Annotated in this window: 168 protein-coding genes, 1 tRNA gene and 2 pseudogenes; 128 read left to right on the forward strand and 43 right to left on the reverse strand. The window is 60.8% G+C overall.

Translation table 11 applies throughout. The features are described 5' to 3' along the window. Window positions 1-525: LPXTG cell wall anchor domain-containing protein (locus tag HMPREF2822_RS12015; protein ID WP_118790730.1), on the forward strand; the 525-nt coding region annotated here is incomplete at its 5' end. 491 nt (window positions 526-1,016) lie between these two features. Here the strand turns inward: HMPREF2822_RS12015 and HMPREF2822_RS12020 are convergent. Both HMPREF2822_RS12020 and HMPREF2822_RS12025 read right to left on the reverse strand, forming a co-directional pair. After that, window positions 1,017-4,739, reverse strand: a complete 3,723-nt coding sequence (locus HMPREF2822_RS12020; protein ID WP_070524955.1) for a multifunctional oxoglutarate decarboxylase/oxoglutarate dehydrogenase thiamine pyrophosphate-binding subunit/dihydrolipoyllysine-residue succinyltransferase subunit — start codon at window positions 4,737-4,739, stop codon at window positions 1,017-1,019. Between the two features lie 153 nt (window positions 4,740-4,892). After that, window positions 4,893-5,654 carry a hypothetical protein gene (locus HMPREF2822_RS12025; protein ID WP_070524957.1) on the reverse strand — a complete coding sequence of 254 codons (762 nt, stop codon included), beginning with the start codon at window positions 5,652-5,654 and terminating at the stop codon, window positions 4,893-4,895. 114 nt (window positions 5,655-5,768) lie between these two features. Between HMPREF2822_RS12025 and HMPREF2822_RS12030 the strand changes: the two genes are divergently transcribed. The 3 genes from HMPREF2822_RS12030 to HMPREF2822_RS12040 all read left to right on the forward strand — a co-directional run bounded on the left by HMPREF2822_RS12030 (window position 5,769) and on the right by HMPREF2822_RS12040 (window position 9,330). Further along, window positions 5,769-7,490, forward strand: a complete 1,722-nt coding sequence (locus tag HMPREF2822_RS12030; protein WP_070524959.1) for a carboxylesterase/lipase family protein — start codon at window positions 5,769-5,771, stop codon at window positions 7,488-7,490. 76 nt (window positions 7,491-7,566) lie between these two features. Further along, window positions 7,567-8,415 (forward strand): DNA primase, encoded by an 849-nt coding sequence (locus HMPREF2822_RS12035; RefSeq protein WP_070524961.1) that lies wholly within the window; start codon window positions 7,567-7,569, stop codon window positions 8,413-8,415. Window positions 8,416-8,478: 63 nt separating this feature from the next. Further along, window positions 8,479-9,330, forward strand: coding sequence for a hypothetical protein (locus tag HMPREF2822_RS12040; protein WP_070524963.1), 852 nt, complete (start codon window positions 8,479-8,481; stop codon window positions 9,328-9,330). 36 nt (window positions 9,331-9,366) lie between these two features. Here HMPREF2822_RS12040 and HMPREF2822_RS12045 read toward each other — a convergent pair whose 3' ends face one another. After that, window positions 9,367-9,888 (reverse strand): hypothetical protein, encoded by a 522-nt coding sequence (locus HMPREF2822_RS12045; RefSeq protein WP_230307869.1) that lies wholly within the window; start codon window positions 9,886-9,888, stop codon window positions 9,367-9,369. 106 nt (window positions 9,889-9,994) lie between these two features. Here HMPREF2822_RS12045 and HMPREF2822_RS12050 point away from each other — a divergent pair, with 106 nt between their 5' ends. Next, entirely contained in the window at window positions 9,995-11,230 is a 1,236-nt protein-coding gene (locus HMPREF2822_RS12050) for an MFS transporter (RefSeq protein ID WP_070525264.1), read from the forward strand. Between the two features lie 353 nt (window positions 11,231-11,583). Here the strand turns inward: HMPREF2822_RS12050 and HMPREF2822_RS13895 are convergent. The 4 genes and pseudogenes from HMPREF2822_RS13895 to HMPREF2822_RS12070 form a co-directional block, all read right to left on the reverse strand. Further along, a pseudogene (locus HMPREF2822_RS13895) lies at window positions 11,584-14,689 on the reverse strand (DUF3427 domain-containing protein). Beyond that, window positions 14,686-15,078: a (deoxy)nucleoside triphosphate pyrophosphohydrolase gene (locus tag HMPREF2822_RS12060; RefSeq protein WP_070524965.1), complete on the reverse strand. Its 393-nt coding sequence runs from the start codon at window positions 15,076-15,078 to the stop codon at window positions 14,686-14,688. The pseudogene HMPREF2822_RS13895 and the gene HMPREF2822_RS12060 overlap by 4 nt, the downstream one beginning before the upstream one ends. A 33-nt stretch (window positions 15,079-15,111) precedes the next feature. Next, window positions 15,112-16,080 carry a formimidoylglutamase gene (gene hutG / locus HMPREF2822_RS12065; protein WP_070524967.1) on the reverse strand — a complete coding sequence of 323 codons (969 nt, stop codon included), beginning with the start codon at window positions 16,078-16,080 and terminating at the stop codon, window positions 15,112-15,114. Window positions 16,081-16,082: 2 nt separating this feature from the next. Then, window positions 16,083-17,483, reverse strand: coding sequence for an amino acid permease (locus tag HMPREF2822_RS12070; protein WP_070524969.1), 1,401 nt, complete (start codon window positions 17,481-17,483; stop codon window positions 16,083-16,085). Window positions 17,484-17,849: 366 nt separating this feature from the next. On the opposite strand from HMPREF2822_RS12070, the gene HMPREF2822_RS12075 reads away from it, so the two are divergent. From HMPREF2822_RS12075 to HMPREF2822_RS12100, 6 genes are all read left to right on the forward strand, one after another. After that, complete coding sequence (locus HMPREF2822_RS12075; protein WP_070524971.1) at window positions 17,850-19,196, forward strand: YjiH family protein; 1,347 nt, start codon at window positions 17,850-17,852, stop codon at window positions 19,194-19,196. A gap of 37 nt (window positions 19,197-19,233) precedes the next feature. Next, on the forward strand, window positions 19,234-19,962 hold the full coding sequence (locus HMPREF2822_RS12080; RefSeq protein WP_070524973.1) for an IclR family transcriptional regulator: 729 nt from the start codon (window positions 19,234-19,236) through the stop codon (window positions 19,960-19,962). A gap of 189 nt (window positions 19,963-20,151) precedes the next feature. Continuing rightward, on the forward strand, window positions 20,152-21,705 hold the full coding sequence (gene hutH / locus HMPREF2822_RS12085; protein WP_070524975.1) for a histidine ammonia-lyase: 1,554 nt from the start codon (window positions 20,152-20,154) through the stop codon (window positions 21,703-21,705). Window positions 21,706-21,987: 282 nt separating this feature from the next. Next, window positions 21,988-23,664 carry a urocanate hydratase gene (locus tag HMPREF2822_RS12090; RefSeq protein ID WP_070524977.1) on the forward strand — a complete coding sequence of 559 codons (1,677 nt, stop codon included), beginning with the start codon at window positions 21,988-21,990 and terminating at the stop codon, window positions 23,662-23,664. Window positions 23,665-23,685: 21 nt separating this feature from the next. Then, window positions 23,686-24,864 (forward strand): imidazolonepropionase, encoded by a 1,179-nt coding sequence (gene hutI / locus HMPREF2822_RS12095; protein WP_070524979.1) that lies wholly within the window; start codon window positions 23,686-23,688, stop codon window positions 24,862-24,864. Window positions 24,865-25,151: 287 nt separating this feature from the next. After that, a complete protein-coding gene (locus HMPREF2822_RS12100; protein ID WP_070524981.1) occupies window positions 25,152-27,125 on the forward strand; it encodes a DEAD/DEAH box helicase in 1,974 nt (657 codons plus the stop codon). Window positions 27,126-27,219: 94 nt separating this feature from the next. On the opposite strand, the gene HMPREF2822_RS12105 is transcribed toward HMPREF2822_RS12100, so the two are convergent. From HMPREF2822_RS12105 to putP, 3 genes are all read right to left on the reverse strand, one after another. After that, window positions 27,220-27,663, reverse strand: coding sequence for a DUF2269 domain-containing protein (locus HMPREF2822_RS12105; RefSeq protein ID WP_070524983.1), 444 nt, complete (start codon window positions 27,661-27,663; stop codon window positions 27,220-27,222). Between the two features lie 47 nt (window positions 27,664-27,710). Then, window positions 27,711-28,253, reverse strand: a complete 543-nt coding sequence (locus HMPREF2822_RS12110) for an HNH endonuclease family protein (protein WP_070524985.1) — start codon at window positions 28,251-28,253, stop codon at window positions 27,711-27,713. A 309-nt stretch (window positions 28,254-28,562) separates the two neighbouring features. After that, complete coding sequence (gene putP / locus HMPREF2822_RS12115) at window positions 28,563-30,125, reverse strand: sodium/proline symporter PutP (RefSeq protein ID WP_070524987.1); 1,563 nt, start codon at window positions 30,123-30,125, stop codon at window positions 28,563-28,565. Window positions 30,126-30,367: 242 nt separating this feature from the next. Between putP and HMPREF2822_RS12120 the strand changes: the two genes are divergently transcribed. From HMPREF2822_RS12120 to HMPREF2822_RS12155, 8 genes are all read left to right on the forward strand, one after another. Beyond that, the gene (locus HMPREF2822_RS12120) at window positions 30,368-33,454 is read left to right on the forward strand and encodes a DEAD/DEAH box helicase (protein WP_070524989.1); all 3,087 of its coding nucleotides are present in this window, start codon (window positions 30,368-30,370) and stop codon (window positions 33,452-33,454) included. Continuing rightward, window positions 33,455-34,288: an SWIM zinc finger family protein gene (locus HMPREF2822_RS12125; protein ID WP_070524991.1), complete on the forward strand. Its 834-nt coding sequence runs from the start codon at window positions 33,455-33,457 to the stop codon at window positions 34,286-34,288. It abuts the gene before it with no gap. A gap of 62 nt (window positions 34,289-34,350) precedes the next feature. Continuing rightward, window positions 34,351-35,475, forward strand: a complete 1,125-nt coding sequence (locus HMPREF2822_RS12130; protein WP_070524993.1) for a metallophosphoesterase family protein — start codon at window positions 34,351-34,353, stop codon at window positions 35,473-35,475. A 3-nt stretch (window positions 35,476-35,478) separates the two neighbouring features. Beyond that, window positions 35,479-38,052 carry an AAA family ATPase gene (locus HMPREF2822_RS12135; RefSeq protein ID WP_070524995.1) on the forward strand — a complete coding sequence of 858 codons (2,574 nt, stop codon included), beginning with the start codon at window positions 35,479-35,481 and terminating at the stop codon, window positions 38,050-38,052. A 24-nt stretch (window positions 38,053-38,076) separates the two neighbouring features. Beyond that, on the forward strand, window positions 38,077-38,586 hold the full coding sequence (locus tag HMPREF2822_RS12140; RefSeq protein ID WP_070524998.1) for a MarR family winged helix-turn-helix transcriptional regulator: 510 nt from the start codon (window positions 38,077-38,079) through the stop codon (window positions 38,584-38,586). 66 nt (window positions 38,587-38,652) lie between these two features. Next, window positions 38,653-38,946 (forward strand): molecular chaperone GrpE, encoded by a 294-nt coding sequence (locus HMPREF2822_RS12145; RefSeq protein ID WP_070525000.1) that lies wholly within the window; start codon window positions 38,653-38,655, stop codon window positions 38,944-38,946. Between the two features lie 182 nt (window positions 38,947-39,128). Beyond that, window positions 39,129-39,335, forward strand: coding sequence for a hypothetical protein (locus HMPREF2822_RS12150; protein WP_154737117.1), 207 nt, complete (start codon window positions 39,129-39,131; stop codon window positions 39,333-39,335). Window positions 39,336-39,642: 307 nt separating this feature from the next. Then, window positions 39,643-40,083, forward strand: a complete 441-nt coding sequence (locus tag HMPREF2822_RS12155; RefSeq protein WP_070525002.1) for a hypothetical protein — start codon at window positions 39,643-39,645, stop codon at window positions 40,081-40,083. A gap of 263 nt (window positions 40,084-40,346) precedes the next feature. Here HMPREF2822_RS12155 and HMPREF2822_RS12160 read toward each other — a convergent pair whose 3' ends face one another. The 4 genes from HMPREF2822_RS12160 to HMPREF2822_RS12175 all read right to left on the reverse strand — a co-directional run bounded on the left by HMPREF2822_RS12160 (window position 40,347) and on the right by HMPREF2822_RS12175 (window position 43,476). Next, on the reverse strand, window positions 40,347-41,447 hold the full coding sequence (locus HMPREF2822_RS12160) for a site-specific integrase (protein WP_070525005.1): 1,101 nt from the start codon (window positions 41,445-41,447) through the stop codon (window positions 40,347-40,349). 220 nt (window positions 41,448-41,667) lie between these two features. Next, window positions 41,668-42,585 carry a TM2 domain-containing protein gene (locus HMPREF2822_RS13590; RefSeq protein ID WP_198530991.1) on the reverse strand — a complete coding sequence of 306 codons (918 nt, stop codon included), beginning with the start codon at window positions 42,583-42,585 and terminating at the stop codon, window positions 41,668-41,670. Beyond that, window positions 42,582-42,959, reverse strand: coding sequence for an ImmA/IrrE family metallo-endopeptidase (locus HMPREF2822_RS12170; RefSeq protein WP_232755714.1), 378 nt, complete (start codon window positions 42,957-42,959; stop codon window positions 42,582-42,584). The genes HMPREF2822_RS13590 and HMPREF2822_RS12170 overlap by 4 nt, the downstream gene beginning before the upstream one ends. Further along, entirely contained in the window at window positions 42,952-43,476 is a 525-nt protein-coding gene (locus tag HMPREF2822_RS12175; protein ID WP_070525008.1) for a cyclic nucleotide-binding domain-containing protein, read from the reverse strand. The genes HMPREF2822_RS12170 and HMPREF2822_RS12175 overlap by 8 nt, the downstream gene beginning before the upstream one ends. A 546-nt stretch (window positions 43,477-44,022) precedes the next feature. On the opposite strand from HMPREF2822_RS12175, the gene HMPREF2822_RS12185 reads away from it, so the two are divergent. From HMPREF2822_RS12185 to HMPREF2822_RS12450, 62 genes are all read left to right on the forward strand, one after another. Then, window positions 44,023-44,319 (forward strand): hypothetical protein, encoded by a 297-nt coding sequence (locus HMPREF2822_RS12185; RefSeq protein ID WP_070525010.1) that lies wholly within the window; start codon window positions 44,023-44,025, stop codon window positions 44,317-44,319. Window positions 44,320-44,633: 314 nt separating this feature from the next. Continuing rightward, complete coding sequence (locus HMPREF2822_RS12190; protein ID WP_070525012.1) at window positions 44,634-45,602, forward strand: ParB N-terminal domain-containing protein; 969 nt, start codon at window positions 44,634-44,636, stop codon at window positions 45,600-45,602. After that, window positions 45,581-46,111: a hypothetical protein gene (locus HMPREF2822_RS12195; RefSeq protein WP_070525014.1), complete on the forward strand. Its 531-nt coding sequence runs from the start codon at window positions 45,581-45,583 to the stop codon at window positions 46,109-46,111. Before HMPREF2822_RS12190 ends, HMPREF2822_RS12195 begins: the two co-directional genes overlap by 22 nt. 299 nt (window positions 46,112-46,410) lie before the next feature. Next, on the forward strand, window positions 46,411-46,584 hold the full coding sequence (locus tag HMPREF2822_RS13140) for a helix-turn-helix domain-containing protein (RefSeq protein WP_083306856.1): 174 nt from the start codon (window positions 46,411-46,413) through the stop codon (window positions 46,582-46,584). Window positions 46,585-46,663: 79 nt separating this feature from the next. Beyond that, the gene (locus HMPREF2822_RS12200) at window positions 46,664-46,852 is read left to right on the forward strand and encodes a hypothetical protein (protein WP_070525016.1); all 189 of its coding nucleotides are present in this window, start codon (window positions 46,664-46,666) and stop codon (window positions 46,850-46,852) included. Next, window positions 46,842-47,009, forward strand: a complete 168-nt coding sequence (locus HMPREF2822_RS13395) for a hypothetical protein (RefSeq protein ID WP_158014596.1) — start codon at window positions 46,842-46,844, stop codon at window positions 47,007-47,009. Before HMPREF2822_RS12200 ends, HMPREF2822_RS13395 begins: the two co-directional genes overlap by 11 nt. Next, a complete protein-coding gene (locus HMPREF2822_RS12205; RefSeq protein WP_158014597.1) occupies window positions 47,009-47,347 on the forward strand; it encodes a hypothetical protein in 339 nt (112 codons plus the stop codon). Before HMPREF2822_RS13395 ends, HMPREF2822_RS12205 begins: the two co-directional genes overlap by 1 nt. 53 nt (window positions 47,348-47,400) lie before the next feature. Further along, window positions 47,401-47,547 carry a hypothetical protein gene (locus tag HMPREF2822_RS13400; protein WP_158014598.1) on the forward strand — a complete coding sequence of 49 codons (147 nt, stop codon included), beginning with the start codon at window positions 47,401-47,403 and terminating at the stop codon, window positions 47,545-47,547. After that, window positions 47,544-47,732: a hypothetical protein gene (locus HMPREF2822_RS12210; protein WP_070525020.1), complete on the forward strand. Its 189-nt coding sequence runs from the start codon at window positions 47,544-47,546 to the stop codon at window positions 47,730-47,732. Before HMPREF2822_RS13400 ends, HMPREF2822_RS12210 begins: the two co-directional genes overlap by 4 nt. After that, window positions 47,729-48,622: a YqaJ viral recombinase family protein gene (locus tag HMPREF2822_RS12215; RefSeq protein ID WP_070525022.1), complete on the forward strand. Its 894-nt coding sequence runs from the start codon at window positions 47,729-47,731 to the stop codon at window positions 48,620-48,622. Before HMPREF2822_RS12210 ends, HMPREF2822_RS12215 begins: the two co-directional genes overlap by 4 nt. After that, a complete protein-coding gene (locus HMPREF2822_RS13405) occupies window positions 48,622-48,789 on the forward strand; it encodes a hypothetical protein (RefSeq protein ID WP_158014599.1) in 168 nt (55 codons plus the stop codon). The genes HMPREF2822_RS12215 and HMPREF2822_RS13405 overlap by 1 nt, the downstream gene beginning before the upstream one ends. 2 nt (window positions 48,790-48,791) lie before the next feature. Further along, entirely contained in the window at window positions 48,792-49,583 is a 792-nt protein-coding gene (locus tag HMPREF2822_RS12220) for a hypothetical protein (protein ID WP_070525024.1), read from the forward strand. Continuing rightward, entirely contained in the window at window positions 49,584-50,063 is a 480-nt protein-coding gene (ssb, locus tag HMPREF2822_RS12225) for a single-stranded DNA-binding protein (protein ID WP_070525026.1), read from the forward strand. After that, entirely contained in the window at window positions 50,064-50,267 is a 204-nt protein-coding gene (locus HMPREF2822_RS12230; protein ID WP_070525028.1) for a hypothetical protein, read from the forward strand. Next, a complete protein-coding gene (locus HMPREF2822_RS12235; RefSeq protein ID WP_070525030.1) occupies window positions 50,267-50,473 on the forward strand; it encodes a hypothetical protein in 207 nt (68 codons plus the stop codon). Before HMPREF2822_RS12230 ends, HMPREF2822_RS12235 begins: the two co-directional genes overlap by 1 nt. A gap of 5 nt (window positions 50,474-50,478) precedes the next feature. Continuing rightward, complete coding sequence (dut, locus tag HMPREF2822_RS12240; protein WP_070525032.1) at window positions 50,479-50,904, forward strand: dUTP diphosphatase; 426 nt, start codon at window positions 50,479-50,481, stop codon at window positions 50,902-50,904. Window positions 50,905-51,218: 314 nt separating this feature from the next. Next, window positions 51,219-51,560, forward strand: a complete 342-nt coding sequence (locus HMPREF2822_RS13780; protein ID WP_232755715.1) for a DNA methyltransferase — start codon at window positions 51,219-51,221, stop codon at window positions 51,558-51,560. Then, a complete protein-coding gene (locus HMPREF2822_RS13410) occupies window positions 51,557-51,700 on the forward strand; it encodes a hypothetical protein (RefSeq protein WP_158014601.1) in 144 nt (47 codons plus the stop codon). The genes HMPREF2822_RS13780 and HMPREF2822_RS13410 overlap by 4 nt, the downstream gene beginning before the upstream one ends. After that, window positions 51,687-52,526, forward strand: coding sequence for a hypothetical protein (locus tag HMPREF2822_RS13415; RefSeq protein WP_158014602.1), 840 nt, complete (start codon window positions 51,687-51,689; stop codon window positions 52,524-52,526). Before HMPREF2822_RS13410 ends, HMPREF2822_RS13415 begins: the two co-directional genes overlap by 14 nt. Continuing rightward, window positions 52,523-52,927, forward strand: coding sequence for a RusA family crossover junction endodeoxyribonuclease (locus tag HMPREF2822_RS13145; protein ID WP_158014603.1), 405 nt, complete (start codon window positions 52,523-52,525; stop codon window positions 52,925-52,927). Before HMPREF2822_RS13415 ends, HMPREF2822_RS13145 begins: the two co-directional genes overlap by 4 nt. Beyond that, a complete protein-coding gene (locus tag HMPREF2822_RS12255; RefSeq protein WP_070525039.1) occupies window positions 52,924-53,316 on the forward strand; it encodes a DUF7574 domain-containing protein in 393 nt (130 codons plus the stop codon). The genes HMPREF2822_RS13145 and HMPREF2822_RS12255 overlap by 4 nt, the downstream gene beginning before the upstream one ends. After that, the gene (locus HMPREF2822_RS13420) at window positions 53,316-53,465 is read left to right on the forward strand and encodes a hypothetical protein (RefSeq protein WP_158014604.1); all 150 of its coding nucleotides are present in this window, start codon (window positions 53,316-53,318) and stop codon (window positions 53,463-53,465) included. Before HMPREF2822_RS12255 ends, HMPREF2822_RS13420 begins: the two co-directional genes overlap by 1 nt. Beyond that, a complete protein-coding gene (locus HMPREF2822_RS12260; RefSeq protein ID WP_070525041.1) occupies window positions 53,462-53,848 on the forward strand; it encodes a hypothetical protein in 387 nt (128 codons plus the stop codon). The genes HMPREF2822_RS13420 and HMPREF2822_RS12260 overlap by 4 nt, the downstream gene beginning before the upstream one ends. Beyond that, window positions 53,845-54,219 carry a hypothetical protein gene (locus HMPREF2822_RS12265; protein WP_070525043.1) on the forward strand — a complete coding sequence of 125 codons (375 nt, stop codon included), beginning with the start codon at window positions 53,845-53,847 and terminating at the stop codon, window positions 54,217-54,219. Before HMPREF2822_RS12260 ends, HMPREF2822_RS12265 begins: the two co-directional genes overlap by 4 nt. Before the next feature lie 92 nt (window positions 54,220-54,311). Then, window positions 54,312-54,440: a hypothetical protein gene (locus HMPREF2822_RS13810; protein WP_255362919.1), complete on the forward strand. Its 129-nt coding sequence runs from the start codon at window positions 54,312-54,314 to the stop codon at window positions 54,438-54,440. A gap of 186 nt (window positions 54,441-54,626) precedes the next feature. Continuing rightward, the gene (locus HMPREF2822_RS12275) at window positions 54,627-54,977 is read left to right on the forward strand and encodes a hypothetical protein (protein ID WP_070525047.1); all 351 of its coding nucleotides are present in this window, start codon (window positions 54,627-54,629) and stop codon (window positions 54,975-54,977) included. Continuing rightward, window positions 54,970-55,317: a hypothetical protein gene (locus HMPREF2822_RS12280; RefSeq protein ID WP_070525050.1), complete on the forward strand. Its 348-nt coding sequence runs from the start codon at window positions 54,970-54,972 to the stop codon at window positions 55,315-55,317. The genes HMPREF2822_RS12275 and HMPREF2822_RS12280 overlap by 8 nt, the downstream gene beginning before the upstream one ends. Continuing rightward, entirely contained in the window at window positions 55,307-55,708 is a 402-nt protein-coding gene (locus HMPREF2822_RS12285) for a hypothetical protein (RefSeq protein WP_232755716.1), read from the forward strand. Before HMPREF2822_RS12280 ends, HMPREF2822_RS12285 begins: the two co-directional genes overlap by 11 nt. Beyond that, window positions 55,701-56,048 carry a hypothetical protein gene (locus tag HMPREF2822_RS12290; RefSeq protein ID WP_070525055.1) on the forward strand — a complete coding sequence of 116 codons (348 nt, stop codon included), beginning with the start codon at window positions 55,701-55,703 and terminating at the stop codon, window positions 56,046-56,048. Before HMPREF2822_RS12285 ends, HMPREF2822_RS12290 begins: the two co-directional genes overlap by 8 nt. After that, a complete protein-coding gene (locus tag HMPREF2822_RS13425; RefSeq protein WP_158014605.1) occupies window positions 56,045-56,206 on the forward strand; it encodes a hypothetical protein in 162 nt (53 codons plus the stop codon). Before HMPREF2822_RS12290 ends, HMPREF2822_RS13425 begins: the two co-directional genes overlap by 4 nt. After that, window positions 56,203-56,418, forward strand: a complete 216-nt coding sequence (locus tag HMPREF2822_RS12295; RefSeq protein WP_070525057.1) for a hypothetical protein — start codon at window positions 56,203-56,205, stop codon at window positions 56,416-56,418. Before HMPREF2822_RS13425 ends, HMPREF2822_RS12295 begins: the two co-directional genes overlap by 4 nt. Next, the gene (locus tag HMPREF2822_RS12300; protein WP_070525059.1) at window positions 56,415-56,609 is read left to right on the forward strand and encodes a hypothetical protein; all 195 of its coding nucleotides are present in this window, start codon (window positions 56,415-56,417) and stop codon (window positions 56,607-56,609) included. The genes HMPREF2822_RS12295 and HMPREF2822_RS12300 overlap by 4 nt, the downstream gene beginning before the upstream one ends. Beyond that, on the forward strand, window positions 56,606-57,010 hold the full coding sequence (locus HMPREF2822_RS12305) for a hypothetical protein (RefSeq protein WP_070525061.1): 405 nt from the start codon (window positions 56,606-56,608) through the stop codon (window positions 57,008-57,010). Before HMPREF2822_RS12300 ends, HMPREF2822_RS12305 begins: the two co-directional genes overlap by 4 nt. Further along, a complete protein-coding gene (locus HMPREF2822_RS12310) occupies window positions 57,007-57,399 on the forward strand; it encodes a hypothetical protein (protein WP_158014606.1) in 393 nt (130 codons plus the stop codon). The genes HMPREF2822_RS12305 and HMPREF2822_RS12310 overlap by 4 nt, the downstream gene beginning before the upstream one ends. After that, entirely contained in the window at window positions 57,396-57,794 is a 399-nt protein-coding gene (locus HMPREF2822_RS12315) for a hypothetical protein (RefSeq protein WP_070525065.1), read from the forward strand. Before HMPREF2822_RS12310 ends, HMPREF2822_RS12315 begins: the two co-directional genes overlap by 4 nt. Next, entirely contained in the window at window positions 57,791-58,408 is a 618-nt protein-coding gene (locus HMPREF2822_RS12320) for a hypothetical protein (protein WP_070525067.1), read from the forward strand. Before HMPREF2822_RS12315 ends, HMPREF2822_RS12320 begins: the two co-directional genes overlap by 4 nt. Window positions 58,409-58,670: 262 nt before the next feature. Beyond that, on the forward strand, window positions 58,671-59,387 hold the full coding sequence (locus HMPREF2822_RS12325; RefSeq protein ID WP_070525069.1) for an AAA family ATPase: 717 nt from the start codon (window positions 58,671-58,673) through the stop codon (window positions 59,385-59,387). A 157-nt stretch (window positions 59,388-59,544) separates the two neighbouring features. Then, on the forward strand, window positions 59,545-59,868 hold the full coding sequence (locus tag HMPREF2822_RS12330) for a P27 family phage terminase small subunit (protein ID WP_070525071.1): 324 nt from the start codon (window positions 59,545-59,547) through the stop codon (window positions 59,866-59,868). 172 nt (window positions 59,869-60,040) lie between these two features. Continuing rightward, a complete protein-coding gene (locus HMPREF2822_RS12335; protein ID WP_158014607.1) occupies window positions 60,041-61,438 on the forward strand; it encodes a hypothetical protein in 1,398 nt (465 codons plus the stop codon). Window positions 61,439-61,451: 13 nt separating this feature from the next. After that, window positions 61,452-62,783 carry a phage portal protein family protein gene (locus tag HMPREF2822_RS12340; RefSeq protein WP_070525075.1) on the forward strand — a complete coding sequence of 444 codons (1,332 nt, stop codon included), beginning with the start codon at window positions 61,452-61,454 and terminating at the stop codon, window positions 62,781-62,783. After that, on the forward strand, window positions 62,780-64,198 hold the full coding sequence (locus HMPREF2822_RS12345) for a head maturation protease, ClpP-related (RefSeq protein WP_070525077.1): 1,419 nt from the start codon (window positions 62,780-62,782) through the stop codon (window positions 64,196-64,198). Before HMPREF2822_RS12340 ends, HMPREF2822_RS12345 begins: the two co-directional genes overlap by 4 nt. A 9-nt stretch (window positions 64,199-64,207) precedes the next feature. Further along, the gene (locus tag HMPREF2822_RS12350; RefSeq protein WP_070525079.1) at window positions 64,208-64,624 is read left to right on the forward strand and encodes a hypothetical protein; all 417 of its coding nucleotides are present in this window, start codon (window positions 64,208-64,210) and stop codon (window positions 64,622-64,624) included. A gap of 31 nt (window positions 64,625-64,655) precedes the next feature. Beyond that, on the forward strand, window positions 64,656-65,603 hold the full coding sequence (locus HMPREF2822_RS12355) for a phage major capsid protein (protein ID WP_070525081.1): 948 nt from the start codon (window positions 64,656-64,658) through the stop codon (window positions 65,601-65,603). Beyond that, window positions 65,603-65,935, forward strand: a complete 333-nt coding sequence (locus HMPREF2822_RS13595) for a DUF7302 family protein (protein WP_070525083.1) — start codon at window positions 65,603-65,605, stop codon at window positions 65,933-65,935. The genes HMPREF2822_RS12355 and HMPREF2822_RS13595 overlap by 1 nt, the downstream gene beginning before the upstream one ends. A 15-nt stretch (window positions 65,936-65,950) precedes the next feature. Further along, window positions 65,951-66,388, forward strand: coding sequence for a Gp19/Gp15/Gp42 family protein (locus HMPREF2822_RS12365; RefSeq protein WP_070525085.1), 438 nt, complete (start codon window positions 65,951-65,953; stop codon window positions 66,386-66,388). After that, entirely contained in the window at window positions 66,373-66,705 is a 333-nt protein-coding gene (locus tag HMPREF2822_RS12370) for a hypothetical protein (protein WP_232755717.1), read from the forward strand. Before HMPREF2822_RS12365 ends, HMPREF2822_RS12370 begins: the two co-directional genes overlap by 16 nt. Next, window positions 66,705-66,989 (forward strand): hypothetical protein, encoded by a 285-nt coding sequence (locus HMPREF2822_RS12375; protein WP_070525089.1) that lies wholly within the window; start codon window positions 66,705-66,707, stop codon window positions 66,987-66,989. The genes HMPREF2822_RS12370 and HMPREF2822_RS12375 overlap by 1 nt, the downstream gene beginning before the upstream one ends. A 5-nt stretch (window positions 66,990-66,994) precedes the next feature. Further along, window positions 66,995-67,384, forward strand: a complete 390-nt coding sequence (locus HMPREF2822_RS12380) for a hypothetical protein (protein ID WP_070525091.1) — start codon at window positions 66,995-66,997, stop codon at window positions 67,382-67,384. Beyond that, on the forward strand, window positions 67,381-68,079 hold the full coding sequence (locus HMPREF2822_RS12385; protein ID WP_070525093.1) for a hypothetical protein: 699 nt from the start codon (window positions 67,381-67,383) through the stop codon (window positions 68,077-68,079). Before HMPREF2822_RS12380 ends, HMPREF2822_RS12385 begins: the two co-directional genes overlap by 4 nt. 103 nt (window positions 68,080-68,182) lie before the next feature. Continuing rightward, window positions 68,183-68,539 carry a hypothetical protein gene (locus tag HMPREF2822_RS12390; protein WP_070525096.1) on the forward strand — a complete coding sequence of 119 codons (357 nt, stop codon included), beginning with the start codon at window positions 68,183-68,185 and terminating at the stop codon, window positions 68,537-68,539. Between the two features lie 32 nt (window positions 68,540-68,571). Further along, window positions 68,572-68,895 carry a hypothetical protein gene (locus tag HMPREF2822_RS12395; RefSeq protein WP_070525098.1) on the forward strand — a complete coding sequence of 108 codons (324 nt, stop codon included), beginning with the start codon at window positions 68,572-68,574 and terminating at the stop codon, window positions 68,893-68,895. 36 nt (window positions 68,896-68,931) lie between these two features. Continuing rightward, window positions 68,932-74,094, forward strand: coding sequence for a phage tail tape measure protein (locus HMPREF2822_RS12400; RefSeq protein ID WP_070525100.1), 5,163 nt, complete (start codon window positions 68,932-68,934; stop codon window positions 74,092-74,094). Beyond that, window positions 74,095-74,943, forward strand: a complete 849-nt coding sequence (locus HMPREF2822_RS12405) for a hypothetical protein (RefSeq protein WP_070525102.1) — start codon at window positions 74,095-74,097, stop codon at window positions 74,941-74,943. 3 nt (window positions 74,944-74,946) lie between these two features. Then, window positions 74,947-76,581: a Gp37-like protein gene (locus HMPREF2822_RS12410; RefSeq protein WP_070525104.1), complete on the forward strand. Its 1,635-nt coding sequence runs from the start codon at window positions 74,947-74,949 to the stop codon at window positions 76,579-76,581. A 2-nt stretch (window positions 76,582-76,583) separates the two neighbouring features. Further along, window positions 76,584-77,177, forward strand: coding sequence for a hypothetical protein (locus tag HMPREF2822_RS12415; protein WP_070525109.1), 594 nt, complete (start codon window positions 76,584-76,586; stop codon window positions 77,175-77,177). After that, window positions 77,167-77,706: a hypothetical protein gene (locus tag HMPREF2822_RS12420; protein ID WP_070525111.1), complete on the forward strand. Its 540-nt coding sequence runs from the start codon at window positions 77,167-77,169 to the stop codon at window positions 77,704-77,706. The genes HMPREF2822_RS12415 and HMPREF2822_RS12420 overlap by 11 nt, the downstream gene beginning before the upstream one ends. A gap of 28 nt (window positions 77,707-77,734) precedes the next feature. Continuing rightward, on the forward strand, window positions 77,735-79,789 hold the full coding sequence (locus HMPREF2822_RS12425) for a hypothetical protein (protein ID WP_158014608.1): 2,055 nt from the start codon (window positions 77,735-77,737) through the stop codon (window positions 79,787-79,789). A 6-nt stretch (window positions 79,790-79,795) separates the two neighbouring features. Next, window positions 79,796-80,218, forward strand: coding sequence for a hypothetical protein (locus tag HMPREF2822_RS12430; protein ID WP_070525115.1), 423 nt, complete (start codon window positions 79,796-79,798; stop codon window positions 80,216-80,218). A 63-nt stretch (window positions 80,219-80,281) separates the two neighbouring features. Continuing rightward, on the forward strand, window positions 80,282-81,787 hold the full coding sequence (locus tag HMPREF2822_RS12435) for a peptidoglycan DD-metalloendopeptidase family protein (RefSeq protein ID WP_198530992.1): 1,506 nt from the start codon (window positions 80,282-80,284) through the stop codon (window positions 81,785-81,787). Further along, complete coding sequence (locus tag HMPREF2822_RS12440) at window positions 81,784-82,143, forward strand: hypothetical protein (protein ID WP_070525117.1); 360 nt, start codon at window positions 81,784-81,786, stop codon at window positions 82,141-82,143. Before HMPREF2822_RS12435 ends, HMPREF2822_RS12440 begins: the two co-directional genes overlap by 4 nt. A 4-nt stretch (window positions 82,144-82,147) precedes the next feature. Next, the gene (locus HMPREF2822_RS12445) at window positions 82,148-82,558 is read left to right on the forward strand and encodes a hypothetical protein (RefSeq protein WP_070525119.1); all 411 of its coding nucleotides are present in this window, start codon (window positions 82,148-82,150) and stop codon (window positions 82,556-82,558) included. After that, on the forward strand, window positions 82,548-82,970 hold the full coding sequence (locus HMPREF2822_RS12450) for a hypothetical protein (protein ID WP_070525121.1): 423 nt from the start codon (window positions 82,548-82,550) through the stop codon (window positions 82,968-82,970). Before HMPREF2822_RS12445 ends, HMPREF2822_RS12450 begins: the two co-directional genes overlap by 11 nt. 64 nt (window positions 82,971-83,034) lie before the next feature. Here the strand turns inward: HMPREF2822_RS12450 and HMPREF2822_RS13900 are convergent, their stop codons facing one another. The 9 genes from HMPREF2822_RS13900 to HMPREF2822_RS12495 form a co-directional block, all read right to left on the reverse strand. Then, a complete protein-coding gene (locus tag HMPREF2822_RS13900) occupies window positions 83,035-83,631 on the reverse strand; it encodes a MucR family transcriptional regulator (RefSeq protein ID WP_070525123.1) in 597 nt (198 codons plus the stop codon). Then, window positions 83,631-84,023 (reverse strand): hypothetical protein, encoded by a 393-nt coding sequence (locus HMPREF2822_RS12460; protein ID WP_070525125.1) that lies wholly within the window; start codon window positions 84,021-84,023, stop codon window positions 83,631-83,633. The genes HMPREF2822_RS13900 and HMPREF2822_RS12460 overlap by 1 nt, the downstream gene beginning before the upstream one ends. 84 nt (window positions 84,024-84,107) lie before the next feature. Next, the gene (locus HMPREF2822_RS12465) at window positions 84,108-84,290 is read right to left on the reverse strand and encodes a hypothetical protein (RefSeq protein WP_070525128.1); all 183 of its coding nucleotides are present in this window, start codon (window positions 84,288-84,290) and stop codon (window positions 84,108-84,110) included. A gap of 266 nt (window positions 84,291-84,556) precedes the next feature. After that, window positions 84,557-84,630 (reverse strand) — tRNA-Arg (locus HMPREF2822_RS12470). A gap of 137 nt (window positions 84,631-84,767) precedes the next feature. Continuing rightward, window positions 84,768-86,369 (reverse strand): alpha/beta fold hydrolase, encoded by a 1,602-nt coding sequence (locus HMPREF2822_RS12475; protein WP_070525130.1) that lies wholly within the window; start codon window positions 86,367-86,369, stop codon window positions 84,768-84,770. Between the two features lie 104 nt (window positions 86,370-86,473). After that, on the reverse strand, window positions 86,474-87,103 hold the full coding sequence (locus HMPREF2822_RS12480) for a LutC/YkgG family protein (RefSeq protein WP_070525132.1): 630 nt from the start codon (window positions 87,101-87,103) through the stop codon (window positions 86,474-86,476). Beyond that, complete coding sequence (locus tag HMPREF2822_RS12485; protein WP_070525134.1) at window positions 87,100-88,605, reverse strand: LutB/LldF family L-lactate oxidation iron-sulfur protein; 1,506 nt, start codon at window positions 88,603-88,605, stop codon at window positions 87,100-87,102. The genes HMPREF2822_RS12480 and HMPREF2822_RS12485 overlap by 4 nt, the downstream gene beginning before the upstream one ends. Further along, entirely contained in the window at window positions 88,605-89,390 is a 786-nt protein-coding gene (locus HMPREF2822_RS12490) for a (Fe-S)-binding protein (protein ID WP_070525136.1), read from the reverse strand. Before HMPREF2822_RS12490 ends, HMPREF2822_RS12485 begins: the two co-directional genes overlap by 1 nt. A 324-nt stretch (window positions 89,391-89,714) precedes the next feature. Continuing rightward, complete coding sequence (locus HMPREF2822_RS12495; RefSeq protein ID WP_070525138.1) at window positions 89,715-91,367, reverse strand: L-lactate permease; 1,653 nt, start codon at window positions 91,365-91,367, stop codon at window positions 89,715-89,717. 237 nt (window positions 91,368-91,604) lie between these two features. On the opposite strand from HMPREF2822_RS12495, the gene argS reads away from it, so the two are divergent. The 4 genes from argS (at window position 91,605) to thrB (ending at window position 97,030) form a co-directional block, all read left to right on the forward strand. After that, the gene (gene argS / locus HMPREF2822_RS12500) at window positions 91,605-93,266 is read left to right on the forward strand and encodes an arginine--tRNA ligase (RefSeq protein ID WP_070525141.1); all 1,662 of its coding nucleotides are present in this window, start codon (window positions 91,605-91,607) and stop codon (window positions 93,264-93,266) included. A gap of 12 nt (window positions 93,267-93,278) precedes the next feature. Then, on the forward strand, window positions 93,279-94,616 hold the full coding sequence (gene lysA, locus HMPREF2822_RS12505) for a diaminopimelate decarboxylase (RefSeq protein WP_070525143.1): 1,338 nt from the start codon (window positions 93,279-93,281) through the stop codon (window positions 94,614-94,616). Between the two features lie 151 nt (window positions 94,617-94,767). Further along, window positions 94,768-96,090, forward strand: a complete 1,323-nt coding sequence (locus tag HMPREF2822_RS12510; RefSeq protein ID WP_070525145.1) for a homoserine dehydrogenase — start codon at window positions 94,768-94,770, stop codon at window positions 96,088-96,090. Window positions 96,091-96,106: 16 nt separating this feature from the next. Continuing rightward, entirely contained in the window at window positions 96,107-97,030 is a 924-nt protein-coding gene (gene thrB / locus HMPREF2822_RS12515; RefSeq protein ID WP_070525147.1) for a homoserine kinase, read from the forward strand. A gap of 5 nt (window positions 97,031-97,035) precedes the next feature. On the opposite strand, the gene HMPREF2822_RS12520 is transcribed toward thrB, so the two are convergent. From HMPREF2822_RS12520 to HMPREF2822_RS12535, 4 genes are read right to left on the reverse strand one after another with little or no spacing between them, the layout of a single operon-like run. Then, complete coding sequence (locus tag HMPREF2822_RS12520; RefSeq protein WP_046648916.1) at window positions 97,036-97,734, reverse strand: helix-turn-helix transcriptional regulator; 699 nt, start codon at window positions 97,732-97,734, stop codon at window positions 97,036-97,038. A gap of 58 nt (window positions 97,735-97,792) precedes the next feature. Then, window positions 97,793-99,523: an ATP-binding cassette domain-containing protein gene (locus tag HMPREF2822_RS12525; protein ID WP_232755718.1), complete on the reverse strand. Its 1,731-nt coding sequence runs from the start codon at window positions 99,521-99,523 to the stop codon at window positions 97,793-97,795. Between the two features lie 9 nt (window positions 99,524-99,532). Further along, entirely contained in the window at window positions 99,533-100,255 is a 723-nt protein-coding gene (gene modA, locus HMPREF2822_RS12530) for a molybdate ABC transporter substrate-binding protein (protein ID WP_070525151.1), read from the reverse strand. A 22-nt stretch (window positions 100,256-100,277) separates the two neighbouring features. Beyond that, on the reverse strand, window positions 100,278-100,538 hold the full coding sequence (locus tag HMPREF2822_RS12535; protein ID WP_046648919.1) for a DUF2249 domain-containing protein: 261 nt from the start codon (window positions 100,536-100,538) through the stop codon (window positions 100,278-100,280). Window positions 100,539-100,631: 93 nt separating this feature from the next. On the opposite strand from HMPREF2822_RS12535, the gene HMPREF2822_RS12540 reads away from it, so the two are divergent. Next, entirely contained in the window at window positions 100,632-101,831 is a 1,200-nt protein-coding gene (locus HMPREF2822_RS12540; RefSeq protein WP_070525153.1) for a beta-carotene 15,15'-monooxygenase, read from the forward strand. After that, window positions 101,812-103,185: a multicopper oxidase domain-containing protein gene (locus tag HMPREF2822_RS12545; protein WP_070525155.1), complete on the forward strand. Its 1,374-nt coding sequence runs from the start codon at window positions 101,812-101,814 to the stop codon at window positions 103,183-103,185. Before HMPREF2822_RS12540 ends, HMPREF2822_RS12545 begins: the two co-directional genes overlap by 20 nt. Here the strand turns inward: HMPREF2822_RS12545 and HMPREF2822_RS12550 are convergent. From HMPREF2822_RS12550 to HMPREF2822_RS12570, 5 genes are all read right to left on the reverse strand, one after another. Next, window positions 103,172-103,738: a molybdenum cofactor guanylyltransferase gene (locus HMPREF2822_RS12550; protein ID WP_070525158.1), complete on the reverse strand. Its 567-nt coding sequence runs from the start codon at window positions 103,736-103,738 to the stop codon at window positions 103,172-103,174. The two genes, HMPREF2822_RS12545 and HMPREF2822_RS12550, sit on opposite strands and share 14 nt — an antisense overlap. A gap of 6 nt (window positions 103,739-103,744) precedes the next feature. After that, window positions 103,745-104,230: a cyclic pyranopterin monophosphate synthase MoaC gene (gene moaC / locus HMPREF2822_RS12555; RefSeq protein WP_070525160.1), complete on the reverse strand. Its 486-nt coding sequence runs from the start codon at window positions 104,228-104,230 to the stop codon at window positions 103,745-103,747. Window positions 104,231-104,358: 128 nt separating this feature from the next. Next, window positions 104,359-105,576, reverse strand: a complete 1,218-nt coding sequence (locus HMPREF2822_RS12560; protein WP_070525162.1) for a molybdopterin molybdotransferase MoeA — start codon at window positions 105,574-105,576, stop codon at window positions 104,359-104,361. A 10-nt stretch (window positions 105,577-105,586) separates the two neighbouring features. Beyond that, window positions 105,587-106,720 carry a GTP 3',8-cyclase MoaA gene (moaA, locus tag HMPREF2822_RS12565; RefSeq protein ID WP_070525164.1) on the reverse strand — a complete coding sequence of 378 codons (1,134 nt, stop codon included), beginning with the start codon at window positions 106,718-106,720 and terminating at the stop codon, window positions 105,587-105,589. Between the two features lie 50 nt (window positions 106,721-106,770). Further along, window positions 106,771-108,522 (reverse strand): long-chain fatty-acid--CoA ligase, encoded by a 1,752-nt coding sequence (locus HMPREF2822_RS12570; RefSeq protein ID WP_070525166.1) that lies wholly within the window; start codon window positions 108,520-108,522, stop codon window positions 106,771-106,773. Window positions 108,523-108,989: 467 nt separating this feature from the next. On the opposite strand from HMPREF2822_RS12570, the gene rho reads away from it, so the two are divergent. The 21 genes from rho (at window position 108,990) to HMPREF2822_RS12670 (ending at window position 128,058) form a co-directional block, all read left to right on the forward strand. Beyond that, window positions 108,990-110,894, forward strand: coding sequence for a transcription termination factor Rho (rho, locus tag HMPREF2822_RS12575; protein ID WP_070525168.1), 1,905 nt, complete (start codon window positions 108,990-108,992; stop codon window positions 110,892-110,894). Next, window positions 110,894-111,970, forward strand: coding sequence for a peptide chain release factor 1 (gene prfA / locus HMPREF2822_RS12580; RefSeq protein ID WP_046648926.1), 1,077 nt, complete (start codon window positions 110,894-110,896; stop codon window positions 111,968-111,970). The genes rho and prfA overlap by 1 nt, the downstream gene beginning before the upstream one ends. Before the next feature lie 24 nt (window positions 111,971-111,994). Next, complete coding sequence (prmC, locus tag HMPREF2822_RS12585) at window positions 111,995-112,918, forward strand: peptide chain release factor N(5)-glutamine methyltransferase (protein WP_070525170.1); 924 nt, start codon at window positions 111,995-111,997, stop codon at window positions 112,916-112,918. Window positions 112,919-112,972: 54 nt separating this feature from the next. Next, window positions 112,973-113,650, forward strand: coding sequence for an L-threonylcarbamoyladenylate synthase (locus tag HMPREF2822_RS12590; RefSeq protein ID WP_070525172.1), 678 nt, complete (start codon window positions 112,973-112,975; stop codon window positions 113,648-113,650). 10 nt (window positions 113,651-113,660) lie between these two features. Then, a complete protein-coding gene (locus HMPREF2822_RS12595; protein WP_070525174.1) occupies window positions 113,661-114,836 on the forward strand; it encodes an MraY family glycosyltransferase in 1,176 nt (391 codons plus the stop codon). Window positions 114,837-114,852: 16 nt separating this feature from the next. Continuing rightward, on the forward strand, window positions 114,853-115,287 hold the full coding sequence (locus HMPREF2822_RS12600; protein ID WP_070525176.1) for a Cg1360 family ATP-synthase-associated protein: 435 nt from the start codon (window positions 114,853-114,855) through the stop codon (window positions 115,285-115,287). A gap of 447 nt (window positions 115,288-115,734) precedes the next feature. Continuing rightward, window positions 115,735-116,547: a F0F1 ATP synthase subunit A gene (gene atpB / locus HMPREF2822_RS12605; RefSeq protein WP_070525178.1), complete on the forward strand. Its 813-nt coding sequence runs from the start codon at window positions 115,735-115,737 to the stop codon at window positions 116,545-116,547. A gap of 98 nt (window positions 116,548-116,645) precedes the next feature. Beyond that, a complete protein-coding gene (locus tag HMPREF2822_RS12610) occupies window positions 116,646-116,888 on the forward strand; it encodes an ATP synthase F0 subunit C (RefSeq protein ID WP_010187073.1) in 243 nt (80 codons plus the stop codon). A 45-nt stretch (window positions 116,889-116,933) separates the two neighbouring features. Beyond that, on the forward strand, window positions 116,934-117,506 hold the full coding sequence (locus HMPREF2822_RS12615; RefSeq protein ID WP_046648931.1) for a F0F1 ATP synthase subunit B: 573 nt from the start codon (window positions 116,934-116,936) through the stop codon (window positions 117,504-117,506). Window positions 117,507-117,512: 6 nt separating this feature from the next. Continuing rightward, the gene (locus HMPREF2822_RS12620; protein WP_070525181.1) at window positions 117,513-118,328 is read left to right on the forward strand and encodes a F0F1 ATP synthase subunit delta; all 816 of its coding nucleotides are present in this window, start codon (window positions 117,513-117,515) and stop codon (window positions 118,326-118,328) included. Window positions 118,329-118,388: 60 nt separating this feature from the next. Further along, the gene (gene atpA / locus HMPREF2822_RS12625) at window positions 118,389-120,029 is read left to right on the forward strand and encodes a F0F1 ATP synthase subunit alpha (protein ID WP_070525183.1); all 1,641 of its coding nucleotides are present in this window, start codon (window positions 118,389-118,391) and stop codon (window positions 120,027-120,029) included. Window positions 120,030-120,085: 56 nt separating this feature from the next. Next, window positions 120,086-121,069: a F0F1 ATP synthase subunit gamma gene (locus tag HMPREF2822_RS12630; protein WP_070525185.1), complete on the forward strand. Its 984-nt coding sequence runs from the start codon at window positions 120,086-120,088 to the stop codon at window positions 121,067-121,069. A 3-nt stretch (window positions 121,070-121,072) separates the two neighbouring features. Next, entirely contained in the window at window positions 121,073-122,521 is a 1,449-nt protein-coding gene (gene atpD / locus HMPREF2822_RS12635) for a F0F1 ATP synthase subunit beta (protein WP_010187062.1), read from the forward strand. Window positions 122,522-122,531: 10 nt separating this feature from the next. Further along, entirely contained in the window at window positions 122,532-122,900 is a 369-nt protein-coding gene (locus HMPREF2822_RS12640; RefSeq protein ID WP_070525187.1) for a F0F1 ATP synthase subunit epsilon, read from the forward strand. A gap of 197 nt (window positions 122,901-123,097) precedes the next feature. Next, window positions 123,098-123,583 (forward strand): DUF2550 domain-containing protein, encoded by a 486-nt coding sequence (locus HMPREF2822_RS12645; protein WP_070525192.1) that lies wholly within the window; start codon window positions 123,098-123,100, stop codon window positions 123,581-123,583. A 23-nt stretch (window positions 123,584-123,606) separates the two neighbouring features. After that, on the forward strand, window positions 123,607-124,299 hold the full coding sequence (nucS, locus tag HMPREF2822_RS12650) for an endonuclease NucS (RefSeq protein ID WP_070525197.1): 693 nt from the start codon (window positions 123,607-123,609) through the stop codon (window positions 124,297-124,299). Then, window positions 124,299-124,583: a hypothetical protein gene (locus HMPREF2822_RS13785; RefSeq protein WP_083299155.1), complete on the forward strand. Its 285-nt coding sequence runs from the start codon at window positions 124,299-124,301 to the stop codon at window positions 124,581-124,583. The genes nucS and HMPREF2822_RS13785 overlap by 1 nt, the downstream gene beginning before the upstream one ends. Before the next feature lie 10 nt (window positions 124,584-124,593). Then, window positions 124,594-124,902 (forward strand): thiamine-binding protein, encoded by a 309-nt coding sequence (locus HMPREF2822_RS12655; RefSeq protein ID WP_070525199.1) that lies wholly within the window; start codon window positions 124,594-124,596, stop codon window positions 124,900-124,902. After that, on the forward strand, window positions 124,899-125,828 hold the full coding sequence (locus HMPREF2822_RS12660; RefSeq protein WP_070525201.1) for a tetratricopeptide repeat protein: 930 nt from the start codon (window positions 124,899-124,901) through the stop codon (window positions 125,826-125,828). Before HMPREF2822_RS12655 ends, HMPREF2822_RS12660 begins: the two co-directional genes overlap by 4 nt. A gap of 206 nt (window positions 125,829-126,034) precedes the next feature. Further along, the gene (locus HMPREF2822_RS12665; protein ID WP_070525203.1) at window positions 126,035-127,612 is read left to right on the forward strand and encodes a peptide ABC transporter substrate-binding protein; all 1,578 of its coding nucleotides are present in this window, start codon (window positions 126,035-126,037) and stop codon (window positions 127,610-127,612) included. A 47-nt stretch (window positions 127,613-127,659) separates the two neighbouring features. After that, the gene (locus HMPREF2822_RS12670) at window positions 127,660-128,058 is read left to right on the forward strand and encodes an arsenate reductase/protein-tyrosine-phosphatase family protein (RefSeq protein ID WP_070525205.1); all 399 of its coding nucleotides are present in this window, start codon (window positions 127,660-127,662) and stop codon (window positions 128,056-128,058) included. 91 nt (window positions 128,059-128,149) lie between these two features. Here HMPREF2822_RS12670 and glgB read toward each other — a convergent pair whose 3' ends face one another. After that, window positions 128,150-130,270, reverse strand: a complete 2,121-nt coding sequence (glgB, locus tag HMPREF2822_RS12675) for a 1,4-alpha-glucan branching protein GlgB (protein WP_070525273.1) — start codon at window positions 130,268-130,270, stop codon at window positions 128,150-128,152. 106 nt (window positions 130,271-130,376) lie between these two features. Next, the gene (locus HMPREF2822_RS12680; protein WP_070525277.1) at window positions 130,377-132,383 is read right to left on the reverse strand and encodes a maltotransferase domain-containing protein; all 2,007 of its coding nucleotides are present in this window, start codon (window positions 132,381-132,383) and stop codon (window positions 130,377-130,379) included. A 132-nt stretch (window positions 132,384-132,515) separates the two neighbouring features. On the opposite strand from HMPREF2822_RS12680, the gene HMPREF2822_RS12685 reads away from it, so the two are divergent. From HMPREF2822_RS12685 to HMPREF2822_RS12735, 12 genes and pseudogenes are all read left to right on the forward strand, one after another. Next, window positions 132,516-133,313 (forward strand): ABC transporter ATP-binding protein, encoded by a 798-nt coding sequence (locus HMPREF2822_RS12685; protein WP_369815762.1) that lies wholly within the window; start codon window positions 132,516-132,518, stop codon window positions 133,311-133,313. A gap of 50 nt (window positions 133,314-133,363) precedes the next feature. Next, window positions 133,364-134,191, forward strand: coding sequence for an NUDIX hydrolase (locus HMPREF2822_RS12690; RefSeq protein WP_070525210.1), 828 nt, complete (start codon window positions 133,364-133,366; stop codon window positions 134,189-134,191). Window positions 134,192-134,202: 11 nt separating this feature from the next. Then, complete coding sequence (locus HMPREF2822_RS12695) at window positions 134,203-135,354, forward strand: THUMP-like domain-containing protein (RefSeq protein WP_070525212.1); 1,152 nt, start codon at window positions 134,203-134,205, stop codon at window positions 135,352-135,354. Window positions 135,355-135,388: 34 nt separating this feature from the next. Beyond that, on the forward strand, window positions 135,389-136,189 hold the full coding sequence (locus tag HMPREF2822_RS12700; RefSeq protein WP_070525214.1) for an electron transfer flavoprotein subunit beta/FixA family protein: 801 nt from the start codon (window positions 135,389-135,391) through the stop codon (window positions 136,187-136,189). An 11-nt stretch (window positions 136,190-136,200) separates the two neighbouring features. Continuing rightward, window positions 136,201-137,160 carry an electron transfer flavoprotein subunit alpha/FixB family protein gene (locus HMPREF2822_RS12705; RefSeq protein WP_070525217.1) on the forward strand — a complete coding sequence of 320 codons (960 nt, stop codon included), beginning with the start codon at window positions 136,201-136,203 and terminating at the stop codon, window positions 137,158-137,160. After that, window positions 137,160-138,284, forward strand: a complete 1,125-nt coding sequence (locus HMPREF2822_RS12710) for a cysteine desulfurase family protein (RefSeq protein ID WP_070525219.1) — start codon at window positions 137,160-137,162, stop codon at window positions 138,282-138,284. The genes HMPREF2822_RS12705 and HMPREF2822_RS12710 overlap by 1 nt, the downstream gene beginning before the upstream one ends. 90 nt (window positions 138,285-138,374) lie before the next feature. Beyond that, window positions 138,375-139,628, forward strand: a complete 1,254-nt coding sequence (locus HMPREF2822_RS12715; protein WP_070525221.1) for an alpha/beta hydrolase — start codon at window positions 138,375-138,377, stop codon at window positions 139,626-139,628. Then, window positions 139,609-142,053 carry a bifunctional lysylphosphatidylglycerol flippase/synthetase MprF gene (locus HMPREF2822_RS12720; protein WP_070525223.1) on the forward strand — a complete coding sequence of 815 codons (2,445 nt, stop codon included), beginning with the start codon at window positions 139,609-139,611 and terminating at the stop codon, window positions 142,051-142,053. The genes HMPREF2822_RS12715 and HMPREF2822_RS12720 overlap by 20 nt, the downstream gene beginning before the upstream one ends. Before the next feature lie 50 nt (window positions 142,054-142,103). Beyond that, window positions 142,104-147,090 (forward strand): annotated as a pseudogene (locus HMPREF2822_RS12725) (DEAD/DEAH box helicase). 205 nt (window positions 147,091-147,295) lie between these two features. Beyond that, complete coding sequence (locus HMPREF2822_RS12730; protein WP_070525225.1) at window positions 147,296-147,748, forward strand: Panacea domain-containing protein; 453 nt, start codon at window positions 147,296-147,298, stop codon at window positions 147,746-147,748. A 2-nt stretch (window positions 147,749-147,750) separates the two neighbouring features. Continuing rightward, entirely contained in the window at window positions 147,751-148,263 is a 513-nt protein-coding gene (locus tag HMPREF2822_RS13430) for a hypothetical protein (protein WP_070563051.1), read from the forward strand. Window positions 148,264-148,483: 220 nt separating this feature from the next. Continuing rightward, on the forward strand, window positions 148,484-149,638 hold the full coding sequence (locus HMPREF2822_RS12735; protein ID WP_070525227.1) for a glycoside hydrolase family 25 protein: 1,155 nt from the start codon (window positions 148,484-148,486) through the stop codon (window positions 149,636-149,638). On the opposite strand, the gene HMPREF2822_RS12740 is transcribed toward HMPREF2822_RS12735, so the two are convergent. Beyond that, a complete protein-coding gene (locus HMPREF2822_RS12740; RefSeq protein WP_070525229.1) occupies window positions 149,635-150,477 on the reverse strand; it encodes a spermidine synthase in 843 nt (280 codons plus the stop codon). The genes HMPREF2822_RS12735 and HMPREF2822_RS12740 overlap by 4 nt on opposite strands. A 102-nt stretch (window positions 150,478-150,579) precedes the next feature. Between HMPREF2822_RS12740 and mnmA the strand changes: the two genes are divergently transcribed. Then, window positions 150,580-151,665: a tRNA 2-thiouridine(34) synthase MnmA gene (gene mnmA / locus HMPREF2822_RS12745; protein WP_070525232.1), complete on the forward strand. Its 1,086-nt coding sequence runs from the start codon at window positions 150,580-150,582 to the stop codon at window positions 151,663-151,665. A gap of 1 nt (window position 151,666) precedes the next feature. Here mnmA and HMPREF2822_RS12750 read toward each other — a convergent pair whose 3' ends face one another. Continuing rightward, entirely contained in the window at window positions 151,667-152,035 is a 369-nt protein-coding gene (locus HMPREF2822_RS12750; RefSeq protein WP_070525234.1) for a PH domain-containing protein, read from the reverse strand. A 105-nt stretch (window positions 152,036-152,140) separates the two neighbouring features. Here HMPREF2822_RS12750 and HMPREF2822_RS12755 point away from each other — a divergent pair, with 105 nt between their 5' ends. After that, window positions 152,141-153,049, forward strand: a complete 909-nt coding sequence (locus HMPREF2822_RS12755) for a uroporphyrinogen decarboxylase/cobalamine-independent methonine synthase family protein (protein ID WP_070525236.1) — start codon at window positions 152,141-152,143, stop codon at window positions 153,047-153,049. On the opposite strand, the gene HMPREF2822_RS12760 is transcribed toward HMPREF2822_RS12755, so the two are convergent. The 6 genes from HMPREF2822_RS12760 to HMPREF2822_RS12785 form a co-directional block, all read right to left on the reverse strand. Further along, on the reverse strand, window positions 153,046-154,176 hold the full coding sequence (locus tag HMPREF2822_RS12760) for an ATP-binding protein (protein WP_070525238.1): 1,131 nt from the start codon (window positions 154,174-154,176) through the stop codon (window positions 153,046-153,048). The two genes, HMPREF2822_RS12755 and HMPREF2822_RS12760, sit on opposite strands and share 4 nt — an antisense overlap. 108 nt (window positions 154,177-154,284) lie before the next feature. Then, a complete protein-coding gene (locus HMPREF2822_RS12765) occupies window positions 154,285-154,548 on the reverse strand; it encodes a FitA-like ribbon-helix-helix domain-containing protein (RefSeq protein WP_070525241.1) in 264 nt (87 codons plus the stop codon). 4 nt (window positions 154,549-154,552) lie between these two features. Then, window positions 154,553-154,837 (reverse strand): hypothetical protein, encoded by a 285-nt coding sequence (locus tag HMPREF2822_RS12770; protein WP_070525243.1) that lies wholly within the window; start codon window positions 154,835-154,837, stop codon window positions 154,553-154,555. 9 nt (window positions 154,838-154,846) lie between these two features. Further along, complete coding sequence (locus HMPREF2822_RS12775; protein WP_070525245.1) at window positions 154,847-155,845, reverse strand: serine hydrolase domain-containing protein; 999 nt, start codon at window positions 155,843-155,845, stop codon at window positions 154,847-154,849. Next, the gene (locus HMPREF2822_RS12780) at window positions 155,845-156,360 is read right to left on the reverse strand and encodes an ArsR/SmtB family transcription factor (protein ID WP_070525247.1); all 516 of its coding nucleotides are present in this window, start codon (window positions 156,358-156,360) and stop codon (window positions 155,845-155,847) included. The genes HMPREF2822_RS12775 and HMPREF2822_RS12780 overlap by 1 nt, the downstream gene beginning before the upstream one ends. A gap of 63 nt (window positions 156,361-156,423) precedes the next feature. Continuing rightward, complete coding sequence (locus HMPREF2822_RS12785) at window positions 156,424-157,095, reverse strand: 3'-5' exonuclease (protein ID WP_070525249.1); 672 nt, start codon at window positions 157,093-157,095, stop codon at window positions 156,424-156,426. A gap of 145 nt (window positions 157,096-157,240) precedes the next feature. Between HMPREF2822_RS12785 and HMPREF2822_RS12790 the strand changes: the two genes are divergently transcribed. Genes HMPREF2822_RS12790 through HMPREF2822_RS12805 form a run of 4 tightly spaced genes read left to right on the forward strand, consistent with a single transcriptional unit; the run spans window position 157,241 to window position 162,100 of the window. Beyond that, window positions 157,241-158,500 carry an ATP-binding protein gene (locus tag HMPREF2822_RS12790; protein ID WP_070525251.1) on the forward strand — a complete coding sequence of 420 codons (1,260 nt, stop codon included), beginning with the start codon at window positions 157,241-157,243 and terminating at the stop codon, window positions 158,498-158,500. 53 nt (window positions 158,501-158,553) lie between these two features. Next, window positions 158,554-160,578 carry an NAD-dependent DNA ligase LigA gene (gene ligA / locus HMPREF2822_RS12795; protein ID WP_070525252.1) on the forward strand — a complete coding sequence of 675 codons (2,025 nt, stop codon included), beginning with the start codon at window positions 158,554-158,556 and terminating at the stop codon, window positions 160,576-160,578. Then, window positions 160,575-161,345 carry an HAD family hydrolase gene (locus tag HMPREF2822_RS12800; RefSeq protein ID WP_070525253.1) on the forward strand — a complete coding sequence of 257 codons (771 nt, stop codon included), beginning with the start codon at window positions 160,575-160,577 and terminating at the stop codon, window positions 161,343-161,345. The genes ligA and HMPREF2822_RS12800 overlap by 4 nt, the downstream gene beginning before the upstream one ends. Next, window positions 161,342-162,100 carry an HAD hydrolase family protein gene (locus tag HMPREF2822_RS12805; protein WP_070525254.1) on the forward strand — a complete coding sequence of 253 codons (759 nt, stop codon included), beginning with the start codon at window positions 161,342-161,344 and terminating at the stop codon, window positions 162,098-162,100. Before HMPREF2822_RS12800 ends, HMPREF2822_RS12805 begins: the two co-directional genes overlap by 4 nt. On the opposite strand, the gene HMPREF2822_RS12810 is transcribed toward HMPREF2822_RS12805, so the two are convergent. Next, entirely contained in the window at window positions 162,097-162,756 is a 660-nt protein-coding gene (locus tag HMPREF2822_RS12810) for an ACT domain-containing protein (RefSeq protein ID WP_070525255.1), read from the reverse strand. The two genes, HMPREF2822_RS12805 and HMPREF2822_RS12810, sit on opposite strands and share 4 nt — an antisense overlap. 201 nt (window positions 162,757-162,957) lie before the next feature. Between HMPREF2822_RS12810 and gatC the strand changes: the two genes are divergently transcribed. Beyond that, window positions 162,958-163,260 (forward strand): Asp-tRNA(Asn)/Glu-tRNA(Gln) amidotransferase subunit GatC, encoded by a 303-nt coding sequence (gatC, locus tag HMPREF2822_RS12815; protein WP_070525257.1) that lies wholly within the window; start codon window positions 162,958-162,960, stop codon window positions 163,258-163,260. Between the two features lie 2 nt (window positions 163,261-163,262). Further along, complete coding sequence (gene gatA / locus HMPREF2822_RS12820; RefSeq protein ID WP_070525258.1) at window positions 163,263-164,747, forward strand: Asp-tRNA(Asn)/Glu-tRNA(Gln) amidotransferase subunit GatA; 1,485 nt, start codon at window positions 163,263-163,265, stop codon at window positions 164,745-164,747. The last annotated feature ends 169 nt before the right edge of the window (window positions 164,748-164,916 follow it).

Below are 164,916 nucleotides of genomic sequence, written 5' to 3' on the forward strand. Positions count from 1 at the left end.
ACCGAGGACCCGACGGACGATCCGACGGTAGAGCCGACTGAGGACCCGACGGAAGATCCAACAGAGGTTCCGACGGAAACCCCGACTGAAGAACCTGAAAAGCCTGGTTCCTCTACTTCGAGCATTCCGGACCTCAGCAGCCTGTGGCCGCTCATCCCGCTGGTGATTATCCCGCCGGTACTGGCCCACTTCTTCAAGCCTCCGCACATTCCGGAGCTGCCGACGAAGCCGGTCAAGCCGGTTGAGCCGCTGAAGCCACAGCAGCCGAAGGCACCGGAAGCTTCGGAAGCGCCGAAGGCGCCTAACACGGAAGCACAGCCGACGCCAACGCAGAACCAGAATGCTCAGCCGACCCAGGCCAGCCAGCCTGGTACGACCTCGAGCACTGCGGCCTCTGCTAAGAGCACCTCGTCTGGCAAGCTCGCCAACACCGGTGCCAACGTCCTAGGCCTCATTGGTGTGGCTTTGGCGCTCATCGCTGGTGCAGCGTTGATTCTGCGTCCTAGCCGCCGCAAGGATTCCTAAGACCTAGGTTTCCTTAGGGGGCTTGGCCAGCCCCCAAGGCAGTGGTTGAGTGAACCACGAGCAAACGCCCGAGCAAAAGCTCGGGCGTTTCTTTTTACGCAATCGCACTGCGAGGTCCAGATACGCCTTCGAAGTTCGATGCTGGCATTGAGCAAGGTTTGTCAGCTTTCGTGGTGTTGCGCCCCTCGACCGGAACTGAGCAAGATTGAGGGCCCGCTGTCCTGTCGGCCGAAACGCTGAGAACCGCCGGGGCCTTAGGACTCTTGTGTGCGTCACCCTTCGCGCTCACCGGGAGCACTAGTGGTCGCTGATTGATGTCCCCCTGTGAGCGCGAAGGGTGGGCGGGGGAGACGTAGGCGTGTGCGGCGCAGCTGTTGGGTTCCCTGCGGGCAAGAAGAAGCCCCGGCCACCGCACTCGTTGTGAGTTCGTGGTGGCCGGGGCCTTGCTAGCGTCGCTGTGCTTGGGGACAGCCGCTGGGGCTTAAGCGCCTTTAGACGTCGAAGGCTTCCTCTAGCAGGTTCTTCTGCTCAATCTGGTGAACCTTCGCGTTACCAGTAGCAGTCGAGGACTGCGAGCGGCGGGAGACGCGGACCATCTCCGGCATATCCGGGATGAGCTCACGCAGGTGCTCGTTGTAGAACGGCCACGGACCTTGGTTCGCCGGCTCGTCCTGCACGAAGCGAATCTGCGTTGCGTTCGGGTAAGCCTCGAAAGCCTCACGCAGACGGTTGAACGGAATCGGGTGGAGCATCTCCACGCGGATGATAGCGATATCGTCGCGGCCGTCGGCCTCCTTCTTCTTTGCCAGCTCCCAGTAGAGCTTGCCGGAGACCAGCATGATGGTCTTGACCTTGTCCGTATCGCCGACCTTCTTGCCGTTGATGTCAACGAAGTTCGGGTCGTTGATGACGGACTGGAACTTCTTGACCTCAGTGAAGTCCTCCACGGAGGAGGTTGCAGCCTTGTTGCGCAGCATAGACTTCGGGGTGAAGACCACGAGCGGGCGCTTCATCTCACCAAGTGCCTGGCGGCGCAGCAGGTGGAAGTGGTTAGCCGGGGTGGACGGCTGTGCCACAGTCATGGAGCCCTCAGCGCACAGCTGGAGGTAGCGCTCGATGCGGGCCGAGGAGTGGTCCGGGCCCTGGCCCTCGTAGCCGTGGGGCAGCAGCAGGATCAGGCTGGACAGCTGGCCCCACTTGGCCTCACCGGAGGAGATGTACTCATCGATGATGGTCTGAGCACCGTTGGCGAAGTCACCGAACTGTGCCTCCCAGGCCACTACAGCATCCGGGTTACCCACGGTGTAGCCGTACTCGAAGCCCATGCCGGCGTACTCGGTTAGCGCGGAGTTGTAGACCATGAACTTACCGCCATTGCCCTTGGCCTCAGCCAGGTGTGCAACCGGGTTGTATTCCATACCCGTGTGCGGGTCGAAGGCCACTGCATGGCGCTGGGTGAAGGTACCGCGGCGGGAATCCTCACCGGCCAGGCGCACGACCTTGCCGGAGTTGGCCAGGGAGCCAAAGGCGATGAGCTCGCCCCAACCCCAGTCGATGCCGCCTTCGCGGGAGGTCTTCTGGCGGTCCTTGGCAACCTTGCGAACACGCTTGTGGTACTCGAAGTCCTCTGGCGGGGTGCCGTAGGCATCGCCGATCTCGGCGAGTTCCTCGGCAGTGATGGAGGTATCCAGACCGCGAGTCAGCTCCTGGGAGGAGGTAATACCGGTCTGCTCCTTCGGACCAGCCTCTTGCGCCTTCTTGTGCTCGGTGAAGACGGATTCCATCTGGTCGTGGAAGTCGCGTGCAGCTGCCTCTGCCTCTTCATCGGAGAGGTCGCCGCGGCCGATGAGCTCCTCGGTGTAGCGCTCGCGGACGGACTTGTGGTCATCGATGATGTCGTAGAGCAGCGGCTGGGTCATCGACGGGTCATCGGCCTCGTTGTGGCCGCGCAGGCGGTAGCAGACGAGGTCAATGAAGACGTCCTTGCCGAAGCGGCGGCGGTACTCGGTGGCTAGCTTGCCCACCCAGACAACTGCCTCGGGGTTGTCGCCGTTGACGTGGAAGACCGGGCAGTCGAAGCCCTTGGCCAGGTCGGTGGCGTAGTGCGTGGAACGGCCGGAGTCCGGGGTGGTGGTGAAGCCAACCTGGTTGTTGACAACTACGTGGACGGTACCGCCGGTGGTGTAGCCGCGCAGCTTGGACAGGTTGATGGTTTCCTGGACCACGCCCAGGCCGGTGAAGGAAGCATCGCCGTGGAGCATGATCGGCACGACGGTGTGGCCCTCCGCGCCCTTGTCCAGGATGTCCTGCTTGGCACGTGCGATACCTTCCATGACCGGGTCAACGGCCTCGAGGTGAGACGGGTTAGCGGCCAGGGTGACCTTGATTTCGCCGTCACCAAACATCTGCAGGTGCTCGCCCTCAGCACCCAAGTGGTACTTCACGTCACCCGATCCGCCGAGCTGGCCGCCCTTGTAGTTGCCGTCGAACTCACCGAAGATATCTGCCAGCGGCTTGCCCACGATGTTGAAGAGCACGTTGAGGCGGCCGCGGTGCGGCATACCGATGACGACCTCGTCGAGGTCCTGGCCAGCGGCGGTGTCCACGATGGAGTCCAGCAGGGCGATGAGGGACTCAGCGCCCTCCAAGGAGAAGCGCTTCTGGCCCACGTACTTGGTCTGCAGGAAGTTCTCGAAGGCTTCAGCCGCGTTGACCTTCTGCAGGATGTACTTCTGCTCAGAGTTGGTCGGCTTCGGCATGCCGGCCTCAATCTGCTCCTGCAGCCAGCCGCGCTCATCGCGGTCGAGGATGTGGGCGTACTCAGAGCCGACCTTGAGGGTGTAAGCGGAGCGCAGGCGGGTAACCACCTCACGCAGAGTCATGGTCTCCTTGCCACCGAAACCGCCGACGTTGAAGGTGCGGTCCAGATCCCAGATGGTCAGGCCGTGGGTAGCCAGGTCGAGGTCGCGGTGATCCGGCCAAGGCAGGCCCGGCTGCTTCCAGCCCAGCGGGTTGATGTCAGCCAGCAGGTGGCCGCGGGAGCGGTAGGCCTCGATGTACTGCATGACGCGCGTGTTCTTGTCGACGCCCGTGTTGGGGACGTCGGCAGCCCAGCGGAAGGGCTGGTAGGGAACGCCCATGGACTCGAAGAGCTCGTCCCAGAAGGCGTCGTCCAGAATGAGCTGGCCGATGGTGCGCAGGAACTCACCAGACTCAGCGCCCTGGATAACGCGGTGATCGTAGGTGGAGGTGAGGGTAACCAGGCGTCCGACGCCCAGGTCTGCCAGACGGTCTGCGGAGGTGCCGGCGAATTCAGCCGGGTAGTCCATGGAGCCGACACCGATGATGGCGCCGGAACCCTTGGTCAGGCGGGCGATGGAGTGACGGGTGCCAATGCCGCCCGGGTTGGTCAGGTTGATGGTGACGCCGGAGAAGTCATCCATCGTCAGCTTGTTCTTGCGGGAGCGGTCAACGATGTCCTGGTAGGCATCGATGAACTCGGAGAAGGTCTTGTTCTCTGCCTCCTTGATGGCAGCCACGACGAGGGCGCGGGAACCATCCTTCTGCGGGAGGTCGATGGCCAGGCCCAGGTTGACGTGCTCCGGCTGGACCACGGTGGGTTTGCCGTCCTTGATTTCGTAGCGCACGTTCATGTCCGGGTGGATCTGAACCGCCTTGACCATGGCGTAGCCCAGGATGTGGGTGAAGGAGATCTTGCCGCCGCGGGTGCGCTTGAGGTGATCGTTGATCATCGCACGGTTTTCCCACATGAGCTTGACCGGGATGTCGCGCACGGTGGTGGCGGTGGGGATCTCCAGGGACTCGTCCATGTTCTTGGCGATTGCCTTGAACATGCCCTTGAGCACGCGGGAGCCCGGCTCCGGTGCATCCTTGATGCGATCCAGCGGGGACTCGGACTTCTTCTCCGCCTTCTTTGCGGACTTAGCGGCCGCGGCAGAAGCCTTAGAGTCGCTCGGTGCCTTGGCACCCGGTGCGGCAGGGGACTTCTCTGCAGCCTGTGCCGCGCCCTTCTTCTGTGCGGGGGTGGTGGCCGGAGCGTCCGCAGCCTTGGACTGTGCGGCCGACTTCGGTGCCCCGTTGGCCTCAAAGTACTCGCGCCACTCCTTGTCTACGGAGTTCGGGTCCTTTGAGTACTGCTGAAACTGTTCGTCAATCAGCCACGCATTCGGGCCATAGATGCTCGAGTTGCTCACGGCAGATGCTCGCCTCTTTCTGTGCTTCTAAATTTGTCTTTATTCGACTCTAGTAGGCCAATCCACGGGTGCGAAAGGCACCCCGAAAAGTGTCTTCCTTTATGATACGGGCCCTGTAAGTTTGGCCACTATCCTGGGCGCGTTTCGCGGCCTTTACTCCCCCTGCAGGGGGGAGAGTTGGGTGTTGGCATGGTCAATAACTTGGCGGCCCAATTTGCGGTTGGCGGTTGTTCCCAACACCGCGCCTACACCCATCGGCAGCAGCTTAGACACCCACGCCCACTTCAGCTTCTTGGTGGCTTGCTTCATAAACAGCTTGGTCAGGCGGCCGTTGAGGCCGCTGAGGGTAGGGCCGGAGAAGCGCGAGAGAGTAGCCGCGGAGGTTACACCGGACAGTGAGGTCACATCGCCCACAAAGGTATCGACCAAGGCGCTGCCCTGGGAGCCGGTAAGCACCACCAACACGAGTGCACGGCGGCGCTCCTTATCCCGGATGTCGTCACCGCGCAAGTGCGCCGAGGCGAGGATGTACCACGCGGCTGCTTCGAGGAAGACCAGGGATTCAGCGCCAACGGTGGCCGCGCCGGTGACGAGGCCGATACCGGGGATAGCAGCGGAGGCACCGGCGGCGGCACCCGTGCCGGTGATGATGTTCATGAAGTGCTTGTCAATGAGCGCTTGGAGCTGAGCCGGGCTGGCGTCGGAGTTGCGCTTCTTTACGCCTTCGACGTAGCTGATGATGACGGAAGACTGTACTGAGAGGATCTTGTCGATGGCTCCTAAGAAACCTTGGGTAATGCGGTTGGACTCATCAACCTCCAAGGTGCCTACCGTCTCGGAAGTGCTGGCCCCCTCTTTAGATGAATCCCGGCGGCTAACAGTTTTGTTCTTTTTGTCAAAGACCTTGTCGAGCATTGTCTCACCTTATTTCTTTGCTAATGCTGATTGTGAACCTGAACTGTATGTTTACCACCGTATCGAAAAGCTTTATTGAGCGCGTCGGCAAGCTAGCACACTAGGGTATGAGACATGAGCGAGTTTGAGCCTTCCCCTCCGCGTGAGGTCAGCGTGGCCGCGGCGCGCTTGCTTGCAGATTCCCTCCACGCCCGTGCCCGCGCCGCCCACGAGGCAGCACGCACCGCGCTTGCCGACGATCTCACGGTCCTCACCAGCGGCGGTTGGGTACGTGGCTGCATCGAAGAGGAATTGCGCACGGACCGTCCGCTGAGCGCGCCCGTGCGATCGTGGCGCGGGATTCCCTTCGGCGCGGATACGTCGGGCGCGAACCGTTTCATGGAGCCGCGCCCGGCCCCGGCCTGGGAAGGGATCCGGGATTGCCGCGAGTTTGGCCACGTTGCCCCGCAGCCGGTCTATTCCTGGACCGACCGCATTGAAGGTGCGGAGGACTGCCTGACTCTCGATGTCGTCCGCCCACACCATGCGGGTGGGCCCGATGCGCCGTCGGGTTCTCAGGCAGGGGAGAAGCTGCCCGTCGTGGTGTATTTGCATGGTGGTAGCTTCATCGTGGGCTCCTCCCACATGTTGATGCTGCGCGGTTTCGAATTCGCGGCGCAGATGGGCGTGGTCTATGTTTCGGTGAACTTCCGCTTAGGCGCCTTGGGTTACCTCGACGTCCGCAGTCTTGGCGGTGAGGCGTGCGCTAACCCGGCGGTGGCGGACCAGGTCTTGGCTTTGGAGTGGGTGCGGGACAATATCGCGGCCTTCGGCGGGGACCCAGACAATGTCACGCTCATGGGGGAATCCGCCGGCGGTGCTGCGGTCCTGACGTTGATGGCTGTTCCGCGCGCCGAGGGCCTGTTCCACCGTGCGATTGCTCAATCACCACCGATCGGCATGATTCATTCGCGAGCGCAGTCAGTCTTTTGGGCCCGCGAGCTGGTCCACAAGATGGCCTTGCCGCGTGATACCACCGCGGATGATTTACGCCGCGAAGATTTCGCGGACGTGGTGCGCTCCGGTCAGTCTATGATGTGGCGCGCGGGGGAGTTACTGTATCTAAATTCCTGCTATGCGCCGACTGTCGACGGCGACCTCATCCCACAGCACCCCATCGAGGCCTTCGAGGCCGGCAACCAGCACCCCGTGCCCTTGCTTGTAGGAACCAACTCCGGTGAAGCTAGTTTTGGCAAGTTCCTTTACCAGCGTCAGAGTGCGCGTGAGCGCGCAGCGCTGCGCCTGCTAGCTTCCTTCGATCCGGAAAGCGCACCGGATGTCGTCGCGGCATACGGTGGTGCGGTGTCGCGCCGCGATTTCGGGGACTTGCTTACCGACGCCCTCTTCTGGGCCCCCACCGTCCGCGTGGCTTCGGAGCATGCGCGGCGCTATCCGACGTGGATGTACCGCTTCGACTTCGCCCCGGCAGCACTGCGTTGGTTGGGCTTGGGGGCGATGCACTCGATGGAGCTCTCCAATATCTTTGGTGATCCGGGAGCATCACGCGTTTCCTTTCTTAACAGCATTGCCAAATCCTCCGAGATGGAGGAGGTGACCGAGACCATGCAGGCGCAGTGGGGCGAGTTCATTCGGGGCGGCGCACCTCTAGAGAACTGGCCGCAATATCGCGCCCCGCAGCGCTCGACCATGGTCTTCGATGTGGAGCCGCGCGTCGAGGAGGCGCCGATGGAGGGGCGTCGCCAAGCGTGGGAGGCCTACGACATGTTGGAGTGGGGCACCGGGCGACCGGAGATTCTGAAGGAACTGGGATTCCTGCTTGAGGACGGCAGCTATTGACGGCGAACGCAGGTAAGATGTGTGGGGCCTTGGCAGCAGCCTGGGTGAGACTCCCACATGGATGGATGTTTATCACATGAGCTTTTTTGAAGATATCGCCTCTGCGCTGGACGGGGAGGGCATTGAGTCCCGCGTCAATGACGATGTGATGTTCGTGCCCATCACCTCCGATTTGGAAATCCAGTTTGTGGAAATTGACCCACTTCTGCCAGCCGCCAACGTATACATCGCCGCCGCCGACGTGGACGAGGATGACGAAGACTTCGAGGCCGTTTTGGTCTCCGTGGCGTTCTCTGTGGAGGATGCGGTTGAGGCCGTATCCCGTCACATCGCCACGGACCAGGTGGTGACGGTGCTGCGTGACCTGCTAGAAGGTACCGATGAGCGCATCGCTGAGCTGGAGTTTGTCCAGGACGAATTCAACCCGAACCTCGTCGTGGCGGAGGTAGCCAACGATTCGGAACTGCGCGTGCTGGTGGAGACCATCGACGGTGTTCCGAGCGCGGTCGTGCGTTTCCTCTCCTTCGACTTTGATGAGGAAGAGCTCGATGAGCTGGAGGATGAGGCAATCAGCAAGCTCTGGGACATCGAGACTCCAGAGGACTTGAGCGAAGAAGAGCGCGTTGCCATCTTCGGCGACGCGGAAGACGTGGACGGCGGGCTAGCCCCCATCATCGAGGTTCCTGCCGAGGCCCTCGAACTGGGCACCTACACCGATTTTGACCGTCTCTTTGACGTGCTGAGCCTTGTCTCCGATCAGGCCTTGGACTGGGAAGCCCAGCTGGTTAGTATCGATGACTCCGATTTTGACGAGCCTGAGGTCTATGACATTTTCGGTGCTGACGATGAGGACGAGGATGACGTTCTTTTCGACGACGATGATGACGATGACTCCGACATCGAGGAAGGCGACGCCGACGACTAAAAGCGTCCGGGGTAGGGTAGGAGCGTACTTTTCCCTGGCGTTGAAGAGGAGCAACCAAGACAAATGCCGATTGGCAAGGCATCACTGAGCCAGCGTCTGTGTGTTGGCTCCGCGCTAGTGTGCGTGGCCTTGTCTTGGGTCCTGTCGTTGCGCTCGGACTATGGCCATCGTGATTTTGTCTTTTCCTCCGTGCTTTCGACCGGCGTGTGGTGCCTGAGTCTGCTCGGCGCAATTCTCTTCATTGCCGCACAGTGGCGGTCCTTGGGTAACCACGCACTGTTCAACCCTTTGCTTGCAGTGGCGGCAAACCTCCTCTTGTCGTCGTTGATCTTCAACATCAACATCCCCTTGTACCTCGACATGATGGGCACGGCTTTCATAGCAATCGTTTACGGCCCTGTCTTGGGAATGGGCACCGCAGTTTTGAGCGCTTGCCTGGCTAGTATCAATAACCCGTCGCTCTTGGCGTATTTGCCAACAGCCGTGGTGGTGGCCTATTTGTTTGGCTGGCTTGCGCGCCGTGGTGCGTTTAAACGAATGCTGGCCATGATGCTTGCTGGTACCGGGCTGGGCATTGTCGCAGGATTGTTGTCCGCCGTTTCTACGTGGTTACTTCCCAGCGATTACGGCCAGCGCGGCCCCGCTGAACTTATAGCGCTGTGGGAGCTCATACTGCATGATGAACGCCTCGCCATACTGCTTCAGAACCTGTGCTCTGACGTCATTGATAAGACGTTTACGGCACTTGTGGTGTGCATTGCAATCCGCTTGGCTCCGAAGCCGATCCTCCGCCTTTATGACTACCCGGAGACGCGCCCAGCTTTGGATCGCGTGCTGACGGAGGACAGGTTCTCGCTTTCTCTTGATGAGGAGCCGCCCAAAGGTTTTCTGGACCGGATCCAGCGCTATTTCTAGCGGCTGAGCATCTCGACCTGATGAGGCCCACCGGTATTAGGCGGCCTGACTAAACCCTTCGAAAAGGGAAAGCGGGGAATGCACCGGTGTGTAGGCGCTATCCACCAGCCACACAAACGTAGCCGCGCTGCTGCTGGAAATCTCATGCACCGCGGAGACGAGTTCTTCAGGAACTAGGGCCCGCACCCACGCTTCCGCTAGTGAAGGGGCGACGGGGCGGCCAGTGGGATCAGTAATGCGCACCGTAACGAGGTAAGAGGGCACGCGCTTTTCGCCATAACCCAGAACACGGGCCTTAGCCCGCTCACCCACGCGGTGGCGCGAAATGGTAAGCGTCAGTGGGAGCGCTTCACCGCCATATATCTCTACCGGTGGCAGCACTTTTGATGGCGGGCGCCACTGTGGCGTCGGCCGCGCAAGCGAGCGCGGATGACGGATGATGCTCTCTATGGAGCGAAGCGTTTCGTGGTGGTGGTAGAGGATATCCGCGGTGAGTTCACCGGTGCTGAGAGTGGACGGGGACTGAACGGACGTGTGAATGCTGCTGTAGTTCTTCATGGCCCACACACTAGAAATCCACGCGGACATCACCGAATCTTTAAGGGAACGTATGTTCGATGAAACGTTCGATGATTTGACGGGGTGGGATACAGTGAATGGCGATATGAAAAATACTGCAGCTCCGCAGGTTAAGATCCCGCGGGAAATTTGGGTCATGGTCACCGCCGGGTTCATCATCGCCTTGGGGTACGGGCTCATTGCGCCGCTGCTTCCACAGTTCATCGTCAGCTTCAACGTCTCGATGGCCGCAGCTGGCCTCGTTGTCTCCGTCTTTTCCGCCAGCCGCCTTGTCTTCGCCCCGGCCGCCGGCTTCCTCATTGACCGCGTGGGCACGCGCCGCGTTTACGTGACAGGTTTGTTCACCGTGGCGCTGACCACCGGCTTGGTGGGAATGGCGCAGGAATACTGGCAGATCGTCGCCTTGCGGGCTATCGCGGGCATTGGTTCGACGATGTTTACTGTCGCGGCGATGGGGCTCATCGTGCGCCTGGCACCGCCCAGCATCCGCGGGCGCTGTTCGGCTACCTACGCCACATCCTTCCTTCTCGGAAACGTGATTGGCCCGCTCGTGGGGGCGAGCCTTTCCTTCCTGGGGTTCCGGTGGCCCTTCTTTATTTACGGCACCGGTGTGGCTATCGCCGCGTTGGTTGTGTGGATCCTCATGCCGTCGGTCAATCGCGCCGATGAGCGCCGGCGTCAACTCCGTCCGATGCACTTGGCGGAAGCCTGGGAGGATACCGCCTACCGGGCGGTACTGACGTCGAATTTTGCCCAAGGCTGGATCAACATGGGCGTGCGCGTGGCTGTCCTCCCTCTGTTCGCAGCCGCCATTTTTGCCAACGGCGCCTCGACGTCGGGCGTCGCTCTGGCGGCCTTCGCCGCCGGCAACGCCATTGTCCTGCAGTTCTCCGGATCATGGTCCGACCGGGTCGGGCGCCGCCCGCTCATCATTGCAGGACTGGTGGGCTCCGCATTGTTCGTTGGCACGCTGGGCTTGGCGACGAACATCGTATCCCTCCTCATCCTTTCCGCCCTGTCCGGCGCGGCATCGGGCCTCATCGCTCCGTCGCAGCAAGCAGCCGTGGCGGACATCGTGGGCTCGCAGCGCTCGGGCGGACAGGTGCTGTCGACGTTCCAGATGGCAGGTGACTTCGGGCAGATTTTAGGCCCGATTTTCATCGGGCTGCTGGCGGATAGGTACGGATTTGAGACAGCTTTCGGGTTCTGCGCGGTGGTGGCTGCGGCGGGCATTGTGGCGTGGATTTTCGGCCGCGACACCTTGGGGGAGCGGAAGATTATTCTGCGTGGGTTGCGCCGCCGCTACCACCCGCGGCGATAGAAAGCAGAATCATCCGACTACGAATTGCTAGCGGAGTTGTGCTGACGGAGTTTCGGGGCGGGTTAATGCTACTTAGCGCGTGTGGCGCGCTTTCTTGCTGCACGCAGCCCATCGTGGGGTGGTGCCAGTCTTGAAGCTGCGCTCCCGAAAACGCGTAAACCCATACACGGAAGTTTCGGAACCGGTATCTGGGCGGTTCCAGCGCTTTTGGCTACGCTCGCTCGCGGCTCCCATAACCGACCTCCATTTTTCTGCACCAAGGCAACAGAGATTAATTACTTCTTAATCTGCTAAGAAAAGATTAATTTATGGTGGTTATGGCGTCAACTTCCTGGTTTAACTCAATGTGAGGTTTAAGCCACAGTGCGCCCGGCTGCATAAAGCTGCCTGGGCATGTCACGGCGGAGGCTCCATTCGAACTGGATCGGCTTCTCACCGCTGTGCGTGACGTAGTCGACGTTTCCTAGGAAGGTATACGCTGATGCCGTGTCCACCTTGTTCCGCTTGTTAAAACGGGTTGCTATGATGATGTTCCCGTTGAGCTCATGGTGGTGGATATAGCGGTGAGCCATCGCGGACTTAAGTGATGTGGTGGATTGGGATTCCCAGTGCAAACGATCCGGTGCTAGCGGGTAATCGCGGTAGTTTGTCGAAGCACTAACGTTCTCATCCTTTTGGAAAGTAACCAGGAAAAGATCAGTGTTAAAGGCATCGAAGCAGCGTACCCCTTCGCGTGGGAGGTTGGCGAGCTTGCGCAGAGAGCCGTCGTCCAAAGCGCCGACGAGTTCGGCGAGGCTGTAATCCGCGTGTGTTTCCAAGACACTATTCGTCGATTTCTCTGGGATGACTCGGGAGCGGTCGAGTGTGAGCCGCATAACCTGAGTTACTTCGGCGACGAAGGCAGGGCAGGCGCGGATGATGCCCAGGGCCTGGTCAATGGTCTCTGGGATTGCCGTATTTGAGTTCGCCCACAGAGCCAGCACAAGCATGGTGGCGTACCGGACTTGCTCGGGAGTCATATCGTTCTCATATGGCCCATCCGGAGAAACCAGGAGACTGTAGGCCGCTACGCGGTTGGGATCGTTGATGTGTAGCAGCACCCGGATTCGGCTGAGTAGAAACTCTTCGTGCTCGCTCGCAGGGCCGGAGGGCAGCAGGTTCTCGTCGCGAAGCAGCGTGGTCCACGTAATGCCCTTGCGACGGTAGATGTCTTCCACGGGGACGCCAGAGCTATTTATGAAGCTTGCGAGGTCGGTCGAGCCGTAGTCAGTAATGAGTGCTCGTATCTTCTTAACGGTGTTCCGGGCCAAGCGTTTGATGTTCTTTAGAACGCGCTCGGTCGTCACGCGGTCCAAGGTGATGCTAGAGCCAGGCGGGGCAGTAGGGAAACCTTGCTCTACCTCCTTGGCGAGGTTCTTTCCGCGAGCGGCGGTAAGCACCTTGAAGCGCTCTTCGAAATCGAATTCCTCGTGCTGGAGACCTAAGAAATCAAAGACGGTGCAGGCGTTTTTCCTTCGTTGAGGCGCCAAGCTGTTGGACAAAGAGCACTGGGCTTTGCGTCGGGCGCAGAAGCAACAGCGCGTTGACCGCTGGGATGTCGACGCCTTCGTTGAAAATATCGACCGCGAAGATGATCTTGATAGTTCCCTCGCGAAGCTGCTCGATGGCGCGACGACGCTCACCAACGTTGAGCTTGCTGCTGACCGCTAAGGCAGGGATGCCGAAAAGGTTGAATTGCTCCGCCATGTATTCGGCGTGGGCGATGGTCACGCAGAAGCCAAGGGCTTTCATTTCGGAGAGATCGAAGATGCGACGGTTGAGCTCATTGATGATGAACCTGGTGCGCTTCTCTCCGGCCTTGATATAAAACTCGCTCAGCTCCGAAGCTTGGTAGTCCTTCTTTCCACGGTTCCAGGTGAGGCTCGTCAGGTCGGTATCATCGTCGACTCCGTAGTAGTGCAACGGCGCGAGGAGCTGGAGGCGCAACGCATCCCAGAGGCGAAGCTCATGGGCTACGCGATAGTCGAAATACTTCTGGACATTCTCGCCGTCACCGCGCTCCGGTGTGGCCGTTAGCCCCAGGAGCTCACGCGGCTGCAAGTAGTCAAGGACTGCGCGGTAGGTCGAAGCTTCGGCGTGGTGGAACTCATCAATGACGACGACCTCAAAATGGTCCGGTGCAATCTGGGTCAGGCGCTTGCCATGCAGAGACTGGATGCTCGCGAAGACATGGTCCCACTGGGCAGGCTGTTCACCGCTGAGGAGGAGCTCGCCAAAGCTGGCAGTGCGAAGAACCTCGCGGTACGTTCGCTGGGCCTGGGTGAGAATCTCACGCCGGTGGGCAATGAAAAGCAGCCGTGGCCTTCGCCCCAGCTTCTCGCAAAGGCGGCGGTAGTCCAATGCGGCCACGACCGTCTTGCCTGTACCGGTGGCGGCAATGAGGAGGTTGCGGTGACGATCGTGAACTTCGCGCTCGGACTCTAAAGCTTCGAGCATCTCTTCTTGGTAGGGGTAGGGCTCGACGCGAAGGCCAGATAGCTCGAGCTTTTCGCCGGGCTTTGATTCGAGGAATTTGGCGCTGCCGAGAGCCTCCTTGAGGCGCGCGTAGTCCTTCTCCGGAACAAAGGTTTTGAAGTGATTGTCGTACCAATAGCTATCGAAGGTCTTGATGAACTTCTCAATGATCTCCGGCGTGGAAGAACGCGAGCCGCGGACGTTCCATTCCCAACCATCAACCAGCGCTGAGCACGAAAGGTTTGAGCTGCCGATGAAGGCGGTGTCGAAACCAGACTGGCGGCGGAAGAGCCAGGCCTTGGCATGCAAACGTGTGCTCTTGTGTTCGTAGCAAATGCGGACTTCAGCACCGTAATCTTCCACGAGTCGGCGCACTGCGGCTGCTTCGGTCGCCCCGCAGTAAGTGGACGTAATGACTCGCAACGGAATCTGGTGATCCCTGAGGTATTCCAGTTCATCGCTGATGATCGCAATGCCCGAGCTCTTGATGAAAGCGCACAGCAGATCGACGGAGTCCGCCGTTCTAATCTCACGGGCGATCTCAACCGACATATTGGTGTCGTCCACGCTGTTGGTGAACAAGGCACTGGTGTTGAGCGAGACTTCCGGAAGCTCCGGGGCCTCCTCGAGCTCTGATCGATAGATGGCGTAGAGCAGCTGTTCTGCGGCGATAGACTCATCCGCACCAAGATGTTGTGCTAGCGCATTGATGAGGGCAACGCGGTCTTCCGCCTTCGTCATCTCGGTGAGTTTTTGTTCAAGTGCTTTGGCGAAATGCTGAGACACTGCCGCGGCGAAGCGCGGATTGACGTCCTTCGTGGACTCGTGAGCGATGCCAGTAGCAGCCGTGGGGCGAGCCCGTTTGGTCTCCTCGATCCGCTCCTGAATACGAGCGGTGACCGGGGTTTCGTAGATGCCGAAGGGCAGGATGGATTCGGAGCTCATAGGCGCGAAGAAATGAGTTTGACGGTGGGAATGTCTGCGGGAGCCCAGTCGAGTTCCCGTGCCTCAGGTGAGGTCACCCAACGCGTCTCGTCGTGATCACTAAGGGTTAGTTCACCGGACTCGATGCGGCACAGGAATGTAGTTAGCTCAATGGTGGCGAAGTCATACTCGTACAAGGTCGAGGTGACCTTGTCGCCAACGGTTGCGGTTACGGAAAGCTCTTCCTTGATCTCACGCGCCAGCGCCTGCTCCGGGGTTTCGCCCGACTCAACCTTGCCGCCCGGAAACTCCCACATGCCGGCGAGGGACTTTCCAGGAGCCTTTCGACAGGCCAGGAAACGATTGCCGTCTGTGAAGACGGCGCCGACAACACGAATCGGTGAACTCATGGGGACCAGTATGCCGGCTAGCCCCGGTCTTATCTAGGAATTCGCGCCCGTGGCAGCAGAAATATGCGCAGTCACAATGTCATCAATCAACCGCGCGGCCAGCTTGGCGGTGTGGGCGTCGATGTCGAAGGTGGGGTTGAGCTCGACGACGTCGACAAGCGCGAGGCGTCCCGTGGCGGCGATGGTGAGTGCGAGTTCCCGGATGATGTTTACCGGGACGCCGAGGCCTGCGGGGGCGGAGACGCCCGGTGCTTGGTCGGCGGGCAAAACGTCCAAGTCGATGGAGAGGTGGATGGGTGTGGTGCCGGCGCAGATGCGCGCGGCGGTGTCACGCACCTGGGCGCGGTCCATGCTGAGCAATTCCTCGTCGAGGACGACGGTGACGCCGAGGGCGGAGGCTTCGTCGAAAAGCACCGGCGTGTTGTTAGGGCGGGAGATTCCCAGGACGGAATAGTCGAAGTCCTCGCGGCCGACCAGCTCAGAAATCTGCTTGAACGGGGTGCCGGAGGTGGGCACGTCTGCGGTGCGGAGATCGAAATGCGCGTCCAGGTTGATGACCTGCAGTGGGCCCTGGGCGCGGAAGGCGCCGCGGTGGGAGCCGAAGGCCGTCTCGTGGCCGCCGCCGAGGATGATGGGCAGGTGCCCGGCGCGCGAGAGTGTCTCCACTGCTTCGGAGAGGCGCTCGTGGGAGCCCTCCAGGTCGGTGCCTTGGGTGGTGATCGTGCCGGCGTCGTAAAGCGGGTGCGTATGGTGCAGCGCCAGGGAACCCAGGGCGCTGCGCAGGGCGGCCGGGCCCGCAGCCGCGCCGGGGCGGCCATGGTTGCGCTCAACGCCCTCGTCGGAGGCAAAACCCAGGAGTGCGACGCCGGGATCTGCCTGGGGCTTGGCGACGTCCAGCGGGCGAACCACGCTGTGCCACCGCGCATGCTCGGGGCCCGGGCCATCGGAGCGGCCGGACCACTCGGGGGCGGGGGAGTAGGCGGGGGCATCAACGGTGTTCATGGTTATCCTTTCGCGTCTGTTCCTTGCGGGGCAGTCTCTTGTGGGGCACTCGTGGCGGCGGTGCGGCGGCCGGTGAGGTAGAAGATGGCCGTCATCAGGAGGATGAAGATAAAGCCCGTGGCGAGTGCCGGGCGGTACTGCTCCTGCCACACCATGATGCCAAAAGTGAAGATGATGAAGGCGATGGAGAAGTATTGGCCCCAGGGCCAAAAGGGGACGGTGTATTCCAGACTGGCGCGTTCTTCGGTGGGCATCTGGCGGCGGGAGGCCACGTGGGCCAGGAGGATCATCAACCACACGTAGATGGTGGCGAAGGTAGCCAGGGAGGCGATGATTTCGAAGACATTCTCCGGGATGAGCGCGTTGAGCGCGGTGCCGATGATCATGACGATGAGCAGGATAATCATGGTCATGACGGGCACACCCCGAGTCTTCTTCGCCATGATCTGCGGCGCGAGGTTCTGGCGTGCCAGGCCGGTAAGGACGTTGCCGGCGCCGAAGAGATCAGCATTAATAGCGGAGACCGCCGCGGTGATGACGACGACGTTGAGGGCGGCCGCGGCCCAGGTAACACCAAGGGTGGAGAAGATTTGGACGAAGGGGCTTTCCTCACCGGTGATGCTGCGCCAGGGGTTGATCATCAGGATGACCAGGATGGCCAGGACATAGAAGAGCAGGATGCGCACCGGGATGGTGTTGACGGCCTTCGGTACGGACTTGGCGGGATCTTCTGCCTCCGCACTGGCGACGCCGACGATCTCCGTGCCGCCGAAGGCGAAGAGAACGAGGATGAAGGAGGCGACCATACCGGAGACGCCGTTGGGGAAGAAGCCGCCATCGTTGACCAGGTTGGTCGGGCCGGTGGTCTCCGCGGTGGAGAGGCCGAAGACGAGCACGGCCACGCCACCTAAGATCATGGCGATGACGGCGCCGACCTTGACGATGGTGAAGGCGAATTCCAGCTCGCCGAAGGCCTTGACGGTGGCGAGGTTGGCGCCGCCGACGAGGAGCAGCGTGGCCGCAACCCAAACCCATTTGGGCGAGCCGGGGAACCAGAATTGCATATAGACGCCGATGGCGGTGAGATCCGCCAGGGCCACGATGACCATCTCGAAGGCGAACATCCAGCCGGTGATGTAGCCGGCCCAGGGGCCTAGGAAGGCGCGGGCGTATTCGGCGAAGGAGCCGGTGACGGGGTGGTGCACGGACATCTCACCCAGCGCGCGCAGGAGGAAGTAAACCACGGCGCCGCCGAGGAGATAGACCAAGAGGACCGAGGGGCCGGCGGCTTGGATGGCGCCGGCGGAGCCATAGAACAGGCCGGTGCCGATGGCCGAGCCTAAGGCGATGAAGTGCAGGTGCCGGTGTTTCAAGCCGGGGCGCTTGGCGGTGGTTTCTGCCACGGGGATGCGTCCTCCTCAGTTCCCCAATGCGGTGCTCGTTGGTTCCGGCGCCGCGGATTAAGGGGAGTGGTTGGTGCGGGTGGGTCTGGGAGTTACTTTCCTCTAGTTCAGACGTGGGGTCAATTTTGTGGTGGGGTGGCACGGTTGGGCTCTATGGCGGGGAACTCATTCCGCTTGTGGGGGTGACGTGTGTGACAAGTATGTGTGGTGCCGCTAGTATGTGGAAGACCTGCGTGTGGCTGTCGCGTGGGCACGGCTTCAAGCAACCGCCTTTTCTTGGCGTGTGCTTGATCGGCGCGATCATTTAAGAGAACGCGTTTGTGGCCATGCTAATGACGTGTAGTTTCCACCACCGTGAGGTAGAACATGAACTCTGAAGACGCAATCGTTGACGCCTTCTACGAGAGCGACGACGATGTCCCCTCCAAGAAGGGCATCTGGCGCCTCTTTGTCTACAGCGCTATTGGCGCTTTCGTATTCTTCTTTCCCATTAGCTATGACGGAAAGAAGTCCATCCCGCTTGACCACATGGTCACCATCATCCGCACTTATGCCGATGCCTTCGTGCCCTGGTTCATCCTGGCGCTGGCGCTTTATGGCATGGTGCGCAGCATCGTGAACAAGAATTGGCGGGAGGGGCCACTGCAGGCGGTATTTACCGCGCTCAACGTGGTGGGCCTAGTGGTCTCCTTCCTCATGGTCATTGGAACGCTGCCGGGAGTGCTGGCCAACGAGGACATCGTGCCCTTCCTGTGGAATTCCATTGCCACTCCGGTAGGCCTTATCGTGCCGATTGGCGGCGCCTTCCTCGGCCTTCTGATTGGCTATGGCCTCCTGGAATTCGTCGGCGTATTCATGCAGCCCATCATGCGCCCGCTCTGGCGCACGCCGGGGCGCTCCGCCATCGATGCGGTGGCCTCCTTCGTGGGCTCTTACTCGCTGGGAATCCTGATTACTGACCGCGTGTATCAGCGCGGCGGCTACACTGCGCGTGAGGCATCCATCATCGCGACGGGCTTCTCGACGGTCTCGGCGGCCTTCATGGTGATCGTCGCCAAGCAGCTCGATCTGATGGGCATGTGGGGCACCTACTTCGCGGTATCCCTCGTGGTGACCTTTGCGGTTACTGCAATCACTGTGTGGATTCCGCCGCTGAGCAGGATCCCTGATGAGTACGTGGACGGCGTGCAACCGGACCCCGAAAAGCCGGTCAAGGGTAACTTCATCAAGGCCGCGTGGCGCGAGGCGCTGCTGGCGCTGGACCGCGCGCCGTCCTTGGGTGCTGCCATTTGGGAGAACCTGCGCGATGGCGTGCGCATGGCGGCGGCGATCGTGCCCTCCATTATGTCCGTGGGCCTGATTGGCCTTCTGCTGGCTAACTTCACTCCACTTTTCGATTGGTTGGGCTACCTGTTCTATCCCTTCGCGTGGATTGTCCAGCTGCCGGAACCGGCACTCGCGGGCAAGGCAGCCGCCATGGGAATCGCGGAAATGTTCCTGCCTGCCACCGTGGCGGCTGGGTCCTCGAGCATGGTGCTCAAGTTCGTGATCGGCGTGGTCGCGATTTCCGCCATCATCTTCTTCTCCGCGCTGGTGCCCTGCATCCTGGCCACCAAGATCCCGATCAAGCTGTGGCAGATTGTGGTCATCTGGTTCGAGCGCGTGGTGCTCACCATCATTATTGCGACGCCGATTGCTTTCCTGGTGACTTAGCTGGGACTTATATGAGGTCTCATTAGAATGTGGGCCCATGAGTACCTCCCGAGTCCCGGCGGCGCGCAACGCGCTGGAGATCCTGCGGTTGCTGTCCACCATCGACGTGCCGATTTCCGCCGCGCGCATCCGCAGTGAGCTGGACCTGCCGCGCTCGTCCACCTACCACCTGCTCAAGGAGATGGTGGACGCGGGATTCGTGGTGCACCTGCCGGAAAACCAAACCTATGGTTTGGGGCTCGCCGCCTACTCTATGGCCGCGGCCTATGCCACGCAGCAGCCCCTCGTGAAGGCAACGCAGGGGCACCTGGAACGCATCGCTAGCACTGTGAGCGGCTCGGGGCACCTGTCGCGCTTGGCGGGTTCGGAGATTCTCTACCTCAACGAGGTGCGCGCGCCGGGGGCGCTGTCACTGGTCACAGAGAAGGGGGTGCGGCTGCAGGCCCAGCGCACGGCCTCCGGGCGCGCCATGCTGGCGTTGCTACCAGAAGCGGAATGGCGGGCGGCATATTTCCCTGGTTCTCTAGGCTTCGGCGAATACAAGGACATCTTGCGCCAGGTGCGTGAGCGCGGGTGGGCCGAAGAAGTTGAGGTGGTGGCGCGGGGGCAGGCGTCGGTTGGCGTGGCGGTGGTAGACCACGTGGGCAGGCCCGCGGCGGCGCTGGCTGTGACCTTTCCCGTGGGCACCGTTGATGCCGCCGGCGCGGCGGAGAAATTACACGCGGCTGCGCAGCAGGTTGCGGCGAGGATGTACGGGCGCCGTTAGTGCGCGTGGGTGTGCGAGGTGCTTGCGCGCCGGGGAACCTGTTGTACTATGAGCGCAGCGCGTAAGGCTGTCGCGCGTATCACTATTTTTCTAAACTTGTGAAAGCAAGTACGTATTTTCGCGTGCCTTTTTACCCCCTATTGAAAGGGGTGAGGTGCGGGTAATGCAGTGACGTCGAAGGAGCCTTACATGTCCAATTCTTATCCCTCCACCGTGACCGTGGGTATCGGTGCGCTGAGCATCGAAGAGGTTGTAGCCGTAGCGCGCTATGGCGCACAGGTAGAAATTTCTGAGGATGCCTTGGCGGAAATCGCCTCCACTCGCGAGCGCGTCGAGGAGCTGGCCCAGGACCCGACTCCGGTATACGGCATTTCTACTGGTTTCGGCGCGCTGGCCCGCCGTCATATTCCGGAGGAGATGCGCGCGCAGCTGCAGCTCTCGCTCGTGCGCTCCCATGCTGCGGGCACGGGCCCGGAGGTAGAGCAAGAGGTCATCCGCGCGCTCATGTTGCTGCGCCTGTCCACCCTGTGTACTGGCCGCACCGGCGTGCGTCCGGTGGTGGCGCAGACCTATGCTGCGGTGCTCAACGCCAACATCCACCCGGTGGTCCGCGAATACGGCTCCTTGGGCTGCTCCGGTGATTTGGCGCCGCTTGCGCACTGCGCGCTGGCGCTGCTGGGTGAGGGTGAGGTGCGCGTCGATGGCGGCGACATCACCCCAGCCGCTGAGGCCCTGTCTGCTGCGGGCATTGAGCCGCTCAAGCTGCGGGAGAAGGAAGGCTTGGCGCTAATTAACGGCACCGACGGCATGCTGGGCCAGCTGTGCCTGGCTATTACAGATCTGCGAGAACTGGCCAAAACCGCGGACATTGCCACCGCAATGACCGTGGAAGGCCTGCTGGGCACCCTGGTGGTCTTCGCCGATGACCTGCAGCAGCTGCGCCCGCACCCGGGCCAGGCCGATGCCGCGGCCAATATTCTGACGGTGGCGGAAGGCTCGGAGATTCTCGAGGCGGCCCTCGAGGACTTCAAGAAGAAGCAGGTCCAGGACGCCTATTCGGTGCGCTGCGCGCCGCAGGTGGCCGGTGGTTTCCGCGATACCCTGGCGCACACCGCCTTGGTTGCGGAGCGGGAGCTTGCCGCGGCCGTCGACAACCCGGTTGTGGCCAAGGATGGGCGCGTGGTTTCCAACGGTAACTTCCACGGCGCGCCGGTGGCCTATGCGCTGGACTTTTTGGCCATTGTTGTGGCTGACCTGGCTTCCATTTCTGAGCGCCGGACCGACCGTTTCCTCGACGTCGCTCGCAACCGCGGCCTCAACGCCTTCCTGGCCGATGATCCGGGCGTGGACTCCGGCCACATGATTGCGCAGTATGCGCAGGCGGGCATCGTCTCTGAACTCAAGCGCCTGGCCAACCCGTCTTCGGCGGATTCCATCCCGTCTTCGGCGATGCAGGAAGACCACGTCTCCATGGGCTGGTCGGGTGCGCGCAAGCTGCGCAAGGCGGTCGACGGTCTGCAGCGCGTGCTCGCCATCGAAATTCTCACCGCCGCCCGCGCTATTGATATGCGTGAGGGCCAGCCGGCCAAAGGTACCGGCGCGGTCATCGACGCTCTGCGCAAGACTGTCCAGGGGCCGGGCACTGACCGTTACCTCTCCCCGGAGATTGAGGAGACCGTGCGCCTGGTTAAGGAAGGTGCGCTGGTGGCTGCGGTAGAAGGGGCCGTCGGCACGCTGCGCTAACTCCACCCCGGCCCCATGGCATGTGCCATGGGGCTTTCTCGTGCGCCCTTGATTTCAAAAGTGCAGACCTAGAAGTGCAGACCTGCGGGCAGCGCGCAGCTGCAGTACTGGTCGTGCGACAGTCTTGTATCTGAGACAGCTAGGCCAAAAGTGTCCTGGCTCATGGTGCTGCGTCACAGTAACTTGTCCTGTGTGACGCTGACCAAGCCTTAAAGGGACAGCCCCGGGAAACCGGCCTTGGGGGGTTGGGAGGGCGTCGAAAAGCACGAGCGAAAGGAAGTCATGTCTGAACCCCGCGAAGTACGCGCCCCGCGCGGAACCGAACTGAACGCCAAGTCTTGGCAGACCGAAGCCCCGCTGCGCATGCTCATGAATAACCTCGACCCCGAGGTTGCTGAGCGCCCCGAGGACCTCGTGGTCTACGGTGGCACCGGCCGAGCTGCCCGCAGCTGGGAGGCCTTCGATGCCATCGTGGAGTCGCTCAAGGACCTTGAGTCTGATGAGACCCTGCTGGTGCAGTCCGGCAAGCCGGTGGGTATCTGGAAGACCAACGAGTGGGCACCGCGCGTGCTCATTGCCAATTCCAACCTGGTCGGTGACTGGGCCAATTGGGAGCACTTCCGCAAGCTCGAGGATGAGGGCCTCATGATGTACGGCCAAATGACGGCCGGTTCCTGGATTTACATCGCTACCCAGGGCATCCTGCAAGGCACTTTTGAGACCTTCGCGGCCGTGGCCAAGAAGCGCTTCAACGGAACGCTTGCCGGCACCTTTACCCTGACCGGTGGCTGCGGCGGCATGGGCGGCGCACAGCCGCTGTCCGTCACTCTCAATGGCGGCGCTTGCCTCATCGTCGATGTTGATGAGACCCGCCTGAAGCGCCGCCAGTCCAAGCGCTACCTCGATGAGGTCGTCACCGACCTGGACGAGGCCCTCAAGCTGGTGCTCGACGCCAAGGAGAACAAGAAGCCTCTGTCCGTGGGTCTGGTGGGCAATGCCGCCGAGGTCTTCCCGGAGGTGCTGCGCCGCCAGCGTGCGGGCGAGTTCACCGTGGACATCGTTACGGACCAGACCTCCGCGCACGACCCGCTGAGCTACCTGCCCACCGAAATCACCGTCGAGGATTGGCACAACGAGGCCAAGGCAGATCCGGCCACCTTCACGAAGAAGGCCCGCGAGGCCATGGCCGCCCAGGTCCAGGCCATGGTGGAATTCCAGGACGAGGGCGCCGAGGTCTTCGACTACGGCAACTCCATCCGCGACGAGGCCCGCAAGGCCGGCTACCAGCGCGCCTTCGAGTTCCCGGGCTTCGTCCCGGCCTACATCCGCCCGCTCTTCTGCGAGGGCCTTGGCCCGTTCCGCTGGGCGGCGCTTTCCGGCGACCCGGAGGACATCAAGGTCACCGACCAGGCGCTCAAGGAGCTCTTCCCGGACAACGAGCACCTGCACAACTGGCTCGATGCCGCCGAGGAGTACGTGGAGTTCGAGGGCCTGCCGGCGCGTATTTGCTGGCTGGGCTACAACGAGCGCCACAAGGCTGGCTTGCTCTTCAATGACCTAGTCAAGGAAGGCAAGATCAAGGCCCCGATCGTCATCGGTCGCGATCACCTGGACTCCGGCTCCGTGGCCTCCCCGTACCGCGAGACCGAGGCCATGCTCGATGGCACCGATGCCGTGGCTGACTGGCCGCTGCTCAACGCCATGACCGCTGTGTCTTCCGGTGCCACCTGGGTGTCCATCCACCACGGCGGTGGCGTGGGCATGGGCCGCTCCATCCACGCGGGCCAGGTCACCGTCGCCGATGGCACCGAGCTGGCCGCCGCCAAGCTGCGTGCGGTGCTCACCAACGACCCGGGCATGGGCGTTATCCGCCACGTGGATTCCGGTTACACTCGCGCCAAGGAAGTCGCCGACGAGCGCGGCGTGCGCATCCCGATGGAATTCAAGGCCCGCGACTAGACACGAGAGGAAAAGAAGATCATGTCCACCCTGTTTACTGGAATCTCAGAGTTGCGCACGGTGTCGGAGGCAGGCACGCTTGCCGACGCCTCCATCATCGCCAACACCGACGGCACCATCGCCTGGATCGGACCGGCCGCCGAGGCGCCAGCCGCGGACGAGAAGGTCGACCTTGGCGGCCGCGCAGTTCTGCCGGGCTGGGTGGATTCCCATACCCACATGATCTTCGACGGCGACCGCTCCGCCGAGTTCGAAGCCCGCATGGCGGGAGAGTCCTATCAGGCCGGCGGCATCGCCGTGACCATGGACGCGACCCGCTCGGCGGGGGAGGAGCGCCTGGAAAAGCTTTTGGTGGAGCGCATCGCCGCCGCCCGCCGCGGGGGAACGACGACCCTGGAGACCAAGACAGGCTATGGCCTCAACACCGCCTCCGAGGTGGAGGCTGCGAAGGTGGCTGCCCGCCACGTCGATGACGTGACCTTCCTCGGCGCGCACCTCGTGCCGCCGGGAGCAGAGGCCGAGACCTACCTCGACGAGGTGGTCGGCCCCATGCTCGATGGGGTGGCCGAGCACGTGCAGTGGATTGACGTCTTCTGCGAGCGCGGTGCATTCGACGAGGATCAGTCGCGCCGCGTGCTCGAGGCCGGTAAGGCCCGCGGATTGGGCGTGCGCGTGCACGGCAACCAGCTGGGCGAGGGGCCAGGCGTAGCACTCGCGGTGGAGCTGGGTGCTGCCTCCGTGGACCACGTCAACTACCTCAGTGATGCCGATGTTGAGGCACTGGCGTCTTCGGATACGGTGGCCACCTTGCTGCCTGCCTGCGACCTGTCCACGCGTGAGCCGCTGGCGCCGGGACGCAAGCTTATCGACGCCGGCGCGACCGTCGCCATCGCCTCCAACCTCAACCCGGGCACCTCGTACACGTCCTCGATGAACTTTTGCGTGACCACGGCCGTGCTTCAGCAGCACCTTACGCTCGATGAGGCGATTGCCGCCGGCACGCTGGGCGGTGCCACCGCGCTGCGCCGCCAGAATGTTGGCGAGGGCAAGGATGCGCAGGGCCGTCCGGCCAAGGGCTCGCTGGTGGTCGGTGCTGCCGCGGACCTGCACGTGCTCGATGCCCCGAGCGCTATCCACCTGGCCTACCGCCCGGGCATGCCGATGACCTGGAAGACCTTCGTGGGTGGCCGCGAAGTCTAGGCCGGGGCAAAGGCACCATTTGAGGGGCACCTTATAAAGAAACCGACATGTATTGACGTGGGGTTTTAGATTTCGGAAGCCGCAAATGGTGCCTTTGGGTTTGGTATCTTCGGTCTTTTCGGGCCTTCGCGGACGGGGACTAAGTGTGATTCAAAGGGCTGGGTCAAATGGGGCTGAGTTAAAGGGCCTTGGCTGAAGTTCGAGGTGCCGGGGTGCCGCGTCGGGAAGAGACAGGTCGTGGGGAGAAATAGCTAATCTCACCTCAGTGCCGTACTCTGGTTTGAGCAATGAGCATTACCGATAACGCCACCGGCGGCGTCAACGAGCCGGAAGAATTCAATAAGTCGGAATCTCAGGAAAACTCGCAAGGTGGCGAAGCATTGGACGCTTCGCAGGTGTCGAACCATGACACCGGGGCTGCGAATAACCCTGAGGACACCGGCGCTGAAGAAGCTTCAGCCAACGACAACTCCCAGGGTTTTGCACACCTCGGCCTTCCCGATGACGTTCAGGAAGCCGTGTCCAAGGTGGGCTTTACCAAGCCATCCCCGATTCAGGAAGAAACCATCCCGATCCTCATGGAGGGCCGCGACGTCGTCGGCCTCGCCCAAACGGGTACGGGTAAGACCGCAGCCTTTGCACTGCCGGTTCTCTCCCAGATCGATACTGAGGCTCGCTATCCGCAGGCCCTTGTCCTTGCGCCCACGCGCGAGCTGGCTCTCCAGGTTGCGGACTCCTTCCAGTCCTTCGCCGACCACTTGGGTCGCATCGAAGTCCTGCCTATCTACGGTGGCCAGGCTTATGGCATCCAGCTCTCTGGTCTGCGCCGTGGTGCCCAGATCATTGTGGGTACCCCGGGCCGTGTCATCGACCACCTGGAGAAGGGCTCCCTGGATATCTCCCAGTTGCGCTTCCTCGTCCTCGATGAGGCGGACGAGATGCTCAACATGGGCTTCCAGGAAGACGTTGAGCGCATTCTTGAGGACACACCAGAGGACAAGCAGGTCGCACTCTTCTCGGCCACGATGCCGAACTCCATTCGCCGCCTGTCCAAGCAGTACCTCAACAACCCTGCCGAAATCACGGTGAAGTCGGAGCGCCGCACCAATGACAACATCACGCAGCGCTTCCTCCTGACGCCGCACCGCCACAAGATGGATGCCTTCACTCGCATCCTCGAGGTCATTGACTACGACGCCATCATCGTCTTCTGCCGCACGAAGCATGCCACGGAGGATGTCGCTGACAGCCTCAAGGAGGCCGGCTACAACGCCGCTGCCATTAACGGCGATATCGCGCAGCAGCAGCGTGAGCGTACCGTCGATCAGCTCAAGGATGGCCGCCTGGACATCCTGGTGGCTACCGACGTTGCTGCCCGCGGCCTCGACGTCGACCGCATCACCCACGTGGTCAACTACGACATCCCGAATGACACCGAGTCCTACGTGCACCGCATTGGCCGTACCGGCCGTGCTGGCCGCACTGGCGAGGCCATCCTGTTCGTCACCCCGCGTGAGCGCCGCATGCTGCGCTCCATCGAGCGCGTGACCAACGCCCGCCTGGAGGAGATGGATCTCCCGACCGCGGATGAGGTCAATGCCAAGCGCAAGGAGAAGTTCTTCGCGGCCATCGGTGCCTCCCAGCAGGACAAGCAGTTCGACTTCTTCCGCGACATGGTGCGCGAATACTCCGCGGCAGAGAACGTGGCGATGGATGACATCGCGGCCTCCCTGGCTGTGCAGCTGCAGGGCGGAACGGACTTCCTGCTCAAGGAGCGCCCGGTGTCCAAGAAGGACCGCCGCGAGCGCGATCGCTTTGAGCGCGATGGCCGCGGGCGTGACCGCGATCGTGATGGCCGCGGGCGCGACCGTGGTGGCCGCGACCGTGACCGCGGCCCGCGCCGCCCGGACGGGGACTTTGAGACGTACCGGTTGGACGTCGGCAAGCGCCAAGGCGTGCGCCCCGGCGCCATCGTGGGTGCGTTGGCCAACGAAGGTGGCCTGACCTCCAAGGACTTCGGCCGCATCACCATCGCCGTGGGCCACACCCTGGTGGACCTGCCGAAGAACCTGGACCCGGCGGTGCTGGACCGTCTCAAGGACACACGCATTTCCGGCCAGCTCATCAAGATCCAGAAGGATACCGGACGCCCGCCGCGCCGGAACTTCGACGATGACCGCGGCCGCGGCGGTTACGGCGGGCGCGGACGTGGTGGACGCGGCCGTGATCGTGGTGGACGCCGCGGCGGCTGGCGCGACTAGCCTTCGCTCGGCGCCGCGGCGGCGTTAGATCCAGAAACCTCCCAAGCTCATAAGAGCCTGGGAGGTTTCGCTTTTGGGGCCTAAACCCGAAGGATTAGACGTACATCAGGATGGCGCACACAACCCACAGCAGGTTGAAGATGCCGGAGAACATAGCCAGCTGCTTCTTTAGCTTGGCCACATCGGCGCTGCCCGGGGCAGCAATCGCGGACATGGCCTGGTTCTGCTTCGGGATGACCACGACGAGCAGGATAACCCAGGCGATGACGGCCAGAAGAAGAGCGATGTGGAACTGGACCTGGGACTTGTAGTAATTGAGGTCAGTAAGGAAGACAGCCAGACCGATAACCGGAACGATGGCGGAAATGTAACCATACGTCGAGGTGATCTTATTGAGGACGCCGGCGGCACCAGCCGCAGAAGCATCACCGGAGCCAGCCTTTGCCAGCTGACCGGGGAAGGCGGAGGTGGAGATGCACACGGTACCGACCAACAAGATAGCGGCGAAGGCGTGGAGGAAGATGAGCAAGCTAGTCATGGGAGGGTGCTTATACCTTTCTGTACGGGGCTTTTCCCTGCGAGAGTCTAACGGCGCGGTGAGATGAAATCGAATCGACACTGGTGGCGCATGACCACGTAGTCGCGGGAGGGCAGCGGTAGTTGGTATTTGCGGGCCACTGCGGCAAGCCGCTGCGAGTAGTCGCAACGGTCGGCGGGCGGGAGCCAATCGGCCGGCAGAGAATCGGACTTGGCCTGGTTGAGGTTGCGGGCGGTGGCGACGAGGTTGAGCGGATCGTTAGCAAAGGCCATCTTTTTATCCGGCGGCCAAACTGATGCCCCAAGGTCCCAGGCCGCCGCGAGCGGGAAGACGTGGTCAACTTCCACGCGGTCCGGCGCGGGCGCGCGGGCATAGGGATCGTAGAGGGCCCCGTCGATAGTCTGCGCGGCCTTGACGTTGTCCCGTGTTCCAGGTGCCCATCCGCCGAAGTCTTCCCGTTCATAGCCGGGGACCTCCACGCGCGCGGGCACGGTTGCCACGCCCAGATCAGGTCCGGGGAGGAGGTGATAGCCGCCGTAGACAACGGTTGCCACGGAGAGGAAGCCTATATAGACCGTGCGCAGGTTCATGCACTTTTAGACTGCGCGGGGGTGTTCGCGGTTCCCGTATGAGCAGGAAGCCTGTGAGTGCGCAGAGGGGCTACATGGATGCAGTCAAAAGGCACTTCCCAGAAGGCATTAGTAAGAAGGTTTCTTTGGGGGCAAAGACACCTTTTAGAGGCTCGGACACGGCGTTCTCGAAGCAAAGGCACCTTTTGGGAAATGCCTTTTGAGTAGCGACCATGTAGAGCCTCCGATCCAATCACAAGCGAAACCCCGCCACAGCAGTAACTGGACTGCTGGAGCGGGGTTCGCGCGTGAGGGGAGAGGGGGAGAGGCCTACTTCTGAACCTGCTCCGCTGCCTCCTCGAAGTCCAAGTCATCGTTCTTCTCAACGAGCTTGGCCAGGCGGGATGCCTCCTCGAACTCCTGGGTGACCTTCTCATCCGGAGCCTTGGTGGCCAGGGAAACGCCGACAGTCACGAGCAGAGCGGAGATGAAGCCCGGTACCAGCTCGTAGAGGGTATCGCCCAGCGGGCTCATGCCCCAGCCAATCGCAACGACAGCACCGGTGATCATGCCGGCGATGGCGCCGGTGGAGTTGAGTCGCTTCCAATACAGCGACAGCAGCACCAGCGGGCCGAAGGCGGAGCCGAAGCCGGCCCAGGCGAAGCCGACCAGACCCAGAATCGAATCCGACGGGTTGATGGCCAACACGGCAGCGATGACGGCGATGGCCACGACAGCGGTACGGGACAGGTTGATCAGGACGTTCTGGCTCGGCTTTTTCTTGGCGAAGATGAGGTAGAGATCCTCAATGAGGGAGGTGGAGACCACGAGCATCTGGGAGGACATCGTGGACATGATGGCTGCCAGAACGGCGGTCAGGACCAGACCTGCGAAGAGCGGGTGGAACATAACCTGTGCCATGTCCAGGAAGATGGTCTCGTAGTTCTCCTGGTCAGTGATGGAGTGGCTGGTCTCAGTGAAGAAAACCGTGCCGGAGAGCGCGACGAAAATAGCACCGATGAGGGAGATACCCATCCAGCTCACACCGTAGAAGCGGCCCGCGCGGGCGTCGGAAGGCTTACGCAGCGCCATGAAGCGCACGATGATGTGCGGCTGGCCAAAGTAGCCCAAGCCCCAGGCCAGGTTGCCGATGATGACGGCGGCAGACACACCAGAGAACAAGGAGAAGTAGTCAGGGTTCTCAATTACACCACCGGTGGCGTACGGGTTCTCAGCGGCGAAGCTGAAAATCTCGCCCGGGTTGTCCAAGGAGAAGAGCACCATGATCGGCACGATGATGAGAGAGGCGAACATGAGCAGGCCCTGGACGGTATCGGTGTAGGACACCGCGAGGAAGCCGCCGACGAAGGTATAGAAGACCGTCACGGCAGCCACGACGAGCATGCCGACCATGTAGTCACCGCCGAAGCTGGACTCGAAGTAGCGGCCGCCGGCCACCATGCCGGAGGAGACATAGAAGGTGAAGAAGAAGATGATGATCGCCGCCGCGATAATGCGCAGCAAGCGCGACTTATCGTGCAGGCGGTTCTCAAAGAAGGAGGGAACGGTAATCGAGTTGCCGGCGATCTCGGAGTAGGAACGCAGACGCGGCGCGACCCACTTCCAGTTGGCCCAAGCGCCGATGAGAAGGCCGATGGCCATCCATAGCTCGGACATGCCGGTCAGGAACAATGCGCCGGGCAGGCCCATAAGCAGCCAGCCGGACATATCGGAGGCGCCGGCGGATAGGGCGGCTACGAACGGGTGAAGGCCGCGGCCGGCGAGAACGTAGTCGTCGTACTCATCCGTCTGCTTGTAGCTCCAGAAGCCGATGGCGGCCATGGCAAGCAGGTAGATGATCATCGCAACGACATACCAAGTGGAGTCTTGCACTGATCTCTCCTTGAGATTGAGATTAAGAATAGGACTCATCCACGCTAACGAGGCAAAAGGCCCTACCCAACTGAAATTCGGCACCTTGACCAGTATTTGGTTACCTTGGTCACAGCTTAATGCACGGTCTTACTGGTGTTACGCCGTTATGTAACGAGACTGTAACAATTGCGTATTTGGGCAGGAATCGGGAACTTTCTGCAACCCTTTCCCCACAAAGGTGTGCTGCTAAACTGGCCCCTATGGCTTCTTACCTGCTGCATGGCCTCTGGCTGCCCGTCTCCGGCCTGAGTCTATGGATCGAACAGGTCGAAGGGCACAAGATCGTCATGCCCTCAGCAGTCCCGGAGGGAACCTTTCCGGATGTGGTCGATACCATCTTGAGCAAGAAGACCTTCCGGAACCGAGCGCGCGTCTCCCTCCGCACACCGAAGGGCAAGGACGTCTCCCTCATGGTCCCCATGGCCATGTTCGCCCCGGATGAGGCAGTGGAAACACTGGCCAAACTGGAATACCTCGATACCGATAGCCAGGCGGTTTCGGCGGAACAGCGTGCAGCTATTGCGCCGGACCTCCTGTGGCTCATCCGCGCCTATCGCGGCCTGTACCGTTTCGTCCGTGCCGGCCGCGTGACCATCCGCCTGTCGTATCAGGCGGGTGAGTGGTACCCGATGTGGCAACTGGCTTCTGGCTTGGGCGAGCGCAGCTGGCTGGCAGAGATGCTAGCCTCCGCGCCCGGCATCCTCTCCATTAATAACCGGGCGCTCTCGGATGATTTGGCCGACGAGCTCACGCACTGGATTGCCTATACCCAATTGCGCCCGCAGATCGATGCCCCACGCGCCGCGCCCTGGCATGAATTCGCGCAGGCCTTGCTGAAAACCGCGCCGGTCAAGAAGGGGCGCGCCCAGCTGCTTCGTGGGCTCAATGAGTGGAAAGACTCTATTACTTCTGTCGACCTCCAGCTCGTCTTCCTCGTGGAGGAACCGCCAAATAGTACTGACTCCGTCGAGGACGCAGCGTGGCCTATCCGCTTGCTGGTGCGCTCCGGTACGGATTCGCCGCTGCCGGTGCGGCAGGACCAGTTGGATCGGGGGAGCGTCGAGAAGCTGCGTGAGGCCCGTCGCCATGCCTTCGACGTGGCTCCGCGGCTGAAGTACAACTCCGCCCCGGCGAGCCGGAATGCGGGGGATTGGGACGTCTACCTGACCACCGAGCAGCTCGTGGATTTTGTTACCCACGACGCCGCCGCCCTGCGCAAGGCCGGTTTCACCGTGCTGCTGCCCAAGTCCTGGTCCCACATGGAGACCAAGGCCAAGCTGGAAACCACGGAGGTCCGTGATCCGGCCGATGCCGCCACCAAGGCGCACATTGGTATGGAGAAGCTGTTCAGCTATGACTGGAAGCTCTCGGTGGGTGACACGCAGCTTACCGACGCCGAAATGCAAGAGCTCATCACTTCTAAGTCCGGGCTGATTCGTTTGCGCGGCGAGTGGGTCATGGCGGATACCCAGGCCTTGAACAAGATCTCGCAGTACATGCGCGAGTTGGCCGATACCGCACGTAAGCGCGCCCTGAAGGAGTTGGAGCAACTCGCAGCCACCGCAGAGATGGCCCGCCAGCTGGAACAGCCTGGCTGGGAAGAGCTGGTGGCCGAAGTAGAGCGCCGCCGCAAGGAATTCAACGAGGGCGAGCAAGAAGAAGCGGTAACGCTTGCAGACTTGCGCGAGATGGCCTTGAAGTCCATGGCGGAGGACCCCGTGGCCTTCACCGGATCCGAGTGGCATACCTCGCTGCTCGGTGGGCTGGATAGTACGGCACCCGACCGCGTGGACATCCCCGATACGGTCCATGCCGAGCTGCGCGAGTATCAGCGCCGCGGTGTGGACTGGCTGTACTGGATGTCCCGCAACAACATTGGCGCGGTGCTCGCAGATGACATGGGTTTGGGCAAGACCCTGCAGCTGCTGTCTTTGCTGGCGGTGGAAAAGGCCGCCCACGCGGACGCACCGGACAAGGAAGATGGGGAGGCTGGAGCCTGGAAGCCAACCCTCGTCGTCGCGCCGACCTCCGTGGTGGGCAACTGGGCTAGAGAAGCCACGCGCTTCGTGCCGGACTTTAAGGTCATAGTGCAACACGGCACTGGGCGCCTGAAGGGCGAGGAATTGGTCAGCGCAGCTCAGGAGGCCGATATCGTCATTACCTCCTATGGCACGGTGAGCCGTGACTTCCTCACATTGAGCAAGGTGGAGTGGGACCGCGTGGTCCTCGATGAGGCTCAAGCGATCAAGAACGCCTCCACGCGCTCCTCCAAGGCGGTGCGCGCCATCCCCTCGCGCCACCGCGTGGCGCTGACCGGCACGCCGATTGAGAACCGCCTGTCGGAGATGCGCTCCATCCTGGACTATTGCAACCCGGGAATCCTGGGCTCCGCCTCCTTTTTCCGCAACCACTTTGCCAAGGCCATCGAGCGCGAGGGCAGCGATGTCATGGCGGAGCGCCTGCGCCTGCTCACCGGCCCGTTTATCCTGCGCCGCCTCAAGACGGACCCGAATATCATCGATGACCTGCCGGAGAAGTCCGAGCAGATCATCACCGTGCGTATGACCGATGAGCAGGCAGCACTCTACAAGGCCCTGGTCAATGACGTGGAACAGGCCCTGGCGAAGAAGAAGGAGGGCATCTCGCGCCGCGGCCTCATCTTGGCATCGCTGACGCGCATCAAGCAGATCTGCAACCACCCGGCGCACTTCTTGGCCGATGGTAGCCCTGTCACCATCAAGGGCAAGCACCGCTCGGGCAAGGTGGAGGAGCTCATGCGGATCATCGACCAGGCCATCGAATCTCAGGAGCGCGTACTGATCTTCACCCAGTACAAGGCCTTCGGCGACGTTCTCCAGCCTTACCTCTCTGAACAACTGGGCTGCGAGATTCCCTTCCTCCATGGCGGGGTCAGCAAGAACCGGCGCGACCAGATGGTGGAGGAATTCCAGGCCGATAACGGCGCGCCCGTCATGCTGCTCTCGCTCAAGGCGGGCGGTACCGGGCTGAACCTCACGGCGGCGTCGATTGTCGTGCACATGGACCGCTGGTGGAATCCGGCGGTGGAAAACCAGGCCACGGATCGCGCCTTCCGCATTGGCCAGCAGCGCAATGTGCAGGTGTACAAGATGATTACGGCCGGCACCTTGGAGGAATCCATCCAGGACATCCTCGACGGCAAGACACAGCTGGCCGGTGCCGTCGTGGGCGAAGGCGAGGGCTGGCTCACCGAACTGAGCCCCGAGCAGCTGGCGGATCTCATGAGCTATAGGGAACGGGAGAAGTAAATGGCACCGAAGAGTCCTGAGGACAACAACGTCATCTACGCCAACTTCGGCACCCGCAAGCGCGTGAGCACGCCGGAGGAGGTCAACCGCGTCGACCGCGTGCGTACCATGCAGCCGGCGGCCACGCGCCTGCTCAATTTCGTCAACCAGCAAACGGATTCCGGCCGCATTCGCCGCGGGCGCCAATACGCCACCGAGGGCCATGTCGTGGGCCTCGATGTGCGCAATGGCGCTGTGCACGGCAAGGTTGCGGGCTCCCAGAACGAACCTTTCGCGGTGCTCATCCAGGTGCCTTACCGCAACAACGAGGACATCGGGCGGCTGTCGGAGATGTTCGCACGCACCCCCAACTCCGTGGCGAAGGCCAGGGAGGGCATGCTTGCCGACGCCTCCCTCGACATCCTCATCGCCGAATACCCCGACGACCTCCGTTTCTCTTGCACCTGTCCCGACCCGGAGTACGTGTGCAAGCACGTCGTGGCGGTGGCGGACCGACTGGCAGCCCGCATGGACGCTGACCCATCCGTTATCTTCGCCCTGCGCGGACTTGATTTTGCGCGCCTAGAGCAAGCGGTCATGGAGCAGGCCAAGTCGGCCTCGGAGGACTCTTATTCCGCTTCCGCGGCCTCTGAAATCTCGGCCGAGGAGCGCAATGCCTTGTTCTGGGAGGGGCGAGAATTGCCGCCCTTGCCGGAGCCGAAAACCGCTCCCGCCGTCGATGATTCCGACCCGGAGTTGCTGCGCAAGGCCATGAGGTCTGTCAGCCATACGAACATAGATTTGCTTCGGGCCGTCTCCGATGTCGAGGACCTTTACTATCATCTGACGCACTAGACATTGCCACCCCAGGGGAGAGGCTCAAGCGCCAGCCCTGGACCACGTTGTAGGGAGTTTGCATGGCCGCGGTTACGTTCATCCACACCTCAGATTTCCAGCTGGGAATGACACGCTGGTTTTTAAGTCCCGCCGCGCAGTCGCGCTTTGATGATGACCGCGAAGCAGCGGTCCTGCGGCTAGGGGAGTTGGCCACCGAGACAGGGGCGGAGTTCATCGTCGTGGCCGGTGATGTGTTTGAGCACAACTCCTTGAGCAAATCTACGCTGCTGCGCGCCAAGGACATGTTCAAGCGCCTGCCGGTGCCGGTTTACCTGCTGCCCGGCAACCACGATCCGCTCGTGGCGGATTCCATCTTTTTCAACTCTTTTGCGGATAACGTGCACGTCATCGCGGATTCAAAGCCCATCGAGGTGCGCCCAGGCGTGGAAATCGTCGGCGCTCCGTACCTGTCCAAGCGGGCTAACTATGACCTGGTGCGCCGCGCGCTGGAGCCGCTGCAGCCTGCCGATGAGGGCACGGTTCGCATCGCGGTGGGGCATGGCCAGGTGGAGTCCCGCGCGGGCGAGGGCGAGGACTCGGACGCTGATACTATCGACCTCTCCTTCGTGGAGGAGTGCCTGGATAAAGGCGTTATTGATTATCTGGCCTTGGGGGATACGCACTCCACGGAATCGCTGGGCCGTACCGGCAAGGTGTGGTTCTCCGGCAGCCCGGAGACTACGGCCTTCGACGATAGGGAGCGCGATTCGGGCAATGCCTTGGTGGTGACCGTTGAGGGGGAGCGGGTGGACGTCGCCAAGCACCGCGTCGGTCGCTGGGACTTCCGGGCGATTGATGCGGACGTTGACTCACTCGAAGAGGTCGAAAGCTTCCTTGCGGAGCTAGACGCCGTGCCGGAGAAGATCCGCACCGCGGTGAAATACAGCCTGCGTGGCACCGTGGGCCTGAGCGCGCAGGCACGCTTGGAGCAGGGTCTGGCGGAGATGGAGGAGGTCTTTGCTTCCCTTAAACCCCGCGAGAGGACGATGGACCTGCATCTGGCGCCCTCGGAGGAGGAGCTCAGCGAGCTGAGCTTGAGCGGTTATGCCGCTGATGCGCTGGCAGAGCTGATCGAGGACCTAGATACTCCCACCGCCCGCGACGCCGCTAACCTGCTGTTCCGCCTCAGCGCGAAGGGAGCCTAAACCATGATGCAGCTGCATTCTGTTGAACTGAACAACGTCCGGGGCGTGGAGCACCTGGAGGTCAAGGACCTCCCGGAGACCGGCGTGGTGGTCATCGGCGGGCCGAACGAGGCTGGCAAATCCACATTGGTGGAGTCTATTGATTTTGTGCTGACGCAAAAACACACCGCCAACTCTAAGGCGGTGAGGGCGCTGCAGCCCGCCGGCCGCGATGTGGGGCCCGAGGTCACGCTGGAGGCCACCGTGGGGCCCTATCATTTCCGCATCCACAAGCGGTGGGTGAAAAAGCGCACCTCGGAGCTGCATGTGTTTTCCCCGCGCCCGGGCCAGTGGACTGGTGCGGAAGCGGATGGGGAGCTGGAGCGCATTCTCAGTGAGCATATGGACCGCGCGCTTGTCGACGCCCTCTTCGTCCGCCAAAACGATAGCCACGAGGGCATCGCCGCCGTGGGCATTCCTTCCCTTACTGCGGCACTAGAGGAGCAGACCGGGGCGAATGCCGTGGCGGAAGACTCCGAGCTGCTCACGCGCATCGAGGCGGAGTACAAGGAGTATTTCACCGCGAAGACGGACAAGCCGGCGGGGGACTATAAGGCCGCGATCGCCACGCTGTCAGAGGCGGAGGAGGAGCACGCGAACGCTGAGTCTGCGCTCCGTGAGCTCGACGGCGTGGTGGAGCGCTATGAAGCCGCCGAGCTGAAGAAGTCCGAGGCCGAAGCGGCTTTGCCAGCGGCCGTAGAAGAGTGCGAGCGCCGTGACGGCGAACTAGTCGCCGCCCGGGCCGCACAGGAGAAGGTCACGGCGCAGGAGGCAGCGGTGACCCGGGCAGCGGAAGCTGTGACGCGCGCGGAGGAGGAATCGGCGCGGCGCAAGGCTGTGATTGCTGAGCACTCCGCAGCGGTTGAAGCGGCCGAGCGTGCCGCAACTGCGGTTAGCGAAGCCCGCGAGCGCGCCGAGGAAGAGTCCGCGGCGCGCACGAAGCTGGAAGAAGAACGCGCCGAGGTGCACAAGCGTTATGAGGCCGTGCGCCAGGAGCGCCAGCGCGCCCGCCGCGCGCAGCGGCGCGCAGAACGTGAGGCCTTGGGCACCCGCCTCGAAGCGTTGACCAAGCTGGAAGAGACCTTGGCGTCGCGCCGCCGTGAGCTGGCTGCCGCTCCAGACGTACCAAACTTGAAAGCACTGGAAGACGCGGCTCGTGAGGTCACTGTCCAGGAGCGCCTGCGAGCGGCGGCTGCTGCCAAGCTGTACTTTTCCGGGAAAGGCTCCGTCGCCGTCGATGGCGAGGAACGCTCTCTGGAAAGCGGTGAAGAACTTGCAGTCGAGTTGCGTGAGGGCACGACCCTTCAGGTAGGCGAGGTCACCGCCCGCTATGCCGCAGGTGCCGGCGAAAGCGGCGAGGAAGGCGTGGAGAAGGCTCGCGCTGAGCTTGCGCGCCTGCTTGAGGACGCCGGGTGCGAAGACCTCGAGTCCGCCCGTGCCGCTCACGAGAAACACACCGAACTCGCATCCGCCGCGGATTCCGCGGCGCGCGAACTGGCTGCCGCGTTGGGAGGGGAGGACCTCGGTGAACTGCGTGCGCGTTTTGAGGCCAGCGCAGAAGAGGCTGAGGACGTCGAGGGCGCTGAGGAGGCCGCGGAACCGCGAGAGCTGGACGTGGTGGAGCAGGAGGAAGAGGAGCTACGCAGGAAGCTCGATGAACTCGACCGCGCTGTGGCACCCTACCGTGAGAACAAGGCTGGCGCGGCATTAGAGGTAGCCACCGTGCGCGCGGAGGAGGCAACCGCGCAGCGCGATGCCAAGGCCGCAGCCGTGGAGGCCGCCCGTGCTCAACTCAGTGATGCCGACGTGACCACGGCTATCGAGGCAGCACAGGCCAAGCTGCAGGAGGAAAGAGCAGTGCTGGCGGAGATGTCCGCGGTGGACGTGGACACCGCCGAGCATCTTGCCAAGGGAGCGCGTACACACGTGGACTCCCTGAAGGCAGCGGTGAATGCCGCAGTCGGTGACATGCGCGAGTTCCGAGGACTCATCGATATGCATTCCGGTGCGGCTGAGGATGCGGAGAAAGCCGCCGCCGAGCTCGAGGTTGCTCGTGAGCGCCACGCCGCTATCGAGCGCCGTGCGAACGCTGCGCGTTACCTGCGCACTCTCATGCTGCGCCACCGTGACGCCGCACGCCAGCGCTATGCCGCGCCGTTTGTCACAGCGCTCAATAGCTTGGCGCGAACAGTCTTCGGTGGGGATGTGGACTTCGAGCTGTCGGAAGAGCTCAAGGTCGAAGCTCGCAGCCGCGATGGGGAGACCGTGTCTTTCGACGCGCTCTCGGGTGGTGCCAAAGAGCAGTTGAGCATCCTGACGCGCTTCGCCATAGCCCAGCTGGTCTCCGATGAACCGGTGCCTGTTTTGATCGATGATGCGTTGGGTTCCACGGACTCCCAGCGCCTTCAGCTCATTGCGGCGCTGTTCAGTAAGGCTGGGAAAAGCACTCAGGTCATCGTGCTGACCTGTATGCCGCAGCGCTACTCCTGGGTGCCTGGGCGAATGGAGCTAGATATGGAGAAACTTACAAGGGCCTAAGTCCCGGAGTGTAGGGTATGAGCCATGACAGCGGACACTCGATGGCTCACCGAAAGCGAACAGAACCTGTGGCGCCACATTCTAGCTAGCATTCGCAAGATCAATCGCGGTATGGAGGAAACCCTGTTGGCCTGCGGCGATATCTCGGCCGCGGAGTTTTCGGTGCTTGTTTCTCTTTCGGAAGCACCCGAGCACACGCGGCGCCTGCGCGAATTATGCACGGAGTTGGAGTGGGACCGCTCCCGCGCCTCCCACCAAATCACCCGTATGGAAAAACGGGGTTTGGTGCGCAAGGAAAAGTGTGCGGGCGATGCGCGTGGCGTGGAGGTCGTCATGACGAAGTCCGGCCGGGAGCGTCTAGAGGCGGCGGTACCTGAGCACGTCGAGTCCGTGCGCCGCATGGTTTTTGATCACCTCGATCCTGCCGACGCTCCGGCGGTCCTGCGTTTCTGCGAGGGCGTCCTTTCAGAAAGCAACCTTCCAGGATATGACGGCTTCGTGCCGGATGAGCGCTTGGGTATTCACACCGACTAGTTGTGCTTCGTACGGGTAGTGTTAGTTTTCGAACGTTTACTCACCAGGAGGTGATCTGTCCGCACTATGATGGGACAAGAACTGTTTGAGCATCCCGAGCGCCAGTACGCTACGTACGGCATTACTCCGCTGAAAGAGCTCAGCGCCCAAGTCGGCCCGGTCGATGATCTGGATGAACTCACCGAGGAACAAGCCACCGCGCTTGAGGCGGCACTCGAGCAGCACGCGGAGGGTGCGCTGACCTTCGATGACGCCTCGCAGCTGTGGATTATTGGTGCGGATGAGGATATTGAGCGTATGTTCCAAGACCGCGAGGGATTCATCGAAGCGCTCAATAACAACGAAGACCCTGGGGTCTAGCCCACAGTCGGTGTCATACTAAAGGTGGATGGCGGCTAGATTTACTGGGTTTAACTACGGGCGGCTCTGTTTAAACTGCTAAGATACTCTGTGTTAAAGGGCGAGCATCCCCGCGCTTTTCAGAGGCAGCTTGAGCGAGAGCGCCATCTGGCTAGGGGAGCTAAGTGAAAGGACAAAACATAATGGTCGAGCGCGATTTGGCTCAGGAACAGCGCGAAGCAGCTGCACGTGACAAGGCTGACGGCTGGGTATCCGTCTTCGTTCAGTGGATTCCCTCTATGCTTCTCTCTGTGGTGATGCTGGGCGCCATGATGTTCGGCATGTACTACATCGAGCACGGCACCTTGGACATCACCCAGCCGATCGTCAACCAGTACATCACGCAGTAACCTGTTTCGCTCCCTTGCTGCCGTTCGGCAGAAGCGAGTAGCTTGACTTTAAGCCCCAGCAGAATTGTCTGCTGGGGCCTCATCTTTATCACCAGGCTCATCTCTCTAACTCGTGACGTGGATCCATCAGGTGGCTTGAGCCACTGCTAAGCCTGAGAATTAATCTCCGAGTGCGATGTCTCGAGGCATGATGACTCCTACACCCTTCGCGCTCACCGTCGTTCCATGATCAGCCGCCGCCCGTCCTTTCGGTGAGCGCGAAGGGCGTATTCGTCCGAGAGAGCGTTAATCCGATAGCCTGATCTCCATGGACTCTCGCATCTACATTCGCTATCTCAACGGTCCGCTCCTGTGGATGGGAATAGTCGTTGGCCTTGCCGTCGTGGCAGCGGTGGTGCCCACGATGATTGATTCCACGTGGGCAGCAATCCTATTTGGTGCCCTAGTCATCATTGCAACCGTGGCCTGCCTTCTGATGCGGGTGAAGATCGCCGTCAACGATGGCGAGGTTGCGGTGTCCGTCTTTGGCGTCTTCACAAAGAGAATTCTCCTGCGCGAGATCACCGGGGTGAGTATCGGTCCGGAGACGGGGCTTAAAGAAGGTGCGGGCCCGCGCATCGTCGATGGCGCACCAGCCTATATCGTCTCTGGGCCGACGGTGCGCATTGAATGGGGCCGGAGTTCTCTCATTGCTTCGGCGAAGAACCCGGAAGAAGTGGTTGCGGATATTAAGGTGCGCTTGCACTAGTTCCATATCCCCAGACCTCGATCCCGAAACTTCCAAGTGAGTGGCTTGGTGCCGGAGGGCGCTTGACGACGCCCACCTGCAGGTTGCGGGTTTCAGGTCTGGGGAGATGCAAAATGCGACAAGCCGCTCACCTGCAAACGTGGCGTCGCAAAAAGTGGGCCGGGGCGTACTGGCCGATTCGGGGTAGGCGGGCATGAAAAAGTGCCCCTGACAGGGATCGAACCTGCCAAGAGCACCCCATTTATCCAGCGTAAACACCCTTTTTAGGCCGGTCTGCACGACAAATCCACGACCGCCGAAATTTTCTCCCCCACCGCACGACTCACCGCCTCCAAGTCTTCATCCCACAACTCTGCGTAGGTATCGAGTGTCATCGCCGCGCTCGCGTGGCCAAGCTGCCGCTGCACCGCTTTCACGTTCGCCCCGGCGGACACCATCAGCCCCGCCGCCACATGCCGCAAGCCGTGCGGAGTCACACGCGGGAAACCGTCGTCCCCCTCCATGCACTTCTTCACCGCAAGGTCAAACCAATCCCCATGAGTCGGCACCCGTAGAGGCGTACCATCAGCTCGCGCCCACACAAACTCCTCCGGGCCACGCCCCTCAATGAGGGGTTCCACCAAACGCATAACCTCCCTGGGGACAGCCACGCTTCGCCGCTCGTGTGTCTTTGGTGTGCCAATCGCTATATCGCTGCCTACTGTGACAGCGGAGCGCTCAATGTTGAAACGCCCGCGAAGCACGTTCACGTCCTGGACTTGTAGCCCGGCAAGTTCGCCCCACCTGAGCCCAACTGTGCCGAGCACCCAAACAATTTCCTTGTTCCTGGTGCACGCTGCAGCAAGCGCCCCTAGTTGTTCTGCGGTCAGGTAGACCTTGACTGCTTTTCCCTTGCGGGGCAGTTTCACGCCACGCGCTGGATTCTCACGTATGGCCCTATCCATCACCGCCAGGTCAAGGACTTTCGCTAGTACCGCGTGGGCTTGCCTGACCGTAGAGCCAGACTTACCCATTGTGGACACCCATTCTTGCACCATGCTGGGCTTAATTGACGCCACGGAAGCATCTCCCCATGTGGGCTGGACGTATCGGCGCCACAGGCCTATGGTCTCATGCAACGTTTTAGGCTTGAGGTGTGTTTGCATGGAAAGCCAGCGCTCGCCAACTTCGTTGACTTTGATGCGCCCGGCGTTGGGGTCGATCCAGTCTTGTTGGTGCATGTGGGTAGCGTTGATGTCTGCCCATGCTTGTGCTTCGTTTTTGGTGCGGAATCCTTGTTTGGTGCGGTTTTTACCGTCGGGGCTGCGGTATTGTACTCGCCACGCCCTGCCTTTTGCGGTCTTGTAGGGTTTGATGCTTGCCATTATGATTTCTCCTTGTTAGCCAGGGCTGAAAGAACGCCCCGGGCGACAACTCCGACCCCTAGCCGGGGTTCGTGTATCCCGGCCCTTGGTGCTCCTCCACTTCCACATGTTGAGCGCCAGGGGCCGGTTTGCTTTATGCTGAGGTTGGCCCACAATCCCCCCGTTGGGCCTAGGGTGTCCTTGCGTATTGAGCTCAGCTCCGCAAGGGCATTCCTACGTTTTAGAACTTGATTCGTGGCTCTATACCGGAATCAATGGCGCGAGCTCGCTTACTCATGATGAAGGCATCCACGATCCACCAAACGCCGAAACCTCCAGCGGTGAACAGCTGAATAAGGCCCATGCCTATGTTCCCGAGGTAGAAACGATGCCCACCAAAAAGCCCGAGGAACACCCAGAGAATCCACATCACAGGGCGATTAATCACTTGTGCAGGAACTGGCGACGCGCCAACATTCGGCGGCAATGCATTCGTCGCAGCAGGAGCAGGAACAGGAGCGGGTTCGGGCTGAGAAAGCCCCTCGCTAGCAAACGGGTTCTCAGAAGCTGTGTATTTCGGAGCCGCGGGTGAAGCGGCATCGCGCTCCGCTAGTAACTGCTCGCTTCGGCGTCTAGTTTCCTCGAACCGGCGTTGCACTTCCGCCTCACTCATCCCATGAGCTTTAACCCAACGCTTATCCCAATACTCTTCAATGAAGTTCTCAAAATGTGTCCACGCTTTACGGTTCTCTGCGGTGAGCTCCACAAAATCATTCTCAATCTCCGTTTCAGCCTCCGCCATGGTGGGCATCGCGAGCCGTACCGAAGCATAGAAATCACCTTCCCAGTCCGGGCATGTCCACACCCTGCCGGGTACTTCAATCTGCTCTCCGGCATCGTGGAGAGCACAGGCAAGAGGCCACCAGTAATCGCGGTCTTCGCCGGGGAGCCACCCCAAGGTGCTGACTCCGTCGCGCACGATGATGGCGCGCTCCATGCCGTAGTAGTCAGTGACCGGGAGTATTTGTAGGTCTAGTTCAAATTCTTCGCCGGGGTCTGCGAGGTTGGATTCGGCTAGTTCACGGATGTTGTCGAAGTAGAAGCTTTCGCGCTCTACTTCTTGCGTGTAGTCGCTGCCGAAGGGATTTATGTCGGTCATGCTGTTTGTCTTTCGTGGAGAGTTTGCCAAGTTTTGAGGACTTTGACCGTCACACCCAATTCGTGGGCGATGAGTGAGGGTTGTGGTCCGTAGAGTGCTTCTGCTGTGGCGTATTCGGTGGGGCTGACGAGGATGCGGGCGGCGAAGCGGTCGGCGCGTAGCTCGTGTGCCCCGTGGTGGCCTGGCGGGTCACCGTAGTGTGCGTGGCCGAGCTCGTGGGCGAGGGAGCACAGGGTGGTGACATCGTCCATGCCGACGCGCAGGGTGATGGTGTTCCGGTGGGGGAGCCATGCTGCTTTAGGCCCGCCGCGGTGCCACCTGATGCGGTAGCCCCGGACCTGCGCCACGTCGATTAGGGCGTCAAGGTTAATCAATCAAATCTTCACCTCGTTTCTCACGCTCTGCCTGCTCATCGGGGGAGGAGTCAGCAGCGTGCGGGATGCTGTCATCCCACTCCATGACGGTGCCGTCATCCTCATCCGGTAGTGAATCATGCGCATCGGACACGGGGGTGAGATGCGGGGTGGTCTCGCGTTCGAGGAGGGCGCGGGCTGCTGCACCGAGTTCGATTTTGTCAAGGTTGCTGAGGGTGTCTTCGGCTAGCCGGTAGACGAGTTCTTCGATGCTGGCGGTGGCGAGGAGTTTGGCTCCGCCTTCGATGAAGTCGAAGACTTCGTCGCGGCTGAGTTTGTTGAGTTCGACGAGGGCATCGACGGGGTTGATGTGGAGGCCGCGTGCGGTTTCGATGATGTCTTCGGCGTCTAGGCCGTTCTTCAGTCGCAGGTTCACGGTGTTGCGTGACGTGTTGAGGATGTCAGCGATGTCTTGGGCGGTTACTCGTCGCCCGGAGAGGCTGGCGAATACGTCTTTGATGTCTGCTGGGGTTGTCATGCACTAAACCTTAGTGCACAAAAAAGTTGTCAGCAAGTGGGGGTTATGCAGCGGAAAGACATTTTGGGTACCCCCATCTGAATTACATCCTTGTCAATAACTGTTTGATAGACATAGAATGTTGTCAGTCCCGTTAAACGAGAGAAGGAAAAGACAATGTTTCTTATCAGTCTTGACGAGCTCGACCGGGTAAAGCGACTTAATCATCTGTCTACGGCGGTAGACCTAGCAAACCGAACGGGACTATCCCGAAACACCTGGAATGCCGCAATCAAGAAACGCCGACCAACCCCACAGGTGCTAGACGCTTTATCCGAGTTGGGGGCGCAACCAGACCGAATCCTCATCAAGCACGACCCCAATCAAGTCGTCGCATAAGAAAAGCCCCGTTGCAGCGGGGCTAGTCAGAATCACTATCTATTCAAGGAGTTTACACGATGGGTAAGCATCACATCACTACCGCCGCCGAGCTTTTCAGCTCAATGTTCATCCGCCTCACTGGGGAGTTTCCGCTTGACCGTGGCTTGGCCTACAAGGGGGTGCATCATGCCTGACACGCATCCTGCTGAGGCCGCGTACATGGCTGCGGTTCGCGCCGGCGCTGATTGGTACACCGCCGCTGATAAGGCCGTGGCTGAGCTGGCGAAGTCCCGCAAGCCTTTTACCGCTGATGATGTGCGCGAGGTGTGCGGAGTCGAGCCGGAGCACCCGAACGCTTGGGGTGGCCTGTTCCGCTACTGGCGGGGCCGTGGCCTTATCCAGCACATCGGGTTCACCCGGTCACGAAGCGCACTACGAAACGCCTCCGTCGTGGGCGTGTGGCAAGGAAACGACATCGCCTAACTAGCAGACACCCGTGTGCAAGTCACGGGTAGGCACAAGGCCGCTAGCGCCCTCACTAGGGGATAGCTGAGGGACTAGCAGGCCGCGTTGAGTCAGAACTGAATAGTGAATAGTCACCCGCCGAAGATACGGGCCTAGCGAGCATGGTTCTTAGATTGCGACGACCTAGGCAAGCCGACAGGCAGACACCCCGCCGTAAGCGGGAGGGAACCACAAGGGTGACGTAAAACCACACGGCATGAAGCAGCCACTCACAGGGTGCAAGTCCCTGACATGCCACAGCGGCCACACAACGCCGCAAGAATGGAGAAAGCATGAAGATTACCGGCGTGCATGAGCACGCAGAGTATTACCCCATGCTGTCCGAAGAACAGTTGGAAGAGCTGGCCGCAGATATTAAGGAAAATGGCCAGCGCGACCCTATCACTGTTACTTCAGACGGCATTCTAATTGATGGGCGCAATCGTTGGGAAGCGTGTAAGCGCCTAGGCATCGAACCAGCAATTGAGATTGAAGACCCGAAGGATGTTGGCGCGTTCGTCCGCTCCCGCAATGAGCGCCGCCACCAACCCACCGGCTCCCGCGCCATGTCTACCGCATTGTCACTGGAACATGATGGGAAACGAACTGTAGACAAAGCAGGAAATGGACGTTGGGCTCAGGGGAGTATGAGTTCGGGAAATCTCCCGAACTCTGATAATTGGGCATCGCATATGCGCCGCGCAGGACTAATCATCGACTTTCTGCCGGACCTGGCATGGGACGTTATATCAGGTGCAATCAGACTCGATGACGCGTATCGCCAAGCTCGTGATGAGCGGGATAGGCGCAAGTCTGAGGCTGAGAAAAAAGAAGCCCGTAAGAAGCGGGCCATGGAAGAAGAGGCGTACGCCGCTGACAAGTTCGCCAACGACCCTGATGCCAGAGCCTGGCTCGAAGAGAAATTAGGCAAAGGCCCCGCAGCAGCATGGCTCGCAGGCGCACAAGAAAGCATCTACGCCACCAAGGCCAGTGCTTATTCCTCATACGAGACAGAAGTTGATGAAGTGCGCGCCGCCGAAGATGCCCGTCGTGAGGCTGAGCGTAAGCGTCTTCAAGAGCATAGGGACAGTATTCAACGTACGAAGTCCCGGCTGGAGGCGTGGCTCGATACCTACACCGTCGCGTGGGATATGCGCACTAACGAGTACCGCGACGAAATCCTGAGCGCACTCGAAACACGAAACCGAAACCGATTCCTGACCATTGAAAAGGAGACAACATGGCCTACGGAGATTATCTAGACCAGCAGAAACTACTTGAACGCGCCAAGAGCGAAGTTCTTTACCACCACCCTGATAGCGCCATGAATGGTGACGAGTGGTACACCAACACGGCTAAGGAACTTGCCCGCGAAATCGCGCCGGATGCTGTAAACGAAATCATTGAGAAGCATGTCCTTGGGGTCATTAAGGACAAGGTCACTTGGTCGAACAATAAGGCTAAGCAGCTGCTTGATGAACTCGTTGAGACCGGGCAGGAAATGATACCGGAGCTTATTAAGTTAAGCCCGTACCTGATTCGTGTCCCAGTGCGTGTTGCTGGGAAGGAAAAGCCCATCTTCAAGAATGTTCGTTTCGGTTACATGACGCTGGATGACTATATGGCGCGTGCTAGCTATGAGCGTGACATGGCGGAGAAGGAGCGCAATAAGCGGATTGCGCGTGCGGAAAAGCTTGAAGCGATTGCTTTGACGCTTCGCAATGCTGGTGTTTCTCGCATTGATGACATTAAGCAACCTGAAGCGGCTTAGTCATCTTTTAGCGCCCCTTCCTTGGGCGCTTTCAGCCCAGATTGGTTTGAACATCATCACCTACCTATTCGGGATGGGGTTCTTGGAAGCTCCGGGGTTCGATTCCTCGGCTGGGCACCAGGGGGTTGTTAAGCGCACTTCCTGCCCGTTGGCGAAATGGAGCGTCAAGGTTGTATCCGGCGGGGTTGGACACTGCCCGCTTGGCTCTGCACGCCTGCAACCCCACTACATAAAAGACCCCCGCGACTGCTGTTTCTTGCGCGGGGGCTTTGCTCTGTCCACCTGAAAAGGAGACACCCATGAATACTACACCGGCCTGGCTCACCGTTAAGGACGCCGCTAAGTACACGGGGCTTCACGCCGAAACGATCCGCACTTTGATGCGGCGCGGCGATATTGAGGCCCGCAAGCCAGGCAAGACCTGGCGCACAACACAATCCTGGCTCGACCAGTACATGAATGGAGCAGCATGAAACGACTACTCAAGCACATCTTCCACCGCAGGCACCGCGCCCATACGCCGCGCTTCTACATGATGCGGAGGGGCTAATCGTGACGAAGTTTGAAATCCCATTCGACCAGGCAGCAAAAGAATTCTATGAGATTGAGGGTCGTTACCGTGCCCTTTACCGGTTCACTCGCCTGTCAGACAGTACGCGCCGCCGCGTCAAGGACGCTGCCGCGTATGCCCACCAGCTCGCCATCCTCGCAGAGAAAGAAGCAAAGAAGCATGGATACTAAACGACCTCCCCGCACGTCCCCTGATGCTCGCCGTATTGCTTACTGGCAGGATGTTGCCGCGAAGCGCACCCGCTTGTGCTGGGCCACTGGTCTCATGGGAGGTATTGCAGGATTCGTCATCCACGCCTTCCTGTCGATGCCTCCGGTGTGGTTGTGATGACCAGTATCCACAAAGACCTCATCACCGGTGTGTGGCACGTACGCGAGGGGGACGCGGTGTTTCCTGCCGCGAGTTGGGGTGAAGCGCTGCGGTTTGTGCATGACATGGGGGAGCACCGCACCAAGAACAAGCCCGTGAAGAAGCGGGTGCGGCGCAAGCCCACCAAGGGCCAAATCATCGCGGAGGAATACGAGCATTTTGAGATGATGCTCGGCCCGAAACTCGCTGTGCAGCGCCTCGCCGCTGTGTACCACACCACCCCGAAGACGATTGAAAGACATATCCAACGATGGCGCTCACCCCAGCACGATTTAGCCGTGGCCGTTGGTGGGTAAACATCCCGAAACCCACCTCTTTTAAGACGCAGCCGGAGGCTACTAAAGCACTCGTGAAGTACCGCGATGAGCATGGCTGTCTCTACCACGCCTGCACCCGCATCGGCACCAATGGCCTCGATTTGGGGCGTGGTTTCCGGTTCTGCGACGAGCATGCCCGCCACGCCAAGAAGATTCTTGACACGAAAAGGACAGCATGAACACACCAAACCAGATGCCGCAGCATTTGACCAGCATCACCCCGCACTTCCTGTACATGGAACCGCTGATTGAAGAGGCGGACGACGTGATGAACGCCTTCATGGACAGGGGCTATGAGCCTGAGATTGCGTGCACTCTCACGGATATCACCCTGTCGCGCTATGACGAGAAGGGGACGAAGTGAGACGCTACAACCCCACGGATAATGAGGACTGGGCCAAGTTTCGTCAAGGAAAGTTGACCTCGACGGAGCTGGCCCGCCTGCACTGTAGTAGGAATGCGGCGACGTGGCATGAGATACGCGACGCCAAGGAGAACGGCAGTAAGTTCCACGGCAACCAATGGACAGAGTGGGGTAGTGCCCGCGAACCGCTGTTGGCCCAGGTGCTGATTGACGAGGTGGATTCACGCCTCGTCTACAACGATGAGCCGCAAACCATCTTCCTCCCTGATGATGAGCGCCTGTCCTGCACCCCTGACCTCTATGCCGAAGACCTTGAGGTTATTGGGGAGATTAAGACCAGTACTGAGCCGTTTCAAGGTGGCCGCTGGCATGACTGGTGCCCGAATCAGTACTACGCACAGATTCAGGCGAACATGCACTATGTCGGGGCAGAAGCGTGCGCCCTGTTGGTTGAGGTGCATGACGATTTTGTGCCGGTGGCGCTAGACCACCGCACCATCCTCTACGACCCGAAGTTTGCCGCTGAGCTGATGGCCACCGCCGCTGAGTGGTTCGCATGGTTGGACGGCACCACCCCAGAGTGGATGGGCGAAATCACCTCACTCGATGAGGTAGATGACGTGACGTTCCTCGTCACCCGCTACGCCGAACTCACCGCCGAGGTAGACGACCTCAAAAAGCGTATTGATGCCCTGAAGGCCGAAATCCTAGAGCTAACCGGCGACTCACACACAGGTGATTACGGCGGCTACCACCTCACCGTCTCCACCACACAACCAAGCAAGGTGTTCGACTCTGCCGCGTTCCGCAAGGCACACGCAGACCTCTACAAGCAATACAAGACCAAAACCCGCGAAGGCTACACCCGCCTCACCATCAAGGAGAACTAATGCCCATCTGGGGAAAGCAACTACCCGAAGCAGACAGCGACACCCGACAAATGGCCGGAAACATGGCCTCCATGGTCTCCGCCTACATCGACGCCGGATTCACCCGCGAAGAAGCAATCCAAATCGTCACCACCATCGTGGTCGCACACATCAAAAAGGAGCAGTAACTATGAGCAACGAACTCGCTACCATCAATACCTCTGAGGATGGCCTCGACCTCCTCACCCGCCAAGCCGAAGCCATGGGCGCAGCCCACAAGCTTGCCACTGTCCTCTGCAATACGCAGATGGTGCCGCAAACCTTCCGGGGCAAGCCTGATGATGGTGCCGCCGCCATCCTCTACGGCGCAGAACTCGGGTTGAAGCCCCAGCAGGCTCTTCAGCAGGTGTTCGTGGTGCATGGCCAGCCTGCTATCTACGCCCGCACAATGGTCGCGTTGTTGAAGGCGAAGGGCTATAAGTTCCAGACCGTGGAGACCAGTGACGAGAAGGTCACTGTGCGTGGCACCTCACCGGCTGGTGAGACTGAGGAATCCACCTGGACTATTGAGCGCGCCAAGAAGGCGGGCTATACCAGCAACAAGAAGTATCAGACTGACCCGCAGGCCATGTTGTACGCCAAGGCCGCATCTGAGGTATCCCGCAAGCTCGCCCCGGATGTGCTGCTGGGTATCAAGTACGCCGCTGAAGACCTGGAACTGGAACCGGTGAAGATGACCGCTACTCGTGAGGATGTGCGTGCGAAGGCCGAGTCTGCGCCGGTGCCGGCGTTGACGAAGAAGCCGGTGCCGGAGGTTGTTGATGATGACCTCATCGCAGATGTGAAGGAAACGTTGGAGAGTTTCACCACCTCGGAGCAGGTGAATGACTTCGCCGCCAACCTCAAGCAATCAGGTGAAGTACCAGACGCTGTAATCGACTTGTGCCGCGCCCGCTGGGCTGAGCTGGAAGGGGAAAAGTAGATGATTGACACCATCACCATTACCGGCGGTTTGCCTCGTGACGCGGAACTGCGATTCACCAAGAGCGGTAAGGCCGTTGCCAGCTTCACGCTCGCCAGCTCGGATAACAGGTTCGACCAGGAACAGAACCAATGGGTGAAAACCCGCAGCATGTACCTAGATGTGACTATCTGGGATGAGACCAAGAACCAGAATCCGGTTCAGTGGGCGCACCTCGCCGCCGAGCTGAAGAAGGGCGACCAGGTTGCTGTCACCGGCAAGCTGATTACCAGCTCGTGGGAAACCAGGGAGGGGGAGAAGCGCAGCAAGGTTGAGCTTCTTGCCAGCAGCTTCTACAACCAGCCACGCGGCCAAGGCCAGCAGCAGCCTTCTTCGGCTCAGCAGCAGTGGAATCAGGCCGCATCCCAGGGGCAGACCGCTACGACGGGGGCGTGGGGTGACCCCGCACCCGTAGGCCAGCAAGGCGAACCTCCCTTTTAGGTGTCCGGCATGGATGCCGCCTACTACCAAGAAAAGCTGAAAGAGCTCGAAAGCAGGCTCCTCGCCTACGCCTACGACATCGACCACCTCAAGTACTACAGCAACACCGATCCAACCCCCGCAGAATTGCAAGACCTCGGGGCAGCAGACCTAGCCAAAGCAGCTGCGCACGTCATCGGCCTCATTAGACGAGGCGAGTATTGATGCCCTACCAGGAGATGACGGCGGCAGACCTACCCCGATTCAAGGTTTGCCGCATCGTCCTTGACCCCGACACGTATGACCCTCGATTGGTGCCTGACCGCCTGGTGTACGCCACCCAAGAAGGTGACTACGTGTACGGGGCGACCCGCGACGGGCGCTTCACCATCCCCGCAGACGCACCAGTCCTTATTGACCCCGAATCCTAAAAACCATGAACGTTAACTATTCACTCGACCATCATGCTTACCCGCCGCGCCGCGCCTACACAGATGACGCCGGTATTGACCTGGCGTTGAATCATCCGGCGATAATCCCAGCCTGGCAGCACCGCCTCTGCCACACCGGTGTGCACGTAGCAATCCCACGCGGGCATGTCGGCATGGTGTTCGTGCGCAGCTCAACGGGGATTAAGAAACACCTCGTTCTGAGCAACGGCACCGGCATCATCGACAGCGGCTACACGGGGGAAGTCATGTTGTCGCTGCACAACACCGGCAGGCACATGCAAACCATCCCCGAAGGGTATTACATCGCCCAACTCGTCATCCTCCCCATCCCAGAGGTACGGCTCAACCAAGTCGACGCTCTCGGCCACACAGAACGCGGCAACGCAGGTATCGGGAGCAGCGGCCAATGAACCCCTACTACCAAGACGATTACGTCACCCTCTACCACGCAGACTGTTTGCAGCATTTGGACATGCTCGACCAGGCGGATGTGATGGTCACAGACCCGCCTTATGGTGTGGACTATACGGGGTTTGGGGGAAGGCGAGGAGAGCCTAAGCGGAACAGTGGGAGAATCAGTATTAACGGTGATTCAAGCCTGCTAGTTCGAGATACGGTTCTTCAAGCGTGGAGCAAACCCGCAATAGTCTTCGGGAGTTGGAGGCAGCCGCGACCACTTAACACTAGGCACCGCCTCATTTGGTCTAAAGGGACTGACCCCGGCATGGGAGACCTAACGCTGCCGTGGGGAAACAGCGATGAAGAAATCTATGTCATAGGCAAAGGATTCATCGGTGTTCGTGGCCCCAATATTCTTATCTACCCGAAGCCGCCGTCTTCTAACCGCCCTGACCATCCAACGCCGAAGCCTGTGCCGTTGATGGAGAAGCTAATCATCGCGTGCCCCGAGCATTGGGTGATTGTTGACCCGTTTGCTGGCAGTGGTTCCACGTTGCGTGCCGCGAAGAACCTGGGCCGCAAAGCAATTGGGTTTGAGATTGAGGAAAAGTACTGCGAAATCACAGCCCAACGCTGCGCACAAGAAACCCTAGGAATCTTCCAATGACCACTCGCCAGCAGCGTGAGGACATGCGCGCATACCTCGAATCCCAAGACCTGTACTGCGCACAACCCACATTCCTCGACGCACTCATCCACCTATTCCAATCCATAGAGAAAGGAGGAGAAGACGATGCCGAAAGATAGTCGGCTGTATGCGAATATCACCCATGATTTCTTTGAATCCCCGAAGATTATGGTCCTGTCCGATAGGGCGAAATTGGGGCTTTTGGAGATGATTTTATGGTCGTGTCGGATGCAGACCGACGGGGTAATTGACCACCGTGTAGCAAGTGCTAAGCATTTGCTAGACGTTTGCCAGGAGTTGCTAGAAAACGACCCCGAAACACCGTCACTTGTGGAGCTTGAAAACGGTGATTTTCTAATCCATGACTTCACAGAACACCAGACAACAAGGGCTGAAATTGAGGAAATTAGGGAGAAAAGAAGGGCCGCAGGACGCGCCGGAGGACTAGCTAAAAGTAAGGCACACGCTGCGAAAAGTAGCAAACGCCTAGCAAGTGCTACAGCAAGTGCTAAGCACGGTGCTAAGCAAACCGCTAGCAAACCGTTAGCAAAAGGGGTAGCAAAATCTAGCAAGAAGAAGAATAAGAAGGGGGGAGGGGAACAGGCCGAAACCACCGCCAACGTAGCCCCTAAAACCGCCCCAACGGCCCCCACTTCTCTAGACGAGTTAGCGGCGGCTCACGCCGCCAGCCAACCCGACCCACGCCGCTGCCCTGACCACCAAGGCTTAGCACCCGGCACCGTCCCCAATTGCGGCCAATGCGCCGAAGCCCGCCGCGCCTATGACGAACGCCAAGAAGCCGCAGATGCTGAAGCTCGCGCCCGGCGCGCTGAAGAACGGCGCCGCGCAGACGAATGCCCCTACTGCGAAGGCGGGTGGGTAAAAGGCACCAACCCCGCCCAACGCTGCGACCACAAACCACCAAGAAAGCAACCACCATTTTGAGCAACACCATCACTTTCCGTGTAGACGGAGACCCGGCGCCCAAGGGTTCCAAACGGCACGTGGGTAACGGCAGGCTCATTGAATCCTCAAAGAAACTCCCCGCATGGATGCGAGCTGTAACCCAAGAAGCCGCCAAAAACAGGCCCAGCAGCCCCATAGACGGCCCCACAACCGTCCTCATGGACTTCTACCTACCCAAGCCGAAACGACCCCGCTATGACGCCCCTGCGGTCAAACCCGATGTGGACAAACTAGCCCGCGCCGTCCTCGACGCCCTCGAAGCCGCCGGCGTCCTCACCAACGACAGCCGCGTCACCAAACTCAGAGCCACCAAGCACTACGCCAACACCGCCACACCACCCGGCGCAGACATCACAATCACATGGAAGGAACAACAATGAACAACCCCGCAAAAATCGCTGAATGGGAGCCCCGCCCCGAACCCGACGAATGGGACCGCCTAGACAATCTGCAAACCCGCTACCCGTACTGGCAACCCATCGCCGCCATCAACCAAGACCGCATCTACGAGTTCGACATCGTTGCCGCGTTCTACGACCCCAAGGGTGACTGCTACTACGCCGCACGCACAAGCGGCTGCTCATGCCCCAGCCCTTGGGACGACGACGCCACCGACGTGAAAGGCCCTATGGGGAGCCGCCGTGAATGCCTCCAAGCATTCCGACAACTCGCAGAACAAGGCGACAAGTACATCGACTACGCCTACCCCGCGGCACAGGCCATCGACGCCACACAAAACATCTTGAACCACACCCCGGAGGCCCAGTAATGACCTTGCGTGAAAAATTCTCACAGTGGCTGGAGGAGGAGCCTTTTGACCTCATCATCCTGACCTGCACCATAGTCACGGTCATTCTGGTCACCTTCTTGGCCCTATCCGTCATCATGCTTGTCACAGTCATAGGGGGCGTGCAGTGACTGAGGACGACTACTGGGAGCGGGTGCGTGACATCCGCAAAGACGACCAGATTCTGTACGACGAGCGTTTCACCCCACCATCGGAGAACCCCAACAACTGGCGGCAGCGTGGCCCGATTGTGCTTGGCCCGCATGACGAGTTCCTGGTGACTAACGCGGTGCGCTACGCCCGTGGCCGCGCCACCTACACCGTCAAGGAAACCGTGGACTGGGTAATCAAACACTGGGACGACCTCAGCGACAACACCCGCCGTGTCATCGCCCGCGACGTGCGCGAAGAATGCCGCAACCGACGCGACACCTACCCCCAGCGCACCACCCTCACCCAAATCGACGACCCCGACTGGCAACGACTACTAACACACATCAAGGAGAGCAAATGACTAACCCAACCCGCCAAGAAATCATCGACGCTAACAGCGCGCTAGCTTCACTCGTATGCTTTGCACTCAGCAACACATCGGACCCTGACGAAAAAGACTGGATAAAAACTGAGGGCAGGGCGATTGCCGCCGTCCTCCCACCACGCCCACGCCCCACCATGGCCGAGGTGGAGTGGGACGATGATGTGCACTACCTCGCAGAAGCAGAGACCCCTGATCTGGTGGGAAAGGTCGTGATGCTCAGGAAAACGGAAAGCGGCCTCATTGAATTCACCATGACGACCTGTACGCCATTGACAAAGGGGTGCACGTGGCCGGAAAAACTCACCCCGACTGGCAAGCGCTACACCCTCACAGAGGTGCAGGAATGATTACCGGCGCACTCATCGGGGCCTCAATCCTCGGCGGGATAGCGCTCTTCTTTGCCCTCATAGACCACGAACCACCATTGAGGGCGATCGGCATGACCGTAGCACTAGGGGCAGTAGGGGCGGGCCTCGCGGCCATGCTCACCGCCATGGCCATCGACGATGCGAGACGGGCAGAGTGCCAAACCATGAACAGCCGACACGAAACGGAGAACACCAAATGAGTGTAAATCAAATGGATGCATACTACGCCACCTGCGACTGGCGTGGCTGTCCCACAACTCTCGAAAACCTCACCGAAAGAGACATACAACAAGCCCTGGTTTATGGCGGGTGGGAGATTGACGGCGCACTTTTCAACGGTGCACACACCTACTGCCCTGAACACGCCTGGGTAGATGGAGACACCAATGACTGACCTGAGTACTAAAAATCTTGAGCGTCTTGTAAAAGAGTGGCTGGAAACCCCGCCGAAGTTTCGGTGGACGTACAAGAACGGCCCAATCGACAGGCTTTATCAAGAGCACCCCAGCAAGCATGAAGAAATCTACGGGTTGCGGGCGGAAATGGAGCTTAGCCCCCTTGTAGCCCTCGGCCCCGAGATAGCCCAAGAGCTACTCATCCTCAGGGACGCGCTGGAGGACATTATCGACATTTGGCAGTACGCCAGTACTGACCCGAAGCGCACGCCGATAGAGCAGAACCTCGCCGCAAGGGTAGTAGAGCACATCAAAGAAGCACTAGGAGACCACGATGACTGACCTGAGTACCACCAACCTGAAACACCTACTGGCTGAGGCCACACCCGGCCCGTGGGATGCGCGGAGAGACTACAGCGAGACATACCATCTGTTCGACGCGGAGGACGAGTATTTGGGAATCATGCACGACCAGGACGCCCACCTCACCGCCCTGGCCCCGGAACTCGCTCAGGAAGTCATACGGATGAGGGAAGAGCTTATCGCCTGGGCTAACGACGAAGCCCAAGCGCACAACGCCCTAGTCAGGCGAGCGCAAGAAGCAGGCGGAGCGGGAATCGTAACCACCCATAAGACGATCTACAACCGAATCCGGGAAATCCTAGGAGACCATGATGGATAAAGACAAGCTTCACCGCGCCCTAGCGCACGTTGCCGCTGGTGCCGACAAAATGGCCCAAGCCGCACAGGTAATCCAAGAGGTCTACGCCCTGGGTGGTGCCAGCCAAGACGCAGCCAAAGCACTCGCAGACGCGGGCCTACTCACCCCAGACCCGCCCGAGCCGTGCATCTACCCGGACACGGGGGAGCACGAATGGCACCTGGACAACGGCTACGTGAGCCTGGAGGACGGCATTATTCATGTCATTCATGATGAGACCGATGAAGACTGGGAACCAACCGAGCTAGACCCTGACCCTGGTGAGCTCCGCTTCTCCAACACCACCAAGGGGCGTGAGACTGCCTACGCAATCCTCGCCGCCTGCGACCTAAAGGACACACAAGATGACTAATTTTGACCGTGCCGCGCAGGTCATTTACGACGAGGCCAGCAAAACGTGGGAGCGCGGGGAAATCCTCACAGCGGCAGGCGAAGCAGAGCGCCTCGCCAACGCCCTCGCAGACGCGGGACTCCTAGCGCCAGACCTCCCGGAGGCGAACGACGCGGGAATCATTGTGCCGGGTGGTAAGGGCTGGCTACCCCAAGGCCTCACAGGGCCGAGCGTATGGACGGCACCAGGCGGCAGAGTCATGGTGCAGCGCGTCGAACCCGGCGACCTCACCCCAGCGGAAGCCCGCTTCTTCGCCCTCGCTGTACTCGCAGCAGCCCAATATGCCAAGGGGGAAGCATGAGCATCAGCTATAGAGGCGGCACGATAGACGAATTCAAAGCCACCGACTCCGATATCCACATCGAAATGCTGCAAGACCAGCTGTATCACCTCAGCATCACCGGCTACCACGAAGCCGAATTCATCATCCACGGCACCATCCAGGAGACAGACGTATGAGACCCCACAGAATCAACGTCAGCCCACGCGGCATCACCCTCGACGGCCTCCCACTCCTACACAGTGACGAAGCCCCAACCGTGGAAATACTCCGCCCCAACATCCACCGCGTGCACCTCACCATCTACGCCGACCGCATCCAACTAGACGGCGACAACCACCACACTCCAGAGGCCACACCCATCTACGACCAACTGAAGGAGCAGGAATGAGCGAGACCAAAGAAGTCATCCGCATCGTCGGCAAAACCTACCTTCTCGCTGCCCTCATGATGCTGCCCACCGCCAACGGCATCCACCAAGCAACTCAAGGCCACATCGCACTATCCACCATCATGCTGGCATCCGGCCTCGTGGGGGCCATCATGACAAACCTCAACGTCAAAAAGGAGCTAGACCTATGACCACTCTCGCAGACATGACCCCCACGGAGCGTGCCGAATGTGTCGGTATGTGGGGCAACCATACATTTTGGGGCCAAGTGCTCATTTCAATCACTGACGGCGTGAAATTTCGCGGCGTAAATGTGGAGGTCATTCGCTTTATTGACGGGCGACCCGTGCGCGAATGGGCAAGCACGAGTGAAGTCACCCCGCGCCCCGATTTGCCTCGCGCCTGGGCACCGGATGGCACACCACCAGCAGGGGAATGGCAAACCGCAAAGACGAAAATAACTCTCAACGACAACACTAAGTACGACCCAGAACGCAACATCCTCACCGGCGATGCGGTAGCTGACCCCGACCATGAACCGCGCAGTAGCCACGACATCCGCCGCTGGGTAGGGGAATGGGAGACGGCATGAGCCGGTGGGCAGTAAGAAAACTTCACCCTCACGCCTGTATCCCCGACGGCACAGCCTGGGTAGCAGGAGAAGTTGGTAAATGGCAAAACACGGTACGCAGTTTCCGCACCTATGAAGAAGCTATGGCCTACGCCGACCAGCGCGCCCGCACAATCGAGGTCACACTGCCGCGTGTAGCCCCCCACCCCGATTACGGCTACCTCGTAGACCCCGATGACCCCTGGGTGTACTCATGGGACGGACGCTGGCACCTAGCACCTATCGGTGACTGGGACGGATACGCAGCCCTGCTATGCAACGACCGCGGAGAGTACAAGATTTGGTCCGACGAACTCCGGCCCCTCGCACTGGCCCTGCTTGCACTGGCCCGCCGAAAGGAGAAAGCATGAGACGCTGGAAGGTCTACAAAGACCGTGAGGATAGGTGGCTGCGGTGGATAGCCGTCCCCGCGCATGAAAACTGGTGGGAAAAGCCCCAAGGACTCCGTTTCCCCCAATGGGGCATGGCCATGCGCTACGCCGACCGAATGGCCCGCACAGCCAAACCCGAAACCTACAGGTTCACCACAGGCACCGAGCGGCTCACTAAAGCGCTAAGCGAACTCGGATACAGGCAAACGACCATCGAAGACCCCAGCGGCGCGGTCTGCGACCTCACCGCCACCAACAAACGAGAGTATGTCCACCTCATATCAGGCGGCGACACCTTTAACCTCGCACGACACGAATGGAAACCACTAGCGCACTTCCTACTCGACGCAGCCAAGTACCAGGAGGATCAATGAGCGTTGACGAGTTCCAACTCCGCGACCTAGCACGAGACCTTGCCGGACTATACGCCACCCTGGACGAACTCAAATGGACACCCAAACGCCAGGAGCAAGTGCGCAAGATGAAACCCAACTTCACCTCGCAAACCCCTGAACCTGACGGCGACTGGGCGCTCAACCTTCAAATTGAACTCATGCGAGACAGCCCCAACGACCGCATCCCCGGCGGACTACGAAGCATGGCATGCGACGCCCTCAACCACACCAGCGCAAGCGGATACGGCCACGAACACCGCCCCAGTGTTCTCTGCGCCTACATCTACCGCAACGCCTGGGAAATCAGCGAGAAGTTCCCAGCAGTAGACGAACTAGCAGAACTACTCAGCACACAGGCCACCTACCTCGCACGCGCCATCCGCAACAAACACGGCACAACCCCACACACCGAGCAGCGCCAAACCAGCGACTCAATCTGCTACCGACTCGCACAACAAGGCATCACCATCGACGCCACCAAACTCCGCCAATGGGCACGCTACGGCCACATCACCACCACCACACGCAAAGACGGAAGAAACCTCTACCTCATGTCCGAAGTCATAGCCCACGCCAGCAAGCCCGCCATATAGACACAACCACACGGCACACGGTACAATCGACGCGACGACAACTTATGCCCCGGAAACCCCGGGGTTCTCGTCGTTTTGGGGCGCACAGCATCTACAACTACGACCGCTAGATACAGGTTTGTTACACCCCGCGCCCCAAACCCACGTCTTACCGCCAACCCTCACCACTTTTTGACCGAGCTGAGGTTTTTCGAGCAACACCCGAGGGACGCAGGCCGCCGGCTCACGACCGGAGTAAGGCACAAGAACAAGGGAGGTGACTGTGACCCTCATCGTCATCACCGGACCACCAGCAGCAGGTAAAACCACCTACATAGCCGAGCACGCGAAGCCTGGCGACATTCGCATCGACCTTGACCACCTGGCCAACACCCTCGCAGGTGTCGATGTAGACAATCATGAGCACGCGGCGCACATCCTGGCCGTGGCGAAAGCAGCACGGAAAGCAGCCATCGACGCGGCCATCAAGCAGGGCTGCACAGCGTGGCTCATTCACACCAAGCCCAGCGCTAAGCAGCTCAACGACTACCGAGCCATGGGCGCGGTTATCCACACCATTGACCCAGGCAAAGACACCGTGATGAAACGCTGCAAGACCGAGCGGCCCAAAGCCTCACTGATTGCCGCCGCGAAATGGTACGACAACAAACCAGCAGCGAAGAAAAGCACACATGAGCGCGGCTACGGACACCAACACCAGCAACAACGCCGCAAACTCATGGCACAACTCAAAGACGGCACACCATGCCCAGAATGCGGCAAACCAATGTACAAAACCGCAGCCAAGAACTTCGACGGAGCAGCACTCGAAGCCGACCACGGACCAGGCAGCGCGCTCAAATACGCCCAGGACAAACAGCGCACGAAAGCCACGCGGCTGCTGCATCGCACCTGCAACCGCTCGGGTGGCGCATGGGACAGGCCAAAGAAGAAGCCCACAGGCGGAGAAACCACAGGTCAAGGCTTCGTCTGGGCATGACCAACTTAATGAAACCCGCCACCAATAATCTTAGACGGGTTGGCCGGCTGACTCCGCCCCGTCTGCCCTTGAGTCAGCCCGTCTCTCTCCCCACGTAACGCCGGATTTTTCGGGTCTGTGTGCGTGTCTGACGGCCTAACAGAGAGTGAGGTAAGGAATGACTCTTGAGGATTTAGAGAAGGGCTTAGCGGACGGCAGGGAACTGTCGGAGTTCGACGCTCGTGCGGTCGCCATTGTGGCCCAGTTGATTGGTCGTGTGCGCGAGGCCCGCGAGATTATCGCTGCTGAGGGGCCTTTGGCAGCAAAGGAGTCGGGGGAGCCTATCGAGCACCCGGCGGTGAAGGTGGAGCGGATGGCCTCAGCTGAGATTCGGGGTTGGGTGAAGGAGCGACCTGACCTGTTTGGGCAGCGCTCTGGCTCGTCGGGGGCTGATTTAGCCTCGAAGGCGGATAAGTTCGGCGGTTTCAAGCTCGTGAAGTAGTTAGTGGAGGTGTCTGGTGGCTAAGCCTGCGTGGTTGATTGGGTGTCAGACACCGACTCGTCAGCATGTGCCGGTTGGTGACGCTGAATTTGCTAATAAGGCTTGCGAGTTTGTCCGTTGGGCTGGTCTCAGCTTGTACCCGTGGCAGGAGAACCTGCTGCATGATGCTTTATTGCAGACTGATGATGGCATGTGGGCTTCGCGTGAGGTCGTGGTGTCCCTGGCCCGCCAGAACGGCAAGGGCGAGGTGCTTGTAGCCCTGGAGCTGGTGGCTATTTACCTGTGTGGTGCGGAGCGCATCATGCATTCGGCGCACTTCCTAGATACGGCGATGGATGCACGTGACCGCCTGTGGGATGTCATTGAGGCGAATCCTGCGCTCATGGAGTGGTGGGAGGATGAGTACCCGGGCGAGTACCCGAAGCCGGTGCTTGGTAATGGCAAGGACGCTATCAAGTTCCCGAATAAGGCGAAGATTTACTATCGCACGCGTACTAAGAAGACCGGTCGTGGTTTGTCGTTTGACTGGCTGATTTTTGATGAGTGCTTTGACCTCCCGAATGAGGTTTATGCGGCGATGAATAACACGACGAAGGCGCGGCCGAATGCGCAGAAGGTGTTCATTTCGTCGCCGGTGAACATTCGTGAACATTTTCATGGTGCGATTTTCTCTGCGAAGCGTTGGGCTGCGTTGGATGGTGTGGACGGCATGCTGTTTAAGGAGTGGTGTCGTGAAGATGGGGACGATCCGTTTGAGCAGTCGACGTGGGTGAAGGCTAATCCGTCGTTGGTGGATGAGCCACGCCCTGGTGTGCAGTTGGATGAGGTTCGTGCCGAGGCTGCTTCGGCGCGGACGTCGGAGGCACTTCTTGAGCCGTTCCTGGTGGAGACGTTGGGCCAGGGTGAGTGGGTGCCTCGTGATGGGGACGTGGTTGATGACTTTGTCCCCGTCGTTGATTTTGAGGATTGGTCTGCTGCGTCGGCGTTGATGCCGTCGTCGTTGGGGGAGTCGTGTTTGGCGGTGGATGTGGCCCCGGATGGTGAGTCTGTGGGCGTTGTGTCTGCTGCGCAGTGGGGAGACAAGGTGTTTCTGTCGCTGGCTCCGTATGAGGAGTTTGACCGGGCGCTGGTGGTTGAGAAGGTCGCTAGCACGGTGAAGCTGAATGACCCGTCGGCGGTGGTGTTGGACCCGTCGGGCCAGTGCTCAACGCTTGTGGAGCCTTTGCGGGGTATCGGGGTTGCCCCGGAGACATTGAGCGGTTCGCAGGTTTCGAAAGCATATGAGTTGTTTCTCCGCATGTGGGCGGAGAAACGGATTGCGCATGATGGTTCGCAGCGGTGGTTGGATGCGTTGGGGGCGGCGCAGGAGAGGTCGAAGAATGGCCGGTATCGCAGTCTTGACCGGTATTCCGGTGACGTCACCGTCCTGGTCGCCGCGTCGCTTGCGGTGTGGGGACTGCAAGAGTTCGGTATCGGCAATGTTGAGGTTGAGGTGAAGCGCACCCGTCATTATGTGAGCTCGGCGCGTGCTGTGAAGAAGCAGCGTCGTGTGTCTGAGATGAGTTTCTAAGGAGGTGGCCCCTGTGGCTGGTTTGAACGTGCGCGAGGTAGGCCATGCAAGGGCCACCCGTAATTTTGCGCTCGCGGAGGACAATTGGGGGCTGCGGTTCCCACACTCGGCGAAAGTGTTCGCGAAGATGGGGCGCGAGGACGCTCAGGTCACGTCAGTGCTGCGTGCCGTAACGTTGCCGATTCGGCGCGCTACGTGGTTTGTGGAGCCTAATGGTGCGCCGGATGAGATTGTCGCCGCGGTGTGTGAGGATTTGCGGCTTAGGGCGAAGGGTGAGGACCCGAATAAGCCGTTCGCGCCGCGCACCGGCAGGGTGTCGTGGGAGAAACACCTAGAGCAAGCGCTGAAGGCTTTGCAGTTTGGGCACATGTTCTTTGAGCAGGTCTATGAGCCTGGTCTGGATGGACGTGAGCGTCTGGTGAAGCTGGCGCCGCGGTGGCCGGGGACGATTGACCAGATCAATGTTGATGATGATGGTGGCCTGGCGTCGATTCGTCAGACGCCGCTGGCATCTCGTTCCCGGGTGGATGAGGCGCGTGTCATTCCGGTGGACCGGCTCGTGGCCTATGTCTTCGATGATGAGGGTTCGCAGTGGACGGGTAAGTCGGTGCTGCGCCCCGCGTACAAGCACTGGAAGCTGCGGGACTCGCTGCTGCGTCTTGAGCTGAACACCCTGGACCGTAACGGCATGGGGGTACCTGTGTATACCGGCTCGGATGTGGCGATTGACCCGGATAAAGACCTTGAAGATGGTCAGGCCGTTGTTGAGGGATTTCGCGCTGGTGAGCATTCTGGGGCGTCGATTCCGTTTGGTGCAAAGCTGCAGCTTTTGGGCACCTCGGGGCAGTTGGTTAGCCCGCGTGAGGCGATTAACTACCACGACAGCATGATTGCCAAGTCGGTGCTGGCGCACTTCCTGAACCTTGAGGGCAAGGGCGGCAGTTATGCCCTGGCGGAAACCCAGTCAGACCTGTTTATCCAGTCGTTGCAGACCACAGCGGAGTGGCTCGCGGATGTGGCTACCCAGCACATTGTGGAGGACTTGGTGCGGGTTGCGTTCCCTGAGCACACCGGCCTAGTGCCGCGTATCGCGTTCGATCCGATTGCGTCGAAGAAGGAAATCAGCGCCGCTGACCTCGCGGGGCTGAAGAATGCCGGCCTGATTCTTGGTGACAAAGACCTTGAGGAAGACCTGCGTCGCCGGTACACGCTGCCGCCGAAGCAGAAGCTAACCGATGCACTTGAGTCGAAGAAGCAGCGGCAGCAGTTGGAGGAGCAGATAGGCGTCACGCTTTCGAGTGATGCCGATACGGCTACGAGTAGTGAGGAAGGAGGCCCGGTATGAGCGAGATTCTTTTGTATGGGCCGATTGGGCCGGATTTTTGGGAGCCTGAGAATGCGATTACTGCGAAGTCGGTGATGGCTCAACTCTCCGAAATCTCCGGCGACGTGACGGTACGCATTTCATCTGGTGGTGGTGATGTCTATGAAGGCATTGACATCATGCAGGCCTTGAAGAACCACGATGGTGAGGTCACTGTGATTGTGGAATCACTGGCTGCGTCTGCCGCGTCGTTCATCGCGGTGGGCGGTGCTGACCGTGTGCTGATGCGGGAGTCGTCGGAATTGATGATCCATCGTGCGTGGACTTTGGCTGAGGGTAATGCGGATGAGGTTCGCAAGACACTGTCTGACCTTGAGCGTCAGGACAATAAGCTGGCCGCTATCTACGCGGCGAAAGCCGGCGGTGAGATTCAGGACTGGTTGGACGCGATGAGCGCGGAGACCTGGTACACCGCCGAGGAGGCTGTAGCCGCCGGGTTGGCGGATGGGATTGTGGCTGAGAAGTCGAAGGTTCCGGCCCCGTCGGCGTCGTTGGCGAAACGTCGTTTCAAGTTCGCTAACCGGGCTGCGGCTCCGCCGCCGCCTATTTCCCGGTCGGTATCGGGGGACGAAACTACTACGCCCAGTGATGGGCAGGAAGGGGATACTGTGAGTATCTTGAATCAGCTTGCCCAGGAGTTGGGCAAGAAGCCGGAGGACGTGCAGCGCGCACTCTCCGGCTTTTTTAATGAAGAGGTTACCGTGACCGCCACTGTTGACCTTGCATACCCGGAGGACGCGACTGTCGTCCCAACCGGCGCGGTTGAGGTCGCCCCAGTGGGTGAGGTGCCCGCCGGTGTCGCGTTTGAGCTGACCAGCACCCCGGACGGTTGGACTGGTGAGGTCACTGAGGACACGGGTGTTCTCAAGGTCACCGCGCCAGCCAACGTGGAGCCGGACACCACCGTGGAGTTCACCGTCACCGCTAACGGTGGGGATGCCCCGGTGGAGCTGACCGTACCGGTCACGGTGAAGGCCGCAGCTGAGCCTGAGGAGGACACCCCAGCTGAGTCCACCCCGGCCCCGACTGTGCCGGCGGATGACACCGTCACCCTTGACTCTGAGACCTACGCCGAGCTTAAGGCCGCTGCGCAGCACGGCTGGAAGGCGATGGAGCAGCAGAAGGAAGCCGACCTTATTGCTGAGGTCGACGGCTGGATTAAGGAAGGCCGCATCTCCGCCGCCCGCCGCACCAAGGCGATTGCTGCGATGAAGCGCGACCCCGAAGCAGCCCGCGACATCTACGGCTCTAACCCCGCTGGCACCATCCCACGTGCGGAAATTGGCTACGGCAAGGACACCGAGCAGGAGCCGTCGAAGAACCTGTCCGCGAAGGCCGACAAGGTCGGCTTTCTTTCCCGCAAGAACTTTCACTAAGGAGAAGTCATGTCGAATCCCACTTTCCGCTCCGGCCCGATTAGCTACAAGGCCGAGGAAGACGTCACCAAGTTCCGACTCGTGCAGGTCGGGGAGAACGGTGTGAAGCACGCCACCGCTGCCGGCCCCGTGTTTGGTGCCGTCACTGAGAACGCGTTCGCGCCGAAGGAAGAGCAGCCAGTTAACACCCTCGCGCTGGACGCGCCGGGCATCGTCGCCGTCCACATTGGCCCCGCCACCGTTCCGCTTGAGGTTGATGGTGACGCCACCGCGATTAAGCAGGGCGCGCCGGTGTACGCCGCCGCTGATGGCAAGGTGTCCGCCACTGGCTCCCTGCTTGTTGGTGTTGCTGCCCGCCCTGGCGCTGGCAAGACCATCAAGACCACCCTTGTCACCCCGGTTGTTGCCCCGGCAGCAGCGGGCTAACCCAACAATTTTTTGAGAAGGAGAATTAAGAATGAGTGAGCTCATTACTAGCGCCTACGACGGCCCGAAGCTGACCGTCTCCGAGATGCTGGAAGACCCGACGTTCATCCCCCAGCGCGTCATTGATGGTCTTCAGGGACAGTTCCTGGAAGACCTGTTCTTCCGCCAGGCAGAAGACAACAAGGGCGTCGTGGCTTTCCATGAAGCCGCTGGCCTGTACCTTGCCGACGATGCTGAGGAAATCGCCGAGTTTGGTGAGATTCCGGTGTCCTCCCCAGAGTTTGGTGCTCTGCGTGCCGCCTACGGCATTAAGACCGGTGAGGCTATCCGCATCTCGTATGAAATGAAGAACGAGAACAAGGTCGACAAGGTTAATCGCCATATTCAGGCGCTGGAAAAGACAGTCATCCGCCACGGTATTAGCGCGGTCCTTGGGGTGTTTGAGGCAGCGAAGATTCCGTCCCTTCAGGCGTCTGCGCCGTGGACAGGTGGCGACCCATCAAAGGATGCTTTTGATGCGATTGAGCTGGTGCAGTCCGCTCACGAGGACGGTAATACTGACCGCCAGTTCGATTACGAGCCGAACACGATTCTGCTGCACCCAGCTTCTTATACGAAGATGATTCGTAATGAGCAGATTCAGAAGTACTACATCGGTGACGCCGCTCTGGATAACCCGGTGTTCCTTGACCAGAATGGTGATTCCATCTTTGGTGGCCTGCGTTCCACTGAGCTGTTTGGCACGCTGCGTGTGGCTACTTCGCGTTTGATTGAGGCTGGCACCGCGTACATCTTTGAGGCGCAGGGCGTTGGCTTCAAGTCGGATACGATGCCGCTGACCGCGACGCCGCTGTACTCCGAGGGTGGCCAGTCTGAGCTTGGTGGCCCGACGATGTCGTGGCGCTCTGACCTTGTTCGCAAGCGTGCTATCGCGGTGGACAATCCGAAGGCTGTCGTCAAGCTGACGGGTATCGCCTAATGGTCAAGGTCACGTTGGCGAAGTATTGGAGCCCGGAGGATGTTGTGCATCCCCCGGGTTCTGTCGTTGAGGTGGATGAGGAGACCGCACGGTGGCTTAAGGCTTGTGGTGCGCTGGTTGATTCGTCTGCGAAGCCAGCGGCGAAGAATCCTGAACCGAAGCCTAAGCCCACGCCAGAGGCGAAGCCGGAGCCTAAGGCTGCTGAGCCTGCCGGTTCGGTGGAGCGTCCGGCTCGTGCCGCGTCGATTGATGATTGGCGTAAGTACGCCGAGTCCCTGGGGATTGTCACTAAGGGCTTGTCGAAGAAGGACATCATCGCCGCAACCCAATAGTGAGGGAGGTGCAGCATGCTTGAGATTAGTGCCGAGTATGTGGCCGAGCGTCTTCCCCAGTCGTTGACTGGTGAGGAGATGAAGCGCCTAGGCGTGTTCATTGAGGACGCCATTGACCTCATTGAGGTTGAGTTCATGCGCTGTGGCCGTGACTTTGACCAGGAGCTGGAAACGGTGCCGTGGTTGGGGTCTGTGGCGCGGCGCGTGATTCGTGAAATGGCGTCTGCGGCGATTCTCGTTGGCCCTAATGCTGGCGTGCGGTCGGTGTCTTCCACCACTGGACAGGAGTCGGACAGTATCACCTATGCCGATGTGGACAGCGTGAGTTTCGGCGGTGTGCGCCTGACTGATGCGCAGCGTGCCCAGCTTGGCCTGTGTATGCCGGGTGGTGCTCGTGGATGCTTCCCGCCGCCCAGACGCTGGCCGGAGGTGTACGCGTGGCCGAAACGATAATCGTTCATGGTGCCGCTGGTGGTGTGGATGATGATGGGTACCCCGTGGCCGGCGGGCCTGACCGTGAGGTCATGGTGAAGTCGGTTCAGCCGTTGTCGTTGTCTGAGATGTCGGATGAGGATAAGCAGGGCACGAAAGACATTCTGCGTGTGTGGGCACCGGCTGGTACTGAGGTCGCTGATGGTGATGAGGTCACTGTTCGCGGTAAGCGCTACCAGGTGCGTATCACCGCGTGGGATTGGTCTAAGCATCGTCGCCCTGTGTACCGGCGGCATCGCCCATCAATGGTTTTCGATTGTGTGAGGGGTGAGGGCTAATGGCTAAGGTTGGTAAACCTCAGCTGAATATCCCGGATGAGTGGTACAAGAAGAATCTTTCTGCTTTGGCCCCTCAGCTCGCGTCGAAGGCGCAGGCGGTTGCTGGTGCGGTTGAGGGTGATGTTCCGGTGACGGTGACGATGAAGACTGACCGTAATGGCCGGCCTGTCGCGCTGGTGACGTTGGCGCATGCGAAGGGCCTGGCGATGCAAGCTAAGCATGGCACGTTGACGCGTGCTGCTGCGTCGCAGGGTCTGGATGTGCACCGCTACAGCCAGAGGTGAGTGGCGTGGATTTCTTCATTCAGCGGAATGCTCCGGAGGTCATTCGCCGCGCTTTGCGCGGTGTGGTGGCGAAGCCGATGAGGGTTGTCGCGACTATCCCGCAAGGGTGGTCGGTTGATGATGGCCCGGTGGTGACGGTGTCGAGTGATGGTTCGCCTCGCTCGGGTCGTGCTACATCGACTGAGAATGTTCGTGTCAACGTGTACGGCAAATATGAGCCAGAGGTTCGGCGGGTTGCCGCTGAGATTGAGGCCTGGCTTCTCAACCCCCACAGTGTTGGGGGTTTTCGCATATCTCCCGGCCCATTCCTCGTTGTGAAGGATGAGGACGTTAAGGGCTGGGTTGCTGCGGTCACGGTGGTGGCCGCGTCTACTAAGAAAGGATTTAGAGGATGACTTCCCCTAACACTGGCCAGGGCACTCAGACCCTGGAAACGGATCGCGCCCGGATGATTGATGTCTGGAAGGACGCCGAGGTGTACTGGTCCACCGAAAAGGACCCGAAGATCGGCTTTGACGGGTCATTCGACCCGAAGGTCTGGTCTTTCGTTGGCCTTCTGAATGATGGTTCCGCTATCACTCAGGAGCCAGAGGTAGACCGCACTGAAATCAACTCGTTTGGCGGCGTGCTGCAGCTGCTGAACAACAAGTTCAAGAAGGACGTTCGTGGTTTCGACGCCCTCGAAATGAACGACGTTACTTTCCCGCTGCTGTGGCCTGGCTCTGATTTCAAGGAGGGCAAGCCGGGTGTCCTGATGGCGCCGGAGAACCCCGCTGAGGGTTTCATCGCGTTCAAGACCACCAATAGCTTTGGTGATGTCTACATTGACGTGTCTCGTCGTAAGGCGCTCGTCTACTCCGAGAACGGTAATGAGCGAAACGATGATGGTGCTTCGGTTATCAGCTTCAAGGCTGAGATTCGTAAGGACCAGTACGGCGCGCTGTACGACTACCTGCGCCTGAAGGGTGACGATACCCCGGATGAGCTGCCGGAGGTCATTCGCTTCTCCGAGAAGAAGAACGCCACTGGCGACGCTGCGGAGGAGGCTCCTTCTCGCGGCGCTGACACTGAGGCTAGCGCTACTCAGTAATGCGATGGGGTAGGGGAGATTTTTGGCAGACCGCCCCTACCCCTCAACCCAATTGGTCTGCCCATTTTTCTTATTCAACAATTTCAATGTGAAAGGGTCTGCCATGACTACTCGCAAGAAGAAAACCGACGACGCTATCGACCCGAAGGACGCCACTGGGGCGCAGGCTGAGGTCATCGAAGAAACCACCGGCGAAGCGGATGAGGTGGTGGAGTACCCTACGTTCACCATCGAGGTCAACGGTGAAGATATCGAGATTGAGGACCGGTGGACTCGTGAAGCCGCGCCCGCTGGAATGATGTTCGTGTTCCATGAGCGCTATGCCCAGAAGTACATTCCGAGTGTGTTGGAGCAGCTCATTGGTGAGGACCAGGTGTTTAAGCTGATGGACCTTGGCCTGTCGGTTGATGAGTTCCGTGACGTGTTTTCGGCGTGGGGTGAGCGCCGCCAGGGAAAATAGAGCTTCTGTACCTCATTGCTCAGCATGAGGAGTTGGTAGAGGTCGATTTTCAGCGCTTCTACCACCTGGATTACCGGGATTTCTACCGTGAGGACGGGGGAGCTTCACGTATGACTCTGCGGCGGTTGTTGATTCTTGCGGAGAATTTGCCGCCGGAGTCGCTGTTTCATTCCATGATTTCTGACCGGCCTCCGGTGAGTGAAGTGTCATCGGTATTGATGGATATTTGGTCAAGTTTGAACGGTCAGAAGCATCCGCGTTGGGAGCAGTTGAAGCGTGAGCGTCGCGCCAAGGAGCGTGAGCTTGCGATGGAGCGGGCGCGTGAGAAGGCCCGAAAGTTTAACGCCGCCAGGTAAGCCCTGTGCGGCCTTTTTTGATGGAGGTGTTAGCCCATGGCAGGTGCAGCCGGTTATGGCGTTTTGCCGGTGACAGTATCACTCGCCGGCATCAACAAGGAGCTTCAAGATAAGCTCTTGGCCCCGGCGTCGAAGGCTGCGAAGAAGGCCGGCGACTCCATCGAGAAGGGTATTCAAGGCGGTGCCGATGGTGCGGCGAAGCGGGTTGAGAAGGCCAACTACCGTGTGAAGAAGTCCTCGGAGGAGCTGGCGGCTGCTGAGTCGAAGCGTAACTCTGAGGTGTTGAAGTCGCAGGCTGCGGCGAAGCAGTTGGAGGCTGCGGAGTCGAAGCTGTCTGAGATGAAGAAGTCGGGTAAGGCGTCGTCTGAGCAGTTGGCTCGGGCTGAGGCTGATGTGCTGAATAAGCGCGCCCGCGTGGAGACTGCTGCGCAGAATGTTGAGAAGGCGGAGCAGGGCGTAGAGAAGGCCATGGCCGAGTCTAAGCGTGCTTCTGATTCTCTCGCGGCGGCGCAGAAGGAGCTGGAGTCCGCGACGGATGAGGCTACTGGTGCGACCAAGGAGTTCGGTGAGGCCGCGGCTGATGCTGACGGTAAGGGCCAGGGCTTTGAGGTCTCTCTGGGCAAGATTGCCGCTGCCGGCGCGGTTGTTGTTGGTGCTGTGGGCGCGGCTGGTAAGGCTGCGTATGACATTGGTGCCCAGTTTGATGATGCGTATGACACGATTCGTGCAGGTACTGGCGCTAGTGGCGCTGCTTTTGAGGAGCTGCAGGATTCGATGCGCAAGGTTGCTGGCGAGTCCATTGGTGTCGGCTCTGACATGGGGGCTATTGGTTCGACGCTTGCGGATCTGAATACGCGCCTGGGGTTGACTGGTGCGCCGCTTGAGGAGATGACGGCGCAGTTCATGCAGCTGCAGAACCTCGGCGTAGATGCGGACATCAACGAGGTGTCCAAGGCCATGAGCGGTTTCGGTATCGAGGCGAAAGACATGCCGGGCGCGCTGGACGAGTTGTTCCAAGTCTCGCAGGCTACCGGTTTGACGATTACTGAGTTGTCGCAGTCGGCGGTGAAGGCTGGCCCCGTTTTGCGTGGGTTCGGTTTCTCGATGTCTGATTCTGCTGCGCTTGTGGGCCAGATGGATAAGGCTGGTCTGGATGCGGATAAGACTCTGCAGTCGATGCAGCGTGCGTTGGCGGAGTTTGCGTCTGAGGGGCGTGATGCACCGGAAGCGCTCAAGGAAACCATCGGGTCAATTGAGGAATTGATTAGCGCTGGTGATGATGCTGCTGCGATTGATATGGCGTCCGGCATTTTCGGCACTCGTGGTGCTGCTCAGTTTGTGGATGCGGTGAAGACCGGCACGTTGTCTGTGGATGATTTCATGGATGCGACGGGGGCCACCTCAGACACGATTGGGGGACTGGCGGAGGAGACCGCGGATTTCTCCGAGCGGTGGGACCAGTTTAAGAATCAGGCCATGTTGGCGCTGGAGCCTATTGCGACGGCGGTTTTTGACTCTTTGGTTCCGGCTTTGGAGATTGCTCAGGGTGCGGTGTCTGGTGTTGCTGATGCGCTTAAACTGATTGGTGAGCATAAGGGACCGGTTCTGGGTGTTGTGGGTGCTCTGGGGTCTTTGACTGCCGGTATTGCTGCTTATAACGCGGTGCAGAGCTTTAAGGCTGCTGGCGGATTCGTCGGCATTATGAAGTCGATGAAGACCGCGATTATGGAGACCACTGTCGCGCAGAATCTCCTGAATACCGCGATGTGGAAGTCCCCGATTACGTGGATTACGGCGGCGATTGTTGCGGTCGGTGCGGCCCTGTGGGCGTTCTTCACGAAGACCGAGACCGGCCGCAAGATGTGGGAGTCCTTCACGGAGGCTCTCGGCGCCGGCTGGGATTGGGTTGTCGAGAAGTTCAAGGCTGGCCTGGATTGGGCGCAGTCTACTTTCGGCCCGGTGTTCTCCCAGATTGGTGACACGATTTCCGGCGCGTGGGATGCCACGGTGGAGAAAGTCACCGGGGCGGTTGACCGCGTTAAGGAGATTGTTTCCGGAGCTTTGGAGTTCTGGAAGACTGGCGACTCTACTGACTACGCCGAAGCTTTGGGCATGAACCCGGACTCTCCCATCTTCACGTTCTTACAGCTCTTCCGCGACAAGCTGGTCGCGTTGAAGGACTTCGTTGTTGAGGCGTGGGGTTCCATGTCGGAGAATTGGGCCACGTTTACGACTGGTTTCGGCCAGTTCTATGAGACGTGGATTGCCCCGGTTGTGTCCTTCATGGGTGATGCATTCCAGGTGCTGGGCACGATTGTGGTTGGGGCGTTGAAGGGGATTTGGACGGCGATGCAGTTCGTCGGCACGGTCATCTCTACGGTGTGGTCCTCGGTTATTCAGCCAACCCTGTCGGTATTCATGTCGGTGGTGCAGGCGGTGGCGTCGTTTGTGGCCCCGATTTTCACCGCCATGATTGGTGGTGCTTTCCGCACTCTGGGCACTCTGATTTCTGATATTTGGAATGGGATTATTAAGCCCACGTGGGATTTCTTCCGCAACGCGGCTGGTCTTTTGGCTGATGTGTTGACGGGTAATTTCTCAAATATCGGGAACCGTTTCTCGTCGATGGGTGACGCTATTTCCAACGTGGTGCGCGGCGCTATCAATGCGGCGATGAGCCTCTTCAAGTCCATCTTCGAGAACGCGAAGGGCGTTGTGTCTGCGTTCGCTGACTCTGTCGGCAACATGGTGGGCGCGGTGCGCGGCAAGATTGGCGAAATGCTCAGTGTTGTCGGGGAGATTCCCGGCAAGATTAAGGGCGTCTTCGCCTCCGCTGGCTCGTGGCTGGTGAATGCCGGTAAGAACATCATCAGCGGCCTAATCAACGGCATCAAGTCCATGTTTGGTCAGGTGGGCAACGCTATCGGTTCGATTATGCCGGACAAGATACGCGGCATGATGGGCTTCGCCAGTGGTGGCCTCGTCCTCGTGGAAGGTGGCATCACCCGCGCCTATGTGGATGGTGGCATCGACAAGCTGGAGCGCTACGCCAACGGCGGCACACGTGAGGACCACCGGGCGCAAATCGCCAAGGGTGGTGAGTGGCGGGTGTGGGCTGAACCGGAAACCGGTGGCGAGTCCTACATCCCACTAGCCAAGTCGAAGCGCAAGCGCTCCACTGAGATTCTGGCGAAGACTGCCGATATTTTTGGGCTCACTGTGCTGGATAAGGACGGTGAGCGGATTACCCCGGCACCGTACTCAGCTGTCGCTCCGATGCGCGCCCACTATTTCGCTAATGGTGGCGTCGTGTCCTCCAAGGAGCTTTTGGCGTTCGCTTCTGGGCAGAATGTGAATGGTAAGCAGGCCCCCGCTTCGCTTGAGGGCTCGCCCTACGTGTGGGGCGGTGGCCTGTTGGGTAACTGGGGTGACTGCTCCGGTGCCATGTCTGGGTTGGCGGCGTTCGCTATCGGCATGGATCTTGCGGGCCGCAAGTTCGCTACCGGTAATGAGGGCCAGGTTCTGTCTCAGATGGGCTTTTCGTCGGGTATGTCGCCTGGGAAGTCCGCGTTTGAGATTGGGTTCTTCAATGGTGGCCCATACGGTGGCCACACGTCCGGCACAATCTATGACGCTAATGGCCATGCGACGAATGTGGAGATGGGTGGTGGTCGCGGTAACGGGCAGATTGGTGGTGCCGCTGCCGGTGCTCGCCATTCGCAGTACACGGATCGTTATTGGATTGGGCTGAAGGATAAGCCTCCGGTGCCGCCGAAGATGAATGAGATTCTTCCGATGGCGGAGACCGGGGAGATTGATACTTCTCTGGTGACTGGTGAGTCCGCATCATCTGGTTCTGCTTCGCAGACGGTGAAGTTGTCGCCTGAGGAGGCGGCTATTGCCACCGCCGCGAACGAGCTGGGCGATAAGTCAGTTGTGGAGCATTTCACTGAGGGCTTGTTGGATATGGCTGGTCTTGGTGGTGGCCTGCTGGCGAAGATTCTTCTGGGTAAGCCGGGGGATTGGTTGCCGTCGGGTGATTCCATCATCACTGAGAAGCAGGTTCAGGTTCCGACTTCTGCGAAGAAGGAGGAGCCTAAGGTTCCGGTGGATAAGTCGGTTGCTCCGGCTGTTGTGACTCCGGATGAGGCCAAGAAATCTAAGACTGCGGAGTGGGGTCAGCCTTTCTTCGCGAGTGAGATTGCTGAGGCGGCTAAGCGTCTTGGTGTGGGTGCTAAGGGCGCGAAGATCGGTGTGGCTACGGCGCTTGTTGAGTCGGGTAATCCGATGAAAATGTGGGCCAACAAAGCTGTACCTGAGTCCCTCAAATACCGTCACGATGCTGTTGGCTCTGACTACGATTCAGTTGGGCTGTTCCAGCAGCGTAATAACGGCGCTTGGGGAGAGGTCTGGCAGCGCATGGACCCGTACGAGAGCGCTGCGATGTTCTTCCGCCAGCTGCACACCTTCAAGTGGGAGGACATGGAGCCTGGCGCTGCCGCGCAGAAGGTTCAGGTGTCCGCATTCCCTGGCCGGTATGCACAGCAGATGGGCCTTGCCGAGAAGCTGGTTAATGAGACCGGTGTTTTCGGCGGTGGTGGTTCTGCTGCTAAGCCGGAGGTTCAGCTTAAGGGTGCTTTCCAGGAATTCTCTTCCGCGTGGGATGGTGCCGACGCTGGACTGGTGGATACTTCCCTGCTTTTGCGTAGTGAGGATGCCGCTAAGGCGATTCTTAATCTGGTTGAGGAGCGCGGAAAAGCGAAGACCGGTGTCGCGGCTAGGGACGCTTCGCCGGTGGCCTCCTACAAGCACCTGATGACGACCGGTGACTACGACGGGCGTATGGCCCAGATCGGCATCCACGAGGATGATGACCTCGTCGGGGCCGTCATTGATGCCCGCCGCGCTGGCGCGGTGTACGACCAGGGCGGCTGGCTCAAGCCGGGCGGCATTGCGTTCAACCTATCGAATGAACCGGAGCCTGTGTTCAACGGTGACCAGTGGCGTGAGATTAAGCGCGGTGGCCTGAATGGTGACCAGGGAATGACCCTAGTGGTCAATCTTGAAGGCCAGGAAGTGCTGCGAAAGCGCGTGGACAAGGTTGAAGGTGAGGTCACTATCAACACGGAGGAAATCAGCAAGCTGCGCCGTCGTACTGGTGTGGCTGTTGCTGCGACTACTAGGGGAGGTGCGATGTAAATGGTCCATCCCGTGAGGTTTGGTTCCGGTGTTTCGGGATACGAGCTGCCGGACCCGCCGGGCTACAAGGTGGTGTATACCGCGCCGCACCGCCCTGGTGAGCAGTTCATCCTTCACTCCATGCTTGACGCGGAGGCTGATGAGCAGCGCGTCGTGCTAAAGGATGGCGGTTTCGGTGACGGTGTTGGTGGTGTGGATTTCGCTTCGGCTGAGTCCGTCACCCGCTACGGTTCCCGAGTTCTGGGCATGAAGGTTCCGGCGTTCACGGGTTCTTTGGATGTGGTTGTGCGCCCTGGTCCTGATGGGTCTGTGATGGAGACGCTGCGTGATTGGCGTAATTCGTGGTCCTATTTTGAGGACGGCCTGCTGAAGGTTGTGGCGCGTGATGGTGGTGACCGTGAGGCGCGTGTCCGTTTGGTGGAGTTTGGGGAGGTTCCTTTTGACCCGTCCGGCGTAACCCTTATTGAGGATAGTATTCAATATCGTTGCCTTGATGGGTACTGGACGGGTGGTGTTGCCACATATACGGGTAACGTCACTGTGACGGTTCCGGGCGACCTACCCCCGAAACTTCGCCTTCGGTGGGATGGGCAAGCCACCTCCTTCTCCCTACCCAGTGGTTTAAGCATGAGTCTGGCTACTGGGCCGGGCACTCGGTGGATTGATTTAGAGCGCGGCATGCAAGGACAGGTCACCGATGGGGACGGCAACGTCGACACCGGCACCTGGTCCTCGCTTCGTGGTGTCCTCGTGGGGGAGACCCTACAGCCGCATACGAAGAATGATTTCCAGTTGGGTGCGGGCATGACCCTTGAGGTGACCCCGCGTTATCTGAGTCCGTGGAGGTGACCTGTGGTTGATTGGCAGCAGCACAAAGGGACCCGTGAGGCTGTCATGCGGGCCCACGGCCAGTACGTCGGCCTGTACGACAAGAATTGGGAGCCGGTGCTCGACATTGAGGACTGGGTAGACGCTGAGTGGGGTGGCATTTTTGCGGACGTGGGCAACATGTCCATGACCCTGCCTGGTGAGGTGTCGCCCGGCGTGGTTAATCCCGTGGTGGACTATCTTCTGCGCGATGACCTCCGCCGCTTAAACGAGGGTGGACGCCTTGATGCGCTCATTCATGGCGCTGTGCACGTTGTGGTGGAGCGCCCTGGTCTGCGCCGCCGCTGCTACCGCATCCTTGAGATTAGCCCGCATGGTGGCGACCCTGAGGGTAATCCCGCCGAGGTGGAGCTCACTGGCGTGGACTCGATGGAGCACTTGAAGCATTTGCCGCTGTGGGCTGACCCGTCGAACCGCAGCAAGGTGGTTCAGGCGCAGTGGGAGGACCGCCAGGACGGCAGTGCCGAGAAGGTGAGCCGTAAGCTGATTGGCCGCAATTTGATTGGCTACCAGCAGCCGAGTCTTCTGGCGTCGATGTTTTCGTGGACGGATAAGTACACCAGCCCTGAGCAGTGGCGGGGCTTCAACCCGTCGATGCATCCGGTGGTGTGCTCGCCGGTCATGTCGGGTAACCGCTCTGAGTGGTGTGTCGTCTCTGCGCGGTGGGATAACGCGTGGGATTTGCTTAAGGCGACGTGGGCGGCGGCTGGTGTGCAGCCCTTCGCATGGCTCTGGCTACCGGGTGACCCCCAACCCTTCCCTGAGTACACGATGTTGTCGTTGCCGACGACGATTATTGACTTCGCCCCTAGGGCTACAGTCACGGGTGCTGCTGGCATCGTCGGCCAAGCTTTCCGCCAGTTGAAGCGGACGATTAGCAGTGATGATTTCATCACCTCGACGACGGAGTTTGCGGACGTTGGTGTCCGTAATGCGGACGGGCGGAAACCGTGGGTGGTGTACACGTTGATGGATGCGCCGAGCGTGCAGGTACGTAAGTCCACTGACCACCGGTTCCTCGTGGGTGGTAAATCGCCGGATATGGTGAACAAAGTCGTCAACATTGGTATCAAGTCGGCGGTGGCGGCGACTGTGTCCGCAATCCCTGTGATTGGTGGCCCGGCTGCTGAGGCGATTAAGGGCGCGGGTGAGCTGGCGGCGGAGATGTCCGCCGACCGCCTGTTTGTCCTCAACGAGTACGTAGATCGGAATAGGCAGTTCCACTACGGGCGTTCACGCTTCACCGCCATATCGAAGCCAGGTGAGGCCAACACGGTCGATTCTTTGCAGAAGGCATGGCAGGCGAAACAGGAGACCGAGGGCGGCATCTCGGCCGAGTTCTCTATCGACAGCCCTGACCCGTACCTACCAGGCCGCGATTTCGACCTGGGCGACACCATCGGTGTCACCGCGTGGGGCGTGGTGTGGGCCGCGTACGTGTCTGGCCTGACGTGGACCTCGAAGCCGGGGCAGGAAGTCGGCTGGACATTGCGCATCGGTGACTATGCATCGCTCGCATCGCCAGGCGAGCTGTACCAGGCCAACAAGGAAAACATCCGCGCCGTCATCGGCAGGCTGGCCGTGACTAAGGGAGGATAATCATGGATTACCGCTACATTGTCCCGACGGAGGTGCCCGAGTCGGAGCACCCCTATGCGAGCTTGTTCCTCGGTATCGTGCCAGAAGGCTACGAATCACGGGCAGCACGCCACGTCTTCGATGAGCTTGGGGCGCGCTTCGAGGTGGGGGAGCCGGAGACCATCACCATGAGCTGGGCGGTGGACTTCGATACCGATAGTGACCGCGAGCGCGCCAACGTTGGGGACATCATGGACATGGTTGTTCCTGGCGCGGATAGGCGTGGTGTGCGCATCGTGGAGGGCCATTTGCCACCCGGTATTAGGTTGGAGCGCCACACCGGCAAACTCGCCGGCGTGTTCTCACGCCCCGGCCTGTATGACGTGACGCTGATGCTTGGCCCGGCGGTGAAGCTTGACCCGCTCGGCGGGTCCGGCACACCAGGCGAACAGGTGGCATGGATACCCATAGGGCAGCAGCGGGCACGTGCTGAATCCACAACCCCGGCACCTAAGACCTTGGCTGACCTCACCGCACTTGAGCTATCCCAACTTGCAGCTGAGGCCATGCGCCTAGAGCGCTTGAAGGCCATGGAGGAGCTAGACAATGGGTATTAGGCCAAACAATGGCGACCAGGTTGAAACCAACTACCGCGTCGACGGCAGCACCGAAGCCCAACAACTCATCACTGATGCTGAACACACCGGTAATGAGGCGGGCAAAGTCTTCGCGGAGGTTGCGGCTAAGGCCGACTCTGCTAACGCTGGTGCCACCGAGCTGTCTAAAAGAGTTGCCGCCCTGGAGAAGAACGCCGCCCGACCCTTCGGCCTCGTAGAAGCCGTAGCCAAGGGAACCACCACGGGAAGTGGCTACCAAGCCAACGTGGTCGATGTTCGCGCTCCGAGTGATGGATGGGCGTATCGGTCTGGCGCGAATATGCGGCCTAAGCCTGGGCTCTGGAGAGTGGAGCTAATTCAAGAACCCGGTGCCAACCTTATTCTTTCCGTAGCAAACCAGGCTGTGGCCTCAGTGGGTGGCACTACACAAATCGTCAACTTTTCCACTAACGAGACAGCCATTGTTGTCGGGCAGGGAGGTACCCCGGAGGGGAAAGCCTTTTATGTCCTGTTTACCCGATTGTCATAAGCTTTTAACGACCTGAAAGGACACCTTGATGCCCGTTACTATGTCTGGTCGGCTGCAGGATATTACGACGCAGCCGGTCGAGGAAGTTACTACTGCGACTGTGAAGGCCCCTGTGTATACGGTGGGTTCGTCTGGTCTTACTACGTCTCAGCCGCGCCGCGTGCGCATCGGCACGGACGGGTCTTTCAGCGTTACTGCCGATGAGGGTCCAGGCTACCTGTATCTGGAAGGGCCAGGCTGGACGGAATCAATTAAGTTCGTGACCGTCGCGGGGTTGACGAAGTTCAACGACGCGGTGATTAACGCCATCCCAGTATCAGCAGCGGTGAAAGACATGCTGCGCGAAATGATGCGTGTCGGAAACACGACGATAGCTGACATTAAGGCCCTGTTGGCTAATTCTGTTGACCAGTTGCAGCGGGGTAGTGGTGAGCGCTACCTGACCGCGTCGGATCACTTGGATAATGAGAAGCCGGGTACGGCGCAGGTGCATGCGGGTGTGGCTGCTGCGGTGGGTGCACCGGACGGGCACATGGGCACGGTGTTTACCTCGTATCTTATGGAGGCTGGTCGTGCTCGTATCCAGTGGTACATAGGGCGTGACCCCAAGGGCCAGTACCATGTGCGCTACCGCTACTACGGCACGGATGGGTGGAGCGCGTGGCAGTACGATGCCCGGCCTGAAACTTTTGTGACGGAGCGGCAGCGGACTATTGAGCACGGCACTGACTGGAACACTCTCCCGGAAGGTGAGTGGCGAAAGGCAGCCGGTAATAACGCGGGTGACCCGAACTCCGTCGTGAACGAAGCAGGCATCACACCAGTTGGTGTCCTGCGGGTGATGAACCCCGGCTACTCCGAGACGGGCGCGAAGATTCAAATGTTCTTCGCCTACTCCGGCCAAGGCGTGTATTACCGCTCCGCCAATGCTCGCGGTGAGTGGAAAGAATGGGTACGCGTTGATGGAGGTAAGGGGGACGCATCCCACGCGCTTCGCCACCGCGTCCTCGAAGACGAGTTCCGCAAGCGCCGCCTAGGCAGCGTCGGTACAGGTGGGCGTAGAGCTATCGCACTCCGCTTCGACCACCACCTCATCCAGTTCCGCGACATCATCCTCCCACTGCTGAAAGAACGCGGCCTGCCGTGGTCACAGATGCTCAACCCTGACAACATGGGCACTAACAACGACGCCGTAGCCACCTCCACCGTGCAGTCGTGGGCCCTGTCAAACGGTGGTGAAGTCTGGAACCACGGCGGAAACCACGCCGATGCGAAGGGCACCGCCGCGATTAACGACCAGATCGTCGGCTCCAAAAAGCGCCTACAAGCCCAGTTCCCACGCCTCGTTATTGACTCGTGGGCACCACCGGGCCTACCCGACGGCGGCTATGACGGGTACTTCGGCAAGACCCCGGTAGAGTCTGCTGATACCTACGCCGGACAGCTCATCTGGGGGCATCACGCCGCTGTCGCCGGATACGCGCCCGATAACTACCACCCGCTCACCGGACAGATGCGCACATTCCTAAAGCACCGCGTGATGGACACTGCCCAGTTCTACCATGTGGAGCGCTGGCTGAATGAGCTGCCGCCACGCTTCGGCATGGCCCTCATGATGCACCCCAACGTGATTGGTGAGAGTGGCTACATCAGCAAAGACACTCTGGTGCGTGTGCTGGATGAGCTGGTGCGGCGCCGCGACGCGGGGCAGATTGAAATCGTGTCCTACTCTGGTCTTTTTGTGGCTGATGCTGGGCATGCCCCGCACATGCTGGCCGGGGCGGAAACCGGTTCGGTTACCTCGTCCTGGACTCAAACCTTGAGCGGTGATGCGACCGCGTTGACGGCTGGGGTGACGCATGAGCTGTCCGCATGGGTGAAGACCACACCCGGCGCGTCTATCACCTGCACGGTGACGGTGAAATCGCCTAGTGGTGATGTGACCTCAACGAGGAAGGTTACGCCTGCGGGTGGCTCGGGTCGAGTATCCACACTTGTGACTGTGCCGGTGGATGCTACTGAAACCACTGTCACCATGACCGGCAATTTTACCCACACTGGTATTTACTACCGGCCTATCTAGGAGGGCATGATGAAGCGTATTTCTACAGACAAAGCGTACTTAGTAGATGGGCGCGTGGTTGTCGATGCCGACGGGGTACCCGTAGAGCTATCCAACCTCCCGTCGTTTACCCCTGTGTCTATCGACCTTCGCGGCAAGCTACGCGAAGGGGTCACCGCTGAACAGCTAGAGTTGATGGTAAAGGGGTTTACCGCGACTCTTTACGCTAAGAACTTGGAATTCTCCACCAATATCAGTGGATGGGTAGTCCCCGGTAACGCAATCCCCCAAGCGTACCGTCCACAAAATGATGCATGCTCGTTTCTCTTCACTGATTCCCGCACGCCAGGTGACGTCGCCACACTAATCGTCACCTCTACTGGTGGCACAAACACCATGGGGGCCATGGCGGGAAACACCTACACAGGTAGCGTCACCTGGCAACTCTAACCCCAACCCCTAACTAACACGCCGCCCATCGAGGCGGCTTTTCTTATACCCAAAGGAGGGAAAATGGTCACAATGCCAGTGCCCAAGGGATTCGTTGTCACCAGCCCGTACGGGTCGCGCTGGGGCACGACTCACTACGGCGTGGACTACGGTGTGGCTGGCGGCGCGGGTGATAAGCCCATCTACGCAATCAAGGACGGCACCGTTATCGCGGCAGGCCCGGCCAGTGGTTTCGGGCAGTGGATTCGTGTTGACCACCCCGCCAGTGTTGGGGGCAACGAGTCCGTGTATGGGCACATCATCCCGGAGGTGAGTGTGGGCCAAAAGGTGCGGGAGGGGCAGCGTATCGGGCGCATTAATCCAGACTCGAGCACCAACGGTGGTGTCGCGCCTCACCTGCACATTGAGGTGTACCGCTACTCATGGGTGGCCCCGGCCCGTCGTGTGCTTGGGCAGACAATCCTTGACCCGCAGGAAGTCTTGTGTGGGGCGAAGTGGCCGGGCGAGTCACAGCCCACCAAGGAGACCAAGCCGCGACCCACAGGAGGAACCTTGTTTGGCATCGACATTAGTGAGCACAACGACGGACTAAGCTGCGCACGAGCCAAGCAGGAAGGTATCGAGTTTGCCATCATTCGCCTGTGCGATGGCACCCACGTAGATAGGGTGTTCCGCTCTCACCTCGCGGACGCCGAGCAGGCCGGAATGCTCGTCTCCACCTACTGGTACCTGCGCGCCCCATCCGAGGGCACCAGCATCGCCCAGCAGGTCGATGTAATCGACCAGCAAATGGGAGGACGCCGCGACCTGCCCGTGTGGATAGACGTGGAATCCGTAGACATGAACTATCCCGCCGGTGACCCGCGCCGCTACCTGCTCGTGGAGAAAGACGTTTGGGATGCGAAGCGTGAGCTGGAGCGGCGCGGCTACCACGTGCCCGGTATCTACACGGGCCGCTGGTACTGGGAGAACATGCGCGGCGGGGAACCGTCCATGAATGGCCTCGGCTACCTGTGGGTGTCCAATTACGGGCTGCATAACGGGGTGGGTGACCCGCGCAGCCTGTACGCGGCCGAGGGCGGCGACCGTCACCCCGGCTGGGACTACCCACTAGGCGACCGAAAGCCAGACCTTTTGCAGTACGGGTCTCGCGGCACCGTAGCGGGCCGACCAAACGTAGACATCAACGCCTACCGGGGCACACGCGCACAGCTGGAAGCACTATTCACAGGACAGCAGAAGGAGGAGCTAAGCATGGCCGACATCCAAAAAATCCTCGACCATATTGACCGGAAAACCGAGGAGACCAAGCGCTACGTCGATATTCGCATCACTGACCCCATTGGCTCGGATGTGAAGGACATTCGACAGCAGCTAACAGGAGGGCGCGACAAGGTCGTCCACGAGGACGGCACCGTAGACATTGAGGCGTCGTACCCCGGCTGGAAGCAGCTAGGGCTGAACGAGAAGGGGAAGGGGATTACCCCGGTTGACGCCCTTGCTCACATGCTCCAGATGATTGTCCGTATTGAGCGTAAACTCGACCAGCTCCTAGGAGGCAAGCGATGACCCGGTATTCACCAATCCTCACTGAGGTGGGGGAGCAGGTTGCTGGCGCGGTCGCGGCGGAGCTTACGGCTCAGCCGTGGTGGCTCCGCTACAAGGGCACCATCATGCTTATCCTGCAGGCCCTGGCGTGGCTGGCTGGCGTGCTACCCGTCTACCTCGCAGACGCCCCGGAGTGGTTCATCCTCGTCACCGGTGGTGTGGGATTCATCCTCACCACGCTGGTCAACCGCCTCACGATTGATGGTGTCACCCCGTCTATGGAGGGCCGCCTTGCCGAGCAGGCCCAGGCCGCAGAAGCCGAGCAGGCCCCGCCCACGCTGCCGGTCTACACGGGGCCGACCACAGCGAGGGAGTAGCGCCGTGACCCGCACCCTACGTCTCATTATCGCCGCGCTCGCATTCCAAGAGGCCTCACGGGGTCTCGATTACCTCTTCGGGGACAGCCGCCCCGGAACCGGCGTATTCGAGATAGACAGTATCGGCCCCGCCTTCGCCTGGGGGCTGGCGTGCATTATCGCCGCTCTCATTATCACCGCTGGGCTGGTGGCACACCGGGATAATATCGTCCGCTCGGGCGCAATGCTGTCGGCAGCTATCTACATCGCCTTCGCCCTCATGGTCGTGGACAATGTGTATGCGGACGACACGATAGATGACTGGAGGTATCTCACCTTGTACCTCAGTGCCGCGTTCATCTGGGGAGTTATCGCCTGGGCACTCACCGTACGCATGGCAGTCGCGAAAAACCGGAAGGAGCATAGTGCAGATTGACGAAATCCTCACGTTCCTTTCCGGCTCTAAGAACCCCCTGGGCTTCTTCCTCTCCATCGCTATCATCCTCGCCGTCGTATCGGGCTTATTCTCCAAGGCCGCAGAGAATTACGGCGGCATCATAGGCGCAGCCTCGAAGGCGTTGAGCAGGCATAAGCAGGCTGCAATCGCCGCCGATGAGGCCAGTGATGCGCGCCGCCTCGACCGGATGGAGGAGACGATTCAACGCCTCGACGAGGAGGTGGGGGAGCTACGCGCCAAGGACAAGATCCACCACGAGTATCAGCTCTATGTAGCCGCCTACTGGCGGAAACTACAGTTCTGGGCCGTGGAAAAGGACATCACCTTGCCGCCGCCGCCGATGATGACGTACCCCGAGTGGAAAATTAGCACCTACCCCGACACCAACTAGACTTGTGAAAGTCTTTGAAGTTTTGACCCTCACCCTATGCCGGGTGGGGGTCATTTTCTGCGTTTTAGGGGGCTTCTGTCACAGGGAAGAAATTCCCCGAACCACGCGACTCCCATCCAGGAGGCCTATACCGCTTAAGGCGCTGATGGGCAGTCACGTGCTTCATTCCCAATGACTCCGCCAGTGAGCGCACAGACACTGAAGAATCCTCTAGAATCTTGTGCGCAATCTCGGACCACTCAGGTATCCCAGGAGCAGCATTCAATACATCTATTTCCTGCTGCGTGAGACGCCTCCCCCGCCGGGATTTAAGAGCAGACGCACGTCCCGCTTTCGCCCCCGCAGACCGATTCCGGTTACTCTCACGCGACGCCTCCACTGCTTTAAGCGGGTTGCGGTGGGCGTCCAAGTCCGCGAGATGCTTGCTGGAGTGCTTTTCCCATGAAGTCCGCATATTGCCACGAACCTGCTGGGACACAAGGGGCTTTTTGGCATGTAGACCGTGACGCTCGCGATAGTCGGCAACCTTGAGTTTATGGCCCAGGCTGACATGGGTAGAGAGGTGCTTGAATCGCTTGCCGCACTCATGGCATAGGAGGCCGTCAGGGGTTTCGTCGATTACGCCGTACCGGCCATGCCCGTCTTTGTCCCCGACGTGCATTAGCGCTGCACCATCTTGCTGATGGCCTGCTTAGAGACTCCGGCGGCGCGGGCCACGCTGGCCTGGCTGGCCCCGGCGGCGATGGCGGCACGGATTGCTTTGTCGCGCTCGCTACGCAGTGCGTCGGCGGTGTCAGCGGCGTCCTGGTAGTCGGCGGCTGCTTCTTCGAGGGCGGCGAGCTGGCGCTGTCCTAGGTCGCCGGCGTTGCGGGCGGACTTCACGGCACCGATGAGGAAGTCAGCATCTTCTTCGCTGAGCTCGTCCTCGTCAATGTCACGCTCCTCTAGCTCTTCGAGTTGGGTGATGTAGGTGCGTAGCGCGTCCTCAGCTGCGTCGGTGTCCATGTCGAGCATGTAGTGGAGGGTTTCGGCAAGGTTGTCGATGGTGGTCATGGCGGTTCCTTTCTGGCGGGTGGTGATTCTTGGTGCCCGGCGGGGGAGTCGAACCCCCGCGTGGTGACCGTCCGGGCTGCTGGGCTAGAGGGCGTTGGCTTCGACGATGGCCCAGAAGTCGGCGTCCTCGTCGAGGCAGAAGCCTTCGCCTTCGGTCTTGATGAGGGTGTCAGCGATGGTGTCCACGTCGTGCTCGTTGGCGTACTCGCCGAGCGGTTCGATGATTTCGCGCTGGATTGCTTCGTTGCGGGTGGTGTAGGTGGTCATTGTTCTTGTCCTTTTCTTTTGTGGCTCTCTGCCTTACACCCTTAAGTGTACACCACCCAGTTGACAGGTCAAGCGGGTTGACGTGTGTTTGTGGTCACATTCTAGAGGTGGCGACACCACCACCGCCGAGGCCCCAAAATCCCACGACATTTCCACGACATGCACCACCGTAAACCGCTGTAAACGGCTGCAAACGACTGTATAGGCAAAAATGCAGAAACCCCCTCCCACCAGCATAAAAGCTAGTAGAAGGGGGAAACACAAAGTGCCCCTGACAGGGATCGAACCTGCGACCTTCGGTACCGGAAACCGATGCTCTAATCCGCTGAGCTACAAGGGCATTGCTGGCGAAATGCCAACGATGCGATTCTAACCTATAAAGGCTAGAGCGCAGTAATTGGCCTAGCGCCGATGGGGGTGTGGTGGGAAAGAAGGAGTGCTAGGACAGCCACTCCTTCATGGTTCCCGCCGTTCCTACTACTGGGCGGGCTGCTCCTGAGCCTGGGGCTGGTCAAAGAAGCCCGGCGCATCCGCGGTGTGGACGTCACCAGTGCGCAGGTAGTCAACCACAATCTGGTCAACAGCCTTGTTGCCCACCGCGAAGTGGCCGTGACCCGGGCCGTGGACGGTCACCACGTGGGACTGCATCGGGTCAGACAGTCCGCGGTAGTAGGCGTACGGGGTCTGTGGGTCGCCGGTGGACTGAATCTGCAGCGGCTTGGTGGCCAGCTGCGCGCCGCTAACTTGTACCGGCTTGGTGATTGGTGCGCGGCCACCGCAGCCGACGCCGGAGGCATACATGGAGTTAAACAGTGTGAAGGGGTCAACGGTGACGTAGTTGGACCACAGGAAGGCCGGGATACGTGTCGGATCCATCGGGGCGGTGTTCTCGTTGCACATGATGATGTTTTGCATGCTCTGGGTATTCACCAGGCTCTGGAGCGCAGCTTCCTGGTCCACTTCGCTAGCCTGCGGATCGACTGCATTGAAGTCGAGCGGCTCGATGCCACCGATGTGCTTGGCCATCGCGTCCCAGGCCTCTGGGCGCGGGACTACCTGGTCGCGCGTTACCTGGAGGGTGGGGGAGGTAGCCTGGATGCCCTGCGGGTTGGATGCCTTGCCCGCGAGGTGCTCAGCCTGCACGCGCAGCTCGCCCGTGGCGGTCATGACATTGGCGCCCGGCTGGCCGGCGAATTCTAGGCCCGGTGGGAGGTCGCCAATCTCGGCGTCCGGCGGCAACACGGTGGGTCGCACGCCGGCCTCGGCGGCGACAATCTGGGACCAGCGCTCGTAGGCCTTCAGCGGGGTCTTGCCCGCGTGGTAGGTGTCATCGTTCTTCGCCACGAAGTTAAAGAAGTCATGCAGGGCATTTTCGTAGCCTGCCTGCTGGGATGCGAAGATCTGGTTCCAGGCCATGCCCGGATTCATGCCGGAATCCAGCACCACCTTGTCGGTGTGCTGCGGGAAGAGAGTGGCGTAGGTCGACCCCAGGAAGGTGCCGTAGGACAGGCCAGCGATGTTAATGCGTTCATCGCCGAGTGCCTGGCGTACAACCTCCCAGTCGCGGGCGGTGTTCTCTGTGGTAAGGGAGTCGGTGTAGCCCGGGGTGTTCTTCTCGCAGTCGTTGCGGGTAACGGCACCTGCCTTCGTGAGAATCTCTAGCGGATTGCCTGTGGCCGCGGTCATGGAGCAGTTCAGCGCGCCGGAATCGCGCAGGCCGCGCGGCTGGACGCCGATGATGTCGAACTCCTGCTCAATCTCGTCTGGCCAATTCGCGTTGTTCACCCAGGCGTATGCATCGCCGCTCGGGCCGCCCGGGTTGGTAAACAGGCTGCCCTTGCGCTCGCCGGTGGCCTTGAGGCGGATGAAACCGACGTCGATGGTGCCCTTGTCCGGTGCGTCGTAGTACTTCGGCACGGTGACGTGGCCGCACTCGGCGCGCTGGTGGTCCACTCCCTCCGGGCACGGGCCCCAGTTGATGACGGGCTGGTCAGCGTGAGCAACGGCAGGTGCCGCAACCAAGCCAGCGGCGATGGCTACAGGTCCTAGAACCGAACCTAAAACGCGAGAAAGACGCATAGAACAAGGCTCCTAAAATCGTAAATTGGTACGAGCCTTATCCTATGCGTCAGGGGTGATGTGAGCCGAGCTCTCATACAGGGCGGGTGCCCCCGAAAGCCTCACTACTTAACAATCACCACAATGAGATCGCGCGGGCCGTGGACACCTTCCACGCGGGAGAGCTCGATATCCGAGGTCGCGGAAGGGCCCGAGATCCACGTTGCCGGGCGCTCCGGGTTCATGCGGGAAACCATCTCCGGGACACCGTAGACAATCTGGTTCTTGCGCACGATGCACACGTGACGGTCCGGCACCAAGGTCAGCGCGCGACGGCCACAGGTCTCATTGGATTCGAGCACGATGGTGCCGGTCTGCGCGGAGGTGACGTGAGATTCGGTCACCACGGCGTCGACAGCGTCGAGCTCACGCGGGTCCTTGGCGTTGTCATCCGGGGTGATGGTGCCTTCGAAGCCGTCGAGAAGCCCAGCGTCCATGCCAGGTGCGTAGACGACATTCGAGCAGCCGCGCTCCTTCAGGATGTCCACGAGGGTGGAGTTCAGGCCGGACTCATCGGTGACGTGTACATCAGCCTTGTAGTCTTCGAGGCGGTCCACCAGCATCTCGCGTAGCTCCTCTTCGTTGAGCGTGCCTTCCTTCTGATATTCGCGCGGGATGTCTACGTGGTCCGGCAAACCGGCCTGCTTTTGGGCGGCGGCAATGCGGTTGAGGATTTCCTCTTTGGCGGTGGTCACTTGATGCCCTCCTTCTTGGCTTGGGCGAGGAGTTCTTGAGCTTCGTCAGAGTTGAACCATTGGCGGAAGGACTTCTTCGGAGGAACGGCAGTATCGCGTACCTCGGACCAACCAGACATGAACAGCGGTAGCTTGTCGATGACTCCGTTGAAGCCACCGAGGACACGGCCGAGCGCCACCATGTGGGTGATCTGGTTCCAGATCTTCGGGTTCTTCCACACCAGCTCCACGACTTGGAAGAGCTTTTCCTCCACTGGCGGGGTGGCGTTAGTGACCTTCTGGTAGCGGTTCTCCAAAATGACTTGGGAGAGCGGGATGCGCACCGGGCAAACCTCGTCGCAGCGGCCACACAGGGAGCAGGCATAAGGCAAGCTTGCCGACGGATCGTTGTGGTCCTTCATACCTGTTAGCTGCGGCGTCAGGGAGATGCCAATTGGGCCCGGGTAGACAGAGCCGTAGGCGTGTCCGCCGGCGCGCTCGTAGACCGGGCAGACGTTCAGGCAGGCAGAGCAGCGAATGCACTTGAGTGCTTCGTGGCCCTTGGGGGAGGACAGGGCTGCGGTGCGGCCATTGTCCAGAAGCACGATGTGGAAGTTCTGCGGGCCGTCGCCTTCGGTCACACCGGACCACATCGACGTGTACGGGTTCATGCGCTCAGCAGTGGAGGAGCGCGGCAGCAGCTGCAGGAAGACTTCGAGGTCCTGGAAGGTCGGGACCAGCTTCTCAATGCCCATCACGGTAATGAGGGTCTCCGGCAGGGTCAGGCACATGCGGCCGTTGCCCTCGGATTCCACGATGTTGATAGTGCCGGTCTCAGCCACACCAAAGTTAGCGCCGGAGATGGCGACCTTGGCCTTCATGAACTGCTCGCGCAGGAAGCTGCGGGAAGCCTCAGCCAACTCCGCCGGCTCGGCCTTGAGGGAGTCATCGGTGTTCGGCATCTTGTTGACAAAGATGTCCCGAATCTCCGCGCGGTTGCGGTGGATGGCCGGGACCAGAATGTGGGAAGGCTTATCCTCACCCAGCTGGACGATGAGCTCCGCCAGGTCAGTCTCCTGGGCGTGGATACCGACCTCTTCCAGGTGCTCGTTGAGCGCGATCTCCTGGGTGGCCATGGACTTGATCTTGACCACGTCGGTCTCACCGGTTTCGCGGATAAGGCCCTCAATGATCTTGTTGGCTTCCTTGGCATCGCGTGCCCAGTGGACAATGCCGCCGCGCTTGGTTACCTGCTCTTCGAACTGGAGCAGCAGCTCGCCCATGCGGACAGCAACGTCATCCTTGAGTGCGGAGCCGGCGTCGCGCAGCTGCTCCCAGTCCGGGGTTTCATCAACGGCGTGCTGGCGCTTGTTGCGAATGGTGGTGGTGGCGTGGTGCAGGTTGCGGCGCTGGGTGGCGTTATTGAGGCCAACGTGTGCCAGCGGCACGAACGCCTTCGAACCGCGCAGGTTGCCGTAGCCTTCTGGGGCTCGGGGAGGGGTGGTGTCGAGGAAGGAAGTCATTAGAGCATCTTCTCCTTGGAGTAGGCCGCGGAGGTGGGAGTCCACGGGTGTTCCTTGGTGGAGGCGAGGATTTCCGCCAGGTGGATAGCGCGAACACCGGAGCGCTGGCGAGCCAGAGCGCCTCCAATGTTCATCAGGCAGGAGGAGTCACCGCCGGTAATATATTCGGCCTCGGTTTCACGAATGTGGCGGGTCTTATCACCGACCATCGCTGCAGAAACCTCGGCGTTCTTAAGAGCGAAGGTGCCGCCGAAACCACAGCATTCCTCCGCATTAGGTAGCTGGACGAGGTCGATTCCTTCGACCTCCTTAAGAAGCTGGTAGGGGCGGTCACCCAGTTTGAGGAAGCGCAGGCCGTGGCACGAAGGGTGATAGGTCACGCGGTGGGGGAAGAAGGCTCCGACATTGGTGACACCGGCGACGTCGACAAGAAACTCCGGCAAGTCCAGGGTCTTGCCGGCAGCCTTCTTGGCGCCGTCCACATCGGCGGAGGTGCCGAAGCGGTTTGCGATCATCTCGTGCTGCTCGCGCACGGCGCCCACGCAGGAGCCGGAGGCAGAAACCACGTAATCAATGGAGGGATCCGCGAAGGCGTCCGCATAGGTGCGGATCATGCCCAAGGTCTGCTCCTGGTAGCCGGTGTTGATGTGCATCTGGCCGCAACAAGTCTGTTCCTCGGGGAAGACGACGTCGTAGCCCAGGCGGGAGAGGATCAGGGCCGTGGCCTTGTGGGCATCGGGGAAAAGTGAGTCACCGATGCAGGTGGAAAACAATGCTATTCGCATTTGTGAGCGCTCCTTAATCTGCCTCCATGTGGCTTGTCCCGTGCTGTGCACAGCGGAGTTGTGCTCGGATGCGCGCTACCAGGACAGCCGCACTGGGCATTTTTCGAGTGTGTACCTTTGAGCCTACCGCCCAAAACTCACATTATCGACACAGGATTACCCCTCCTACCTGGCTTTTTATCGCAACACTAATGTTGTGAAATTCCTAACGTGCGGTGATGGTCGCAGCGGTCGCGGCCGATATGAGGCAACCCCCAGACTGGGCGATGAAGACGCCCGAATCTGGGGGTAGTTAGTGGTGTAGAACTTTATGGCTAAACCCTTTTAGGGGACCAAGAAGCCCAGCACGTTGGTCATGAGGAAGACGATGACGCACACGACGGCGAGGAAGGCCACGGAGTAGCCCACGACCGCCTTGAAGATGCGGGATTCCTCGCCCTCCATCTGCACGGCGGTGGCGGCGATGGCCAGTGACTGCGGGGAGATCATCTTGCCCACAACGCCACCGGAGGTATTGGCGGCCAGCATGAGGTCCGGATTGACGCCGATGCGCTCGGCGGCGGTGACCTGCAGGTTGGCAAAGAGTGCGTTGGCGGAGGTATCCGAGCCGGTGACGGCGGTGCCGATCCAGCCCAGGACGGGGGAGAAGAGCGCGAAGATGCCGCCGACAGAAGCCACGAACTGGCCGATGGAGATGGTTTGGCCGGAGTAGTTCATGGTGTAGGCCAGTGCGAGGACCAGGATGATGGTCAGCGCGGAGAACTTCATGCGGGAGACAACCTCGCCGAACTTGGTCAGCGGCGCGGAGGCGTCCAGCTTGTAGCGGCCGTTCTCGTTGAAGGTCATGTAGATAAGGGCCACGATGATGCCGGAAATCAGCAGTAGGGTTCCCGGGTTGCCCAGCACGTTGAACGTGAAGGCGGTGTCCATGGCGTGGCCTTCGGCGTCGAAGACGGTGCCGTCGAGAAGCGGCCAGGCAACGTTGACCTGGAGGAAGCCGAAGATGGCCGGCCATGCGGTGGCGATGGCGAAGACAGCGGTGACCACGGCATAGGGCAGCAGGGCCATCCAAATGCGGCTGCTGTTGAGATCCGTGACCTCCTCCTGGGCGGGCAGCTCCATGCGCTCGCGCAGGCTGTCGACACCCTTGGGCTTCCACACACGCAGGAAGATGAAGCCCGCGCCGAGGGAGACGATGCAGGCCACGACGTTGGTGAGCTGGTAGGCGAAGAAGGTAGCCGCGGCCCACTGGGCAATGGCGAAGGAGATGCCGATGACGGCCGCGGCGGGGCCGGCCTCCTTAACACCGCGCATGCCGTCAAGGATAAAGAGGATGAAGAAAGGCACGACGGCGGCAATGAGCAGGACCTGGAGGGAAATCAACGCGGCGATGTCAGCGGTCTGCTCGGCGGTGCGCCCGCCGACCGAGCCCGCGGTGGTGACTGGGATGCCCACCGCGCCGAAGGCCACGGGCGCGGTGTTGGCAATGAGCACCGTGGTGGCCGCCTTGAGCGGCTTAACACCCAAGGCCAGGATCATGGTCGCCGTAATCGCCACGGGGGCGCCGAAGCCGGCGAGGGCCTCCAGCAGGCCGCCGAAGCAGAAGGCGATGAGGATGGCCTGGATGCGGATATCGCCATCGCCCAGCAAGTCAAAGGTCTTGCGCAGGTCACTGAATCGTCCGGAAGCCACGGTCACTTCGTAGAACCAGATGGCGGTGATGATCACCCAGACGATGGGGAAGAGGCCGAAGAGCCCGCCGCGCACCGCGGAGGACAAAGCCATGCCGGTTGGCATGCCCATGCCGAAAATGGCGATGAGAACCGCTACGAGAAGCGCTACCGCACCCGAGGTGTGGGCGCGGGCCTTGATCCCCAGGAGCATGATGAAGAACGCGATGAGCGGCAGCGTGGACACCAGCGCGGTAAGCCCGACGTTGCCAGCGATGGCGTCGGTGGTGATTGTGAATGTAGACATAACGCTCACTTCAGGTTGAGTCCCGCCGGCGTCCCTGCGGTGGTCCCCGCGGTGTGGCACCACAAGTTTCGGCCGGGCGAGAGAGGCGAAAGAATAAATCGGTTCAGATATCAAGTTTAGGGTAAAACCATGCGAGTGCTTGTGTCGCCGGATTCACACTACGGGGGGTGGGTGACCTTGCTAACGTCCGCGACCTGATAGTGCCTCCCAGCGGCGGGGACGATAGACTTTGGCCCTATGAATCCTGAAGATCTTTCCGTCCTGATCAAGAACACCGCTGCCGCCGTGCTCACCGAGCATGAGCTGGACGCATCAGTCCTGCCAGAGACCGTGACCGTGGAGCGCCCGCGCAACCCGGAGCACGGCGATTACGCCACCAACCTGGCCCTCCAGGTGGCTAAGAAGGCTGGCACCCAGCCGCGCGAGTTGGCGCAGTGGCTTGCCGACGCCCTCGCGGGCAACGACGCCATCGATGAGGCCTCCATCGCGGGCCCGGGATTCCTCAACATTCGCCTCGCTGCCGCCGCACAAGGTGCCATCGTGGCGCAGGTTCTTAACGCCGGCTCAGAGTTCGGCAGCAATTCCACCTACCAGGGCAAGAAGATCAACCTGGAGTTCGTCTCCGCGAACCCGACCGGTCCCATCCACCTGGGTGGTACCCGTTGGGCCGCCGTGGGTGACTCACTCGGCCGCGTGCTCGAGGCCTCCGGCGCGGACGTGACCCGCGAGTACTACTTCAACGATCACGGCGGACAGATCGACCGTTTTGCTCGCTCCCTCGTGGCCGCGGCCAAGGGCGAGCCCACCCCGGAGGACGGCTACGGCGGAGACTACATCAAGGACATCGCGCAGGCGGTAGTGGAGAAGAACCCCAGCGCCCTTGAGGGCAGCGATGCCGAGGTCCAGGAGAACTTCCGCGCTGACGGCGTAGAGATGATGTTTGCCCAGATCAAGGAGTCCCTCCACGAGTTCGGCGTGGACTTTGACGTCTACTTCCACGAGAATTCCCTCTTCGAATCCGGTGCCGTGGAGAAGGCTATCCAGACGCTCAAGGACAACGGCAAGCTCTACGAAGCCGAGGGCGCGTGGTGGCTGAAGTCCACCGAATACGGCGACGATAAGGACCGCGTGGTCATCAAGTCCGACGGCAACGCCGCCTACATCGCCGGTGATATCGCTTATGTGGCCGATAAATTCGACCGTGGGCACGACCTGGCCATCTACATGCTCGGCGCTGACCACCACGGTTACATCGCCCGCCTGCGCGCCTCGGCCCAGGCTTTGGGTTATGACCCGGAGGCCGTTGAGGTGCTCATCGGCCAGATGGTGAATCTGGTCCGCGACGGTAAGGCGGTCAAGATGTCTAAGCGCGCGGGTACCGTTATCACCTTGGATGACCTTGTCGAGGCCATCGGTGTGGACGGCGCGCGCTACTCGCTGGTGCGCTCCTCCGTGGACTCCAGCCTGGACATTGACTTGGGCCTGTGGGCCTCCCAGTCGTCCGATAACCCGGTCTACTACGTGCAGTATGGCCACGCCCGCATCTGCTCGATCCTGCGCAAGGCCACGGACCTGGGCTTCGACACCGCCGCGCTTGCCGACGCCCCGCTCGACCTCCTCACCCACGACAAGGAAGGCGACCTCATCCGCACCCTGGGCGAGTTCCCCGAGGTTGTGGCCACCGCCGCCACGCTGCGTGAACCGCACCGCATCGCGCGTTATGCCGAGGAGCTTGCCGCCGTGTTCCACCGCTTCTATGACCAGTGCCAGGTGCTGCCGAAGGTAGGCGAAGAGACCGAACCGATCCACTCCGCGCGCCTCGCTCTGGCTGCAGCCACCCGCCAGGTCATGGCCAATGCCTTGACCATGGTCGGGGTCAGCGCGCCGGAGAAGATGTAAGAAAAGGTATCGATGACTGATTTCAATTCTCTTCCGGCCCACGTGTGGCCGCGCAACGCCGCTCGAGACTCGAATGGTGTGGTCTCGATTGGCGGTGTAGCGCTGACGGACTTGGCCGCCGAATACGGCACCCCGCTCTACGTCTTCGACGAGCAGGACTTCCGCTCGCGCTGCCGGGATATGGCCCAAGCCTTCGGCGGGCCCGACCACGTGCACTATGCCTCCAAGGCATTCATCACCAAGCGCATCGTGCGCTGGGTTGACGAGGAGGGCTTGTGCCTCGACGTGGCCTCCCTCAACGAGGCCAAGCTGGCCCTGGCCGCGGGCTTCCCGGCGGAGCGCATGACCGCCCACGGCAACAACAAGGAAGACGAGTACCTGCAGCTGTGCGTGGACAACGGTATCGGGCACGTTGTCCTCGACAACGAGGAGGAGCTCTCGCGCCTCAATAGTATCGCGGCGTCCGCCGGCCGCGTGCAGCCGGTGATGATCCGCGTGAAGCCCGGCGTGGATGCACATACCCACGAGTTCATCGCCACGGCGCACGAGGATCAGAAGTTCGGCATTTCCCTGTCCACCGGTGCCGCCTTCAACGCCGCGCAGAAGGTGCTGGAATCCGCCAACCTTAAGCTTGTGGGCCTGCACTGCCACGTGGGGTCTTCGGTGTTTAATGCTGATGGTTTCAAGCTGGCCGCCGAGCGCGTGCTCAGCCTGTACAAGCGCATCCACTGCGAGCTCGGCGTTGCCCTCGAGGAGCTGGACTTGGGCGGCGGCTTCGGCATTCCCTACATGGAATACGAGGAAGCGCTCGACGTCGCCACGCTGGCCAAGGATCTGCTCGACGCCGTGGAGCGCACCGCCACCGAGCTCGACATCACGCCGCCCTTCGTACTGGTGGAACCCGGTCGCTCCCTGGTGGGTGCCTCTGCGGTCACCGTGTACCGCGTGGGCACGGTCAAGGATGTGGAGACCGGCAAGGCGGATCTGCCGATGCGCCGCTACCTCTCCGTGGACGGCGGCATGTCCGATAACATCCGCCCAGCGCTTTATGGCTCGGAGTACGACGTGCGCGTGGTCAACCGCCGCACCCGGGGCGAGCCCGTGGATTCGCGCATCGTGGGCTTCCACTGCGAGTCCGGTGACATTCTGGTCAACGAGCGCCGTTTCCCCTCGGATATCACCACCGGTGATCTCCTCGCCTTCGCCACCACCGGCGCCTATCAGTACATGATGGCCTCGCGCTATAACGGTGCTCTGCGCCCGGCGGTCGTGTCCGTGCGCGACGGCAAGGCCCAGCTCATGCTGCGCCGGGAGACGGTGGAGGACTTGCTGGCGTTGGACGTCGATTAGCGCGGCGTTGTCACAGCTCACCGTATTTTATTCACTATGACATGGCCGGTCGCGCCCAGTGCCGGCCATTTTGTATAGAAATAGACAGCTCGTTCTGTATAGTGATGGGCTAGCACGTAAGAATCAAACGCAACATCAACAAAGGGACACCATGACGACGAACCGTAGCAAGAAGCCCGAAGGCGAACCAGTAGGTATTGCGCTGCTTGGGTTTGGCACCGTAGGCGCCGAGGTTTTCCGCCTCGTGCAGGAGAATGCGGACGCTTTTGCGCACCGCATCGGCGGCCCGGTGGAGATCCGCGGCGTTGCCGTGCACAACAAGAACAAGCTGCGCCCAGGCGTGCCGGAGGAGCTGCTGACCGACGACGCCAAGGCGCTTGTCCTGCGCGATGATATCGACCTCGTCGTCGAGGTTATCGGCGGCATTGACTTCCCGCGCGAGCTCGTTCTCGCCGCCCTTAATGCTGGCAAATCCGTGGTTACCGCCAATAAGGCCCTCGTGGCCGCGCACGCTGATGAGCTGGCGGAGGCTGCTGAGCGCGCCGACGTCGACCTTTATTTCGAGGCCGCCGTGGCTGCCGCCATCCCGGTCGTCGGCATGCTGCGCCGTTCCCTGGCCGGTGACAAGATCCAGCGCATCTCCGGAATCGTAAACGGAACCACCAACTTTATCTTGGACGCTATGGAGACCACCGGCGCCTCCTACGAGGACGCGCTGGCTGAGGCCACCCGTCTGGGCTACGCCGAGGCCGATCCCACCGCGGACGTGGAGGGCCACGACGCCGCCTCTAAGGCTGCCATCCTGGCCTCCCTGGGGTTCTACACCCGCCTGACCTTCAACGACGTCTATTGCGAGGGCATTTCCAAGATCACCGCGGACGATATCGCGGCCGCCAACCAAGCCGGTTATTCCATCAAGCTGCTCGCTATTTGTGAACGCTTGGTTGATGAGGAAACCGGCGCGGAATCCGTCAATGCCCGCGTGCACCCGACTCTGGTCCCGAAGGATCACCCGTTGGCGTCGGTTAGCCAGTCCTACAACGCCATCTTCGTCGAGGCGGAGGCCGCCGGTTCCCTGATGTTCTACGGCAACGGTGCCGGCGGCAACCCGACGGCTTCGGCTGTGCTGGGTGACGTCATCGGCGCCGCACGCAACATTGTCCACGGCGGCCAAGCGCCGGGGGAGAACACCTACGCCAACCTACCTATTGCGGAGTTCGGAGAAGTGGAAACTCGTTATCACGTCGACATGGAAGTTGAAGACCGCACCGGCGTGCTTTCTGCCATCTCCGGTGTCTTTGCCCGCCACGGGGTTTCCCTGCGCACCGTGCGCCAGGAGGACGGCGATGCCACCGCTCGCCTCATCGTAGTGACCCACGCGGCGAAGGAAGCGGTGCTCGAGGAGATCGTCGCAGCCCTCGGCGAGCTCGATGAGGTCAAGGCCGTTCACTCCGTCATCCGCCTGGGCGTATAGGGACTCAGAGAGAACAATGAGTATCGATATCGAAGTAGGCACCAAGGTCACCGTCCAGGTCCCGGCATCCTCTGCCAACCTGGGCCCGGGCTACGACACCCTGGGTATTGCGCTGAGTCTCTACGACACTGTGGAGGTGGAAGTCACCCGCTCCGGCCTGGAGGTGGAGATCTTCGGCGAGGGCGCAGACGAGCTGCCGCGCGATGGCTCTCACCTCGTTGTCAAAGCCATCCGCTCAGCGCTGAAGGCTGCCGACGTGGAGGTTTCCGGCCTGCGCGTGGTGTGCACGAACAACATACCGCAGTCCCGTGGCCTGGGCTCCTCGGCGTCCGCCGCGGTGGCCGGCGTGGCCGCGGGCAATGGCCTGGCGGGATTCCCGCTTTCGGAACAGCAGGTTGTGCAGCTGTCATCTGCCTTCGAAGGCCACCCGGATAACGCCGCGGCCTCTGTGTTGGGCAACGCCGTGGTCTCTTGGACCACCGTGCCTGTCGACGGCCGCTCGCTGCCGGAGTACCGTGCCGCGACCTTGGACGTGCACCCGAGCATTAAGGCCACGGCCTTGGTACCGGACTTTCATGCGTCGACGCAAGCCGTGCGCCGCGTGCTGCCCTCGCACGTCACGCATGCCGATGCCGCCTTCAACGTCTCCCGCACTGCAGTAAACGTGGCGGCGCTGACCACCTACCCGGACCTGCTGTGGGAGGGTACCCGCGACCGCCTGCACCAGCCCTATCGCGCTGATGTCCTGCCGGTCACCGCGGAGTGGGTGAACCGCTTGCGCAACCGCGGCTACGCCGCCTATCTCTCCGGCGCTGGCCCCACCGTCATGGTCCTGCACACCGAGCCCATCGAGGAGGAGATCCTCGATGATGCCCGCGGGCAGAACCTGCGCGTGCTGGAGCTGGAGGTCGCCGGGCCGGTCTCCGTCGAGCGCGGTTAGCCTAGCTAGCTGCTCTCTTCCACATCGATTCGGCACACGCCGTTTCCGGCTTTGGGTATGAGCTTCAGGCTCAGCCGCCCGCCGGAATCGGCAGCCGCTTGATCTAGGTAACCATCATGGATGGCGCAGACGAAGGGGGAGGGCTGAATTCCGGCCGTGACGAACGGGCAGGCGTGGAGTTGCACTGTGGTGCGGCCTTCCTCGGCGAATTGCTCCACCGAGGTTACCGGGTCAAAGCCCATATCGCGCATCGTCCGGTAGAGCGGTGCCAGTGCCTCAGCACCGCGGCTGTTCGCCGTGGCTTTAGCCCACGCGCGGCCGATCTCTCGTGCTTGCTCGGATGAAAAGTCATTGAGCTGCTCTTTATCCGCCAGCGCTGTGACCAAGACGCTAATCAGCGTGACGTATTCCTCCGCCACCGAACGGTTGTCGGGTACTCGTACTTGGAAGATCAGGGAGGGGCGCCCGCGCCCGTGCGCTGGGGCGGTAACTACCCGCACCGCGCCGGCGTTAACGAGCTCATCAAGGTGGCCGCGCGCGGTGTTAACGTGCATCCCCAGTTCCTGTGCAATCTCGGCGGCACGTGCTCCTTGCGGGAATGTCTGCAGGGTTGAGAGAACCTCGCTCTGTTTGGGGGAGAGCTTCATCGTGTCAGGAAACAGCTCAGTAGACGAGCGCGGGCTATGCGCAGATGACGTAGACATAAACGGCCTCTCCTTGGACAACGCTACGAGGATCTTACATCCGCTCGCATCTCTTCCCCTATTTCAGTGCATAAAGCCTTAAAGCAGCGGAATCGAGGAACACAGGCACAACCTCACCGGGGGCCTTGCTGTGTGCCGGTTGGTCTAGAGTCACCCGTTGGCCATCGATCTCCACCAGGGTTGAGCTGCCTAAGTCAGCAAGAATTGTGGCGTTCAGCGCCCCGGTGCTGTCGAAGTTTAGTGCGCTCTGGGGGAAGGCCGCCCAGTGGTCACCGCTGCGAGCAGGAGTGAACACCCCATCGCGGAGGCTACCCCGTAGCAGATTGACGCCTGATAGCTCCGCCATGAAGTGAGTGGTGGGCTGCTCCAGTAGCTGATCCACGGGTCCTTGGGAGATGACCTCGCCGGCTTCCATTACAGCGATGTCGTCCGCCAGCGTGGTGAGGTCCACGCGGTTGTGGGTGACAATGATGGTGGTGCGGTCGGCCGCCGAGAGGCGCAACAGGTGGCGCCACCGGGCGGCTGATTCGACGTCCATGGCGGCAAAAGGCTCGTCCACGACCAAGACCTCTGGGCGCGCCGCAAGTGCGCGCAGGAGGGCAACCTGCGCGGCCTGCCCGCCGGAAAGCTCGGAAACATGGACCAGCTCCTGCAATCCAGCTGCGTTCAGCAACTCCTGGGTCCTTTGTGCATCCTTGGTCACCATGGTCAAAGCTTGTTCCACGGTGGCAGTGGGTGGTAGCCCGGGGTCCTGGGAGAGCATGACCACACGCTCGGCATTTGTCTGGGCTCCCTGCAAGCGTCCGCTAATGAAACGCATCAACGTGGTCTTTCCCGCGCCGTTGGGGCCAACCACCGCGGTCACGCGCCCGCCACGGAACGTCGTGGTGGTGTCGCCGACCGTGGCTAAGAGATCGCGGGGAGAGTCCTGCGGGGAGGTCATCGTGCGGAGCGCAACCGGGTCCATCGGCTGCAAAGCGCGCACAGCTTGCTCGCGGCGGCGGCGCAGCAGCAGAGGAATTCCGGCCGCGGTGAGCGTGAGGATGGCTATCCCGATCAATACGGCCGACAGCGCATAGGCATTGTCCGCGCTGACCTCACGCTCAAGGTAGATGCCGCTGGGCATGGTTCGGGTAGAACCGGGCAGGGATCCGGCGAAGGTGATCGTCGTCCCGAATTCACCCAGCGAGCGGGCGAACGCCAGAGCACCGCCGGTGAACACGGCAGGGAGGATTGCGGGCAGGATGATGCGCCGAAGAATGGTTCCTGCGCTCAGCCCGATGCCCCGTGCGCTGGCCACGACTTCGGGGTCGAGCTGCCGCAGCGCAGAATCCACCGCCACCACCACGAAGGGCAGGGTGACGAATAAGTGAGCTGCCACAACACCGGGAAAGGCGAAAGACACGTGCAGCCCAGCCTGCTCCAAAACCGGACCAAGCAGTCCGCGGCGCCCGAGCAGCGCGGTGAGTGCCAACCCGCCCACCACGGGAGGCATGGCCAAAGGGAGATAGACCACCAGACGCACAAGGTGAGACACGCGGCGCAGCTGCTGGAGCCACAGAGCCAGACAGGTGCCCAGGATCGTGGATAGCAAGGTAGACAACGCCGCCGCGGAAAGGCTGACGCGGAGGAGGTCATGGGTCGCCGGAGCGCTCAGCGTGTCGGCGAGCTTCGGCCAGGGCACTCGCACCCCGAGGGCGAGCACTGGGGCAAGGATGTAGACCGCAGCAAGCACGCCGGCGGCGATGACCGGCCACGTTGTCCGCGGGCGCTGTTCGTGCAATATCACGCGTGACACTTAGTCCACCGGGCTAAAACCGAATTTTTCCCAGGTGCTGTCAAAATCCGAGTCGAGGAGGTTGAGGACATCCTGAGCTTCGTCGTGTCGGGGTGAATCAGTTACCACCGCGCCCATGATCTCGTTACGGAAGTCTTCCGCGTGGTCCAGCGGAATGGCCTCGACGTCCTCGCTAGCGGCGGCATCGGTGGAATAGACCCACCCGGCGTCCGCCTCACCGGAGGCGACCTTACCCAGGACGTCAGCTACCTGTCCCTCCAAGGAGGAAGCGTGCAGGTCCCAGTTGTTGGCCTCCATGATGCGCGTAGAGATGGCGCCGCAGGGCACGCTTGGGTCGCAGAGCACGAGGTGTGCTGAGGGATCCAGGTCGGCCGCGGAGCGCAGTCCCAAGGGATTGCCCTTCGGCACGACCATGACCATGACGTTGCTGGCTAGGGTCACGGGGGTGTCGACGGTGCCCTGAGCGGTCGCATCATCCATGGTCTCCCGGGAAGCCGTGAGGAGCAGATCTGCGGGAGCGCCTTCATTGATTTGCTGTACCAGGGCAGAAGAGCCGCCGTTGTTGAACGCCAGCGGGGCTTCGGATGCGCCGGAGAGGTCGTCATTAAGCACGCGCGTGGAGGACGCGGCAAATACCTGCAACGGCTCGTCGGAGCTGGAGGAGCAGCCGCCGACAGTCAGCGCGGCGGCGAGAACAGAGACAGCAATTTTCAAGCGGCGCATGGTGAGTTACGTTACGGCATCTTTACGCGGTCCGCGTGAATTTAATATGGACTTCCTTTGGTTCCTTCTTGAGGTATTCACGGTCGAAGGATTCTTCGCGCTGGTCCACTTCTTTGAGCAGCGGAAGCGGGTCGTGTGGAGCAATGAGAATCATGGATTCGCCCACGTTGAGGGTGCCGAGTGCCCCATGGATAGCGCCGTGGCGCACTGCATGAGGGATTTCGGACGCGTTAAGGGTGGGAATGTCGCGGCCCTTGGAAGTGTCGACAAGCGGCAAGTTCATTGATGGATTCCTTTCGAGTTCTAGGGCGGCGGGCGTTGCTGCCCGTGCAACTAATTTACTACGATTATATCCGTGCAAATAGGAATGTCGGATATGTCTCTGCGTGATGTCTCCCTGGCTTCGCGCCGGCGCTGGCACACCCTTGCCTTTAGCCTTGTCGCGTTCTGGATCGCGGTCGGCGTGGGAATCACCGTGGCAAGCTTTTGGGGAGCACCCGTCGTGTGGTGGGACCTCATCCACCCATTTACCCTCGGGGCGCTGACTACCGCCATCCTCGTGTTTAGCACCCACTTCACGGAGGCGCTCACCCGCACTCCGGCCGCCGGTTTCCGCGGGGTGGGCGCGCGGGTAGGGCTGGTCCAGGTGGGGCTGGTTCTACTCCTTGTTGATCGCGCGGGCTACGACTGGGGTGTGCTTGCGGATATCGGCTCCACTCTAGTCATCGCTGCCGTTTCGTGGCACCTGTGGGCGCTGTGGACCACGCTCCAGGGCTCTCTGTCTGGTTCTTTCGCCGTGACCGTTCCTTTTTATCTGGCGGCGGCCTGCTTCATGATGTTCTCGGTGCTACTGGTCATTCTGGCCGCGCACGGGGTAGGGAATTACTCGCTGTTGGTGGCCGCGCACTCACGCGGGATGGTGTGGGGCTTCGGACTGCTTACCATCCTGGGCACGGTCATCACGCTGTTGCCCACGTTGACCCGAACCCCCATTTCAGCGGTTGCCCGGGCGCGGTGCAGCCGGGCGTTGAGCGTGCATTGCGTGGGGCTGGGGGTGGCCATGCTTGCCGACGCCTCCGGGCTCACCCGCGCCGCCGGCATGGCGCAGCTGCTCACCGTGCTTGCTGCCGTACTCATCATCCAGCCAGTGCTGGCCGGCGCGCTTGGTGGCGACAAGACCACGGCTAGCGTGTCCGCGATGGCGGGTCTGGTGTGGATGGTGGCGCTCTGTGCCGGTGACGCCGCGGCCACCATCGCAGGGGCCTACCCGCGCGCGGTGACGTTACTGCTCATGCCGGCGTTTCTTGGCACCGGCCTGCTGCAGCTGGTCACCGGGGTGCTCCATCACATGCTGCCCATCCTGGCGGGTGCGGCCCGTCCCGCGCACGGGCATATTGCCGGGTTCCTGCGAGTAGGGCTCATTAATGTGGGTGGCGTGCTCAGCCTCCTCGGCATTGCCGGTGTGTCTGTGGTTGGGCTTATCATGATGGGGCTTGGACTCATCGCCAATAGTGCGGCCCTGGCATGGGCCGTCGCATCATCTCAAGGAGAAGTTCATGTCAAGCGTGCCCGTTAAGAAGGAGCATTCCGAAAAGAAGTGGGCGTCCTGGCTCATCATCATCGTCGCGCTCCTCGCTGTCATTGGACTGGCTGTGTTCAACTCGACCACAGGTAAGCAGGACCCAGCTACGGTGGCATCCGCCGACGCCGTGACTGTTGACGTCTCCGTGGACGGCATGGCCTTTGTCCCGTCCTCCATTGACGTGGCAGCAGGCAGCCACCTCGTAGTGAATTTCACCAACACAGGTGACCAGGTTCATGACCTGAAGATTGGGCGCGAGGAGACGGGCCGGGTGGAACCGGGCGAGACCGTGCAGCTCGACGCCGGAATTATCGAGGAGTCCGTGGAAGGTTATTGCACGATCGCCGGCCACAAGATGCAGGGCATGACGTTCATGGTCAACGTCGACGAGTCAGCATCCGGTGAGCATGAGCATGCGGGGGCGTCGGAAAGCACCGGCTCCGCCGGCGCCCCGGCGACGGTACCCTCGGATGCCGAGCGCATGGCAGCCCGCGAAGGCTTTGACGCCGTCGATGCCTCCCTTGCCCCCGCCGAAGGGGACCTCCATGAGGAAACGTGGGTGATGACCGAGGAAGAAGTCGAGGTTGCCCCAGGCGTGCGCCAAACCCGGTGGCTTTTCAACGGGCAAGCACCCGGGCCTACCTTGCGCGGCAAGGTGGGGGATAGATTCCGCATCACCATCAAGAATGAGGGCTCGATGGGGCACTCGGTGGACTTTCACGCGGGTGAGGTCAACCCGGATGAGAACATGAAGTCGATCCAGCCGGGTGAATCGCTGACCTATGAATTCGTGGCACACAGGGCGGGTATCTGGATGTATCATTGCTCGACCATGCCGATGAGCTTGCACATTGCCAACGGCATGGCGGGAGCGGTCATCATCGATCCTCGCGGGGAGGACGCGCTGGCAGACGTCGATGCGGAGTACGTCATGACGGCGAACGAGGTCTTTCTAGCCTCTGCGGGTAAGGAAGCTGAGGGCGCTAACGCGCAGCGCGTCAGCGACGGCGACTATGACCTCACGGCCTTCAATTACTATCCCAACCAGTATGATGTTGCTCCGCTGCGCGCCAAGGTGGGCGATACCGTGCGCATCTGGGTGGTCAACCTCGGCCCGGATCTGCCGTTGAGCTTCCACGTCGTGGGCGAGCAATTCGACACCGTGTACAAGGAAGGCGCCTACCTGATTAAGGGCGCGAAGGATTCCGGTTCCCAGGCGCTGGACCTTTTACCGGCCCAGGGCGGATTCGTGGAGATGACCTTCAACGAGCCGGGGACCTACTCCTTTGTCAACCACCTCATGACGAACGCGGAGAAAGGGCAGCACGGCCAGATTATCGTTGAGTAGCAAGGCGCTCGCGCCGTAGACGTAATTCGTCCAAGGTGTCGATATCGCGCACCGCGGGCGTTGCCTCGACCTCGGCGATGGTGCCCGCGAGCCTCAGTAAGCGCATGGCCGGCTTGTTGCGTGGATCTCCGAGCTCCTCCAGCGCGCGGGTGAGGGTCTTAGTACGCCACAGCGCACACAGCGGTTGTAGGCTCCCGTCGAGGGTAGCCACAGTGACATCCGCGCCCGAGCTAGCCAGAGACTTTTGGAGGGCGGGAAGTACCTGTGGGGAATCCGGGGCATCGACGGCAAAGACTGCTGTGGTAGCCCTCGCGTCACCAGCCAGTGCGGCGTGGCCCGCGGCGATACCTGCAGCTGGACCGCCGAAGAGGGGGCTTTCGCACACCTGGGGCATGCCCAAACGATAGGGCGAGACGACCGCTACCGGCGCGCCATAAGGAAGCTGGCGCAGGAGGCGGTCGATAAGGCGCTCACCGGCGAGAGTGATACTTGCCTTGTCCACGCCTCCCATGCGTGTGCCGCGTCCGCCCGCCAAAACAATGACACCTGGCATTGTTCTCTATCCTTCCGCGCCGGGCAGTTCGCGGGACCAATCACCCGAGCGACCGCCGGACTTTGCGGTGATGCCGCAGCGCCGGATATAGGCGGAGCGGTCGACGCCTTTTACCATGTCGATGAGCGCTAGGGCGGCGATGTTCACCGCGGTGAGCGCCTCCATTTCCATGCCGGTGCGGTCGGCGGTGCGAACTGTGGCTTCGATGAAAACGTGGTCTTCACACAGCTCAATATCCACCGCACAGCCATGTACCCCAATGGTGTGGGCCAGCGGAAGGAGATCAGGAACTTTCTTGGCCGCCGCGATGCCAGCAACACGCGCAACCGCAAGCACGTCGCCCTTAGGCACGGTTCCCTCCTGCAGCGCGGTGAGAACTTCTGGTGAGCACGCGACCTCGCCTTGGGCGGTAGCGGTGCGTACCGTGGGCTGCTTTTCGGTGACGTCCACCATGTAGGCGGAGCCGGCGGCATTGAGGTGAGTGAACTTCATGTCTAAACAGGGATCCTTTCCTAGCGTGGACCTAGCCTAGCTGACGAAGAGTGGGCCGATCCGGGTGTTCAGATGCGCGATCTTAGGCAGCAATGGAGGGGTGGGGGATGTGGAGGCGGATTGTGAAGCTAGTAAGGGTAGACGGTAAGTTGCTCGCCGGCGGCGACCGGACTCGTCAGCAGCGCAAAGCCGTGTGTGCCCGGAAGGGCGGCAACGTGGTGGCTGCGCATACGCGGACCCGGCGGTGGGCTTGCGGTAATAGATTCCGTCATGGTGATGGAGCACGGCTGAATGAGCGGGTGGTGAGGTTCGGGGAAGTCCGCACCGGCGAAGGCCGTGAGGCACGGCCGGTCCTTGACACCCGCGGGGCGGGGCAGTCCGCGCAGAGAGCGCAGCAGTTGGGTGAGGTAGAGGTGTGCGGAGACAAACGCCGCCACCGGGTTGCCCGGCAAACACACCACGGGGATACCGTCCCAGAGCGCATGGCCCTGAGGCGCGCCGGGCCGTTGGTTGACGTGGCCGAACCAGTAAGAATCGCGTTCCACGGAATCCTCAATCACGGCGCGGACCACGTCAAAGGCGCCGGCTGAGACGCCGCCGGTGGTGACAATGAGATCGGAATCCGCAGCGGCCGCGTTGAAGCGCCGCTGCAGCTCAATGGGGGAATCTCCACAGACCGTGCGGGTGATCTCGCAGAGACCGGTGGAAGAAATGAGGGCTTCGAGCATGGGCCCATTCGAATCGGAAAGCTGGCCGTTGATCAGCTCCTCACCCGTGGCAATGATGGTTACTCGTGGGATGCGGTGAACCACGGCGCTGTCAACGCCGGAGGAGAGGCTGGCGGCGATAAGGGGGGCGTCGACAAGCGTGGCAGATCCAGCGAGTTGGTGGCCGGCGTCGATGTGGGAACCGCGTCGCCGGATATGGTTACGGTCGGGCAGGTGGTGCACCGTAACGGTTTCAGGCACAGGTCCGGGCCCTAGGGGAACATCGGTGTTTTCTACTGGTATGACCAGGCCATCAAAACCCTCCGGAACCTCCCCGCCAGTCATGATTCGCACCGCGGTCCCAGGCTGCGGGACCTGAGTGGGTGAGCCTGCTGGGACATCACCTATAACAGGCAGCGTGAATGGGGTGGTTAAGTCATCAGGTGACGCCGGAGCTGGGATGAGGAAGCCGTCCATCGCCGAATTATCCCGCGGCGGGAGGGGAAGACGGGCGAAGAGTGGCTCGGCCAGAACGCGGCCTTGTACAAGGGGAGCGCGCTCCGCAGGCAGGGCGCGAACCAATGCGTGGAGGCGGTCGAAATACTCCTCGATGCTTAAGTCAGTCCCAGTGCTTGTCATTGCACCCAATCTAGCCGCCGATGGCGGACATCGGGCGATCGGGCTGGAGGAATCCTTCATCATCCACACCATGGCCCGGCAGCTTCTTCCACATTTCGCCCGCCCACGCGGCGGCGAGTTCCGCGTCGCTAGCGCCGCTGCGCAACAAGTCCCGCAAGGACGTCTCTGAGTTTCCAAATAAGCAATTACGTACAGCGCCGTCCGCGGTGAGTCGCGTGCGGTCGCAATTGCCGCAGAAAGGCCTTGTCACGGATGCGATGACGCCGATTCGGCCTACCGGTATTAAGCCATCGCGCGATTGTGCGTTCCACAGCGCGGCGGGGGCTGAGCCGCGGGGACCCTGCACAGGTGTGAGCTCGAATTCTTCACCCAAACGAGCCAAGATATCCTCCGCGGTCACCATCCGGGAGCGATCCCATTCTTCGCGTGGGCCCAGCGGCATCTGCTCGATGAAGCGCAGCTGCGCGCCTCGCTCGAGGCAGTAGCGTGCCAAGGGGACGATGTCCTCTTCATTTACTCCGGGCATAACTACGGCATTAACTTTGACCGTGCCCAGACGCCCTTCGCGGTGGGCGGTTGTGGCGGCTTCGATGGCGGCGAAGACATCGCCGAGCCTGTCGCGCCGGGTGAGGCGGGCGTAAAGCTCAGGATCAATGGTGTCTAGGGAGATATTGACGCGGTCCAGCCCCGCCTCAATGAGATCGTCCAGGCGGCGGGGGAGTCCCAAGCCATTGGTCGTCAGTGCGGTGGCGGGGGCCAACTTTTCGTCTGTGCGTAGCTGTGTGGTGGCGGCGATAATCTTCTCTAGCGACTTGCGCAGCAAAGGTTCGCCGCCGGTAAAGCGCACCTGGCGGATGCCCAAATGGGTTACGGCAATCCTGATGAGGCGGATGGTCTCGTCGTCGCTGAGCGTCTGTGCAGTGGGCATCCACTCGAGGCCCTCGGCGGGCATGCAATACGTACAGCGGAGGTTGCAGCGATCGGTCAGCGAGACTCGAAGGTCGCGCGCTTGGCGTCCATAACGGTCGAGCAAGTCGCGGCGACCATCGCTTAATGCAGGCGGCAGGTCCGGAGGCGTTGCGTCGGCACCGCCGCGGGTGGAACCGCGCGGGGAGGGCGTAGGCAGAAAGACGCGATCAGACATTAACCACACTTTAGCCGGAGTAATAGCAGATCTATAGTCGCTCGGCCCCTTTATTGCGGTGAGCCCTCTTCGGTATTGAGGCGCTGCGCCTCGCCCGGGCCCTTCAGCCGGATGATGTTATAGGCGCCCTCGGCAAGATGGGCACGAAGATCCTTTTTGTCGAACTTGCCCACCGAGGTCTTGTCGATGGACTTTACGAAGGTCCAGTACTCCGGCAACATCCAGGAGGGCAGCTCGGAGCGCATCCCGTCACGCAGGCGCTCGGCGGTCTCAATCGTGGGGCTGATATCCGCGGCGAGCACGGTGACGGCCAGCGGGCGCTCGACCCACTGCTTGTCGGGGTAGCCAATGACGGCGCATTCGAGCACCACCGGGTTGGCCATGATGAGGTTTTCCAACTGAACGGAGTAGATCCACTCGCCGCCGGACCGGATGACATCGCGCGCGCGATCCTCCACGGTGAGGAAGCCATCCTCGTTGACGAATCCGACGTCACCAGTGCGCAGCCAGCCATCGGCCGTGAACTTGGAGGCCGCATCTTCGACGTCCTTCCCGCGGAATTCGTGGGCGGCGCCGCCGTCCTCTGAGGTGGGTGAGTGATAGTAGGAGCCGGTCACCAGGTTGCCGCGCACCTGGATCTCGCCGGCATTACGGTCCGTGGTGTTGACCACGTGGCCGTCATTGACCACCCGGTATTCCAGGGAGGAAGGAAAGCGCCCCTGGGAAATGCGGTAGGCCCACCGGGCCTCACCCGAGGCGCCTGAGGGCGGGCGCGCCACGGTACCCACCGTGGTGGTTTCCGCCATGCCCCACACGTGAACCACGTCCACGCCATAGCGCTCCTCCCAGCTCTTGATGAGCTGCGGCGGGACGGGCGATCCGCCGGCGAAAATCTCCGTCAGCGTCATGCGCTCCGGCGGATTCTTGAGGTAGTGCACGAAGAGCTGAATCCAAATGGTGGGCACGCCATGCGCCACGCGCGGGGAGGTGGCGGCGATGATTTTGGCCAGGGTAGCGGGGGAGACGTCGGCGTCGGGAAGCACCAGCGGCGTGCCCGTCATCCACGCCGCAAAGGGAACGCCCCAGCTCAACACGTGATAGATAGGGATGCAGCACAAGAAGGTCTCACCATGGGTCACGCACAGGGAGTCGGAAGAGCGCAACTGCATCCCTTCCAAAAACAGGGCGCGGTGCGAGTAGAGCACACCTTTCGGCGCGCCGGTGGTGCCAGTGGAGTAGCACAGGGCGGCAGCGGTGTGCTCATCCAACACCGGCCAGTTGTAGACGGTGGAGCGCCCATCCAGAAGCTGTTCGTAGCTATACACCTCAACGTTGTCCGGCAGGGCAATGCTGGGCTTGTCGACGCCCGTGAATACCACCGCGCGCACGCACTCCACGCCGTCCAATACGCGCGCGAGCTGCTCCGCTAACCGGGCATCTGCGACGATGACGCGAACCTCGGCGTGGTTGATGATGTGCCGGATCTGATCATTCATGAGCTGCTTGTTGAGCGGCGTAAACACCGCTCCCTTGCAGGCAGTGCCAAAAAGTACTTCGAGGTGCTCTGCGCAATTCCACATCAGGGAGCCCACGCGTTCATCACCGGTGATGCCGAGCGTGTCATGCAGGGCGTGGGCGAAAGCGGCGGCGCGTGCACCGATATCGGCGAAGGTCGTCTCTTCGCGTTCGTTGCCGGGATTGGCGCTGTGCCACGTGACTACCTGGGTTTGGCTGTGGACGGAGGAGCCGTACTCCAGGATGCGGGTGAGGGACAGCGGGATATCCTGCATTGTGGAGAGCATGCGCACCACTTTAGCCGTGTCAGTGTGAGCGCGGTGGATGGATGCGGTATAGTTATTCGCGACTGGCGGGGAAAGCCTTCCTCGCACCTCCGAGCTCCCTCCACGGTGCGCACACCTGCGGTGAAAAACTCATGGCAGTCCAACGGTGCGCGCGGCAATGAGAGGGTAGAGATACGCTCGCAGTCGCCTTCTTAAAATATCTCCCCGCGATTGACCCGCGGCCGCTTCCTTGAGTTCTTTTCGGAGTTCTGCAAGGAGTTCTTCACGTTCTGCTCCGCAGGGCCGGAGAGGGGGGAGAGCCAAAGAAAACCACCGCCCACGGGGATCGCGGTTGCGTGAACTCGCTGGTGGCGGCGGACCATCTCAATTACACACTGGCTTCCAACGCCCACGTGGAGCGGCACCACGCACAGTGCGGGTGCGGCTGAATAGACGGCGCGCGTTGGTGAAGCGACGAAAGGATATCCGTGAGCGATACGGACAAGACCGCAGCACAGGATCTCGCGTCCCTGAAGCTGCCGGAATTGCGCAAGCTGGCTGCGGAGCGCGGACTTCGCGGCGTCTCCGGACTGCGCAAGGGGGATCTCATCACCGCACTGACCACCGGCCAGGTGCCAGCACGCGGCGCGAAGGCCGCTGCCCAAGCGGAGCCCAAGAAGGACGAACAGCCGCGCCGCGCTACCCGCAAGGCTTCTCGCCCTGCCGGCGCCGCTGACCAGGAGTCCGAGCAGCCGGAGCAGGATAAGAAGCGCAAGCAGGACCAGCCGAAGCAGCAGAATGATGAAGCTGCCAAATCTGACAAGGCTGATAAGTCCGAGCACAACGACGGTAACGACGAGCACCGTTACGAGTCCCGCTCCCAGGCTCGCCGCGCCCGCCGCAACCGCGCCCGCCGCCAGGAGCGCGAGGCCCGCGAAGAGGCCAAGGGTAACGGCAATGGGAACAACAACGGTGCCGAGGACAATAACGGCAAATCCGAGGACAACCAGTCCCGCGGTGGAAACAACTCCGATAACGGCGATCGCGGCAATGGCGGCAACGGTGGCGGCCACAACAATAACCGCCGCGACAACCACCGCAACGACGATGACAACAATGGTGGCGGCCGCCGCAACCGCCGCAACCGCCGTAACCGCCGCGGGCGTGACCGTGATGGTGGCGGCAATGGCGGCAACGATCTGCAGATCCGCGAGGGCGATGAAGTACAGGTAGTCGGCGGCATCCTGGAGGTCGTGGACAACAACGTGGCCTTCCTGCGCACCACCGGCTACCGCGCGGCCAGCTCCGATGTCTTTGTTAACAACAACCTTGTGCGCCGCCTGGGGCTGCGCTCCGGCGACGCGCTGACCGGCAAGGTCAAGGTTTCTGGCCCGACCCACACCCACGGCAACGGCCGCAACCGCCGCAAGTACAACCAGCTGGTGGAGGTCGACACCGTCAACGGACTGGATCCGTCGACTGCGAAGGACCGCCCGGACTTCTCCAAGCTCACCCCGCTTTACCCGAACCAGCGCCTGCGCTTGGAGACGGACCCGAAGATCCTCACCACCCGCGTCATCGACCTCATCATGCCGATTGGTAAGGGCCAGCGCGCGCTGATCGTCTCCCCGCCGAAGGCCGGTAAGACGACGATCCTGCAAAACATCGCCAACGCCATCGCCACGAACAACCCGGAGTGCTACCTCATGGTGGTCCTCGTGGACGAGCGCCCCGAAGAGGTCACGGACATGCAGCGCAGCGTCAACGGTGAGGTCATCGCCTCCACCTTTGACCGCCCGCCGTCAGAGCACACCTCCGTGGCGGAGCTGGCCATCGAGCGCGCCAAGCGCTTGGTGGAGCAGGGCAAGGACGTCGTCGTCCTCCTTGATTCCATCACCCGCCTGGGCCGCGCCTACAACAACTCCTCCCCGGCTTCCGGTCGCATCCTGTCCGGTGGTGTCGACTCCAACGCCCTGTACCCGCCGAAGCGCTTCTTGGGTGCTGCCCGCAACATCGAAAACGGTGGCTCGCTGACCATCATCGCCACCGCGATGGTGGAAACCGGCTCCACCGGTGACACGGTCATCTTCGAGGAATTCAAGGGCACCGGCAACGCCGAGCTCAAGCTCGACCGCGCCATCTCCGAGCGCCGCATCTTCCCGGCCGTGGACGTCAACCCGTCCGGCACCCGCAAGGACGAACTCCTCCTGGTTCCGGAGGAGGCGCGCATCATGACCAAGCTGCGCCGCATCCTTTCCGGCCTGGATTCCTTTGCTGCCATCGATTTGCTGATCAAGCAGCTCAAGAAGACCCGCTCCAACGGCGAATTCCTCATGCAGGTGGCCTCGTCTGCGCCCATGGCGGCAGATATGGATGAGGAGGACTACAAATAATGTCGAACCAGGTTTCCCTCGTTGATGACATCGTCTCCGAGTACCAGGGCATCGAGATGCAGATGGCTGACCCGGACGTAGCCGGAGATCAGAAGCAGTTCCGCAAGCTGTCCAAGCGCTACGCTGAACTGCGCCCCATCGTTGCTGTCAACGATGAACTTGTCCAGGCCCGCCAAGACCTGGCCGACGCCAAAGAGATGGCCTATGAGGACCACGAGTTCCAGCCCGAGGTTGAGCGCCTCGAACCGCTCGTCGTGGAACTGGAGGAGAAGCTCGCGGATCTGCTTGCTCCGCGCGATGAGCAGGACTCTGAGGACATCATCATGGAGATCAAGGCCGGTGCCGGCGGCGAAGAGGCAGCACTTTTCGCTGGCGACCTAGCCCGCATGTACGAGCGCTTCGCCGACAAGGCCGGCTTCCAGTGGGAGGTCCTGGGCCTCAACGAGTCCGACCTCGGTGGCGTCAAAGACATGTCCATCTCCTTCAAATCCAAGACCCCGTCTCGTGATGGCGCGTGGAGCGTGTTCAAGTTTGAGGGCGGCGTCCACCGCGTGCAGCGCGTTCCGGTGACCGAGTCCCAGGGCCGCATCCAGACCTCCGCAGCCGGTGTGCTGGTCTACCCGGAGCCGGAAGAAGTCGAAGCAGTCAACATCGATGACAAGGACATCCGCGTTGACGTCTACCGTTCCTCCGGTAAGGGCGGCCAGGGCGTGAACACCACCGACTCCGCCGTGCGCATTACCCACCTGCCCACGGGCCTGGTGGTGACCTGTCAGAAGGAGCGCTCCCAGATCCAGAACAAGGCGCGCGCCCTGCAGGTGCTGCAAGCCCGCCTGGATCAGATGGAGCGCGAGGCACGCGAGGCCGAGGCCGGCGAGCAGCGTGCATCCCAGGTGCGCACCATGGACCGCTCCGAGCGCATCCGCACCTATAACTGGCCGGAGAACCGCATTACCGATCACCGCATCGGCTACAAGGCAAATAACCTCGACTCCGTTCTCAACGGCGACATGCACGACCTCATCGAGGCCCTGCAGGCCCAGGAGCGCGCCGAGCGCCTCGAGGCCGAGGGCTAGAAGGCTAAGGCACGGTTATTAACGGTGACTTTTCACACCTATAGGAAGGCGCTTCGTGATGCCACGGAGCGCCTTCGCGCTGCCGGGGTGCCTTCACCCGAATGGGACGCGCGCCTGTTGGCCGCCCACCTCATCCACCGCGGGCACATGGACATCCCCCTCGACGAGCAACCGATCCCTGGGTTTGACGTGGCCTATGGGGCGTTGGTGGGGCGTCGTGAAGCGCGCGAACCACTCCAGCACATCCTGGGCGTCGCGTGGTTCGGTCCTCTCGAACTCGAGGTCGGCCCGGGCGTGTTCATTCCACGCCCGGAGACGGAGGTGCTCGCCGACTGGGGAGTTAAGTTTCTGACGAAACTTAACTCGGGGAAGATGACGAAACTTAACTCGTTGGGGACAAAGGAATCTAACTCGTCGGAATCTCCCCGTGTCGTGGACTTGTGCGCTGGGTCCGGAGCGCTCGCGCTCTACGTTGCGCACTACGTGCCACAGGCCGAGGTGTGGGCGGTGGAGCTTGCCGACGCCTCCCTGGCCTACACCCGCCGCAACGCCGCAACCGCAGTGCACGGCGGGGCGGGAACCGTACACGTGGTCCAAGGGGATGTCACCGAGGCGGACCTCTTGTCGGAGCTGCACGGCACCGTTGACCTCGTGCTGACGAATCCGCCATACGTACCGGAGACCCCGGACCTGGAACCGGAGGTCTACCAGGATCCTCACGAGGCAGTGTTCGGGGGAGTAGATGGCATGGAAACCATCAACGCGATGATCCCGACCATCGCTGCGCTGCTGCGCCCCGGTGGCCGCGTGGGCATCGAGCACGACGACGACACCTCCCAACAGGTGCAGGAAGCCCTGCGCGCGCATGGAGGATTTAGCCACATCGAGGTGCTCAAGGATCTCACTGGCACCGCCCGCTTTGTCACGGCACAGCGGGGAGTACAGTAGATTGGTCGAAGATTGGTCGACAAGCCGACAAGAACGGGATTAAAGGAGAGACCAATGCAGGGACAGATTTATAACTGTGCGGACGCCGCCGAGCGCGAAGAAGGAATGGCTCTTGCCGTCAAGGCGGCCAAGTCGGGGCGGCTTGTGGTGATGCCCACCGATACGCTCTACGGGCTGGGCTGCGATGCCTTTGATAACGACGCCGTGGCTAGCCTGCTGGCCACCAAGCACCGCGGCCCAGACATGCCGGTACCGGTGCTCGTGGGCTCCTGGGATACCGTCAAAGGTCTTGTCGCGTCGTTGGATGATACCGCCCAAACGCTGATCGAGGCCTTCTGGCCGGGCGGACTATCCATCGTCGTGCCGCAGGCGCCTTCGCTTCCCTGGAACTTGGGCGATACCCGCGGTACGGTGATGCTGCGCATGCCGCTGCATCCCATCGCCATCGAGCTCCTGCGCGAGGTCGGTCCCATGGCGGTATCCTCCGCGAATATCTCCGGCCAAACCCCACCCACCACGGCGATTGCCGCCAAGCAGCAGCTGGGTAAGGCCGTCACCGTCTACCTCGACGGGGGAGAAGCAAAGGTAGGCAAGCCATCCACCATTATCGACCTGTCTGGCTCCCGCCCTTATCTTTTGCGCGAAGGCGCATTGAGCGCTGAGCAGATCGGTGAGGTCATCGGAGTATCCGCAGAGTCCTTGCGCACCCGCCCGGGCGCCCAATCCTCTTAAGGAGACCTCAGTGGCTGGAACCGGAGTGCCGCTGCGCGAGCTAGCGTTGGTGATCTTTGTCGCGGCGGCGTTTACCTACCTCACCACCGGACTGGTGCGCACCTTCTTAGTGCGCAGCGGACAGGTGGCGGAGATTCGCCTGCGCGATAGCCACTCCCAGCCCACACCGCAGCTCGGCGGGGTGGCGATGTTCACGGGTTTTGCGGCCGCCGTCTATCTCGCAGGCCAGCTTCCAGCCTTGACTCGCGGCTTTATGCCCGTCACGCCTGAGATGAATGCTGTGCTGTGGTCAGCCGCAGCCATCGTCCTCGTGGGCGTGGTGGATGACTTGGTAGAGCTGAGTGCTCTGGTCAAGCTCATCGGTCAGCTCGTCGCCGCGGCCATCATGAGCGGGTTGGGGTTGACGTGGACGCTTCTCTTCCTGCCTTTTGGCGATGGGACTACGGTCATCCTGGACCAGGTCCAGGGGACACTCTTGACTACGTTCTTTACGGTCCTGCTTATCAATGCCATCAACTTCGTCGACGGGCTCGACGGTTTGGCGGCCGGGCTGGGCATGATCGCCGGCGGCGCCATCTTGGTCTTCTCGCTGACGGTTCTGCACGACCAGGGCGGTGCAGTGTCCGCGTATCCGCCGGCGATTATCGCCGCCGCTCTTGTTGGTGTGTGTGCCGGGTTCCTACCTCACAACTTTGAGCCCTCCCGCATCTTCATGGGGGATAGCGGTGCGATGCTCATTGGTTTGCTCCTTGCGGCGGCGTCGACGTCTGCCTCCGGCAAGATCAACATGTCTTTGTACGGCACCGTGGACATTGTGGCGTTGATGTCACCCGTCATCGTCGTGGTCGCCGCGGTCTTTATTCCAGTCCTGGACCTTGTCTGGGCCGTCATTCGCCGCGTATCGCAGGGGCGCTCGCCTTTCGCTGCGGATAAGGCGCACATTCACCATCGGCTGCTCTCCTTGGGGCACACGCACCGACGCACAGTACTGGTGCTTTATTTATGGGTCTCCGCGGTGGCGTTTGGGGCCGTTTCCTTTTCTATCGTTCCGGCCCCTGCGGCCGTGGCTTTGGCGGTTCTCGCGCTTGGCGTGGCCTTCGGCGTGACCCTGATTCCGCTGCGCCAGGGCAAGATTGGGCGTCGGCCGCGGGCTACCAGTGTGGTGCTGGAAACTGATCCTTCCTGAGGTAGGGTATGGGGCTGTGACTGATTCAACGACCTCCGAAGAGCTTTCGCCCTACGACGATCATCGTCGCCCCCTCAAGCGCGCCCTGCGTCTCGGGGTCATCGGCCTTATCGTCGTAACCATCGCGTCCCTGTCCATCTGGGGTGGCGTTCGCGGAGTGCCCGGAATTTGGGGAGTACTCGTCGGCGCGGCCATCGGCGGCGGCTTCGTGCTCTTTACCGCGGCCTCGGTGCTTATTACCGCACGCACGACACCCTCGACCACGATGGCTGTGGTCCTAGGTGGCTGGTTGCTTAAGGTCGTCATCCTCATCATGGTGTTGTTGCTGATCAAGGACCTAGAGTTCTACGACACGATGGCCCTCTTCGTCACCGTGCTGCTGGCGCTGGCGGTGACGTTGGGAACTGAGGTATGGGGCGTGGTCACCTCCAACGTGACTTACGTGTCTTAGCCTTTCTCGACCTTTTTCAGTGAGCCACTGCTCCCGGTGACCCCGGGAGGGTGGCTTTTTGTGTAGCGAAATGACGCCGCTTCGGGCGCTCATTACCCCCGTCAAGGTGGGAAAACGCGGGTGTGTGACCAAATACACTTAGTAGGGTTTTGGCAGAATGTGGGCGTTTTATGCGGCCGCACGGCGCTGGGCTGTGCCTTTAGGTTCACAACGCTGCCCCCACGTGCGAAAACTTGAGGGCGAACTGATAGCATTCTCTTCGGGTTACCGCGGGTTAGCGTCATGCTATCCCGAAAAAGTACGGTTTATCCTTGCCCTGTTTACGCTGATGTGCGACGGAGTCCGTGAGCAGGGCAAAGAGCTTGAGACGTCCATCGCACCACATAGCCTTCGACAAGCTGTGTGGCCCGAACACGGGAGAGAACGCTGAGCGTTACGACATTGGCCATGAAGGGTGAGTTTCACGCACCCGAACTGGATCCAGAATTTTTCCCGGGGCACGTAACCGAAGATGGTGGAGTCGTCGATCTCCTGTTCGCCGATTTCGCCAACGGTTGGTTCGCTTTGGATCGCATCATGCTGGTCCGCCTGTTTATGGCGGCTATCTTGGTGCTCCTTTTTGTTGTCGCCTTCAGGAACCCGAAGCTGGTTCCTAAAGGATTGCAGAACGTAGCGGAGCATGCGATTGACTTCGTACGAATTCACATCGCAGAAGACATCTTGGGCCGTAAGGAAGGACGCCGTTTCCTTCCGATCCTGGCCACGATCTTCTTCGGTGTTTTGTTCTGGAACGTAGCAACTATCGTTCCAGCCCTAAACATCTCTCCGAATGCTCGTATTGGTATGCCAATCGTGCTGGCAGTCGTTGCGTACATCGCCATGATTTACGCCGGCGCAAAGCGCTTTGGCTTCGGCAAGTTCGTCAAGTCCTCGGTGGTTATTCCTAATCTGCCGCCGCTGCTGCACGTGCTTGTTGTGCCGATTGAGGCTTTCTCTACGTTTGTCATGCGTCCAGTCACGCTGGCTCTTCGTCTTATGGCGAACTTCCTGGCTGGCCACCTCATTTTGGTCCTGTTGTACTCGGCAACGAACTTCTTCTTCTTCCAGTTCAACGGTTGGACCGCACTGAGTGGCCTCACTCTGGTCGCAGCGGTTCTGTTCACGCTGTACGAAATTATCGTCATCTTCCTGCAGGCATACATTTTTGCCCTGCTGACGGCGGTATACATCGAGCTGTCGCTGCATGCAGATTCGCACTAACAACAACGCGAACCTCGCGGTTAACTAAATACCCCAAAACCACCACTTCCCCCGCGGAACAATTCGCGGGAAAACATTGAAAGGGAACGACTTTCATCATGAACGAAATCATTCTTGCTCAGGCCGCTGACGAGTCCACCCTCAAGGGTCTCGGTGCTATCGGCTACGGCATCGCAACCATCGGCCCGGGTCTGGGCATCGGTATCCTCGTCGGCAAGACCGTCGAGGGCATGGCACGTCAGCCGGAGATGGCTGGCCAGCTGCGTACCACCATGTTCCTGGGTATCGCCTTCGTTGAGGCCCTGGCACTTATCGGCCTCGTTGCAGGCTTCCTGTTCTAAAGAGCGCTTTACACAAAGTAAATCGAACTTTAAGAACGGAGCCCCATGAACAACGTCATTTACTACCTTGCAGCAGAGGGAAGTGAGCACCTGCCGCTGGAGAGCGGCAACTCCATCCTTCTGCCCAAGATGTACGACTTGGTCTGGTCGATCATTCCGTTCGCCATCATCCTGATTGTGTTCTGGAAGCTTGTTCTTCCGGCATACAACAAGATGCTGCAGGAGCGTGAAGACCGGATCGAAGGTGGCCTTAAGCGTGCGGAGGCTCAGCAGGCCGAAGCAAAGGCCGCTCTGGAAAAGTACAATGCTCAGCTCGCTGATGCTCGAGCAGAGGCTGCGGAGATCCGCGAGCAGGCGCGCGAGCGCGGCAAGCTGATCGAGGCAGAGGCTAAGGAAGCTGCAGAGGAAGAGTCTCGTCGCATCCTGACCGCCGGCGAGAAGCAGCTTGAAGCTTCCCGTGCACAGGTCGTGTCTGAGCTGCGTTCCGACATCGGACAGAACTCCATCAACCTGGCAGAGAAGCTGCTCGGCGGCGAACTTTCGGACGCCACCAAGCAGTCCTCCACGATTGATAACTTCCTGTCCGAGCTCGACACTGTGGCACCGGCCGGAAAGTAGGCAACGATGAAGGCAGCTAGCCGCGAAGCACTCGCTACCGTTGAGTCCAAGCTGGATGAGTTCCTCTCCGGCGACCGCTCGGTGGCGACTGCTACCCAGGCAGGCCAGGACCTCTTCGAGGTGGTCCGCGTCCTCGACGGTGACCGCGAACTGCGTGTCGCGCTGACCGACGACGCCGCTACCTCCGAGGAGCGCAAGTCTCTGGCCCAGACCCTTTTCGGCGGAAAGGTCACCCCGGTTGCACTCCAGGTGCTGCAGGAGGCCACCGCCGCGCAGTGGTCGACGCCGCGTGATATCGCCCGTGGCCTCATCATCCTCGGCCGCCGCGCACTGCTGCGTGGCGCTGAGTTTGAGGGCAAGCTGGGCCAGGTGGAAGACGAGCTCTTCTCCCTGTCGCGCGTGCTTGACCGCGAAGGCGAACTGACCCAGCTGCTTTCAGACCGTACTGCGACCACCGACCGCAAGGTTGGGTTGCTGGCAAGCGTGCTCTACGGGAAGGTCACCATGGTTACTGAGGCGCTCGCGCTGCAGGCCATTGGCCGCCCGGAGCAGAACCCGATTGATGATATCGCCGGTTTGGCGGACACTGCGGCACAGCTGCAGGGCCGTTCCATTGCGCGCGTGACCACTGCGGGTGAGCTGAACGAAAGCCAGCGCGCAGCACTCGCTGAAAAGCTGGGCAAAATTTATGGTCGTGCGATGTCCATCCACTCTGAGGTTGACACCAGCCTCCTCGGTGGTATGACCATCCGCGTCGGCGACGAAGTCATTGACGGCTCGACGGCAGGCAAGATTGCCCGCCTGCGCGCCCAGATGGCATAAGCCGAAACGACAGAAACGATTAAGTAATTGCTGGAAGATACTACCGAGAGCAGGAAGAACATGGCGGAGCTGACGATCTCCTCCGATGAGATCCGTAGCGCGATTGCGAACTACACCTCGAGCTACTCCGCGGAGGCCTCCCGTGAGGAGGTCGGCGTGGTCATTTCGGCAGCTGACGGTATTGCGCAGGTTTCGGGCCTGCCGTCCGTCATGGCGAATGAGCTGCTCGAGTTCCCCGGCGGCGTGATTGGCGTCGCACAGAACCTTGACACCAACTCCATCGGTGTCGTGGTCTTGGGCAACTTCGAGTCGCTGAAAGAAGGCGACGAGGTCAAGAGGACCGGCGAGGTTCTCTCCATCCCTGTGGGCGAGGAATTCCTCGGCCGCGTAATTAACCCCCTGGGCCAGCCGATTGACGGCATGGGCCCGATCACCGCTGAAGAGGACCGCGTCCTCGAGCTGCAGGCACCGTCCGTGCTGCAGCGTCAGCCGGTGGAAGAGCCGATGCAGACCGGCATCAAGGCTATTGACGCGATGACCCCGATTGGTCGCGGTCAGCGTCAGTTGATCATTGGTGACCGTAAGACGGGTAAGACCGCTGTCTGTATCGACACCATCCTGAACCAGAAGGCTAACTGGGAATCTGGCGACAAGAACAAGCAGGTTCGCTGCATCTACGTCGCCATCGGCCAGAAGGGCTCCACCATTGCTGGTGTGCGCCACACCCTGGAGCAGCACGGCGCACTGGAGTACACCACCATCGTGGCGGCTCCGGCATCCGACGCCGCCGGCTTCAAGTGGCTGGCACCGTTCTCCGGTGCAGCTCTGGGTCAGCACTGGATGTACCAGGGCAACCACGTCCTGATCATTTACGATGATCTGACCAAGCAGGCCGAGGCCTACCGTGCGATTTCCCTTCTTCTGCGCCGTCCGCCGGGCCGCGAGGCTTACCCGGGCGACGTCTTCTACCTCCACTCCCGTCTGCTGGAGCGCGCTGCGAAGCTCTCCGACGACATGGGTGCAGGTTCCATGACCGCATTGCCGATCATCGAGACCAAGGCGAACGACGTCTCCGCCTTCATTCCGACCAACGTTATTTCTATTACCGACGGCCAGGTCTTCCTGGAGTCCGACCTGTTCAACCAGGGCGTCCGTCCGGCAATTAACGTTGGTGTGTCGGTCTCCCGTGTTGGTGGTGCCGCACAGACCAAGGGTATGAAGAAGGTCGCCGGTAACCTGCGTCTTGAGCTGGCTGCCTACCGCGATCTGCAGGCCTTTGCGGCCTTCGCATCCGACCTGGATCCGGCCTCCAAGGCTCAGCTGGAGCGCGGTGAGCGTCTCGTCGAGCTGCTCAAGCAGTCCGAGTCCTCCCCGCAGCCTGTCGAGTACCAGATGGTGTCCATCTTCCTCGCAGACCAGGGCATCTTCGACGTCGTTCCCGTCGAGGACGTACGCCGCTTCGAGAAGGAGCTGCACGATCACCTCAACTCTGCAACCCCGCAGGTGTTCGAGCAGATCCAGGGCGGCACCGCTCTGACCGACGAGTCCAAGGATGCACTTGTTGCAGCAGCTAAGGACTTCACTCCGTCCTTCCGCACGACCGAGGGCCACAACCTCGGCACCGAGGCGCCGGTTGACCCGCTCGCCGCGGATGACGTGAACAAGACCGAGCTCAACGTCTCCCGCAAGACGGCCAAATAGAGTTTCGCACGCTCTAAGAATTAACCGTCTAGAAAAAGAAGGGAGGAGCGAACACCATGGCTAATCTTCGTGAACTGCGTGACCGTATCCGGTCCGTCAATTCCACCAAGAAGATCACCAAGGCACAGGAGCTCATTGCTACCTCGCGCATTACCAAGGCTCAGGCCAGGGTAGAAGCGGCACAGCCTTATGCACGTGAACTGTCCAGCGTGCTCAACAAGCTGGCGGCGCACACGTCCCTGGATCACCCGATGCTCCGGGAACGCGAAGATGCCAAGGTAGCCGCCATTCTCGTGGTCTCTTCTGACCGCGGTATGTGCGGTGGCTACAACAACAACATCTTCAAGAAGGCGGCCGAGCTGGAAGCCCTGCTGAAGAGCGAGGGTTTCGAGACCGTCCGCTACGTCACCGGTAATAAGGGCGTTGGCTTCTACAAGTTCCGTGAGGCCGAGGTCGCTGGCAGCTGGACTGGATTCTCGCAGGATCCGACCTGGGAAAAGACGCACGACGTGCGCCGCCACATTATCGACGGCTTCGTTGCCGGTTCGAATGGCCAGGCCAAGACCCGTGAGGGTATCCACCTGGAGGGCGAGACCGTTCGCGGTTTCGACCAAGTACACGTTGTGTACACCGAGTTCGAGTCCATGCTGACCCAGACCGCGCGTGTGCAGCAGCTGCTGCCGGTGGTACCGGTTATCGAGGAAGAGGACTACAACCTGGGTGAGTCCGCGCTTTCCGACGCCGAGCCGAATAATCAGATCACTCCTGATTACGACTTCGAGCCGGATGCGGACACCCTGATGGAAGCGCTGCTTCCGCAGTACGTTTCTCGCCTCCTGTTTGCGATGTTCTTGGAGTCCTCGGCCTCCGAGTCCGCCGCACGCCGTACCGCAATGAAGTCTGCAACCGACAACGCTACCGAGCTGGTCAAGGACCTCTCGCGCGTGGCCAACCAGGCCCGTCAGGCGCAGATTACCCAAGAAATCACAGAGATCGTCGGTGGCGCTGGGGCGCTCGCCGAAAGCGCAGAAAGTGACTAGATTATGACTACAGCTCTGCAAGAGCAGAACACACAGTCGTCGGCTACCGCCGGCCGTGTGGTGCGTGTCATCGGTCCGGTCGTCGACGTGGAGTTTCCGCGTGGCGGGCTGCCGGCACTGTACAACGCACTGACCGTCGAGGTGACCCTCGAGGCTGTTGCAAAGACCGTCACCCTTGAGGTCGCTCAGCACCTCGGTGACAACCTCGTCCGTGCCGTGTCCATGGCTCCGACCGACGGCCTCGTCCGCGGTGCAGCCGTGACCGACACCGGCAAGCCGATTTCCGTCCCGGTGGGCGATGTGGTCAAGGGCCACGTCTTTAACGCCCTCGGTGACTGTCTTGACCAGCCGGGTCTGGGCCGCGACGGCGAGCAGTGGGGCATCCACCGCGAGCCGCCGGCATTCGACCAGCTGGAGGGTAAGACCGAGATCCTGGAGACCGGTATTAAGGTCATCGACCTGCTGACCCCGTACGTGAAGGGCGGCAAGATCGGCCTCTTCGGTGGTGCAGGTGTGGGTAAGACCGTTCTTATCCAGGAGATGATTACTCGTATCGCACGCGAGTTCTCCGGTACCTCCGTCTTCGCCGGCGTCGGCGAGCGCACCCGTGAGGGCACCGACCTCTTCCTCGAGATGGAGGAGATGGGCGTTCTTCAAGACACCGCACTTGTCTTCGGCCAGATGGATGAGCCGCCAGGAGTCCGTATGCGAGTGGCTCTGTCCGGCCTGACCATGGCGGAGTACTTCCGCGATGTTCAGAACCAGGACGTGCTGCTGTTCATCGACAACATCTTCCGTTTCACCCAGGCCGGTTCTGAGGTGTCGACCCTGCTGGGCCGTATGCCTTCTGCCGTGGGTTACCAGCCGACCCTGGCTGATGAGATGGGTGTGCTGCAGGAGCGTATTACCTCCACCAAGGGTAAGTCCATTACCTCCCTGCAGGCCGTGTACGTGCCGGCCGATGACTACACCGACCCGGCTCCGGCGACCACCTTCGCCCACCTCGATGCCACCACCGAGTTGGACCGTGGTATTGCTTCGAAGGGTATTTACCCGGCAGTGAACCCGCTGACCTCTACCTCTCGTATTCTGGAGCCGTCCATCGTGGGCGAGCGCCACTACGAGGTGGCACAGCGTGTCATCGGTATTCTGCAGAAGAACAAGGAGCTCCAGGACATCATCGCCATCCTTGGTATGGACGAGCTGTCTGAGGAAGACAAGATCACCGTTCAGCGTGCTCGCCGCATCGAGCGCTTCCTGGGCCAGAACTTCTTCGTCGCAGAGAAGTTCACCGGCCTGCCGGGCTCCTACGTGCCGCTGGCCGATACCATCGATGCTTTCGAGCGCATCTGCAACGGCGAATTCGACCACTACCCGGAGCAGGCCTTCAACGGCCTGGGTGGCTTGGACGACGTCGAGGCTGCGTACAAGAAGCTGACCGAGAAGAAGTAGGGAGAGGCACATGGCTGACATCACCGCCGAATTGGTTTCCGTCGAGCGCCTGCTGTGGACCGGAAAGGCCACCATGGTGACGGCTGAAACCACCGAGGGTGAGATCGGCGTGCTTCCTGGCCATGAGCCCATGGTCGGTCAGTTGATCGACAATGGTGTAGTGACCATCCACCCGGCGGACGGCGATCGTCGTGTCGCCGCTGTCCAGGGTGGCTTCCTCTCCGTGTCCGAGAACAAGATCACCGTCCTCGCTGATTGGGCCATCTGGGCCTCGGAGGTCGATGAAGCACAGGCACAGGAAGACCTGAAGTCTGAGCGCGAGCTGACGAGGTCCCGTGGCGATGCCGCATTGCGCGCCGCCCGCCGCTTCAACAGCTAACGGATGAGCGGAGAGGGAAACGACGGGCAGCAATGACCGCCCTTCCCACTCTCACCTAGGAACCCCACACCCTCGCTAAGAGGGGGTGGGGTTCCTTCGTGATCTGCGCCAAAGGTCAAGCAAGGACTAGCATTGTCTCCTCCGCGAGCGGTAGAATCAACGCAACGTTTCTTACTCGCGGTGAAGGAAATCAACCCATGAACTCTCAGGTGCTCCAAGGGCTATCTATTCTTTTAGGTCTGTGCGCACTGATTTTTCTGGTTGTCGTCATTCTGGCCGCAGTACGGTTTTTTACGGTGCGTTCCCGCGGAACGGGCATCCTTCTGCGCCGGCTTCCTTCGAAGGACTCCCATACGTGGCGTCATGGCCTCGTGCGCTATGACGGTGAATATATGGAGTACTTCAAGCTTCGCTCCGTATTGCCGCGCGCCAACAAACGCTTTAATCGCCTCGACATCGAACTGGGCAGCACCCGCCCAATGGATGATGACGAGGCTTCTTTTATGCCCTCTGGCCACCAGATCATCCGGATTAGCATCGATGGGCGGGACTATGAGATTGCCTCCGATGCGCACGGGATCATGGCCTTGAACGCGTGGGTGGAATCGGCGCCGTCGAAGCGCCAAGAGAAGTTGGATTATCGCCAGATGCGCCAGCGCGCTACCCGCTTACCAAAGAAGTAGCGCCCAACGATAGGGTAGAGGGCATGCGTGTTGTCATCGCCCAATGCTCCGTAGATTACGTAGGCCGCCTCGACGCCCACCTTCCCATGGCGGACCGTCTCATCCTCATCAAAGCCGACGGTTCGGTGTCCATCCATGCGGATGACCGTGCCTATAAGCCGCTGAACTGGATGACTCCGCCGTGCACCTTTGAGGAGTCGGCGATTGAGGATATCGACGGCGAGGACACAGGAGAGAAGCTGTGGCTGGTAGAAAACCCGAAAGGTGAGCAGCTGCGCATCACCATCGCCCAGATCCACCAGGAGATTGACATGGATCTGGGAGAAGACCCCGGCTTGGTCAAGGATGGCGTGGAAGCCCACTTGCAGGAGCTGTTGGCGGAACACATCGAAACGTTGGGGGAGAAGTACTCGCTGGTGCGCCGCGAGTACCCCACCGCGATTGGTCCGGTAGACATCATGGCCAAGAACTCCAAGAATGAATTCGTAGCGGTCGAGGTCAAGCGCCGCGGCGGAATTGATGGCGTCGAGCAGCTCACGCGCTACCTTGAGTTGCTCAACCGCGACGACTTGCTAGCACCGGTCCACGGTGTGTTCGCAGCGCAGGAAATCAAGCCCCAAGCGCGGACCTTGGCGGAAGACCGCGGTATCCGCTGTGTCATCTTGGACTACCAAGAGCTGCGCGGCATCGAGTCCAACGAGCTGCGGTTGTTCTAGTGCCACGCCGCAACCGCAGAATTCGTGAGGAGCCGCGCTCCCTGCCGCGCGATGGAAGCTCGTTCCTCGGTTCACAGACCGTTCCCGGACCACGCTGGACTCATGGGGAGCCATTCCTCATGCGGCACGTCGGTAGTGCCGCCGCCCAGAAGTATTACGTGTGTCCGGGATGCAACCAAAACATCCCTCCTGGGGTGGCGCACATCGTGGCGTGGCCGCGGGATACCGGTGGGCGCGCTGACGACCGTCGCCATTGGCACCGGCACTGCTGGGAGCGGCGGTAGGATAGCGGGCATGATTGTTGCCTTTTCCGTAGCCCCCTCCGTCGTGGGCGATGAACGCGCTGAGATGTCCGAGGCCGTCGCCGAAGCCGTGCGTGTTGTCCGTGCTTCCGGCTTACCCAATGAGACCAATGCCATGTTTACCCTTGTGGAAGGCGAGTGGGATGAGGTCTTCGCGGTTATCAAGGAAGCCACCGATGCCGTGCGCGCGGTTTCGCCTCGTACCAGCCTGGTGATTAAAGCCGATATCCGCGAAGGCGTGACCGGGCAGATAACCCAAAAAGTAGATTCCGTTAATCGTTACCTGGAGGAGAATAAGTGACCGGACCGTACGTAGGAGGAGCCCTCGACCTCGGCGCCATCAAGCAGCAGGCGGAGGCGCGGGCGCAAGCTCAATCCGCAAATGCCGGAGCTGCTAACTCCGGCGGAGGAATTGCCCCTTTCTTCGAGGTCACCGAGCAGAACTTTGAGAATGACTTGGTGCGCCGTTCCGCGGAGGTGCCGGTTATCGCTCTGATCGGCTCGCCGCGCTCCCCGGCCTCCGAGCAGCTCAAGAAGGACTTCGAGGAGATGGCGGCTGCCGGTGGGCTCAAGTTCATCGTGGGCTATATCAACGCTGATGTCGTGCCCCAGGTGGCGCAGGTCTTCGGCGTGCAGAATCTGCCGACCACCGTTGCCATCGCAGCCGGCCAGCCCGTCACCAACTTCGAGGGCGGGCAGCCGCGCGAGAACCTAGAGCAGTGGGTAGCGGCGATCGTCGACAAGCTCGGCCCCCAGCTCAAAGGTTTGCCTGACCAAGATGTGGCGGGGGAGAGCCCAGAGGAAGAAGCAGCAGATCCTCGCCTGGGCCTGGCTGAGGACGCGCTCAACCGTGGCGATTTCGACGCTGCCATCGCTACCTACGAGGAGATTCTGGCCGCCGAGCCGGATAATGCGGAGATTAAGCAGGCGCGTGACACCACTGTGCTGCTCAAGCGCTTGGATCCGGCTAACCGTAGCGAGGACCCCATCGCCGCCGCCGATGCCGCCCCAGAGGACGTGGCAAAACAGCTCGACGCCGCCGATGCCGAAGTCGTCGCCGGCGCCCCCGACCGCGCCTTCGAGCGCCTCATCGAGGCCATGAAGCGCACCGCCGGGGACGAGAAGGAACAGCTCAAGACCCGCCTCTTGGAGCTCTTTGGGCTCTTTGATTCCGGTGACCCGCGCGTACTGGCCGCGCGCACGAAGCTGGCCAGCGCGTTGTATTAAAGACGGCGTAGTAAAAGGGGCCAGCTTGTGCCGGGCCCGAGAGCGACCTTCCCGGACTGTCGCGGGCTGGACCCTCAGGATGACTCAGTTGAGTCTTCTCCTGAGGGTCTTTTTTGCGTTCAAGCAATGATGTGACGTATGGCATGTTAAATTCCTGTTTGTGCGATACAGCACAATGGTTGTTTGACTCTTTCAGGAGGACTCTCATGCGCAAGCTCCTCGGCGTTGTTGGCGCCGCCTCTCTTGCTCTTAGCCTTACCGCCTGCGGAAGCGATAGCTCCGATAGTGCCGGCGGATCCAACTATGTTCGCGTGCTCGGTACTGAACCACAGCAGGGGCTCATTCCCGCGATGACGAATGAGAACGGCGGCGGACGCATCGTCGACATGCTGTTTTCCGGATTGGTGTACTACGACGCCGACGGCAACGTGCACAACGAGATGGCGGAGTCCATCGACAAGGAAGGAGAGAAGACCTACAAGGTCACGCTCAAGCCTGACCTGAAGTTCTCTGATGGCTCAGCCGTGACGGCTGATTCTTTCGTCGATACGTGGAACTACGCGGTGGCCAACGAGCAGCTCAATGAGAGCTTCTTCTCCTCCATCAAGGGCTACGGGGAAGGCGTCAAAGAAATGGAAGGCCTCAAGGTCATCGATGAGCGCACCTTCACCATCGAACTCACCCAACCGGAGAGCGACTTTCCGAGCCGCTTAGGCTACAACGCTTACTTCCCAGTCCCCGCGGCCGCGCTGGAGGACCCACAGGGCTTTGGCGAATCCCCGGTGTCGAACGGCCCCTACAAGATCAAGGAATGGAACCACAACCAGAACCTGATCATCGAGCCGAACCCGGAGTACAAGGGCGACCGCGCAGCGCAGAACGACGGCATCGCATTCGCCTTCTACGCCGATTCCAGCGCAGCCTACATGGACCTGTTGGCGAATAACCTCGACGTGCTCGAAGCCATTCCTTCGTCTGCCTTCGGTAGTTATGAGCAGGACCTGGCCGGCCGCCAAGAAACCAAGCCGGCTGCTACCTACCTGGAAATGTCCATCCACATGGAGACCCCGCACTTTAGTGGGGAAGAAGGCACGCTGCGCCGCAAGGCAATCTCGATGGCTATCAACCGTGAGGAGATCGCGGAGACCATCTTCCATGGCACCCGCACACCGGCCCGCGAGTTCACGTCACCGGTGCTGAATGGCTACAACGACAGCCTGCCCGGTTCGGAAAACCTGGACTATAACCCGGAGGAAGCCAAGAAGCTGTGGGCGGAGGCCGATAAGAAGTACGGTGCGTTTGAAGGCTCGTTCCCGATCAACTACAACACCGATGGTGACAACAAAGACTGGGCCGATGCCGTAGCCAACAACATCAGCAACACGCTGGGAATTCAAGCCGTGGGGAACCCCTATCCGGACTTCAAGTCCTTCCGCGATGCCTACCGCACCGAGCGTATGGATGGCGCCTACCGCACGGCTTGGTTCGCTGACTATCCCTCGATGGGTAACTTCCTTGGGCCAAACTTCACCACGGGTGTAGCTTCCAATGACTCGAAGTACTCCAACCCGGAGTTCGATGAACTGATTGTGAAGGCCAACGGCGCCGCAAATGAGGAGGAAGCCGCGAAGCTCTACAACCAGGCACAGGAGCTGCTGCTGCGTGACCTTCCCTCAATCCCGCTGTTCTACCCGAACGTGGTCGGCGGCTGGTCGAAGAACGTGGAGGATGTGACCTTCAACTGGAAGTCCCTGCCGGTGTACTACGCGGTGAAGAAGAACTAGGGATCTGGCCCTACAGGCACACCGAAATATGACTAAAGTGCGGAGGCATGACCTCCGTACTTTTCCTTTGCAATACCAGCCGCGGTAAGTCTCAGATGGCGGCTGCCTTAGCTAAGAAGCATGCGCCCGATTGGGAAGTTCACTCCGCAGGCGTAAAGACCACTGAACAGCATCGTGCGCAGGGCGTGAACGCCGAGGCGCAGGCCTCTCTTGCAAAGGTCGGCGCCGACATGTCAGGAACGCCAACGTTGCTTGATGCCGGCCTCGCGTCTTCGGTGGATCACGTCATCATCGTCGGTGATGCCGACTATGACGGAGTGGCTGAGCGTTGGGAGATTGAGGACCCGTCCGTGCGTGGTCTAGAGGGAGGGGAGCGAATGGATGCGTTGCGCGATGACATTGATGCTCGCGTAAGAGCTTTCCTCGATACTCACGCACGAGACTGAAAACTGCAACTGCCCGAGTTGCCAAAACTAGCGGCTGGAATTCGATCTCAGCGGTGATCTTTGGCAGGTCGGGCAGTTGTGTTCTTAGAAACTAGCCGCGGAAGGCATACCACTGCACCGAGTTGGCCGGCAGGTGCAGCTGTACGTGGTTGCCTTCGGAGCGCACGCGGTGGGCAAGGTCGTTGCCAGCACCCTGATAGACGGCGTCGTCTGTGTTGATGAGCAGCTCCCACTCGCCATCGCGCGGCACCCAGAGGTCATAGTTGGGCACCGAGCTACCGGAGAAGTTGCACACCGCCAACAAGGCGGAGCCGTCCTTGCCGTAGCGGACGTAGCCGAGCATGTTGTTATTGGCGTCGTCAGCTTTCACCCACTGGAAGCCATCCTGCGTAAAGTCCTGAGTCCACAGGGCCGGCTGTTGCTTGTACACCGCGTTGAGGTCGCGCACCAGGCGCTTAATGCCGTGGTGCCACTCGTTGCCCCAGCCCTCCAAGTTGGACCAGTCCACGGAGTGGCCCTCTGCCCATTCGGTGGTCTGGCCAAACTCCTGGCCCATGAACATCAGCTGCTTGCCCGGGTGGGAGAACATGTAGCCATACAGCGCGCGCAGGCCCGCGGCCTTGTTCCAGTCATCGCCCGGCATGCGCTCCCACAAGGAACCCTTGCCGTGGACCACCTCGTCGTGGCTAAACGGGAGCACGTAGCGCTCCGAGTAGGCGTAGACCATGGAGAAGGTGAGCTCACCGTGGTGGTAGCGGCGGTGAATCGGCTCGTGTTTGAAGTACTCCAGGGTGTCGTTCATCCAGCCCATGTTCCACTTCAGGCTAAAGCCCAGGCCGCCCTCATGCGTCGGGGCGGTCACACCTGGCCAGGAGGTGGATTCCTCGGCGATGGTCAGCACGCCCGGGTGGTTACGGTTCAGCGTGGCGTTGGTCTCCTGGAGGAATTGGACTGCCTCCAGGTTCTCGCGCCCGCCGTAGATATTGGGCAGCCATTCCTCGCGGGAGTAGTCCAGGTAGAGCATGGAAGCAACGGCGTCGACACGCAAGCCGTCGACGTGGAACTCCTCGGCCCAGTACAGGGCGTTAGCCACGAGGAAGTTGCGAACCTCGTTGCGGCCGAAGTCGAAGACGTAGGTGCCCCAATCGGCCTGCTCACCGCGGCGCGGGTCCGGGTGCTCGTAGAGTGCCTGCCCGTCGAAGCGGCCCAGCGCCCATTCGTCCTTGGGGAAGTGCGCGGGCACCCAGTCGATAAAGACGCCGATGCCAGCGTTATGCAAATCGTCGATAAGCGCGCGCAGCTCATCCGGGGAGCCCCAGCGCGCGGAGGGAGCGTAGTAGCCGGAGACCTGGTAACCCCAGGAACCGCCGAAGGGGTGCTCGGCCACGGGCAGCAGCTCCACGTGGGTAAAGCCGTGCTCCACCAGGTAAGGGATGAGTTCTTCGCGCAAGCTGTTGTAGTTGGCGCCTACCTTCCAGGAGCCGACGTGGAGCTCGTAGACACTCATCGGGACGTCGAGGTCCCCGGTGCGCTTGCTCATCCACTCTTCATCGCTCCACTTGAAATTGGAGCGGGCCACCACGGAGGCGGTCTCCGGCGGGGCAATGGTGCGCTTGGCCAGGGGATCCGCCTTATCAATGCGCGGGGAGTTCTTGCCGTGGACCGCAAACTTATAGCGCTCGCCTTCGCCCACACCGGGGATGAAGACCTCCCAAATGCCCGTGGAGCCGAGGCTGCGCATGGGGTACTGGGTAGGGTTCCAGCCGCAGAAGTCACCGACCACGGCCACGCCCTCCGCGTTGGGCGCCCATACGGCAAATGCGGTTCCTTCGACCTCACCCAGGTCGGTGGTGTAGCTCTTGAGATTTGCACCCAGTACTTCCCAGAGGCGCTCGTGGCGGCCTTCCCCGATGAGGTGCTGATCCAATGTTCCCAAGGTGGGCAGGAAGTGATAGCCGTCCGCTACCTCGATGGCGGGCTGGCCCGGGTAGGTGATGCGCAGGCGGTAGTCTGCTTCTTCGGTAAGCGGGGCCTCCCAGATATCATCCCCAACCGCGCGCATCGCGGTGGTGCCGGAAGCGGTGACGAGCTCGACGGCTTCGGCACCGGGGCGGCGAGTGCGGACGGTTCCGTCGTGCCAGCCATAAAAATCATGGGGCGCGTGGTGGCGGCAGTTGTTAAGGCGTTCGAGGTCTGAGGCCGGGATGTTCATAAAGACCAAATTACCGAACAACACCCGCTCGCGGGGCAGAAGAGAAACCCCGCGCTACCCATGAAGGGGGTACTGGTTCAGCGTGGGGTTTCAGGGGCCTAAGAACCTAGGCGCGGTAGTCGTTCACTCGGCGCCAGGCAATGCGCTCCTGCAGGTCATGGTGGGCTGGCGGGAGGATGAAGATGTGGGCGACGTCACGCAGCGGCTCCAGGCGCACGAAGTTGCGGTCGGACCACTCGTAGGCGGCACCACTGATGGTGTCCTGCACTGTGAAGTGTTCACCCGGGTGGCGGCCCACGGCGGCCAGATCCACAAAGACCGTGGCCTCCTGCGCGTTGCGCGGATCCAGGTTGACCACCACGAGCACTACGTTGCCGGTAGCAGGATCGGCCTTGGAGTAGGCGATGATGGCCTCGTTATCCGTGTTGTGGAAGCGCAGCGTGCGCAGCTGCTGGAGGGCCGGGTTTTCGCGGCGGATGAGGTTGAGCAGCCGGATATAGGATTCCAGGGAGTCACCGGACTTGACAGCGGCCTGGAAGTCGCGCGGGCGCAGCTCGTACTTCTCCGAGTCGAGATATTCCTCGCTGCCCGGCTTGACGGCCTGGTGCTCGTAGAGCTCGAAGCCCGAGTACACGCCCCACAGCGGGGAGAGCGTGGCCGCCAGGGTGGCGCGGATGGCGAACATGGCGCGCCCACCGGTCTGCAGGGATTCGTGGAGAATATCCGGGGTATTGACAAAGAGGTTGGGGCGGCAGATATCGGCCTGCTCCACGTGCATCTGCGCGAATTCGGTGAGCTCGTGCTTGGAGGTCTGCCACGTGAAGTAGGTATAGGACTGCGTAAATCCAGCCTTGGCCAGGCCGAACAGGCGCGGGGCGCGGGTGAAGGCCTCGGCGAGGAAGATGACCTCTGGGTGGGTGACGTGCACCTTGGAAATCAGCCAGTTCCAGAAGTTAGCCGGTTTGGTGTGCGGGTTGTCCACGCGGAAAGTATGCACGCCGGCCTCGATCCAGATCATGACGATGCGATAGATTTCCGCGTAGATGGCGTCCGGGTCGTTATCGAAGTTCAGCGGGTAGATGTCCTGGTACTTTTTCGGCGGGTTCTCCGCGTAGGCAATGGTGCCATCGGCCAGGACGGTGAAAAATTCCGGGTTGGTCTTAGCCCACGGGTGGTCCGGGGAGGCCTGTAGAGCCAGGTCCAGGGCCACCTCCAGGCCCAAGTCGGCGGCCTTCTTGACCAGCTCCTTGAAGTCCTCCATGGTGCCCAGGTCCGGGTGTGTGGTGGAGTGATCTTGGATGGCCCAGGGCGAGCCCACATCACCGGGCTCAGCCACCACCGAATTGTTGCGGCCCTTGCGGTGCACCTTGCCAATGGGGTGGATGGGTGGGAAGTAAACGGTATCGAAACCCATGGCGGCCACACGCTCGAGTGCCTGTGCCGTGGTCTTAAATGTGCCGTGCACGGGGTTGCCCTCGTCATCCCAGCCACCGGTGGAGCGTGGGAAGAGCTCGTACCAGGAGCTGTAGAGGGCCTCGCGGCGTTCCACGAGGACCTCGTGAATGTCACCCTCCACCAGCAGGTGGCGCAGGGGGTGGTGGTGGAGGACGTCCGCGACCTCGTCGGACAGCGCGGTGCGCACGCGCTTGTCGACGTCCCCCGTTTCATCCTTCAGCTCCTTCGCCGCCTTAAAGAGCAGATCCGCCTTGTCGCTCGGGCACTGGATTGCCGCCTCCTCGAAAAGTTCGGCGCCGTGCAAGAGATCGTTGCTGAGCTCCTCCGCGGACTGCCCGGCCTCCATCTTCTTGACCACCGCGTTGCGCCACGTAGACATCGGATCCGACCAAGCGTCGACGCGGAAGAACCAGCGGCCGGCGGTGGCCGGGCTAAACACGCCGTGGACCCGGTCCGGATTCTCCGGGTCCACCGTCATGGTCACGGCAGAAGTGGACGGGGAGTCAGTGTTCCACACCGACAGCGTCGCGGCGACGGCATCGTGGCCCTCACGCCACACCAGCGCGGTAACAGGAACGACCTCTCCGACAACGGCCTTTGAGGCTGCATTACCGGAGAGGGAGGGGCGGACATCGTCGATACCAAGGCGTTGAGTCATGCCCATAGAATAATGCAGCTGTGGCAGTTTCACCGGGGAAGGCTGTGTCAGTTTCACCGGGGGCGGAAGGTTTCGGCCACAATGGTGCGTGTGAACACTCCAGAGCAACAAAGCCAGCAAGACCCCGAACTGATGGACACCGACGAGGATTGGTTGATTGACTTCCGCGGCGTCGAATTGCGACGGGGTGGGCGCACGCTGGTGGGGCCCATCGACTGGCAGGTGGAGCTCGACGAACGCTGGGTCATCATCGGCCCCAACGGTGCAGGCAAGACCTCCCTGGTGCGGATGGCCGCCGCCGAAGAGTTTCCCTCCGCCGGCGTGGCATACCTGATGGGGGAGCGCCTGGGTAAGACGGATATGCGTGATCTGCGCGCCGCCATTGGCATTTCCTCCGCCGCTGTCCAGCACCGCATCCCGGACAACGAGCGCGTCGATGACCTCGTGGTCTCCGCCGGCTATGCCGTGCTCGGCCGCTGGCGTGAGGACTACCAAGACATGGATTTCTCCCGCGCCGATGACATCCTGGCTCAAGTCGGCGCATCCCACTTGGCCAAGCGCACCTGGGGCACCCTTTCCGAAGGCGAGAAGAAGCGCGTCATCCTCGCCCGCGCGCTCATGGCCAACCCGGAGCTGCTCATCCTGGATGAGCCCTCCGCCGGCATGGACTTGGGTGGACGCGAGGACCTGGTGGGCTACCTCGGGGACCTAGCGCTCGATGCGGATGCCCCGGCGATTGTCATGATCACCCACCACGTGGAGGAAATACCTTACGGGTTTACGCATGCGATGCTCTTGGATGAGGGTAAGGTCGTGGCCAAAGGACTCATTAATTCTGTCCTGACGTCGGAAAACCTCTCCAAGGCCTTCCACCAGCCCATCCAGGTGGATCGCATTGGGGAGCGGTACTTCGCCCGGCGCACCCGCTAATCTCTAGTTCACCCCAAGAATTCTGCTCCTTCGCGGGCACGGAAAGTTGCATGAGCCAGTCCATCCACGACAGCCTTGACGCCATCGACCCTGGCGAAACCACCGGCTTCAATGGGGCACGCTTGGCCGCTACCGTCCTCCTGTTGCGCGATACCGCAGAGGGTCTGCGCGTGTGGATCCAGGAACGCGTGCGCACCATGCGCAATTACCCCGGCCACGTCGTGTTTCCCGGCGGCGGGGTAGACCCGCGTGACTTCCCACCCCGCACCTGGGACTCCGGCGAACTGTGGGCAGGCCGCTCAGTGGTGTCCATGGCACGCCGCATGGGTGTCACCAAGTACAAGGCCCACGCCCTTGTCTTCGCCGCGGCCCGGGAACTTTTCGAAGAGGCCGGCACGCTGCTGGCCATCCGCGAAGACGGCCTAGTCTCCGATGCCTCGCGCTATCACCGCGAGCGCGAGCTACTGGAATCCCACGAGATTTCTTTTACCGAATTCCTGGAACACAACGGCATGCGTGTCGACGCCGACATGTTCCTTCCCTGGTCCCGCTGGGCAGGTGAGGACAATGACCACTGGTTCGACACCTTCTTCTTCATCGGTGTGCTTCCCGAGGGCCAAGAACCGGATGGCGAAACAGGGGAGGCCGATGACGCCGGTTGGTTCGATCCACAACTGGTTCTCGACGGCTGGCGCGCCGGGCTGGTACGCCTAGCCATCCCCACCTGGGCGCAGCTCAAGCGCCTCACGTCCTATTCCAGCGTCAAGGAAGTCTTGGACGATGCCTCCTTCTCCGATCTGCGCCCCATCATCGGGGATCCCCGGGACGATGAACGCTACCGCGAGTACTTCACCACATTCCCCGTCAACCGCATCTAGAAAAGCACACCATGAGCTACACCCTGGACGAAGTCGCCTTTCTGCGCGAGAATGCAGCCGCCATCGACGCCGCCGCGGCGGACCTGGAGGGAACAAAGAAGGCGCACCTGAGGGACGTCGCCAAGCTGCAGGCCCAGCTCGGTGATTATGGGCGCGCCGTAGCCGAGCTCATTCAAGCCCGCAGCTCCGGAAAGCTGCCGCAAGACTGGCTTATGGACCACGACTCTGCACAACAGGCCACTCCACCCGCGGTGGCGGCTTACCGCGCGCAATTCCTCCAGGAGCGCAACGTGGACTTAGTCCACGACCTCACCTGCTCCATCGGCACCGAGGGGCAGGCTTATCGCCCCGGTGCTTATGTGGGCAGCGACCTGGATGCCTCGCGCGTGGCCATGGCGCGGCACAACATTGAGCATCCCGTCTTTCGCGCAGATGCGCTGACAACAACGACGACCGCCCAGGTCTGCATCGCCGATCCCGCCCGGCGCCAAGGCGGCAACCGCATCACCCGGCTTGACCAACTGCTACCACCACCGGCAGATCTGCTGGACACCCACGGTGAGATGGCCATCAAATGCGCGCCGGGAATCGACCACTCCGAATGGGAAGGTCTGGCCTGCGTGGTCAGCCTCGACGGCGGGGTGAAGGAAACCTGCCTGTACACCCCGGGCCTGGGAACGGGGAAGAGGGCAGTGGTCCTCAACACCACGCCCGAAGGAGTGACCACGGACGTCATTGATGACGGCATCGCAGAGCACGAGCTTCCCGACGCCGGCCCCATCGGCCGCTTTCTCATCGACCCCGACGGCGCCATCGTGCGCGCCGGGCTGGTGCGCCACTACGCCGCGCGGGAAGGCCTGCACCAACTGGACCCGCGCATTGCCTACCTCACCGGTGACCGCCTGCCTAACGGCACGTCCGGATTTGAATTCATCGAGATGGTCCCCATGAAGAAGCTCAAGGCGGCCATGGTTGCCCACGATGTTGGCTCGCTGGAAATCCTGGTACGCGGGCAAGATGTCAACCCGGATCAGTTGCGCAAGAAGCTCAAGCTGAAGGGTTCAACGGCCAAGACCCTCGTGGTCACGCGCATCGGGGCGAAGGGAGTCGCGGTGTTGTGTGGACCGCGAGTAGTATCGTCCGAAGGTAATTACGCACCCTAATAGTTTCAAAATTTACGGAAGGGGAAGTGCCCACATGCCAGTCATTGTGGCTCTGGTCAAGCACGTACCGGATACGTGGTCAACCAAGACCCTCGAGGCGGACCACACCTTGGACCGCACCTCGGTGGATAACGTCATCGATGAGGTCAACGAGTACTCCGTCGAACAAGCCCTGCGCCTGCGCGACGATAACGCTGATGCCGGCTACGAGGTCGTGGCGCTTACTATGGGCCCGGCGGCAGCCGACGAGGCCCTGCGCAAGGCCCTGGCCATGGGCGCGGACCACGCCGTGCACGTGACGGATGACGCCCTCGCTGGCGCCGACGCACTGGCCACCGCCTGGGTTCTTAACGCCGCGATCAACAAGGTGGCTGAGAAATTCGGTGAGGTCCAGGTCATCACCTTGGGCAATAATTCCTCGGACGCCTCCACCGGGCTTATCGCAGGGCTCTTGGCCGAGTACCGCCAGCTGCCCGCGCTCACGGAGCTCAAGGCAGCCTCCCTGACCGGTGCCACCGCCACCGGCACCCGCGAGGACGCCCACGGCCACTGGGAACTTGAGGCCAACCTGCCGGCCATTCTGTCCTTTACGGATAAGGCCGACAAGCCGCGCTTCCCCAACTTCAAGGGCCTGATGGCCGCCAAGAAGGCTGAGGTCACCACGCTCGCCGTGGCGGACCTGGGCATCGACGGCGTGCCGTCCACGACCACGGTGACCGCCTCCGCGCAGCGCCCAGCCCGCACCGCCGGTGAGGTCATCACCGATCCTGATCCGGCCGTGGCTGCCGCCAAGGTCGCGGACTTCCTGGCCGCCAAGAATCTCATCGAGGGTTAAGGAGAAAAGATATGTCTCACGTTTATGTCTTGGTTGAGCACGAAGCAGAGCAGCTCAGCCCCGTTACCGGCGAGCTGATTACCGCCGCCCGCGCACTCGGTACCGTCTCCGCCGTCGTCGTGGCCAAGGATGCCGCCACCGCCGCCTCCTTCGATGCCGAGTTGGGCAACCTCGGTGCAGCCCAGGTAGTTCAGGCCACCGCCGCGGACTATGAGCAGCGCATCGTCACCCCGGAAGTTGACGCCCTCCACGCCCTGGCCGCCAATAACCCGGCGCCCATCGTGCTGGCTGCCACCCCGACTAACAACGAGATCGCCGGCCGCCTCGCCGCCCGCCTGGGCTCGGGCGCCCTGGTCAACGTCGACGGCATCAACGCTGATGGCTCCGCACACCACACCATCTTCGGCGGCTCCTACGAGACCTCCTCCACGGCCACCGGCTCTGTGGTCTACACTCTGCGCCCGGGAACCGTCACCGCGGAACCGCAGCCGGTCACCGCAGCTCCTGCTCCTTTTGAGCTGCCGGCTGCCACGGCTAAGGACGTCACCGTCACCTCCTTCACCCCGGCGGAGAAGACCGCCCGTCCGGAGCTAACCTCCGCGAAGGTCGTTGTGGCCGGTGGCCGCGGTGTGGGCGACAAGTTCGCCGACGTGGTGGAGCCGCTTGCCGACGTCCTCGGTGCCGCCGTCGGCGCCACCCGCGACGCTGTGGACGAAGGTTTCTACGACCCTGCTTTCCAGATTGGCCAGACCGGCGTGACCGTCTCCCCGAAGCTCTACATCGGCCTGGGTATTTCCGGTGCAATCCAGCACACCTCCGGTATGCAGACCTCGGAGACCATCGTTGTGGTCAACCAGGATCAGGACGAGCCCTTCTTCCAGATCGCCGACCTCGGCGTGGTGGGCGACCTCCACGAGATCGCTCCGGCGCTGGTCACCGAGCTTGAGTCCCGCAAGGGGGCCGGCAACTAATGCCTCGCTACCTCGATTACGCAGCTACCCAACCCATGCGCCAGTGCGCCATCGACGCCTGGGTCGACGCCGCCGGGTCCCTCAACCCCGGCTCTGCCTATGGCTCTGGGCGCAAGGCACGCTCCGTGTTGGATGACGCCCGCGAGACCGTCGCCGAGCTGCTCGGCTGCGAACCCATCGAGGTAGTCTTTACCTCCTCCGGCACGGAGGCGGATAACATTGCAATCCAGGGCCTTTTCCGTGCGGGGTCGGATACGACACCGCACATCATCTCGACCCCCATCGAGCACCCCGCCGTCCTCGAGACCGTAGAGAAGCTGCGCGCTGAGCACGGCGCCACCGTGGACCTGCTTCCGGTTGATTCCACCGGCCACGTCAATGACCTCGCTGCCCTGGATACCCCGGCCGCTGTGGCCACCTGCATGTGGGCCAACAACGAGACCGGCGCCATCCAGCCGGTCGCCGACATTGTTCAGCGCGCCGCCGCGCAGAACACCCCTGTGCATATCGACGCCGTGCAGGTCACCGGCAAGCTGCCCATCAATTTCCATGAGCTGGGTGCCACCACACTGGCGGCCAGCGCTCACAAGTTCGGCGGGCCCCGCGGCATCGGCCTGCTGCTCGCGCGCCGCACCCCGGCGCCTCAACCCATTGCCTTCGGCGGCGGCCAGGAGCGCGGCATCCGCCCCGGCACCGTGGACGTGGCCAGCGCGAGCGCACTCGCCGCGGCCCTGCGTGAATCTGTCGCGGACATGGAGCAGGAGACCGCTCGCCTGAGCGCACTCCGTGACAAGCTCAAGGCCGGCATCGAGTCCAGCATCGACAACGTCATCATCAACTCCGTCGAGCCCACCTTGGCCTCCCACCTCCACGTGTCCTTCCCGGGCACGGATGGTGACAGCCTCATCATGCTTCTCGACGCCTCCGGCATCGAAGCCTCCGCCGGCTCCGCCTGCCACGCGGGCGTTAACCGCATGTCCCACGTGCTCGAAGCCATGGGCATCGATGAGGAACACGGACGCGGCTCCCTGCGCTTTAGCCTGGGACGCCTCACCACCGACGAGGACATTGACGTGGTTCTGGCGGAGCTTCCGGAGATCATTCGTCGCGCTCGTTCGGTTTAGCGCAAGTATTCAATCAAGATCACAGCTATTCGGGCATATTCACAGGGAGACTACAGCGCTTTCGCCACGGCGTGGGTCTATGTTTAATCCGTGAATAACTTCATCCAGTCTGTGCTAGGCCTACCGCTGACGGACCCCGTGAACGGTGGGATCTACATTGCTATCTTGGTCATCAGTGCGCTGCTCATTGCGTGGCGCCTGCGCAAACGCGATGTCGTGTCCTTCCTTCTCGCCGCAGTCATTGCCACCGTAGCATTCTTCGTGCTCAAGCACTGGGACGTCCCGTTCTACCTCTTTGTTGCCGGGCTTGTCCCCATTGCAGCGCTCATCTCCCTCATTCACCATGCGGGCCGACGAGTCCTCATGGCCGTGATTGCGGCATTCTCGGCACTTGCGGTAGCCGGTCTGGCCAATATGGAGTACCAGTCCTATCCGGACATCGCCTCGCTCGATCCCACGCCGGTGGCCCAAGAGATGGACTACAGCCAATTCAAGGCCATGAAATCCTCGGATTCCGCTGCGATTGTGCACGTGGATCTTCCGGGTGCCATCTCAGGGTTCAGCGCGCGCCAGGCCATTGCCTACATCCCGCCGGCCTATTGGAGCAAAAAGGATATAAACCTTCCCGTTCTAGTCCTGCTCCACGGCAACCCGGGTGGTCCGGAGCAGTGGTTCGGCTCCGGCGAGGCGGCCGAAACCGCCGATGCCTTCCAACGCGCCAATGGGGGACTAAGCCCCATCGTCGTGGCGGTCGATGCCACCGGCAGTGAGACCGCCAACCCCATCTGCGCGGACACCTCCGTGGCCAAGGTCATGACCTACCTAACGACCGACGTGCCGACAGGAATCAAGACCGCTTTCCGTGTCGACGAGAATCAACAACATTGGACCGTCGCTGGTTTGTCATACGGAGGGACGTGTTCACTACAGATCCTCACCAATCATCCCGAAGCCTATGGCCAGGCAGTGGACATCTCCGGCGAGGCCGAACCCACTATTGGAAACCACGCCGCCACCGTGTCCAAGTTCTATGGTGGCGATGAAGCCGCCTACCAAGCCGCTAATCCTGCACACCTGCTGGCGACGAAAAAGTACCCCGATCACCAGGCCATCTTCATCGCCGGTAACCGGGATACTGCTGCGGTGAAAGCGCTCGGCCAACTGAACGACGCCGCACGAGGCGCCGGCATGGCCACCTACTACACTTCCCGCCCGGGCGGCCATTCCTTCGAGGTGTGGCGTCCCGCCCTGCGCGAAGTATTTGCCTGGGTTGCCCGCCGGGGCGGGCTGGCAGACCTCACCGATTCTTTCGATGGAGTACAAGATGCAGATCTTCAGCGCTAACAACCTCCGACACCTCGCGCGGCGCATTCCGGTGACGTGGGTGTTGATCCTTCTGATGTGGGTATTGATCATCGTGACCTACGCGGTTCCAGGGCTGGCGGGCATTACGCAAACGATCGGCCTGACCGGCCGTACTTTCGGCGCAGTTGTGGCACTCACCCTCATGGCCCTAGCTTTCGTTCTTCCTTCGGAATACCGGTTGGGCTCCGTGCGGACACTTGCCGTTGGTATTGCCGCGCAGCTTATCTCCGTTCCCGTGGCCTATGTGGCCGCCCACGGGATCGAAGAAATCGGCCTCAACCGCTGGGGTGATGATCTTCTGAGCTCCACTGATTTATCACCCATCGGTTTCATAGTGGGCACAGCCGGCTTCGCTTCTGCGTGGATGCCGCGCCTCTGGCAGCGCCGCGTACGCCTCAGCATCCTCGCCCTGACGCTCACCATGGCCCTGTATGGCGGTACTTTGAGCGATGTCCTCGGCGTGAGCGCCTCGGTGCTGTCCATCGCGGCCGGTATCGCATGGAGTGTCTTTGTGCCCCGCACGAGCGCGGAGCGCCCAGCCGCTTTCCATCGTGCCTCGGTGCCGGAGCGCCGAGTTCTCACCGCGCTCATCGTGGGAGTGGTAGCCATCGGCCCAGCCTTCGTGGCGCTCGACCCACTGGCGGAAGGGCCCTTCAGCCCAGTCACCCGGCTGATGTGGTCCTTCAACTCTGCTGCTTATCACGCCACTGAGATCTGCCAGGCTGACCCCACAAGCCAGGCCTGCCAAGCTGCCCTTGATTTCGCCCGCGTCCACGGCGTGGGTCCGGCCATCGCCAGCGTCATGCCGCTCATCATCCAACTCGTACTGTGCTTCGGCCTCATCCGCGGACGCCGTCTTGCGTGGTTGCTATCCGTCCTTACCCAGGTACTCGTCATCGCTGTGCTTCTAGCTCAGCTGTGGGACTTTAGCCAAGAAGGCCTTGTGCTCTACGGCGTGAATCTCGCCGCTGTGGTCCTGCCCTGGGCCACCTGCTTCGTCGTGCTCATCTGGAACCGCCGCGTGTTCCACATCCACGAAAGTGTGCGCGCGCTGGGCCGAGCCGCAGGAAAGATCGCAGCTGCCTTTGTCATCACGGCCGCTCTTTGGGGCGTTGGCGCACTACTTTTCAAGGACGGCTTCGTCGAGACAGCCACTGCCGGATCGATCCTGGCCGAACTCCCTCTGCGCTATGTCCCGCCAGTCGTGGCTACGCTACTTCCGCTCAAGCTCGCGCCGACCACCTGGTTGACGTGGGCTTTCTACGAGTGGGTCGGCACTCTGTTCTGGATGTACACCTCCTGGGTGGTCTATCGCATGTTCGCTACTCCTGCGAACCCCGAGGCCGCTGAGGTTCGTGACCACGCTCGCGCCATCCTGGAGCAGGGCAGTGGTGACCACCTCTCCGCTATGACCCTGTGGAAGGGGAACCGCTACTTCTTTAACGACAGCAACTACGTGGCCTACCGCGTCCACAACGGCATTGCACTCAGCCTCGGCGAGCCGGCGGGCAATGACCCGCAGGCCACCGCAGCGGCCTTCGAAGAATTCGCCCGCGAACAAGGCTGGCGCCCGGCCTGGTACTCGGTACGGGAAAGCTTTACCCGTCCCGGCTTCCGCCGCCTCGAAGTAGCTGAGGAGGCCGTCCTGGACACCTCTAACACGGAGTTCAAAGGCAAGAAATTCCAGAACATTCGCACCGCCCGCAACAAGGCCGGCAAAGAGGGCGTCACCACGCTGTGGACGGAGTGGAAGGACCTCGATCTTGCCACCCGCAACAAAATTGCCGAGCTCTCCGAAGAATGGGTCTCTGACAAAGCTCTCCCAGAGATGGGCTTTACTTTGGGCGGTGTTAACGAGCTGCGGGAGGAAGGCACCAAGCTACTGCTCGCGCTGGGGGAGGACGGCACGCTGCACGGCGTGACATCTTGGCTCCCTGTTCGTGAGAACGGAAGCGTGGTGGGCTACACCCTCGACGTCATGCGCCGCGCCGACCACGGCTTCAAGGGGGCAATCGAGCTACTCATCTCTGAGGCTATGATCATCGCCGCCGGCGAAGGCTGCGCCTGGATTTCGCTCTCCGGCGCGCCCCTGTCAGGTACACCAGAGGAACCCGGGCTTCTCGACGCCCTCCTCACCCGCCTCGGCGAAGAAATGGAACCCCTCTACGGCTTCCGCAGCTTGGCTGCCTCCAAACGCAAGTTCCAGCCGGAAGAGCACAAGTGGTACCTGGCCTACAACGATGAGCTGGCACTGCCCGCCATTGGACTCGCCGTCGTTCACGCCTATGTGCCCGACATGCGCGCAGCCGACGCCGCCCGAGCTGTGAAGACCTGGCTGGCTGAGCGTAAACAAGCCAAAGCGGAGCAAAGCGCAACGGAACCCAGCAAAGCAGATCCACGCTAAGACCAGTGTGTTGACAGAACCTCGTGCACACCTTCGGGCACAATGTTCTCATGTCGAAGTTCTCTGAGGTCCTAGACCAGCTGCGCGAAAACCAACCGAAGGCAAAGTACGGCATTGCCTTTGAGAAGCTGATGGTCAACTATTTCAAGACCGACCCGACCTTAAAGAACCAGTTCGATGAGGTCTGCCGCTGGACGGATTGGCGCTACAACGGCGGCAAGGCTGACACCGGCATCGACTTGGTGGCCCGCCGCGTGGATGACGGCACGTGGACCGCCATCCAGTGCAAGTTCTATGACTCTAAGGCGCGCATTCAGAAGTCCCACCTGGATTCCTTCTTCGAAGCCTCTGGTCATTCCTTCCAAACGGAAGAAGGCCGCCAGCACTTCGGCAGCCGCCTGATTATTTCCACCACGGACCACTGGTCCTCCCATGCAGAAGATGCGCTGGCCAACCAGATCATTCCAACCAGCCGCATTGGCATCTCCGCCATCGCGGAATCACCCATCAACTGGGACGTGGCCTTCCCTGGCTCGGAAGTGCGCGATAAAACCATCCAGATCAACCTCTCCCAGCGCGAGACCTTTGAACCCCGCCCACACCAGCAGGCGGCCATCGACAAAGCCATCGAAGGATTCAAGACCCATGACCGCGGCAAGCTCATCATGGCCTGCGGCACCGGAAAAACCTTCACCGCCCTGCGCCTGGCGGAACGCGTCGCTGAGGACAACGGCGGCAAGGCCCGGATTCTCTTCCTCGTGCCGTCCATCTCCTTGCTCTCCCAAACCTTGAAGGAGTGGACCGCCCAGGGCCGCCTCGACATGCGCGCCTTCGCGGTGTGCTCCGACAGCAAGGTCTCCAAGAAGGCCGAGGACATCGCCGTCTATGACCTTGAGGTCCCAGTTTCCACCGAAGGCAAGGACATCACCACGCGCTTTGAATCCGGCAAGCGCGCCAAGGGCCTCAATATCGTCTTCTCCACCTACCAGTCCATCCAGGCAGTACAAGATGCCCAGCAGGTAGGCCTCGATGATTTCGACCTCGTCATCTGCGATGAAGCCCACCGCACCACCGGCATCACCTTGGCCGGTGAGGACGCCAGCAACTTTGTCCGCGTCCACGATGCCGACTACATCAAGGCAGCCAAGCGCCTCTACATGACAGCCACCCCGCGCCTTTATGACGAAGCCGTCAAGGGCAAGGCCGAAGAGCACTCCGCGGAGCTGGCCTCTATGGATGATGAAGCCATCTACGGACCAGAGTTCTTCCGCCTCGGCTTTGGCGAAGCCGTGGACAAGGGGCTGCTTACTGACTACAAGGTGCTTGTCATGACCGTGGATGAATCCGTGGCCGCCCAAGCCATGGCCCACAGTGAGAACAACCAGGTCAACCTTTCACTCGCCTCCGCCATGATTGGTGCCTGGAACGGCTTGGCCAAGCGCTCCGGTGAATTGCAGGGCAAGAAGGGCGGCTTTGAGGAAGACGCCCAGCCCATGCAGCGCGCCGTGGCCTTTGCCAAGGACATCAAGACCTCCCAGCTCATTGCGGAGACCTACCCATCACTCATCGGTACCCACCAGGAACTGCTCAAAGAAAAAGCAGTGCTTAACGACGTCTCCCTGACCAACGTCGACCTCCACGTTGCCGCCCAGCACGTGGACGGTGGCATGAACGCCATGGAACGAGGCACCAAGCTTTCCTGGCTTGAGGCTCCTTCAGGGGGGGCAACAGTCGCGCATGCTCACCAATGCGCGCTGTCTTTCTGAGGGCGTAGACGTCCCGGCGCTGGACGCCGTTATCTTCTTCAACCCCCGCAACTCCATGGTGGACGTGGTCCAGTCCGTCGGCCGTGTCATGCGCAAGTCCGAAGGCAAGGATTACGGCTACATCATCCTGCCCGTGGCCGTTGCCAGCAATGTCTCCCCGGCAAAAGCGCTCGACGATAACCAGCGCTTCAAGGTGGTCTGGCAGATCCTCAACGCGCTGCGCGCCCACGATGACCGCTTCAATGCGAAGATTAATTCCATCGCTCTGAACGGCACGGCGGGTCAAGAAGACCTACCCATCGACGTCGTCCACGTGCCAGGGGATGACGAGAAGAGCGACACTGAGAAGCTCAAGGAAGCGGATGAAACAAAGTCCCCTGAGCCGCTGGCTGATAATTCGACGGTGACCCAGCAGATCGCCCTGTTCTCTCTGGAACAGTGGCAAGAAGCCATCTACACCAAACTGGTGGATAAGGTCGGCACCCGCACCTATTGGGAGGACTGGGCCGACGATGTCGCCACCATCGCGGAGAACCAAATCACCCGCATCAAGGCGCTTCTCAACGGCGCCGATGGCTCCCTCCGCACCGAATTCGACAGCTTCGTGGAAGGCCTGCGCAACAACCTCAACGATGGCATCAGCGAAGAAGACGCCATCTCGATGCTCTCGCAGCATCTCATTACAGCACCGGTCTTCAACGCGCTGTTTGAGAATCATGACTTCATCACCCACAACCCCGTGGCCCAAGTGATGGAGAAGATGGTCAAGGCCGTGTCTAAGGCGAACCTCGATACCGAAACCGAGTCCCTAGAGAAGTTCTACGAGTCCGTCCGCATCCGTGCTTCCGAGGTGAACTCTGCCTCCGGCAAGCAGCAGGTCATCAAGGAGCTTTACGAGCGCTTCTTCCGCAAAGCCTTCAAGAAGCAATCCGAGGCTCTCGGCATCGTTTACACCCCAGTCGAGATTGTCGATTTCATCCTGCGTGCTGCCGACGATGTATCCAAGAAGCACTTTGGCAAGGGATTGACCGATGAGGGAGTGTGCATCCTCGACCCCTTCGCGGGCACCTCTACTTTCACTGTTCGCCTCCTGCAGTCCGGACTCATCAAACCGGAAGACCTCGCCCGCAAGTACGCCAATGAGCTCTTCGCAACCGAGACCATGTTGCTGGCCTATTACGTCTCAGCGGTGAACATTGAGACCACCTACAACGCCCTGCGCGAAGAGGCAGCCCTGCGCAACGGCGAACCTGCACCCGAGTACGTTCCCTTCACCAACATTGCGTTGGCCGATACCTTCCAAATCCACGAGGAAGGCGACATCCCAGACCTCAACATCTTCCGTGAGAACAACGAGACCATTGAGCGCCAGAAGCAAGCACCCATCAACGTTGTGATTGGTAACCCGCCGTACTCCGCAGGGCAGAAGTCCGCGAACGACCTCAACGCAAACCTGAAGTACCCGAGCCTAGATAAGCGGATTGCGGAGACCTACGCTGCAAAGTCCACCGCGACCAATAAGAACTCGCTCTACGACTCCTACCTACGTGCCTTCCGCTGGGCCACCGACCGCATTGGTGCCCAAGGCATCGTTGCGTTCGTTTCTAATGGTGGATGGATTGATGGCAACACCGGCGATGGAGTTCGCTTGTCGATGGCGGAGGATTTCACGGATCTCTATGTGTTTAATCTTCGTGGCAATATGCGTAACTCCAATTGGCGAGCAGAGGGAGGCCAGATTTTTGGGGCGGGATCGCAGACCACGATCGCTGTATTTGTCGGAGTAAAGGACCCGAACAAGACTGGCTTCAACCTGCACTATGTACAGACCCCCGATGGCGCTACCCGTGATGAGAAGCTTGAGATTGTCGAAAACTCGAATGTTGAGTACTTGGATTGGCAGGAGATCGTGCCAAATAAGGAAGGCGACTGGCTGAACCAACGATCAGAGGAGTTTGAAAACTGGCCAGCTATTAGCGTGAAGAATGGTGCCGCGACAAGGATTTTTGAAGTGTACTCTCGTGGTCTTTCTACCGCTCGCGACGCATGGGCTTATGCGCACACCGACGGCCAACTGCTCTCGAAGTTGGGAGTCTTGACTGGTACATACACTGAGGCAACAGCTTTGCTTCATAAATGGTTAGCTGACCAGGGGAACACGAAGCCTAAGGAACAGGACGTAACGGCTTTCCTGCGAGTGCATCCACAATACGCAGATACAACGAAAGCGTCATGGAATCGAACGCTTAAAAATCTCGCAGCCAAAGATACCGAAATTCTCGTGCAGCCTGATCGTGTCTTTGGATCGCTTTATCGTCCGTTTACCAAGCAACGGGCGTATTTCGAACAGTCGCTCAATGACATGACCTACAAGCTTCCAGTCATGTTTCCAACTCCAGAGCACCGAAACATTGGCTTTGTATTGACTGGGTCTGCATCGCATTATGATTTCGGTCTTATCGCAACTGACCTGCTACCAAACTTGCACACCCTGGACACCGGCCAATTCTTCCCCCGCTTCACCTGGGCCGCCGTTGAGGCCGACGACGGTGGGCTGTTCGGTGAGGGAGGCGTCGTTAAGCAAGGCGAAGCCAGCGTCTACGGTTCGATTGGTGAGGTCATCGACGGCTACGTGCGAGTGGACAACATCACTGATGAGATCAAGGCTCTCTATCGTGACGCGCTGGGTGCAGACATTACGGGTGATGACATCTTCCATTTTGTCTACGGCAAGCTGCACGACCCTGACTACCGCACGAAGTACGCGGCTGACCTGAAGAAGATGCTGCCGCATATCGAGACACCGAGTTCGCGTGCGGAGTTCGACAAGTTTGCTGCTGCCGGGCAGGAGCTGATGTCCCTTCACGTCAACTACGAGACCGTGGATCCGTGGCCGTTAGACATTCAGGTCACGGGTGATGAGGCTGACCGGGAGACGTGGCGCGTGCTCAAGATGAAGTGGGCCAAGCGCAAGGATCCGGAGACGGGCAAGAACGTCAATGACGTGACGAAGCTGATCTACAACAAACGCGTGACCATCGCCGGCATTCCGGAAGAAGCCGACGAGTACATGTTGGGCTCGCGCTCAGCAGTCGCCTGGCTGATTGACCGCTACCAGGTCAAGAAGGACAAGGCTTCGGGCATCGTCAACGACCCCAATGACTGGGCCGACGAGGTAGGCAATCCGCGCTACATCGTGGACCTGATTGGGAAAGTCGTGCGCGTGGCCATGGAGACGGTACGGATTGTGGATGGATTGAATTCCAAGTAGTCGGGAGCCAAATTTGTCCGCCAGATGTATGGTTATAAGGAGTCAAGTGGTGTTTGTAAAGCGAGTAGGCTCTTTGCCTATGCCACACTGATGGGGGGACGCACACGAGACTTCTCGTGTATCTGTTGGTGCACGCGCAGTCTGGTGGATAATAGAAAGTGAAGGGTAGAAACATGCACCAGGACAAGGGCGAAAGGAGCTGGATATGGCGCGCGTCAACGATGTAGCTCGTTACATTCTGGAAAACGTTGATTCTAGTGTAAGCACTATGAAGCTCCAGAAGCTCGTTTACTACGCCCAAGCATGGAGTCTCGTGTGGGATGAAAAGCCCTTGTTCAATTCCCGCATAGAGGCATGGGCTAACGGTCCTGTTTGCCGTGACCTTTATAGGTGCCACCGCGGAGAATTCACCGCGAGCACTGACATGTTTCCCGGTGACTCTACTCAGTTAACTGCAGATGAGAAAGACACCATTGATGCAGTCTTAGCTGCTTATGGTCACTTGAACGGTCAGCAGCTGAGCGATTTGTCTCATAATGAACGTCCGTGGCGCGAGGCGCGCGTGGGCGTTGCAGATGGCGCTCCCTCCACGAACGAAGTCAGCCTAGAGGTCATGCAAGACTTTTACAGTGCCATGCAATCCGCGGCTAGCGCATAACGATGGGCAGCGGAAAGCGTAAGAAAAAGAAGCTTGCGCGCCAAAGGAATAACGCTGGTGGAAAGTACGTGCCCCCGCTGGTTGCCACGGCTGACGATAAAAAGGTTCCGGTGAGCGCAACACAAGATGCCTCATATAAGAACGAATTAGTTCGTTGGACGGCTAGGGAGATAGATGAGGTTCCTGGCGATGGTGACGGACGCCGATGGGATTTGAGTGCCAACGAGACAGTGGAACTACTTAAGTTCCTTGATGATCTAACTAAGAAGACTTGGGCAGAGTGTGAAAACGAAGGAGCCCAGGGGCACCGGCGCAACCATGATCACGCAATCAACGAATTGAGTAAAGCTGCGCAGAATCGACTACGACAGCTAGACCAAAATGAAGAACGAGTCTTCCGTTTTAGACTGAGTGGTGCCTGCCGGTTGTGGGGGTTCCGCTCAGGAAGCCTGTTTCGTGTGCTCTGGTATGACCCGGAGCACAAGGTTTATCCGGTCGAAAAGCGACACACATAACTGGAGCGGCTCCAGCCTTCCGATTGCTGACAGCTTTGTTGAAGCCCTTAGTTCTGATGACCGGACCTTTTGGAGGGGCGTCGCCAAGCATTGCCCGTTCCTTTGCTGCACCGGTTTATCGGGACGGCGTTGGTGGCGGTGTTAAAACTGTGGCAAACGAGTTTAAAGTTTCGCGTGTTGCATCTGTTACTCATGTTGTTAAAGCGGTAGTGTGGCGCACATGAGCCATGCACGTCGCCTTGTTACCGCCGCCGTTACCGCAGTAGCGGCCGTGGCACTGTCCGTATCCACCGCCGTTGCCATCCCGTCCTACGCGCCTTCCGGTGTGGACGTCTCCGGCAATAACCACGCGTCCCTTCGCGGAATCGATTGGGACGCTGTGAAGTCTGATGGCCAGTCCTATGCCTTTGTGAAGGCCACTGAAGGCGTTGGGTTTGTTAACAACCACTTCGTACGCGATGCCAATGCCGCCGCAGCGGCTGGTCTGAAGGTCGGCGCTTATCACTACGCGCGCCCGGCTGGTGATGCCAAGCAGCAGGCAGCGAGCTTCGCCTCCCAGATTGCACTGGTGCCGACGCAAACTCTGCCGCCGGTGCTCGACATTGAGGTCGATGAGGGCCTGAGCGCAGCTCAGCTGGAGGAGTGGATCGACACCTTCATGACTGAGGTGAAAACCCTAACCGGCCGCACGCCGATGCTGTACACCTATAAGTACTTCTGGATGGGCCAGATGGGCAATTCCACGCGCTTCTCCGAGTATCCGCTGTGGTTGGCGGCCTACCAGGACACCGCGCCGGAACCGGTCGGTGGCTGGGACAAGCTGGCTTTCTGGCAGCGCTCCGGCAGCGGCCGTGTTGCCGGTATCGAAACCGATGTTGACATGAACCTCTTTAACGGTACTGAGGCACAGCTGCAGTCCTTCTCCGGTGGCAATTACATCGACTTCGGCGGCATCTTGGATGACATGGTCATCCCGGGTATTGACCTAGGCGACGACGCCGGCGTGCTGATCGCTGGAATCCTGGCTCTGGCAGCGGGTGCTGTGGCCGTGCCGGCCGTCGCCGATGCCGCCAAGAACGCGGGGCTCGATGTCGATGCGACCGGTCTTATCAAGCAAGCGGAAAAGCTGCTTAACGACGGCGCCATCAGCACTGATGACCTCAAGGACATGGCCAACAATGACGCCAGCATCGGCGATCTAGCCATCTTCCTTGATAACGCGCAGCACCTCCAGGACGTTGACGCCGATAACGTCAGCCAGCAGGACGTGGAGAACGCCGACCGCGCCGCGCGCAGTGCGGGTCACGCCGCAGGCGTTGCGGTGCCGAATCTCGACTCCAAGCAAGTGGCGGATCTGCTCAATAGTCTGCGTTAATCGCTACGCGGTGATGGGGCGTCGTGGCGCGGATTAGCCCCCTTAAAGAAGCGGCGGGTCCAGGACTCGTCGCGGAAGTGCGCGGGCACCGCACCGGACAGCAGTGGTTTAGCAAGCGCGGCGGCTTGCGGGGAGCCGTCGACAGGCAGCTCGGTGTCTGAGCCGATGAGGATGATGTTGCCGTAGCGCCGGCCTTTGAGCATGGGAGGGTCGGCAATAACGGCGACGTGTGCAAAGACTTCTGCCATTCCGGCGAGTTCTGCCTTCGCCCCTTGCAGGTCGGAGTGGTCACCGCAGTTGGCAACGTAAAGCCCGCCCGGAGTGAGCGTGGCGTGGGCGTGCTGGAAGAACTCTTGGGTGGTGAGAGGCTCCGGCGTGACGGCGCCGGCGAAGACGTCGCGGATGATGACGTCGAAGCGATTCGGAGGGAAGCCTTCCGTCACCGCGCGTGCCTCACCGGCGCGGATTTTCACGCGGGGAGCGGCAGGGATATCGACTAGCTCACGGATGAGCTCGGCCAGTTTCGCGTCGAGCTCCACCACCGTGTTGTGGGAATCCGGCCACAGGTCTGCGAAGTAGCGGGGGAGAGAACAGCCACCGCCGCCCAGGTGGAGCAGGCGCTTGCCAGGCGCTAGGTTTTCTACCGCTGCAGCAATCCAACGCATGTACTCGAATTCGAGGGTGCGTGGCTCTTCGGGGATGAGGTGTGAGGAGGGCACGCCGTTGATGTTGAGGATGAAGGCGCCATCGCGGAATGGGTCGGCTTCGATGACGAGCTCGCCGGTGGAAATCTCGTAGGTGCCCGCGATTGAATCTGTCTTGTTGCGCTTCCTGCCCATAATGCCCTTTAGCTTAGGGAATAGAGTGTGAGTTCAGTGTGTTGGGGTATGGGGTACACCACGACTAGCCTAAGTGGACGAAAGAAGGAAGAAGGGGAAAGCATGCGAGTATTGGTAGCCATGTCCGGCGGCGTTGATTCCTCGGTCGCCGCTGCACGCGCGGTGGAGGCGGGCCACGAGGTCATTGGCGTGCACTTGGCCCTGCACAAGGATGCGCAGCAGACCCGTGAGAAGGCGCGCGGTTGCTGCTCCTTGGAGGATTCCGCCGATGCCCGTCGCATCTGCGACAAGCTCGGCATTCCTTTCTACGTGTGGGACTTCTCCGAGGAGTTCAAGGAAGCCGTCATCGGTGATTTCGTGGACTCCTATGCCCGCGGCGAGACCCCGAATCCGTGCCTGCGCTGCAACGAGAAGATCAAGTTCGCAGCCCTGCTCCGTAAGGGCATGGCGCTGGGCTTCGATGCGGTGGCTACGGGCCACTATGCCACTATCGACGCCGACGGCTACATGCGCCGCTCCCTGGATGAGAATAAGGACCAGTCCTATGTGCTGGGCGTTATTACCAAGGAAGAGCTGGACCACTGCTTTTTCCCGATTGGTGATACCCCGAAGCCGCAAATCCGCGAGGAGGCCAAGCGCCATGGTTTCTCCACGGCGGCGAAGCCGGATTCTTATGACATCTGCTTTATCCCGGATGGCAATACCCAGGCCTTCCTGGGTCGTTCCATCGGCCTGCGTCCAGGCATGATCGTGGACACCGAGGGCAATGAGCTCAAGGAACACGATGGCGCGTGGAACTACACCATCGGCCAGCGCAAGGGCTTGGACATCAAGACGCCGACTGCCGACGGCTCCCCGCGCTACGTCACCGACATCGACGCGGCCACCGGCACCGTCACCGTCGGATCGCGCGCAGACCTGGCCGTGACCCGTATCGAGGCCGACCGCCTGAAGTACTTGCACCCAGCGATGGAAGGTGACTTCGACTGCGAGGTGCAGGTGCGCGCCCACGGTTCCGTCGTTCCCTGCCACGCTCACGTGGACCGCGAAGCCGACCGCATGACGCTGGACCTGAAGGAGCCTCTTTCCGGTGTGGCTCGTGGCCAGGCTGCCGTGCTTTACCTGCCGAGCCCGGACGAGCTAGGCGATATTGTCCTGGGCTCCGGCACCATCTGCGGGACCGAGTAGTTTAGCGAAGCACACAGTCAGCGATGAGTCGATCGAGTGCCCGAATATCGACTTTGGGCCCGATGTTGATTTTGAAGTGGCCAGCTCGTGTCCAGAGCTCCAGTTCAGCATTTACGTCTAGGAGCTTTCCAGCATTCTCCGTCGACCACATATTAATGGAGGAGTAAGGGAGAGAATAGATTTCGACTTTCTTTCCAGTGAGACCTTGAGAATCTCGGATAATCAATCGGTGGCTAGTGAAGACGGCTGCGTCTCGGACAGTTTTAAATGCGCAAATGGGCTTTTCGTTGGCTGCGAGAACTGACGGAATGTCGCTCGGAATCTCGCAAGGAGAATAGAAGGTCCAGCCAGAAAACTGTTCAAGTGCCACAGGAGTATCCTTTACCTCTTCGACTTAGTGGTTTGTGAATTGCATTATAAATGTCGCCGTAGTCTTTGATTCGGTATTAAAAGAAAAAATTCGGAAGGAGATGAGATGACGGGATTCGCCCTTGGCCCCATGCCCGGTACCTCCATCGCGGAGGCCGCGGACATCATCATGGGGGAGACCGAACTTCCTGCCATCCCGCAGCTGCCCGAGCGTGGGCTGGGCTCCGATGCGGTGGGCCGCACCGCCGGCATGCTGGAGGCCATCTCCATCGACCGAGGCCCGCGCTCGTGGCGCATGACGGCGCGCCCGCAGCTGCTGACCCGCCGCACGTGGGACCGCTTGGAGCGCGACCTCGACGAGGTCCAGGAAGTCTGGGGCGAAACCGTGCCCCGCGTCAAGGTGCAAGCACTCGGCCCGTGGTCGCTTGCGGCCAGCATTGAGCTTTCCGACGGCCACCGCGTTCTCACCGACCGCGGCGCCTTTAACGAGCTCGCGGAGTCACTTCTCTACGGAGTCCGTGTCCACGCCGCGGATGTCGCGCGCCGCTTCCACGGGGAGGTCGCTATCCAGCTCGACGAGCCCCTGCTTGCCGATATCATCGCCGGCCGCGTCCCTGGCACCACAGATTTCGATACCATCCCGGCGGTCCCGGATGAGGTCGCGCTCGACCTCCTACAATCCTTCGAAGCAGACTACCTACACGCCCCACCGCTGTGGTCGCTAGCGCCTGCTGCCACGACCTTCCTCACGGATTTCCGCGGTCTGGAGACCCCGCGTCACCTTGATGGCTTGGGCGAACACCTTAACGCGGGCCACCGGATTGGTCTGGGCATTGAAGGTTCCGATGCCCGCGCGGAGGCTATCGCGTTGGCCCGGCACCTCGACCGCATCGGCATGCCACGCGACCTGCTCGTCGACCGTTTCGACGTCTATCCCGTCAAGGCCTCCGCCAGATCCCTGCGCTCGGCAACCGAGACCGCCGGCATCCTCACTCGCGATGCCGGTGACCTTTAGTCAACTCGCCCCAAGCTATCCGTCGTGGTGAAGTAGGCCTCCATATACGGGATAACGAACTGGAGTTGGCCATGGGCGGTGGGTTCGATGAGGTCGGCGTCGATAAGCCTTTGGCGTGTGGCCGACAAGGAGCGCACCGTCCGGTCCTGGTGCGCGGCGATGTTCTTGATTTCTGCCGTGCCGTCCTCCATGACCGCGCTCATCGCCTCGAGGAAGAGGCGCTGGGCCGGTGGAAGCGAAAGGGTAGCGGGCTGGTGTACCTGGGCGCCCAAAACCGAGATAGCCTCGGCTGACACCGCTGCGACGTCACTCTCCTCGATACTGCTCCCACCCTCGCGCTGCGCCTTTCCCCAAGCCAGTGAGCCCACCAGCTGCACCATGTAGGGGTAGCCGCGCGACAGGCGCACCGCCGCTGCAACCGCATCATCGGTGAACTCGAGCCCGGACTGTGCGGCGGTCTCGGTGAAGGCCACCTCGGCGTTCGCGGGGGAGAGCGGGCCCAGAACGAACTTCTGCGCGCGGCGTAGGAAGGTTACACCCGGCAGGTCCAGCAGGCGGTTGACGCCTTGTGGAAGGCCCGCGGCGACAATAGCGACGTCGAGCTCATCGCGCACCAAGTCTTGGTAGGTCACGGCCAGGGAAGTTAGGTTCTCGGCGTCTGCGTCCTGCACTTCGTCGATGGTGAGCAGCACGCCAGTGCCTTTGAGCATGCCTAAAAGCTCGCGCAGGCGGGTGTTGAGCGTGGGTTTATAGGCTTCCTCGGTGTTGTGCTGGATGCCGATGGTTGCCACACCACCAATGCCGACACGGTTGACCTTGTGCTTGTCCGCCGGGGCCAGCTTGTCCATGATGCGCGGGATGGTGGTGTCAACGAGCTCGTCAACCATGGAGCTGCGTCCCGAGGCTCGCAATGTGATCCACCCGCGACTAGAAGCGATATCTTCTATCTCGTTGAGCAAGACCGTCTTGCCGATACCGCGGGCACCGCTGATGATGAGCGAGCGGCCCGGGCTGCCTGGTTGGGAGTCAAGCGCTGCGCGGAAGGTGTCGAGCACTGCCGTGCGGCCGACCCAGAATAGTGGTGGAACGCCGAAGGTGGGGCGGAAGGGATTCTCGTGCGGGGACATAGCCTCATCCTAGAGCATTGGGAGATTTGGGAGACTTTTCTAAAAGCGGAGATTTGGGAGACTTTTCTGAGGGCGGCGACTAGGGAGACCAACGATCTCCTTAGTCTTCTATGTGTCGCGTCCGGCGCGGATTGCGGCGATGACGTCGAAGTCTCCCTTCACATCGATAGGTGCACGCTGGGAGAGTTCGGCCGCCTTTTCTTCGATGGATTTTCTGTTTGCGGTAAATGGGGACGACGCGACCCTGGTGAGGATGTTGCGCACGTAGTCTTCGAGGGAAACACCAGCGGTAGCGGCGCGGTGCTGAAGGGTTGCGATTGTTGTACTGTCTACGTCCTGGATTTCAACGGTGCAGGTAGGGGAGGAGCTCATAGTGCTATCGTACGGGAGCTTCTTGACCAGCGTCTGTGCCGCTAGAAGGCTGCACGGCCTGCCAAGCCACCGCGCCGATGTGCAGCGAGCAGGCTGCCACAAGGGCGTACCACCAGCCAAAATTCACTGAGGTGTGCCATGGCATGGCGTAGCCGATGAAGAGTATGGCGAGGATCGTAATCGTCGTGGTGCCAATGCTTTGAGCAATGGAATGGGGCTTTCTCAGGGCCTTCCATGCGGCCCAGAGCTCCGAAGCGGTGATGACGGCGAGCGCTACGGTGAGGAACATGGTTACTCCTTAAGGTGCGAGCTCGTCGAATAGAGCTTGGGCAAGGTCTTCGGTGCCGGCGAGGGAATCGTTGTTGGCGAAGGCGGCGCGTTTGGTTTCCGGATCGATGATGAGCATGGTCGAGTAACCGTAGGTGCCGCCGTTGTGCCAGTACCCAACATTGTCCTCGCTGGGAGGCTGCCAGCCGTAGTCGATATCGCCGTTCTTCATAAACCACTCAGCGAATTTGGCCATGTCACTCGCCGTGGAGCGGATCGCTCCCGCAGGTGCGGAGCCTTCCATCTCCCAGGGGGCAGCGTGGCGGCCGGTGGCGGTAAGTCCCCGTGGAGCGTCGGCAGGCACAGAGCCCGGCGTCATGAGGTAGGTCTCCGTCATGCCAGCTGGCTCGAAGATGCGCTCCTTGAGCATCTGCTCATAAGGCTGCCCGGCAACGGTCTCCACCATGTGTCCCAGGAGCCCATAGCCAAGGTTGGAATAGGACTCTTCGCCGCGGCCCTTCAACTTAGACTTCGTGGCCGCATCCATGATGTCCTCGGTGGTTTTGCCCTCATAAGGGTTGGCGCCGGTAATGGCCGAAATAAGGCTGCCTAGAACATCGTTGCTGGCCAGCCGAGGAAGGCCAGAGGTGTGGTCGAGTAGCTCCCTTACGGTGACGTCGGCGACGGGTGCATCGCCAACCTTGAGGACTTCGCCGACGGTCGTGTCGGGGCTCAGCTTCCCCTCTTCAACGAGCTGGTGGGCCAGCTCGCCGGTAAACATCTTGGTGACGGAGCCAATTTCGACCTCCGTGTGCTCGTCGCTGCCTAGTCCCGCGAAGGTGGTCTTACCGTCTTGGATCGTGAAGGCGGTGAGGTTGTGGAAGCCGGACTCCGAGTGCTGTTCCAGCTGGGTGGCTAGGGTTTCGTCGCCAGTCTTGTCTTGTGCCAGCGTAATTCTCTGTGGGCCTGCGACAAGCAGGACGGCGGCAACGGCAGTAGCAGTGATGACGGCTAAGACAATTTTGCGCATTAATGGTCCTCGCTTGCGGTGATAATGGTGAGCAGGGGAATAACGCGGGGCGGGCGGATGGAGTATTCGCCGCCAGACTTCGTGGTCCAGCCCGCATGAGTTAGAGCGCTCAAGTGGTGGTAAGCGGTGCCGGTGGAGGAGACGATGTTTTCTTCGACCAGCTCGGCGGCGGTGGCGGATGCGGCGAGGAGACGGCGGAGGATTTCGCCGCGAATTGGGTGAGCGAGCGCAGAGAGGCGCTCGAGATTCTCCGCCCAGCTCTCATCGGTAACGAACGTGGTGGGGCGCTGCCATTGATAGGCGTACGAGCGCTTGCCGACGTTTATGTTGCCGCCAAAGATGACGGAACCGTCGGGAAGCTGCTCGTTGGGTGCGAGGGCGTCGACCAGCCAGTAGGTCGAGTCTTCTTCAGTGGTGGTGGGTGTAGGTCTGGCGTCGGCAGTGTTCGTGCGCCCCTCGAGCGCGGCGACGCGCGCTTCAAGCTCGGCGAGGCGTGCTTCGACTGTTGTGTCCATGGAATCTAGAATTCCAGAAATCTAGAAACCTGGCAAGGCTTAGTTGAGGATTGGGTACTGGAGTTAAGAAATCATCGGCCACGCGGTGGAGACATCCGAGGCATCCCGACCGCGTCCTTCCAGGTACTTCTTGAAGGACTCGCGGTCCTTGTACCACTCGACGGCCTGGTATTCCATGAGCTCGTTGGTGTCCATCTGTGCTAGCTCGGGGAAGTGCTGGCACACCTGCTTCCAAGCGACGCGGGCGGCCGCGAGGGCGTCGGCAGTAGCCTCATGCGCGTTGCTCAGCTCCACGCCGTAGTGGGCAGAGACCTCCTCCAGGGTGCGCTTGCCCTTGCGCCACTTGTCCTTCACCCGGTCGATGACGAAAGGATCGAATACTGGGCCGTTCACCGTGAAGTCCCCGGTCAGCGCGCGCAGTACAGAGAGATCGTAGGCGGCGTTGTAGACAATGAGCGTAAGACCTTCCTCCCAGGCCTGGTAGATGGCATCGACCGTCTCCTTGAGGACTTCGTCGTGCGGGCGACCCTCCGCGCGGGCCTTCTCAGTAGTGATGCCGTGGATCTTGGCGGCCTCCTCGGGGATCTCCACTCCGGGGTCAGCGAGCATTTCCCGCTTATCTACCTCGCGCCCGTCGATACGAACCAGGGCAGAGGTGACGATGCGGGCTTCTTTGGGCTTTACGGAGGTGGTCTCGAGGTCGAAGGAGAGCATACGGGTGGCGTCGAAGTTCATGGACAACACTCTAGCGCCCGGCTCGGACATGCACTGTGGAAGTCCTGCAGAATGACGGATATAGAACTGCAGAATGACGATCAATATCTTGCAGAATGACGGACAAAGCCTTGCAGAATGACCAACTGCAGGTAGAGTGCTATTTATGGAACGGTATATTAGACGCGGTATGGAAGGTTTTGCCCGAGAAGCATTGACCTTCTCACCCGTTGTCCACGTCACGGGCGCACGGCAGGTTGGCAAGTCGACGTTGACAAGGCATCTCGGCCTTGAACGTGCTGTGTATGTAACGCTGGATGATCCCGCTGCTCTCTCACTAGCGGAAGAGGATCCGATGACCTTTGTGCAGCAAGGTGGTGACGCAACGCTGATTATTGATGAAATTCAGCGGCTTCCCGAGCTCACACTGCCGTTAAAAGCCGAGGTGGATAGGAACCGCCGGCCAGGTCGATTTATCATTACTGGTTCATCAGATTTTGCTCGGGGAGTGGGTAAGAAGGATTCCCTTGCAGGAAGAATTATTGATCTCCATTTGCACCCACTGAGCCAACAAGAAATTTGTGAAACCGTCAGTGACGGCGCCTTTGTAGATAGGCTCGATGAGCTCGTCGAATTGCCTGTGCGTTCTGTTCCTACGGAACAAGTAGATCGAGCTGGCTTGGTGGACAAAGTGCTGAAGGGCGGCTATCCGGTTGCATTAGAGCTGCAAGATCGGATGCGCCGAGCTTGGTTCGAGTCTTATGTTTCACATGTGACGGTGATTGAAGAAACCCTATCCCGGGAAAGCGCACAGCCGGGAAGGTTGCAATCGTTGTTGCGACTACTCGCAGCACATCAGGCGGGGGAGTTAGTTCCGGCGAAGCTCGCACGTGAAGCGGAAATCCCAGCGTCCACTGTCCGCTCCTACCTCGATACATTGTCAAGGCTGTTTCTTTCCTCACAGGTGAAAGCGTGGAAATCAAATCTGACGTCGCGAGAAATATCCAAGCCCAAAAGTTGGGTCACTGATTCCGGTCTGGCTTCCTGGTTAGCGGGGCAAACTCGAGACATGCTCATGAATCCGCTGGTGCAGTCGCATCTAGGGCATTTAGTGGAAGGGTTTGTCCTTCAGGAACTTTCTGCCCAGCAGGGTTGGGCTGAAAGTCAGCATCAGCTGCTCCACTGGCGTGATAGTGCCGGGATGGAAGCGGATGTTGTCATCGAATTCGCGGACAATAGCATCGCTGCGCTTGAGGTTAAATCCGGTGCGACAGTCAAGGCAGGACAGGTTCGGCATTTGCGTGCACTGAGCGAGAAACTAGGGCCCCGTTTCCGTGGAGGATTTGTCTTGGCTCCGATTCCCTATGTGCAGCCCTTGGGAGACAAACTTTGTGCGCTACCGATGTCATATTTGTGGCGTGGATAGGACGTTTGGCCAGGAACATGCTGTGTCCGGCAGCCCCGCTACACTAGTGACTCGTGAGTGATGCAGTAGATATCCAACGCGAATGGTCCGAGCTTGCCCAGGAAGTGCGCAAGCACCGCGAGCTGTACTACAACGGCGAGCCGGCGATCCCGGATGCGGACTTTGACGCCCTTTTCCAGCGCTTGCTGGCGCTGGAAGCGGAACACCCGGAGCTTCAAACTCCGGATTCGCCTACCCAGCAGGTGGGCGCTGCCCCGGAGGGCGCCGTTGACATCGAGCACCTGGAACGCCTGTACAGTTTGGACAACGTTTTTAGCGCTGACGAGTTGCAGGACTGGCTGGACCGCACCCCGGCAAAGGCCTATCTCACCGAGCTCAAGATTGACGGTTTGTCCATCGATTTGGTCTATCGTGACGGCAAGCTTGCCACGGCCGCCACGCGTGGTGATGGTCGCGTGGGTGAGGACATCACTGCTAATGCGCGTGTTATTCCCGATATCCCACGTGAGCTGACGGGCAGCGAAGAATACCCGGTTCCCTCCCTGGTAGAGGTCCGCGGCGAGGTGTACATGCGCCCGGATGAATTTGAGGAAATTAACTCCGCACGCCGCGAGGATGGTAAGCCCACCTTTGCCAACCCCCGCAACGCGGCCGCGGGCGGACTGCGCATGAAGGACCCGGAGGACGTCAAGAAGCGCCGGCTCCACATGGTCTGCCACGGCATCGGCGCGCGCGAAGGATTCCAACCAGCCTCGCAACACGACGCCTACCAGGCCTTGGAGGCATGGGGATTCCCGGTGTCGCCTTATACCCAGCGGGTCACCACCGCCAAGGAGGTTCAAGAGCGCGTGACCTACTGGGAGGAACACCGCCACGATGCTTACTTCGAGATGGACGGTCTCGTCATCAAGGTCGATGACCTGGCCAGCCAGCGCTCCTTAGGCGCGACCTCACGTGCGCCACGTTGGGCCATCGCGTATAAGTACCCACCGGAGGAGGTCACCACCAAGCTGCTCAACATTGAGGTCGGTGTCGGTCGAACGGGACGCGTGACGCCTTTCGCCATCATGGAACCAGTCTTTGTCTCCGGCTCGACGGTTTCCATGGCCACCCTGCACAACCAGTTCGAGGTCAAGAACAAGAACGTCCTCATCGGGGACACCATTGTCATCCGCAAGGCCGGAGAGATCATCCCTGAGGTTCTCGGCCCCGTCCTAGACAAGCGCGATGGCAGCGAGACCGAATGGGTCTTCCCGGAGAACTGCCCTGCATGCGGCACGAAGCTGGCACCGCAGAAGGAAGGCGACCAGGACTGGCGCTGCCCGAATACCCGCAGCTGCCCAGCGCAGCTGGCGGCGCGTCTGGAGTATTTGGCCTCCCGCAAGGCGCTCGACATTGGTGAGCTGGGGGAGAAGGCTGCTGCGGATCTGATTTCCTCCGGAGTGCTCGTGGACGAGGCGGAGCTCTTTGATCTCGATGAAGACGCACTCCTCAAGTCCTCGGTCTACACCACCCAGAAGGGCGCGCTCAACGCCTCGGGCAAGAAGCTGCTGGAGAACCTCAAGTCCGCCCGCCAGGCTGAGTTCTGGCGAGTGCTCGTAGCGCTGTCCATCCGGCACGTTGGCCCCATTGCCGCACGTGCGTTAGCCACGCGGTTTGGCTCCATGGAGGCGCTGCGCGCAGCATCGGTGGAGGAGCTGGCGGATACCGATGGCGTGGGCGGCATCATCGCGGAATCCTTTAAGCAATGGTTTGAGGTGGACTGGCACGACAACATCGTGCAGAAGTGGACCGCCGCCGGGGTGACCATGGAGGAAGAATCCAGCGATAAGCCCGCGCAAACGATGGAGGGAATCACCGTGGTGGTGACCGGAACCCTAGAGAACTACAGTCGCGATTCCGCTAAGGAAGCCATCATATCCCGTGGCGGCAAGGCCTCCGGGTCGGTGTCGAAGAAGACCAACTATGTCGTCGTCGGAGAAAACGCCGGTTCAAAGGAACAGAAGGCCCGCGACCTTGGCTTGACCATCTTGGATGAGGAAGGCTTCAACCGCCTCCTTGAAACGGGCGAGGCATGAAGTTAGCCGCCTTCGACCTGGACGGCACTATCTACTTTGATGGCCACATGCCCGAAGACGTGCCGGAGGCGATTGCCGGTTGGCGCGCTGCGGGCAACCTTGCCGTCGTGGCCACGGGCAAGTCTCCTCATTCTGCTCGGCGTGCACTAGAGCCTTTTGGCGTTGACTTCGACTACTACCTGCTCTGCAACGGCACCGTCATCATGGATGGCTCTTATGAGTTGCTCTACGAAAACCATGTACCGCCCGAGGTGGTTCGTGCCGTGTATGAGCGGGTGCATGACACACCAAAGCTCGACCTCTACTGCACACGTTTGACAGGCCCGGACGGCTACCTCGTGCGCAACGTGGCGGGCGTGCACAACCCCATCATCAGTGAGCCCGTGCCGGTCCCGCCGTCACGCATTGAGGAAGAGGTCTTCCCGCTTGTTGCCGCCTGGACCCCGGGCAACCCAGACCTGCAGAGGAAGATCGCGCAGTGGGTCACGGACCGCTTTCCGGTAGGTACCGCGATGAACCGCAACTTCTTCGACATCATGCCGCCCGGTCACGACAAGGGCTTTGCCTTGACTTGGCTGCTTCGTCACCTGGAAGTTGAGCGCTCTGACATTGAGCTCATCACCTTCGGGGACGGGCACAATGACCTGCCCATGCATGCGCTTGCCGACGTCTCCCTCACCTTCCCCTGGGCGCAACCCGACATCCACAAGGCGTGCTCAGCGGTTGTGGACTCAGCCTTTGAAGGTCTAATACACTACGGTTCATGAAGATTGCGGCTTTAGACATGGATGGCACTGTTTACGTCAACGAAGACATAACAGAGGCCACACAAAAAGCCATCGCTGAGTGGCGTGCCGCAGGCAACTTGGCCGTCTCCGCGACGGGCAAGTCCATCGCCAATGCGCGCAACACACTCGAACCCTTCGGCGTGGAGCTGGACTACCACGTGCTCTACAACGGGACAGTCATCACCGGCGGCGACTATTCCATCCTGCACGAGGAGCATCTGCCGAGTGAGGTTGTGCAGTCCATTGTCGCTCGTTTCACCGGCCTGCCGTTGAATATCTACCTCACAGGCTTGTCTGGAGCCGACCAGGTAGCGTGGGATGGCCTCGCAGGACGCGAGTCCTCCATGGTGGCGAATACGGAAGTGGTGGATCCGGGGGACGTCGCCAAGCGCAGCACTGTGTTGTTGTCCCTGTGGATCCCTGGCAACCCTGAGCTGCGCCGCGAGGTGGACGAGTGGGTCCGCGAGAATTGTGCCGTCGAATCATCCTTTAACTGCGATTTCTACGACATCATGCCACCTGGCCATAACAAGGGTGAGGGCTTGACGCGGTTGCTTGATCATCTCGGCCACGAAAAAGCTGAACTCTACACCTTCGGCGATAGCTTCAATGATCTCTCGATGCACTCTATCGCCACCGAGTCCTTCACGTTCCCGGGAACGCAGATCACCGAAGAGGTGGACCACGTGGTCCCCGATGTCGCCGCGGGACTCAACTCGTTGCTTGCCCGCTAAGTAAGAAACGCACCCAAGATGGCACCCAAGTCACCCAAGTGCTCAACTTCGGAGGCGAGGTAATCGGGTCCACCAACGCGGCCCATCACCACCACGTAGTTCGTTCCCACGAGGGGAGCAGCGGCCAGCGCGGATTCGATGAGCGTCCAGGATTCCGGAATCCACGTGTCCTTTTCAGGGTTGAGCACGCGAGCCGTTGTGATGTTGAGGTCGGTGGGGATCGAGCCGTCGTCGGCAGGCGCGGCGTCCGACGCGGCGATGCGGCTGATGTTCTCGTCGTTCGCGATGACAATGGCCCAATTGGACGTCAGCGCCTTGGGGATGGCGGCGCAGACTTCACTCATTGCGGCCGTCACGTTGCGTTGTGCGGCAACCTTGGCCAGCACGTGGATTTGCCCGCGGCGGTCAACGCGACCGCTGAAGGGGCGAATGGAGTCGACCTCGACTCCTTCCACGGTCTGTGCTGCCGTGATGATCTCATCCGCCATGGTGGACTGGGGGAGATCCAAGACGATGTCATCCATGACCGTACCGTCTGGGAAATTCTCCACAATGTCGACGGAGCGGATATTTGCCTCGATGCTGCCCATCGCGTTGGCAAGGAGGCCAAGGCTGCCGGGGGTGTCAGGGAGAAGGACACGGACGAGGTACGACATATCGTTCTTTCTGGGGAAGGTGAATAAGTAGGGAGGGGATATTTGGCTTTCTAACTCGATCGATGTTACCCAACCTGTCGAATACTATTCAATAGTATGAGCTTCACTTAGGGGAGGAGTGGTGGTGGCGCGGCAACAGCTGTGCAGTACCATGGGTGCTTAGCTATCAACCGTCTCAATGAATAAAAGGATGGAGTTCGCGTGTCTGATATTTCGCGTGACGAGGTCGCGCACTTGGCAAAGCTGTCGCGATTGGCCCTGAGCGAGGAAGAACTGAAGCAGTTCGCCGCGCAGATCGACGAAATCGTGGACTCGGTGTCCGCGGTGGGCAAGGTCGAGGCTGAAGGTGTGGAGCCAATGTCGCACCCGCACTCCGTACATGCTCCAATGCGTGAGGACGTTATTGTGCGCACCCTCACCGCCGAGCAGGCCCTGGACCAAGCGCCGGCAGCTGAAGATGACCGCTTCATGGTTCCGCAGATTCTGGGTGGAGGAGACGAATAAGAATGGCACAATTCATTGCGCCCACCGAGGGCATTACCGCACTGACCGCCGCCGAGCTGGCTGAGAAGATTCACTCCCGTGAGCTCACCTCCCGCGAAGTTACTCAGGCATTCTTGGATCGCATCGCGGAGACCGATGGCGAGCTCAACGCCTTCCTCCATGTTGGCGCGGAGGAAGCACTGGCGGCTGCCGACGCCGTCGATAAGTCCCTCGACGCCGGCGAAGAACCCGCCTCTGCTCTGGCTGGCGTGCCGCTGGCGCTCAAGGATCTGCTCGTTACTACCGACGCCCCCACGACCGCCGCCTCCAAAATGCTGGAGGGCTGGGTGTCACCTTATGACGCTACGCTGGTGACGAAGCTGCGCGAGGCAGGTATCCCGATTCTGGGTAAGACGAACCTTGATGAGTTCGCGATGGGTTCTTCTAACGAGAACTCTGCTTATGGCCCCGCGCACAACCCCTACGACACCGAGCGCACCCCGGGCGGCTCCGGCGGCGGCACTGCTGCGGCTCTTGCCTCGGGCCAGGCCCCGCTGGGTATCGGTACTGACACTGGTGGCTCGATCCGCCAGCCTGCTGCACTGACCAACACCGTTGGTGTCAAGCCGACGTACGGCACGGTGTCGCGTTACGGCCTCATCGCAGCTGCAAGCTCTCTGGACCAGGCAGGTCCGACTGCCCGCACGGTTCTGGATACCGCACTGCTGCACGAAATCATTGCCGGACACGATTCTTTTGATGCCACCTCCGTGGATAAGCCGGTTGCCCCGGTAGTCGCCGCCGCTAAGGAAGGCACCAATGGCGACCTTTCCGGCGTCAAGGTTGGCCTGATCAAGCAGTTCGAGCGCGACGGCTGGCAGCCGGGCGTGATGGAGGCCTACCACGCTGCGGTTGAGCAGTTGAAGAACCAGGGCGCGGAGATCGTCGAGGTTGACTGCCCGCACTTCGACGATGCACTAGCTGCGTACTACCTCATCATGCCGTGTGAGGTCTCCTCCAACCTGGCCCGCTTCGACGGCATGCGCTACGGCCTGCGTGTGGGCGATGACAGAACCCACTCCGCGGAAGAGGTTATGTCTCTGTCCCGCGCTGCTGGCTTTGGTCCTGAGGTTAAGCGCCGCATCATGCTGGGTACCTACGCGCTCTCCGTTGGATATTACGACGCCTACTACCTCCAAGCACAGCGCGTGCGCACCCTCATTGCACAGGACTTTGAGCGCGCTTTCGAACAGGTCGATGTCCTTGTTTCCCCGACCACGCCGACCACGGCCTTCAAGCTGGGGGAGAAGGTTGAGGATCCGATGGAGATGTACAACTTCGATCTCTGCACCCTGCCGCTGAACCTTGCCGGCGTGTGCGGCATGTCTGTACCCTCCGGCTTGGCGTCTGACACCAATCTGCCGACCGGCCTGCAGATCATGGCTCCGGCGTTCAAGGATGACCGCCTGTATAAGGTTGGTGCCGCCTACGAAGCAGGACGAAAGTAGCGCGCAGAACTGCACCTTGTAGTGCTCCTCAGCCGGTGACCTTTCACGGAAACGTGGGAGGCCGCCGGTCTTCGTCGTTTTCTTCGACGGTGGGTACGTTCCTGGGTTTGTAGTTGTTCCCTTTCTCGCAGCTGTGGCTCGTCGTTTGATTCAACGAGGGCTAGGCCCC

The sequence above is a fragment of the Corynebacterium sp. HMSC062E11 genome, from assembly GCF_001811845.1.
Classification (GTDB): Bacteria; Actinomycetota; Actinomycetes; order Mycobacteriales; family Mycobacteriaceae; genus Corynebacterium; species Corynebacterium hesseae.

Coding starts and splice junctions, on each gene's coding strand:
- HMPREF2822_RS12140 (WP_070524998.1), top strand. CDS start 38,077: ATGACAGCGGACACTCGATGGCTCACCGAAAGCGAACAGAACCTGTGG.
- atpB (WP_070525178.1), top strand. CDS start 115,735: ATGAAGGGTGAGTTTCACGCACCCGAACTGGATCCAGAATTTTTCCCG.
- argS (WP_070525141.1), top strand. CDS start 91,605: ATGAATCCTGAAGATCTTTCCGTCCTGATCAAGAACACCGCTGCCGCC.
- HMPREF2822_RS12125 (WP_070524991.1), top strand. CDS start 33,455: ATGGCACCGAAGAGTCCTGAGGACAACAACGTCATCTACGCCAACTTC.
- HMPREF2822_RS12035 (WP_070524961.1), top strand. CDS start 7,567: ATGAGCTTTTTTGAAGATATCGCCTCTGCGCTGGACGGGGAGGGCATT.
- HMPREF2822_RS12785 (WP_070525249.1), bottom strand. CDS start 157,095: ATGAACTTCGACGCCACCCGTATGCTCTCCTTCGACCTCGAGACCACC.
- HMPREF2822_RS12300 (WP_070525059.1), top strand. CDS start 56,415: ATGAGCGAGACCAAAGAAGTCATCCGCATCGTCGGCAAAACCTACCTT.
- HMPREF2822_RS12355 (WP_070525081.1), top strand. CDS start 64,656: ATGAGTGAGCTCATTACTAGCGCCTACGACGGCCCGAAGCTGACCGTC.
- HMPREF2822_RS12375 (WP_070525089.1), top strand. CDS start 66,705: ATGGCTAAGGTTGGTAAACCTCAGCTGAATATCCCGGATGAGTGGTAC.
- HMPREF2822_RS12645 (WP_070525192.1), top strand. CDS start 123,098: ATGAACTCTCAGGTGCTCCAAGGGCTATCTATTCTTTTAGGTCTGTGC.
- HMPREF2822_RS12545 (WP_070525155.1), top strand. CDS start 101,812: ATGTCAAGCGTGCCCGTTAAGAAGGAGCATTCCGAAAAGAAGTGGGCG.
- HMPREF2822_RS12550 (WP_070525158.1), bottom strand. CDS start 103,738: ATGCCAGGTGTCATTGTTTTGGCGGGCGGACGCGGCACACGCATGGGA.
- modA (WP_070525151.1), bottom strand. CDS start 100,255: ATGCGCCGCTTGAAAATTGCTGTCTCTGTTCTCGCCGCCGCGCTGACT.
- HMPREF2822_RS12345 (WP_070525077.1), top strand. CDS start 62,780: ATGAGCGAGATTCTTTTGTATGGGCCGATTGGGCCGGATTTTTGGGAG.
- HMPREF2822_RS12620 (WP_070525181.1), top strand. CDS start 117,513: ATGAAGGCAGCTAGCCGCGAAGCACTCGCTACCGTTGAGTCCAAGCTG.
- glgB (WP_070525273.1), bottom strand. CDS start 130,270: ATGAACATCCCGGCCTCAGACCTCGAACGCCTTAACAACTGCCGCCAC.
- HMPREF2822_RS12195 (WP_070525014.1), top strand. CDS start 45,581: ATGGCCTACGGAGATTATCTAGACCAGCAGAAACTACTTGAACGCGCC.
- HMPREF2822_RS12720 (WP_070525223.1), top strand. CDS start 139,609: ATGCAGATCTTCAGCGCTAACAACCTCCGACACCTCGCGCGGCGCATT.
- HMPREF2822_RS12255 (WP_070525039.1), top strand. CDS start 52,924: ATGAACAACCCCGCAAAAATCGCTGAATGGGAGCCCCGCCCCGAACCC.
- HMPREF2822_RS12535 (WP_046648919.1), bottom strand. CDS start 100,538: ATGAACTTGCCGCTTGTCGACACTTCCAAGGGCCGCGACATTCCCACC.
- HMPREF2822_RS12120 (WP_070524989.1), top strand. CDS start 30,368: ATGGCTTCTTACCTGCTGCATGGCCTCTGGCTGCCCGTCTCCGGCCTG.
- HMPREF2822_RS12275 (WP_070525047.1), top strand. CDS start 54,627: ATGACTGACCTGAGTACTAAAAATCTTGAGCGTCTTGTAAAAGAGTGG.
- atpD (WP_010187062.1), top strand. CDS start 121,073: ATGACTACAGCTCTGCAAGAGCAGAACACACAGTCGTCGGCTACCGCC.
- HMPREF2822_RS12805 (WP_070525254.1), top strand. CDS start 161,342: ATGAAGATTGCGGCTTTAGACATGGATGGCACTGTTTACGTCAACGAA.
- HMPREF2822_RS12425 (WP_158014608.1), top strand. CDS start 77,735: ATGCCCGTTACTATGTCTGGTCGGCTGCAGGATATTACGACGCAGCCG.
- HMPREF2822_RS12510 (WP_070525145.1), top strand. CDS start 94,768: ATGACGACGAACCGTAGCAAGAAGCCCGAAGGCGAACCAGTAGGTATT.
- HMPREF2822_RS13780 (WP_232755715.1), top strand. CDS start 51,219: ATGGGAGACCTAACGCTGCCGTGGGGAAACAGCGATGAAGAAATCTAT.
- HMPREF2822_RS12420 (WP_070525111.1), top strand. CDS start 77,167: ATGGGTATTAGGCCAAACAATGGCGACCAGGTTGAAACCAACTACCGC.
- HMPREF2822_RS12100 (WP_070524981.1), top strand. CDS start 25,152: ATGAGCATTACCGATAACGCCACCGGCGGCGTCAACGAGCCGGAAGAA.
- HMPREF2822_RS12290 (WP_070525055.1), top strand. CDS start 55,701: ATGACTAATTTTGACCGTGCCGCGCAGGTCATTTACGACGAGGCCAGC.
- hutI (WP_070524979.1), top strand. CDS start 23,686: ATGTCCACCCTGTTTACTGGAATCTCAGAGTTGCGCACGGTGTCGGAG.
- HMPREF2822_RS12665 (WP_070525203.1), top strand. CDS start 126,035: ATGCGCAAGCTCCTCGGCGTTGTTGGCGCCGCCTCTCTTGCTCTTAGC.
- HMPREF2822_RS12145 (WP_070525000.1), top strand. CDS start 38,653: ATGATGGGACAAGAACTGTTTGAGCATCCCGAGCGCCAGTACGCTACG.
- HMPREF2822_RS12025 (WP_070524957.1), bottom strand. CDS start 5,654: ATGCTCGACAAGGTCTTTGACAAAAAGAACAAAACTGTTAGCCGCCGG.
- HMPREF2822_RS13590 (WP_198530991.1), bottom strand. CDS start 42,585: ATGACCGACATAAATCCCTTCGGCAGCGACTACACGCAAGAAGTAGAG.
- HMPREF2822_RS12160 (WP_070525005.1), bottom strand. CDS start 41,447: ATGGCAAGCATCAAACCCTACAAGACCGCAAAAGGCAGGGCGTGGCGA.
- HMPREF2822_RS12640 (WP_070525187.1), top strand. CDS start 122,532: ATGGCTGACATCACCGCCGAATTGGTTTCCGTCGAGCGCCTGCTGTGG.
- HMPREF2822_RS12655 (WP_070525199.1), top strand. CDS start 124,594: ATGATTGTTGCCTTTTCCGTAGCCCCCTCCGTCGTGGGCGATGAACGC.
- HMPREF2822_RS12075 (WP_070524971.1), top strand. CDS start 17,850: ATGAACTCTGAAGACGCAATCGTTGACGCCTTCTACGAGAGCGACGAC.
- HMPREF2822_RS13420 (WP_158014604.1), top strand. CDS start 53,316: ATGACCTTGCGTGAAAAATTCTCACAGTGGCTGGAGGAGGAGCCTTTT.
- HMPREF2822_RS12185 (WP_070525010.1), top strand. CDS start 44,023: ATGCCTGACACGCATCCTGCTGAGGCCGCGTACATGGCTGCGGTTCGC.
- HMPREF2822_RS12440 (WP_070525117.1), top strand. CDS start 81,784: ATGACCCGGTATTCACCAATCCTCACTGAGGTGGGGGAGCAGGTTGCT.
- HMPREF2822_RS12700 (WP_070525214.1), top strand. CDS start 135,389: ATGCCAGTCATTGTGGCTCTGGTCAAGCACGTACCGGATACGTGGTCA.
- HMPREF2822_RS12295 (WP_070525057.1), top strand. CDS start 56,203: ATGAGACCCCACAGAATCAACGTCAGCCCACGCGGCATCACCCTCGAC.
- HMPREF2822_RS12790 (WP_070525251.1), top strand. CDS start 157,241: ATGGAACGGTATATTAGACGCGGTATGGAAGGTTTTGCCCGAGAAGCA.
- HMPREF2822_RS12760 (WP_070525238.1), bottom strand. CDS start 154,176: ATGTCCCCGCACGAGAATCCCTTCCGCCCCACCTTCGGCGTTCCACCA.
- HMPREF2822_RS12050 (WP_070525264.1), top strand. CDS start 9,995: ATGAAAAATACTGCAGCTCCGCAGGTTAAGATCCCGCGGGAAATTTGG.
- HMPREF2822_RS12040 (WP_070524963.1), top strand. CDS start 8,479: ATGCCGATTGGCAAGGCATCACTGAGCCAGCGTCTGTGTGTTGGCTCC.
- HMPREF2822_RS12705 (WP_070525217.1), top strand. CDS start 136,201: ATGTCTCACGTTTATGTCTTGGTTGAGCACGAAGCAGAGCAGCTCAGC.
- HMPREF2822_RS12305 (WP_070525061.1), top strand. CDS start 56,606: ATGACCACTCTCGCAGACATGACCCCCACGGAGCGTGCCGAATGTGTC.
- mnmA (WP_070525232.1), top strand. CDS start 150,580: ATGCGAGTATTGGTAGCCATGTCCGGCGGCGTTGATTCCTCGGTCGCC.
- HMPREF2822_RS13810 (WP_255362919.1), top strand. CDS start 54,312: ATGACCGTAGCACTAGGGGCAGTAGGGGCGGGCCTCGCGGCCATGCTC.
- HMPREF2822_RS12030 (WP_070524959.1), top strand. CDS start 5,769: ATGAGCGAGTTTGAGCCTTCCCCTCCGCGTGAGGTCAGCGTGGCCGCG.
- dut (WP_070525032.1), top strand. CDS start 50,479: ATGAACGTTAACTATTCACTCGACCATCATGCTTACCCGCCGCGCCGC.
- HMPREF2822_RS12210 (WP_070525020.1), top strand. CDS start 47,544: ATGAACACACCAAACCAGATGCCGCAGCATTTGACCAGCATCACCCCG.
- hutG (WP_070524967.1), bottom strand. CDS start 16,080: ATGAACACCGTTGATGCCCCCGCCTACTCCCCCGCCCCCGAGTGGTCC.
- HMPREF2822_RS12695 (WP_070525212.1), top strand. CDS start 134,203: ATGAGCTACACCCTGGACGAAGTCGCCTTTCTGCGCGAGAATGCAGCC.
- HMPREF2822_RS12190 (WP_070525012.1), top strand. CDS start 44,634: ATGAAGATTACCGGCGTGCATGAGCACGCAGAGTATTACCCCATGCTG.
- moaA (WP_070525164.1), bottom strand. CDS start 106,720: ATGTCTGATCGCGTCTTTCTGCCTACGCCCTCCCCGCGCGGTTCCACC.
- HMPREF2822_RS12430 (WP_070525115.1), top strand. CDS start 79,796: ATGATGAAGCGTATTTCTACAGACAAAGCGTACTTAGTAGATGGGCGC.
- HMPREF2822_RS12320 (WP_070525067.1), top strand. CDS start 57,791: ATGAGCGTTGACGAGTTCCAACTCCGCGACCTAGCACGAGACCTTGCC.
- HMPREF2822_RS12495 (WP_070525138.1), bottom strand. CDS start 91,367: ATGTCTACATTCACAATCACCACCGACGCCATCGCTGGCAACGTCGGG.
- HMPREF2822_RS13410 (WP_158014601.1), top strand. CDS start 51,557: ATGACCACTCGCCAGCAGCGTGAGGACATGCGCGCATACCTCGAATCC.
- HMPREF2822_RS12365 (WP_070525085.1), top strand. CDS start 65,951: ATGCTTGAGATTAGTGCCGAGTATGTGGCCGAGCGTCTTCCCCAGTCG.
- HMPREF2822_RS12285 (WP_232755716.1), top strand. CDS start 55,307: ATGATGGATAAAGACAAGCTTCACCGCGCCCTAGCGCACGTTGCCGCT.
- HMPREF2822_RS12390 (WP_070525096.1), top strand. CDS start 68,183: ATGACTACTCGCAAGAAGAAAACCGACGACGCTATCGACCCGAAGGAC.
- HMPREF2822_RS12520 (WP_046648916.1), bottom strand. CDS start 97,734: ATGTCTACGTCATCTGCGCATAGCCCGCGCTCGTCTACTGAGCTGTTT.
- HMPREF2822_RS12730 (WP_070525225.1), top strand. CDS start 147,296: ATGGCGCGCGTCAACGATGTAGCTCGTTACATTCTGGAAAACGTTGAT.
- HMPREF2822_RS13900 (WP_070525123.1), bottom strand. CDS start 83,631: ATGCACGTCGGGGACAAAGACGGGCATGGCCGGTACGGCGTAATCGAC.
- HMPREF2822_RS13430 (WP_070563051.1), top strand. CDS start 147,751: ATGGGCAGCGGAAAGCGTAAGAAAAAGAAGCTTGCGCGCCAAAGGAAT.
- HMPREF2822_RS12400 (WP_070525100.1), top strand. CDS start 68,932: ATGGCAGGTGCAGCCGGTTATGGCGTTTTGCCGGTGACAGTATCACTC.
- HMPREF2822_RS12540 (WP_070525153.1), top strand. CDS start 100,632: ATGTCTCTGCGTGATGTCTCCCTGGCTTCGCGCCGGCGCTGGCACACC.
- HMPREF2822_RS12710 (WP_070525219.1), top strand. CDS start 137,160: ATGCCTCGCTACCTCGATTACGCAGCTACCCAACCCATGCGCCAGTGC.
- moaC (WP_070525160.1), bottom strand. CDS start 104,230: ATGAAGTTCACTCACCTCAATGCCGCCGGCTCCGCCTACATGGTGGAC.
- HMPREF2822_RS13140 (WP_083306856.1), top strand. CDS start 46,411: ATGAATACTACACCGGCCTGGCTCACCGTTAAGGACGCCGCTAAGTAC.
- HMPREF2822_RS12780 (WP_070525247.1), bottom strand. CDS start 156,360: ATGGACACAACAGTCGAAGCACGCCTCGCCGAGCTTGAAGCGCGCGTC.
- HMPREF2822_RS12740 (WP_070525229.1), bottom strand. CDS start 150,477: ATGGGCAGGAAGCGCAACAAGACAGATTCAATCGCGGGCACCTACGAG.
- prfA (WP_046648926.1), top strand. CDS start 110,894: ATGTCGAACCAGGTTTCCCTCGTTGATGACATCGTCTCCGAGTACCAG.
- HMPREF2822_RS12155 (WP_070525002.1), top strand. CDS start 39,643: ATGGACTCTCGCATCTACATTCGCTATCTCAACGGTCCGCTCCTGTGG.
- HMPREF2822_RS12310 (WP_158014606.1), top strand. CDS start 57,007: ATGAGCCGGTGGGCAGTAAGAAAACTTCACCCTCACGCCTGTATCCCC.
- HMPREF2822_RS12150 (WP_154737117.1), top strand. CDS start 39,129: ATGGTCGAGCGCGATTTGGCTCAGGAACAGCGCGAAGCAGCTGCACGT.
- HMPREF2822_RS12735 (WP_070525227.1), top strand. CDS start 148,484: ATGAGCCATGCACGTCGCCTTGTTACCGCCGCCGTTACCGCAGTAGCG.
- HMPREF2822_RS12770 (WP_070525243.1), bottom strand. CDS start 154,837: ATGTTCCTCACCGTAGCGCTCGCCGTCATCACCGCTTCGGAGCTCTGG.
- HMPREF2822_RS12800 (WP_070525253.1), top strand. CDS start 160,575: ATGAAGTTAGCCGCCTTCGACCTGGACGGCACTATCTACTTTGATGGC.
- HMPREF2822_RS12435 (WP_198530992.1), top strand. CDS start 80,282: ATGGTCACAATGCCAGTGCCCAAGGGATTCGTTGTCACCAGCCCGTAC.
- HMPREF2822_RS12350 (WP_070525079.1), top strand. CDS start 64,208: ATGTCGAATCCCACTTTCCGCTCCGGCCCGATTAGCTACAAGGCCGAG.
- HMPREF2822_RS12755 (WP_070525236.1), top strand. CDS start 152,141: ATGACGGGATTCGCCCTTGGCCCCATGCCCGGTACCTCCATCGCGGAG.
- HMPREF2822_RS12475 (WP_070525130.1), bottom strand. CDS start 86,369: ATGCGTCTTTCTCGCGTTTTAGGTTCGGTTCTAGGACCTGTAGCCATC.
- HMPREF2822_RS13595 (WP_070525083.1), top strand. CDS start 65,603: ATGGTCAAGGTCACGTTGGCGAAGTATTGGAGCCCGGAGGATGTTGTG.
- HMPREF2822_RS12330 (WP_070525071.1), top strand. CDS start 59,545: ATGACTCTTGAGGATTTAGAGAAGGGCTTAGCGGACGGCAGGGAACTG.
- HMPREF2822_RS12175 (WP_070525008.1), bottom strand. CDS start 43,476: ATGACAACCCCAGCAGACATCAAAGACGTATTCGCCAGCCTCTCCGGG.
- thrB (WP_070525147.1), top strand. CDS start 96,107: ATGAGTATCGATATCGAAGTAGGCACCAAGGTCACCGTCCAGGTCCCG.
- HMPREF2822_RS12135 (WP_070524995.1), top strand. CDS start 35,479: ATGATGCAGCTGCATTCTGTTGAACTGAACAACGTCCGGGGCGTGGAG.
- HMPREF2822_RS13425 (WP_158014605.1), top strand. CDS start 56,045: ATGAGCATCAGCTATAGAGGCGGCACGATAGACGAATTCAAAGCCACC.
- HMPREF2822_RS12490 (WP_070525136.1), bottom strand. CDS start 89,390: ATGCGAATAGCATTGTTTTCCACCTGCATCGGTGACTCACTTTTCCCC.
- HMPREF2822_RS13405 (WP_158014599.1), top strand. CDS start 48,622: ATGCCCATCTGGGGAAAGCAACTACCCGAAGCAGACAGCGACACCCGA.
- HMPREF2822_RS12690 (WP_070525210.1), top strand. CDS start 133,364: ATGAGCCAGTCCATCCACGACAGCCTTGACGCCATCGACCCTGGCGAA.
- nucS (WP_070525197.1), top strand. CDS start 123,607: ATGCGTGTTGTCATCGCCCAATGCTCCGTAGATTACGTAGGCCGCCTC.
- HMPREF2822_RS12220 (WP_070525024.1), top strand. CDS start 48,792: ATGAGCAACGAACTCGCTACCATCAATACCTCTGAGGATGGCCTCGAC.
- HMPREF2822_RS12775 (WP_070525245.1), bottom strand. CDS start 155,845: ATGCGCAAAATTGTCTTAGCCGTCATCACTGCTACTGCCGTTGCCGCC.
- HMPREF2822_RS12680 (WP_070525277.1), bottom strand. CDS start 132,383: ATGACTCAACGCCTTGGTATCGACGATGTCCGCCCCTCCCTCTCCGGT.
- HMPREF2822_RS12485 (WP_070525134.1), bottom strand. CDS start 88,605: ATGACTTCCTTCCTCGACACCACCCCTCCCCGAGCCCCAGAAGGCTAC.
- atpA (WP_070525183.1), top strand. CDS start 118,389: ATGGCGGAGCTGACGATCTCCTCCGATGAGATCCGTAGCGCGATTGCG.
- HMPREF2822_RS12415 (WP_070525109.1), top strand. CDS start 76,584: ATGGATTACCGCTACATTGTCCCGACGGAGGTGCCCGAGTCGGAGCAC.
- HMPREF2822_RS12130 (WP_070524993.1), top strand. CDS start 34,351: ATGGCCGCGGTTACGTTCATCCACACCTCAGATTTCCAGCTGGGAATG.
- HMPREF2822_RS12590 (WP_070525172.1), top strand. CDS start 112,973: ATGCAGGGACAGATTTATAACTGTGCGGACGCCGCCGAGCGCGAAGAA.
- HMPREF2822_RS12090 (WP_070524977.1), top strand. CDS start 21,988: ATGTCTGAACCCCGCGAAGTACGCGCCCCGCGCGGAACCGAACTGAAC.
- HMPREF2822_RS12465 (WP_070525128.1), bottom strand. CDS start 84,290: ATGACCACCTACACCACCCGCAACGAAGCAATCCAGCGCGAAATCATC.
- HMPREF2822_RS12315 (WP_070525065.1), top strand. CDS start 57,396: ATGAGACGCTGGAAGGTCTACAAAGACCGTGAGGATAGGTGGCTGCGG.
- HMPREF2822_RS12570 (WP_070525166.1), bottom strand. CDS start 108,522: ATGCTCTCCACAATGCAGGATATCCCGCTGTCCCTCACCCGCATCCTG.
- HMPREF2822_RS12280 (WP_070525050.1), top strand. CDS start 54,970: ATGACTGACCTGAGTACCACCAACCTGAAACACCTACTGGCTGAGGCC.
- HMPREF2822_RS12615 (WP_046648931.1), top strand. CDS start 116,934: ATGAACAACGTCATTTACTACCTTGCAGCAGAGGGAAGTGAGCACCTG.
- HMPREF2822_RS12670 (WP_070525205.1), top strand. CDS start 127,660: ATGACCTCCGTACTTTTCCTTTGCAATACCAGCCGCGGTAAGTCTCAG.
- gatA (WP_070525258.1), top strand. CDS start 163,263: ATGGCACAATTCATTGCGCCCACCGAGGGCATTACCGCACTGACCGCC.
- HMPREF2822_RS12205 (WP_158014597.1), top strand. CDS start 47,009: ATGACCAGTATCCACAAAGACCTCATCACCGGTGTGTGGCACGTACGC.
- HMPREF2822_RS12610 (WP_010187073.1), top strand. CDS start 116,646: ATGAACGAAATCATTCTTGCTCAGGCCGCTGACGAGTCCACCCTCAAG.
- HMPREF2822_RS12405 (WP_070525102.1), top strand. CDS start 74,095: ATGGTCCATCCCGTGAGGTTTGGTTCCGGTGTTTCGGGATACGAGCTG.
- HMPREF2822_RS12385 (WP_070525093.1), top strand. CDS start 67,381: ATGACTTCCCCTAACACTGGCCAGGGCACTCAGACCCTGGAAACGGAT.
- HMPREF2822_RS12765 (WP_070525241.1), bottom strand. CDS start 154,548: ATGAGCTCCTCCCCTACCTGCACCGTTGAAATCCAGGACGTAGACAGT.
- HMPREF2822_RS13415 (WP_158014602.1), top strand. CDS start 51,687: ATGCCGAAAGATAGTCGGCTGTATGCGAATATCACCCATGATTTCTTT.
- HMPREF2822_RS13395 (WP_158014596.1), top strand. CDS start 46,842: ATGGATACTAAACGACCTCCCCGCACGTCCCCTGATGCTCGCCGTATT.
- ssb (WP_070525026.1), top strand. CDS start 49,584: ATGATTGACACCATCACCATTACCGGCGGTTTGCCTCGTGACGCGGAA.
- HMPREF2822_RS12110 (WP_070524985.1), bottom strand. CDS start 28,253: ATGAACCTGCGCACGGTCTATATAGGCTTCCTCTCCGTGGCAACCGTT.
- HMPREF2822_RS12105 (WP_070524983.1), bottom strand. CDS start 27,663: ATGACTAGCTTGCTCATCTTCCTCCACGCCTTCGCCGCTATCTTGTTG.
- HMPREF2822_RS12080 (WP_070524973.1), top strand. CDS start 19,234: ATGAGTACCTCCCGAGTCCCGGCGGCGCGCAACGCGCTGGAGATCCTG.
- HMPREF2822_RS12235 (WP_070525030.1), top strand. CDS start 50,267: ATGCCCTACCAGGAGATGACGGCGGCAGACCTACCCCGATTCAAGGTT.
- HMPREF2822_RS12560 (WP_070525162.1), bottom strand. CDS start 105,576: ATGACAAGCACTGGGACTGACTTAAGCATCGAGGAGTATTTCGACCGC.
- HMPREF2822_RS12045 (WP_230307869.1), bottom strand. CDS start 9,888: ATGAAGAACTACAGCAGCATTCACACGTCCGTTCAGTCCCCGTCCACT.
- HMPREF2822_RS12460 (WP_070525125.1), bottom strand. CDS start 84,023: ATGACCACCATCGACAACCTTGCCGAAACCCTCCACTACATGCTCGAC.
- HMPREF2822_RS12685 (WP_369815762.1), top strand. CDS start 132,516: ATGGACACCGACGAGGATTGGTTGATTGACTTCCGCGGCGTCGAATTG.
- hutH (WP_070524975.1), top strand. CDS start 20,152: ATGTCCAATTCTTATCCCTCCACCGTGACCGTGGGTATCGGTGCGCTG.
- HMPREF2822_RS12630 (WP_070525185.1), top strand. CDS start 120,086: ATGGCTAATCTTCGTGAACTGCGTGACCGTATCCGGTCCGTCAATTCC.
- HMPREF2822_RS12265 (WP_070525043.1), top strand. CDS start 53,845: ATGACTAACCCAACCCGCCAAGAAATCATCGACGCTAACAGCGCGCTA.
- lysA (WP_070525143.1), top strand. CDS start 93,279: ATGACTGATTTCAATTCTCTTCCGGCCCACGTGTGGCCGCGCAACGCC.
- HMPREF2822_RS12060 (WP_070524965.1), bottom strand. CDS start 15,078: ATGAGTTCACCGATTCGTGTTGTCGGCGCCGTCTTCACAGACGGCAAT.
- HMPREF2822_RS12810 (WP_070525255.1), bottom strand. CDS start 162,756: ATGTCGTACCTCGTCCGTGTCCTTCTCCCTGACACCCCCGGCAGCCTT.